General features: G+C 66.9%; 217 protein-coding genes and 1 tRNA gene (2 of these 218 only partly in view). 94 read left to right on the forward strand and 124 right to left on the reverse strand.

Annotation, left to right across the window (positions count from 1 at the left end):
• The 4 genes from DELCS14_RS26960 to DELCS14_RS26975 form a co-directional block, all read left to right on the forward strand.
• A protein-coding gene (locus tag DELCS14_RS26960) for a type IV pilus twitching motility protein PilT (protein WP_012202999.1) crosses the window boundary here: on the forward strand, positions 1–654 show its 3' portion. Its footprint begins 390 nt before the window's first position; the window shows 654 of its 1,044 coding nt (coding positions 391–1,044); its start codon lies off the left edge, out of view; it ends in the stop codon at positions 652–654.
• Between the two features lie 31 nt (positions 655–685).
• Positions 686–1,318 carry a cyclic nucleotide-binding domain-containing protein gene (locus DELCS14_RS26965; RefSeq protein ID WP_012202998.1) on the forward strand — a complete coding sequence of 211 codons (633 nt, stop codon included), beginning with the start codon at positions 686–688 and terminating at the stop codon, positions 1,316–1,318.
• 121 nt (positions 1,319–1,439) lie between these two features.
• A complete protein-coding gene (locus tag DELCS14_RS26970) occupies positions 1,440–2,576 on the forward strand; it encodes a PilT/PilU family type 4a pilus ATPase (RefSeq protein ID WP_012202997.1) in 1,137 nt (378 codons plus the stop codon).
• Between the two features lie 125 nt (positions 2,577–2,701).
• Positions 2,702–3,613, forward strand: a complete 912-nt coding sequence (locus tag DELCS14_RS26975) for an NAD(P)-dependent oxidoreductase (RefSeq protein ID WP_013804430.1) — start codon at positions 2,702–2,704, stop codon at positions 3,611–3,613.
• Positions 3,614–3,812: 199 nt separating this feature from the next.
• Here DELCS14_RS26975 and DELCS14_RS26980 read toward each other — a convergent pair whose 3' ends face one another.
• The 3 genes from DELCS14_RS26980 to DELCS14_RS26990 form a co-directional block, all read right to left on the reverse strand.
• On the reverse strand, positions 3,813–4,544 hold the full coding sequence (locus DELCS14_RS26980) for a BON domain-containing protein (protein ID WP_013804431.1): 732 nt from the start codon (positions 4,542–4,544) through the stop codon (positions 3,813–3,815).
• A complete protein-coding gene (locus DELCS14_RS26985) occupies positions 4,541–5,149 on the reverse strand; it encodes an SIS domain-containing protein (protein ID WP_012202994.1) in 609 nt (202 codons plus the stop codon). Before DELCS14_RS26985 ends, DELCS14_RS26980 begins: the two co-directional genes overlap by 4 nt.
• Before the next feature lie 73 nt (positions 5,150–5,222).
• Complete coding sequence (locus tag DELCS14_RS26990) at positions 5,223–5,639, reverse strand: YraN family protein (protein ID WP_013804432.1); 417 nt, start codon at positions 5,637–5,639, stop codon at positions 5,223–5,225.
• Between DELCS14_RS26990 and rsmI the strand changes: the two genes are divergently transcribed.
• Positions 5,639–6,580 carry a 16S rRNA (cytidine(1402)-2'-O)-methyltransferase gene (rsmI, locus tag DELCS14_RS26995; protein ID WP_013804433.1) on the forward strand — a complete coding sequence of 314 codons (942 nt, stop codon included), beginning with the start codon at positions 5,639–5,641 and terminating at the stop codon, positions 6,578–6,580. The two genes, DELCS14_RS26990 and rsmI, sit on opposite strands and share 1 nt — an antisense overlap.
• Here rsmI and DELCS14_RS27000 read toward each other — a convergent pair whose 3' ends face one another.
• The 3 genes from DELCS14_RS27000 to DELCS14_RS27010 form a co-directional block, all read right to left on the reverse strand.
• Positions 6,581–7,837, reverse strand: coding sequence for an Hsp70 family protein (locus DELCS14_RS27000; protein ID WP_043796941.1), 1,257 nt, complete (start codon positions 7,835–7,837; stop codon positions 6,581–6,583).
• Positions 7,838–7,953: 116 nt separating this feature from the next.
• Positions 7,954–8,793, reverse strand: coding sequence for a VOC family protein (locus DELCS14_RS27005; protein ID WP_013804435.1), 840 nt, complete (start codon positions 8,791–8,793; stop codon positions 7,954–7,956).
• 25 nt (positions 8,794–8,818) lie between these two features.
• Entirely contained in the window at positions 8,819–9,370 is a 552-nt protein-coding gene (locus DELCS14_RS27010) for an OsmC family protein (RefSeq protein WP_013804436.1), read from the reverse strand.
• A 251-nt stretch (positions 9,371–9,621) separates the two neighbouring features.
• Here DELCS14_RS27010 and DELCS14_RS27015 point away from each other — a divergent pair, with 251 nt between their 5' ends.
• Genes DELCS14_RS27015 through DELCS14_RS27045 form a run of 7 tightly spaced genes read left to right on the forward strand, consistent with a single transcriptional unit; the run spans position 9,622 to position 17,299 of the window.
• Positions 9,622–11,295 carry a TIGR04028 family ABC transporter substrate-binding protein gene (locus tag DELCS14_RS27015; RefSeq protein WP_013804437.1) on the forward strand — a complete coding sequence of 558 codons (1,674 nt, stop codon included), beginning with the start codon at positions 9,622–9,624 and terminating at the stop codon, positions 11,293–11,295.
• 28 nt (positions 11,296–11,323) lie between these two features.
• On the forward strand, positions 11,324–12,271 hold the full coding sequence (locus tag DELCS14_RS27020) for an ABC transporter permease (protein ID WP_013804438.1): 948 nt from the start codon (positions 11,324–11,326) through the stop codon (positions 12,269–12,271).
• Positions 12,268–13,224 (forward strand): ABC transporter permease, encoded by a 957-nt coding sequence (locus DELCS14_RS27025; RefSeq protein ID WP_012202986.1) that lies wholly within the window; start codon positions 12,268–12,270, stop codon positions 13,222–13,224. Before DELCS14_RS27020 ends, DELCS14_RS27025 begins: the two co-directional genes overlap by 4 nt.
• Positions 13,221–14,912: an ABC transporter ATP-binding protein gene (locus DELCS14_RS27030; RefSeq protein ID WP_013804439.1), complete on the forward strand. Its 1,692-nt coding sequence runs from the start codon at positions 13,221–13,223 to the stop codon at positions 14,910–14,912. Before DELCS14_RS27025 ends, DELCS14_RS27030 begins: the two co-directional genes overlap by 4 nt.
• Positions 14,893–16,023: a putative FMN-dependent luciferase-like monooxygenase gene (locus DELCS14_RS27035; protein WP_013804440.1), complete on the forward strand. Its 1,131-nt coding sequence runs from the start codon at positions 14,893–14,895 to the stop codon at positions 16,021–16,023. The genes DELCS14_RS27030 and DELCS14_RS27035 overlap by 20 nt, the downstream gene beginning before the upstream one ends.
• Complete coding sequence (locus tag DELCS14_RS27040; RefSeq protein ID WP_013804441.1) at positions 16,020–16,715, forward strand: CMD domain protein; 696 nt, start codon at positions 16,020–16,022, stop codon at positions 16,713–16,715. Before DELCS14_RS27035 ends, DELCS14_RS27040 begins: the two co-directional genes overlap by 4 nt.
• Positions 16,712–17,299: an alkylhydroperoxidase domain protein gene (locus DELCS14_RS27045; RefSeq protein ID WP_013804442.1), complete on the forward strand. Its 588-nt coding sequence runs from the start codon at positions 16,712–16,714 to the stop codon at positions 17,297–17,299. The genes DELCS14_RS27040 and DELCS14_RS27045 overlap by 4 nt, the downstream gene beginning before the upstream one ends.
• 12 nt (positions 17,300–17,311) lie before the next feature.
• On the opposite strand, the gene DELCS14_RS27050 is transcribed toward DELCS14_RS27045, so the two are convergent.
• Positions 17,312–18,817, reverse strand: a complete 1,506-nt coding sequence (locus DELCS14_RS27050) for a DASS family sodium-coupled anion symporter (RefSeq protein ID WP_013804443.1) — start codon at positions 18,815–18,817, stop codon at positions 17,312–17,314.
• Between the two features lie 294 nt (positions 18,818–19,111).
• Between DELCS14_RS27050 and DELCS14_RS27055 the strand changes: the two genes are divergently transcribed.
• Positions 19,112–19,429, forward strand: coding sequence for a hypothetical protein (locus tag DELCS14_RS27055; protein WP_012202980.1), 318 nt, complete (start codon positions 19,112–19,114; stop codon positions 19,427–19,429).
• An 82-nt stretch (positions 19,430–19,511) separates the two neighbouring features.
• Here the strand turns inward: DELCS14_RS27055 and DELCS14_RS27060 are convergent.
• The 25 genes from DELCS14_RS27060 to DELCS14_RS27175 all read right to left on the reverse strand — a co-directional run bounded on the left by DELCS14_RS27060 (position 19,512) and on the right by DELCS14_RS27175 (position 37,539).
• Positions 19,512–19,588: transfer RNA gene (locus DELCS14_RS27060), tRNA-Met, on the reverse strand.
• A gap of 21 nt (positions 19,589–19,609) precedes the next feature.
• Positions 19,610–20,002: a 50S ribosomal protein L17 gene (gene rplQ, locus DELCS14_RS27065; RefSeq protein WP_012202979.1), complete on the reverse strand. Its 393-nt coding sequence runs from the start codon at positions 20,000–20,002 to the stop codon at positions 19,610–19,612.
• Positions 20,003–20,188: 186 nt separating this feature from the next.
• Positions 20,189–21,187, reverse strand: coding sequence for a DNA-directed RNA polymerase subunit alpha (gene rpoA / locus DELCS14_RS27070; RefSeq protein WP_012202978.1), 999 nt, complete (start codon positions 21,185–21,187; stop codon positions 20,189–20,191).
• A gap of 112 nt (positions 21,188–21,299) precedes the next feature.
• Positions 21,300–21,923: a 30S ribosomal protein S4 gene (gene rpsD / locus DELCS14_RS27075; RefSeq protein ID WP_012202977.1), complete on the reverse strand. Its 624-nt coding sequence runs from the start codon at positions 21,921–21,923 to the stop codon at positions 21,300–21,302.
• Positions 21,924–22,013: 90 nt separating this feature from the next.
• Positions 22,014–22,418, reverse strand: coding sequence for a 30S ribosomal protein S11 (rpsK, locus tag DELCS14_RS27080; RefSeq protein WP_012202976.1), 405 nt, complete (start codon positions 22,416–22,418; stop codon positions 22,014–22,016).
• Between the two features lie 18 nt (positions 22,419–22,436).
• A complete protein-coding gene (gene rpsM / locus DELCS14_RS27085) occupies positions 22,437–22,802 on the reverse strand; it encodes a 30S ribosomal protein S13 (RefSeq protein ID WP_012202975.1) in 366 nt (121 codons plus the stop codon).
• A 22-nt stretch (positions 22,803–22,824) separates the two neighbouring features.
• Positions 22,825–22,938 (reverse strand): 50S ribosomal protein L36, encoded by a 114-nt coding sequence (gene rpmJ, locus DELCS14_RS30255; RefSeq protein WP_003050535.1) that lies wholly within the window; start codon positions 22,936–22,938, stop codon positions 22,825–22,827.
• Positions 22,939–23,070: 132 nt separating this feature from the next.
• Positions 23,071–24,390, reverse strand: coding sequence for a preprotein translocase subunit SecY (gene secY / locus DELCS14_RS27090; protein ID WP_012202974.1), 1,320 nt, complete (start codon positions 24,388–24,390; stop codon positions 23,071–23,073).
• A gap of 24 nt (positions 24,391–24,414) precedes the next feature.
• The gene (gene rplO / locus DELCS14_RS27095) at positions 24,415–24,846 is read right to left on the reverse strand and encodes a 50S ribosomal protein L15 (protein ID WP_012202973.1); all 432 of its coding nucleotides are present in this window, start codon (positions 24,844–24,846) and stop codon (positions 24,415–24,417) included.
• 11 nt (positions 24,847–24,857) lie between these two features.
• The gene (gene rpmD, locus DELCS14_RS27100; RefSeq protein WP_012202972.1) at positions 24,858–25,040 is read right to left on the reverse strand and encodes a 50S ribosomal protein L30; all 183 of its coding nucleotides are present in this window, start codon (positions 25,038–25,040) and stop codon (positions 24,858–24,860) included.
• A 14-nt stretch (positions 25,041–25,054) separates the two neighbouring features.
• On the reverse strand, positions 25,055–25,576 hold the full coding sequence (gene rpsE / locus DELCS14_RS27105) for a 30S ribosomal protein S5 (protein WP_012202971.1): 522 nt from the start codon (positions 25,574–25,576) through the stop codon (positions 25,055–25,057).
• Positions 25,577–25,591: 15 nt separating this feature from the next.
• Positions 25,592–25,957 (reverse strand): 50S ribosomal protein L18, encoded by a 366-nt coding sequence (gene rplR / locus DELCS14_RS27110; protein ID WP_012202970.1) that lies wholly within the window; start codon positions 25,955–25,957, stop codon positions 25,592–25,594.
• An 11-nt stretch (positions 25,958–25,968) separates the two neighbouring features.
• The gene (gene rplF / locus DELCS14_RS27115; protein WP_013804444.1) at positions 25,969–26,502 is read right to left on the reverse strand and encodes a 50S ribosomal protein L6; all 534 of its coding nucleotides are present in this window, start codon (positions 26,500–26,502) and stop codon (positions 25,969–25,971) included.
• A 24-nt stretch (positions 26,503–26,526) separates the two neighbouring features.
• The gene (gene rpsH / locus DELCS14_RS27120) at positions 26,527–26,922 is read right to left on the reverse strand and encodes a 30S ribosomal protein S8 (RefSeq protein WP_012202968.1); all 396 of its coding nucleotides are present in this window, start codon (positions 26,920–26,922) and stop codon (positions 26,527–26,529) included.
• Positions 26,923–26,942: 20 nt separating this feature from the next.
• Positions 26,943–27,248 carry a 30S ribosomal protein S14 gene (gene rpsN / locus DELCS14_RS27125; protein ID WP_012202967.1) on the reverse strand — a complete coding sequence of 102 codons (306 nt, stop codon included), beginning with the start codon at positions 27,246–27,248 and terminating at the stop codon, positions 26,943–26,945.
• A gap of 8 nt (positions 27,249–27,256) precedes the next feature.
• On the reverse strand, positions 27,257–27,796 hold the full coding sequence (rplE, locus tag DELCS14_RS27130) for a 50S ribosomal protein L5 (protein WP_012202966.1): 540 nt from the start codon (positions 27,794–27,796) through the stop codon (positions 27,257–27,259).
• A gap of 10 nt (positions 27,797–27,806) precedes the next feature.
• A complete protein-coding gene (rplX, locus tag DELCS14_RS27135; RefSeq protein WP_012202965.1) occupies positions 27,807–28,127 on the reverse strand; it encodes a 50S ribosomal protein L24 in 321 nt (106 codons plus the stop codon).
• Positions 28,128–28,137: 10 nt separating this feature from the next.
• On the reverse strand, positions 28,138–28,506 hold the full coding sequence (rplN, locus tag DELCS14_RS27140) for a 50S ribosomal protein L14 (RefSeq protein WP_012202964.1): 369 nt from the start codon (positions 28,504–28,506) through the stop codon (positions 28,138–28,140).
• 687 nt (positions 28,507–29,193) lie between these two features.
• Positions 29,194–30,783 carry a glycerol-3-phosphate dehydrogenase/oxidase gene (locus DELCS14_RS27145; RefSeq protein WP_012202963.1) on the reverse strand — a complete coding sequence of 530 codons (1,590 nt, stop codon included), beginning with the start codon at positions 30,781–30,783 and terminating at the stop codon, positions 29,194–29,196.
• A 344-nt stretch (positions 30,784–31,127) separates the two neighbouring features.
• The gene (locus DELCS14_RS27150; protein WP_013804446.1) at positions 31,128–32,861 is read right to left on the reverse strand and encodes an ABC transporter substrate-binding protein; all 1,734 of its coding nucleotides are present in this window, start codon (positions 32,859–32,861) and stop codon (positions 31,128–31,130) included.
• A gap of 236 nt (positions 32,862–33,097) precedes the next feature.
• Entirely contained in the window at positions 33,098–33,406 is a 309-nt protein-coding gene (locus DELCS14_RS27155; protein ID WP_013804447.1) for a DUF2160 domain-containing protein, read from the reverse strand.
• A 182-nt stretch (positions 33,407–33,588) separates the two neighbouring features.
• A complete protein-coding gene (locus DELCS14_RS27160; protein ID WP_013804448.1) occupies positions 33,589–34,404 on the reverse strand; it encodes a carbohydrate ABC transporter permease in 816 nt (271 codons plus the stop codon).
• A gap of 75 nt (positions 34,405–34,479) precedes the next feature.
• Positions 34,480–35,373, reverse strand: coding sequence for a sugar ABC transporter permease (locus tag DELCS14_RS27165; RefSeq protein WP_013804449.1), 894 nt, complete (start codon positions 35,371–35,373; stop codon positions 34,480–34,482).
• Entirely contained in the window at positions 35,370–36,452 is a 1,083-nt protein-coding gene (locus tag DELCS14_RS27170) for an ABC transporter ATP-binding protein (RefSeq protein WP_013804450.1), read from the reverse strand. The genes DELCS14_RS27165 and DELCS14_RS27170 overlap by 4 nt, the downstream gene beginning before the upstream one ends.
• A gap of 1 nt (position 36,453) precedes the next feature.
• Positions 36,454–37,539, reverse strand: a complete 1,086-nt coding sequence (locus DELCS14_RS27175) for an ABC transporter ATP-binding protein (RefSeq protein WP_043796484.1) — start codon at positions 37,537–37,539, stop codon at positions 36,454–36,456.
• Positions 37,540–37,810: 271 nt separating this feature from the next.
• On the opposite strand from DELCS14_RS27175, the gene DELCS14_RS27180 reads away from it, so the two are divergent.
• The 3 genes from DELCS14_RS27180 to DELCS14_RS27190 all read left to right on the forward strand — a co-directional run bounded on the left by DELCS14_RS27180 (position 37,811) and on the right by DELCS14_RS27190 (position 41,319).
• A complete protein-coding gene (locus tag DELCS14_RS27180) occupies positions 37,811–38,575 on the forward strand; it encodes a DeoR/GlpR family DNA-binding transcription regulator (protein WP_013804452.1) in 765 nt (254 codons plus the stop codon).
• Between the two features lie 73 nt (positions 38,576–38,648).
• Entirely contained in the window at positions 38,649–40,145 is a 1,497-nt protein-coding gene (glpK, locus tag DELCS14_RS27185; protein WP_013804453.1) for a glycerol kinase GlpK, read from the forward strand.
• Positions 40,114–41,319, forward strand: a complete 1,206-nt coding sequence (locus tag DELCS14_RS27190) for an esterase-like activity of phytase family protein (RefSeq protein ID WP_013804454.1) — start codon at positions 40,114–40,116, stop codon at positions 41,317–41,319. The genes glpK and DELCS14_RS27190 overlap by 32 nt, the downstream gene beginning before the upstream one ends.
• A gap of 7 nt (positions 41,320–41,326) precedes the next feature.
• Here DELCS14_RS27190 and DELCS14_RS27195 read toward each other — a convergent pair whose 3' ends face one another.
• Positions 41,327–42,022 (reverse strand): GntR family transcriptional regulator, encoded by a 696-nt coding sequence (locus DELCS14_RS27195; RefSeq protein WP_043796492.1) that lies wholly within the window; start codon positions 42,020–42,022, stop codon positions 41,327–41,329.
• A gap of 96 nt (positions 42,023–42,118) precedes the next feature.
• Between DELCS14_RS27195 and DELCS14_RS27200 the strand changes: the two genes are divergently transcribed.
• The 4 genes from DELCS14_RS27200 (at position 42,119) to proC (ending at position 46,565) form a co-directional block, all read left to right on the forward strand.
• Positions 42,119–43,816, forward strand: a complete 1,698-nt coding sequence (locus DELCS14_RS27200) for a thiamine pyrophosphate-binding protein (protein ID WP_013804456.1) — start codon at positions 42,119–42,121, stop codon at positions 43,814–43,816.
• Positions 43,817–43,880: 64 nt separating this feature from the next.
• The gene (locus tag DELCS14_RS27205) at positions 43,881–44,861 is read left to right on the forward strand and encodes a tripartite tricarboxylate transporter substrate binding protein (protein WP_013804457.1); all 981 of its coding nucleotides are present in this window, start codon (positions 43,881–43,883) and stop codon (positions 44,859–44,861) included.
• 40 nt (positions 44,862–44,901) lie between these two features.
• The gene (locus DELCS14_RS27210) at positions 44,902–45,693 is read left to right on the forward strand and encodes a VOC family protein (RefSeq protein WP_013804458.1); all 792 of its coding nucleotides are present in this window, start codon (positions 44,902–44,904) and stop codon (positions 45,691–45,693) included.
• A 32-nt stretch (positions 45,694–45,725) separates the two neighbouring features.
• On the forward strand, positions 45,726–46,565 hold the full coding sequence (gene proC, locus DELCS14_RS27215) for a pyrroline-5-carboxylate reductase (protein WP_013804459.1): 840 nt from the start codon (positions 45,726–45,728) through the stop codon (positions 46,563–46,565).
• Between the two features lie 74 nt (positions 46,566–46,639).
• Here the strand turns inward: proC and ubiA are convergent, their stop codons facing one another.
• The 6 genes from ubiA to recG form a co-directional block, all read right to left on the reverse strand.
• Positions 46,640–47,509 carry a 4-hydroxybenzoate octaprenyltransferase gene (gene ubiA / locus DELCS14_RS27220; protein WP_043796495.1) on the reverse strand — a complete coding sequence of 290 codons (870 nt, stop codon included), beginning with the start codon at positions 47,507–47,509 and terminating at the stop codon, positions 46,640–46,642.
• A 126-nt stretch (positions 47,510–47,635) separates the two neighbouring features.
• Positions 47,636–48,433 (reverse strand): phosphatase PAP2 family protein, encoded by a 798-nt coding sequence (locus DELCS14_RS27225; protein WP_013804461.1) that lies wholly within the window; start codon positions 48,431–48,433, stop codon positions 47,636–47,638.
• Between the two features lie 59 nt (positions 48,434–48,492).
• Positions 48,493–49,107, reverse strand: a complete 615-nt coding sequence (locus DELCS14_RS27230; protein ID WP_013804462.1) for a Dps family protein — start codon at positions 49,105–49,107, stop codon at positions 48,493–48,495.
• A 120-nt stretch (positions 49,108–49,227) separates the two neighbouring features.
• Positions 49,228–50,193, reverse strand: a complete 966-nt coding sequence (locus tag DELCS14_RS27235; RefSeq protein WP_013804463.1) for a LysR substrate-binding domain-containing protein — start codon at positions 50,191–50,193, stop codon at positions 49,228–49,230.
• A 226-nt stretch (positions 50,194–50,419) separates the two neighbouring features.
• Positions 50,420–51,193 carry an MHYT domain-containing protein gene (locus DELCS14_RS27240; protein WP_013804464.1) on the reverse strand — a complete coding sequence of 258 codons (774 nt, stop codon included), beginning with the start codon at positions 51,191–51,193 and terminating at the stop codon, positions 50,420–50,422.
• 335 nt (positions 51,194–51,528) lie between these two features.
• Positions 51,529–53,763 (reverse strand): ATP-dependent DNA helicase RecG, encoded by a 2,235-nt coding sequence (gene recG / locus DELCS14_RS27245; RefSeq protein WP_013804465.1) that lies wholly within the window; start codon positions 53,761–53,763, stop codon positions 51,529–51,531.
• Positions 53,764–53,957: 194 nt separating this feature from the next.
• Between recG and DELCS14_RS27250 the strand changes: the two genes are divergently transcribed.
• Both DELCS14_RS27250 and queA read left to right on the forward strand, forming a co-directional pair.
• Positions 53,958–55,217, forward strand: a complete 1,260-nt coding sequence (locus tag DELCS14_RS27250) for an HD-GYP domain-containing protein (RefSeq protein WP_013804466.1) — start codon at positions 53,958–53,960, stop codon at positions 55,215–55,217.
• A 98-nt stretch (positions 55,218–55,315) separates the two neighbouring features.
• Positions 55,316–56,413: a tRNA preQ1(34) S-adenosylmethionine ribosyltransferase-isomerase QueA gene (queA, locus tag DELCS14_RS27255; protein ID WP_013804467.1), complete on the forward strand. Its 1,098-nt coding sequence runs from the start codon at positions 55,316–55,318 to the stop codon at positions 56,411–56,413.
• Between the two features lie 182 nt (positions 56,414–56,595).
• Here queA and DELCS14_RS27260 read toward each other — a convergent pair whose 3' ends face one another.
• The 9 genes from DELCS14_RS27260 to raiA form a co-directional block, all read right to left on the reverse strand.
• A complete protein-coding gene (locus DELCS14_RS27260; RefSeq protein WP_013804468.1) occupies positions 56,596–57,354 on the reverse strand; it encodes an ATP-binding cassette domain-containing protein in 759 nt (252 codons plus the stop codon).
• Complete coding sequence (locus tag DELCS14_RS27265; RefSeq protein ID WP_012202939.1) at positions 57,351–58,349, reverse strand: iron chelate uptake ABC transporter family permease subunit; 999 nt, start codon at positions 58,347–58,349, stop codon at positions 57,351–57,353. The genes DELCS14_RS27260 and DELCS14_RS27265 overlap by 4 nt, the downstream gene beginning before the upstream one ends.
• Complete coding sequence (locus tag DELCS14_RS27270; protein ID WP_013804469.1) at positions 58,346–59,329, reverse strand: iron chelate uptake ABC transporter family permease subunit; 984 nt, start codon at positions 59,327–59,329, stop codon at positions 58,346–58,348. The genes DELCS14_RS27265 and DELCS14_RS27270 overlap by 4 nt, the downstream gene beginning before the upstream one ends.
• 46 nt (positions 59,330–59,375) lie before the next feature.
• Entirely contained in the window at positions 59,376–60,338 is a 963-nt protein-coding gene (locus tag DELCS14_RS27275; RefSeq protein ID WP_228676826.1) for a siderophore ABC transporter substrate-binding protein, read from the reverse strand.
• 62 nt (positions 60,339–60,400) lie between these two features.
• Positions 60,401–62,176: an enterochelin esterase domain-containing protein gene (locus DELCS14_RS27280; RefSeq protein WP_013804471.1), complete on the reverse strand. Its 1,776-nt coding sequence runs from the start codon at positions 62,174–62,176 to the stop codon at positions 60,401–60,403.
• Between the two features lie 4 nt (positions 62,177–62,180).
• Positions 62,181–64,358 carry a TonB-dependent receptor gene (locus DELCS14_RS27285; RefSeq protein ID WP_013804472.1) on the reverse strand — a complete coding sequence of 726 codons (2,178 nt, stop codon included), beginning with the start codon at positions 64,356–64,358 and terminating at the stop codon, positions 62,181–62,183.
• A 240-nt stretch (positions 64,359–64,598) separates the two neighbouring features.
• The gene (gene hprK / locus DELCS14_RS27290; protein ID WP_013804473.1) at positions 64,599–65,555 is read right to left on the reverse strand and encodes an HPr(Ser) kinase/phosphatase; all 957 of its coding nucleotides are present in this window, start codon (positions 65,553–65,555) and stop codon (positions 64,599–64,601) included.
• A gap of 40 nt (positions 65,556–65,595) precedes the next feature.
• Complete coding sequence (locus tag DELCS14_RS27295; RefSeq protein ID WP_013804474.1) at positions 65,596–66,069, reverse strand: PTS sugar transporter subunit IIA; 474 nt, start codon at positions 66,067–66,069, stop codon at positions 65,596–65,598.
• A 155-nt stretch (positions 66,070–66,224) separates the two neighbouring features.
• Entirely contained in the window at positions 66,225–66,584 is a 360-nt protein-coding gene (gene raiA / locus DELCS14_RS27300) for a ribosome-associated translation inhibitor RaiA (RefSeq protein ID WP_012202932.1), read from the reverse strand.
• A gap of 364 nt (positions 66,585–66,948) precedes the next feature.
• Between raiA and DELCS14_RS27305 the strand changes: the two genes are divergently transcribed.
• Both DELCS14_RS27305 and DELCS14_RS27310 read left to right on the forward strand, forming a co-directional pair.
• Complete coding sequence (locus DELCS14_RS27305; RefSeq protein WP_012202931.1) at positions 66,949–67,872, forward strand: phosphoribosylaminoimidazolesuccinocarboxamide synthase; 924 nt, start codon at positions 66,949–66,951, stop codon at positions 67,870–67,872.
• 158 nt (positions 67,873–68,030) lie between these two features.
• A complete protein-coding gene (locus tag DELCS14_RS27310; protein WP_012202930.1) occupies positions 68,031–68,615 on the forward strand; it encodes a DJ-1/PfpI family protein in 585 nt (194 codons plus the stop codon).
• Between the two features lie 29 nt (positions 68,616–68,644).
• On the opposite strand, the gene DELCS14_RS27315 is transcribed toward DELCS14_RS27310, so the two are convergent.
• Entirely contained in the window at positions 68,645–69,505 is an 861-nt protein-coding gene (locus DELCS14_RS27315) for a DMT family transporter (protein WP_013804475.1), read from the reverse strand.
• Positions 69,506–69,599: 94 nt separating this feature from the next.
• Here DELCS14_RS27315 and DELCS14_RS27320 point away from each other — a divergent pair, with 94 nt between their 5' ends.
• From DELCS14_RS27320 to DELCS14_RS27330, 3 genes are all read left to right on the forward strand, one after another.
• Entirely contained in the window at positions 69,600–70,490 is an 891-nt protein-coding gene (locus tag DELCS14_RS27320; protein ID WP_013804476.1) for a LysR family transcriptional regulator, read from the forward strand.
• An 86-nt stretch (positions 70,491–70,576) separates the two neighbouring features.
• Entirely contained in the window at positions 70,577–72,277 is a 1,701-nt protein-coding gene (locus DELCS14_RS27325; protein WP_013804477.1) for a molecular chaperone HscC, read from the forward strand.
• The gene (locus tag DELCS14_RS27330) at positions 72,274–74,235 is read left to right on the forward strand and encodes a J domain-containing protein (protein ID WP_013804478.1); all 1,962 of its coding nucleotides are present in this window, start codon (positions 72,274–72,276) and stop codon (positions 74,233–74,235) included. Before DELCS14_RS27325 ends, DELCS14_RS27330 begins: the two co-directional genes overlap by 4 nt.
• Before the next feature lie 9 nt (positions 74,236–74,244).
• On the opposite strand, the gene DELCS14_RS27335 is transcribed toward DELCS14_RS27330, so the two are convergent.
• Positions 74,245–75,180, reverse strand: a complete 936-nt coding sequence (locus tag DELCS14_RS27335; protein ID WP_013804479.1) for a LysR substrate-binding domain-containing protein — start codon at positions 75,178–75,180, stop codon at positions 74,245–74,247.
• Between the two features lie 96 nt (positions 75,181–75,276).
• Here DELCS14_RS27335 and DELCS14_RS27340 point away from each other — a divergent pair, with 96 nt between their 5' ends.
• A complete protein-coding gene (locus DELCS14_RS27340; protein ID WP_013804480.1) occupies positions 75,277–76,083 on the forward strand; it encodes an aminotransferase class IV family protein in 807 nt (268 codons plus the stop codon).
• A gap of 63 nt (positions 76,084–76,146) precedes the next feature.
• On the opposite strand, the gene trxA is transcribed toward DELCS14_RS27340, so the two are convergent.
• Positions 76,147–77,103, reverse strand: a complete 957-nt coding sequence (trxA, locus tag DELCS14_RS27345) for a thioredoxin (RefSeq protein ID WP_012202925.1) — start codon at positions 77,101–77,103, stop codon at positions 76,147–76,149.
• Positions 77,104–77,378: 275 nt separating this feature from the next.
• Here trxA and DELCS14_RS27350 point away from each other — a divergent pair, with 275 nt between their 5' ends.
• From DELCS14_RS27350 to DELCS14_RS27375, 6 genes are all read left to right on the forward strand, one after another.
• Positions 77,379–78,365, forward strand: a complete 987-nt coding sequence (locus tag DELCS14_RS27350) for an ABC transporter ATP-binding protein (protein ID WP_013804481.1) — start codon at positions 77,379–77,381, stop codon at positions 78,363–78,365.
• Positions 78,362–79,750, forward strand: a complete 1,389-nt coding sequence (locus DELCS14_RS27355) for a hypothetical protein (protein WP_013804482.1) — start codon at positions 78,362–78,364, stop codon at positions 79,748–79,750. Before DELCS14_RS27350 ends, DELCS14_RS27355 begins: the two co-directional genes overlap by 4 nt.
• A gap of 83 nt (positions 79,751–79,833) precedes the next feature.
• Complete coding sequence (purE, locus tag DELCS14_RS27360) at positions 79,834–80,331, forward strand: 5-(carboxyamino)imidazole ribonucleotide mutase (RefSeq protein ID WP_013804483.1); 498 nt, start codon at positions 79,834–79,836, stop codon at positions 80,329–80,331.
• Complete coding sequence (locus tag DELCS14_RS27365; protein WP_013804484.1) at positions 80,328–81,491, forward strand: 5-(carboxyamino)imidazole ribonucleotide synthase; 1,164 nt, start codon at positions 80,328–80,330, stop codon at positions 81,489–81,491. Before purE ends, DELCS14_RS27365 begins: the two co-directional genes overlap by 4 nt.
• Positions 81,492–81,502: 11 nt before the next feature.
• Positions 81,503–82,501: an L-threonylcarbamoyladenylate synthase gene (locus tag DELCS14_RS27370; protein ID WP_013804485.1), complete on the forward strand. Its 999-nt coding sequence runs from the start codon at positions 81,503–81,505 to the stop codon at positions 82,499–82,501.
• A gap of 215 nt (positions 82,502–82,716) precedes the next feature.
• Positions 82,717–83,406, forward strand: a complete 690-nt coding sequence (locus tag DELCS14_RS27375; protein ID WP_225971041.1) for an NYN domain-containing protein — start codon at positions 82,717–82,719, stop codon at positions 83,404–83,406.
• A gap of 36 nt (positions 83,407–83,442) precedes the next feature.
• On the opposite strand, the gene DELCS14_RS27380 is transcribed toward DELCS14_RS27375, so the two are convergent.
• Complete coding sequence (locus DELCS14_RS27380) at positions 83,443–84,342, reverse strand: MurR/RpiR family transcriptional regulator (RefSeq protein WP_013804486.1); 900 nt, start codon at positions 84,340–84,342, stop codon at positions 83,443–83,445.
• A 100-nt stretch (positions 84,343–84,442) separates the two neighbouring features.
• Here DELCS14_RS27380 and iolC point away from each other — a divergent pair, with 100 nt between their 5' ends.
• The 4 genes from iolC to DELCS14_RS27400 are packed head-to-tail and all read left to right on the forward strand — an operon-like array spanning position 84,443 to position 89,302.
• On the forward strand, positions 84,443–86,416 hold the full coding sequence (gene iolC / locus DELCS14_RS27385; RefSeq protein WP_013804487.1) for a 5-dehydro-2-deoxygluconokinase: 1,974 nt from the start codon (positions 84,443–84,445) through the stop codon (positions 86,414–86,416).
• Positions 86,413–87,216, forward strand: a complete 804-nt coding sequence (gene iolB / locus DELCS14_RS27390; protein WP_013804488.1) for a 5-deoxy-glucuronate isomerase — start codon at positions 86,413–86,415, stop codon at positions 87,214–87,216. Before iolC ends, iolB begins: the two co-directional genes overlap by 4 nt.
• Before the next feature lie 43 nt (positions 87,217–87,259).
• Positions 87,260–88,279, forward strand: a complete 1,020-nt coding sequence (locus DELCS14_RS27395; protein ID WP_012202915.1) for a tripartite tricarboxylate transporter substrate binding protein — start codon at positions 87,260–87,262, stop codon at positions 88,277–88,279.
• A 42-nt stretch (positions 88,280–88,321) separates the two neighbouring features.
• Positions 88,322–89,302, forward strand: coding sequence for a tripartite tricarboxylate transporter substrate binding protein (locus DELCS14_RS27400; RefSeq protein WP_013804489.1), 981 nt, complete (start codon positions 88,322–88,324; stop codon positions 89,300–89,302).
• 10 nt (positions 89,303–89,312) lie between these two features.
• On the opposite strand, the gene DELCS14_RS27405 is transcribed toward DELCS14_RS27400, so the two are convergent.
• Positions 89,313–90,287 carry a LysR family transcriptional regulator gene (locus DELCS14_RS27405; RefSeq protein ID WP_013804490.1) on the reverse strand — a complete coding sequence of 325 codons (975 nt, stop codon included), beginning with the start codon at positions 90,285–90,287 and terminating at the stop codon, positions 89,313–89,315.
• A gap of 82 nt (positions 90,288–90,369) precedes the next feature.
• On the opposite strand from DELCS14_RS27405, the gene DELCS14_RS27410 reads away from it, so the two are divergent.
• Positions 90,370–91,908, forward strand: a complete 1,539-nt coding sequence (locus DELCS14_RS27410; protein ID WP_013804491.1) for a CoA-acylating methylmalonate-semialdehyde dehydrogenase — start codon at positions 90,370–90,372, stop codon at positions 91,906–91,908.
• A gap of 64 nt (positions 91,909–91,972) precedes the next feature.
• On the opposite strand, the gene DELCS14_RS27415 is transcribed toward DELCS14_RS27410, so the two are convergent.
• The 3 genes from DELCS14_RS27415 to dacB all read right to left on the reverse strand — a co-directional run bounded on the left by DELCS14_RS27415 (position 91,973) and on the right by dacB (position 95,597).
• Positions 91,973–92,644: an OmpW family outer membrane protein gene (locus tag DELCS14_RS27415; RefSeq protein WP_013804492.1), complete on the reverse strand. Its 672-nt coding sequence runs from the start codon at positions 92,642–92,644 to the stop codon at positions 91,973–91,975.
• Between the two features lie 31 nt (positions 92,645–92,675).
• Entirely contained in the window at positions 92,676–93,809 is a 1,134-nt protein-coding gene (locus DELCS14_RS27420; protein ID WP_013804493.1) for an SGNH/GDSL hydrolase family protein, read from the reverse strand.
• A gap of 252 nt (positions 93,810–94,061) precedes the next feature.
• Complete coding sequence (dacB, locus tag DELCS14_RS27425; protein WP_228676827.1) at positions 94,062–95,597, reverse strand: D-alanyl-D-alanine carboxypeptidase/D-alanyl-D-alanine-endopeptidase; 1,536 nt, start codon at positions 95,595–95,597, stop codon at positions 94,062–94,064.
• Positions 95,598–95,699: 102 nt separating this feature from the next.
• Here dacB and tsaB point away from each other — a divergent pair, with 102 nt between their 5' ends.
• From tsaB to corA, 4 genes are all read left to right on the forward strand, one after another.
• Positions 95,700–96,440, forward strand: coding sequence for a tRNA (adenosine(37)-N6)-threonylcarbamoyltransferase complex dimerization subunit type 1 TsaB (gene tsaB, locus DELCS14_RS27430; RefSeq protein ID WP_013804495.1), 741 nt, complete (start codon positions 95,700–95,702; stop codon positions 96,438–96,440).
• On the forward strand, positions 96,437–96,961 hold the full coding sequence (rimI, locus tag DELCS14_RS27435) for a ribosomal protein S18-alanine N-acetyltransferase (protein WP_013804496.1): 525 nt from the start codon (positions 96,437–96,439) through the stop codon (positions 96,959–96,961). The genes tsaB and rimI overlap by 4 nt, the downstream gene beginning before the upstream one ends.
• A complete protein-coding gene (locus DELCS14_RS27440) occupies positions 96,952–97,911 on the forward strand; it encodes a uracil-DNA glycosylase family protein (protein ID WP_013804497.1) in 960 nt (319 codons plus the stop codon). The genes rimI and DELCS14_RS27440 overlap by 10 nt, the downstream gene beginning before the upstream one ends.
• A gap of 173 nt (positions 97,912–98,084) precedes the next feature.
• A complete protein-coding gene (corA, locus tag DELCS14_RS27445) occupies positions 98,085–99,071 on the forward strand; it encodes a magnesium/cobalt transporter CorA (RefSeq protein ID WP_013804498.1) in 987 nt (328 codons plus the stop codon).
• Between the two features lie 35 nt (positions 99,072–99,106).
• On the opposite strand, the gene DELCS14_RS27450 is transcribed toward corA, so the two are convergent.
• The 3 genes from DELCS14_RS27450 to DELCS14_RS27460 are packed head-to-tail and all read right to left on the reverse strand — an operon-like array spanning position 99,107 to position 101,337.
• Positions 99,107–99,502 (reverse strand): RidA family protein, encoded by a 396-nt coding sequence (locus DELCS14_RS27450; protein ID WP_013804499.1) that lies wholly within the window; start codon positions 99,500–99,502, stop codon positions 99,107–99,109.
• A complete protein-coding gene (locus tag DELCS14_RS27455) occupies positions 99,492–100,634 on the reverse strand; it encodes a DSD1 family PLP-dependent enzyme (RefSeq protein ID WP_013804500.1) in 1,143 nt (380 codons plus the stop codon). Before DELCS14_RS27455 ends, DELCS14_RS27450 begins: the two co-directional genes overlap by 11 nt.
• Before the next feature lie 28 nt (positions 100,635–100,662).
• Complete coding sequence (locus tag DELCS14_RS27460) at positions 100,663–101,337, reverse strand: HAD-IA family hydrolase (RefSeq protein WP_013804501.1); 675 nt, start codon at positions 101,335–101,337, stop codon at positions 100,663–100,665.
• Positions 101,338–101,409: 72 nt separating this feature from the next.
• Between DELCS14_RS27460 and DELCS14_RS27465 the strand changes: the two genes are divergently transcribed.
• Positions 101,410–102,318: a LysR family transcriptional regulator gene (locus tag DELCS14_RS27465; protein WP_013804502.1), complete on the forward strand. Its 909-nt coding sequence runs from the start codon at positions 101,410–101,412 to the stop codon at positions 102,316–102,318.
• Positions 102,319–102,324: 6 nt separating this feature from the next.
• Here DELCS14_RS27465 and DELCS14_RS27470 read toward each other — a convergent pair whose 3' ends face one another.
• The 12 genes from DELCS14_RS27470 to DELCS14_RS27525 form a co-directional block, all read right to left on the reverse strand.
• Positions 102,325–103,620 (reverse strand): MFS transporter, encoded by a 1,296-nt coding sequence (locus DELCS14_RS27470; protein ID WP_013804503.1) that lies wholly within the window; start codon positions 103,618–103,620, stop codon positions 102,325–102,327.
• 29 nt (positions 103,621–103,649) lie between these two features.
• Complete coding sequence (locus tag DELCS14_RS27475) at positions 103,650–104,717, reverse strand: porin (protein WP_013804504.1); 1,068 nt, start codon at positions 104,715–104,717, stop codon at positions 103,650–103,652.
• A gap of 77 nt (positions 104,718–104,794) precedes the next feature.
• Positions 104,795–105,754 (reverse strand): PDR/VanB family oxidoreductase, encoded by a 960-nt coding sequence (locus DELCS14_RS27480; RefSeq protein WP_012202897.1) that lies wholly within the window; start codon positions 105,752–105,754, stop codon positions 104,795–104,797.
• A complete protein-coding gene (locus tag DELCS14_RS27485) occupies positions 105,751–106,776 on the reverse strand; it encodes an aromatic ring-hydroxylating dioxygenase subunit alpha (RefSeq protein ID WP_012202896.1) in 1,026 nt (341 codons plus the stop codon). Before DELCS14_RS27485 ends, DELCS14_RS27480 begins: the two co-directional genes overlap by 4 nt.
• A 24-nt stretch (positions 106,777–106,800) precedes the next feature.
• Positions 106,801–107,022, reverse strand: coding sequence for a recombinase-like helix-turn-helix domain-containing protein (locus DELCS14_RS27490; RefSeq protein ID WP_012202895.1), 222 nt, complete (start codon positions 107,020–107,022; stop codon positions 106,801–106,803).
• A 38-nt stretch (positions 107,023–107,060) separates the two neighbouring features.
• Entirely contained in the window at positions 107,061–108,038 is a 978-nt protein-coding gene (locus DELCS14_RS27495; RefSeq protein ID WP_013804505.1) for a tripartite tricarboxylate transporter substrate binding protein, read from the reverse strand.
• 50 nt (positions 108,039–108,088) lie between these two features.
• Positions 108,089–109,051: a VOC family protein gene (locus DELCS14_RS27500; RefSeq protein ID WP_013804506.1), complete on the reverse strand. Its 963-nt coding sequence runs from the start codon at positions 109,049–109,051 to the stop codon at positions 108,089–108,091.
• Between the two features lie 12 nt (positions 109,052–109,063).
• Positions 109,064–110,539, reverse strand: coding sequence for an aldehyde dehydrogenase (locus DELCS14_RS27505; protein WP_012202892.1), 1,476 nt, complete (start codon positions 110,537–110,539; stop codon positions 109,064–109,066).
• 35 nt (positions 110,540–110,574) lie between these two features.
• Positions 110,575–112,281, reverse strand: a complete 1,707-nt coding sequence (locus DELCS14_RS27510; protein ID WP_013804507.1) for a thiamine pyrophosphate-binding protein — start codon at positions 112,279–112,281, stop codon at positions 110,575–110,577.
• A gap of 34 nt (positions 112,282–112,315) precedes the next feature.
• On the reverse strand, positions 112,316–113,113 hold the full coding sequence (locus DELCS14_RS27515) for an SDR family oxidoreductase (protein ID WP_013804508.1): 798 nt from the start codon (positions 113,111–113,113) through the stop codon (positions 112,316–112,318).
• The gene (locus DELCS14_RS27520) at positions 113,106–113,999 is read right to left on the reverse strand and encodes an IclR family transcriptional regulator (RefSeq protein WP_013804509.1); all 894 of its coding nucleotides are present in this window, start codon (positions 113,997–113,999) and stop codon (positions 113,106–113,108) included. The genes DELCS14_RS27515 and DELCS14_RS27520 overlap by 8 nt, the downstream gene beginning before the upstream one ends.
• A 12-nt stretch (positions 114,000–114,011) precedes the next feature.
• The gene (locus tag DELCS14_RS27525) at positions 114,012–114,782 is read right to left on the reverse strand and encodes an SDR family oxidoreductase (protein ID WP_012202888.1); all 771 of its coding nucleotides are present in this window, start codon (positions 114,780–114,782) and stop codon (positions 114,012–114,014) included.
• 807 nt (positions 114,783–115,589) lie between these two features.
• Between DELCS14_RS27525 and DELCS14_RS30260 the strand changes: the two genes are divergently transcribed.
• From DELCS14_RS30260 to DELCS14_RS27535, 3 genes are all read left to right on the forward strand, one after another.
• Positions 115,590–115,865 (forward strand): hypothetical protein, encoded by a 276-nt coding sequence (locus tag DELCS14_RS30260; protein ID WP_013804510.1) that lies wholly within the window; start codon positions 115,590–115,592, stop codon positions 115,863–115,865.
• Between the two features lie 263 nt (positions 115,866–116,128).
• The gene (locus DELCS14_RS27530; protein ID WP_013804511.1) at positions 116,129–116,476 is read left to right on the forward strand and encodes a type II toxin-antitoxin system RelE/ParE family toxin; all 348 of its coding nucleotides are present in this window, start codon (positions 116,129–116,131) and stop codon (positions 116,474–116,476) included.
• Positions 116,473–116,781 carry an XRE family transcriptional regulator gene (locus DELCS14_RS27535; RefSeq protein WP_013804512.1) on the forward strand — a complete coding sequence of 103 codons (309 nt, stop codon included), beginning with the start codon at positions 116,473–116,475 and terminating at the stop codon, positions 116,779–116,781. Before DELCS14_RS27530 ends, DELCS14_RS27535 begins: the two co-directional genes overlap by 4 nt.
• A 12-nt stretch (positions 116,782–116,793) precedes the next feature.
• Here the strand turns inward: DELCS14_RS27535 and DELCS14_RS27540 are convergent, their stop codons facing one another.
• The 9 genes from DELCS14_RS27540 to DELCS14_RS27580 form a co-directional block, all read right to left on the reverse strand.
• A complete protein-coding gene (locus DELCS14_RS27540) occupies positions 116,794–117,555 on the reverse strand; it encodes a 5'-methylthioadenosine/adenosylhomocysteine nucleosidase (RefSeq protein WP_013804513.1) in 762 nt (253 codons plus the stop codon).
• A 111-nt stretch (positions 117,556–117,666) separates the two neighbouring features.
• Complete coding sequence (locus DELCS14_RS27545; protein ID WP_013804514.1) at positions 117,667–118,464, reverse strand: aspartate dehydrogenase; 798 nt, start codon at positions 118,462–118,464, stop codon at positions 117,667–117,669.
• Between the two features lie 54 nt (positions 118,465–118,518).
• Positions 118,519–119,325 (reverse strand): IclR family transcriptional regulator, encoded by an 807-nt coding sequence (locus DELCS14_RS27550; RefSeq protein WP_012202883.1) that lies wholly within the window; start codon positions 119,323–119,325, stop codon positions 118,519–118,521.
• A gap of 22 nt (positions 119,326–119,347) precedes the next feature.
• A complete protein-coding gene (locus DELCS14_RS27555; RefSeq protein WP_172642972.1) occupies positions 119,348–120,178 on the reverse strand; it encodes an alpha/beta fold hydrolase in 831 nt (276 codons plus the stop codon).
• A gap of 173 nt (positions 120,179–120,351) precedes the next feature.
• Positions 120,352–120,882: a cupin domain-containing protein gene (locus DELCS14_RS27560; protein ID WP_012202881.1), complete on the reverse strand. Its 531-nt coding sequence runs from the start codon at positions 120,880–120,882 to the stop codon at positions 120,352–120,354.
• 200 nt (positions 120,883–121,082) lie between these two features.
• Positions 121,083–122,279 (reverse strand): MFS transporter, encoded by a 1,197-nt coding sequence (locus tag DELCS14_RS27565; RefSeq protein WP_013804516.1) that lies wholly within the window; start codon positions 122,277–122,279, stop codon positions 121,083–121,085.
• 22 nt (positions 122,280–122,301) lie between these two features.
• Complete coding sequence (locus DELCS14_RS27570) at positions 122,302–123,186, reverse strand: NAD(P)-dependent oxidoreductase (protein WP_013804517.1); 885 nt, start codon at positions 123,184–123,186, stop codon at positions 122,302–122,304.
• Between the two features lie 136 nt (positions 123,187–123,322).
• A complete protein-coding gene (locus DELCS14_RS27575; protein ID WP_013804518.1) occupies positions 123,323–123,913 on the reverse strand; it encodes a TetR/AcrR family transcriptional regulator in 591 nt (196 codons plus the stop codon).
• Positions 123,914–123,994: 81 nt separating this feature from the next.
• Positions 123,995–124,486, reverse strand: a complete 492-nt coding sequence (locus tag DELCS14_RS27580; RefSeq protein ID WP_013804519.1) for an Lrp/AsnC family transcriptional regulator — start codon at positions 124,484–124,486, stop codon at positions 123,995–123,997.
• Between the two features lie 143 nt (positions 124,487–124,629).
• On the opposite strand from DELCS14_RS27580, the gene DELCS14_RS27585 reads away from it, so the two are divergent.
• Positions 124,630–126,075, forward strand: coding sequence for an L-lactate permease (locus DELCS14_RS27585; protein ID WP_013804520.1), 1,446 nt, complete (start codon positions 124,630–124,632; stop codon positions 126,073–126,075).
• A 68-nt stretch (positions 126,076–126,143) separates the two neighbouring features.
• Here the strand turns inward: DELCS14_RS27585 and DELCS14_RS27590 are convergent, their stop codons facing one another.
• Entirely contained in the window at positions 126,144–127,823 is a 1,680-nt protein-coding gene (locus DELCS14_RS27590; protein WP_012202878.1) for a long-chain-fatty-acid--CoA ligase, read from the reverse strand.
• Between the two features lie 158 nt (positions 127,824–127,981).
• Positions 127,982–128,803 (reverse strand): 2,5-didehydrogluconate reductase DkgB, encoded by an 822-nt coding sequence (gene dkgB, locus DELCS14_RS27595; protein ID WP_013804521.1) that lies wholly within the window; start codon positions 128,801–128,803, stop codon positions 127,982–127,984.
• Positions 128,804–128,944: 141 nt separating this feature from the next.
• Between dkgB and DELCS14_RS27600 the strand changes: the two genes are divergently transcribed.
• From DELCS14_RS27600 to DELCS14_RS27610, 3 genes are all read left to right on the forward strand, one after another.
• Positions 128,945–129,838, forward strand: a complete 894-nt coding sequence (locus DELCS14_RS27600) for a LysR family transcriptional regulator (RefSeq protein ID WP_013804522.1) — start codon at positions 128,945–128,947, stop codon at positions 129,836–129,838.
• A 133-nt stretch (positions 129,839–129,971) separates the two neighbouring features.
• Positions 129,972–131,225: a M20 aminoacylase family protein gene (locus tag DELCS14_RS27605; RefSeq protein WP_013804523.1), complete on the forward strand. Its 1,254-nt coding sequence runs from the start codon at positions 129,972–129,974 to the stop codon at positions 131,223–131,225.
• Complete coding sequence (locus DELCS14_RS27610) at positions 131,222–132,196, forward strand: tripartite tricarboxylate transporter substrate binding protein (protein ID WP_013804524.1); 975 nt, start codon at positions 131,222–131,224, stop codon at positions 132,194–132,196. The genes DELCS14_RS27605 and DELCS14_RS27610 overlap by 4 nt, the downstream gene beginning before the upstream one ends.
• Before the next feature lie 28 nt (positions 132,197–132,224).
• Here the strand turns inward: DELCS14_RS27610 and DELCS14_RS27615 are convergent, their stop codons facing one another.
• The 3 genes from DELCS14_RS27615 to tkt form a co-directional block, all read right to left on the reverse strand.
• Positions 132,225–132,584 carry a tRNA-binding protein gene (locus tag DELCS14_RS27615; RefSeq protein ID WP_013804525.1) on the reverse strand — a complete coding sequence of 120 codons (360 nt, stop codon included), beginning with the start codon at positions 132,582–132,584 and terminating at the stop codon, positions 132,225–132,227.
• 151 nt (positions 132,585–132,735) lie between these two features.
• Entirely contained in the window at positions 132,736–133,737 is a 1,002-nt protein-coding gene (gene gap, locus DELCS14_RS27620) for a type I glyceraldehyde-3-phosphate dehydrogenase (protein ID WP_012202871.1), read from the reverse strand.
• 109 nt (positions 133,738–133,846) lie between these two features.
• Positions 133,847–135,892, reverse strand: a complete 2,046-nt coding sequence (gene tkt / locus DELCS14_RS27625; protein WP_012202870.1) for a transketolase — start codon at positions 135,890–135,892, stop codon at positions 133,847–133,849.
• A gap of 117 nt (positions 135,893–136,009) precedes the next feature.
• Here tkt and DELCS14_RS27630 point away from each other — a divergent pair, with 117 nt between their 5' ends.
• Complete coding sequence (locus DELCS14_RS27630) at positions 136,010–136,795, forward strand: nucleotidyltransferase family protein (RefSeq protein WP_013804526.1); 786 nt, start codon at positions 136,010–136,012, stop codon at positions 136,793–136,795.
• Between the two features lie 132 nt (positions 136,796–136,927).
• Positions 136,928–137,764 carry a sulfite exporter TauE/SafE family protein gene (locus tag DELCS14_RS27635; protein ID WP_013804527.1) on the forward strand — a complete coding sequence of 279 codons (837 nt, stop codon included), beginning with the start codon at positions 136,928–136,930 and terminating at the stop codon, positions 137,762–137,764.
• A 57-nt stretch (positions 137,765–137,821) separates the two neighbouring features.
• On the opposite strand, the gene fba is transcribed toward DELCS14_RS27635, so the two are convergent.
• The 3 genes from fba to DELCS14_RS27650 form a co-directional block, all read right to left on the reverse strand.
• Positions 137,822–138,886 (reverse strand): class II fructose-bisphosphate aldolase, encoded by a 1,065-nt coding sequence (gene fba, locus DELCS14_RS27640; RefSeq protein WP_013804528.1) that lies wholly within the window; start codon positions 138,884–138,886, stop codon positions 137,822–137,824.
• Positions 138,887–139,015: 129 nt separating this feature from the next.
• On the reverse strand, positions 139,016–140,401 hold the full coding sequence (locus DELCS14_RS27645; protein ID WP_013804529.1) for a two-component sensor histidine kinase: 1,386 nt from the start codon (positions 140,399–140,401) through the stop codon (positions 139,016–139,018).
• A complete protein-coding gene (locus DELCS14_RS27650) occupies positions 140,398–141,096 on the reverse strand; it encodes a response regulator transcription factor (RefSeq protein ID WP_013804530.1) in 699 nt (232 codons plus the stop codon). The genes DELCS14_RS27645 and DELCS14_RS27650 overlap by 4 nt, the downstream gene beginning before the upstream one ends.
• 93 nt (positions 141,097–141,189) lie before the next feature.
• Between DELCS14_RS27650 and DELCS14_RS27655 the strand changes: the two genes are divergently transcribed.
• Together DELCS14_RS27655 and DELCS14_RS27660 are read left to right on the forward strand one after the other, a co-directional pair.
• The gene (locus DELCS14_RS27655) at positions 141,190–141,966 is read left to right on the forward strand and encodes a phosphatase PAP2 family protein (RefSeq protein WP_013804531.1); all 777 of its coding nucleotides are present in this window, start codon (positions 141,190–141,192) and stop codon (positions 141,964–141,966) included.
• Between the two features lie 12 nt (positions 141,967–141,978).
• On the forward strand, positions 141,979–142,563 hold the full coding sequence (locus DELCS14_RS27660) for a phosphatase PAP2 family protein (protein WP_013804532.1): 585 nt from the start codon (positions 141,979–141,981) through the stop codon (positions 142,561–142,563).
• Positions 142,564–142,702: 139 nt separating this feature from the next.
• Here DELCS14_RS27660 and pyk read toward each other — a convergent pair whose 3' ends face one another.
• Entirely contained in the window at positions 142,703–144,139 is a 1,437-nt protein-coding gene (gene pyk / locus DELCS14_RS27665; protein ID WP_012202862.1) for a pyruvate kinase, read from the reverse strand.
• A gap of 373 nt (positions 144,140–144,512) precedes the next feature.
• On the opposite strand from pyk, the gene DELCS14_RS27670 reads away from it, so the two are divergent.
• The 3 genes from DELCS14_RS27670 to DELCS14_RS27680 all read left to right on the forward strand — a co-directional run bounded on the left by DELCS14_RS27670 (position 144,513) and on the right by DELCS14_RS27680 (position 148,610).
• A complete protein-coding gene (locus DELCS14_RS27670; RefSeq protein ID WP_013804533.1) occupies positions 144,513–145,496 on the forward strand; it encodes a cyclase family protein in 984 nt (327 codons plus the stop codon).
• Complete coding sequence (locus tag DELCS14_RS27675) at positions 145,493–147,154, forward strand: AMP-binding protein (RefSeq protein ID WP_013804534.1); 1,662 nt, start codon at positions 145,493–145,495, stop codon at positions 147,152–147,154. Before DELCS14_RS27670 ends, DELCS14_RS27675 begins: the two co-directional genes overlap by 4 nt.
• Positions 147,155–147,344: 190 nt before the next feature.
• Positions 147,345–148,610, forward strand: coding sequence for a TIGR03118 family protein (locus tag DELCS14_RS27680; protein WP_012202859.1), 1,266 nt, complete (start codon positions 147,345–147,347; stop codon positions 148,608–148,610).
• 2 nt (positions 148,611–148,612) lie between these two features.
• Here DELCS14_RS27680 and DELCS14_RS27685 read toward each other — a convergent pair whose 3' ends face one another.
• The 4 genes from DELCS14_RS27685 to DELCS14_RS27700 form a co-directional block, all read right to left on the reverse strand.
• Positions 148,613–149,431: a hypothetical protein gene (locus DELCS14_RS27685; RefSeq protein ID WP_012202858.1), complete on the reverse strand. Its 819-nt coding sequence runs from the start codon at positions 149,429–149,431 to the stop codon at positions 148,613–148,615.
• The gene (locus DELCS14_RS27690; protein WP_043796504.1) at positions 149,424–150,806 is read right to left on the reverse strand and encodes an aminopeptidase P N-terminal domain-containing protein; all 1,383 of its coding nucleotides are present in this window, start codon (positions 150,804–150,806) and stop codon (positions 149,424–149,426) included. The genes DELCS14_RS27685 and DELCS14_RS27690 overlap by 8 nt, the downstream gene beginning before the upstream one ends.
• A 100-nt stretch (positions 150,807–150,906) precedes the next feature.
• Positions 150,907–151,434, reverse strand: a complete 528-nt coding sequence (locus tag DELCS14_RS27695; RefSeq protein WP_013804536.1) for a rhodanese family protein — start codon at positions 151,432–151,434, stop codon at positions 150,907–150,909.
• Between the two features lie 27 nt (positions 151,435–151,461).
• Positions 151,462–151,779: a metalloregulator ArsR/SmtB family transcription factor gene (locus DELCS14_RS27700; RefSeq protein WP_012202855.1), complete on the reverse strand. Its 318-nt coding sequence runs from the start codon at positions 151,777–151,779 to the stop codon at positions 151,462–151,464.
• 82 nt (positions 151,780–151,861) lie between these two features.
• On the opposite strand from DELCS14_RS27700, the gene DELCS14_RS27705 reads away from it, so the two are divergent.
• Both DELCS14_RS27705 and DELCS14_RS27710 read left to right on the forward strand, forming a co-directional pair.
• Complete coding sequence (locus tag DELCS14_RS27705) at positions 151,862–152,758, forward strand: MBL fold metallo-hydrolase (protein ID WP_013804537.1); 897 nt, start codon at positions 151,862–151,864, stop codon at positions 152,756–152,758.
• Between the two features lie 56 nt (positions 152,759–152,814).
• On the forward strand, positions 152,815–153,225 hold the full coding sequence (locus DELCS14_RS27710; protein ID WP_013804538.1) for an OsmC family protein: 411 nt from the start codon (positions 152,815–152,817) through the stop codon (positions 153,223–153,225).
• 82 nt (positions 153,226–153,307) lie between these two features.
• Here the strand turns inward: DELCS14_RS27710 and DELCS14_RS27715 are convergent, their stop codons facing one another.
• Positions 153,308–153,604, reverse strand: a complete 297-nt coding sequence (locus DELCS14_RS27715; RefSeq protein ID WP_012202852.1) for a hypothetical protein — start codon at positions 153,602–153,604, stop codon at positions 153,308–153,310.
• Positions 153,605–153,795: 191 nt separating this feature from the next.
• Between DELCS14_RS27715 and DELCS14_RS27720 the strand changes: the two genes are divergently transcribed.
• The gene (locus DELCS14_RS27720; RefSeq protein ID WP_013804539.1) at positions 153,796–154,749 is read left to right on the forward strand and encodes a pirin family protein; all 954 of its coding nucleotides are present in this window, start codon (positions 153,796–153,798) and stop codon (positions 154,747–154,749) included.
• Positions 154,750–154,850: 101 nt separating this feature from the next.
• Here DELCS14_RS27720 and DELCS14_RS27725 read toward each other — a convergent pair whose 3' ends face one another.
• Complete coding sequence (locus DELCS14_RS27725) at positions 154,851–155,231, reverse strand: HPF/RaiA family ribosome-associated protein (RefSeq protein ID WP_012202850.1); 381 nt, start codon at positions 155,229–155,231, stop codon at positions 154,851–154,853.
• 372 nt (positions 155,232–155,603) lie between these two features.
• Between DELCS14_RS27725 and DELCS14_RS27730 the strand changes: the two genes are divergently transcribed.
• Positions 155,604–156,485 carry a type 1 glutamine amidotransferase gene (locus tag DELCS14_RS27730; RefSeq protein WP_012202849.1) on the forward strand — a complete coding sequence of 294 codons (882 nt, stop codon included), beginning with the start codon at positions 155,604–155,606 and terminating at the stop codon, positions 156,483–156,485.
• Here DELCS14_RS27730 and DELCS14_RS27735 read toward each other — a convergent pair.
• On the reverse strand, positions 156,387–157,406 hold the full coding sequence (locus tag DELCS14_RS27735) for a LysR family transcriptional regulator (protein WP_013804540.1): 1,020 nt from the start codon (positions 157,404–157,406) through the stop codon (positions 156,387–156,389). The two genes, DELCS14_RS27730 and DELCS14_RS27735, sit on opposite strands and share 99 nt — an antisense overlap.
• Positions 157,407–157,482: 76 nt before the next feature.
• Here DELCS14_RS27735 and DELCS14_RS27740 point away from each other — a divergent pair, with 76 nt between their 5' ends.
• On the forward strand, positions 157,483–157,824 hold the full coding sequence (locus DELCS14_RS27740; RefSeq protein ID WP_012202847.1) for a protocatechuate 4,5-dioxygenase subunit alpha: 342 nt from the start codon (positions 157,483–157,485) through the stop codon (positions 157,822–157,824).
• A 47-nt stretch (positions 157,825–157,871) separates the two neighbouring features.
• Positions 157,872–158,717: a class III extradiol dioxygenase family protein gene (locus tag DELCS14_RS27745; RefSeq protein ID WP_013804541.1), complete on the forward strand. Its 846-nt coding sequence runs from the start codon at positions 157,872–157,874 to the stop codon at positions 158,715–158,717.
• An 86-nt stretch (positions 158,718–158,803) separates the two neighbouring features.
• Here the strand turns inward: DELCS14_RS27745 and DELCS14_RS27750 are convergent, their stop codons facing one another.
• Together DELCS14_RS27750 and DELCS14_RS27755 are read right to left on the reverse strand one after the other, a co-directional pair.
• Entirely contained in the window at positions 158,804–159,274 is a 471-nt protein-coding gene (locus DELCS14_RS27750; protein WP_034399899.1) for a peptidylprolyl isomerase, read from the reverse strand.
• 111 nt (positions 159,275–159,385) lie between these two features.
• Entirely contained in the window at positions 159,386–160,297 is a 912-nt protein-coding gene (locus DELCS14_RS27755) for a LysR family transcriptional regulator (RefSeq protein ID WP_101724257.1), read from the reverse strand.
• A gap of 91 nt (positions 160,298–160,388) precedes the next feature.
• On the opposite strand from DELCS14_RS27755, the gene DELCS14_RS27760 reads away from it, so the two are divergent.
• The 3 genes from DELCS14_RS27760 to DELCS14_RS27770 are packed head-to-tail and all read left to right on the forward strand — an operon-like array spanning position 160,389 to position 163,252.
• Positions 160,389–161,396 (forward strand): tripartite tricarboxylate transporter substrate binding protein, encoded by a 1,008-nt coding sequence (locus tag DELCS14_RS27760; protein ID WP_013804543.1) that lies wholly within the window; start codon positions 160,389–160,391, stop codon positions 161,394–161,396.
• Between the two features lie 16 nt (positions 161,397–161,412).
• Complete coding sequence (locus DELCS14_RS27765) at positions 161,413–162,783, forward strand: lyase family protein (RefSeq protein WP_013804544.1); 1,371 nt, start codon at positions 161,413–161,415, stop codon at positions 162,781–162,783.
• 16 nt (positions 162,784–162,799) lie between these two features.
• On the forward strand, positions 162,800–163,252 hold the full coding sequence (locus tag DELCS14_RS27770) for a carboxymuconolactone decarboxylase family protein (protein WP_013804545.1): 453 nt from the start codon (positions 162,800–162,802) through the stop codon (positions 163,250–163,252).
• 16 nt (positions 163,253–163,268) lie between these two features.
• Here DELCS14_RS27770 and DELCS14_RS27775 read toward each other — a convergent pair whose 3' ends face one another.
• Complete coding sequence (locus DELCS14_RS27775; protein ID WP_013804546.1) at positions 163,269–164,315, reverse strand: pirin family protein; 1,047 nt, start codon at positions 164,313–164,315, stop codon at positions 163,269–163,271.
• Positions 164,316–164,447: 132 nt separating this feature from the next.
• Entirely contained in the window at positions 164,448–165,170 is a 723-nt protein-coding gene (locus DELCS14_RS27780) for a glutathione S-transferase C-terminal domain-containing protein (RefSeq protein ID WP_013804547.1), read from the reverse strand.
• Positions 165,171–165,312: 142 nt separating this feature from the next.
• Between DELCS14_RS27780 and DELCS14_RS27785 the strand changes: the two genes are divergently transcribed.
• Positions 165,313–166,299, forward strand: coding sequence for a tripartite tricarboxylate transporter substrate binding protein (locus DELCS14_RS27785; RefSeq protein WP_013804548.1), 987 nt, complete (start codon positions 165,313–165,315; stop codon positions 166,297–166,299).
• Positions 166,300–166,338: 39 nt separating this feature from the next.
• Here DELCS14_RS27785 and DELCS14_RS27790 read toward each other — a convergent pair whose 3' ends face one another.
• Positions 166,339–166,908: a DUF1439 domain-containing protein gene (locus DELCS14_RS27790; protein WP_065346849.1), complete on the reverse strand. Its 570-nt coding sequence runs from the start codon at positions 166,906–166,908 to the stop codon at positions 166,339–166,341.
• 273 nt (positions 166,909–167,181) lie between these two features.
• Between DELCS14_RS27790 and DELCS14_RS27795 the strand changes: the two genes are divergently transcribed.
• The 3 genes from DELCS14_RS27795 to DELCS14_RS27805 all read left to right on the forward strand — a co-directional run bounded on the left by DELCS14_RS27795 (position 167,182) and on the right by DELCS14_RS27805 (position 170,772).
• Positions 167,182–168,255, forward strand: coding sequence for a porin (locus DELCS14_RS27795; protein ID WP_013804550.1), 1,074 nt, complete (start codon positions 167,182–167,184; stop codon positions 168,253–168,255).
• A gap of 280 nt (positions 168,256–168,535) precedes the next feature.
• Complete coding sequence (yjjJ, locus tag DELCS14_RS27800; RefSeq protein ID WP_013804551.1) at positions 168,536–169,924, forward strand: type II toxin-antitoxin system HipA family toxin YjjJ; 1,389 nt, start codon at positions 168,536–168,538, stop codon at positions 169,922–169,924.
• A gap of 200 nt (positions 169,925–170,124) precedes the next feature.
• Positions 170,125–170,772 carry a DUF924 family protein gene (locus tag DELCS14_RS27805; RefSeq protein ID WP_013804552.1) on the forward strand — a complete coding sequence of 216 codons (648 nt, stop codon included), beginning with the start codon at positions 170,125–170,127 and terminating at the stop codon, positions 170,770–170,772.
• Between the two features lie 81 nt (positions 170,773–170,853).
• On the opposite strand, the gene DELCS14_RS27810 is transcribed toward DELCS14_RS27805, so the two are convergent.
• The 3 genes from DELCS14_RS27810 to DELCS14_RS27820 all read right to left on the reverse strand — a co-directional run bounded on the left by DELCS14_RS27810 (position 170,854) and on the right by DELCS14_RS27820 (position 173,978).
• Positions 170,854–172,002, reverse strand: coding sequence for an acyltransferase (locus DELCS14_RS27810; RefSeq protein ID WP_013804553.1), 1,149 nt, complete (start codon positions 172,000–172,002; stop codon positions 170,854–170,856).
• Positions 172,003–172,512: 510 nt separating this feature from the next.
• Positions 172,513–173,358: a tRNA-uridine aminocarboxypropyltransferase gene (locus DELCS14_RS27815; protein ID WP_139093450.1), complete on the reverse strand. Its 846-nt coding sequence runs from the start codon at positions 173,356–173,358 to the stop codon at positions 172,513–172,515.
• An 8-nt stretch (positions 173,359–173,366) separates the two neighbouring features.
• On the reverse strand, positions 173,367–173,978 hold the full coding sequence (locus DELCS14_RS27820) for a class I SAM-dependent methyltransferase (RefSeq protein WP_013804555.1): 612 nt from the start codon (positions 173,976–173,978) through the stop codon (positions 173,367–173,369).
• Between the two features lie 367 nt (positions 173,979–174,345).
• Between DELCS14_RS27820 and DELCS14_RS30265 the strand changes: the two genes are divergently transcribed.
• Both DELCS14_RS30265 and DELCS14_RS30270 read left to right on the forward strand, forming a co-directional pair.
• Positions 174,346–174,987: a peptidoglycan recognition family protein gene (locus DELCS14_RS30265; protein WP_013804556.1), complete on the forward strand. Its 642-nt coding sequence runs from the start codon at positions 174,346–174,348 to the stop codon at positions 174,985–174,987.
• Between the two features lie 32 nt (positions 174,988–175,019).
• Positions 175,020–175,421, forward strand: a complete 402-nt coding sequence (locus DELCS14_RS30270) for a hypothetical protein (RefSeq protein ID WP_013804557.1) — start codon at positions 175,020–175,022, stop codon at positions 175,419–175,421.
• Between the two features lie 139 nt (positions 175,422–175,560).
• Here the strand turns inward: DELCS14_RS30270 and DELCS14_RS27825 are convergent, their stop codons facing one another.
• Positions 175,561–175,947 carry a VOC family protein gene (locus DELCS14_RS27825; RefSeq protein ID WP_013804558.1) on the reverse strand — a complete coding sequence of 129 codons (387 nt, stop codon included), beginning with the start codon at positions 175,945–175,947 and terminating at the stop codon, positions 175,561–175,563.
• Between the two features lie 139 nt (positions 175,948–176,086).
• On the opposite strand from DELCS14_RS27825, the gene sbcD reads away from it, so the two are divergent.
• The 4 genes from sbcD (at position 176,087) to DELCS14_RS27845 (ending at position 182,186) form a co-directional block, all read left to right on the forward strand.
• On the forward strand, positions 176,087–177,364 hold the full coding sequence (gene sbcD / locus DELCS14_RS27830; protein WP_013804559.1) for an exonuclease subunit SbcD: 1,278 nt from the start codon (positions 176,087–176,089) through the stop codon (positions 177,362–177,364).
• Complete coding sequence (locus DELCS14_RS27835) at positions 177,361–180,846, forward strand: AAA family ATPase (protein ID WP_013804560.1); 3,486 nt, start codon at positions 177,361–177,363, stop codon at positions 180,844–180,846. The genes sbcD and DELCS14_RS27835 overlap by 4 nt, the downstream gene beginning before the upstream one ends.
• A gap of 94 nt (positions 180,847–180,940) precedes the next feature.
• Entirely contained in the window at positions 180,941–181,549 is a 609-nt protein-coding gene (locus tag DELCS14_RS27840; protein ID WP_013804561.1) for a hypothetical protein, read from the forward strand.
• A gap of 109 nt (positions 181,550–181,658) precedes the next feature.
• Positions 181,659–182,186, forward strand: coding sequence for a lysozyme inhibitor LprI family protein (locus DELCS14_RS27845; protein ID WP_228676828.1), 528 nt, complete (start codon positions 181,659–181,661; stop codon positions 182,184–182,186).
• Positions 182,187–182,223: 37 nt separating this feature from the next.
• Here DELCS14_RS27845 and DELCS14_RS27850 read toward each other — a convergent pair whose 3' ends face one another.
• The 5 genes from DELCS14_RS27850 to DELCS14_RS27860 form a co-directional block, all read right to left on the reverse strand.
• Entirely contained in the window at positions 182,224–182,682 is a 459-nt protein-coding gene (locus DELCS14_RS27850) for an RDD family protein (protein ID WP_013804563.1), read from the reverse strand.
• Positions 182,683–182,767: 85 nt separating this feature from the next.
• Positions 182,768–183,193, reverse strand: a complete 426-nt coding sequence (locus tag DELCS14_RS30920) for a hypothetical protein (protein ID WP_157158322.1) — start codon at positions 183,191–183,193, stop codon at positions 182,768–182,770.
• Between the two features lie 2 nt (positions 183,194–183,195).
• Positions 183,196–183,864, reverse strand: a complete 669-nt coding sequence (locus tag DELCS14_RS30925; protein WP_013804564.1) for a hypothetical protein — start codon at positions 183,862–183,864, stop codon at positions 183,196–183,198.
• 308 nt (positions 183,865–184,172) lie between these two features.
• Positions 184,173–185,237 carry an asparaginase gene (locus tag DELCS14_RS27855; protein WP_013804565.1) on the reverse strand — a complete coding sequence of 355 codons (1,065 nt, stop codon included), beginning with the start codon at positions 185,235–185,237 and terminating at the stop codon, positions 184,173–184,175.
• A gap of 129 nt (positions 185,238–185,366) precedes the next feature.
• Positions 185,367–185,873: a glutathione peroxidase gene (locus tag DELCS14_RS27860; protein ID WP_013804566.1), complete on the reverse strand. Its 507-nt coding sequence runs from the start codon at positions 185,871–185,873 to the stop codon at positions 185,367–185,369.
• 231 nt (positions 185,874–186,104) lie between these two features.
• Between DELCS14_RS27860 and DELCS14_RS27865 the strand changes: the two genes are divergently transcribed.
• Together DELCS14_RS27865 and DELCS14_RS27870 are read left to right on the forward strand one after the other, a co-directional pair.
• Positions 186,105–186,674 carry a ferritin-like domain-containing protein gene (locus DELCS14_RS27865; RefSeq protein WP_013804567.1) on the forward strand — a complete coding sequence of 190 codons (570 nt, stop codon included), beginning with the start codon at positions 186,105–186,107 and terminating at the stop codon, positions 186,672–186,674.
• Between the two features lie 164 nt (positions 186,675–186,838).
• Positions 186,839–189,364 carry a transglycosylase domain-containing protein gene (locus tag DELCS14_RS27870; protein ID WP_013804568.1) on the forward strand — a complete coding sequence of 842 codons (2,526 nt, stop codon included), beginning with the start codon at positions 186,839–186,841 and terminating at the stop codon, positions 189,362–189,364.
• Positions 189,365–189,857: 493 nt separating this feature from the next.
• Here the strand turns inward: DELCS14_RS27870 and DELCS14_RS27880 are convergent, their stop codons facing one another.
• Positions 189,858–190,637: a tyrosine-protein phosphatase gene (locus DELCS14_RS27880; protein ID WP_013804569.1), complete on the reverse strand. Its 780-nt coding sequence runs from the start codon at positions 190,635–190,637 to the stop codon at positions 189,858–189,860.
• Between the two features lie 114 nt (positions 190,638–190,751).
• Positions 190,752–193,664 (reverse strand): DNA topoisomerase III, encoded by a 2,913-nt coding sequence (locus DELCS14_RS27885; protein WP_013804570.1) that lies wholly within the window; start codon positions 193,662–193,664, stop codon positions 190,752–190,754.
• 127 nt (positions 193,665–193,791) lie between these two features.
• On the opposite strand from DELCS14_RS27885, the gene DELCS14_RS27890 reads away from it, so the two are divergent.
• From DELCS14_RS27890 to DELCS14_RS27900, 3 genes are read left to right on the forward strand one after another with little or no spacing between them, the layout of a single operon-like run.
• On the forward strand, positions 193,792–194,454 hold the full coding sequence (locus tag DELCS14_RS27890; RefSeq protein ID WP_013804571.1) for an SET domain-containing protein-lysine N-methyltransferase: 663 nt from the start codon (positions 193,792–193,794) through the stop codon (positions 194,452–194,454).
• Positions 194,451–195,281 (forward strand): biotin--[acetyl-CoA-carboxylase] ligase, encoded by an 831-nt coding sequence (locus tag DELCS14_RS27895; RefSeq protein WP_012202814.1) that lies wholly within the window; start codon positions 194,451–194,453, stop codon positions 195,279–195,281. The genes DELCS14_RS27890 and DELCS14_RS27895 overlap by 4 nt, the downstream gene beginning before the upstream one ends.
• 35 nt (positions 195,282–195,316) lie before the next feature.
• Positions 195,317–196,063 (forward strand): hypothetical protein, encoded by a 747-nt coding sequence (locus DELCS14_RS27900; protein ID WP_013804572.1) that lies wholly within the window; start codon positions 195,317–195,319, stop codon positions 196,061–196,063.
• Positions 196,064–196,138: 75 nt separating this feature from the next.
• Here the strand turns inward: DELCS14_RS27900 and DELCS14_RS27905 are convergent, their stop codons facing one another.
• A complete protein-coding gene (locus tag DELCS14_RS27905) occupies positions 196,139–197,071 on the reverse strand; it encodes an N-formylglutamate amidohydrolase (RefSeq protein WP_013804573.1) in 933 nt (310 codons plus the stop codon).
• A 175-nt stretch (positions 197,072–197,246) separates the two neighbouring features.
• Positions 197,247–198,215, reverse strand: a complete 969-nt coding sequence (locus DELCS14_RS27910) for a tripartite tricarboxylate transporter substrate binding protein BugE (RefSeq protein WP_012202811.1) — start codon at positions 198,213–198,215, stop codon at positions 197,247–197,249.
• Between the two features lie 109 nt (positions 198,216–198,324).
• Here DELCS14_RS27910 and DELCS14_RS27915 point away from each other — a divergent pair, with 109 nt between their 5' ends.
• Positions 198,325–199,335: a LysR substrate-binding domain-containing protein gene (locus DELCS14_RS27915; protein ID WP_013804575.1), complete on the forward strand. Its 1,011-nt coding sequence runs from the start codon at positions 198,325–198,327 to the stop codon at positions 199,333–199,335.
• On the opposite strand, the gene DELCS14_RS27920 is transcribed toward DELCS14_RS27915, so the two are convergent.
• The 3 genes from DELCS14_RS27920 to DELCS14_RS27930 form a co-directional block, all read right to left on the reverse strand.
• The gene (locus DELCS14_RS27920) at positions 199,292–200,794 is read right to left on the reverse strand and encodes a sensor histidine kinase (protein WP_013804576.1); all 1,503 of its coding nucleotides are present in this window, start codon (positions 200,792–200,794) and stop codon (positions 199,292–199,294) included. The genes DELCS14_RS27915 and DELCS14_RS27920 overlap by 44 nt on opposite strands.
• Before the next feature lie 94 nt (positions 200,795–200,888).
• Complete coding sequence (locus DELCS14_RS27925) at positions 200,889–201,563, reverse strand: response regulator transcription factor (protein WP_012202808.1); 675 nt, start codon at positions 201,561–201,563, stop codon at positions 200,889–200,891.
• A 99-nt stretch (positions 201,564–201,662) separates the two neighbouring features.
• Complete coding sequence (locus DELCS14_RS27930; RefSeq protein ID WP_013804577.1) at positions 201,663–202,163, reverse strand: MarR family transcriptional regulator; 501 nt, start codon at positions 202,161–202,163, stop codon at positions 201,663–201,665.
• A gap of 147 nt (positions 202,164–202,310) precedes the next feature.
• On the opposite strand from DELCS14_RS27930, the gene recA reads away from it, so the two are divergent.
• Together recA and recX are read left to right on the forward strand one after the other, a co-directional pair.
• Positions 202,311–203,414, forward strand: coding sequence for a recombinase RecA (gene recA / locus DELCS14_RS27935; RefSeq protein ID WP_012202806.1), 1,104 nt, complete (start codon positions 202,311–202,313; stop codon positions 203,412–203,414).
• A 203-nt stretch (positions 203,415–203,617) separates the two neighbouring features.
• A complete protein-coding gene (gene recX, locus DELCS14_RS27940; RefSeq protein WP_013804578.1) occupies positions 203,618–204,094 on the forward strand; it encodes a recombination regulator RecX in 477 nt (158 codons plus the stop codon).
• Here the strand turns inward: recX and yddG are convergent.
• Genes yddG through argC form a run of 3 tightly spaced genes read right to left on the reverse strand, consistent with a single transcriptional unit; the run spans position 204,091 to position 207,843 of the window.
• Positions 204,091–205,011: an aromatic amino acid DMT transporter YddG gene (gene yddG, locus DELCS14_RS27945; RefSeq protein ID WP_043796951.1), complete on the reverse strand. Its 921-nt coding sequence runs from the start codon at positions 205,009–205,011 to the stop codon at positions 204,091–204,093. The genes recX and yddG overlap by 4 nt on opposite strands.
• A gap of 22 nt (positions 205,012–205,033) precedes the next feature.
• Positions 205,034–206,914, reverse strand: a complete 1,881-nt coding sequence (locus tag DELCS14_RS27950) for a hypothetical protein (RefSeq protein ID WP_013804580.1) — start codon at positions 206,912–206,914, stop codon at positions 205,034–205,036.
• Positions 206,911–207,843: an N-acetyl-gamma-glutamyl-phosphate reductase gene (argC, locus tag DELCS14_RS27955; RefSeq protein WP_013804581.1), complete on the reverse strand. Its 933-nt coding sequence runs from the start codon at positions 207,841–207,843 to the stop codon at positions 206,911–206,913. The genes DELCS14_RS27950 and argC overlap by 4 nt, the downstream gene beginning before the upstream one ends.
• A 436-nt stretch (positions 207,844–208,279) precedes the next feature.
• Between argC and sucC the strand changes: the two genes are divergently transcribed.
• The 7 genes from sucC to DELCS14_RS30930 all read left to right on the forward strand — a co-directional run bounded on the left by sucC (position 208,280) and on the right by DELCS14_RS30930 (position 215,889).
• Entirely contained in the window at positions 208,280–209,440 is a 1,161-nt protein-coding gene (sucC, locus tag DELCS14_RS27960; protein ID WP_012202801.1) for an ADP-forming succinate--CoA ligase subunit beta, read from the forward strand.
• Between the two features lie 20 nt (positions 209,441–209,460).
• Complete coding sequence (gene sucD, locus DELCS14_RS27965) at positions 209,461–210,354, forward strand: succinate--CoA ligase subunit alpha (RefSeq protein WP_012202800.1); 894 nt, start codon at positions 209,461–209,463, stop codon at positions 210,352–210,354.
• Positions 210,355–210,520: 166 nt separating this feature from the next.
• The gene (locus DELCS14_RS27970) at positions 210,521–211,213 is read left to right on the forward strand and encodes a TerC family protein (RefSeq protein WP_013804582.1); all 693 of its coding nucleotides are present in this window, start codon (positions 210,521–210,523) and stop codon (positions 211,211–211,213) included.
• A 292-nt stretch (positions 211,214–211,505) separates the two neighbouring features.
• Positions 211,506–212,288 (forward strand): protein phosphatase 2C domain-containing protein, encoded by a 783-nt coding sequence (locus DELCS14_RS27975; protein WP_013804583.1) that lies wholly within the window; start codon positions 211,506–211,508, stop codon positions 212,286–212,288.
• A 244-nt stretch (positions 212,289–212,532) separates the two neighbouring features.
• Entirely contained in the window at positions 212,533–213,243 is a 711-nt protein-coding gene (locus DELCS14_RS27980) for an FHA domain-containing protein (RefSeq protein WP_013804584.1), read from the forward strand.
• Positions 213,244–213,467: 224 nt separating this feature from the next.
• On the forward strand, positions 213,468–213,992 hold the full coding sequence (locus DELCS14_RS27985; RefSeq protein WP_013804585.1) for a pilin: 525 nt from the start codon (positions 213,468–213,470) through the stop codon (positions 213,990–213,992).
• A 349-nt stretch (positions 213,993–214,341) separates the two neighbouring features.
• The gene (locus DELCS14_RS30930) at positions 214,342–215,889 is read left to right on the forward strand and encodes a hypothetical protein (protein ID WP_157158323.1); all 1,548 of its coding nucleotides are present in this window, start codon (positions 214,342–214,344) and stop codon (positions 215,887–215,889) included.
• Between the two features lie 222 nt (positions 215,890–216,111).
• On the opposite strand, the gene DELCS14_RS30275 is transcribed toward DELCS14_RS30930, so the two are convergent.
• Genes DELCS14_RS30275 through DELCS14_RS28005 form a run of 3 tightly spaced genes read right to left on the reverse strand, consistent with a single transcriptional unit; the run spans position 216,112 to position 218,583 of the window.
• On the reverse strand, positions 216,112–216,864 hold the full coding sequence (locus DELCS14_RS30275; protein WP_013804587.1) for an SDR family NAD(P)-dependent oxidoreductase: 753 nt from the start codon (positions 216,862–216,864) through the stop codon (positions 216,112–216,114).
• A gap of 1 nt (position 216,865) precedes the next feature.
• Entirely contained in the window at positions 216,866–218,173 is a 1,308-nt protein-coding gene (locus DELCS14_RS30280) for an FAD-binding oxidoreductase (protein WP_013804588.1), read from the reverse strand.
• Complete coding sequence (locus tag DELCS14_RS28005) at positions 218,170–218,583, reverse strand: GtrA family protein (protein WP_013804589.1); 414 nt, start codon at positions 218,581–218,583, stop codon at positions 218,170–218,172. Before DELCS14_RS28005 ends, DELCS14_RS30280 begins: the two co-directional genes overlap by 4 nt.
• 23 nt (positions 218,584–218,606) lie before the next feature.
• Between DELCS14_RS28005 and DELCS14_RS28010 the strand changes: the two genes are divergently transcribed.
• On the forward strand, positions 218,607–219,500 hold the full coding sequence (locus tag DELCS14_RS28010) for a decaprenyl-phosphate phosphoribosyltransferase (protein ID WP_013804590.1): 894 nt from the start codon (positions 218,607–218,609) through the stop codon (positions 219,498–219,500).
• Positions 219,497–219,913 (forward strand): divergent PAP2 family protein, encoded by a 417-nt coding sequence (locus DELCS14_RS28015; protein ID WP_013804591.1) that lies wholly within the window; start codon positions 219,497–219,499, stop codon positions 219,911–219,913. Before DELCS14_RS28010 ends, DELCS14_RS28015 begins: the two co-directional genes overlap by 4 nt.
• Positions 219,914–219,927: 14 nt before the next feature.
• Here the strand turns inward: DELCS14_RS28015 and moaC are convergent, their stop codons facing one another.
• A protein-coding gene (gene moaC, locus DELCS14_RS28020; RefSeq protein WP_013804592.1) for a cyclic pyranopterin monophosphate synthase MoaC crosses the window boundary here: on the reverse strand, positions 219,928–220,202 show its 3' portion. The gene runs 214 nt beyond the window's last position; only the last 275 of its 489 coding nucleotides appear in the window; its start codon lies beyond the right edge, outside the window — the gene reads right to left on this strand; its stop codon occupies positions 219,928–219,930.

The following is a 220,202-nucleotide window of genomic DNA, read 5'->3' on the forward strand; positions in this document are numbered from 1 at the left end:
CCCACGGGCTCGGGCAAGTCCACCACGCTGGCCGGCATGGTCAACCACCTCAACGAGACCGAGTACGGGCACATCCTGACGGTGGAGGACCCCATCGAATTCGTGCACGACTCCAAGAAGTGCCTGATCAACCAGCGCGAAGTCGGGCCGATGACGCAGTCGTTCTCGGCCGCCCTGCGCTCGGCGCTGCGCGAGGACCCGGACGCCATCCTGGTGGGCGAAATGCGTGACCTGGAAACCATCCGCCTGGCCATGACCGCGGCCGAGACGGGCCACCTGGTCTTCGGCACCCTGCACACCTCCAGCGCCGCCAAGACCATCGACCGCATCATCGACGTCTTCCCCGCCGAGGAAAAGGAGATGGTGCGCGCCATGCTCTCCGAATCGCTGCAGGCCGTGATCTCGCAGACGCTGTGCAAGACCAAGGACGGCCAGGGCCGCATCGCGGCCCACGAAATCATGCTGGGCACCAGCGCCATCCGCAACCTGATCCGCGAGGCCAAGGTGGCCCAGATGTACTCCACCATCCAGACGAGTCAGAATGTGGGCATGCAGACGCTGGACCAGAACCTGACCGATCTGGTGCGGCGCAACCTGATCAGCCCTGCGGAAGCCCGCGCCAAGGCCAAGATACCGGACAACTTCCCGGGCTGACCGCCACCCGCCCAGCCTCTCGCCACGCGCCATGAAAAGCATTTTCCGCAAGCTGCGAAGCGGCCAGGAGCCTTCGGCCCCGGCCTCCGAGTCGGCCTTCTTCACGACCACGCTGGCGGCGCATGGCTTCATGGATCCGCACACTCCTCCCGTTCCCTGGGAGGCGCGCGCCATCGAGGTCGGGGCCACGCGGCTGCCGCGCGGCGGCGGGGGCCAGCTGGAGCAGCTGTGGTCGCGCGACCGCTACCTGGGCCAGCTGGATGCGGCCAGCCTGCAGCGGCTCAGTGAATACTTCATCTACGCGGCCGTGGCACCGCAACGCGACGTGATCCGCCAGGAAGAGAACGGCAGCTTCATGGCCGTGGTGCTGTCCGGCCAGATCGCCGTGGAGCGCCAGCAGCCCTGGGGCGAGCGCATGCGCCTGGCGCAGACGCGGCCCGGCGACATCCTGGGCGAGATGTCCCTGCTGGACGGCGGGCCGCGCTTTTCCAGCTGCACCACGCTGACCGACTGCGAGATCGGCGTGCTCAGCGCCGAGGCGCTGGACGAGATGATGGCCAAGGACGCCGCGCTGGCCGCCAAGCTGATGGCGCTGCTGGCGCGCAAGCTCTCGTTCCGGCTGCGCGCCATCAGCGTGCGCCTGGGCGAAGAGCAGCACACATAGACAGTGAGTGAGTGAGTTGAATATGAGGACGCCTGGCCCCTGCGGGCCGGACCGGCCTACCTGCAAATAACAAAACAACCTGCGCGCCACAACGGCGCGCAATGCCCGGGGGAATACGGCAATGGAAAGAGATCAGGCCACCAAGTTCATCAACGACCTGCTCAAGCTCATGGTCAGCCGCAACGGCAGCGACTTGTTCATCACGGCGGAATTCCCGCCGGCGATCAAGATCGACGGACGCATCACCAAGGTGTCGCCGCAGCCGCTGTCGCCCGTGCACACGCTGACGCTGGCGCGCTCGGTCATGAGCGACAAGCAGATCGCCGATTTCGAGCGCACCAAGGAGTGCAACTTCGCCATCTCGCCGCCGGGCATAGGGCGCTTTCGCGTCAACGCCTTCATCCAGCAGGGCCGCGTGGGCATGGTGATGCGGACGATTCCGCTGGCCCTGCCCACCATCGACAGCCTGGGCGTGCCCCAGGTGCTCAAGGAGGTGGCCATGACCAAGCGCGGCCTGTGCATCCTGGTCGGCGCCACGGGCTCGGGCAAGTCCACCACGCTGGCCGCCATGGTGGACTGGCGCAACGAAAGCTCCTACGGCCACATCGTGACCATCGAGGACCCCATCGAATTCGTGCACCCGCACAAGAACTGCGTGGTCACGCAGCGCGAAGTGGGCCTGGACACGGACAGCTGGGACGCGGCGCTCAAGAACTCCCTGCGCCAGGCGCCAGACGTGATCCTGATGGGCGAAATCCGTGACCGCGAGACCATGGAGCACGCCATCGCCTTCTCGGAAACCGGCCACCTGTGTCTGGCCACGCTGCACGCCAACAGCGCCAACCAGGCGCTGGACCGCATCGTCAACTTCTTCCCCGAGGACCGCCGCCCGCAGCTGCTGATGGACCTGTCGCTGAACCTGCGCGCCATGGTCTCCCAGCGCCTGCTGCCCAAGCAGGACAGCAAGGGCCGTGTGGCCGCCATCGAGGTGATGCTCAACTCGCCGCTGATCTCCGACCTGATCTTCAAGGGCGAGGTCACCGAGATCAAGGAGATCATGAAGAAAAGCCGCAACCTGGGCATGCAGACCTTCGACCAGGCGCTGTTCGACCTGTTCGAGTCCAACCTGGTCACCTACGAGGATGCACTGCGCAATGCCGACTCGGTCAACGACCTGCGGCTGCAGATCAAGCTGGGCAGCCAGCGCGCCAAGTCGCTGGACCTGGCGGCGGGCACCGAGCATTTCGCCATCGTCTGAGGGGCGTGCCATGCACGCCCTGACCGCGCCTTCAGTGCGCTGAGCCGGCATGCCGGCTCCTTCCAGGGCCGCGCCGGACGCGGCCCTGCGCCACCCGCCTCCCACCACCTCTCAGGATTGCTTCCATGTCCGACTCCTCCATCGCCGCCCGCAGCTATGCGGACACCGCCCCTCTTTCCGTGGCCTTCCTCGGGCTGGGCGTCATGGGCTACCCCATGGCCGGCCACCTGGCCACGGCGGGCCACCGCGTCACGGTCTACAACCGCACGCCGGCCAAGGCCCGCGCCTGGTGCGAGGAGTTCAACGGCGGCCATGCGGCCACGCCGCGCGAGGCCGTGGCCGGCGCCGACATCGTGTTCAGCTGCGTGGGCAATGACGATGACCTGCGCTCGGTCGTGCTGGGCCCGGACGGCGCCTTCGCGGGCATGCGCCGCGGCGCCATCTTCGCCGACCACACGACGGCATCGGCCGAAGTCGCGCGCGAGCTGCATGCGGCCGGGCTGGAGCTGGGCCTGCAGTTCATCGACGCACCCGTCTCGGGCGGCCAGGCCGGCGCCCAGAACGGCCAGCTCACCGTGATGTGCGGCGGCGACCAGGCCGCCTTCGCCACCATGCAGCCCGTGGCCATGGCCTTCTCGCGCGCCTGCACGCTGATGGGCGACAGCGGTGCCGGCCAGCTCACCAAGATGGTCAACCAGATCTGCATCGCGGGCCTGGTCCAGGGCCTGTCCGAGGCCATCGCCTTCGGCCAGCGCGCGGGACTGGACATTCCCAGCGTGCTCGATGTCATCGGCAAGGGCGCCGCCCAGAGCTGGCAGATGGACAACCGTGGCCGCACCATGGCCGAAGGCAAGTTCGACTTCGGCTTTGCCGTGGACTGGATGCGCAAGGACCTGGGCCTGGTGCTGGCCGAAGCCCAGCGCAATGGCGCCCGTTTGCCCGTCACGGCCCTGGTGGACCAGTTCTATGCCGATGTGCAGCAGATGGGCGGCAGGCGCTGGGATACCTCCAGCCTCATCAAGAGGCTCACCCCCTGAGCGGCTTACGCCGCTTCCCCCTCTCTACTTGCTTCGCAAGGGAGGGGGACGACACCATCGCTGCGGGGCGGCCCTTGCTTGGTGTCCCTGGCTTTAGGCCCTGCCAGATTCAAGTGCTATGCCCTGAGGAACGAGATCTTCCTATGTCCAAAACAAAAAGCCGGAACATGTTCCGGCTTTTGCTTTCAGGCGGCGGTGATCACTTCACCGGGGTGGCGGTGGCGCCTGCGGGGGTGGACAGGCTGCTTTCCGAGAGGCTTGTGGGAGCGCTGGCTGCGGCGGCCTTGCCGAAGTCGTCGGTGACCACGGGGGCGGACTGGGGCTGCATGCGGGCCAGTTCGTCCTCGGAGATGACTTCCACCACGCGCACGACCTTGGTCACGTCGTTGATGCCGCGTGCAATCTCGGCACCGCGCTTGGCTTCGCGCGGGGTGACGATGCCCATCAGGAAGACGACCTTGTTCTCGGTCACGACCTTGAAGGCCGAGGCCTGGATGTCCTTGGCGTCCAGCAGGCTGGCCTTGACCTGGGTGGTGATCAGCGTGTCCTTGGAGCGCTGGCTCAGCGTGGAGGTGAAGGGAGCCACCACCACTTCGTTGAAGACATTGCGCACCGTGGGCTGCTCGCGCACGAGCTTCTCGATGGTCTGGCGGTCGGCCTCATTGCCGGCCTCGCCGGTCAGCAGCACCTGGCGGTTGTAGCTGGTGACGTTGACATGGGCCTTGTCGCCCAGCACTTCGGCGATGCGGTTGTTGGCGCGCAGCTCGATGCCCTGGTCTTCCACCTGGGTGCCGGTGGTGCGGCGGTCCGCCACCGACATGCCGGCCATCACGGCGCTGCCGCCCACCAGGGCGACGCAGCCCGACAGGGCGGCGCCCAGGGACGCGACGGCGAGCACACCGCAGGCGGCGCGGGACCAACGGAACTTCATAGAGGCATCTCCTGTTCACCAAGTAACTGGGCATCCACGCCGTCGCACAGGCAGTGCAGCACCAGCGTATGGGTTTCGCGCACGCGCGCCGCACGGTCGTGCGGCACGCAGATCAGAACATCGGTCTCGCGCACGCGGCCGGCCAGGGAGCCGCCCGTGCGGCCGGTCAGCACCACGGCCATCATGTCGCGCTCATGGGCGGCATCCAGGGCCTCCAGCACGGCCACGTCGTTGCCCGTGGCGGACAGCACCAGCAGCAGGTCGCCGGGCTGGCCCAGGGCGCGTATCTGGCGCGCCAGGTACTGGGTGGCGTTGCCGCCCGAGCCCGTGGCGCCCACGGTGCCCAGCAGGCCGCCGTCGGAGACCAGGGCCACGGCAGCCAGCTCGGGCCGGTCGCGTTCGAAGCCGGCCACGCACAGGGCGGCGAAGAGTTGGGCATCGCTGGCAGAGGCGCCCGCGCCGCAGGCCAGAACCTTGCCGCCACTGGTCACGCAGGCCAGCATGGCCTGCACTGCCGCCGCAATGGGCTGGCTCAGCGCCTGGGCGGCCTGGTATTTCAGGTCGGCGCTGTCGATGAAATGCTGTTGGATACGTTGCTCAAGCATGGAGGCCCGATGATAACTGCCGCCCTTGAAGTCTTTCGTAGCCAGGCGTTATTTGTGCTGCAGCGGTAACGGATCAGGCGCCTTCGGCGTCAAAGGCGGCCTGCAGCCACTGCACGGCGGACCCGGCGCCGGGCTCGACCAGCACCACGTCGAAGCGGCATGGCGGCGGCGCGGACCAGCGCATCAGGTAGTGGCGCGCCGCAAATACGATGCGCCGCTGCTTGGTGGCACCGATGCTGGCGCCGGCACCGCCGAAGGCGCGCGTGCCGCGGCTGCGCACCTCGACGAAGACCACGGTGCCGTCGCGCGCCTGCACGATGAGGTCGATCTCGCCGCCGCCGCGGCCCGGCGTCCGATAATTGCGCTCGACCAGACGCAGGCCGGCCGCCTGCAGATGGGCCAGCGCCGCATCCTCGGCCTGCTGGCCCCGATGCCGGGTCGTGAGGGCAGACGGCCCCGCGCCTGCCGGCTTTTTCGCAAGGAAACCCATTGACTACCTCTTTCGCCACCGCGCTGGGCGCAGCCAAGGATGCTGCGGCATCCCAGCATTATCCGCAGGGCGCCCTCTACGTGGTGGCCACACCCATCGGCAACCTGGCCGACATCAGCCTGCGCGCCCTGCATGTACTGCAGCTGGTGGACTGCGTGGCCTGCGAGGACACGCGCCACACGCAGGGCCTGCTGCGCTCCTATGGACTGGACCGGCCCGGCAGCCAGCTGCTGGCCGTGCACCAGCACAACGAGGCCGAGGCGGCCCAGCAGATCGTGGCGCGGCTGCAGCAGGGCCAGCGCATCGCCTATGTCAGCGATGCGGGCACGCCCGGCGTCAGCGACCCCGGCGCACGCCTGTGCGCAGCCGTGCAGGCCGCGGGCCTGCGCTGCATTCCGCTGCCCGGCGCCAGCAGCATCACGGCCGCCATCAGCGTGGCCGGCGCGGTCACGCCTTCGCAGGGCGAGGGAGGTTTCGTCTTCGCAGGCTTTCTGCCCACCAAGTCGGCCGAGCGCCTGGCCGCCGTGCAGCAACTGGCCCTGCAGCCGCGCTGCACCGTGCTGCTGGAGGCGCCCCACCGCATTGCCGACCTGGCCGCCGCCCTGGCCACGCTGGGCGAGCGCCCGGTGACGCTGGCACGCGAGATCACCAAGCAGTTCGAGGACATTGCCACCATGCCCGCCAGCGCGCTGCCGGCCTGGCTGCAGGCCGTGCCCCAGCGCAGCAAGGGCGAATTCGCCGTGGTGCTGCACCCGGTGGCCCTGGGTGGCGATGAGGCCGACGGCGAAGCGCTGCGCGTGCTGCGCCTGCTGCTGGCCGAGCTGCCCACCAAGACCGCCGTGCGCCTGGCCGCCGAGATCACGGGCGCACCGCGCAACCGCCTCTATGACGCCGCGCTGGCTATCAAGCAGGCCGCCGAGGAGGACGGCGACGCGGATTGATCAGGCATACGCGAGGCCGGTGGCCACGCCACCGAACAGGTCGCCTTCGACCTGCGGCACGCCGGGGAAGGCCTCGCGCAGCGCATCGCGCAGCGTGCGCAGGGCCGATGAGCCGCCCGTGAGGTAGATGGCGTCCAGCGCCTGGGGCGCCACGCCGGCCAGGCGCAGGCAGTCCTGGGCGCAGGCCACGACCTGTTGCAGCGGGCCTTGCAGCTGCTCGTGCAGCACCTCGGGCGAGATGGCGGCGGACAGGCCCGATTCCAGCCAGCCCAGCTCGATGGCCGCTTCGGCATGGCGCGTGGAGGCCTCGATCTTGGCCTGCTCCACCACGGCGGCCAAGCGGTGGCCTTCGCGCAGTTCCAGCACTTCCATCAGGCGCTTGTGCAGGCGCTGGTCGCTGTAGTCGGTGCGCAGGTTGCGCGCCTCGGCCAGGGCCTTGGGCGAGTACAGCCACTGGATCAGGTGCCAGGTCGAGAGGTCGAAGAACACGCGGCTGGGCACTTCGCGGCCGCTGGGGCCGATGTGCCGGTAGCCCAGCAGCGGCATGAGCTGGGCCAGGTTGAGCCGGTGGTCGAAGTCCGTGCCGCCGATGTGCACGCCGCTGGTGGCCAGGATGTCGTCGCGGCGATCGCTGCGGCCGGCCTGCTCGGGGCCCAGGCGCACGACGGTGAAGTCGGAGGTACCGCCGCCGATGTCCACCACCAGCACCACGGATTCCTGCGTGAGGCGCTGCTCGTAATCCAGCGCGGCGGCAATGGGCTCCATCTGGAAATCCACTTCGCCCAGGCCTGCGGCGCGCGCGGCATCGGCCAGGGCCTGCTGCGCCTGGCGGTCGCGCTCGGGATGGTCGTCCACGAAATGCACGGGCCGGCCCAGCACCACGCGCTCGGGCAGGCGGCCGTCCAGCGAGGCACGCGCCCGGTCGGCCACGCGGCGCAGGAAGAGGCCGATGATGTCCTGGTAGCTCACGAACTGGTCGTGCACCGCCGTCTTTTCCTGCAGCAGCGCACTGCCCAGCAGGCTTTTGAGGGAGCGCATGAGCCGGCCCGGCTCGCCGTCCAGGTACTGGGCCATGGCATCGCGCCCGAAATGGGTGCTGTGCTCGTCCGTATGGAAGAACAGCGCCGTGGGCATGCCGCAGGCATCGCCCTCCAGCGGCAGCAGGCGTGCGGTCTGGCCGGGGGTGCGCCAGGCCATGGCGGAGTTGGAGGTACCGAAATCTATGCCCAGCGTGGCAGGAGTGGAAGCAGTCGTCATGGCAAGCAGCGCCGCGCCACGGCGCCCCTCAAGGAAGGCCGCGGCTGCAACGAAAACGCCCACCGGGGTGGGCATGGGTGTCAGCGGGGCGCCATTCTAGCGCCCACGCATTTCGCCTAGGCGGCGGCGGTTTCCCTGGCCGGGGAAACCTGGGCCAGCACGATGCGCGCGCCATGCGTGGCGGTCTCGTCCAGCGCCAGCGCAGACGCGGGCTGGCGTACCTGCAGCTCGATGGCATAAGGGCCTTCACCGCGCGTGGCCAGACGGTGGCCCAGGGTGCCCGTGGCAACGCCCTGGGCAGGCGCAGCCAGCACCAGCGCGGTGGCGCCCAGCGCAGTGGCGCCCAGCCTCAGCGATGCGCGGTAGGCGCTGCCGTCGTCCGACAGCCGGGCCTCGCCAATGTCGGCGCCCTCGCCCAGCAGCGCGCGCCAGCGTGCCAGGCTGGCGCGCAGGTCATGCACGGCCACGTACAGCCGGGCCACGCCGGTGGCGCCGTTGGGGTGCACGCGTGCATCGCCCTCGGGCACGCGCAGGGCGCGCGGCGTGAGGTCGCCGCAGAGAAAGGGCAGGTCCTGGCTGCGGGCGCGTGCATTGCGCCAGCGCAGCTGCGCGCCGTCGGGGCGCAGGCGGCCGCCTTCGTAGGGCGCCTCGTAGTCCAGGCCGCGCGCCTGGGCGGCGGCAACCACGGCGCCAGTCTCGGTGGGCAGCAGCGCGAAATCGACAATGCCCTCGCCATGGCGCTGCAGCTGCTGCCACCAGCGCTCCTCGGGCGCGGGTGCGCGCCAGGCGATGAGTTCGAAATAGGCGCCGTCGGCAAACACCACCAGGGCGTTGTGCGTGGAGCGGCCCGGGTGCTCGCCGCCGCGCAGCACGTTGAAGCCCAGCGCGGTGTAGTCGGCAATGGCGCGTTCCAGGTCCTGGACCGCGATGACGATGTGGTCGAGTGGCAGGGTCATGACAGGGGTGCTTTCCGCACGGTGTTCAGGCTGCCAGGCGCGCGGCGGCGCTGGAGTCGGTATGGCGCACTTCGGCGCGGATGTTCTGCGGATTGCGCAGCAGGTTGAGGATGGGGCAGGTGCGCTCCACGGCCTCGAACAGCGCATCGATCTCGGCGCGGCTGGCGGGCGAGTCGATGTGCACGGTGTAGCCGATCTCGTGCGGCCAGATGGGCGTGGCCTCGTGGCCGGGCTTGCCGCCGCGCGGATCGATGATGCCCGTGACCTCGACCTCCAGGCTCTCCACGGGCACCTGGCGCTCGGCCGCCTGGATCAGAAAGATGTGGGTGACGCAGGTGCCCAGCACGCCCAGCTGCAGCTCGGGCGAGCTGGGGCCGAGGTTGTAGCCCGCGAAGTCGGGCGGGCTGTCGCTGATGACCTGGTGCTCGCGGATGCGCAGGCGGCGCACGCCGCTGCGGCCCTCGGCGCGCACATGGGCCTTGAGGTGGGCGGGCTGGGCCGTGCCGGCCGCGACGGCGGCGCTGCGGGCGAGCACGGCGGCGCGCTTTTCGGCGAGGTATTCGTTGAGATGGCTCATGGACGGGCTTTCGGTGAAGGAAGTACCAGCCCATTGTTGGGACCGCCGCATGCGCGGCAAACAAACGAATCCGTCTGCGCTTATGCACTGGGCAGATATGCGGGGGCCCCATCCCTTAGTCGTTTTCCAAATATCGATGCAACTCGATATATGAGCGCAAATATTTGGCATCGATAGCATGAAAAACATGGAGCCGGTCCTGTGGCCGGCAGTCTTGTTTTTCAGCGCCCCAGCGGCGGCGAGGTACGAACGTGTTTTCCCAATCGAAGGCGGGTCAGGTGGCATGGAAGGCCGCGATAGCGGTATTGGCGGGCAGCAGCCTGCTGCTGGCGGCGTGCTCCAGGCAGGCCGATACGGCCCAGGCGGGCGCGGCTGCTGGCCCCGTGGAAGGCGGCACCCTGGTCTACCTGGAGCAGCAGGCCCATACCAACCTCTATCCGCCGGCCGGGGGCTTCTATCCCAACGGCGGCGTGCTCAACCAGATCACCGACAAGCTGACCTACCAGGACCCGAAGACGCTGGAGATCCAGCCCTGGATCGCCGAGTCCTGGACCGTGAATGCCGACGCCACCGAGTACAGTTTCAAGCTGCGGCCCGGCGTCACCTTCTCCGACGGCACGCCGCTGGACGCGGCGGCCGTGGCGCGCAACTTCGACACCTATGGCCTGGGCAACAAGGCGCTCAAGCAGCCGGTGTCCGAGGTGATCAACAACTACGAGCGCAGCGAGGTGATCGACCCGCTGACGGTGAAGTTCTTCTTCAGAAAGCCTTCGCCGGGCTTTCTGCAGGGCACTTCGGTGATCGGCTCGGGCCTGGTCTCGCCGGCCACGCTGGACCGCCCCTTCGAGGAGCTGGGCGACGCCACGCGCATCATCGGCTCCGGCCCCTTCGTGGTGGCCAGCGAGACGCTGGGCAAGGAGCTGGTGCTCAAGGTGCGCAAGGACTATGCCTGGGGCCCCGCCAAGCTGGCCCACCAGGGCCGCGCGCGGCTGGACGAGGTGAAGTTCATCGTCACGCCCGAGGACAGCGTGCGCATCGGCGCGCTGCTGGCCGGGCAGGCCGGGCTGATCCGCCAGATCCAGGCCTATGACGAAAAGCGCGTCGAGGACCAGAAGTTCAGCATCTACGCCCCGCCCACGCGCGGCGTGAACAACAGCGTGGCCATCCGCCCGGACAACGCCCTGGTGGCCGATCTCAAGGTGCGCCAGGCGCTGCTGCACGGCACCAATGCCAAGGAGATCGTGGAGACGCTGTTCTCGCCGCGCTATCCGCAGGCGCGCTCGGTGATTGCCTCCACGGCGGCCGGCTTCGTGGACCTGTCGGCCAAGCTGGCCTATGACGAGGCCAAGGCGAAACAGCTGCTGGACGAGGCCGGCTGGACGCTGGGCGCCAACGGCCTGCGCCAGAAGGACGGCCGCGATTTCGTGCTGTCCACCTACGAGTCCCTGCCCCAGCCGCAGAACAAGGAGACGCTGCAGCTCGTGGCCCAGCAGTGGGCGCGCATCGGGGTCAAGCTCAACGTGCTGTCGGGCGACGCGGGCAGCCGCGCGGTGGACACGCTGGACCCCGACAAGACCGGCGTGCTGCCCGGCATGGTGGGCCGCGCCGATCCCGACGTGATCAAGAGCAACTACTACCCGACCAACCGCAACGTGCTGCTGCAAAAGGGCGGCGTGAGCCAGAAGGTCAAGTCCTTTGAGGACACCAAGCTCAACGGCCTGTTCGACGCCATCGCGGCCGAGACCGATGCCGCCAAGCGCCTGGCGCTGGCCGGCGAGGTGCAGAACTACCTGATCGACCAGGCCTATGTGATCCCCATCTTCGAGGAACCCCAGGCCTTTGCGGGCGCAGGCTGGGTGCGCGACGTGGGCTTCGAGGCCGTGGGCCGGCCCAGCTTCTACAGCACCTGGCTGGCCAGGCGCTGACCGGATCGCTCCCTGAGGAACCGCTCCCATGCCGCGCCGCTATCTGCTCAGCCGCATCGCCCAGGCCGCCCTGGTGCTGTGGGCGGCCTTCACGGTCTCGTTCATCCTGCTGCAGCTGCTGCCGGGCGATGCCGTGCTGATCAAGTTCCTGAACCCCGAGCTGGGCCTGGGCCCGCAGGAGATCGCCGACATCCGCGCCGCCTATGGCTCGGACCAGCCCGTGTGGCAGCAGTACCTGCACACGCTGGGCCAGTTCCTCACGGGCCACTTCGGCTATTCGCTGCAGGCCGGCGTGCCGGTGAGCCAGGGCCTGGCCACCAGCCTGCCACCCACGCTCAAGCTCGCTGCCCTGGGCTTTGCCGCAGCCGCGCTGCTGGCCGTGGCGCTGGCGGCGGCTGCCAGCCTGGCGCCCTTTGCCTGGCTGCGCAACGCGCTGTATTCGCTGCCTTCGGTCTTTATCTCGGTGCCCGTGTTCTGGCTGGGGATCATGCTGATCCAGGTGGTGTCATTCCGCCTGGGCTGGATCGCCGTGATCAATCCCGGCCCCTGGGAAGGACTGGTGCTGCCCACGCTGACCCTGGCCGTGCCGATCTCGGCGCCGCTGGCCCAGGTGCTGCTGCGCAATATCGATGCCGTGCTGGCCCAGCCCTTCGTGGCCGTGGCACGGGCCAAGGGCGCCTCGCGCCGCTGGGTGCTGCTGCGCCATGTGGCACGCAATGCCCTGCTGCCCACGCTGACCATTGCCGGCGTGCTGTTCGGCGAGCTGCTGGCCGGGGCCGTGGTGACGGAGGCCGTGTTTGGCCTCAATGGCCTGGGCACGCTGACCCAGCAGGCCGTGGGCAACCAGGACACGGCCGTGCTCCAGGCCGTGGTGGTCGTCTCGGCCGCCGCCTTCGTACTCATCAACCTCGCCGTGGATCTGCTGTACCCGCTGCTTGATCCGCGCCTGCGCCATTCCGTGGAGAACCGGCCATGAACACTGCCGTCTCAAGCGCTCTTTCCCCGGCCCTGGATGCCCAGGCCGCGCCCGCCACTCCTACTCCCATTCCCACGGCGCTGCCAGCGTCGTCCCTGGCCCCTGCGCCAGCCGCCCCGCGCCGCAGCTTCGCCTTGCCGGCCCGCCTGCAATCCCTGAAACGCCTGCCGCCCACGCTGGCCCTGGCCTGGCTGGTGATTGCCGTGGCCGCGCTGTGGGCACTGGCGCCCGGCTGGTTCGCCCACCAGAACCCGATCGCGGGCCAGGCCGGCCAGCAGTTGCTGGCGCCCGGCGCCGCGCACTGGCTGGGCACGGACGCGCTGGGGCGCGACCTGTGGGCGCGCGTGGTGCATGGCGCCGTGCATTCGCTGTCGGGCGCCTTCGTGGCCGTGGGCGTGGGCCTGGCCGTGGGCACGCTGATCGGCCTGCTGGCCGGGGCCACGGGCGGGCGCACGGAAGATGCGCTGATGCGCCTGGTCGATGTGCTGCTGGCCGTGCCTTCGCTGCTGCTGTCGCTGACCATCATCATCGTGCTGGGCTTTGGCACCATCAACGCGGCCATTGCCGTAGGCGTGGTCTCGGTGGCCAGCTTCGCGCGCCTGGTGCGCTCGGAGGTGGTGCGCGTGCGCCGCTCCGACTATGTGGAGGCCGCCTTTGGCAGCGGCGGGCGCTTTGCCGCCGTGCTGTGGCGCCATGTGCTGCCCAACTCGCTGACCTCGGTCATCGCCATGGCGGCGCTGCAGTTCGGCTCGGCGATCCTTGCGATTTCCACCCTGGGTTTTCTGGGCTACGGCGCACCGCCGCCCACGCCCGAATGGGGGCTGCTGATCGCCGAGGGCCGCAACTACATCGCCACCGCCTGGTGGCTGACCACGGCGCCGGGCCTGATCGTGGTGGCCGTGGTGCTGGCGGCCAACCGCATCGCCACGGCCTTCGCACGGAGGCCTGCATGAGCGCCGCCATCGAGGAACGCATCCACGCCGCACCAGCGGTGGCAACCACCGCCCCCGTGCTCGAAGTGCAGGACCTGGCCGTGGCCTACCGCGATGCCGCAGGCCAGGCGCAGCGCGTGGTGCACGGCGTGTCGTTTTCCGTGGCGCCGGGCGAGGTGGTGGCCCTGGTCGGCGAATCGGGCTCGGGCAAGACCACCACGGCCCAGGCCGTGATCGGCCTTTTGGCCGACAACGGCCACCGCGAGCACGGCAGCATCCGCCTGCAGGGCACCGAGGTCTCGGGCTGGCCGGCCGCACGCTGGAACGCCATCCGCGGCCGCGTGGTCAGCCTGGTGCCGCAGGACCCCACCATGTCGCTGAACCCCGTGCGCACGGTGGGCGACCAGGTGGGCGAGATCCTGCGCATCCACGGACTGCGCGACCGCACGGCCGTGGAGGCGCGCGTGCTGGAGCTGCTGGCCCGCGTGGGCCTGTCCCAGCCCGCGCTGCGCGCACGCCAGTATCCGCACGAACTGTCGGGCGGCATGCGCCAGCGCGTGCTGATCGCCATCGCCATCGCGCTGCGGCCCGCCCTCATCATTGCCGACGAGCCCACCAGCGCGCTGGACGTGACCGTGCAGCGGCGCATCCTGGACCTGATCGACGCGCTGCGCCGCGAGACCGGCACGGCCGTGCTGCTGGTCACGCATGACCTGGGCGTGGCGGCCGACCGCTCGCACCGCCTGGTCGTCATGCAGGGCGGCCGCATCCAGGAGCAGGGTCCCACGCTGGAGCTGCTGCGCAATCCGCAAAGCGCCTATACGCGGCGACTGCTGGCCGATGCGCCTTCTCTGGCGCCCGCGCCGCGCCGCACGCCCAGGCCCGCCACGGCCGATGACTGGGCCATCGAGGTCGAGGACCTGGTGCACGAGTTCGCGGCGCCCGGCCATGCCTCGGCCCACGGGCGCGGCATCTTCCGCGCCGTGGACGGCGTGTCGCTGCGCGTGCGCCGGGGCAGCACGCATGCCATCGTGGGCGAGTCAGGCTCGGGCAAGACCACCACCATCCGCGCCATCGTGGGCCTGGGCCGGCCCACGGCGGGCCGCATCCGCATCGAAGGCACCGAGGTCACGGGCCTGCGCGGCGAGGCCCTGCGCCAGCTGCGCCGCCGCGTGCAGTTGGTCTACCAGAACCCGTTCAGTTCTCTGGACCCGCGCCAGAGCGTGTTCGACATCATCGAGGAGCCCCTGCTGAACTTCGACCCGCTGCCGGCCGATGAGCGCCGCCGGCGCGTGCACGACATGCTGGAGCGCGTGGGCCTGCCGGCCGCCGTGCTGCAGCGGCGCCCGCATGCGCTGTCGGGCGGCCAGCGCCAGCGCGTGGCGATTGCGCGCGCCCTGGTGCTGCAGCCGCAGGTGCTGGTGCTGGACGAGGCCGTATCGGCCCTGGACGTGACGGTGCAGGCCCAGATCCTCGCCCTGCTCGCCCAGCTGCAGCAGGACCTGGGGCTGACCTATCTCTTCATCTCGCACGACCTTGCCGTGGTGCGCCAGATTGCCGACACGGTGTCGGTGCTGCGCGCGGGCCGGGTGGTGGACGCGGGCAGCGTGGAGGAGGTGTTCCAGCGCCCCACCAGCGACTACACGCGTGAACTCATGGACGCCATTCCCGGCAAAAGGAGCATTGATTTTGTCCCTCATACCGCCTGACACACACGCTGGCGCCGTCCCCCGCAGCGGCCCGCGCCTGGGCTTCTTCAGCCGCCTGCTCGACGACGCGCCGGCCGGCGAGCGCTACCGCCTGGTGGCCGAGCAGATCGCCCATGCCGAGGCCCACGGCTTCGACTCGGCCTGGGTGGCCCAGCACCATTTCCATGAAAGCGAGGGCGGCCTGCCCTCGCCCTTCGTCTTCCTGGCCCATGTGGCGGCGCGCACGCGGCGCATCCGCATCGGCACGGGCGTGATCACGCTGCCGCTGGAAAACGCGCTGCGCGTGGCCGAGGACGCGGCCGTGCTGGACCTGCTGACCGGCGGCCGCCTGGAGGTGGGCCTGGGCACGGGCGGCACGGCCGAATCCTTCGAGGCCTTTGGCGTGCAGGGCGCAGAGCGCGGCGCCGTCTTCGCACGCAACTTCGGCGTGCTGCAGGACGCCTGGGCCGGGCGTGCGCTGGCCGGCGGCGTGCGCCTGTACCCGGCCGCGCCGCAGCTGCTGGAGCGCGTCTGGCAGGCCACGTTCTCGGCCGAGGGCGGCGCGCGGGCCGGGGCCAACGGCGACGGCCTGATGCTGTCGCGCACCCAGCCACGGCCCCAAGGCGCGCCGCAGGCCACGCTGTCCGAGATCCAGAACCCCATCATCGACGCCTACCTCGCCCGCCTGCCCGCAGGGCGGGCGCCGCGCATCCTGGGCTCGCGCACGCTGTTCGTGGCCGACCGCCGAGACGATGCGCTGCGCTGGGCCGAGGCCGGCCTGCGCCGCGTGGCCCTGCGCCATGCGACCCAGCCCTCGCAATGGGCGGCCCGCGTCGATCCGCAGGCGCCGCTGGCCGATCTCATCGCCGCCTACGACGTGCATGTGGGCACGCCCGACGAGGTCATTGCCTCGCTGCGCGCCGACACGGCGCTGGCGCGCGTGAGCGACATCGTCTTCCAGGTGCATTCCATCGACCCTCCGCACGACGCCATCCTGCGCTCCATCGAGCTGACGGCCGCCCATGTGGCACCGGCCCTGGGCTGGCGCCGTGCCGATGAGTCCACATCCACGTCCACCCCAGCGCCCTCTTCCCTCCCCGCAGTCCGGGCCGGACTGCTGCAAGCCGCATGACCATGAACACCACCGCAACGCCCCGCTTTCCCGGCGACGTGATCGACCACCTCGCCGACATCACCCCCGGCAGCGCACTGGACCGCGTGCGCCGCCACCGCACCGAGGCACGCACGCAGGCCCAGCAAAGCTTTGCCGCCCTGTTCACGCCCGCCGAGCCCGTGCCCGGCACGGTCTCGCTGCCCGAGCGGCTGGCCCTGGCCGCCTTCACGGCCGGGCTGCATGGCGAGCCGCGCAGCGCCGTCTTCTATACACGCGGACTGGCCACCGAGGATGCGGAACTGGCCGCCGTGGTGGCGTCCGAAGTGGTGCGTGGCCGCGCCCAGAGCCTGCAGGCCGGCAGCGGCCCGCACGGCCCCTACGGCAGCTACCCGGCAGGCCCGCTGAGCCGCGAGGACCAGCCCGGCCCCGCCTATGCCGTGGACCCGGCCCACGCCGCACTGCTGGGCCCGCGCCTGGCCGCGGCGCTGGCCCATGCCCACCTGCTGGCCTACCACCCGCGCGACGCCAGCGCCGGGGCCCTGCGGGCGCTGCAACAGGCGGGCTGGAGCGAGACGGACATCGTCATCCTGTCCCAGCTGGCGTCCTTCCTGTCCTTCCAGATCCGCGTGGTGGCGGGGTTGCGCGTGCTGGCTGCACGCCCCGCGCCCCAGGCAGCCCATCAACCCACCACCCTGCAAGCCCAGCCATGACCTCAACGAACTCCGCCGCTCCCCAGGTCTTCACCCAGGAACAACTCGACTGGCTGCCATGGATTGAGCCGCTGGAAGAAAGCGAGCTGACCGAACGCCACCATGCAGGCCTGGTCGATGCCTCACGCGCGCAGTCGCCCTACTTCCGCCTGCTGGCGCGCGACCCCGACACGCTGGGCGCACGCACGCGCACCGACAAGGACATCTTCTACAACCCCGACGCCGGCCTGCCGCGCGCCGAGCGCGAGCTGGCCGCTGCAGCCACCTCGCGCGCCAATGGCTGCATCTACTGCGCCTCGGTCCATGCGCGCTTTGCCACGCATTTCTCGCGCCGGGGCGGCGACGTGCAGCGCCTGCTCGACGAAGGCCCGGGCACGGACCTGGGGCCGCGCTGGAACGCCATCGTCACGGCGGCCGTGGCGCTGACCCAGACGCCGCCTGCGCTGGAGCCCGCCCACATCGATGCGCTGCGCACCGCAGGCCTGGACGATGCCGCCATCTCCGATGTGCTGCACGGCACGGCCTTCTTCAACTGGGCCAACCGGCTCATGCTGTCGCTGGGCGAGCCACGGACCACGGCTTGAGGGCGGCCGCCCTCACCACAGGCCCAGCAGCTTCCACCAGACACTGCCGACCACGGCAAAGATCAGCAGCTCGATCACGCACATGGCCGCACCCACGCGCCACCAGTTGCCCAGCGTGACATAGCCGCTGCCGAAGATGATGGGCGAAGTGCCGGTGGCGTAGTGGGTCAGCGTCATCATGATGGCCGAGCCGGCCGTCATCATCAGCATGAAGGGCACGACATAGTCGGCCGGAATCAGCTGCGCACCCACGGTCAGGAAGGCCAGCATCATCGCGCTGATGTGGGCCGTGGTGCTGGCGAACAGGTAGTGCGAGAACACGAACACGCCCACCAGGATGGCCGCCACCGGCAGCCAGTCCAGGCCGCTGGCGACGATGGCGTTCTTCATGCCCACGGCAAACCAGGACACCACGCCGAGCTTGTTGAGCTGCTCGGCCAGCATGACCAGGGCGCCGAACCATACCAGGGTATCCCAGGCGCTTTTCTCGGACAGCACGTCATCCCAGTCGATGGTGCCCGTGATGATCAGCACGAACAGGCCCAGGAAGGCGACCACGGTGGGGTCCAGCACGAAGGCCGAGCCGAACAGCATCTGCGGCACGTTGGCCCACAGCAGCAGCATCAGGCCGAAGGTGCCCAGCATCACGCGCTCCTTGCCCGACAGCGGCCCCATGCGCGCCATCTCGCTGCGCGCGTACTCCACGGCATTGGGCGTGGCCTTGAGCTCGGGCGGCGACAGCAGGTAGATCACCAGCGGCATCAGCAGCAGGCACAGCAGGCCCGGCAGCAGCATGTACAGCGCCCAGGTGGTCCAGCTCAGGTGCAGGGCCTGGCCCGTGGCCTTGGCCACGAAATCCACCACCAGCGGGTTGGGCGCGGTGGCGGTCAGGAACATGGCCGAGGTGATGGGATTGGCGTGGTAGTTGACCAGGGCCAGGTAGGTGCCCACCTTGCCCTGCGTGCCCTTGGCCGGGTCCGACTCGAAGGCATTGGCGATGGACTTCATGATCGGGTGCACGATGCCGCCGCCGCGCGCCGTGTTGCTGGGCGTGAACGGAGCCAGCACCAGCTCGCAGATCGCCAGGCCGTAGCCGATGCCGATGGTGCGCTTGCCCAGCAGGGCGATGAACATCAGGCCGATGCGGCTGCCCAGCCCCGTCTTCTTGAGGCCGCGCGAGATCAGGATGGCCACCACGATCAGCCAGATCAGCGGGCTGGAAAAGCTGCTCAGCGCATCGGTGATGGCACCCTTGGACGAGCCGGAGGTGACCTGGGACAGCGAGACGATGACGATGGCCATCAAGGCCATCACGCCGATGGGCATGACCTTGAGGATGATGGCCACGATGGTGGTCAGGAAAATGGCGACCAGCTGCCAGCCCTTGGGCGTCAGCCCCTCGGCCACGGGCATCAGCAGCAGGCCGAACAGCACGGCGGTGGCAATCAGTGCCGGCACCAGCCGGAACGGCACGGCCGCCTTGAAATAGCGGAACAGCGAGGCGATCTTCTCGAGCATGTGGATCCTTTGCGTTGCCGGAGCGGCGCCGAGAGAGCATGGCCTGCCGGGAGCAAAAGCCCACCAGCCTGCACGGGCACTGGCGGCCGCGCCGCATGACTGACATCATGATGCAGTGCAGCATGAGCCCGGCTTCCAGCGGGCGCCTGCGCCACCGAAGTTTGACAGGCGTCAAGGCCGGGCCAGTAAACCTGGCGACCCAGGCCACCGAGCCCCGCTCACATGACAGCATCCCCAGACCGGGTGCCTTTCGCCCCGGTGTACCCATGCAGTGAAAAAAGGAGAAAAGCCGACATGCCAGCCAACCGATTCTTGCCCGAGGAATGGGAATGCCGGCTCCAGGAAATCGACCTGGAGATCGCCCGCCACGCCGTCATATGCAAGATCCCGCTGCTGCAGGCCGGTGTGGTGGAGCGCGTGCTGGCCAATGACGCCAGCGTCTGCGGCGCCGAGCACGAGGCCGCATTCAAGACCCTGCGCGGCCTTCTGTACATGCACTACACCGAGCTGCTGCACATCAGCGAAGTGCTCAGCCCCGAGGTCGCCCAGGAAATCGCCCACCGCGTGCGCCTGCGGCTGGGCCAGCGCATCGGCAACCAGCTGGGCGGCTGATGCCGCGCTGTCCGCCTGGCCTTTGCCCTGACGCGAGGGCATGAAAAAAGGGCTACGACAGTTGTCGTAGCCCTTTTCAATTTGGTTGCGCGAGAAGGATTTGAACCTCCGACCTTTGGGTTATGAGCCCAACGAGCTACCAGACTGCTCCATCGCGCGGTATTCCAAAATTATAGCAGATTATTCAGCTGCCTTGGCTTCGGCGGCGCCTTCTTCAGCGCGCTCGACCAGTTCCACGAAGGCCATGGGGGCGTTGTCGCCCACGCGGAAGCCCATCTTCAGGATACGGGTGTAGCCACCAGGACGCTTTGCGAAGCGGGGGCCCAGCTCGTTGAAGAGCTTGGTCACGCTGTCGCGGTCGCGCAGGCGGTCGAATGCCAGACGGCGGTTGGCAACGGTGTCGACCTTGGCCAGGGTGATCATGGGCTCGATCACGCGGCGCAGTTCCTTGGCCTTGGGAACGGTGGTCTTGATGGCTTCGTGCTCGATGAGCGAATTCATCATGTTCTTCAGCATCGCCAGGCGGTGCGAAGAGGTGCGATTGAGTTTGCGGAGGCCGTGACCGTGACGCATGGTGCTTTATTCCTAAAATATGTAATTAGGGCTTGCGCAAACAAGGATGCAAGCCTGGACCCGTTACCGGATCTGCAGCTTGCCTCAACCGAATTTGCGCAAGTTGTTGATTAATTCGTGCAGCCGTATCAGGTACTGCCCGAGGCACTGAGGCTCTCCAAAAAGGAGAGCCTGCAATTATAGTGCTTAGCGCTTTTCCAGGCCAGCAGGCGGCCAGTTCTCGAGCTTCATGCCCAGCGTCAGACCGCGGGAAGCCAGGACTTCCTTGATCTCGTTGAGCGACTTGCGACCCAGGTTGGGGGTCTTGAGCAGCTCGTTTTCGGTACGCTGGATCAGGTCGCCGATGTAGTAGATGTTCTCTGCCTTGAGGCAGTTGGCCGAACGCACTGTGAGTTCCAGCTCGTCCACGGGACGCAGCAAGATGGGATCAAAGGCGGTTGCGGCACCACGGCCACCGGCCGGAGCATCGAAGACGCTGGCGATATCGCCGCCGTCCAGCTGAGCGAACACGGCGAGCTGTTCCACCAGGATCTTGGCGGAGGCGCGCACGGCGTCCTCGGCAGTGATCGCACCATTGGTTTCGATCTCCACCACCAGCTTGTCGAGGTCGGTGCGTTGTTCAACGCGGGCCGATTCGACGGCGTAGCTCACGCGCTTGACGGGCGAGAACGAAGCGTCCAGCACAATGCGGCCGATCGACTTCGTGGACTCGTCGCCATAGCGGCGCACGTTGCCGGGCACATAGCCGCGGCCCTTCTCCACCTTGATCTGCATGTCCAGCTTGCCGCCTTGCGACAGGTTGGCGATGACATGATCAGGATTGATGATTTCCACGTCGTGGGGCGTCTGGATGTCGCGCGCCGTCACGACGCCTTCGCCATCCTTGCGCAGCGAGAGCGTGACCTCATCGCGGTTGTGCAGCTTGAACACCACACCCTTGAGGTTCAGCAGGATGTTGACCACATCTTCCTGGACACCGTCGATGGACGAGTACTCGTGCAACACACCAGCAATCGTCACTTCCGTCGCTGCGTAACCCACCATGGACGAGAGCAGGACACGGCGCAGGGCGTTGCCCAGCGTATGGCCGTAGCCACGCTCAAACGGCTCCAGAACAACTTTGGCGCGATTGTGGCCAAGCTGCTCGACATTGATCGTCTTGGGCTTCAGCAAATTGGTTTGCATGCAGACTTCCTCTCAATACCCCCGGCTCGTTACACCGGTAAGGCTGGTGAAGCACCCCAGCGCGATGCCTCGCGGCTGGGGGACGGTTTTACAGAAATGTCGCTGCGCGGAATTAACGCGAGTACAACTCAACGATCAGGGATTCGTTGATGTCTGCACCGAACTCGTCGCGGTCAGGCGACTTCTTGAACGTGCCTTCAGCCTTGTCGGCAGACACTTCCACCCATGCGGGGAAACCGACTTGACCAGCCAGTTGCAGGGCTTCGACGATACGAGCCTGCTTCTTGGACTTTTCACGCACGGCGACCACGTCACCCACCTTCACCATGTAGGAAGGGATGTTGACGGATTGGCCGTTGACCGTGATGGCCTTGTGCGACACCAGCTGACGCGCTTCCGAGCGGGTCGAGCCGAAGCCCATGCGGTACACCACGTTGTCCAGACGCGACTCCAGCAGCGACAGCAGATTGGCACCGGTGTTGCCCTTCTTCTTGTCGGCGGCTTCGAAGTAGCGGCGGAATTGCTTTTCCAGCACGCCGTACATGCGCTTGACCTTCTGCTTTTCACGCAGCTGCAGGCCGAAGTCGGAAGTACGCTGACCGGAAGTGCGGCCGTGCTGGCCGGGCTTGGTGTCGAACTTGGACTTGTCGGCGATCGAGCGACGTGCGCTCTTCAGGAACAGGTCAGTGCCTTCACGGCGGGAGAGTTTGGCCTTGGGGCCGATATAGCGTGCCACTTGATTTCCTTTGTGTCATCTGCCGTGCACAAGCACGGGAGCCGCCCGCGATGTTACACATCTGGGCGGCGGTGGGCTTGGTGAAAAAGCTTAGATACGACGGCGCTTTTGAGGGCGGCAGCCGTTGTGGGGAACCGGCGTCACGTCCGCGATGGAGGTGATGCGGATGCCCAGGGCGCCCAGGGCGCGAACCGAGGATTCACGGCCAGGACCGGGACCCTTGATTTCGACGTCCAGGTTCTTGATGCCCTGTTCGATGGCAGCACGACCAGCCACTTCCGAAGCCACCTGGGCAGCGAAGGGAGTCGACTTGCGCGAACCCTTGAAGCCCTGGCCACCCGACGAGGCCCACGACAGAGCGTTGCCTTGGCGGTCGGTGATGGTGATGATCGTGTTGTTGAACGAAGCGTGCACGTGGGCAATGCCGTCCGAAATGTTCTTACGGACTTTCTTGCGAACGCGCTGTGCAGCGTTGTTTGCGGGAGACTTAGCCATAGTGATCTTTCAATCTCTTTATTTCTTCAAAGCCGCGGCACCCTTGCGCGGACCCTTGCGGGTACGTGCATTCGTGCGGGTACGTTGACCACGCATGGGCAGGCCACGACGATGACGGAAACCGCGATAGCAACCGATGTCCATCAAACGCTTGATGTTCATCGTTGTTTCGCGACGCAGATCACCTTCCAGAGTCAGGGAAGTCAGCTGATCACGGATCTTTTCCAGATCACCGTCAGTCAGTTCCTTGATTTTCTTGGAATATGCGATGCCAGCGGCTTCGCAGATCTTGCGTGCAGTGGTGCGACCGATCCCATAGATAGCGGTCAGGCCGATTTCAGCGTGCTGATGCGGCGGGATGTTAATGCCAGCGATACGTGCCATTATTCGTCCTCAAACTTTCCTATCAACCCTGGCGCTGCTTGTGGCGCTGGTCCGTGCAGATCACTCGCACCACACCTTTGCGGCGGATGATCTTGCAGTTACGGCAGATTTTTTTGACCGAAGCCGAAACTCTCATTTCATTCTCCTAAAACTCTACATCCGTTACGGCCTATCGACCGGGAAACATGCCCGCGATGGATAGATCGAGTGGGCGTCTACTAACTCTTACTGGACCCGCCGGCACCGCCGGCCAGGCCCATCACTTAGTTCAATTGCCAAGTGTCGCTTTGAAGTTCGCCTTTTTGAGGAGCGATTCGTACTGTTGCGACATCATGTAGTTCTGCACCTGGGCCATGAAGTCCATGGTCACCACCACAATAATCAGCAGTGATGTGCCACCGAAGTAGAACGGAACGTTGTACTTCAGGATCAGGAACTCGGGCAACAAGCACACGAATGTGATGTACACCGCGCCAGCCAGGGTCAGGCGAACCAGGATCTTGTCAATGTAGCGGGCCGTCTGGTCACCGGGACGGATCCCGGGGATGAAGGCACCACTCTTCTTCAGGTTGTCGGCGGTTTCCCGGCTGTTGAACACCAGGGCCGTGTAGAAGAAGCAGAAGAAGATGATGGCAGTGGCGTAGAGCATCACATAGATCGGCTGACCGGGGGTCAGCGTGCTAGCAATGTCCTTCAGCCAGCGCATGGATTCCCCTGCACTGAACCAGTTCACAACGGTCGCCGGCAGCAAGATGATCGAGGAAGCGAAGATGGGAGGAATGACCCCCGCCATGTTCAGCTTCAGCGGCAAGTGCGAAGACTGGCCACCATACACCTTGTTACCCACCTGACGACGCGCATAGTTCACCAGGATCTTGCGTTGTCCCCGCTCGACAAACACGACGAAGTACGTCACGGCTGCCACCACGAGAACGATGAAGATCGCGGCCAGGATGCTCATGGCACCGGTGCGCACCAGCTCCAGCAGACCACCGATGGAGCTCGGCAGACCTGCGGCGATACCTCCAAAGATGAGGATCGAGATGCCGTTGCCCAGACCACGTTCCGTGATCTGTTCACCGAGCCACATCAGGAACATGGTGCCGGCCGTCAGGCTGACCACCGCCGTGAGGCGGAAGCCGAAGCCAGGGCTCAGAACCAGACCTGCGGAGCTTTCCAGAGCCACGGCAATTCCCAGGGACTGAAAAATCGCCAGGCCCAATGTGCCGTAGCGGGTGTATTGGGTGATCTTGCGACGACCCGATTCACCTTCCTTTTTCAGCTGCTCGAATGTAGGGACCACGTAGGTCATGAGCTGCATGATGATCGATGCCGAGATGTACGGCATGATCCCCAGTGCGAACACCGTGAAGCGCGAGAGCGCCCCACCCGAGAACATGTTGAACAGATTGAGAATGCCGCCCTGCTGGCCATTGAACAGCTGCTGCAGCTGCGCTGGATCGATGCCCGGCACGGGGATATGAGCCCCGATCCGGTAAACGACCAGCGCGAGCAACAGAAAAACCAGACGGCGGCGAAGATCGCCGAATTTTCCGGTTTTTGCAATTTGAGCTGCGCTAGTAGCCACGGATGTCTTCTTTCAGATCATTAATCAGGCGATGCTGCCACCGGCAGCTTCGATGGCAGCCTTGGCGCCGGCGGTAGCGCCGATGCCGTTGAGCTTGACAGCCTTGCTGATTTCACCGCTCTTGATGATCTTGACCACCTTTGCGATTTCACCAACCAGACCGGCTTGCTTCAGAGCTGCCAGATCGACTTCGGCCAGGCCCAGCTGTTCCAGAGCGGACAGGGTCACTTCTGCATTGAACTTCAGCAGATGCGACTTGAAGCCACGCTTGGGCAGACGGCGCTGCAGAGGCATTTGACCGCCTTCGAAGCCCACCTTGTGGTAGCCACCCGAACGCGACTTCTGACCCTTGTGACCACGGCCGGCAGTCTTGCCCAGGCCGGAGCCGATGCCGCGACCGACACGGCGCTTGGCGTGCTTGGAGCCCTCTGCAGGCTTGATGCTATTGAGTTCCATCATCAATCCTTTCAGAGAACTTTGACCAGGTAGCTGATCTTGTTGATCATGCCGCGCACGGCAGGCGTGTCCTGCAGTTCGCTGATGCTGTTCAGCTTGCGCAGGCCCAGGCCACGGACGGTGGCGCGGTGCGATTCCTTGGTGCCAATGGGGCTGCGCACCAGTTGCACCTTCACGGTTTGTTGCGTTGTCATGTGATTGACTCCGATCAGGCGGTGAAGATGTCTTCAACCGACTTGCCGCGCTTGGCTGCCACTTCCGAAGGGGTCGTGGAGTGCTTCAGAGCGTCAAAAGTCGCGCGGACCATGTTGTAGGGATTCGACGAACCATGGCTCTTGGCCACGATGTCGGTGATGCCCAGCACTTCGAAAACGGCGCGCATCGGGCCGCCGGCGATGATGCCGGTACCCTTGGGAGCGGGGTTCAGCATCACGGATGCTGCGCCATGCTGACCCATCACGGTGTGATGGATCGTGCCGTGCTTCAAAGACACCTTGATCATGTTGCGACGGGATTCTTCCATCGCCTTTTGCACGGCTGCAGGCACTTCCTTCGACTTGCCCTTGCCCATGCCAACGCGGCCATCACCATCGCCAACCACGGTCAGTGCAGCGAAGCCGAGGATACGACCGCCCTTCACAACCTTGGTGACGCGGTTCACCGCGATCATTTTTTCGCGCAGACCGTCGTCACGACCTTCGTCTTGCACCTTGGGAGAAAACTTTGCCATTTCTATCCGCTCCGCTTAGAACTGCAGGCCGGCTTCACGAGCGGCTTCTGCCAAAGCCTTCACGCGGCCGTGGTATGCGAAACCAGCGCGATCGAAAGCCACTTTCTCCACGCCGGCAGCCTTCGCCTTCTCGGCAATGCGCTTGCCAATCAGCGTAGCGGCAGCCACGTTGCCACCCTTGCCGATGGCGCCCAGTTGGGTGCGCACTTCGGCTTCGGCGGTGGAGGCCGAAGCCAGCACCTTGGTGCCGTCTTCCGACACCACGCTTGCGTAGATGTGGAGGTTCGTACGGTTCACGCTCAGACGTGCCACGCCTTGCTGTGCAATGCGGATGCGGGTCTGGCGGGCACGACGGAGACGCTGCTCTTTCTTGGTCAACATAATGCAGCTCCTTACTTCTTCTTGGTCTCTTTGATCACGACCTTCTCATCCGAGTAACGGATGCCCTTGCCCTTGTAGGGCTCGGGAGGACGAACGGCACGGATCTCAGCAGCCATTTGGCCAACGGCCTGGCGGTCAGCACCCTTGACCAAGATTTCGGTCGGTGTGGGGGTGGTGACAGTGATGCCGGCCGGCATTTCGAAGTTCACCGGGTGCGAAAAGCCGATCGCCAGGTTCAGCTTGGAGCCCGAGGCCGAAGCCTTGAAACCCACGCCAACCAGCGACAGCTTCTTCTCGAAGCCCTTGCTCACGCCCACCACCATGTTGTTCACCAGCTGACGCATGGTGCCGCTCATGGCGTTGGCTTCGCGCGAGTCATTGACGGGCTCGAAAGACAGCTTGCCTTCGTTGTTGGAGATCTTCACCAGAACGTTCTGGGCTTGCGACAGCGTGCCGCCGGTGCCCTTCACATTGATCTGGTCGTCTTTGATGGACACATCCACGCCTGCGGGGATGGCCACGGGAGTCTTTGCTACGCGAGACATTTCAGTATTTCTCCTTAATGTCCGTTAGGCCACGTAGCACAGCACTTCGCCGCCCACGCCAGTGGCGCGTGCCTTGCGATCCGTCATCACGCCCTTGGGAGTGGTGACGATGGCAACGCCCATACCGTTCATGACCTGGGGGATTGCGTCACGGCCCTTGTACACGCGCAGGCCGGGACGGCTCACGCGCTCGATGCGCTCGATCACCGGACGGCCGGCGTAGTACTTCAGGGTAATTTCGAGTTCGGACTTGCCAGCGTCGGTCTTCACTTGGAAGCCGTCGATGTAGCCTTCATCCTTCAGCACCTGGGCGATGGCAACCTTGACCTTGGAGGAAGGAGCCGTCACGGTGGTCTTGGAGACCATTTGTGCATTGCGGATGCGGGTCAGCAAGTCAGCGATGGGATCACTCATGCTCATGTTTAATCTCTCCTGCTTGCTTACCAGCTGGCCTTGGTGACACCGGGGATGTCGCCAGCGAAGGCCAGTTCACGGATCTTGGCGCGGCCCAGACCGAATTGACGGAAGGTGCCACGGGGACGACCCGTGATCTCGCAGCGGTTGCGCTGGCGAGTGGGGTTCGCGTTACGGGGCAGCTTCTGCAGGCCCAGGCGAGCGGCGTCGCGCTCTTCGTCGCTGCGCTTTGCGTCAGCGGCGATTGCCTTCAGTTCTGCGTATTTGGCAGCGTACTTGGCTGCCAGCTTTTCGCGCTTGAGTTCGCGCTGGATCAATGCAACTTTAGCCATGCGCCACCTCAGTTCTTGAAGGGGAAACGGAAAGCGGCGAGCAGTGCCTTGCACTCATCGTCGGTCCGAGCTGTCGTCGTGATGCTGATGTTCAGACCACGCAGAGCGTCCACCTTGTCGTACTCGATTTCGGGGAAGATGATCTGTTCCTTGACGCCGACGTTGTAGTTGCCGCGACCGTCGAAAGAACGGCCGGAGATACCACGGAAGTCACGCACGCGGGGCAGAGCCACGGTGACGAAACGGTCCAGGAATTCATACATCTGAACGCCACGCAGGGTCACCATGCAGCCAATGGCCTGGCCTTCACGGATCTTGAAGCCGGCGATAGCCTTCTTGGCCTTGGTCACCACGGGCTTCTGACCAGCAATCTTGGTCAGGTCAGCCACGGCGTTGTCCATCACCTTCTTGTCGGCCACGGCTTCGCTCACACCCATGTTCAGGGTGATCTTGGTCAGACGGGGCACTTCCATGGAGGAGGTGTAGCCGAACTTTTCCTTGAGTTCAGCCGCGATCTTTTCGCGATACAGTTTTTGCAGTCGTGCCATGTGTTACCCCTTAGGCCGCCTTGATTTCGGCGCCGCTGGACTTGAACACGCGAACGCGTGTGCCGTCGGCCTGCACCTTGATGCCCACGCGATCAGCCTTGCCGGTCGCTGCATTGAAGATGGCCACGTTGGATTGGTGGATAGGCATGGCCTTTTCCACGATACCGCCGGTGGTGCCCTTCATGGGGTTCGGCTTGACGTGCTTCTTCACCATGTTGATGCCATCGATCAACAGGTGGGAGTCGTCCTTGCGAGCCGAGACCACGCCTTGCTTGCCCTTGTCACGGCCGGTCAGCACGATGATTTGGTCGCCCTTGCGAATCTTGTTCATGGTGCTTCCTTTAGAGAACTTCAGGTGCCAGGGACACGATCTTCATGAACTTTTCGTTGCGCAGTTCACGAGTCACGGGGCCAAAGATGCGGGTGCCGATAGGCTCCAGCTTGGCGTTCAGCAGAACGGCGGCGTTGCCGTCGAACTTGACGAGCGAGCCATCAGCACGGCGAATACCCTTCGCCGTACGCACCACGACCGCGCTGTAGACCTCGCCTTTTTTGACGCGTCCACGCGGTGCAGCTTCCTTGATGGTCACCTTGATGATGTCACCAACACTCGCATAGCGACGATGAGAACCGCCCAGCACTTTGATGCACTGAACAGACTTCGCGCCGGTGTTGTCGGCAACCTCTAACCGAGATTCTGTTTGGATCATTTCAATATTCCCAACTTGCTCCAGCAAACACTCGACAGCCCCAGAGTCTTCTCAAGGGCCGCGAGCAGCCAGTCAGTCTTGGGCCCGTCGTCCACGCCGAAAACCATTTCTCGGCGCTTCCACTGGGCAGATAACTTCACGATTTTCACGTGAAGCATGGGATTGTCCCAGAAATTCCGTTGCGCGTCAAACCCTTAGCCGCCTTTTCCACCCCTGGCCGGCAGCGTTGCGCAACCCCCACAAGAGCGCTATCAACCCAGGAGCAAGCTGGACCTGCTGATGGCCGCACCCCATCGGAAACACCCATAAAAAAGCCGAGCCTGGCGGGCTCGGCAAAGGGTGGCAGACTCAACGCAATCGTCTGCTGCGGGCTGGCCGCGCGTGCTACGGCGGCGCAGACATCGCAGCGGCTTGGGGCCACCGCGTTGGGCTCGGGCACGGCCCTGGCCCTGCGGAAAACGGACTTTCAAGCGCTTTCTTCATCATTCCCCCTCCCTCGTCAGCCTTGTGCTGGCTGCTGTTCGCTGGCACCGTTACGAGATGCCATGGGCAGCATTCTGATTCATAAAAACAATCAAAGATAGATATCCATCAATTTTGACAATCTTTCCTTGACTTGCATCTGCCTCCAAAAGCAAAACGCCCTGCAGTGCAGGGCGTTTTGCTTGAGAGGGGCTTCAGCCGCGATCAGGCCGGCAGGTACTGGGCCGCCAGCGGCATGAAGTCCGCCAGGCCGGCGTCCTGCCCCAGCTCCTCCTGGAGGATGGCTGCCACGCGCGGCGCCACCTCGGCGGCCTTGCGCGCATCGAGGAACAGCAGGCGGCTGCGGCGCGCCAGCACGTCTTCCACGGTGCGCGCGTATTCGAAGCGCGCGGCAAAGCGCACCATGGCTTCGTTCAGGCCGTCTGCCAGCCATTCGTCGTTGCCCGGCAACGCCTCCACCGCCGAGGCTTCCGTGCCATAGGAGTGCAGGCCCTGGACCTGGTTCATGCGGTGGTGCACGGCGGACTCGGCCGGAGCACCGGCCAGCGGCAGGCGGGCCGTGACGCCGCCGGGGCGGTGCGGCAGGCGGCCGATGGCAAAGCACTCGGAGAGCACGTCTTCGGCCATGGCGCGGTAGGTGGTCCATTTGCCGCCCGTGACGGTGACCAAGCCGGTGCGGCTGGACATGACCGTGTGCTCGCGGCTGATCTTCTTGGTGTTCTCGCCGTCGTCGTCCTGGGGCTTGACCAGCGGGCGCAGGCCGACCCACATGCTGCGCACGTCGGCCAGCGTGGGCTGGCGCGTGAGGTAGCGTCCGGCCTCGGTGAGGATGAAGTCCAGCTCCTCGGGGAACGGCAGGGGCTCGCGTGCCAGGTCATTGCGCGGGGTGTCGGTGGTGCCCAGGATGACCTTGCCCAGCCAGGGCACGGCAAAGAGCACGCGGCCATCGGCCGTCTTCGGCACGAGCAGGGCGTGATCGCTGGGCAGGAAGTCGCGGTCCACCACCACGTGCACGCCCTGGCTGGGCGCGACCATGGGCTTGACGGGACGGCCCTGGGCCTCGGCATCCTGCTGGCGGAACAGGTCCACCCAGGGGCCGGTGGCGTTGACCACGCACTTGGCGCGCAGCGTGAAGCGCCGGCCCGATTCCGTGTCTTCGCAGACCAGGCCGGCGACCTTGCCGCCTTCATGCAGCAGCTCAAGCGCGGGGCAGTAGTTGACCAGCAGCGCGCCCTTGGCAGCGGCCGTGCGTGCCAGCGCCAGCGCCAGGCGGGCATCGTCGAACTGGCCGTCCCAGTATTTGACGCCGCCCTTGAGGCCTTGCTGGCGCACGGTGGGCAAACACTTGACGGTGCTGGAGCGCGAGAGGAACTCCGTAGCGCCCAGGCCCGCCTTGCCGGCCAGCGCGTCATACATCTTGAGGCCGATGCCGTAGAACGGCGTGTCCAGCAGCTTGTAGGACGGCATGACAAAGGCCAGTGGCTGCGCCAGGTGGGGCGCGTTGTGCAGCAGCGTGGTGCGCTCGTGCAGCGCTTCGCGCACCAGGGCGATGTTGCCCTGGGCCAGGTAGCGCACGCCACCATGGACCAGTTTGGTGGCACGCGAGGACGTGCCCTTGGCGAAGTCATGCGACTCCACCAGCACGACCTTGAAGCCGCGCGCCGCCGCGTCCAGGGCCACGCCCAGGCCGGTGGCACCGCCGCCGATGATGGCCAGATCGTAGGTTTCAGGCTGGGCCAGGCGTTCCAGCAGGGCGGCGCGGCCAGTGGGCAGAGGGGAAGCAGCGAGGGACATGGATCTTCGACGAAGGAATGGGGGGCAAGTTAACAGGGCGCCATGTAGCCGCCATGTCAGCACCCGGGACGCCACGCCTGCGCCCAATGCGAAGGGGACGGAATCGGGTTTTCCGCTATTTTCGCTCGTTTTTGTATTTTTTTCTTCGCTATCTTTCGTTTCGTGTTTTGGCGACCCAGGACGCCCAACGATGGACTTTGGTGCCAGCGCAGGGTATTGCGCCCAAAGCCGACGCGGCCCAACTCAGGGACGCCGAGCAAGAGCCGCCTCGCGGCGAGGGCGTCGTCCCCCTCCCTTGCGAAGCAAGTAGAGAGGGGGAAGGCGCGCAAGCGCCTCAGGGGGTGCTAACGCACCTTGCCGTTTTTCCAGGCATTGAGCAGCGTGTCATACGCAATCGTCTCGCCCTTGGGCTTTTCATTGGCCAGCTTCTTCCACGGCGCCTGCTTGTCGCTGAGCCACTTGGCCGGGTCGCCCTTGGGGTTGAGCTTGGGCGCGCAGTGCGCCATGCCGGCACGCTGCAGGCGGGACATGACCTGGTCCATTTCCTCGGCCAGGTTGTCCATGGCGCCCTGGGGCGTCTTCTCGCCGGTGACGGCCTGGGCCACGTTCTTCCACCACAGCTGGGCCAGCTTGGGGTAGTCGGGCACGTTGTTGCCGGTGGGCGTCCAGGCCACGCGGGCGGGGCTGCGGTAGAACTCGACCAGGCCGCCGAGCTTGGGCGCCATGTCCGTCATGGCCTTGGAGCGGATGTCGCTTTCGCGGATGGGCGTCAGGCCGACGATGGTCTTCTTGAGGCTGGTGGTCTTGGCGGTGACGAACTGCGCGTAGAGCCAGGCGGCGGCCGTGCGGTTGGCGTCATGGTCCTTGAAGAAGGTCCAGCTGCCCACGTCCTGGTAGCCGTTTTGCATGCCGTCCTTCCAGTACGGGCCGTTGGGGCCGGGCGCCATGCGCCATTTGGGCGTGCCGTCGGCATTGACCACGGGCAGGCCGGGCTTGGTCATGTCGGCCGTGAAGGCGGTGTACCAGAAGATCTGCTGCGCGATATGGCCCTGGGCCGGCACGGGGCCGGACTCGCCGAAGGTCATGCCCATGGCTTCCTTGGGCGCGTATTTCTTCATCCAGTCCACGTACTTGGTGAGCGCGAACACGGCGGCCGGCGAGTTGGTGGCGCCCCCGCGCGAGACCGATGCGCCCACGGGCGTGCACTTGTCGTCGGCCACGCGGATGCCCCATTCATCGACGGGCATGCCGTTGGGAATGCCCTTGTCGGCCGCGCCGGCCATGGACAGCCAGGCATCGGTGAAGCGCCAGCCCAGCGACGGGTCCTTCTTGCCGTAGTCCATGTGGCCGTAGATGGGCTTGCCGTCGATCTGCTTGACGTCGTTGGTGAAGAACTCGGCGATGTCCTCGTAGGCGCTCCAGTTCAGCGGCACGCCCAGCTCGTAGCCGTACTTGGCCTTGAACTTGTCCTTGAGGTCCTTGCGCTCGAAGAGGTCGGCGCGGAACCAGTAGAGGTTGGCGAACTGCTGGTCGGGCAGCTGGTAGAGCTTGCCGTCGGGCGCGGTGGTGAAGCTGGTGCCGATGAAGTCCTTGATGTCCAGGCCCGGATTGGTGAAGTCCTTGCCGGCGCCGGCCATGTAGTCGGTCAGGCTCATGATGCGGCCGTAGCGGTAGTGCGTGCCGATCAGGTCGGAGTCGGAGATCCAGCCGTCATAGATGGACTTGCCCGACTGCATCGAGGTCTGCAGCTTCTCGACCACGTCGCCTTCCTGGATCAGGTCGTGCTTGACGGTGATGCCCGTGATCTCGGTGAAGGCCTTGGCCAGCGTCTTGCTCTCGTACTCGTGCGTGGTGATGGTCTCGGAGACCACGGCGATCTCCTTGACGCCGTTGGCCTGCAGCTTCTTGGCCGCCTCGATGAACCACTTCATCTCGGCCATCTGCTGGTCCTTGGACAGCGTGCTGGGCTGGAACTCCGCGTCGATCCACTTCTTGGCTTCCGCCTCTCCGGCCCAGGACGCCTGCCCCGCCGCCAGCAGGGCCGCCGCGAGGGCGATGGTATGAAGTCGTTGTTTCATCTGCCGTCTCCTAGATTCTTGCTGTCTCCCCGACATGCACATGCACCAGCGGGCCCCGGGGGAGCTTCGGACCCGGCTGTTGAGAAAAGCTTCAAATATTCATGGCACTGCGAATAGAGCAGGCATGTCCCAAGCGAGGGACAGCGAGCAAGGGCCGCCCCGCAGCGAGGCTGTCGTGCCCCTCCCGCGAAGCGAGAGAGGGGGAAGGCGCGCAGCGACTCAGGGGGTGCTTCATTTCAGCCTTTGCGCATCACGACGGCCAGCACGAGCATGGACAGCACCAGGCTGATCCACACCGAAGGCTCGGCCTCCAGCGAGAACCACTGCACCATCCTCTCGCCCAGGCCCACCCAGGCCAGATTGACATAGGCCGCCAGCAGCAACCCGATGAACAGCCGGTCCCCGCGCGTCGTCGCCATCGGCAGCCAGCCCTTGCGCATCAAGGTCGGGCTGCGCAACTCCCACAGCGTCATGCCCACCAGCATCAGCACGATGCAACTGAAGAACACCGCCACCGGCAGCGTCCAGGCCATCCAGGAAAACATTGACGAGTCCTTTCAGAAATCCAGCATCAATACCGCAGCTTCTCGAAACCGGCAGAGCCCAGCCCAGGGACACCGAGGAAGGGCCTACGCCGGCCGCGCCGCCCCGCCCCGAAGGTGTCGTCCCCCTCCCCCGCGGAAGCGGGTAGAGAGGGGGAAGCGGCGTAAGCCGCTCAGGGGGTGCCTCACACCCTCCCCATGGCGAACCCCTTGGCGATGTAATGCCGCACAAACCAGATCACGATGGCGCCCGGCACGATGGTCAGCACGCCGGCCGCCGCCAGCGTCGCCCAGTCCATGCCCGAGGCCGAGACGGTGCGCGTCATGGTCGCCACGATGGGCTTGGCGTTCACGCTGGTCAGCGTGCGCGCCAGCAGCAGCTCCACCCAGCTGAACATGAAACAGAAGAAGGCCGCCACGCCCACGCCGGCCTTGATCAGCGGCAGGAAGATGGTGAGGAAAAAGCGCGGGAAGGAGTAGCCGTCGATATAGGCCGTCTCGTCGATCTCGCGCGGGATGCCGCTCATGAAGCCCTCCAGGATCCAGACGGCCAGCGGCACGTTGAACAGCAGGTGGGCCAGGGCCACGGCGATGTGCGTGTCCATCAGGCCCACCGTGGTGTAGAGCTGGAAGAAGGGCAGCAGGAAGACGGCCGGCGGCGTCATGCGGTTGGTCAGCAGCCAGAAGAACACATGCTTGTCGCCCAGGAACTGGTAGCGCGAGAACGCATAGGCCGCCGGCAGCGCCACCGTGAGCGAAATCACGGTGTTGATGGCCACGTAGATCAGGCTGTTGATGTAGCCCGAGTACCAGGAGGCGTCGGTGAAGATGGTTTGGTAGTTGGCCCAGGTGAAATGCTGGGGCCACAGCGAGAAGCTCGACAGGATCTCCTCGTTGGTCTTGAAGCTCATGTTGACCATCCAGTAGATGGGCAGCACGGCGAACAGCAGGTAGGCGACGAGGAACAGCGTGCGCTTGTGGAAACGGCGGTCTTCAGTCATGTCCGGCCTCCCGCAGGGCCGCCCCAAGGGAGGCCGAGCCCCCTCGGGGGGCAGTGAACGAAGGGAGCGTGGTGATCATTCTTTTGCCCCTTCCTTGTCTGCCGTGCCCACGCGCTGCATCCAGTTGTAGAGGATGAAGCACAGCAGCAGGATGATGAGGAAATAGATCAGCGAGAAGGCCGCCGCCGGCCCCAGGTCGAACTGGCCCACGGCCTTTTGCGTCAGGTACTGCGACAGGAAGGTGGTCGCATTGCCGGGCCCGCCGCCCGTGAGCACGAAGGGCTCGGTGTAGATCATGAAGCTGTCCATGAAGCGCAGCAGCACGGCGATCATCAGCACGCCGCGCATCTTGGGCAGCTGGATGTAGCGGAACACCGCGAACTTGCTGGCGCCGTCGATGCGCGCGGCCTGGTAGTAGGCGTCGGGAATGGAGCGCAGGCCCGCGTAGCACAGCAGGGCCACCAGCGGCGTCCAGTGCCAGACATCCATGACCAGCACGGTGAGCCAGGCATGGGTGGCATTGCCCGTGTAGTTGTAGTCCACGCCCAGCGCGTTGAGCGCCGCGCCCAGCAGTCCGATATCGGCGCGGCCGTAGATCTGCCAGATGGTGCCGACCACGTTCCACGGAATCAGCAGCGACAGCGAGACCACGACCAGCACGGCCGAGGCCTTCCAGCCCTGGGCCGGCATGGACAGGGCCAGGGCGATGCCCAGCGGGATCTCCACCAGCAGCACGGCCAGCGAAAAGCCGATCTGGCGCAGCAGGGCCGAGTGCAGTTCCTCGTCGCGCATGACCTGGGCAAACCATTCCGTGCCCACGAACACGCGCCGGTCGGGACTGATGATGTCCTGCACCGAGTAGTTCACCACCGTCATCAGCGGGATGATGGCCGAGAAGGCCACGCAGATGATGACCGGCAGGATCAGCAGCCAGGCCTTCTGGTTGACGGGCTTGACGGTCTGGCTCATGCCTGCAGCTCCTCGTTGACGTAGTAGCAGGTGTGGGGGCCCTGCAATTGCACCCATACCGTTTCACCCACGGCGGGCAGGAAGGCATCGGCACCGCAGCGCAGCTTGAGCAGCCGCTCGCCCAGGCGCGCCACCAGCAGCTGGTGCGTGCCCACGTCCTGCACGCGCTCCACCGTGCAGGCCACGGCGCCAGGCGCGTCGGCCGAGGCCAGTGCCAGGTACTCGGGGCGTATGCCCAGGCTCAGGGACAGGCCGGGCGCCACGCTGGCCAGTGCGGCGGGCAGGGACAGGTACTGGCCCTCGGCCAGCAGCCGGCCGCCGTCCTGCTGCAGCGGCACGAAGTTCATGCCCGGCGAGCCGATGAAGTGGCCGACGAAGGCGTGGCTGGGCCGCTCGAAAAGCTGGGCGGGCGTGCCCACCTGCACGGCGCGCCCACGCGTCATGACCACGACCTGATCGGCAAAGGTCAGGGCCTCCACCTGGTCGTGCGTCACATAGATCAGCGTGAGCCGCAGTTCATGGTGGATCTGCTTGAGCTTGCGGCGCAGCTGCCACTTGAGCTGGGGGTCGATCACCGTGAGCGGCTCGTCGAACAGCACGGCCGACACATCGGGCCGCACCAGGCCCCGGCCCAGCGAGATCTTCTGCTTGGCATCGGCCGACAGGCCGGCCGCGCGCTGGTCGAGCTGGCCGCTCATCTCCAGCATCTCGGCGATCTGGCCGACCCGCGCGCGGATGCGCTCCTCGGGCATGCGGCGGTTCTTCAGCGGAAAGGCCAGGTTCTCCGCCACGGTCATGGTGTCGTAGATCACCGGGAACTGGAACACCTGGGCGATGTTGCGTTCCTGGGGCGTGGCGCGCGTCATGTCGCGGCCGTCGAACAGCACCTTGCCCTGCGAGGGGACCAGCAGGCCCGACATGATGTTGAGCATGGTGGTCTTGCCGCAGCCCGAGGGGCCGAGCAGCGCATAGGCGCCACCGTCCTCGAAGACCATGCTCAGCGGCAGCAGCGCGTAGTCGCTGTCCTGCTGCGGGTTCGGCTTGTAGGAGTGGGCCAGATCAAGTTCTATGCGGGCCATCTCATCGTCCTCCCGGCCGCGCCGGCGCCAGCACAAGCGCGCCGTCCGTGCCGAACACGTAGGCATGGGCCGGATCCAGGTGCAGCGTGACCGCGCTGCCCAGGTCCAGGTGGTGCACGCCCGTGACCTGGGCCACCAACTCGCCCCAGGGCGTGGTGGCATGCACGAAGGTGTCGGAGCCCGAAATCTCGGCCAGTTCCACCACGCCCTGCAGTGCCAGATCGCCGGGCCGTGACTGCAGGCGCAGGGCGCTGGCGCGCAGACCCAGGGTCAGGGTCAGTTGGCCGGACACGGCCAGGTCCGCAGGCAGCGCCACGGGCAGCCGCGCGCCGCCCGGCAGTTGCAGCCCGCCCTCCACGGCACTGGCCGCGATCAGGTTCATGGGCGGATCACTGAAGGCGCGCGCCACGCGCAGCGAATTGGGCTGATGGAAGACCTCGGCCGTGGGGCCGTACTGCAGCAGTTCGCCCTCATGCAGCACCGCCGTGTAGCCACCCAGCAGCAGGGCCTCGCCGGGCTCGGTGGTGGCATAGACCACGGTGGAGTCGCCTGTGGCGAACAGTTGGGTCAGTTCCTCGCGCAGTTCCTCGCGCAGCTTGTAGTCGAGGTTGACCAGGGGCTCGTCCAGCAGCATCAGCGGAGCGCCCTTGGCCAGGGCGCGCGCCAGCGCCACGCGCTGCTGCTGGCCGCCCGACAGCTCGGCCGGGTAGCGGTCCAGGAACATCTCGATGTGCAGCCGCTCGGCCAGGGCGCGCACGCGCTGCGCCACGTCGCGGTCGCCGCGCAGCTTGAGCGGCGAGGCGATGTTGTCCGCCACCGTGAGCGAGGGATAGTTGATGAATTGCTGGTAGACCATGGCCACGTTGCGCTCGCGCACGGGCATGCCGGTCACATCGACGCCATCGGCGCGCACACGGCCTTCGGTGGGCACGTCCAGGCCGGCCATGATGCGCATCAGGCTGGTCTTGCCGGCCTGCGTGGCACCCAGCAGCACGGTCACCGCGCCGCTTTCCAGTTCAAGGTGCATGGGGTGCAGCCAGGTCTGGCCGCCCACGCGTTTGCTGATTCTCTCCAACACCAGTTCCACGACCGCCCTCACTGACGAGGCCGCCTCGGGGGGCAGCGATTGAACAAGGAGAAACATCTCGCTCAAGGCGGCGATTGCGCGCCATCCGAAAGCAAGAACGTGATCATTTTTGTTCTTTCCAGATCGCAGCCCATCAACACATACCCTAGGTGCTGTTCTTTTTTCTTCGTTTTAAAGTTCCCCAACCCACGGCCGGCCAGGGGCAAATGCGCTATAAACCGGTCGCCCCGCCTTGTTTGCCTGAGAACGCACCAGATCTGGAATCGCCGCCGTGAACACCAATCCCCGACAACTACAGCTGCTCGACGAAGTGCGCAGCCGCCAGTCCACTTCGGTGGAGCAGCTGGCCGAGATCCTGGGCGTGACCCTGCAGACCGTGCGCCGCGACATACAGAAGCTGGCCGATGCCGGCCTGATGGTGCGCTTTCACGGCGGCGTGCGCGTGCCCAGCGCCACGGTGGAGAACCTGGGCCACACCCAGCGCCAGGTGCTGCATGCCGAAGGCAAGTCGCGCATTGCGCGCGCCGTGGCCGACGCCATTCCCAACGGCTGCTCGCTGATCCTGAACATCGGCACCACCACCGAGGCCGTGGCCCAGGCCCTGCTCAAGCACCGGGGCCTGCGCGTGATCACCAACAACCTCAACGTGGCGGCCATCCTCAGCTCCAACGCGGACTGCGAAGTCATCGTGGCCGGCGGCGTGGTGCGCACGCGCGACCGGGGCATCGTGGGCGAGGCGGCCGTGGACTTCATCCGCCAGTTCAAGGTGGATATCGCCCTGATCGGCATCTCGGCCATCGAGCCCGATGGCAGCCTGCGCGACTTCGACATGCGCGAGGTCAAGGTGGCCCAGACCATCATTGCCCAGTCGCGCGAGGTCTGGCTGGCCGCCGACCACAGCAAGTTCCACCGCCAGGCCATGGTGGAGCTGGCACGCCTGGACCAGATCGACCGCCTGTTCACCGATACCGCGCCCCCCGCCCCGTTCGATGCCCTTCTGCGCGAAGCAGAAGTGCAATGCGTGGTGGCGCAATAAGTTTTCCGCAGCCGCTGCGCCACCGCCCGCACAGGACACGCGCACCGGCCCTGCTTTTCCTGGATACCGCACCATGACCTATCTGCTTGCCCTGGACCAGGGCACCTCCAGCTCGCGCAGCATCGTCTTCGACACCCAGGGCCGCATCGTGGCCTCGGCCCAGCTGGAGCTGCCGCAGATCTATCCCCGGCCCGGCTGGGTCGAACACGATCCGCGCGAGATCTGGCGCACCCAGTTGGCCACGGCGCGCGAGGCCCTGACCAAGGCCGGGCTGGCGGCTGCCGACATCCGCGCCCTGGGCATCACCAACCAGCGCGAGACCACCGTGGTCTGGAACCGCGCCACGGGCCAGCCCATACACCACGCCATCGTCTGGCAGGACCGCCGCGCCGAGCCGCTGTGCGCCCAGCTGCGCGAGGCCGGACATGCCGACACCATCCAGCGCAAGACCGGCCTGCTGATCGACGCCTATTTCTCGGGCACCAAGCTGCGCTGGATTCTGGACAACGTCAACGGCGCGCGCGCCGCCGCCGAGCGCGGCGAACTGGCCTTCGGCACCGTGGACAGCTGGCTGATCTGGCAGCTCACGGGCGGACGCCGCCATGTGACCGATGTCTCCAACGCCAGCCGCACCATGCTGTTCAACGTCCACACCAACCAGTGGGACGACGATCTGCTGGCGCTGCTGGAGATTCCGCGCGCGCTGATGCCCGAGGTGCTGCCTTCCGCCGCCGATTTCGGCCGCACGGCAGCCGAGGTGCTGGGCGGCGAGATCGCCATTGGCGGTGTGGCCGGCGACCAGCAAAGCGCCCTCTTCGGCCAGGCCTGCTTTTCGGCCGGCATGGCCAAGAACACCTATGGCACGGGCTGCTTCATGCTCATGCACACGGGCGGCGTGTTCCAGACCTCCGCCAACGGCCTGCTGACCACCGCTGCGGCACAGCCCACCGCTGCGCCGGCCTATGCGCTGGAAGGCAGCGTCTTCGTGGGCGGCGCCGTGGTCCAGTGGCTGCGCGACGGGCTGCGCGCCATCGAGCACAGCGGCCAGGTGCAGCAACTGGCCGAGAGCGTGCCCGACTCGGGCGGCGTGATGATGGTGCCAGCCTTCACGGGCCTGGGCGCCCCCTACTGGAAGCCCGATGCGCGCGGCACCATCACGGGCCTGACGCGCGGCACCACCATTGCCCACATCGCGCGGGCCGCGCTTGAATCCATTGCCTTCCAGAGCGCCGCCCTGCTGCTGGCCATGAGCCGCGACGCGGTGGCCAGCGGCGGCGCGCCGGTGAGCGAACTGCGCGTGGACGGCGGCGCCTGCGTCAACAACCTGCTCATGCAGTTCCAGGCCGACCTGCTGGGCATTCCCGTCGTGCGCCCGGCCTGCGTGGAGACCACGGCCCTGGGCGCTGCCTACCTGGCAGGCCTGTCCTCGGGCGTGTACCAGAGCACCGAGGAACTGTCGGCGCTGTGGAAGGCCGAGCGCCGCTTCGTGCCCACGCTGGACAAGCACCGCGCCGACGAGCTGATGGCGCGCTGGGAGCATGCGGTGGCCCAGACCGCGCTGGCGGCCTGACAACGGGCTCACGGCCTTGTTCAAGGCGGCCAGCCTGGTGCTTGCGGGCCTGCTGCTGGCCGGCTGCGCCGCGCCGCCCCAGGCCCTGCCGGCCCCGCAGCCCACGGCATGCGCGCGCCTGCAATGGCTGGGCAGCACCACGATTGCGCGCGAGGAGCCCATCCATGGCGCCACCACCGGCGGCATCTCGGGACTGGACTACGACGCCCGGCACGGCGACTACGTGGCCATCAGCGATGACCGCTCGGCGCGCGGCCCCGCGCGCTGGATGCGCCTGCGCATAGAGCCGCTGGACGCCGGCCAGCGCGCCGGCCCCAACCCCTGGCAGGCGCAGGTCACCGAAGTGCATCCGCTGCTGGATGCCGAGGGCCGCTGGCTGCGCCCGCGCCATGCCGCGCCCGCCACCCAGCCCGTGCCCGACCCCGAAGCCATCCGCCTGCTGCCGGACGGCGGCCTGTTGTGGACCGATGAAGGCGACCCGGGCCGGGGCTTTGGCACCTCGCTGGTGAGGACCGACGCCACGGGCCGCCAGATCGCGCGGTGGTTCTACGCATTCAAGGACGAGGACGGCAGGCCGGGCCTGCGCTCGAACTTCGGCTTCGAGGGGCTGGCCGTGACGCCGGACGGCCAACAGGCCTGGCTGGCCCTGGAGGCGCCGCTGCGCCAGGACGGCCCGCGCGCCAGCGCCGCCACGGCAGGCGCGCCCGTGCGCATCAGCCTGGTCAGCCTGGACGACGGCCAGCTGCTGCGCCAGATCGCCTACCAGCCCGATGCCGTGCCGGCCGCCAGCTGGGCCCTGCCCCAGCGCGAGGTCAACGGCATCAGCGAAATCCTGCCGGACGGTCCCGACCATCTGCTGGTACTGGAGCGCTCCTACAGCCCGGGCCACGGCTTTGGCGCGCGGCTGTACCGCATCGGCCTGGAGGCACCTGACACGCTGGCCCTGGCCAGCTTCGCGCAAACGCCGCCACAGGTGGCGGTCAAGCAATTGGTGGCCGATCTGTCCACCGTGCAGCCCGGCCGGCTGGACAACATGGAAGCCATGTCCTGGGGCCCGCCGCTGCCCGATGGCACGCGCGTGCTGGTGTTCGCCAGCGACGACAACTTCAATCCGGCGCAGGCCAATCAGATCCTGATCACCGCCTACCGGCCCTCGCCGCCCTGCGCACCCTGAAGGCGCTTCAGGGCGTGGCCTGCACCTGCTCCTTCGGCAGGTAGATGCGCGTCAGCCCGCGCGCAATGGCCTCCACGATCTGCTCGCGCCGCAGGCCGATGTGCTCGGCCATCAGGCGTTCGCTGGCGTGGGCGTCGCGCGCGCGCAGGGCCCGCAGGATCTCGAGGTGCTCGCGCTGGGTGGAGTCCCGGCCCACGCTCTCCATGTCGATCCAGCGGATGAAGCGGATGCGCTCGTTCAGGCTCGCCAGCATGCGCCGCAGCTCGGCGTTGCCGGCCATGTCGGCAATGCGCAGGTGGAATCCCTCGTCCAGGTCCACCAGTTGCCGGATCGGCGTATCGGAGGCCACGCGCTGGCTCTGCTCCAGGTAGGCCAGGGCCTCGTCGAGCTGGGCATCGGTGGCGCGCTCCACGGCCAAGCGCACGCATTCGCGCTCCACGGCCACGCGGGCCTCGTACAGGTCCAGCGACTCCTTCACGTCCAGCTCGCGCCGCATGTAGCCGCGGCTGGCCGGCAGCAAAAAGCCATCGGCCACCAGCCGCGTCAGTGCCTCGCGCACGGGCGTGCGGCTCACGCCCAGGCGCAGCGCCAGTTCGCTCTCGCTCAGGCGCTCGCCCGGCTTGAATTCGTAGGAGATGGCCATGTCACGCAGCGTGCTGTAGACGCTGGAGCCCCGTTCATGGCGGATGTTGGAGATTTTCATGGCGCCATTGTGCCCTTTGGCGCTGTGCATTCTTTTAAGTATACTGAAATGAATTCTTAAAAATCCCGTCACCCAACCTGCCTGGAGACTCCCGACATGACCACCGCTTTCAATGGCGCCGACGCCATGGTCCGCATGCTGCAGCTCAATGGCGTCAAGCACATCTTCGGCCTGTGCGGCGACACCAGCCTGCCCTTCTACGACGCCATGGCGCGGCTGGACCACGGCATGGACCACATCCTCACGCGGGACGAGCGCAGCGCCGGCTACATGGCCGACGCCTATGCGCGCGTCACCGGCAAGGTGGGCGTGTGCGAAGGCCCCAGCGGCGGCGGCGCCACCTACCTGCTGCCCGGCCTGGCCGAGGCCAACGAGTCCTCAGTGCCCGTGCTGGGCATCACCTCGGACGTTTCCGTGGGTGCGCGTGGCAAGTTCCCGCTGACCGAACTGGACCAGCAGGCGCTGTACAGGCCCCTGACCAAGTGGAATACCACCATCGACCGCGTGGACCAGATTCCGCACGCCGTGCGCAGCGCCTTTCGCGCCATGACCACGGGCCGGCCCGGCGCCACCCATATCTGCCTGCCCTATGACGTGCAAAAGCACACGCTGGATCCGGCCGATGTCTGGGCCCAGCTAGGACATGACCACTATCCGGCCTACCGGTCCGCCCCCGATCCGGCGGCCGTGGCCGAGGCTGCCGACCGCCTGGTGGCGGCACGCTGCCCCGTGCTGATCTGCGGCGGCGGCGTGCTGATCGCGGGCGCCAGCGCCGCACTGGATGCGCTGGCCACCCTGCTCAATGCGCCCGTGTGCTCCAGCGTCAGCGGCCAGGGCAGCCTGGCGGGCAGCCATCCGCTCAATGCCGGCGTGGTGGGCACCAATGGCGGCGTCGAGGCCACGCGCGCCGTGGTGGCGCAGGCGGACCTGGTGATGTTCATCGGCGCCCGGGCCGGCTCCACCACCACCGAGCACTGGCAGATGCCCTCGCGTAAGGTGACCATCGTCCATCTGGACGTGGACGCCATGACCATAGGCACCAACTACCGCACCGACGTGGCCCTGGTGGGCGACGCCCTGCTGGGCCTGCAGGCGCTGCACGCGGCCGTGCAGCAGCGCATCGCCCGCCGCCCCGCTGATGCCGCGGACGGCGCCGCGCTGGCGGCCACCGCGCGCGCCGCCAAGCAGGCCTTCTTCGCGCCACTGGCGGCCTCGCTGGAGCGCCCCATCAAGCCCGAGCGCGTGGTGGACACGCTCAACCGCCTGCTGCCCGCGCGCGCCATCGTGGTGGCCGACCCCGGCACGCCCTGCCCCTACTTCACGGCCTATTTCGACGCACCCCAGGCCGGCCGGCACTTCATCACCAACCGCGCGCACGGGGCGCTGGGCTTTGCCATGTCCGCCGGCTTTGGCGCAGCCATCGGCCAGCCCGATTTCGTGGTGGTCGCGGTCATGGGCGACGGCAGCTTCGGCTTCACCTGCGGCGAGCTGGAAACCATCGTGCGCCGCAACGTGCCGCTGAAGATGATCGTGTTCTCCAACAGCGTGTTCGGCTGGATCAAGGCCAGCCAGAAGTCCGGCTACGATGAACGCTACTTTTCAGTCGACTTCAACCGCACCCACCATGCCCGCGTGGCCGAGGCCTTCGGCGTCAAGGCCTGGCAGGTGCATGACCCGGCAGATCTCGAAGCCGCGCTCAAGGCCGCGCTGATGCACGACGGCCCGGCGCTGGTGGATGTGATCTCGCAAGAGCTCCAGGACACGGCCGTGCCGGTGAGCCAGTGGATGGGTTGACGCCAGCCCCACGCACAGATTCCCGATTTCCTGCCCGCCAATGCGCTTGAAAAGGAGCCTTCCCATGCCCCATCCACCCTCACGCCGCCAGCTGCTGCTGGCCATGGCCGCCGCATCCCTGCTGGGGCCGTCCGGCACGGCATCCGCGCAGGGCGCCGCCCCGCTCAAGCTGGTCATCACCTTCCCGCCGGGGGGCAGCACCGACATCGCCGCCCGCATACTGCAGCCGCGCCTGGGTGAGGTGGCCGGGCGCCCGGTGATCGTGGAGAACCGCCCCGGCGCCGCCAGCCAGATCGCCACCCAGTACGTGGCCAAGTCGGCCCCGGACGGCAACACCCTGCTGTTCAGCTTCGACACCCATGCCATCAATCCCATCGCCAAGTCCCGGCTGCCCTACGACACCTTCAAGGACTTCACGGGCGTGTCGCTGGCGCTGCGCTTTCCGCTGGTGATCGGCGCCTCGGCCTCGGTGCCCGCCAGGGACCTGGCCGGCTTCCTGGAGCTGGCGCGCCGCAACCCGGGCAAATACAGCTACGCATCGACCGGCCTGGGGTCCATGAACCACCTGGTGATGGAAGACATCAAGCGCCGCTCGGGCACCTACGTGCTGCACGTGCCCTACGGCGGCGGCGGCCCGGCCGTGCAGGCCGTGCTGGGCAATGTGTCCGACCTCACCCTGCTCAGCTATGCGGCGCTGCGCGGCCAGATTTCGGCGGGCAAGATCAAGCCGCTGGCGGTGACCGGCCTCAAGCGCCTGCCCGAGCTGCCCGACGTGCCCACCGTGGCCGAGTCCGGCTTCCCGGGCTTCGAGGCCTACTCGTGGATCGGCGTGTTCGCGCCTTCCGCCACGCCGGCAGCCACGGTGCACAAGCTCACCGAAGACTTCCAGGCCACGCTGAACACGCCCGACATCCGCAGCAAGCTCATGCAGTCGGGCTTTGAAGTCATGGCCACGGACGGACCCGCCCTCGACCGCTGGGTGCGCCAGGAATATGAGCGCTGGGGCCGCTTCGTGCGCGACAACAAGGTCCAGCTCGAAGACTGAGAATCCGGACGGCACCCCCTTACACCACACAGGAGCTTTCATGGCACTTCCGCTGGACCACATCGTCATCGCCGTGCAGGACCTCGAGGCCGCCGTGGCGGACTACCGCGCGCTGGGCTTCCAGGTCGCCATCGGCGGCCGCCATCCGGGCCGCACCTCGCACAACGCACTGGTCGTGTTTGCCGACGGCGCCTACCTGGAGATCATTGCCTGGACCGCCCCGGCGCCCGAAGAGCGCTGGTACCGCACGCTGCGCGACCATGGCGAAGGGCTGGTGGACTTCGCCCTGCTGCCCCAAAGCACCTCCCAGGCGCTGGCCGAGGCACGCGGGCGGGGGCTGGATACCCTGGTCGGCCCCGTGGACGGAGGCCGCGTGCGCCCCGACGGCGCGCAACTGCTGTGGCAGACGGCGCGCCACGCCACGCCCGACTTGCCCTTCCTGTGCGGCGACGTCACGCCGCGCGCGCTGCGCGTGCCCGAAGGCAGCGTGCGCGAGCATCCCAACGGCGCGCTGGGCGTGGCCTCGCTGACCGTCGCCGTGCACGACCTGGACGCCAGCCTGGATCGCTACCGGGCGCTGCTGGGCCCGGACCTGCCGTTGGAGAGGCTGGATGACCAGGGCGCGCGGCTGGCATTGCAGGGGTTCGATCTGCTGCTGAAAGGCGCGCAGGCACTGGCGGCCTCCGACGCACTGCGCCAGCGCCTTGCCACGCGCGGAGAGGGTCCTTGCGCGCTCACCCTGCGCCAGCGGCCCGACGCCCCGGCACAGCCCCTGAACCTGGCCGCCAGCCATGGCGTGGACATGCGCTGGCACGGTGGGAACACGCTCTAAACTCTTCGTTTTCCTTCTCCACCGCCACCAGCATGAACACCGTTTCCACAGCCTCCCCTGTCATCGCCTTCATCGGTGGCGGCAACATGGCCAGCGCCATCATCGGCGGACTGATCGGCCAGGGCCAATCCGCAGACCGCATCGTCGTCGTCGAACCCTTCGAGGCCGCGCGCGACGCGCTGCGCACGAACTTCGGCATCACGGCCCATGCCGATGCCGCGGCCGCCGCCAGCGCGCTGGACGGTGCCAGCATCGTGGTCTGGGCCGTCAAGCCCCAGACCTTCAAGGAAGCCGCCCAGGCCGTGGCACCGCACACCGCCCAGGCCCTGCACCTGAGCGTTGCCGCCGGCATTCCCACGGACTCCATCGCCCAGTGGCTGGGCACGGGCCGCATCGTGCGCGCCATGCCCAATACGCCGGCCCTGGTGGGCAAGGGCATGACGGGCCTGTTCGCCCGCGCCCAGGTCGATGCCGCAGGCAAGAGCGCCATCGAGCAGGTCGTTGCCACCACGGGCCAGTTCGTCTGGGTCGACCAGGAAGCGCACCTGGACGCCGTGACCGCCCTGTCGGGCTCGGGCCCGGCCTATGTCTTCCTGTTCCTCGAAGCCATGACACAGGCCGGCGTGGACATGGGCCTCACGGCCGAGCAGTCCTACCGCCTGGGCGTGGCCACCTTCCAGGGCGCATCGGAACTGGCCGCCCGCTCCACCGAAAGCGCCGACGTGCTGCGCCAGCGTGTGACCAGCAAGGGCGGCACCACCCACGCCGCCATCACCCACATGCAGGCGCAACAGGTGCCCGAGCATTTCGTGGCCGCCATGCGGGCAGCGGAAACACGGGCCAAGGAGCTGGCCGCCGAGTTCGGCCGCTGAGCCCGGCGCAACGCGCCCCAGGCTCCATGCAAAAGGGAGGCACCGGCCTCCCTTGTTTTTTCAGCGCTGAGCCCTCAGCGCAGCGCAAACCCCAGCGCCACGCCCGCGAACAGGCTGGCACCGATCCAGTGGCTCTTGCTGAAGGCGACGAAGCAGCCCTCGCGCGTGCGGTGGCGGATCAGGGTGAAGTGCCAGATCACCTGGGCCGCGGCCACGGCCAGGCCCAGCCAGAAAGGCCAGGCCAGGCCATAGGGCGCCAGCGCCCAGACGGTGAGCAGGCCGCAGAGCACGAAAAAGCCCATGACGGCCACCACGTCGAAGCGGCCCAGGGTGATGGCCGAGGTCTTCATGCCGATCCTGAGGTCGTCGTCGCGGTCCACCATGGCGTATTCGGTGTCATAGGCCAGCACCAGGAACATGTTGGCGAGCCACAGAATCCAGGCCGTGGCCGGCACCTGGCCCTGCACGGCGGCGAAGGCGATGAGGATGCCGAAGTTGAAGGCAATGCCCAGGAAGGCCTGGGGCATGGCGAAGAAGCGCTTGGTGAACGGGTAGAGGATGGTGAACAGCACGGCGGGCACGGACCAGGCCACGGCCTCCCAGCGCGTGGTCAGCACCAGGCCCAGCGAGACCAGGGCCAGGGCTGCGCCCAGCAGGGCGGCCTCCTTGACCGAGACCTGCCCCGAGGTGATGGGCCGCTGCGTGGTGCGCTTGACGTGGCGGTCGAAATCGCGGTCGGCGATGTCGTTGATGCAGCAGCCGGCGCTGCGCATCAGCACCGTTCCCAGCACGAAGACCACCAGCAGATGCCAGCCCGGAAACCCGCCCGCTGCCACCCACAGTGCGGCCAGCGTGGGCCAGACCAGGACCAGCCAGCCGGCCGGCCGGTTGAAGCGGACCAGGTCCAGATAGAGCGACAGTTTGCTGCGCCGGGGCGCAGGCATGGGCGTAGAGGAGGTGGTGGGCATGGCGTCTGGGCGCCGATGGCGGCCGTGGGCCGACCATCGCACGCATCACATTCGAAAATGCCCGCATTGTCGCCGCTGGGCGGGTGGGCTCGGCGGCGCGCCTCAGCAGCGCCTGCCGGCAACGCGGGTTTGCGCCCACTCCACGGCACAGATCACCAGCGCCATCCAGGCCAGGCCCAGCAGCCAGCCGGCCAGCACATCGCTGGCATAGTGCACGCGCAGCACCACGCGGCTGGCGCCCACGCCCAGGGCGACAGCCAGGGCCGCCAGGCCCACGGGCCAGCGCCAGGCCGGGCGCAGGTACGGCAGCAGCAGCCAGGCCAGCATCAGATAAAGCACGAAGGTGCCCGCGCTGTGGCCGCTGGGGAAACTGAAGCCACCCTCAGGCACCCAGCCACCCACGGGGCGCGGACGGCCCACGCTGGTCTTGATGGCGCGTATCCACAGGCCCACGCCAGCCGTGGCCACCACCCAGGCGGCCGCATGCAGCCAGTCGCGCCGCCACAGCAGCAGCGCCAGCACGGCGGCCGACAGCGACACCATCCAGGCCACATTGCCCAGTTGGGTGAAGGCGACCACGGGGCGCACCCAGGCATCGGTGGCATGGCCGGCCAGCCACAGGTGCAGGGCCTCGTCGAGCGCCGGCCAGTCGGTGCAGGTGGCGCAGCCTGCGGGCTGGGCCAGGCCCAGCATGTCGCGCACCATCACGGCCAGTGCCAGCAAGGCCAGCACGCCAGCGGCAGCCAGGCCCAGCCATGCGGCCCGCGGCATGGGCAGGCCTGCGTAGCGCAGCCGGGCCGTGGCAGGCAGGCGCAGATAGAAAAAAAGGCCGCCCAGGGCGGCCAGTACCAGGCACAGGCCGCCCGTGCCGGCGTGTGCGTCAATCCAGGTCCAGAGCATGCGGTGGCATCACTCCCGGGCCAGGGTGGGTACGCGGGAAGACTGGGGTTTGCGCAGCATCAGTCTTCGAGCAGGGCGCGCAGCATCCAGGCGGTCTGCTCGTGCACGGTCAGGCGCTGGGTCAGCAGGTCGGCCGTGGGTTCGTCGCTGGCCTTGTCGGCCAGGGGGAACAGGCTACGCGCCGTGCGGGCCACGGCCTCGTGGCCGGCGACCAGGATGCGCACCATCTCCAGGGCCTTGGGCGGATCGTGAGGCACGTCGGCCAGGCTGGTGAGCTTGCCGAAGTCGGCATAGGAGCCCGGCGCGAAATGGCCCAGCGCACGGATGCGCTCGGCGATGGGGTCGACGGCGTTCCACAGCTCCGTGTACTGCCCCATGAACATGGTGTGCAGCGTGTTGAACATCGGGCCGGTGACGTTCCAGTGGAAATTGTGCGTGGTCAGATACAGCGTGTAGGTGTCGGCCAGCAGGGCCGACAGGCCCTTGGCGATGGCCGCGCGGTCCTTGTCGCTGATGCCGATATGGATGGCGGAGGAGCGCACGGACGCCGGTGCCACGTCGGCCAGTGCGGCCTTTGCAGGCTGCACTGCCTTGTCCGCCTTGTCCGCCTTGTCGGCCTGCACGGCCTCTGGCTTCTTTGCACCGGACTTGTCTTTGCTGGCATTTTTGGCCATGGGATCCCTTTCAGCTTCGTACAAACGGAAGATGCTCCCGGCAGGTCGCCCGGGAGCCAGTTGCAACGATAACGCAAGCGCAGCGGCCCCACAGGCCCGGAGCGCGCGCCGGTGCGGTCATCAGGACAGGCGTTTGACGCCGGGCAAGGCGCAGGCGTAGACCGCGTTGCGCAGGGCGGCGATGGCCTCGTAGCGCGTGAAGCTGCGGCGCCAGGCCAGGACTACGCGGCGTGTCGGCGGGGCCGAGCCGTCGTCCTCGAGGATAGGCAGGTAGCGGATGTGCGGCTCGTCGGTCTTGCGGCGGCGCGCCGTGGTCTCCAGCGCATCGGCGGGCACGGACAGGCGCGGCACCAGGGTCACGCCCATGCCGGCGGCCACCATGTGCTTGATGGTCTCCAGCGACGAGCCTTCGAAGGTGCGGCGAATGCCTTCGGCATTGCTGGCATAGCGTGCGAACTCGGGGCAGACCTGGAGCACATGGTCGCGGAAGCAGTGGCCCGAGCCCAGCAGCAGCATGGTCTCGTTCTTGAGATCGCTGGTGGAGACATGGTCCTTCTGGGCCAGCGCATGGGTGCTGGGAACGGCGGCCATGAAGGGCTCGTCGTACAGCGGAGCCAGCGCCAGGCCGGTGTCGGGGAAGGGCTCGGCGACGATGGCGCAGTCGATCTCGCCGGTGCGCAGCATCTCCAGCAGCTTGATGGTGTAGTTCTCCTGCAGCATCAGCGGCATCTGCGGCGTGCGCATGATGGAGTTGCGCACCAGGTCGGGCAGCAGGTAGGGGCCGATGGTGTAGATCACACCCAGGGTGAGCACGCCGGACAGCGGGTCCTTGCCGCGCTTGGCGATTTCCTTGATCTCGGCGGCCTGCTCCAGCACGCTTTGCGCCTGACGGATGATCTCCTCGCCCAGCGACGTGACCGACACTTCGCCGGCACTGCGCTCGAAGAGCTTGACATCGAGCTCCTCCTCCAGCTTCTTGATCGCCACGGACAACGTGGGCTGGGACACATAACAGGCTTCGGCGGCGCGGCCAAAATGCTTTTCACGTGCCACGGCCACGATGTATTTGAGTTCGGTAAGTGTCATTGGCGAGCTGTGTCTGGGAGGGAGCCTCGGAAAATACGATGGTCTTACACCAAGAACCTGTGCCGGAACCTTTGTGCAATCAGGCCTTGCGGCCGGCTTGCCGGGGTGCTCCCCTCAAAAGTTCCTGCACAGGTTCTAGGATTTGTCCTAATTCGATTGTGCCAGTCCTCGTCCGCGCATGACCACTGCGCGCTCCCCGACCCGCCGGCTTTTTGTATTTATCCACCTAGTGCAACGGCCGGCGCATCCGGTCGCGTTGCTGCATGAGCTGGTCCATGCCTATCAATGCAGCCAGGCCTATGGCCACGATCACGGTAAAGACCGGAAGGTCCAGGGCGCTGATCACGGCAAAGCCTTGCGGCCTAGCATAACGCTGTGTCTCTGAAATGCATACGAAGTCCGCTGCGGCCATGCCGGTGTAGTGCATGGAACAGACCGCCGCGCCCATGACGGCGGCGGCCAGCGCACGCATGCCCGGCGAGCTGGTGCGAAACGACAGCCACAGCGCGGCGCTGGCCGCGGCCACGGCGATGCCCACGGACAGCAGCACGGTGGGAACGGACCAGACGATGAAGCCCGGAAAGCGCATGCCATACATGCCCAGGTAATGCATGAAGGCCACGCCCAGGCCCAGCAGGGTGCCCGCGCCCAGCACGCGCGCCCCGCTTTCGGGCCGCCGCGCGACAAAGGCCAGCGCCACCGAGGTGGCGGCAACGGCGGCGCACAGGGACAGCAGGGTTTCGACCATGGAGTAGCCCGAACCCATTCCCAGGTTCAGCGCCAGCATGCCCGTGAAATGCATGGACCACACGCCGATGCCGCCCAGCGCCGTGCCTGCCGCCAGCAGGTTCAGCCAGCTGATGCCCTCGCGTCCCCGGATGCGCTGCGCCGCAGTCAGGGCCACGAAGGAGCCCAATACGGCAATGCCATAGGACAGGACCACCAGGCCCATGCGCCAGGAGGTCTCGACGATCTCATTCGCTTGAACGGCTTCATTCATGTTGGCAGCTCCTCATTCGCAGAAAAATGGGACAACACAAGAGTGATCGCGGCCGTCCTCCCCGTGGGGGAGGCTTGGCAGGCCATCCCCTCCCGGATGGAGCTACCCTGTTTTTTGTGACTCAATGTACCAAAAGGTCACAAATATTCAATGCCGTAACGGGACGGTGCTGTCACCGCCAGGACGGCATGAAGCGCTCCATTTCGATGGCTACAACGCGTGTGGAAACCATGTCTGGCGCGGGCTGCGGGCCTGGGGAAGATGACGTTGCCAGGCAGCGCCTGGACACGTAAAAATACGTAACACAGCCACCCAGCAAAAATGGAACGAACCGATCAGGCCTTGAGGAATTCGGCCTTGCCGCCCAGCCAGCGGCCCACATGGCGCTGGGCCAGTTGCGGGTGCTGCTCCAGCATGCGCGGCGCCAGCTCGCGGGCCCAGTCGAGCAGCATCAGGTCCTGCTCCAGGTCGGCGAAGCGCAGCATGGGCGCACCCGACTGGCGCGCGCCCAGGAATTCCCCGGGGCCGCGGATCTCCAGGTCGCGCCGCGCGATCTCGAAGCCGTCATTGGTCTCGGCCATGGCACGCAGCCGGTCCTTGGCCGTCTCGCCCAGGCGCCCACTGTCTCCCACCGAATACAGCAGCACGCAGGCCGAGGCCGCCGCACCCCGCCCCACGCGCCCGCGCAGCTGGTGCAGCTGCGACAGGCCGAAGCGCTCCGCATGCTCGATGACCATGAGCGAGGCGTTGGGCACGTCCACGCCCACTTCGATCACCGTGGTGGAGACCAGCACGCCCATGACCCCGGCGGAGAACAGCTCCATCACGGCCTTCTTCTCGGCCGTGGGCATGCGCGAGTGCAGCAGGCCGACCATGACGTCGGGCAGCATCTCGCTCAGATAGGCATGGGTGGCCGTGGCGTTGGACAGGTCCAGCGCCTCGCTTTCCTCGATCAGCGGGCAGACCCAGTAGACCTGTCGCCCTTCCGCGACCTGGGCACCTATGCGCTCGATGACCTCGTCCTTGCGGCTGTCGGCAATGAGTTTGGTGACGATGGGCGTGCGGCCCGGCGGCAGCTCGTCGATGGTGGACACATCCAGGTCGGCGTAGTAGCTCATGGCCAGGGTGCGCGGGATGGGCGTGGCGCTCATCATCAGCAGATGGGGCTCCATGCCCGAGGCCGCGAGCTTCTGGCGCAGCGCCAGCCGCTGGGCCACGCCGAAGCGGTGCTGCTCGTCGATGACGGCCAGCGCCAGGTTCTTGAACTGCACCTGGTCCTGGATGACGGCGTGCGTGCCCACGACCAGGGCCGCCTCGCCGCTGTGGACCAGCTCCAGCATGGCGGTGCGTTCCTTCTTCTTCTGTGCGCCGGCCAGCCAGGCCACGCGCTTGCCCAGCGGGGCCAGCAGCGGCTCCAGCCAGCCGACCAGCTTGCCGAAATGCTGCTCGGCCAGGATTTCGGTGGGCGCCATCAGCGCGCACTGCCAGCCGGCCTCGATGCAGGCCACGGCCGACAGCGCCGCCACCACGGTCTTGCCCGATCCCACATCGCCCTGCAGCAGCCGGTGCATGGGCATGCGGCGCTCCATGTCGGCAAGGATCTCGGCCACCACGCGCTGCTGGGCGCCGGTCAGGCCAAAGGGCAATTGGTCCAGGAACTGGCGCGCCAGGCCCTGGGCGCTGTCCATGGGCTGGGCGCGCAGCACGGGCGCCCTGAGCCGCGCGCGTTCGCGCTTGGCCTCGTATTGGGACAGTTGCTGGGCCAGCAGCTCCTCGGCCTTCAGGCGCTGCCAGGCCGGGTGCGAATGGTCTTCCAGCGTGGCCAGGGCCACATCGGGCGTGGGGTGGTGCAGGAACTGCAGCGCATCGCGCAGGCTGAACAGCGGCGGCAGCCCGCCGTTGCCATGGAACTGCGCCACGGGCGGATGCTCGCCCTGGGGCAGCGTATCGGAGAGATCGGCGCGCAGCATGGCCGTGACCGCCGCGCGGCGGATGTAGGCCTGGGGCAGGCCCGCCACCGTGGGATAGACGGGCGTGAGCGCCGTGGGCAGGTCGCCGCCCGCCGCGCGAAACGCCGGGTGCAGCATCTGCCGGCCCCAGAAGCCGCCCTTGACCTCGCCGCGGATGCGCAGCCGCGCGCCCACGGACAGGGTCTTCTGGTGCGAGGGGTAGAAGCTGAAGAAGGTCAGCACGCATTCGGCCGTGCCATCGTCCACCGTGACCTTGAGCATGCGGCGCGGGCGCAGTTGCACCTCGCTGTGGGTCACCGTGGCCTCGATTTGCACCGTGTCGCCCTCGCGGGCATTGCGCAGCGCGGTGATGCGCGTCTCGTCCTCATAGCGCAGCGGCAGGTGCAGTGCCAGATCGATGTCGCGCACCAGGCCCATCTTCTGCAGCGCCTTCTGCGCGGCGCTGGCTGCGGGCTTGGCGGGCGCTGCGGGCTTGTCTCCTGCTTTCTCCGCTGCCTTGCCGCCCTTGCCTGCGGCCTTTCCCTTGCCGGAACGCGCGGCCTTGCCGCCGGGGGCGTCGCGCCCCAGATCTGGGAAGGCAGAGGAGACGTTCAAGGGCATGGGCTATCCTGTTTCAGAGCATGCGCATGGACATGGGCGGGCATGCTGCATAGTGTATGAATATACAGGTGTAGGCAACACGCCACGTTCATGCCGGATGCCCTTGCCCAAAGCACCCTTGAGGCCCCGGGTCTCTGGGGAAGCCGCTACCATGCACGCTGACGTTACGTAGTGTTACCCCGCCACCGAATGCCATGTTGAAGCGTATCAATGTCCAGCATGTCACTCTGGGCATGTTCCTGCACGAGTTCTGCGGCTCCTGGATGGAGCATCCTTTTTGGCGAACCCGTTTCCTGCTCCGCTCCGAGGCCGACCTCCAGCGCCTGCGCTCCACCTCCATCCAGGAGGTCTGGATCGACGTGCGCAAGGGCCTGGACGTGGGTGTCCAGGTGCCTTGCCTGCGCTTTGATCCGCAGGACGAGCTTCGCCACCAGATCCCGGACAGCGCCCGCCCTGTCTCCGAGCAGAGCACGGCCCCCATTTCCACCGCCACCGAGCTGCGCCGCGCCGCGCAGACCTGCGTGCAGGCCAAGCAATTGCTCAGCCGCCTGTTCAGCGACGCGCGGCTGGGCCGGCCCGTGGACGCCACGGCCGCCGGGCAGTTGGTGGACGATGTGACGGCCTCCGTGGCGCGCAATCCCCACGCCCTGATCGGCCTGGCACGGCTGAAGACGGCCGACGACTACACCTACATGCACAGCCTGGCCGTGTGCGCGCTGATGGTGGCACTGGCCAAGCGCATGGGCCTGGACGACCACAGCCTGCGCAAGGCCGGCATGGCCGGTCTCATGCACGATTTAGGCAAGACCGCGATCCCGGTCGCCGTGCTCAACAAGCCGGGGCCGCTGGACGATGCGGAATGGGCGCTGATGCGCGCCCACCCACGCCATGGCGAGCAGCTGCTGCGCCCGCTGGGCCTGGACGACGAGGTCATCGATGCCTGCCTGCACCATCACGAAAAGGTGGACGGCAGCGGCTACCCCGACGGACTGCAGCAGGGCGACATCGGCCTGCTGGCGCGCATGACGGCGATCTGCGATGTCTACGACGCCATCACCTCGGACCGGCCCTACAAGAAGGGCTGGCCGCCCTCGGAGGCGCTGCGGCGCATGGCCGAGTGGAGCCCCCGCCATTTCGACAAGCGGCTGTTCGAGCAGTTCGTGCAGACCGTGGGCATCTATCCGCTGGGCTCGCTGGTGCGCCTGCATTCGCAGCGCCTGGCCGTCGTGGTCGATGCCTCGCCGGGCAGCCTGCTGGCGCCGCGCGTCAAGGTGTTCTATTCGCTGCGCCAGGCCTGCCGCATCACGCCCGAGATCGAGGACCTGTCCGAGAGCCAGGGCAACGACCGCATCATCGCGCGCGAGGACCCGGTGAACTGGGACTTCCCGGATCTGGAGACGCTGTGGCTGGAGTTCGAGCGCCAGCCCCAGACGCAGGCCCAGATGGCCAAGTGACCGCCGCGAAATTCCGGGGATGACCCCAGGGTTTGCGACAATGGCGGACTTCCGTTCAACGAACTTGGAACGGGCCATGTCCGGCCCTCAAGCACTGCATGTCCTCCCTGTCCCGTGTGTTTTCGCTCAGCGATTTCGACTTCGAGCTTCCTGAGAACCTGATCGCCCAGCATCCTGCCGCCCAGCGCAGCGCCTCGCGCCTGCTCGACGGCCGCGACGATGCCACCCCGCCCACCGACCGCATCTTCCACGAGCTGCCCGACCTGCTGCAGCCCGGCGACCTGCTGGTGTTCAACGACACGCGCGTGCTCAAGGCGCGCATCTTCGGCGAGAAGGCCAGCGGCGGCCGGCTGGAGCTGCTGGTCGAGCGCGTGCTCGAAGGCAACGATGTCGTGGCCCACATGCGCGTCAGCAAGAAGCCCCTGCCCGGCTCGCGCATCCACCTGTGCGGCGGCAAGAACCGCGGCGGCTTCGACGCCGTGCTGCGCGGCCGCTGGCCCGACGAGAACGGCCCGCTGTTCCACCTGAGCTTCGAAGGCCCGCGCGGCGAGACGCCGCACGAGCTGATGGAGCGCTTCGGCCACCTGCCGCTGCCGCCCTATATCGAGCGCCACCAGGACACCGGCAACGACCCCGACGCCGCCGAAGACAGCGAGCGCTACCAGACCGTCTTCGCGGCCCGCCCCGGCGCCGTGGCCGCGCCCACGGCCGCCCTGCACTTTGACGACGCCGTGCTGGCCCGCCTGGCCGAGCGCGGCATCGAGCGCGCCAGCGTCACGCTGCACGTGGGCGCCGGCACCTTCCAGCCCGTGAAGACCGAGAACCTGGCCGACCACCAGATGCACAGCGAGTGGTACGAGATCCCGCTGGCCACGCTGGCTGCGCTGGAACGCTGCCGCCAGCGCGGCGGCCGCGTCGTCGCCGTGGGCACGACCACGGTGCGCACGCTGGAGTCCTGGGCCCAGACAGGCCAGTTCTCCGGCGACACGCGCATCTTCATCACGCCCGGCTTCGAGTACCAGGTGGTCGATCTGCTGATCACCAACTTCCACCTGCCCAAGAGCACGCTGATGATGCTGGTCAGCGCCTTCGCGGGCTATGAGCAGGTGATGGCGCTGTACCGCCATGCGATTGCGCAGGAGTACCGCTTCTTCAGCTATGGCGACTCCATGCTGTTGAAAAGAAGTACCCCCTGAGCGGCTTACGCCGCTTCCCCCCGTTGCACGGCGCCTCTCTACCCGCTTCGCGAGGGAGGAGGGCATACGGGCAGCCGGCGACACCCTCGCGGCGGGGCGGCGCGGCCGGCTTAGGCCCTTGCTTGGTGTCCCTCGCCTCAGGCCGCGCCAGGTTCAAGCGCCAAGCCCGAAACACCGCATGCTCAACCAAAGTAATGGCAGAGCCTGCGGCCCTTGACCTCGTGCACGCTGACGGGGATGCCGTAGAGGCTGCTGAGGACCTCGTCCTGCACGACCTCGGCCGGCGTGCCCGCCACGGCCAGGCGGCCGTCCTTGAGCGCGATGATGTGGTCGGCGTAGCAGGAGGCGAAGTTGATGTCGTGCAGCACCATGACCACGGTCTTGCCGCGCTCGGTGACGGCGCGGCGCAGCAGGCCCATCATGCTGACGGCGTGGGCCATGTCCAGGTTGTTCAGCGGCTCGTCCAGCAGGATGAAGGGCGTGTCCTGGCACAGCACCATGGCGATGTAGGCGCGCTGACGCTGGCCGCCTGAGAGTTCGTCGAGAAAGCGCTCGGCCAGCGGCGTGAGCTGCAGGTATTCCAGCGCCTCGTCCACATGGCGCAGGTCTTCGGGGCCCAGCCGGCCCTTGCTGTGCGGAAAGCGGCCAAAGCCCACCAGGTCGCGCACCGTCAGGCGCAGCGTGCTCTGGTTGTCCTGGCGCAGGATGGCCATGATGCGCGCCAGCGCCTCGGTGGGCGTGGTGGCCACGTCGAGGCCGGCCACCCGCACCTTGCCCGCCGTGATGGGCATGAGGCGGCTGACCAGGGACAGCAGCGTGGACTTGCCCGCCCCGTTGGGCCCGATGATGGCCGTCAGCGCCCGCTCGGGCACATCGAAATTGAGCTCCTGCAGCACTGCCGTGCCGCCATGGCGCTTGAGCAGATCACGCACCTCGATCATTGGGTCCCCTTGCGCATGAGCAGCACGATGAAGACGATTCCACCCAGGAACTCCACCACGATGCTCAGCACGGTATTGAATTGAAAAAGCTGCTCCAGCAGCACCTGCCCACCCATGAGCAGCACGCAGCCCCAGAGCACGGCCGCAGGCAGCACCCAGGCATGGCGGCGCGTGCCCATGGCGTGATAGGCCATGTTGCTGACCAGCAGGCCGAAGAAGATCACCGGGCCGACCAGGGCCGTGGACACGGCCACCATGCAGGCCACCACGGCGAGCAGCCGCAGCACGCGGCCCTCGTAGTCCAGGCCCAGGCTGACGGCGGCATCGCGCCCCAGCGAGATCACGTCCAGCACGCGGCGCTGGCGCCAGATCCAGGCGCTGCCCAGAGCAATCAGCAGCAGCGACGGCAGCAGCAGCTGCAGGTTCACCGCGTTGAAATTGGCGAACATGCGGTCCTGCAGCGCCGTGAACTCATTGGGATCGAGCACGCGCATGGCCAGCCCGGCCAGGCTGCGAAAGAAGATGCCGCCCACCATGCCCACCAGCAGCATCAGGTGCAGGCTGCTGGCATGGCCCACGAACAGCCAGCGCATCAGCAGCACGCTGAAGCCCATCATCAGCACGATGTTGAGCGCATAGCGCCCGACCTCGCCCATGGCGGACACGCCCGCCGCGCCCAGCATCAGCACCATGGACGCCTGCACGAACAGGTACAGCGCATCCAGCCCCATGACGGAAGGCGTGAGGATGGTGTTGTGCGACACGGTCTGGAACACCACGGTGGACAGGCCGATGGCACAGGCCACCAGCGCCATGGTCAGCACCTTGGCGCCCCGGTGCTCCAGCACGAAGGCCCAGTCGGTCTTGACGCCCACGGTCATGAAGGCCAGCAGGCACAGCAGGGCCAGCGCGCCCAGCAGCGCCAGGCGCGCGCCATGGCCCCAGCTGCGCGCTGCAGGCCCATCGGAAGCCACGGATTGCGGCAGGCTGCTCATGCAAGGTCCTTGCGGCGGCGCAGGATCAGCGCCAGGAACAGGGCACTGCCCAGCACGCCCAGCACGGTGCCCACGGGAATTTCATAGGGAGCGATCAGCAGCCGCCCGACCAGGTCGCACAGCACGGTCAGGCCCGCGCCGATCAGCGCCACCCACAGCACGCTGCGGCGCACGTTGTCCCCCAGGACCAGGCGCACCACGTTGGGCACGATCAAGCCCACAAAGGGCAGGCTGCCGGCCGTGACCACCACGGCCGAGGTGGCCACGGCCACCACCACCAGCCCCTGCCAGACCAGGCGCCGGTAGTTCAGGCCCAGGTTGGTGGCAAAGCTCTCGCCCAGGCCCGCCACGGTGAAGCGGTCGGCCGCCAGGCAGGCCAGGGCCGTGACGCCCAGCGACAGCCACAGCAACTCGTAGCGGCCTTGGACCACCAGCGAGAAATCGCCGTTGGACCAGGACTTGAGCGCCTGCATCATGTCGAATTGCAGCGCCAGAAAGCTGGCGGCTGCCTCCAGCACGCCGGCCAGCACCAGGCCGACCAGGGGCACCATCCACGACGAACGCAGCCGGATGCGCGAGAGCACGGCCAGGAACAGCGCCGTGCCCAGCAGTGCCGCCACGGCCGAGATGCCCATCTTGGCCATCACCGGCCAATGCGGCACCCAGAGGAACGCGGCCAGCATGCCCAGGCTGGCCGACTCCACCGTGCCCACGGTGGAAGGCTCCACGAAATGGTTGCGCGCCAGCATCTGCATGAGCAGGCCGCAGACCGCCATCGATGCGCCGGCCAGCACCAGGGCCAGCGTGCGCGGCACGCGGCTGTAGACCAGCACCTGGCTGGCCAGGTCGTCCTCGCTGCGCGACCACAGCACGCTCCAGTGCATGTCGCCCGCGCCCACCATCAGGCTGGCCAGCGACAGCGCCAGCAGCAGGCCCAGCGCGAAAAGCCAGGCAAGGGCCTGGCGCGATGGGCGTGACATGGGCGCGGCGTGCGCGGTGGCGACAGGCGGGCTCAACGCTTTGAGGTCATGTGCGGGTGAAGGCATCCGACAGTTGCTGGATATTGGCCTTCAGCGCGCCCGGCCCGGCGTTGGACAGGGTGTACCAGTTGGCCGCATTCAGATAGACCACCTGCTTGCCGCGCCAGGCCTTGGTGGCGCGCACCAGCGGGTTGTCCAGCAGTTGCTGGGCGGTCTTGCCATCCTGGCCGATGGCCACGTCGCGGTCGATGACGAACAGCCAGTCGGGATTGGTCTTGAGCAGGAACTCGAAGGAGACCACCTGCCCATGGCGCGCCACCGTCAGGTTGTCGATGGCCGGCTTCACGCCGAACACATCGTGCAGCATGCCGAAGCGCGAGCCCGGACCGTAGGCGCTGAGCTTGCCGCCCGAGGTCAGCAGCACCAGCCCCTTGCCGGCGTCCTGCGCCTTGCCATGCAGTGCAGTGATGGCCTGCTCCACGGACCTGACCTCGGCCTCGGCCTTGTCCTGCAGGCCGTAGACGGCGCCCAGCGTGCGGATGTTGCGGTAGATGTCGGCCATCTGGTGCTGGTCGCTGACACTGAGGTCCAGCACGGGGGCGAAGCGCGACAGCTCCTTGTACTTGGCCTCGGAGCGGCCGCCCACGATGATGAGGTCGGGCGACAGCGCCTTGATGGATTCGTAGTCAGGCTCGAACAGGCTGCCGATGCGTGCGTATTTCGCATCGGCATAGCGGGCCAGCAGCGGCGGCATCTTGAACTCGGGCACTCCCCGCACCTCGCCGCCCAGCGCCTGCAGCGTGTCCAGCGCCGCCAGCTCGAACACCAGCACGCGCACGGGCTTGAAGGGCACCTGGATCTCGCCCTTGGCATGCGGCACGGTCACGGTCTTGCCAGCCGCTGCCGTCTGGGCATGGGACATCTGCGCCGCCAGCGGCAGCGTGACCAGCACGCCCAGGCCCTGGCCCATCTTCGCCAGGATCCGGCGACGGGAATGATTTGCATTCATGGTGTTCATCTTTGCAATGATTGCTGTATTGCCAGGAAGTTCAAACATTGGCCTTTGCGGCATCAGGGAAGTGCCGGCGTGCCGTCCGGCATGCGCTCGCAGGCCGGCAGGCCCTGGGCAAAGCGCCCGGGGTTGAGCAGGGCCACCAGGCCGCAGGCCAGCGAGCCCTGCCACTGCAGGTAGTCATGGCTGGTCTCGTGCTCGGCCTGGGTGACCTCGTAGCCCTTGGCGCGCAGCACATCGGCCAGGTGGCGGTTGGTTTCCAGGATGCCGTCCTGCCCGCCGCGTGCGCGCTCGTAGCGGCCCGCATCCAGATAAAAGCGCACGGGCTGGCGTGGCTCCTGGGCATAGCGGCGCTGCACCCAGCCCGGCACCTCGCCGGCCGGCGACCACCAGAACGATCCCGACATGCTCAGCACGTTGCCGAACCAGCGCGCATTGACCAGACCCGCATAGGCCGAGGCCAGGCCGCCAAAGCTGGAGCCACCGATCACCGTGCGCGCCGCCGGCTGGCCCAGGCCCTGTTCACCCACCCAGGGCATCAGTTCCTCATCCAGAAAGCGTGCGAAGGCGGTGTTGGGCGGCAACTCCTTGCCGCGCGCCTGCGGGCTGGCGTTGTCCACCAGCACCACGGCCGTGGGCGGGATCAGACCGTCGGCCATGAGGTTGTCGATGAGGGTGGGCGTGGACACCTGCTTCGCATAGGCGTTGCCGTCGAACAGCACCAGAAGCGCCTCGGGCGCCTGGCCGCCCGCCGGGCGGTAGGTCCAGACATCGCGGCTGTTGCCCAGAACGCGGCTGGACAGGCGGTGCTGCACCAGCGCCCCCTGGGCCACGCCCGCGCGCGGCGCCACCCAGGGCTGGGGCGGTGCCTTGGGCAGCTCCAGCACGGAGGCGCCCTGGAAGGCGTCGATGAAGCCGCCCTGAGGCGACTTTGGCGGCTGCGGAAACACCTTGGCATTGAGCGGATCGCGCTGCGCCGTGGCCAGCAGGGCGCGGCGCTGCTCCATGGCCGAGCCTGCGATCAGCGGCACATCGGGCGCCAGGCGGTAACTGAGCCGCGCGTTGTCGGCCATGCGGAAGCTGGCCCACCAGACATCGCTGCCGTCGAGGTGCTGCAAGGGATCGTGATTGCCGGCCGGGCTGCCGAACAGGCGAACCCCCTGCATGCCGGCGCGCGGCTGGCCACGCCACAGGAAGGTGACCAGGGACTGGCCGCCGGGCAGCGGCTCCACCATCGGCGCGCCCTCCTCCTGCACGCGCCGCCAGAAGGCGTCTGCCGCCACGCCCGAACCCGCGCCGCGCTGGATGGCCTGCGCCAGGGCCTGCAGGCGTGGGCTTTCCAGCGCAGGCCGCTCCAGGGCCTGCACAGCCTTGGCGCCCAACGGCGCAAGACTGGAGGTCAACCGCAGCGCAAAGCGGCCGGTTGCGGATTTCACCTCGCCGGCCATCAGCGCGTCCGTTGCGATGTGGCGCGCCACCAGCCTTTGCCTGCCGGCCCCCTCCGTGACCCACATCAGCGACTGCGCACCGCCGTCGGGCCGCGCCAGGCGGCGCAGGTGCCGGCCCTGGGCATCCTCCAGGTCCAGGGCCACGCCCTGCCCTTCGAATTCACCCTGGACCACGTGGCCGGCGGGCAGATCGACGCGCCAGGACTCGCGCCCACCGGCAGCCAGGACCCCTGTGGCCGCCTGGCCCGGCGCCAGCGTGCCCGGCCGTGCGGCCAGGGCCTGCCGCGATGCGGTTGCCGTCATGTCTTCACCGGCATGGACGGCTGCGCCCAGCAGGCACAGCAGCGAGGCGGCCAGGCACAGGCCTTGTCGTGCAGCTTGCGCCATGGCGTCAGAAGTCCACCGTGGCCGAGACACGCACCGTGCGCGGGCCGCCCGTGGTGGCGAAGTTGTCGTTGAAGCTGCCGGCCCAGTAGGACTTGTCGAACAGGTTCTCCACCGTGGCGCGGAAGGTGACGGGTTTGGCCGCGATGCGGGTGGCATAGCGCGCGCCCACGTCCACGCGGGTCCAGCTGGGCATCTTCAGCGTGTTGGCCGAATTCACCCATTGCGCGCCCGTGTAGATCAGGCGACCGGTGAGCGTGGCGCCCGGCAGCGCGGGCACATCCCATTCGCCGCCCAGGTTGGCCGTCCAGCGCGGCACGCCGTAGACGCCGAAGCCATCGCGCGCGCCGCCCTGGGTCTTGCTCTGGATGGCCTGGGTGTAGGCCAGGCCTCCCAGCACGCGCGTGCCGCGCAGCGGCTCGCCGAACACATTCCACTCCAGACCCCGGTTGCGCTGCTCGCCATCCATCAGCAGGCGGTTGGTCGCGGTCTCCACCACGGACGAGGGCCGCTCGATCTGGAACAGCGAGACCGTCTGCGTGAAATCACCCATGCGCCACTTGGCGCCGATCTCGAACTGCTTGGTCTTGTAGGGCGCGAACACTTCGCCGGCATTGGCATAGGTGGCGCCGACGATGGAGCCCGCGCTCAGGCCCTGCACATGGTTGGCATACAGCGAGACCGCATCGCCCCAGGGCTTGACCACCAGGCCCAGCGCGGGCGAGACGGCCTGCTCGTTGTAGCCCGCCATCTTCTGGTTCACGCGCTGCAGGCGTGCGCCCACGGTCAGTTGCACGGCATCGCCACCCCAGCTCAGCGTGTCGGCCAGGGCCAGGCTGCTGAGCACGTCGTCGCGCTCCTGCTTGATGGCGCCGTAGGGGCCGGCCAGCGTGATGGGCGCAGGGTTGTAGATGTTGGTGATGTAGCTGGCGCTGGTGGCCACGGCCGCGCGTCCGCCCTTCTGGTCCATCCAGTTCAGGGAGGCTACCAGCAGGTGGTTCACGCCGCCCGTGCGCAGGCGCCCGCGCACGCCGAACTCGGCCGCGGTGCTGTCGGTATAGCCGTACTGGTTGTAGGTCTGGCCCACGGCCGAGCCGTCGCCCTGGGCGCGCAGCACCACGCGCGTGCCGTTGAGCATGCCGTCGTAGGCATGCTGTGCCGTGCCTGCAGAGCCGAACAGCGTCCAGTCCGCGCCCAGGTCCACCGAGCCGCGCAGCATCAGCGCATCGCTTTGCTGCTGGGCACGTATGCCCGGGAAGAGATTGGTCTTGGCGTCGGGCGCTGCAATCACCTGCTTGAGGTTCTGCATGCTGACCATCATCGGGCTGCCGTCACGGATGTTGGAGCGGTAGCTGTAGGCATCCAGCCCCAGCGTGAATCCGTCGCCCTGGTAGTCCAGCGCCAGCGCGCCCAGGCCATGGCGGCGGTTCTGGCCGTCGATCTCGGTGTCGCCGCTCGAGGTGCTGCCGTTGACGCGTATGCCCAGGCGGCGCTCGGGGCCGAAGCGGCGCGAGACATCGGCCTGCAGGCCCAGCTGCGAGCCGCTGCTGAACATGGTGGTCACGCGCGTGAGATCCTGGGCCAGCGGGCGCTTGGTCACCAGGTTGATGGTGCCGCCCACAGCGCCGCCGGGCGTCATGCCGCTCATCAGCGCACCGGGGCCCTTGAGCACCTCCACGCGCTCGATCATCTCGACGGGCACGTGGCCGTCGGGCGCCAGTCCATACAGGCCGTTGAAGCCCAGCTCCGAGGCATTCACCCCCAGGCCGCGGATGGTGAAGTTCTCGTAGGCATGGCCGGTGTTGGTGGTGAAGCGCACCGAAGGATCGTTTTCCAGCACCGACATCAGCGTGGCCGCGTTCTGGTTGGCAATGCCTTCGGCCGTGTAGGAGGTGATGTTGAACGGCGTGTCCATCACATCGCGCTGGCCCAGCACGCCCAGGCCCGCACCCTTGGCCACCTGGCCGCCCGGGGCCACCGTGGGAAGGGTCTGGGGATCGGTGGTGCCGCGCACCGTGACCTCGCCCAGCTCGGCGTCAGCGGCCCAGGCGCCGGCGGGCAGCGCCGCGGCAGCCACCATGGCGCAGACACGGGCGATGGTGCCCAGGCGGTGGAGCGTGCAAACAGGGGTGAAGGGGCTGACGGCGCCTGCGCGCGGCAGGCCGATGCGGGTACGGGAAGACATCCGGGAGGGCTTTCGAGACGGAAAGAAATGCGCCGCATCCAGCCCGGAGCCACTCGGACACACTCGGGCACAGGCCGGATACGGCATCTGCCCGAATTATAGAAAATGAGAATTATTCTTATTAAGAAATCGGCAACAACGCACCGCGCGCAAACATGGGCGCACGGCCAGCAAACAATCGCGTTGAAAACAGTGGGGGCCAGGCAACAGGCGGCCCGGCCTCGGCGACGCCAGAGGTCGCTAGAAGGTGTCGCCGCGCTCCATGGCGCGGCGGTGGCGCTGCACGAATTCCTGGTAGGTGTCGATGCCGCGCAGCTGCAAGATGGCATTGCGCACGGCGGCCTCGACCAGCACGGCGATGTTGCGGCCCGCCACCACCTGGATCACCACCTTGCGCACGGGCACGCCGAGCACATCCTGCGTCAGCGGCTCGGCCGGCAGGCGCTCGTACTCGCGCTCCATGGTTTCCTTGCGCACCAGGTGCACGATGAGCTTGAGGCGCATCTTGCGGCGCACGGCCGTCTCGCCAAAGATGGCGCGGATGTCGAGCAGCCCGATGCCGCGCACCTCCAGCAGGTTCTGCAGCAGCTCGGGGCACTTGCCCTCGATCGTGGTCTGGTTGATGCGGTACAGGTCCACCGCGTCATCGGCCACCAGGCCGTTGCCGCGCGTCACCAGTTCCAGCCCCAGCTCGCTCTTGCCCAGGCCCGACTCGCCCGTGATCAGCACTCCCATGCCCAGGATGTCCATGAACACGCCGTGCATGGTGGTGCGGTCGGCGAAATGCTTGGCCAGGTAGGCGCGCAGCACATCGATCACGAAGGCCGACTGCTCGCGCGTGGAGAACATGGGAATGTGGGCGCGCTCGCACATGGACAGCAGCGCATCGGGCGCCGTCTGCCCGTCGGCCAGCACCAGCACGGGCGGCTCCAGCGTGACGATGCGTGCCACGCGGCGCTGGCAGTCCTGCGGCGTGGCATTGCTCAGATAGGCGATCTCGCGCTCGCCCAGCACCTGCAGCCGGTAGGGATGGATGTAGTTCAGGTAGCCGACGAGGTCCGCGCCGGAGCGCGCCGAGCGCACGGCCATCTCGTCGAAACGGCGCTCCGAGGCTCCCAGGCCCGCCACCCACTCCCAGCGCAGGCTGGAGCGGAACTCCTCGAACAGGACATCGGCGCTGATGGCACTGGGTCTCATGGCAAGGCCCGTGAAAAAGGGAAGGAAAAAGTCTGGAAGACTAGACCAGAGGCGCAGCGGAGGACTGCCAGCCGGCAATCATTCCATGCAGCCGGGCCGCATCGGCGCAGGACTTCAGGCGCTCGCGCAGCTGGCTGTCGCTGAGAAGCTCGGCGATTTCGGACAGGATTTCCAGATGCTTCTGGGTGGCCGCTTCGGGAACCAGCAGAAAGATCAGCAGGCCCACGGGCTGCTCATCGGGGGCATCGAAACCAATGGGATTGTCCAGTTGGAACACGGCCGCCATGGGAGCGGTCAGGCCCTTGATGCGCCCATGGGGAATGGCCACGCCGTGGCCAAGCCCCGTCGAGCCCAGGCGTTCGCGTGCAAACAGGCTGTCGGTGATGAGTGCGCGGGACAGGCCATGCAGGCTCTCGAAGAGCAGACCTGCTTCTTCGAAAGCGCGCTTTTTGCTGGTGACGTCGACGCTCACGAGCACTTGAGCGGCGGGCAGGATGGAGGCAAGACGGTTCATGGTTCGGGAAACAATTATGCACCGCAGTGCCGGAAACCGTGGGGAAACCCTGACCCCCATCAAAAACCGCCCCGAAGGGCGGTGGTCGTGCGTGGCTCATCAGCCACATAAGCGCAGGTATTGTAAGCGCCCGCACAGGGCAGACGCCTTACCTGTCACCCGACTGACGCCAAGGTCAGCCCAGCATCATCGAGTCGCTTGGCCGAACCATAACGGCTGCCCTGCTGGCGGGTCTTGTAGCGCACCACCACGCGGTCCAGCTTGTCAGCCAGCGCATCGACGGCGGCGTAGAGATCGAAGTGAGAGGTCTCGACAAAAAGATCCTGGCCCTTGACGCGCAGCGTGCAACCGGCACGTTGGCGCTTTTCCTTCTCCTTTTGGTTATGAACGGTCAGCAAGACCTTTACATCCACCACCTGGTCAAAGTGTCGAAGAATGCGTTCGAGCTTGGCCATGACGTAACTGCGCAGCGAGGGAGTGACCTCCAGGTGATGCCCACTAATCGTCAGATTCATATCTAAACACTCCTTGCTCTGGATGAAAACAGCCCGGTCCACCGGGAGACGATCCGCAGGGACAGGTGCTTGCAGGCCGGAATGCGCATTCGTTTGCTTGCGAATCCACTATGCGCCGGGGTCTGCCCAAAAGCAACGCCGCAAGCCGATAGCGCAGGACGGTGCAGGGCCTTGGAGGCGGGTTTTGCGCGCCATGCAATTGGGCGCACAATCGGCGGGTTTGCCAGGCTGCGCCCCTGGGGTGGGGCTTGCCAAGGGCCGCCCGTCACCGTGAGGCGCCGTTGGTTAGAATCGCGCTCCTGCGCGTGCCGCTTGCAGCCATCCGGCCGCTGCAGCCTCTTTGCCAGATTGCCCCTTGCCTCACATGACCACCCAGTCCCGCCCCTCCGCCCTGCACACTTCCAACATTGCCTCGCTGCCGCTGCTCGCGCGCGGCAAGGTGCGCGACAACTATGCCGTGGGCGATGACCGCATCCTGATGGTGGCCTCGGACCGCCTGTCGGCCTTCGACGTGATCATGGGCGAGCCCATCCCCGGCAAGGGCGAGCTGCTGACGCAAATGGCGCTGTTCTGGTTCGACAAGCTCGGCCACATCTGCCCCAACCACCTGACCGGCGAAGCGCCCGAGTCCGTGGTCACGCCCGCCGAAGTGCCCCAGGTCACGGGCCGCTCCATGCTGGTCAAGCGCCTCAAGCCCGTGCTGATCGAGGCCGTGGTGCGCGGCTACCTGGCCGGCAGCGGCTGGAAGGAATACCAGGAATCGCGTTCGGTCTGCGGCGTGCCCCTTCCCGAAGGCCTGACCAACGCCGCCAAGCTGCCCGAGCCCATCTACACGCCGGCCGCCAAGGCCGAGATGGGCGACCATGACGAGAACATCACCTACGAGCGCACGGTGGAGATGGTCGGCGAGAAGCTGGCCTCCCAGATCCGCGATACGGCCATCCGCATCTACAAGGAAGCTGCGGCCATCGCCCTCGAAAAGGGCATGATCATTGCCGACACCAAGTTCGAATTCGGCCTGGACGAGAACGGCGAACTCGTGCTGATGGACGAAGTCCTCACGCCCGACAGCTCGCGCTACTGGCCCGTGGAGGGCTATGCCCAGGCCCTGGCCAATGGCGAGAACCCGCCCAGCTACGACAAGCAGTTCGTGCGCGACTGGCTGGAGCAGGCCCAGGTCAACGGCAAGCCCTGGGACAAGAAGGCTCCGGCCCCGCGCCTGCCCCAGGAAGTGACCGAGAAGACGGCCGCCAAGTACCGCGAAGCCCTGCAGCGCCTGACGGCCTGACGGCCCGCCGTAGCCCGGCCCCGCGCGCCTTCCCCCGCAAAAGAGAGCTTCGGCTCTCTTTTTCGTTGCGGGCCTGCGTTTTTGCAGCCGGTCATGCCTGCGTCACCGACGCTGCCACAATGTTCGCTTCCTCTGACTTTTTCTGAAGGAGCAAGCACATGGCTGGCAAGAAGATTCTGATGATCTGTGGCGACTACTGCGAGGACTACGAAACCATGGTCCCCTTCCAGGCCCTGCAGGCCGTGGGACACACGGTGCATGCGGTCTGCCCCGACAAGAAGGCCGGGGAACACATCAAGACGGCCATCCATGATTTCGAGGGCGCGCAGACCTACAGCGAAAAGCCCGGCCACAACTTCACGCTCAACGCCAGCTTCGCCGACATCAAGCCCGAGCAGTACGACGCCCTGGTGATCCCCGGTGGACGCGGCCCCGAGTACCTGCGCAACTACGACGCCGTGCGCGCCGCCGTGCGCCACTTCTTCGACAACAACAAGCCTGTGGCCGCCGTCTGCCATGGCGCCCAACTGCTGGCCGGAGCCGGCGTGCTCAAGGGCCGCACCTGCTCGGCCTACCCGGCCTGCCGTGCCGAGGTCGAACTGGCCGGCGGCACCTATGCCGACATCGGCGTGGACCAGGCGCATACCGAAGGCAACCTGGTCAGCGCCCCCGCCTGGCCCGCACACCCGGCCTGGATCGCCCAGTTCCTGACGCTCCTGGGCACGCGCATCAGCCACGGCTGAGCACGCAGCGGACGTTGGCGCCGGGCGGCTCAACCGCCCCAGCGCACCAGCACGATGCCGCCGAACACCAGCGCCGAGGCCAGCATGCGCACGCGGCCCAGGCGCTCGCGCATCAGCCAGGCAGCGATCCAGCCCGCAAACAGCACGCTGCTTTCACGCAGCGCAGACACCAGCCCCATGGGCGCCTGCGACAGCGCCCAGGTCGCCATCCAGCTGGCACTCAGCTGCATGGCGGCGGCCAGGGCGCACAGGCGCCAGGTGCGTGCATCGGCACGCAGCACGGCGGGGCCGCGCCGCCAGGCGACGATCAGCACCGTGGCCAGGCCATCGCCCATCGTGAGCAGGGCCGCATAGAGCAGCGCGGAGCCGGATGCGCGCGCTCCCAGCCCGTCGATGACCGTATAGCAGGCAATCATGGCGCCCGTGGCCAGCGCATAGCCGCTGCCGCCATAACCGCTGGCCGCGCCGCTGCGCACCGACAGCGCCAGCACGCCCAGCGACAGGCACAGCACGCCGGCCAGCCCGGTCGCGCCCGGCCACTCACCGGCCAGCAGCGCCGCGCCCAGCGTCACGAACAGCGGCGCACTGCCGCGTGCCACCGGGTAGACCACGCCGAACTCGCCATGCTGGTAGGCGCGCGGCAGCACGAAGTGATAGACGGTGTGCACGGCCACCGAGGCCGCCAGCCACCACCACACCGATGCGTCCCACAGCCCCGCCGCGCGCCAGTCCAGCCAGGGCAGCACCAGCAGCGACCACAGGCTGGCCAGCCCCGTGGTCAGCGCCATGGCGACCATCTTGTCGCCGCCCAGCTTGATGGCGCTGTTCCATCCCGCATTCATCAGCGCGGCCCCCAGGGCCGCGGCCAGCACCGCATTGCTCAATTCCATTCCATGGCCTCGTTCTTGATACGGGACGGGATGATGGATTCGTACCCAGATTAGATAAAGTCGAATCTTTGGAACATCATCTTCAGGAAACCTGATGCGACGCCTGAACCTTGACCAGCTCCAGACCCTGGTGGCCGTGGCCGACCTCGGCACGCTGGCTGCCGCCGCCCAGGCCCTTCACCTGTCGCCGCCCGCCGTCAGCCTGCACATCCAGGAACTGGAAGCGCGCCTGGACACCCCCCTGCTGGTGCGCGGCAAGCGCCAGGCGCAGCTGACGCCCGCAGGCGCTCTGCTGGCCGAAGGCGGACGCCGCCTGCTGGCCGACAGCGAATCCCTGCTGCGCCAGGTGCGCAAGCGTGCCGAGGGCTTTGGCGCCAGCGTGCGCATAGGCGCCTCGGCCGGCGTCAGCCCCCTGCTTTTGCCCGAACTGCTGCAATGGCTGGCCGAGCACGCGCCCGGCGTGGAACTGCGCCTGGAAGTCGTGAGCTCCGCCCAGGCCATGCAGCGCCTGGCGACTGGCCACCTGGACCTGGCCCTGGTCGGGCTGCCCCAGCCCGTGCCTTCCGGCCTGGAAATGCGCGCCTGGCGCAACGACCCCATGGAGCTGTTTGCCCCGCCGCAGATGCCGCTGCCCGACCAGATCACTCCCGAATGGCTCAACGCCCAGCCCTGGATAGGCTTTGCCGCCGGCACCCAGATGCACCGCCTGCTGTCCCAATGGTTCGCCCAGGCGGGCCTGCTGCCCCAGCCGCGCATGGAAATGAGCTTTCCCGAAGGCATACGCGCCCTGGTCGCCGCAGGCCACGGCCCCACCGTCCTGCCGCGCGAGGAGCCCATGGACGCCGTCAGCCGCACGCTGCAGCAGCGCGGACTCAGCCCCGCCCTGACACGCCCGCTGGGCCTGGCCTGCCGCAGCGCCGCGCAACAAGACCCGGCCGTGCAGGCCGTGGTGCGCGGGTTGATGCGATTTGCCGACACTCTTTGATCGCGGCGGCCCAGCCCTCGAAATCCCATAGTCGGGGCCTATGACATCGGACAAAATGCCTCCCCACATCATTGAGAGGGAGCGCAATGCTAGTTGGAATCGATCTGGGCACCACCAATAGCCTGATCAGCATTTATCGCGATGGCAAGACCGAACTCATACCCAATTCGCTGGGCCATTTCCTGACTCCGTCGGCCATCAGCATTTCGGACGATGGTGCCATTCTGGTGGGCCTGGCGGCCCGGGAACGTGTTGCCACGCATCCCCAACAATCGGCCATGGCGTTCAAACGCTGGATGGGCACGGACCACACGGTTGTGCTGGGGCCCAAGCGTCTGCGCGCCGAGGAATTGAGCGCGCTGGTCATTGGCGCACTGGTGGCGGATGCGCAAGCCTATCTGGGCGAACCCGTGACCGAGGCAGTCATTACCGTGCCGGCCTATTTCAACGATGTGCAGCGCAAGGCCACGCAGGCGGCTGGCCAATTGGCAGGTATCAAGGTGGAACGGCTGCTCAACGAGCCCACGGCAGCCGGCCTCGCCTATGGCCTGCAGGAAAGGCCGGATCACTCGACCTTTCTGGTGTTCGATCTGGGCGGCGGCACCTTTGACGTTTCCGTGCTCGAGTACTTCGAAGGCGTGGTGGAAGTGCGCGCCAGCGCCGGGGACACACGCCTGGGCGGCGAGGACTTCGCGCAGGTATTGGTCGATTGGTTCATTGAGCAGACGCCTGCATTGCGCAGCGTTCCCCGCGAAAGCCTCTCTTCCGATGGGGGGCTCTGGCACGCTGCGGAACAGGCAAAGCGCGACCTCAGCGAGAGCGAGTCCACTGAAATGCGGTTTACCTACCAGGAGACGCCGCATGCATTGACGCTCAGCCGTGTCGACTATGAAAACCGCTGCGCAGACCTGCTGCAGCGACTGCGCAGGCCGCTGGAACGCGCCATGCTCGATGCGCAATTGGACATTGCCAATCTGGACGAAGTGGTACTGGTCGGGGGCGCCAGCCGCATGCCCATGGTCCGCCAGCTGGTCACGCGCCTGTTCGGCCGACTGCCGCTGCGCACCATCCATCCCGATGAAACGATTGCACACGGCGCAGCCATTCAAGCCGGCCTCAAATCACGCAATGCCGCACTCAGCGAAATCGTGTTGACCGATGTGATGCCTTACTCGCTGGGAGTCGTGAGTTCGGAAAATATCGATGGACGGCATTACAGCGACCGCTTTTCACCCATCATCGAACGCAATACGCCGGTGCCGGTATCGCGTGTCCAGACCTACAGCACCGTTCAGGATGGACAGACGCGCATCGTCATCGACGTGCGCCAGGGCGAGTCACCCATGGGCAGCGAGAACCTGAAACTCGGCGACCTGGAAGTCGAGATACCGGCGAAGGGACGCGGCGAGATCAGCATCAATATCCGCTTCACCTATGACGTCAATGGTCTGCTCGAAGTGGAAGGGCATATTCCGGCAACCGGCCAGACCACCAGCACGCTGATCAAGCGCAGCGATCATGTCCTGAGCGACGAGCAGATCCAGGAGGCCCTGCTCAAGCTGCGCGCACTCAAGATCCATCCGCGCGACAAACAGGAAAACGCTTATCTGGTCGCACGGGCCAAGCGGCTGTACGAAGACAGGCTGGGCCCTGCGCGACAGGACATAGGTCACGCGCTGGCGCGTTTCGAAGCCATTCTCGACAGCCAGGACGAGCAGCAGATCCGCCAGTGGCGCGGCGAGTTCAGGAAGTACCTGGACAGCATCGACAAGGGCTTCGTGCTATGAACTTCTGGCAAGTACTGGGCATTGAAGCCACGACCGACCTGCCGGCCATCAAGAAGGCCTACGCAGCCAGGCTCAAGCACACGCGGCCCGATGACGATGCGGCCGCCTATCAATCACTGCGCGAGGCCTATGACCTGGCCCTGCAGCACGCCAGGCGACCGGCCACGGGCGATCCGCAGATGCCGAGCACGGCTGCGGTCGAGCAGGTATCCAGTGCCAGGCCTGCGCAGCAGGAACAAGAGCCTGCACCGCTGTCGGAGCCGGTGCCTGGCCCCGGGACTCAACCTCTGCCCGGCAACACGGACGCAGCAGAACCCCAGGCACAGGAAGCCGCCTTCATCCCGCCCAGGGATCTGGCGCACGAAACGCTCAACTACCTCAAGCAGGCAGGGCCTGATGCACTGCTGAACGGCTGGCCCAATCTGCGGCGGGAACTGGACAAGCTGCCCCTGTCACAGCGTCCTGACGCCTGCAACTGGTTTGCGCAGTTGGTGATCGAGGTGCCCGAGCTTCCGCCGGCATTTGCGCGCGCCCTGTCCGAGTATTTCGCCTGGGAGACGGATTTCCGCGCCTGGCAATGGATGGGGCATGCCCGCGCCACCGCCTTGCGAGAGCAACTGGACCAACTGGAATCCCGTTTCTACCCCGATCCTGCCTTCAGGCAGTACTACGGCCAAATCGCGCTGTTCGGGCAACTGGTGCAGCAGCTTGCAAAGTGGCGCATCTACCTGCTGGCGATGCTCGCCCCCAGCCGGCTTGCCCGCCTGTGGAACGAACTCAGCCCGGGGCAGCGCTATGCGCTCGGCGTCCCGAAGCCGCCGCTGCATTCACTTGCCGACCACGCCATGGAAATGGGCTGCGCCTTCCGGACTGCCCTGGTGGTCTTTCTCTCGTCCGTGCTGATGTCCTGGAGCGAATATGCCCATGAGCCCTGGTGGGTCCGACTCATGGCGGTGCTCCTCATCGGGTATGGCACGTTCGTGATGGCCGGCTACGCCTATAGCGGGGTGCTGCACGTCAAGCACGCCCAGCACGCGGCACTGTGGAAGGGGGGACTCAGCCGCAACAGGATGCTGGCGATGGTCTGGACTGCCGTGGCGCTCATGGTGACGGCGACGGCCATTTTCGGCATCTGGGAGGCCCGCATGTGGCCCGTGCTCTTCACCTCGGTGGACAGCACGCCGCTGCTCTTCGTGGCCGTGATGCTGGTGCTGGTTGCCTACTGGCTGGCGCTGCTGCCTGCCAGCCCGGCTGGCAAGGCCTTGCCGCCTCTGCTGCTGTGGTGCGCCCTGGCCGTGCAGGCCCTGCCATGGTTCAAGGACATGCCCTGGACCGGAGCCCTGGCCGGCGCGACCTGGTTCCTGGTCTGTGCCATCGCGTACACGCTGCACGGTGACCGCATGGAGCAGGCATGGCATGGACTCAGGCAGTCGGTCGTTCTGCGCAAGCAGCAGCGGCGCAGTTCGAGCCTGCAGGAAATACTCGTACTCTCGCTGGCATTGCTGCGCCGCACAATCGCACTGCCCTACCGGCTGATGGTGCTGGGCTCGGAACAATCCCCCCATTTCTTGGCTGCTGTACTTTGCATGTCGATGGTGGCCATCGTCCCCGAATATCGTGCGTGGCAGATCCCTCTGACGGCCTGTGCCATGGCCGCTGTATCCCTGTTCAGCAGTCTCTGCTTCGACAACGCAGCGTCCGCCCTGATACCCGACCAGCCGAAGTCCGCCTGGCGCGGCTGGCTCGGCTTGGCGATGCTGGGCCTGTGGCTGATCTGGGCCGGGATGTACTGGCGCGATCCCGCTGCGATCCACGCACTCCTTGGCGGTGCGCCGCAGAAGGAGGCCGCGGGGTCACCATTCCTGGACGCCATCGTCTTTTATCTGGTGCCGCTGCTGCCCGTGTTTCTCAACCAGGGCTGGTTCCAGTTCCAGAGGATCAAGCCTGCGAACACCTGAATCGCAGGCTCAGGCGGGCAGCAGCCCGTCTCCTGCCAGCCCGGCCTCCTGCAGCACCCACGCACGCAGCGCCTCGATGGCCGGCTGGCCCTGGCTGCGCCGGGGGTAGAGCAGGTGGTAGGCGTAGGCCGGGCCCAGGCCCACGGCGATGTCGAACAGGCGCACCAGGCGGCCACGGGCCAGGTCTTCGGCCACCAGGTCCTGCTCGACCAGGCCCACGGCGCCGCCGTCCAGCACGGCCTGCACGACATGGCTGGAGTCGGTGAAGGCGATGCAACGGCCTGCGTCCAGGCCCTCCACGCCGGCCGCCGCCATCCACATCGGCCAGTTCGGCCAGACCTGGCCGTCCACCCTGCAATCGACATGGCACAGCGTGTGCGCCAGCAGGTCAACGGGCCGGGCCAGCGGCGGGCCGGACTGCAGCAGGGCCGGGCTGCAGACGGGGATCACCCTGGCATCGAACAGGCGCACCGCCAGGGTGTGCGGATCACGGCCGGTGCCGAAGCGGATGGCGGCGTCGATGTCATCGGCGTCGAAGTCGCGCACCTCGTCGCAGATGTCGAAGCTCAGTTCGATCTGCGGATGCGCGGCGCGAAAGCGCGGCAGCCGGGGCAGCAGCCACTGCGTGGCAAAGCGCGCGCCCAGCGACAGGCGCAGCCGCGTCTCGCCCCGGGCCAGCTGGCGCGCCCGGCCCGTGGCGCGCCGCAGCAGGCCCAGCGCCTCGGCCGTGGCCTCCAGCAGCACGCTGCCTGCGGGCGTGAGCTGCATGCTGCGGCTGTTGCGCGTGAAGAGGACGAGGCCCAGCTGTTCCTCCATCTCCTTGATCTGGTGGCTGACCGCCGCCGGGGTCAGCCCCAGTTCGTCGGCCGCGCGCGTGAAGTTCAGGTGGCGCCCTGCAGCCTCGAAGCTGCGCAGGGCGCGCGTGCCGGGTGGAAGCTGGCGCATGGATCTTCAAATTTTTCTTGATGAAGTGCCGAATACTACTTGCTTCCTCTTTTGGGACTGCCATCGAACAATCAAGAAAACTTGATGGATGAACCCATGGAAACCGCCTCCTTCTTCACCAGCCTTATCGATGGGCAGCCCGCTACGGCGGCCGAACTCGCCGCCCTGGCCTTTGCCGGCCATGCCCATTTCACGGCCATGCAGGTGCGCGGCGGCCGGCTGCGCGGGCTGGACCTGCATCTGCAGCGCCTGCGCCAGGCCTCGCTGGAGCTGTACGGCCAGGCCTTGTCCGATGACCATGTCCAGGCGCAGCTGCGGGCGGCGCTTGCCAACGGCCCGCAGGATGTGTCGCTGACCGCCACGGTGTACTCGCCTGCCGGGGAATTCACGGCCGCCGATGCGCGGCCGCGCATGCTGGTGCGCACCTCGGCACCCGCCTCGGGCCCCGCCGGGCCCTTGAGCCTGGCGCTGTTCGAGCATGAGCGCATGCTGCCCCACCTCAAGCATGTGGGCGAGGTGGCCAAGACCCATCTGCTGCGCCGCGCCGTGGCCCAGGGCTTTGACGACGCCGCCTTTGCCGACCGCCACGGCCGCATTGGCGAGGCCACCATCTGGAACCTGGCCTTCTGGGATGGAGATGCCGTGGTCTGGCCGCGCGCCCAGGTGCTGCCGGGCACGACCGAGTCCATGCTGCGGCGCCAGTTGCAGCGCCTGGGCGTGGCGCAGCGCCAGGCCGTGCTGACCCGGGCCGACCTGCCATCCCTGGCTGGCGCCGTGGTGATGAATTCGTGGTCCCCGGGCATTCCGGTCAGGCGCCTGGCCGATGTGCATCTGCCCGATGCGCCCGGCTTCGTGCAGTTGCTGCACCGCGCGCATGCGGCCGAGGAACCGGTTGCACCCTGAGTCCTCGCCATGAAAAAAGGGAGCCGCAAGGCTCCCCGTCTCTTCACCCGTGCAGCGCCGGTCTCAGTTCAGCGCCATGCTGAGCTTGCGGCGGTAGCTGTTGACCAGTTGCGTGGCTTCGTCCTGCTCGGCGCCAGCCTTGCCCAGCAGCTCGATGCCGCCGCTGCTCTTGCCGGGGATGGCGTCCTGCTTCTTGGGCTTCGGGGGCGTGAGCAGCTCCAGGATGCCCACGTAGAGCTTGCGCGCGGCCTGGCCGTTCCAATCCTTGTCGCGCATGATGATTTCCAGCAGTTCGTCCATGCTGGCTGCCCATTGGCCTTCGGCGGCCAGGGCCCGGGCCTTGCCGAAGCGGGTGTCGAAGTCGCGCTTGTTCTGCGCGATGACGGCATCGAACTGCGCAAACTCCCAGTTGCCACGCTCGTCGTTGTGCACGAACAGCATGCATTGCAGCCACTGGTTGAGCGCCTCGAAGCGCGTGGCCTGGGGAATGCGCTTGAGCGGCTCGGCCAGCAGGGCGCCGGCCTCTTCGTAGCCGCCCGTGGCGATCAGCAGGCGCACGTAGTCGAAGCGCGCATCGTCGTTGGCGGGGTCGGCGGCCAGCGCGTCGGCCAGCTTTTGCAGGGCGGCCTGGGTGTCGCCGGCTTCCAGCAACTGGTGGGCCTCGTCGGCTTCGGCCTCGGCGGCCAGCTCGCCTTCCGAGGGCAGGTGCTTGTCGAGGAACTCGCGCAGCTTGCCTTCGGGCTGCGCGCCCATGAAGCCGTCCACGGGGCGGCCGCCCATCATCAGAATGCAGGTCGGGATGGAGCGGATGCCGAACATGCCGGCCAGTTGCTGCTCCTGGTCGGAGTCGATCTTGACCAGCTTGAAGCGGCCCTCGTAGGCCACTTCGAGCTTTTCCAGGATGGGGCCCAGCGTCTTGCACGGGCCGCACCAGGGCGCCCAGAAGTCGACGAGCACCGGCACCTGCATGGAGGCGGCGACGACTTCGGCTTCGAAATTCTCAATGGTGACATCAATCATGTGATCAGACCCTGTGGCAAGGCGCGCGGCCAGGGCGCGCGGACTGTGGCGGTTCGGAGTTCGGCGGCCGAATGCCTCCGATGCGGACCGTGTGATTCTCCAGCAATTCCAAGGCCCAGGGCGTGAACGCCATGGGCGGCAGCCACCCCAGATGGGAGCAGGCTGCGCGCATTTCAAGCCGCCCGGCCGAGGGCGCGGCGCGGCAGCGCTGGGCTATATTGGCGCGCTGTGCCGCCATTGCGGCCTGCCATCAACGCAATGAGGGAGGGCTCGCCTTGATCAAGGTTTCGCAGCTGGTGTTCGAGTACCCCGGCCACCGCGCGCTCGATGGCGTCAGCGTCCATATCGCCGCAGGCACCGTCACGGCCCTGGTGGGGCCCAACGGCGCCGGCAAATCCACGCTGATGCGCTGCATCGCAGGGCTGGACCAGCCGCTGTCGGGCCAGGTCCAGGTGCATGGCATTGCCGTGCAGGAGCAGCCCCGCGAAGTGCACCGGCACCTGGGCTATCTGTCGGATTTCTTCGGCCTCTATGACCGCCTGAGCGTGCGGCGCTGTCTGCAGTACGCGGCCCTGTCCATGGGCGTGCCCCCGTCCGAGGCGCCGCAGCGCGTGGCGCACGTGGCCGGGCAGCTGGGCCTGGCCGATCTGCTGGAGCGCCTGCCCACCGAGCTGTCTCGCGGCCAGCGCCAGCGCGTGGCCATCGGCCAGGCCATCGTCCACCAGCCGCGCGTGCTGCTGCTGGACGAGCCGGCCAGCGGCCTGGACCCCGAGGCCCGCGCCAGCCTGTCCCAGCTGATGCGGGCGCTGCAGGCCCAGGGCATGACCCTGATCGTCTCCAGCCACATCCTCAGCGAACTCGACGAGTACTGCACCCACATCCTGAGCCTGCGCGGCGGCCGCGTGGAAAGCCACGAGGCCCTGCACGGCGGCATCAAGGCACCTGCCGCCGGCGGCGATGTGCCGCTGGCGCTGTACGCGCTGGAGCTGGCACCGCCCCCGGGTGCCTCGGCCGGGTCGCTGGCACGGCAACTGCATCTAGTCCTTCCCGACACCCCTGTGCCGCCGCCCGATGACCAGGGCCTGGTGCATCTGCAGCTGTGGCTGCCCGCCCTGCCGCGCGAACGCGCCGACCTGCTGGCACGCCTGGTTGGCGCCGGCCTGCCCGTGGCCAGCCTGGCGCCTGTGCGCGAGCGCCTGCAGGACCGCTACGCACGCGGCCTGCAGGCCGCAGCCCCCCTCACCCCTGCGGAGCAGCCATGACGCACAACCCGGAATTCCAGCGCCAGCTCTGGCTCAACTGGCGGCCCGCCCAACTGGGCTGGAGCCTGCTGCTCACCGCCTTGCTGCTGGCCACGCCAATGGTCCTGGTCCAGCCCGAAGACCGCCTGCATGCCCTGCTGGTCGCCGCCCTGATCGGCATGTGGATCGCCGCGGCCGGCCTGGGCAGCGTACTGGCCGGGCGCGGCCTCAACGAAGAGGCGCACCAGCACACCTGGGACTGGCAGCGCCTGTCGGCCCTCACGCCCTGGCAGATGGCCTGGGGCAAGCTGCTGGGCGCCCCGCTGGCGGCCTGGCTGTACATGCTGTGGTGCGCGCTGGCCGTGCTGGTCACCTCGGCGGGCCAGCCGGGCGGGCTGGCCTGGGGCGTGCACGCCGTGCTGCAGGCCGTGCTGTGGGGCCTGGCCCTGCAGGCCTGGAGCATGCACTCCGTGCTCATGGGCTGGGGACCGAAGGAGCAGCCCGCGCGCCGCATCCGCTTCGTGCTGGTGCCGCTGCTGTTCGTGATGGTGCTGCCCGGACCTATCCTGGGCCGGTTGACCGAGCAGCTGGGCCGCGAAGAAGGCCGCCCTGTGCTGTGGTGGTCCGTGCCGCTGCACGGGCGCGGCGCCATCTACCTGTTCGGCGCCATCGCGCTGGGGCTGGGCCTGCTGGCCCTGTGGCGGCTGCTGTGCACGCGGCTGGATGTGCGCACCCTGCCCTGGGCCTGGCCGCTGGGCCTGTGCGTGGCGGGCCTGGCCTTTGGAGGCATGCACCTCGATGCAATGCAGTTGCATGGCCCCGGCCCGGCCTCTTTCTTCGCTTGGACCACCGGGCTGGCGCTGGCGGGCACGGCCTATGTCTGCCTGCACGGCATGGACGAGGGCCTGCGCAGCTGGCGCCAGGTGCAGTGGTGCGTGCTGCAGGGGCGCTGGCGTGGCGCGCTCGAAGCGCTGCCGCTGTGGCCCGTGAGCTGGCTGCTGGCCGTGCTGGCCTGCGCGCTGTGGCTGCTGTGGCCCGCGGGCGGCCAGCCCATGGTGCCGGGCGCGGCCCAACTGGCGGCGCTGGCCACGGCGCAGTTGCTGCGCGATGCCGCGCTGGCCACGGGCTTTTCCCTGCTGGCCGGGCGCATCAAGTCGCCGCTGGCCGCGTTTGCCGTCACCTGGCTGCTGGTCAACATCGTGCTGCCGCTGCTGGCCTTTGGCCTGGCCGGGGCCGATGCCGCCGTGCTGGCCCAGCCGCTGGCAGCCGGCCTGACAAAGCCCGTCACCAGCGGAATGTGGCTGTCGCTGGCCGTGCAGGTGGGGCTGGCCCTGGCCTGGCTGGCCCATGTGTTTCGCCAGCGCGTGCTGGGTTTTGCGCGCGAGCAGCACACGGCTGTGCGGTGATTTGCAGGGGGATGCGGGCCGATCCGGACTAAAAAAGTAAAATCGCGGGTTCCACTAGGCCGGGCCGCAGGCGCCCTCACGACATGAACTCCATCCAGATCGGTGTGGTCATGGGCTCCAGCAGCGACTGGGAGACCATGCAGCACGCAGTTGCCATTCTTCAGCAATTTGGCATCGCCCATGAAGCCCAGGTCGTCTCGGCCCACCGCATGCCCGACGACATGTTCGCCTATGCCGAAGCCGCTGCCGGCCGTGGCCTGAAGGCCATCATCGCGGGTGCGGGGGGCGCTGCCCACCTGCCCGGCATGATTGCCGCCAAGACCGTGGTGCCCGTGCTCGGCGTGCCCGTGGCCAGCCGCCACCTGCAGGGCGTGGACTCGCTGCACTCCATCGTGCAGATGCCCAAGGGCGTGCCCGTGGCCACCTTCGCCATCGGTGCGGCCGGTGCGGCCAATGCGGCCCTGTTCGCCGTGGCCCTGCTGGCCAATGAGGACCCGGCCCTGCGCTCCAGGCTCGAAGCCTTCCGCGCCGAGCAGACCGCCGCAGCGCGCGCAATGACGCTTCCCCCGGTGGCCGTATGAGCGCAGATGTGATCCTGCCGGGCGCCACGCTGGGCGTGCTGGGTGGCGGCCAACTGGGCCGCATGTTCGTGCAATCGGCCCAGGCCATGGGCTATTTCACGGCCGTGCTCGACGCCGACCCGACCAGCCCTGCCGGCCTGGTCAGCCACCACCACATCCGTACCGGCTACGAAGACCCGCAGGGCCTGGCCGAACTGGCGCGCCTGTCGGCCGCCGTCACCACCGAATTCGAGAACGTGCCCGCCGCGGCGCTGAACCTGCTGGCCGCCCAGCGGCCGGTCTCGCCAGCCGGCTCGTCCGTAGCCATTGCCCAGGACCGCGCCCAGGAGAAGGCCCACTTCGTGCGCTGCGGCGTGCCCTGCGCGCCCTATGCGGTGATCGAGACGCCCGCCCAGCTGGCGGCCGTGCACGCCAGCCTGCTGCCCGGCATCCTCAAGACCGCCCGCATGGGCTACGACGGCAAGGGCCAGGTGCGCGTGAAGAACGCCGCCGAGCTGGCCACCGCCTGGGAGCAACTGGGCCGCGTGGCCTGCGTGCTGGAAAAAATGCTGCCGCTGGCCCATGAATGCTCGGTCATCGTGGCGCGCGGCCGTGACGGCTCCATGGTCAACCTGCCCGTGCAGCGCAACCTGCACCGCGAAGGCATTCTCTCCGTCACCGAGGTCTACGAAGGCAACCTGCCGCAGGCCCAGGTCGAGCAGGCGCTGGCCGCCGCACGTTCCGTGGCCGACGGCCTGGACTACGTGGGCGTGCTCTGCGTCGAATTCTTCGTGCTGCAGGACGGCATGCTCGTGGTCAACGAGATCGCGCCGCGCCCGCACAACAGCGGCCACTACAGCCAGAACGCCTGCGATGTCTCGCAGTTCGAGCTGCAGGTGCGCTGCATGACCGGCCTGCCGCTGACGCAGCCGCGCCAGCACAGCCCGTCCATCATGCTGAACCTGCTGGGCGACCTGTGGTTCAAGGACGGCGAACAGGCCAAGGCGCCGGCCTGGGACCAGGTCCTGGCCCTGCCCGGCTGCCACCTGCACCTGTACGGCAAGCACGACGCCAAGCGCGGCCGCAAGATGGGCCACCTGAACGTCACCGGCCCCTCGCCCGAGGCCGTGCGCTCCACCGCCCTGCAGGCCGCTGCCATCCTGGGTATAGAGCCGTTCTGAAGGCCCGCGCGATGATTCTTGATGGAACGCTGGCGGCCTCTGTCCAGGCCGCCGCGCAGGCGCTGCAGCGCGGCGAACTGCTGGGCCTGCCCACGGAAACCGTCTACGGCCTCGCGGCCGACGCCGACAACGACGCGGCCGTCGCGCAGATCTTCACCGCCAAGGGCAGGCCGCCCAACCATCCGCTCATCGTGCATGTGGCCGACAGCGGCGCCATCACGCGCTATGCGCGTGAAGTGCCGCTGTTCGCGCAGCAGCTGATCGACGCCTTCTGGCCCGGCCCGCTGACCCTGATCCTGCCGCGCATGCCCCAGGCCGCCCGGGCCTCGACCGGCGGCCAGGACAGCGTGGGCCTGCGCTGCCCCTCCCACCCCGTCGCCCATGCCGTGCTGGCCGCCTGCCAGCGACTGCAGCCGCCCGTCTGGGGCGTGTCGGCGCCCAGCGCCAACAAGTTTGGCCGCGTCAGCCCCACCACGGCGGCCCATGTGGCCGGCGAGTTCGGCGACGCGCTGCTGGTGCTGGACGGCGGCGCCTGCGAAGTGGGGATTGAATCGACCATCGTGGACTGCACGCGCGGCGTGCCCGTGCTGCTGCGCCCCGGCGCCATCACGCGCGACGATATCGAGCGCGCCTGCGGCCAGCGCCCCCTGTCCAAGGAAGAGCTGCAGGAAAACACGCCACGCGCCTCCGGCACCCTGCTGGCCCACTACGCGCCCAACGCCCAGGTGCGCCTCATGGACGCCAGGCAGCTGCAGGCCGGGCTGGACGTGCTGGGCGCCGACGCCAGGAACCTGGCCGTCTACCACCGCACACCGCTGCGCACCGCCTCGCGCGCCGTCACGCTGCGCGCCATGCCCGCCGACGCCGCCGCCACCGCGCGCGAGCTGTTCGGCGCCCTGCGCGATTTCGATGAAGTCGGCGCCCGGCTGATCTGGATCGAGACTCCACCCGACACGCCGGACTGGGAAGGCGTGCGCGACCGGCTGCTGCGCGCGGCAGCTGCGGGATAGAAGAGGCCCCCCCCGGGACTGCAGTGCCGCATCGGGCATCAACCCGCGCGCCTGTCCAACGGCGTGCGCCGCAGGAACAGGCGCCGTTCCAGGCCTTTGAATGGCAGGAGTTGGTAGAATCGCGCTACACAATCCCTTCGCGGTGTCATTCAGTTGGCTCAGGCTTAGGGCGAAAAGGCCACCGCAAGGTGGTCTTTTCATTGGTGGCTTGGACATTGACCAGAACAACCATCTACATCGACGGCTACAACCTCTACTACTCGCGGCTCAAGGGCACGCCGTACAAGTGGCTGGACATTGCTGCGCTGTTTCGTGATCGCATCCTGCTGCCGCAAGACCCTGGCGCAGAGGTTGTCGCCATCAAGTACTTCACGGCCCCTGTCAAAGCCTCGTACGCCCGGCATGGCGAGGCATCGGTCCAGGCACAGACCCAGTACCTTCGCGCCCTTCAGGCACGAGACCCTGGCCTGATCCAGATCGTCAACGGCTTCCACGTCTTCGAACCCACATCCCTGCCGAGCTACCAAGCGGGCGCCAACCCGAGCAAGAACAACGTGTCGCGCGTCTGGATGATCGAAGAAAAGCAGACCGACGTGAACCTTGCGCTGCACGCCTACCGTGATGCAGTACGTGGCGAATGCGACCAGCTGGTGATCTGCTCCAACGACAGTGACGTGGAACCCGCACTGCGCATGCTGCGCGAGGACGTGCCCGCCGCCAGGCTGGGGCTGGTCATGCCATTGCGCGACAGGACCGCAGCAGACGGCAAAGTGCCCAACAAGCGCTTGACGGCGTTGGCGCACTGGGTTCGCCATCACATCAGGGACGACGAGCTGGCGCAATCGCAGTTGCCGCTGAACGTGCAGACGCGGAAAAAACCAGCCAGCAAGCCTGCGCATTGGTGAACCCCCACAAAGCGGCCCTGGGCGGAACGCTGCCGCCTAGGACCTCTTCACCGAAGGCTCGTACGCCAGCTCCATCCGGTAGGCCAGCGCCAGGAACAGCGACTGCGCCAGGGTCAGCGTGCTGGTCAGGGAGCGAAAGCCGAAGGTGGCTGCGTCCTGTGCCAGCAGGGTGACGGTGGCGCGGGATGCCAGGGGGCTGAGCTGGCTGTCGGTCAGCGCCAGCAGGCGCGCGCCGCGTGCCAGGGCCGCGTCCACCATTTCCAGCGTTTCGGGCGCATAGGGCTCGAAGGAGACGGCCAGCATCACGTCGCCGGGCGCCAGCGCGCGCAGCTCGCCCTTTTGCATTGCGCCCAGGCCGTGCAGCCAGTGCACGGGCTTTTCGGTGTGCTGCAGCGCATAGGCCAGGTAGGCGCCCACGGGGAAGGCCCGGCGCGAGGCGGCCAGCCACAGCGAGGGGGCATCCAGCATGAGGTCCACCGCCGCCTCGAACTGCTCGGGCAGCAGGCCGCGCTGCAGGGCCTGCAGGCTTTCGATGCTGCCTTCGATGACCTCGTGCGCCAGGCGCGCACTGCTGCGTGGCTCGTTGCCCGAGGCGATCAGGCCCCGGATGCGGTCCTGGTAGTCATGCTGGGCCGAGAGCTGGCGCGCCGCATCGGCGCGGAACAGCGCCTGCAGTTCCGAGTACCCCGAGAACCCGAAATGCTTGGCAAAGCGCACCACGGCCGAAGGCTGCACGCCACATTGCTCGGCCGTGGCCTGGATGCCGTCGAAGGCCAGGCGATCGCCCTGCATTTCCACATGGCGGCCGATGGCCTTGAGCTGGCGGCTCAGGGCCTCGAAGCCTTCGCGCAGCACGGTGAGGAAGGCGGCGCGGTCGGCGTAGGGGCCGGCCAGCGAGGGGGCGCCTGCATCGCCAAGGGTTTTTCTATTTTTCATATATATGGAAAACTTTTTCTATTTCGATCTATGATCGCATGCACGCAACGATTATGGACAGGCCCGCACGCGGGTGTCCGCAACGCACAGGCCTATGACGATGAGCATGCTGAACTTTCCCTCCGACCGGCCGCTGGACGTGGCCTGCCTGGGCCGACTGGCCGTGGACCTTTACGCGCAGCAGATCGGCTGCAGCCTGGAGGAGGCCAGCAGCTTTGCCAAGTACCTGGGCGGCTCCTCAGGCAACATGGCTTTCGGCACGGCGCGCCTGGGGCTGCGCTCGGCCATGATTTCGCGCGTGGGCGATGAACAAAATGGCCGCTTCCTTGTCGAGACGCTGCGCCGCGAGGGCTGCGACACCAGCCAGGTGCAGGTCGATGCCCAGCGCCTGACCGGCATGGTGCTGCTGGGCATCAAGGACCAGGAGACCTTCCCCCTGCTCTTCGCCCGCGAGAACTGCGCCGACATGGCCCTGGACGCCGAGGCCATCAGCGAGGCGTTCCTGGCCCGCTGCCGCTGCCTGGCCATCACGGGCACCCACCTGAGCGCACCCGGCGTGCTGGCCGCCAGCCGCAAGGCACTGGAGATGGCAGGCCGCCATGGTCTGGTGCGCGTGCTGGACATCGACTACCGGCCCGTGCTGTGGGGCCTGGCCTCGCGCGGCGACGGCGAGACACGCTATGTGGCCAGCGCCGAGGTCAGCCGCAGGCTGCAGGCCGAGCTGGGCCAGTTCGAACTCATCATCGGCACCGAAGAGGAATGGCTGATCGCCGGCGGCGTGGAGGGCGACCTGATCGCCAGCCTGCGCCGCGTGCGCGAATGCAGCCGCGCCGTCTTTGTGGTCAAGCGCGGGCCGCTGGGCTGCTCGCTGATCGAGGGCGAGGTGCCCGATGCGATCGCCGATGCGCCCACGGTGCTGGGCGAGCGCGTGGAAGTGCTCAATGTGCTGGGCGCGGGCGATGCCTTTGCCTCGGGCCTGCTGTCGGGTCTGCTGCGCGGCAAGAGCCTGGAGGAAGCTGCGGCGATTGCCAACGCCTGCGGCGCCATCGTGGTCTCGCGCCATGGCTGCGCGCCGGCCATGCCCACGCAGGCCGAGCTGGCGCACTGGTTCTCGGGCCACCGCCATCCGCGTCCTGACCAGGACCCCGAGCTGTCCCACCTGCACCGCGTCAGCCGCGCGCGGCCGCAGTGGCCCGCGCTGTGCGTGCTGGCCTATGACCACCGCAGCCAGTTCGACGATCTGGCGCGCGAGGCCGGCGCAGCGCCCGCGCGGCTGCGCCCGCTCAAGCGGCTGATCAACGAGGTGGTCGCCCAGGTCGAGCGCGATCCGGGCAACGCGGGCCGCATGGGCGTGCTGATCGACGGCCGGCACGACCTGGGCGAGGCCGCCCTGCACGATGCCACGGGACGCGGCTGGTGGATAGGCCGGCCCATCGAGCTGCCGGGCTCGCGCCCGCTGCGCTTTGACGGCACGGACTCGCTGGCTTCCGAGCTGCTGCACTGGCCGCAAAGCCATACCGTCAAATGCCTGGTCTTCTACCACCCCGACGACACGCCCGCACTGCGCGCCGAGCAGGATGCCTGGCTGCAGCAGGTCTGGACCGCCACGCGCGCCAGCGGCCATGAGCTGCTGCTGGAAGTGATCCCGCCAAAGGACACGCTGGCGCCCGACGACCGGGGCGAGGCCGTGCTGCGCGCCATACGCCATTTCTACGACCTGGGCCTCAAGCCCGAATGGTGGAAGGTGGGCACCATGGCGCGCGAGAACTGGGAGGCGCTGGACGCCCTGGTGAACGAACGCGACCCCTGGTGCCGGGGCGCCGTGATCCTGGGGCTGTCCCAGCCCGTGGAACAACTGGTGCAGGGCTTTGCCCAGGCGCGGGCGCCCGTGGTCAAGGGTTTCATGATCGGCCGCAGCGTCTGGGCCGGCCCGGCCCTGCAGTGGCTGCGCAACGAGCTGGACGACGCCGCGCTGCGCGATGCCGTCGCCGCCAACTTCCGCGCGCTGATCGCGGGCTGGGATGCCAGCCGCGTGGGCGCGCGCCAGGACATCACCGAAGGAGCCACGGCATGAGCCTTCTCGTCAAGGCCGCGCCCGGCCGCATCGTCACCGACATCACGCCCGCCAGCGCGGGCTGGAAGCATATCCACTTCAAGGCCCTGCGGCTGCAGGCAGGCGAGGTGGAGGCGCTGTCCACCGGCCCGCTCGAATACTGCATCACCGTGCTCACCGGCCAGGTGGATATGCGGGTCGGCAGCCAGGCGTTCAGCGCCCTGGGCAGCCGCTCCAGCGTGTTCGAGGAGAGTGCGCCCACGGCCGTCTACGTGCCGCCCGGCCAAAGCCTGCGCATCACAGCGCGTGGACCCGCCGACATTGCCTTGAGCGCCGCACCCGCCACGGGCCGCCATGCCACGCGCGTGATCGCGCCCGAAAGCATGCGCCGCAGCGTGCGCGGCCAGGGCAGCAACACGCGCCATGTCTGCGACATCCTGCCCGAGACCGAGGCGGCCGAGTCCCTGCTGGTGGTCGAGGTCATCACGCCCGCGGGCAACTCGTCCAGCTATCCGCCGCACAAGCACGACAGCGCCGACCCCGCCGCGCCGGACGCCGAGACCGTGCTGGAGGAGACCTACTTCCACCTGCTCAACCCCAGCCAGGGCTTTGCCTTCCAGCGCGTCTACACCGATGACCGCAGCATCGACGAAGCCATGGCGGTGGAGCACCGCGACACCGTGATGGTGCCGCGCGGCTACCACCCCTGCGTGGCCCCGCACGGCTACGACCTCTACTACCTCAACACCATGGCCGGGCCCGAGCGGCGCTGGGCCTTCCGCAACGACCCCGCGCACGAATGGATGCTGCGGCCGCGCTGACGCACGGCGCAACAGACAACCATAAAAACCACCGGAGACAAAAATGCTGTTCAACCCAATGGCCCTGCACCGCCAGGCCTGGCTTTCCTGCGCCCTGCTGACGCTGGGCATGGGCACCGCCCAGGCGCAATCCGCCCCAGCCCCGTCCTCCCAGAGCGCGCCAGCCTGGCCCACCCAGCCCGTCAAATGGGTGGTGCCCTACGCACCGGGCGGCACCACCGACGTGATCGCGCGCCAGCTGGCCGTGCAGATGGGCAAGGACCTGGGCCAGCCCGTGGTGGTGGACAACCGCCCCGGCGCGGCCAGCATCATCGGTGCCACGCTGATCGCACGCGCCCCGGCCGATGGCTACACGCTGGGCACGGCCGACTCGGGCACGCTGGCCTTCAACCCCGCCATGTATGCGCGCCTGAGCTATGACGCGGGCAAGGACTTCAGCTACATCGGCGGCCTGGGCCGCATGCCGCTGGTGCTGGCCGTGCATCCGTCCTTCCCTGCGAAGAACGTGCAGGAATTCCTGGCGATGGCGCGCAAGGAGCCGGGCGGCATCTCCTCGGCCTCGTCGGGCCCGGGCTCGCCGCTGCACGTGGCGCTGGAGCTGTTCAAGCAGCGCACGGGCACCCAGATCCTGCACGTGGCCTACAAGGGCTCGGCCCCGGCGCTGCAGGACCTCATGGCCGGCCAGATCCAGTCCATGTTCGTGGACCTGCCGCCCAGCATCTCGGCCATCCGCGCGGGCAAGCTGCGCGTGCTGGCCGTGGCCACGCCCCAGCGCCTGCCCATCCTGCCCGACGTGCCCACCATGGCCGAGGCCGGCGTGCCCGGCTTCGAAGCCTATGCCTGGCAGGGCTTCGTCGGCCCCGCCCACCTGAGCCCTGCGCTCACCGAGCGCCTGAACAAAAGCCTGGCCACCGCCCTGCGCCACCCCGAAACGCGTGCCAAGCTCGAAGAGATCGGCATACAGCCCATGGAGATGACGCCGCAGCAGTTCGCAGGCTTCGTGCGCTCGGAACAGGCGCTGTGGAGCGGCGTGATCAAGGCCGCCAACATCAAAATGGATTGAAGCGCAGACATCGCCACATAAAAAAGATCCCGGAGACAAGCCATGACCCTCGCATCCCGCCGCCAATTCATCCACTCGCTGGCCGCCCTGGCCGCAACGCCGGTCCTGCCCGCCATGGCGCAGGCACCGGCCGGCGCCTGGCCCCAGCGCCCCATTGAACTCATCGTGCCCTTTGCCGCTGGCGGCGGCACCGACGTGCTGGCACGCGCGCTGGCCGAGGTGGCGCGCAAGCACCTGCCGCAGGACCTGATCGTGCTCAACCGCGCAGGCGCCAGCGGCGCCGTGGGCTGGACCGAACTGGCCAACGCCAGGCCGGACGGCTACAAGATCGGCATCATCACCGTCGAGCTGACCATGATCCCGCACATGGGGCTGACCAAGATCAGCTCCGACGCCCTGCTGCCCGTGGCCCGCCTGAACGCCGACCCCGCCACCATCGCCGTGCGTGCCGACTCGCCCTATCGCAGCATCGAGGAACTGATCGCCGCCGCGCGCAAGGACGAGGCCGCCGTGCGCATCGGCAATGCCGGCCCGGGCTCGCTGGGCCACCTGGCCGCCGCCGCGCTGCAGGACAAGGCAGGCGTGAAGTTCAACCACGCGCCCTACCGCGGCGCCAACCCTGCCGTGCTCGACCTGCTGGGCGGCCACATCGAGGCCGTGGCCGTCACGCCCGTGGAGGTGGCCACCTATGTGGCGGCCGGCAAGATCCGCCCGCTGGCCATCATGGCCGAGCAGCGCATACAGGCCGGCTGGGAAGCCGTGCCCACGCTCAAGGAGCGCGGCATCGACCTGCTCATCGGCGGCTGGCGCGGCCTGGCCGTGCCCCGCAACACGCCCGACGCCGTAGTCCAGACCCTGCGCAAGGCCATGGCCCTGACCCTCAAGGACCCCACTTTGCGCGAGACCATGGCCAAGCAGAACATGGGCGAGGGCTACCTGGACCAGCCCGAATTCAAGGCCGTGATCGACCGCGACAACGCAGTGTTCAAGCAATTGGTGGACAAGCTGGGGATCAAGGCCTGAGGGCTCGCCCTCAGCGGATGAACCCCGCCGCAAACGACGCCCGCAGGAACTCCACGAACACCGCCACCGCGCGCGGTACGTGGCTGGCGTAGGGGCGTATCGCGAACAGGTGTTCGCCGAAGGCATCAACGGGCCGCCAGCCGGGCAGCACCTCGCGCAGATGGCCGGAGGCCAGGCCCGACTGGGCGCTGAAGTCAGGCACCAGGGCGATGCCCAGGCCTGCCATGGCGGCGTCGCGCAGCATTTCGCTGTTGTTGGCGGCAAAGCCGCCGGCCACGGGCACGACGGTGCGTACTGCGTCTGCACTGGCGTCTGCACCGGCGTCCGCACCGGCATAGGCGGGCACGAAGCTCCAGGCCATGGCGCCCTGGGTGCGCGGGTAGTGCAGGCACTGGTGCGCGGCCAGGTCCTGCGGGGTGGCCGGGGTGCCGTGCGCGGCCAGGTAGTCCGTGCTGGCCACCAGCAGCGAGCGCGTGGGCGCCAGCGCCCAGGCCACATGGGTTTCGGGCGGGGTGGAGGCATGGCGCACGGCAATGTCGAAGCCCTCCATCGCCAGCGAGCGCAGGTGGTCAGACAGGTCCAGCTCCAGCCGGATCTGCGGATGGGCGCGCAGGAAGGCCGGCAGCCGGGGCATGAGCTGCTGGCGCGAGAAGGCCACGGGCGCGGTCACGCGCAGCAGGCCGCGCGGCTCAGCCGCCAGGTCGCGCACGCCCGCAAAGCTGTCGGCGATGTGCTCGAAGGCACCGCGCGTCTCGTCCACCAGGCGCTGGCCCGCTTCGGTCAGGCGCACGCTGCGCGTGGTGCGCGTGACCAGGGCCACGCCGGCCGCGCGCTCCAGCTCGGCCACGCGCTGGCTCATGGCCGCCTTGCTCACGCCCAGGCGCGCGGCGGCCGAGGTAAAGCTGCCTTGCTGCTCCAGCACGACCAGCCAGTGCAGGTGACTCCACAAGGCCTCGGCCTTGGCATCGGGTTTTTCATTTGCCATGCAGGGATTGTTCAGCAAAATGAACAATCAATTCAAGCGCAGCGCCTAGGCAGGCCGAAGGCGCACTCCTAGACTGGCCGGCATGAACACCGCAAACACCTCCTTCGCTTCCATCGTCCATTACGTCAACGGCCAGCGCACGGCAGGTGCCAGCGGCCGCGAGCAGGACGTGACCAACCCGGCCACCGGCCAGGTCACGGGCCGCGTGGCCCTGGCCTCGCGCGCCGATGTCGATGCCGCCGTGGCGGCCGCCCAGGCGGCCTTCCCCAAGTGGGCCGACACGCCGCCGCTGCGCCGGGCGCGCGTGATGTTCCGCTTCCTCGAACTGCTCAACCAGCACAAGGACGAACTGGCCCACGCCATCACGGCCGAGCACGGCAAGGTCTTCACCGATGCGCAGGGCGAGGTCAGCCGCGGCATCGACATCGTGGAGTTCGCCTGCGGCATCCCGCAGCTGCTCAAGGGCGATTTCACCGACCAGGTCTCCACCGGCATCGACAACTGGACGCTGCGCCAGCCGCTGGGCGTGGTGGCGGGCGTGACGCCGTTCAACTTCCCCGTGATGGTGCCGATGTGGATGTTCCCGGTGGCCATTGCGGCGGGCAACACCTTCGTGCTCAAGCCCAGCCCCATCGATCCCACGCCCTCGCTGCTGATCGCCGACCTGCTCAAGCAGGCCGGCCTGCCCGACGGCGTGTTCAACGTGGTCCAGGGCGACAAGGAAGCCGTGGATGCGCTGATCGAGCATCCCCAGGTGAAGGCCGTGAGCTTCGTGGGCTCCACGCCCATTGCCAACTACATCTACGAGACGGGCGCGCGCCACGGCAAGCGCGTGCAGGCCCTGGGCGGCGCCAAGAACCATATGGTGGTCATGCCTGACGCCGATATCGAACAGGCCGTGGACGCACTGATCGGCGCCGGCTACGGCTCGGCCGGCGAGCGCTGCATGGCCATCAGCGTGGCCGTGCTGGTGGGCGATGTGGCTGACCAGCTGCTGCCGCGCCTGATCGAGCGCACCAAGGCGCTGAAGGTGCTGGACGGCGAGGACCTGGCCGCGGAAATGGGTCCCATCGTGACCCGCGCCGCGCACGATCGCATCAGCGGCTACATCGACCTGGGCGTCAAGGAAGGCGCGCAGCTGCTGGTCGATGGCCGGGGCTTCGACGGCAAGGCGGCCGGCGCCGCCACGGGCACCGACACCTCGGGCGGCTTCTGGCTGGGCGGCACGCTGTTCGACCATGTCACGCCCGACATGCGCATCTACAAGGAAGAGATCTTCGGCCCCGTGCTGGCCGTGGTGCGCGCCAAGGACTTCGCCGAGGCCGTGCAGCTGGTCAACGACCATGAGTTCGGCAACGGCGTGGCCTGCTTCACACGCGACGGCAACGTGGCGCGCGAGTTCGGCCGCCGCATCGAGGTCGGCATGGTCGGCATCAACGTGCCGATTCCCGTTCCCATGGCCTGGCACGGCTTTGGCGGCTGGAAACGCAGCCTGTTCGGCGACATGCATGCCTACGGCGAGGAAGGCGTGCGCTTCTATACCCGCCAAAAGAGCATCATGCAGCGCTGGCCCGAGAGCACGCCCAAGGGCGCGGAATTCGTGATGCCCACGGCCAAGTAGGCGCAGGCCCGCTCCATGAAAAAACCAGCCCGCGGGCTGGTTTTTCTTTGGGGACTGCGACCTGTCAGAAGCGGTATCCGATGCCGATGGCGTAGACGTTGGGATTGAGCTTGAGCGACACGCTCTGGCCCGAGGACAGGTGTGCCGTAGTCTTCAGGAAGCTTTTGTAGTAGGCCACGTCCAGGAACCAGCGCTCGTTGAAGTTGTAGACGAAGCCGATCTGCGGCGTCAGGCCCCACTTGCTGTCCACCGAGGCCGTGGTGGGGTTGGCCAGCGTGCCGCCGGTCAGGCCGTTGAGGGAGGCCGTGGTGCGCTCGCCGAAGAACTTGGCATAGGTCACGCCCAGGCCCAGGTAGGGGCGGAAGGCGGAGTTGGCCTCGCCGAAGCGGTACTGCGCGAACACGGTGGCGGGCAGCACCTTGGTGCGGCCGAGCTTGCCCGTGCCGGAGATGGCGCCATCGCCCACGAAGTCGTGCTTGAACGGCAGGCCCATGGGCACGTCGATGGCCCAGTTGTTGGTGACCATGTAGGTCACGCCGCCCGTGAGCTGGCTGTTGGCCTTCACGTCCACGCGGGTGTCGGGGAAGCTGGGCGTGCTCAGCCAGCCGCTGCTGGTCTGGGGATCGATGCGCGTGGCGCCCAGGCGCACGCTCCAGGTGCCGGCGGACTGGGCGGTGGCGGCCATGCAGGCCGTGGCCATGGCCACGGCGGCGGTGATACGCAGGAATGTCTTCATGGATGTGTCTCCTCGTGCTGCGTGTCTGCTATCACAGCCAGCCGGCGCGGGCCAGGGTGCGGGAGGCCAGCTGGCTCATCTGCTGGTGGCCATAGGGCGTGGGGTGGAAGCTGTCGGCAAAGGCATAGCTCTTCCACCAGTTGGCGCTGGTCTCGCCCACGGGAATGGAGGCGGACAGCGCGGCCTCGGTGCAGGTCGGGAAGCTGTAGGTGGGCAGGCCGTCGGCGCCCACGCCGGTGGCAGGGCAGGCCGCCTTTTTCACGTTGGTGTAGGCGTACTGGGCGGGGTCGGCCATCTGCTGGCGGAACTCGCTGTAGAAGTCGATGATGGCCACGCGGCTCTCGCCCTCGAAGCCGGCCGCGACCTGCTGGTTGAAGGCCTTGACCCAGCCGTCGAACACGGTCTCCAGCTGCGCGGCGGCGGCCGAGCCCTGCTGCTGAGCCACGGACTGCAGCACCAGCTGGAAGCGCGGCGTCAGCGTGATGGCGGGCACGTTGAGGATGGCCACGCGCGTGGCGCCCTTGCCCAGCACATTGGTCTGGATGCTGGAGACAAAGCCCTTGGCCAGGTTCTGCATGTACAGGCCACCGGCCTGGGCCATGCCGGTCTGGCCCTGCTGCAGCAGCGCGCCCAGCGTGGCCGCGTCGATCTTGGTGGACAGCAGCGCCTTGAAGTTGGCGCCCTGGTCCCTGGAGGCGGCCAGGAAGGCGCCGATCACATCGGCCGCGTCATTGGCGCCACCGTCGATCACCGCCAGGTCATCGGCCGTGAAGCCCGCCGCACCCGCCAGCAGGATCTGCTGCGTGATGGAGATGGGTGCCGTGGGCGCGCTGGTGTAGTTGATGCGGCCACCGCCCACGGCGTAGTTGTTGCACGAGGTGTTGGGCGTGAAGGCCGTGCCGTTGAAGCGCGGGCACAGGGAGATGTTGTACAGGCCCGCCACGCGCTCGGCCCAGACCTGGTTGGAGCCGGCGCCCGTCAGCGTGGCGTTCTGGACGGTGAACTTGTAGCCGAAGGTGCCGCTGTCGGAGAGGCTGTCGCCCATCACCTTGACGGAGGTGATCTTGGCGCGGGGGGTGGTGTCAGCGCCGCTGCCGCCGCCGCAAGCGACCAGCAGGCCGGCCGTGGCCAGAGCGGCCGCGAGGATTCGATAACGATTTGCCAAGATGGAATCTCCGTGAAGTGTTATGAATAGCACGACCGTGCTTTTTTGCTAAAGCCATCGTAACGACACTTGCGCATTGGCGACACCGGGCAACTACGGATAGAAATCGCACGCCGACAAGGCAATTCGCACGCGGGCGAACAGACGATAAGGACCGCCGCATGGCCCGTGGGTAGGACAACGCCCTTGCTGGGAAAACAATGAAAAAGGGCCTGCGAAAGCAGGCCCTGCACAAGACGCGAAGGCGCCCGATCAGCGGTCGCGCGCCGTCCAGTCCACCAGCGCATCCCAGGCCGCACGCGCGGCCGGGGCGTTGGCGTGGTTGGCCATGGCCACCAGCACGTAGCGGCGGCCGCTGGCCCCGTCCACATAGCCGGCCAGGGCCGAGGCATCGCGCAGCGTGCCGGTCTTCAGATGTGCCATGCCCTGGGCCCGGCTGAGGCTGCGGCGCAGCGTGCCATCCACGCCGACGATGGGCATGGAGGCCACGAACTCCGGCATCACCGGCGAGGCCCAGGCCTGCTGCAGCATGCGGCCCAGGCCGGAGGCGGTGATGCGCGCCTCGCGGCTCAGGCCCGCGCCGTTGTCGGCCACGGGCTGCTCGGCCGCGCCCCAGCGCGCCTGCCACCACTGGCCCAGGGCCTGGCGCGAGGACTCGAAGCTGGCCACGCCCGTGCGCTGCATGCCCATGGTCAGGAACACCTGCTGAGCCATGACGTTGTTGCTGTACTTGTTGATGTCGCGCACCACCTCGGCCAGCGAAGGCGATTCGCTCTGGAACGCTGGCTGCAGCCCGGCCGGCACGCGGCCGTCGTGCACGGTGCCGGTGAGCTTGCCGCCCAGCTCGCGCCACATGCCCTCGATGGCGCGGGCCGCGAAGGCCTCGGGCTGGGCCGGCGCCAGCGACCAGCTCTTGTCGCCGCAACTGGCCGGGAACGGGCCGGCAAAGGCGATGCGCAGCGGGTCGGCCATGTCCAGCTGCAGACGGGCGCGCCAGTCGCCGCATTCGCTGCCGGCCGGCGCCAGCGGCACGGTTTCCTGCTGCTGGATGCCGGCCAGCGGCGGATCGTATTGCAGCCGCGCCACGCCCGCCGCCGCATCGGGCGTGAAGCCCACGGTCACGGCCTTGTAGTTGACCAGCAGCGCGTCGGGCGCCACGTTGTAGGGGCGCCAGGGCTCGTTGTCGAAGGTGGCCGCGTCATGGCCGCTCACGGAAAACGCGCTGCGGTCCAGCACGATGTCGCCCACGATGACCTTGATGCCCATACCCTGCAGGCGGCGCAGCATCAGCCACAGCCGCTCCATCACGAGCTTGGGATCGCCCTGGCCCTGGATGTACAGCGGCCCGCGCAGCACGCCGTCCTGCACCGGCCCGCCCAGGAAGACGGGCGTGCGCCAGACATGTGCGGGACCCAGCTGATCCAGCGCCGCATAGGTGGTGACCAGCTTCATGACCGAGGCGGGATTCATGGCCACATGGCTTTGCCAGTCAAGGCGCGGGGCGGCCCGGCCATCGACCTCGACCACCAGGGCCGAGACCGCGTCGCGCGGCAGCTTGGCGCGCGCAAGCGCCGCCTCCACGGCCGGGGGCAGCCGGCTTTCGCGTGCAGTCTTGGTGGACAGCGAGGCCGGCGAGGTGGGCGCATCTGCCTGGGCGCTTGCCACGCCGGGCAGGACAGACGCCGCCAGCAGCGCGGCCGCCAGGCCCCGGCGTGAACGCGGCGTTCCGAGTGAGAAGGCGGAGGAAATCGAGGAAATAAGGGAAGAAGACGGCGAAAGATGCAACATGGCCGGCAAGTCTACGCCGGTCATTGCAGCCCTGCCGGGCGCGGGACGGGCGGGGCACCGATAATCCTGCACTTGCTGCGGCACCGCCGCCTGCCCCAAGCCATGAATCTTCTTGCCCTAGACACCAGTACCGACACCCTCTCCATCGCCGTGCAGCGCGGCGATGCCGTCTGGGAGCACAGCGGCCCCGGCGGTCCGCAGACCTCGACCGAGCTGATCCCCGCCATCCTGGCGCTGATGGCCCAGGCCGGCCTGGAATTCGCCGAGCTGCAGGCCATCGTCTTCGGCCGGGGTCCGGGCTCGTTCACGGGCCTGCGCACGGCCTGCTCCGTGGCCCAGGGGCTGGCCTTTGCCGCCCGCGTGCCCGTGCTGCCCATGGACAGCCTGCTGGCCGTGGCCGAACAGGCGCGCGTGCAATACGGCTGCACCGACCTCATCGCCGTGATCGATGCGCGCATGAACGAGGTCTACCACGCCGCCTACCACTGGAGCGACGGCCGCTGGAACGACATTGGCGAGCAAAGCGGCGACTTCGGCCTGTGCGCGCCCGAGGCCCTGCAACTGCCGCCCGGCACCGTGGTGGCCGGCAATGCCCTGGCCGCCTACGGCGAGCGCCTGGCGCCCCAGGCCAGCCACCTGGCCGCCCTGCCCACCGCCGCCGCCATGCTGCGCCTGGCCCCGGCCCTGCTGGCGGCCGACCGCGCCTTGCCGGCCGACCAGGCCCTGCCGCGCTACATCCGCGATAAAGTCGCGCAGACCACGGCCGAGCGGGAGGCTGCCAAGGCGGCCGCCGCGCTGGCCCTGGCCACGCCCACTCCAGAGGCCAACCCACCCGCACCATGAGCACGCACACGCCACAGCCCTCGCGGCCGCAGCCGCCCCTGACCGACGCTCCGGCGCCGGAGCGGGACAGCGTGCGCTTCGAGCCGCTGAACGTGCTGTCGCTCGACATGCTGCTGCCTGTGGAACAGCAGGCCTACTCGCATCCCTGGTCCCGTGGCAACTTCATCGATGCCATGGCGGCCGGCAATGAAGCGCAGCTGCTGGTCGATGCGCGGGGCGAACTGGTGGGCTACTTCGTCGCCATGATCGTGCTCGACGAGGTCCACCTGCTCAACATCACCGTGGCCCCGTCGCGCCAGCGCCAGGGCTGGGCCCGCATCCTGCTGGACGCGCTGGCCCTGTGGGCGCGCCAGCGCAAGGCCCAATGGATCTGGCTGGAAGTGCGCGAGAGCAATGTCCGCGCACGCAGCATCTACGCCGCGCATGGCTACCAGGAGGTGGGCCTGCGCAAGAACTACTACCCCATGCACGACGGCCCGCGCGAGCATGCCGTGCTCATGAGCCTCAAGCTATGGCCCTGAATCTAGACACCCGCCAGCGGGCCATGCTGCACGCCATGGGCATCACCGTCTGGCTGCCCGAGCCCGAGACCGCACCCGCCGTGCTGTCCGAGGCCCTGGCTGCGCCCGCCGATGCGCCTGCAGCGGCGCCCCTGGCAGATCCGCCGGTGGCCCGCCCCGTGCCGCCGCCCGTGCAGGAAGCGCACTCCCCGACGCCTGCTGCACCGGCGCCTGTCGCCGCGCCAACGCCCGCACGCGTTCAGGTGCCTGTTCAGGCGCCTGTCCAGGCGCCACCGCCTCCCGCACCCGTGCACGCCTCTCCCGCACCCGTCATCCCCGAACGCGAACGCCCGCCGCGCCGCTACGTGCAGCAGCCCGTGGCCGGCGCCCCGGGGCTGGGCTGGCGCCTGGGCCCCGTGCGGCCCGTTTACGCGGCAACGCCGCCTGCCGGTGATGGCGGCGAAGGCGGCTGGCTGATCCTGCTGGAGCCGCCCGCCAACTCCCTGCCCCTGCCACCCGCCCAGCGCCCCGGCCCCGACTGCGCGCGCACCGCGCTGGAAGGCGACGCGGCCCGGCTGCTGGACAACATGCTGCGCGCGCTGAACCTGCAGGACCATCCGCGCCTGTACAGCGCCGCCCTGCACCGCGTGCAGCCTGCGGCCGAAGGCCAGGAGGCGCCCGAGGTCCCGGCGCTGCAGCCATCGCTGGAGGCGCTGCTGCGCGATCTGCGCCCGGCCTGCGTGCTGGTGCTGGGCCTGGCCACGGCGCGCGCCGTGCTGCAGCGCCAGGAGGCGCTGGGCCGCCTGCGTGCCGAGCCGCACCGCATTGCGGGCGTGCCGGCCGTGGTCAGCTACGACCCCAACTACCTGCTGCGCGCCCCCCAGGCCAAGGCCGGCGCCTGGGCCGACCTGTGCCATGCGCAGGCTTTTGTGACAGGCCGCCAGATGCCCCCTGGAGCCGCTTCCGAATAGCGCAGCCGGCCCGCATGCTGCAGCGCAACGCTGCATAATCCAACGCTTTGCATCTTGGAGAAAGCTCCGTGGAAACCTACCCCAGTTGGTAGCTTTCAACTCCCGGTTGGCCTGTGGGGTTGAAAGCACCTCCGATACCCCGCACGCCTGAGAAGAACACCTGGAGTGAGCCTATGCTCAACATCTTTACGCTGGCCAATGGCCGCCTGGTTCAAGAAGAGATCGAGTCGCTGGAGGAGCTGTCCCGCTTCAAGCCGATCTGGGTGGACCTGGAGTCGCCCACGGTCGAGGAAAAGCGCTGGATCAAGCAGCACTACGAGCTGTCCATCCCCGAGGATGCGATGGACGACGACATCGAGGAATCCGCCCGCTTCTACGAAGAAGACAACGGCGAGCTGCACATCCGCAGCGACTTCCTGATCGACGATGACGAGGACCCGCGTTCGGTGCGCGTGGCCTTCATCGTCAACGAGCACAACAAGAACCTGCGCAGCTGCGGCGTGCTTTTCTCCATCCACGACGAGGACGTGCCGGTCTTCCGGCTGCTGCGCATGCGCGCGCGTCGCGCGCCGGGCCTGATCGACGAGGCCAAGGACGTGCTGCTCAAGCTCTTCGACGCCGACGCCGAATACTCGGCCGACACGCTGGAGCGCATCTACGACGACCTCGAAAAAGCCAGCCAGATGGTGCTGTCCGGCGACGTGACCGACGACGTGGCCCGCGAGGTGCTGGGCGCCATCGCGCGCCAGGAAGACTTGAACGGCCGCATCCGCCGCAACGTCATGGACACGCGCCGCGCCGTCAGCTTCATGATGCGCTCCAAGATGCTCAATGCCGAGCAGTTCGAGGAAGCGCGCCAGATCCTGCGCGACATCGAATCGCTGGACAGCCACACGGCCTTCCTCTTCGACAAGATCAACTTCCTGATGGATGCCACGGTCGGCTTCATCAACATCAACCAGAACAAGATCATCAAGATCTTCTCGGTGGCCAGCGTGGCCCTGCTGCCGCCCACGCTGATCGCCAGCGTCTACGGCATGAACTTCAAGTTCATGCCCGAGCTGGAATGGGAGTTCGGCTACGTCTACGTCATCGGGCTCATGGTGCTCAGCGCCGTGGGGCCCATGCTCTACTTCCGCAAGCGCGGCTGGCTGAAGTAGCGGCAGCCGGCCCCCCCTCGGGCCGGAACACCTTCTCAGGCCAGCGCCACGGCCTCGATCTCCACCTTCAACCCGAAATGCAGCGCCCCCGTGGGCACCACGGCGCGCGCGGGCCGGTGCGTGCCGGCCCAGTCCGCGTAGATGCGGTCGAAGGCCGGCCAGTGCGCCATGTCGTCCAGGTACACGCGCACCTGCAGCAGCCGCGGCACGCCGCTGCCGGCCAGCTCCAGCGCCGCTGCCAGGTTGGCCAGCGCCTGCCGGGCCTGGTCCTCGAAACCGGCATCCACCAGGCGCGTGCCGTCGGGCCGTATGGGCAGCTGCCCTGACACGAAGACCTGCCCCTGGCCCGTGGCCGTGTGGCTGTAGTGGCCGCCCGGCGCAGGCAGGTTCGGCGATGCATGGCGCAGATCGATCCCGTTTTCACCAGCCATGGAGCCGCTCCCAGGTTTGCACCGAGCCATCTGCCGCCAGCGCCTGGTAGGCCGGGAACTGCGCGCCCGTGGCGCAGGCATGGTTGGGCAGGATGCGCAGCCGCGTGCCCAGGGGAAAGCGCGTGGCGATGCCGGCCTCGGCACTGCCGTCGGCGCGCGCCAGGATGCCATGCTCCTGGTTGGCGCCCGTGAGCACGAAGCCCGGCATCACCCGCCCCTGCAGGTCGCAGACCTGGCCGTAGCCGAAATCCTGTTTCTGCCGGGCCGTTCCGCGGTCGCGGCTCATGGCCATCCAGCCCGCATCCACGATGGCCCAGCCCTTGTCGGCCTGGTGGCCGATCACGGTGGCCAGTACCGACAGCGCCACGTCCTCGGCCGTGCACACGCCGATGTTGCGCATCACCAGGTCGAAGAACACGTAGACGCCTGCGCGCACCTCGGTCACACCGTCCAGCCGGCTGGCCGCCAGCGCCGTGGGCGTGGAGCCCACGCTGACCACGGGGCACGGCAGGCCGGCCGCGCGCAGGGCCTCGGCGGCCTGCACGCAGCCGGCGCGCTCGCGCTCGGCCAGGGCCTGCAGCGCCTCGGGCGTGTCCAGCTCGTAGCTGGAGCCCGCATGCGTGAGCACGCCGCCCAGGCGCATTCCGCCGTCGTGCAGCGTGCGGCCAATGGCCAGCAGCAGCGGCGTATCGTCTGCGCCCACGCCGGAGCGGTGGCCGTCGGTGTCGATCTCTATCCACACCTCGAAGGCCTCGCCCTGCTCCTGACCAAAGACGGCAATGGCCTGGGCCGCCGCCACGCTGTCCACGATGAGTTTGAGGTCGCAGCCGCGCCGGCGCAGTTGCAGGGCGTGCGGCAGGCGGTGCGGGGCCATGCTGACTGCATAGAGGATGTCGGTGGTGCCTGCCGCAAAGAACTGCTCGGCCTCCTTCAGGGTGGAGACCGTGATGCCCGAGGCCCCGGCCGCACGCTGCGCGGCGGCCACGGGCACGCTCTTGCTGGTCTTCACATGGGGGCGCAGGCGCACGCCCTGCGCGTCCATGAGCTGCTGCATGCGGGCGATGTTGCGCTGCATGCGGTCGAGGTCGATCACGGCAGCGGGCGTGTCCAACGTCAAAAGAGTGTCTTGCATGGGGGCTCCTGAAAGAGACTTGGCGCAGTCAGCAGCCTGCGGCAAAGCCGCGCAGCCAGGGCAAGGCGGGGGCCAGCGTGGAAGCTTCAGCTTCGGCGGCAGGCGCTCCATCGGGCCGCGACAGACCCACGCGGTTGTGCCAGAAGGTGCGCAGGCCCACGGCCGAGGTGCCGAACAGGTCATAGCCCGAACCGGCCACAAAGGCGGCCTGGTCCGCAGGCAGCCCCAGCCGGTCCAGCGCCAGCTGGTAGGGCCGGGGGTCGGGCTTGTAGAAGCCTGCTGCTTGCGAGGTCACCACCACGTCCCAATCCACGCCCAGCAGCGCAGCGGCACGTTGACCCAGGCGCTCGGAGCAATTGGTCACCACGGCCAGGCGGCAGTGCGGGCGCAGGGCGGCCAGCAGCTCGCGCGCGCCATCCCAGGGCTGCAGCTGGTCCCATTGCGCCTCCAGCCGGTCGGCGGCCGAGGCGGGCAGGCCCCGGTTGCGGGCCGCCTCGCGCACCAGGTCTTCATAGGGCTGGTAGGCGCCGCAGCCATAGGTCAGGCGCAGGTACTCGGCGCGCCAGTCGCGCCCTGCGGCCTCGCTGCCGGCAGCGCTGTTCCAAACCGTCCAGGAGTCGAGCAAGGCGGTCAGCAGGTCAAAAAGCACGGCACGGGGCCAGGCGGCGGCGGTCGTTTCCGTCAGTGGGGCTGGGGTGTTCATGGCCTGGAACTGTACGGATGGAACCTGTGCCCGTGGTTAAATCCGCCGTCATCAATCGTTAAGGCAAATTGAATGATTGCCATCGAAGACCTGCAGCTTGCCGCCGCCCTGCTGCGCGAAAGCTCGCTCAGCGCCGCAGCCCGTGCGCTCGATGTGACGCCGCCTGCCCTGTCCATGCGGCTGCGCCGGCTGGAGGCCGAACTGGGCCTGTCCCTGGCCAACCGCAGCGCGCGGCGCCTGGCGCTGACGCCCGAGGGCGAGCGCTTTGCCCGCGAGGCCGTGCGGCTGCTGGGCCAGATCGAGGAGCTGCGCGACTCGCTGCACGGCGATGCCCGCCAGCTGGGCGGCACGCTGCGCATTGCCGCGCCCTTTGGCTACGGGCGCAGCCGGCTGGCCCCGGCCCTGGTGCCCTTCACGCGCCAGCACCCGCAACTGAAGCTGCAGCTGGACCTGCGCGAAACGCCCTTCCCCGACCGCCACGATGCCGACGCCGTGGTCCACATCGGCGTGGTGCGCGACTCCTCCTGGGTGGCGCGCGAGCTGGCCGCCAATGACCGCTGGCTGTGCGCCAGCCCCGACTACCTGCGCCGCCACGGCACGCCCGCCACGCCGCGCGAGCTGCTGCAGCACGCCTGCATCTGCATCCGCGAGAACGAGGAGGACGTGACGCTTTGGCACCTGCGCCCGGCCGCCAGCCGGCGCGCCGTGGACGGCCAGACCCTGCGTGTGACGCCGTCCTATGTGACCAACGATGGCGGCGTGGCCCGCCACTGGGCCGAGCAGGGCCTGGGTCTGGTGCTGCGTTCGCAATGGGACATGGAGCAGGCCGTTGCCGAGGGCCGGCTGGTGCGCGTGCTGCCCGACTGGCATTTCGGCAGCGCGCCCGTCACCCTGCTGGTGCCCACGCGCAAGGGCCGCACGGCGCGCGTGCAGGCCCTGGTGACGTTTCTGGAGCAGTGCGCCGCAGCGGGCGCGCTGTAGTGCAGGTCAGGCCGTGCGCGCGGAGGTGTCCCGGGCATCGCTGGCACGGTCGGTGCCCTGGCCGCGCTCGCGCAGCCACAGCACCAGGCCGCAGACCATGACCACCAGTTGCGTGCCCACCAGCAGGCTGAAGCCTGCGACGAACCCGCCACCGGCCGAATGCGAGGTCCAGCCGATGACGGCGCCCATGAGCGCAGGCATGAAGCCCGCCACCAGGGTCGCCGTGCCGTTGACGACGCCGTAGGCGCTGGCCACATGCTCGGGCCGCGCGCAATACTGCACGGTGCTGGGAATGGCCGGGCTCATCAGGCCCCAGCAGAAATTGGCGGCGATCAGGCAGTAGGCCGCCGCGTAGCGGTCTTCCATGTGGATGGCCAGCCAGATGGCCAGCGCCAGGCCCAGGCTGCCGCCGACGAAGATCAGCGGCACCTGGCGGCGCGGCAGGCGGTCGATGACGATGCCGCCGACCAGCACGGCCAGCACCGTGGCGTACTGGGGCAGCGAGGCCAGCCAGCCCATCTCGCGCAGCGAAAAGCCGCGCGACTCCAGATAGGCCGGCAGCCAGTTGCTGCTGCCCCAGAGGTAGGAGAAGAAGGCCGCCGACAGCACGGCCACCAGCACCAGATAGCGCGTGTGCATGGCGCCGCGCACGATCTGGCCGACCTGGCCCACCGCCTCGCCCAGCGAGCGCGGGCGCGGCATGCCGGTGTCCACGCGGGGCATGCGGATGAAGGCCAGCACCAGCGGGATGCCGATGGCCACATTGATCAGGCCCAGCACGTGGAACGAGGTCTGCCAGTCATGGCCGGCCACCAGGTAGCCGATCAGCGGGTAGCCCACCGCCAGCCCCAGGCCCGTGCCCATGTTCACGAAGGAGTTGGGCAGGCCGTTCTCGTGGCTCTGGAAATGCGCCTTGATGTAGCTGCCCGCCAGCGAGTACAGCGGCCCTTCGGAGATGCCCAGCAGGATGCGCGAGGCCAGCAGCAGGCCATAGCTGTTCATGGCCGGGGACAGAAAGGACACGGCGCCCCACAGCAGCAGGCCGACCACCAGGCTTCGGCGCACGCCGAAGAGCGCCGCGCAAAACGGCGTCAACACGAAGGAAGAAACGCCGTAGCCCACCATGAAGGCCGTGGCCAGCAGGCCCTGGCGCGTGCGGTCGTCGTGCGTCAGCCCGATGTGGTCCAGAAATCCCTGGTCGAGGATGAGGATCGAAAGGTTGATCCGGTCCACATAGGAGATGGCGACGATGATGAAGAGGCTGATCACCCCCCACCAGCGGGCCGCACGCATATCTTTCATGGCAAGTCTCTATCGCCCGATGGGCTGTATCAGAAGAAGTGGCGCACGCCCACCTCGAAGCCGGAGGAGCGGCCGCCCAGCGTGGTGCCCGGGGCCGACAGGCCCTGCACGCCGATGGACTTGGCCGCGCCGTCCTTGTTCTTGAGGAAGGCCACCGTGCCGTAGACCTGGGTGCGCTTGGACAGGTTGTGCCCGTAGCCCACGCTGATCTTGTTCCAGTCGGCATTGCTGCCGTCGGTGTTGTAGTGGCCGTAGGAAGCCTTGAACTCGCCCATGCCCACGGGCGCGGTCACGCCCAGCTGCAGGGCGGTGACCTTGAGGGCGCCGCGCTTTTCGCTGGCCCACAGCAGCATGGGCTTGGCCACGCCGAAGTCCCAGCTCAGGCCCACGTTGCTGGCCGTGAGGTTGGTCGCATCGCTGTCGCCATAGAACTTGCCCGTGGCCAGCGCGCCGTTGAAGGGACCCTGGCGGTAGCCGAAGCGCAGGCCGCGGTAGTCGCCCTGGTTCTTGTTGGGTGCGCTGCGCGCCTGCTCGCCCATGGCCACCTGCACCTGGCCGTAGAAGCCGCCCAGGTTCTGCGGCAGGAAGTAGCTGACCGCGTTGCTGATCTGGATGGGCGCGCCGCCCGTGGCCGTGCCCGTGCCGGGAATGCCCAGCATGGTGAAGCCCATGGTGCCGCCCACGCCGTTGGTGAGGAAGGGGTCGAAGATCAGCGTGCTCAGGAAGGTGGCCGAGTCATCGCGGCCCAGGCGCACTTCGCCGAAGTCGCCCGACAGGCTCACGGTGGAGCGGCGGTTGAAGCTCAGGCCGCCACCGCTGGCCTTGCCCGAGCCGCTGTCCACGTCCATGCCCGCCTCCAGCCAGAAGCCCGCGCGCAGGCCGCCGCCCAGCTCTTCCGTGCCGCGAAAGCCGAGGCGGCTGATGTTGGCGCCGCCCGTGGACAGGCCGGTCTTGGAGGGGCCGGAGCCGTTCAGGTGCGTGACGCCGACATCGACGACGCCGAAGATCTCGACCTTGGACTGCGCCGAAGCGGCACCGGGCAAGGACGCCAGGCAGGCTAGCGCCACGCCCAGCATGGGCGTATGGATGGTTTTCATGGGGTTGTCTCCTCTGGGGTGGTGGCTTGGGGGGCTTGGGGGTGGTGGGTTGTTGCCGTGCAGGTCTGATTGCCTGCTCAGATATCGAGCACTAAACGTTCGCTCTTGCAGCCGGAAACGCAGACCATCATCACTTTGTTGCTGGCCTTTTCCTTGGGGCTGAGCACCGAGTCGCGGTGGTCCGGAATGCCTTCGAGCACGCGCGTCTCGCAGGAGCCGCAGACGCCTTCGCAGCAGCTGTGGTCCATCTGGATGCCGGCATCCAGCAGGGTGTCGAGCAGCGACTTCTCGGGCGTGATCTCGATGAAGCGGCCGCTGCGCTTGAGCTCCACCGTGTAGTTGCTGCGCGCGTCATCGGCGGCCTTGACCTCCACGGGCGTGAAGCGCTCGACGTGGGCGTTGGCGTGGCCCAGCTCGGCGCAGAACTTCTCGAAGGCGTCCAGCATGGGCGTGGGGCCGCAGGCGTAGTGGTGCGTGCCCGCGTCGGGCTGCCGTTGGGCCAGCAGCGCGCGCAGGTCGGGCGGGCCGCCGGCCTCGCTGTCGAAGTGCAGGTGCAGCGGCATGCCCAGCGCCTGCAGCTCTTCCAGGAAGGCCGCGCCCTTGCGCTCGCGGGCGAAGTACAGCATCTCGAACGAGCGGCCCTGGCCCTTGAGCCGGCGCGCCATGCACAGCAGCGGCGTGATGCCGATGCCGCCGGCCACCAGCACGGTGTGCGCGGCGCTTTCGTCCAGCGCGAAATGGTTGCGCGGCTCGGAGATGGTGATGGGCATGCCCACGCGCAGCGACTCGTGCACGCAGCGCGAGCCGCCGCGGCTGGCGCGGTCGCGCAGCACGCCGACCACGTAGCGGTGGCGCTCCTCGCTGGGGTTGCTCAGCGAGTAGCTGCGCACCAGGCCATTGGGCAGGTGCAGATCGATGTGCGAGCCCGGCGTGAAGGCGGGAAGCTCCCCGCCCGCCACGGGCCGCAGGTCCACGCTGATGGTGTCCTGGGCCTCGAAGCGCAGCGTGTGCACGAAGGCCTGGAGGTTGGTGCTCATGATGCGGCGCCTTCGTCGATCTGCTCCTGGGCCAGGCGGCGCAGGTGGCGGCGCAGGCGCACCAGGCCGATGTCGTGCTGGTAGAGGTTCTCGCGCTCGTTGGCGTCCAGCTCCATCTGCTCCATCATGATCCGGTCCTGCTCCAGCACGGCCCAGTGGCGCGCCTCCAGGCGGTTGCGGTACAGGAAGCGCCAGGTGTCGCGCATCCACCCCTGCACCTTGCGGCAGCGCCAGAAGAACACGGCGCACAGGTCGGCGCTGATGGGCGTGACGCAGGCCACGATGGCGAAGTTGCCGCCGGGGCCGCCGGTCTTGGGGTACGGAATCTCCAGGCGCATCCAGTGCACGCCCGTGCTGCCCCACTCGGTCCAGTCGAAGTTCACGCCGCGCTGGCCCACCTTCTCGAAGACGAAGCCATCATCGGTCTCGCGCACCTGGAACGTGGCCTTGCTGTCGCCCTCGGCCATGGAGTGCGACTGCTTGTGCAGGAAGGTGCCGTGCATGGGGTCCATGACGTTGTCCAGCGCATAGCGGTAGTCGCTGCGCCACTCGGCATAGCACAGGAAGTTGGAGTACTCGGGCGAGGTCAGCTCCTCGGGCAGCGTGAACTCGGGCGCCTCGTCAACGGCCTTGTCGCTGTTGTAGAGAAAGATGGCGCCATGGGCCTCGCGCGCATGGAAGGCCAGCGCCGCGCGCGAGCCTTCGAGCTTGCAGCCGGGGCTGCCGGGCACCTTGGTCACCGTGCCGTCGCCGCGCACTTCCACGCCGTGGTAGGGGCAGGCCAGGCGGTCGCCCAGGATCACGCCCTGCGACAGCGGCGCGCCCCGGTGCGGGCAATGGTCTTCCAGCGCATGGACCTGGCCGGCGGCATCGCGCCACAGCGCGATCTTGCGGCCGAAGCGGCGCACCGACACGGGCTGGGTCTTCACGAAGTCCGAGGGGCAGACCGCGTACCAGAGGTTCTTCAGGCCTTTGTTGAGCAGGCCGTCCACCGGATCGATGGTGATGGTTTGTACGTTCATGGGGCTCTCCAGTCCTGCTCGGTATCAATAGCCCAGCCGCGCCATCAGCGCCTGGAAGCTGTCTTCGGTCCAGGCCTGGCCGTTTTCGCCGGCGGGGCCGCTGCGGTTGAGATAGGCCACCAGTTCGGGCAGGGTCTGCACGCCTTCGCCGAAGGCGCGTTCGATGGAATCGCCCAGCAGGTCTTCCATCAGGGTGGGGGCACGTTCGCGCGCCTGGTGCGGCTCGAGATAGCGATCAGCGGCCATGGTTCTCTCCTTCGAAAACTGTCTTGTGTGGGGGGTGCTCAATCAGCCCTGATATCCAGGTCTTTGATGAGCTTGCCGAAGCGGTTGAAGTCCGCTGCATTGGTCTTCTCAAGCCTCGCGGGCTCGCCGCCTGCGGGCAGCGCGCCGAAGGTGGCCATCTTGGAGACCACGTCGGGCATCTTCAGGATCTCGTTGAGGTGCGTGTTCAGCAGCTTCACGGTCTCGGGCGACATGCCCTTGGGGCCGAACAGGCCCTGCCATGCGGACACTTCCACGTCCTTGACGCCCAGCTCGGCCAGGGTGGGCACATTGGGGGCCAGCGCGCTGCGCTGGCTGTCTGCCACGGCCAGGGCGGTGACCTTGCCGCCGATGTAGGGCGCAATCGGGCCCCAGGTCATGAAGGTCGTGGGCACATGGCCGCCGATCAGGTCGTTGACGGCAGGCGCCACGCCCTTGTAGGGAATGTGGGCGATGCGCGTGCCAGCGGCGCGGTTGAACATCTCGCCCAGGATGTGCATGGGCGAGCCGCTGCCGGGGCTGGCGTAGGTCAGGCCGTCGCGCTTGCCCTGGGCGATCAGGGTCTTCATGTCCTTGATGCCCGAGGCCTGGTTGGTGGCCACGAACATGGGCTGCACGCTGGTCTGCACGATGGGCGTGAAGCCGTGCAGCACGTCGTAGCTGGAGCCCGAGGCCGTCTTGAGCACGAACTGCGCGATGGCGAAGGTATTGGGCGCCAGCAGCAGGGTGTAGCCGTCCGGCGCGGCCTTGGCCACATGCACGCTGCCGATGGTGCCGCTGGCACCGGGGCGGTTGTCCACCAGCACGGGCTGGCCCAGGCGCGTGGACAGCTTCTCGGCATACAGGCGCGCCATGGCATCGGTGTCGCCACCGGCCGGATAGGCCACGATGATGGTGATGGGCTTGGCCGGATAGGCCTGGGCCATCGCGGTGCCGGACAGCGTGGCTGCAGCCAGGAATGCAGCGGCAAGAGAAACCTGGCGACGTGTCTTGTTCATGGGGAGGCCGTGGGGTGGTTGGGTTGTGGGGTGAGCCGTCAGGCGCGGTCTCAATGCCGCTTGTCGGTGATGAATTTCCCGTCGCTGGTACCCACGCCCTTTTGGCGCCGGGTGTTGCCGTCGATGCCGCCATCGATGGCCCATTCGGCAAACACCGTGGGGCCGGGCTCGAACTCGCGCGGCTGCCAGTCGGCGGTGAGCTGGTCCTCGTCGGCGTAGTACTCGACCAGGGCGCCGGCCGGATTGCGGAAGTACCAGAAATAGGCCGAGGACACGGGATGGCGGCCCGGGCCCAGCTGGGTGTCCCAGCCGCAGCGCGAGATGTGCATGCCGCCGCCGAAGACCTCGTGGATGTCGCGCACCGTGAAGGCCACGTGGTTCAGGCCCGCGTCCTTGGCCGGGCGCTGCAGCAGGAAGATGTCGTGGTGGCCGCCGTCGGGTGCGCAGCGCAGGAAGGCGCCGCGCTCGGGGTAGCGGTCCGAGGCTGCGAAGCCGAAGTTGTCCACGTAGAAGCGCTCGCAGGCCTGCACGTCCTTGACGAAGAACACCACATGGCCGACCTCGATGGGCTGGGCGCGTTCGTAGGCCGGGCTGGCCTGGTTGACGCGGTCCTTGCGGTTCCAGGTGTTGTAGGCGGCGCCTTGCACATCCACATCACGCTTTTGCGTGACCTGCAGGCGCACGGACAGGCCGTTGGGGTCGGTGCAGCCTATGCGCCCCTGGCCCTGTGTGAAGCCCGGCAGCGCGGCGATGCGACCGGCGTACAGCGCCAGATCGGCCTCGCTTTCCACACCCCAGACCACTTCGCGCAGCGTGGGGCCGGCCTCGATGGCGGGCGGCAGATCGGGATGGTCCACGGCGGCCACGATCACGCGGCAGCCGTTGAGGGTCTCGAACACCAGCCGGTCGTCCGCTTCCTGCACCAGCGCCAGGCCCCAGTCCAGGAAGAAGCGGCGGCAGGTGGCCAGGTCGTCCGCGCCGTAGGTGATTTCGTCTATGCCCAGTACGCTCATGTCGATTCCCTTTCAGTTCGCCCAGGCCAAAGGCTGGTCGTTCAAGCCCCAGTACATGCTCTTTTGCTCCATGTACTGCTGTATGCCCAGCCGTCCCTTCTCGCGGCCCAGGCCGCTGTCGCGCCAGCCGCCGAAGGGTGTGGAGATGGAGAACTGCTTGTAGGTGTTGATCCAGACGGTGCCGGCCTGCACGGCGCGGCCTATGCGCCAGGCGCTCTTGTAGTCGCGCGTCCAGATGCCGGCGGCCAGCGCGTAGACGCTGTCGTTGGCCTGGGCGAGCAGGTCGTCCTCGTTGTCGAAGGGCATGGCCACGAGCACGGGGCCGAAGATTTCCTGCTGGCAGATCTGCCAGTCGTTCTTCACGCCGTCGATGATGGTCGGGCGGTAGTAGTAGCCGCGCTCGAACTGCGCGCCCTCAGGCCGCTGGCCGCCCGTGAGCAGCCGGCCGCCTTCGGACAGGCCCAGGGCCACATAGCTCTCTATGGACTCGCGGTGCTTGGCGGTGATCAGCGGGCCCATCTGCGTGCGCTCGTCGGCCGGGTCGCCCACCTGCAGCGCGGCGGCCTTGGCCGTGAGGCGCTGCATGAATTCGGCATGCAGGCTGCGCGCCACGAACAGGCGAGAGCCCGCGATGCACGACTCGCCCGAGGAGCTGAAGATGCCGTAGAGCACGCCGTTGACGGCATGGTCGATGTCGGCATCGGCCAGCACCATGGTGGCCGACTTGCCGCCCAGCTCCAGCGAGACCGGCATCATCTTGTCGGCCGCGATGTGGGCGATGTGCTTGCCCGTGGACGTGCCGCCGGTGAACGACACGCGCTTGACCAGCGGATGCTTGGTGATGGCATCGCCAATCACCGAGCCCCGGCCCGGCAGCACGCTGACCAGGCCCTTGGGCACGCCGGCCTCTTCGCAGATCCTGGCCAGCTCCAGCGCCAGCAGCGGCGTGGCCTCGGCGGGCTTGACGACCACGGCGTTGCCGGCGGCCAGCGCAGGCGCCAGCTTTTGCGCCTCGCTGGCGATCGGCGAGTTCCACGGCGTGATGGCCGCCACCACACCCATGGGCTCGTACACGCTCATGGTCATGAAGTCGCCGCGCGAGGGCGTGATGGTTTCCTCCATGGTCTCGCAGGCCGCTGCAAAGAACTGGAAGGTGGCGGCGGCGCTGGCCACCAGCATGCGTGTTTCCTTGATGGGCTTGCCGTTGTCCAGGCGCTGCAGCTGGGCCAGGGGCTCGGCGCGCTCGCGGATCAGCTGGGCCACGCGGTGCAGCACGGCCGCGCGCTCATGGGGCTTTTTCTGGGCCCAGCCACTGGTGCGGAAGGCGTGGTCGGCCTTCTGGATGGCCTCCTCCACATCCTCCAGGCTGGGCGCGCGCAGGCGGCCCACCACTTCGCCGGTGGCGGGATAGAGCGTGGTGGATTCGCCACCGCCGCCCAGGCGCCATTCGCCGGCGATATTGATGGGGAGCAGTTCCAGGTTCGACATGGTGAGCCTCTCTCGTTCGTTCGAATCCAGCCGCCTCAGACGGCCTTGGACGCCGTGGTGGTGGCCGGGATCTGGTCCAGCTTGTTCACGGGCGGGCCCGAGAACGTGGCCTTGAAATTGCCGATGGCGCGCATGTCGATCTCCAGCAGGAAGGGGCCCTTCTTCGGCCAGGCCGAGGCCAGCACGGCGGGCAGCTCGTCAAGGTTCTGCACGCGGGCATGGGGCAGCTGGATGGAGGCGCACAGCTGCGCGTAGTCGGGCGTGTGCAGTTCCACATAGCAGCGGCGGCCGCCGTAGGAGGCGTCCTGGATGTTCTGGATCACGCCGTAGCGCTGGTCGTTCATCAGCACGATCAGGGTGTCGCACTCTTCCTGCACCAGCGTGGCCAGCTCGCCCAGATTCAGGATGAAGCCGCCATCACCCGCCAGGCCCAGCGTCTTGCGGCCCGAGCCGCTGACCGCCGCGCCCACGGCCGCGCCGATAGCCATGGGCATGCCCATGCCGATGCCGCCGCCCGTGGCGTGCACGCCCGCATTGGGCTCGAAAAAGCGCAGCTCGCGGTTGCCCCAGGTGCTGTTGGAGACGGTCACGTCACGCACCCAGTTGAAGTTGCGGCCCACGGCCTTTTGCAGCTCCTGCACCAGCACGCTGTACGGGCCCAGGCCGTCGCGCATGGTGGCCACGGCCTCGTCGTGCACCTGGCGCAGGTCGGCCAGCAGCTCGGGGTCGGCCTTGTAGCCGCGCGCCTCCAGCCGGTCGGCCAGGCCTGTCAGCGCCAGGGCCGAGTCGCCGCAGACAAAGCCGTCATCGGCGTAGCAGCGGCCCTGCTGGGCGGCGTCCACATCGATGCGCAGCAGCGGGCGCGGCAGCTTCAGTTCGTACTTCAGCGTCTCGTTGCTGCGCAGGCGCGTGCCCACGGCCAGCATGGCGTCGCAGCGCTGGTAGAAGGCCTCCACGGGCTTTTGGATGTTGTAGGCGCCCAGCGAGGCCGGATCGTCCTCGGCCACGATGCCGCGGCCCTGGCCCGTGCTGACGATGCCGAAGCCCAGCGCCTTCAGGCGCTGCACGGCAGCGACTGCGTGGCGTGCGCCGCCACCCAGCCACAGCAGCGGGCGGCGCGCCTTGGCCAGCGTGTCGGCCAGCGCATCCAGCGATGCCTCGCTGGGGGCCAGCACGGCCACCGGCAGCGGCGACAGGTCGGCCGGCATGTCGATCACGGTCTGCTGGATGTCGATGGGAATCTCCACGCTCACCGGGCCGGTCGGCGCGGTCATGGCGGCCTGCACGGCGGCCTTCAAGGTGGACAGGCAGGTCTCGGCGCTGCGCACGCGGAACGCCGCCTTGGACACGGCGCCCAGCATGGTCAGCTGGTCGGGCGCCTCGTGGATGTACGACAGCTTCTGGTCCAGGTACTGCGTCTCGATCTGGCCCGTGATGTGCAGCAGCGGCGTGCCGGCCGTATAGGCCTCCACCAGGCTGCCGGCGATGTTGCCGGCGGCCGGGCCGGTGCTGGTGATGCACACGCCCAGGCTGGAGGTGGAACGCGCGCAGGCATCGGCCATGTTGCCGGCGCCGGCCTCGCCGCGCGCCATCACGAAGCGGACATGGCCGCGCGCATTCATCGCGTCCAGGATGGGCATGTTGTGGATGGAGATCACCCCGAACGCGGCCTGCACGCCGCAGTGTTCGAGGAACTGGGCCACAACGGCGCCGACGGTGATTTTGGATGCGGAAGAAGTCATGTTCTGCTTTGAATCGGGTGAAGGGGCTGGAGCACTACGCTTGCCGTGCAAGGCCACCGGAGACGTCGATGTGGCTGCCGGTCGTGTAGGAGGACAGGGGCGTGGCGAGATAGAAGATGGCGCGCGCGGCCTCGTCGGGCGAGCCCAGGCGGCCCAGCGGAATGGACTTCTTGCGGGCGAGGTCGGCGCTCCAGGCGTTCCAGTCCTGGCTGCGGTCCTCACGCGCCTCGAAGCGGCGGCGCCACTGGCCGGACTCGATCAGGCCGACCAGGATGCCGTTGACGCGCACGCCCTTGGGCGCGAACTCGGTGGCCATGGAGCGCACCAGGTTCTTGAGGCCGGCGCGCGCGGCCGAGGTGGCCACCATGTGCGGCTCGGGCTGCGAGGCCAGCAGCGAATTGACGCAGACGATGGCCGGCTCAGCCGTGCGCTCGAGCTGCGGCAAAAAGGCGCGCGTGGGATGCAGCACCGAGAAGAACTTCAGGTGCAGCTCCTCGGTCCAGGCCGCATCGTCGGTGCTGGCAAACGTCGAGACCCGGCCCTGGCCCGCGTTGTTCACGAGGATGGAGGCCGGACCCAGCGCAGCCTCGCTGTCGCGCGCGAACTGCTGCACCTGGGCGGCGTCGAGCACGTCGCAGGCCTGGGCGAACAGGCGGGCCTCGGGATGGCGTTCGCGCAGTTGCTGCACGGCCTGCTCCAGGCGTTCGGCGCTGCGCCCGCACAGGGCGACACGCGCGCCCTGCGACAGCAGCAGATCGACCGTGGCCAGGCCAATGCCCGAAGAGCCGCCGGTGACGACGGCCGTGGTGTCCTTGAGTTGGGAATCAAACATGGCCGCCTCCTGCGCGCCGGGAATTGAGGGAAAGCAGCTGTGCCGTCTGCGTTTGCGTTTGCGTTTGCGGGCGGTAGTTCAGCAGCTCGGACAGCTCGGCCGCCGCGTCGCAGACGCCGGCGATAAGGGTCTCGGCACGGCCCTCCTCCACATGGGGCGCGGGAACCGTCGTGCCCAGCGCCGCCACCACGCGGCCGCTGTGGTCGCGCACGGGCGCGGCGATGGTGCAGATGGAGCTTTCGTAGAAGCCTTCGCTGAACACATGGCCGCGCTCGCGGTCGGCCTCGACCAGGTTGAACAGGTCCAGCACCGTGCGCGGCGTCTTGGGCGTGTGCGCTTCTAGGTGCTCTTCGGGATAGAGCGCGCGCAGCTCGGGCAGGGACAGATCGGCCAGCAACACGCGGCCCAGGGCCGTGGCATGGGCAGGCAGGCGCGTGCCCACACGCACCGAACTGGTCAGCGGCGTGGGCGGCGTCACCTTGGCCACATAGACGATGGAGCGGCCATCACGCACCACGATGTTGCAGGGATAGCGGATTTCGCCGCACAGCCGCGCGATCACGGGCTGGCCCAGCTCGGTCAGGTCCATGGACGACAGGAACTCGAAGCCCAGGCGCAGCACGGACAGGCCCAGCCGGTAGTCATTGCTGCCCTCGGCACGCTGCAGAAAGCCCATGGCCTCCAGCGTGTTGAGCATGCGGAAAATCGTGGCGCGCGGCAGCTGCAGGCGGCGGGCCAGCTCGGGCGCGCCCAGCGTGGCATTGCCGCGCCCGAACTCCTGCAGCAGGCGCAGGCCGCGCTCCAGCGCGGGCACCATGTACTTGTCGGCGCCGTTGTCCGCGCTTTCAGCGCTCTCGGCATTCCCGGAAGGGGTGGTGTCGTTCATGGCGAAACCCCTTCAATTCATGACGAAGCCGCCGTTGACGGGCAGCACCTGCCCCGTCACGAAGCGTGCGCCATCGGACAGCGCATAGGCCACGGCGCCCGACACATCCTCGGGCCGCTGCTCGCGCTGCAGCGCGCGCTGGTCGATGTACAGGCGGTGGCGGTGCTCGGGCACGTACTCCGTGGCCTCCACCAGCACCAGGCCCGGCGCCACGGCGTTGATGGTGATGCCGTCGGCCCCCAGCTCGCGCGCCATGGAACGCGTCATGGCCATCACCGCGCCCTTGCTGGCCACATAGGCCATCAGGTTGGGGGCGCCCCACATCGCGGTGTCGGACGCAAGGTTGACGATGGCGCCCCGGCCGCTGTCGCGCAGCGCGGCGCGGCAGGCGCGCGTCATCAGCCACACGCCGCGCACGTTCACGTTCATCACCTGGTCCCACTTGTCCAGATCGATGTCGTCCATGCCCTTGCCGCCCGAATCGGTCACGGCCGCGTTGTTCACCAGGCCGTCCAGCCCGCCCAGCGCCTGCACGGCCTGCTGCGCGCAGCGCTCTATCGACTCCGGATTGCCGGCATCCAGCCCGAAGCCATGGGCCTCGAAGCCCTGCGCACGCAGCCGGGCCACGGACTCGGCCAGCAGCTCCTCGCGCAGATCGGCCATGGCGACACGCGCGCCCTGCTCGCAAAAAGCCTTGGCGAACGCAAAGCCCAGGCCGCGCGCCGAGCCTGTGACGAGGATGCGGCGGCCGGCAAGCTGGCCTGTGGAGGGCGTGGTGTTCATGGCGTACCTCAATCGAAGGGGGTTTGTGTCTGTTTCAAATTTGAAATGACACTTTTTTCTTGAAACAAGCGTGAGTTTAGGACTGATGGTTCGGGGTGGGATTGGGGAAAACACGGAGGCGTGTGGGAAATGGATGACAGAGGTGTGTCTGGGTGTGTTTGGATGGGGGCTTTTTATGGCTTGTGAGGACATGCCCGCCCTGCGGGCGGGAGCCGGGTTTCGGCCCGGCGGCCGACCGACTTTCTTGCCGCGCGGCAAGAAAGTCGGCAAAGAAACGCGCCCAAATGCCCGCGACCCCTGCGCTTCGCTCCGGGGCAACCTGCGTCGTGGCGGTTGCGGGGTTCGCTGCGGAACTCGCTGCGTTCACTGCGTGAACTCCGCTCAGACAACCGCAGCGAGTCAGATGACGAAGCAGTCCTGTCCTTCGGCAGGACTGCAACCCCGCAACCACCACGCCGCAGGCGCGTTCATACGGGGAGTGGATGCAGGCCGTCGCTTCGCTCGGCCTGGGGTTTGAGGCAGGGTTGTGGAATGCCTCTATGATTTCGGTGGCCCCCTGTTCCGGGGCTGGTGCTTGAAAACACCATCTACACACAGCGGCAGAGCCTCCCCGAAAGTGAGGCCTCGTCACGTCTGAACACTTGGACAGTGGGCATCGCACCCGCACGTCCACACGGTTTTGGATGGGATGGGGCTACCCGCAAGGCTGCCCGCACGTCTGTGTGCGTGTTTTCAACATCCCATCCACCCTTCCTGCGCTTGAAAACGCAGGTCGGGTGTTTCCGTCTCGCACAGGAGTACGAAAACATGAACGATCAGCGCACCGCTCTTCCCACGCGCGCCAGCTTCGAGCAACTGGCTCGCACCATCACCGACACCAATGGATGGGTACAGGAAGGCTGCAACGAAATATGGGCCCTGGCCCAACTTGTGTTGGCCAGCCTCAATGCACCAGAAGACTTGCGACGTCCAGAAGCCATGGCTCACGCACTGCGCGCCATCCGCGACGGCGCTGAGTCACTGGCCGACTATGTGCAAGGCGAAGCCAGAAGCGTAGGTTGCGACCACACTCAAAGCCCATAGCCACAAGTGCGGCCACATCCGGCCGAGCGCAGCGAAGGGGTCGCGGGCATTCGGGTTGCCGTCTTTGACCTGACCTTTCTTGGCGAATCAAGAAGGGCCATCGGCTGCCGGGCCAGGAACCAGGCATCAAAACCAAGCAATCGCAGTGGCAGGAATTCCCCTCGCGTCCAGCGCCAAGGCTTTGGCCTCCGATGACACACGGGCTACACGGTCATCAGTAACGACACGCAGCAAAATAGTACTTTTTTAGATACACTTTTCCGATGGAAGAGCCCATTCTTTCCGTTGTCTTCTACCGATCCGATGCCGGCAAGGAGCCCGTGCGTGACTGGCTTCGTGAACTTACGGTGGAAGACCGCAAAGCCATCGGCGCCGATATCAAGACAGTCCAATACAACTGGCCTCTGGGCATGCCGGTAGTACGCAAGATGGAGCCAGGACTGTGGGAGGTGCGGTGCAGCATTGCCGATGGCATCGCACGTGTCCTATTCACGGCCCAGAATGGAAAAATGGTTCTGCTGCATGGCTTCATCAAAAAGTCGGCCAAGACCCCCGCGCCGGATCTGACAACTGCCAGAAACCGGCTCAAGAAGCTGAGGAATACCCCATGAACAAACATCTAGGCAGCAATTTCGATGACTTCCTCGAAGAAGAAGGCCTGCTTGAGGAGGCCACAGCTATCGCAGTGAAGCGGGTGATTTCCTGGCAATTCGCACAGGCGATGAAAGCCCAGAAAGTCAGCAAGACCGAGATGGCGACACGCATGCGCACCAGCCGCATGGTGGTGAACCGCTTGCTGGACGAAAACGACACCGGCGTCACCCTGGCCACGTTGGCCCGCGCCAGCGTGGCGCTTGGCACGGCTTTGCACTTTGAACTGGACGATGCGACGGTTCTCCAGGCATCAGCGGCATAAAAGCACGACCGCTCAGCGCTGCGCTGACAGCCGCCGCAAAAACCCATCCACAACCCGCAACGCATACCGACTCGCCACCACCCTCACAAACTCCGCAAAGTCCACATGCGCACTGTCATCCGCCCGATCGGAAACCGTCCGCATGGCCGCAAACGGCACGCCATAGTCCAGGCAGGCCTGCGCCACGGCGGCGCCTTCCATCTCCACCGCCAGCACCTCATGCCCTGCAGCACGCAGGCCCTGCGCCAGCGCGGAAGAGGCGCCCGCCGTGCCCACGAACTGGTCACCGCTGGCAATCAGCCCCTGGTGCGCGCGCGGCGCCGTGGTGGCGTGGGCGGCGCGCAGGTCTTCGCCCGCCTCGGCAACGCAGGCCTGGGCGGCGGCCAGCAGCGCGGCCGTCATTTCGGGATCGCAGGGCAGGCGCGTGCGTCCGTAGCCGGGCATTTCCCAGCGCGGGAAGATGGGCGAGGCGTCCAGGTCGTGCTGCAGGTATTCGTCGGCCACGACGACATCGCCCACGCGCACGCCTTCGCCCAGGCCACCGGCGACGCCGGTGAAGGCAATGCGGCGCACGCCGAAGCGCTCGATCAGCGCCGTGGCCGTGGTGGCGGCCGCCACCTTGCCTATGCCCGACAGCGCGCAGACCACGTCGTGCCCATGCAGGCGCCCGCGCCAGAACATGCGGCCGGCGTGGGCCGTGCCCTGGGCGTCGGACAGGGCATGGACCAGGCCTTCCTGTTCCTGCGGCAGGGCACTGAGGATGGCGATGGTCATGGTGGCTTCTCTTTCAACGTTTCAACGGCACAGGCAAAAAGCAAAGGCGGCCCGGAGGCCGCCTGCGGGGCGAAAGCGCCCATTGTGCCGCGAGCCTGTGCCCGGTGCGGCTCAGATGGCGATGGCCGTGGCCTGGTTGAGCACGGCGCGCACCACGCTGTAGACGGTGAGGGCCGAGGTCTTGGGGTTGGCCTCCAGCGGCTTGCCGCGCATGGTCAATTCCATGGAACCGAAGGCGCCGCGCGCGGCCACATGGTGCACGTTTTCGTCCACGGCCGGGTCGGCGTACAGGCGCACCGTGGTGCGGTCCAGGCCCATGCCGGCCAGCGACAGGGTGGCGGCCACGTTGGCGTTCTTGGGGTAGAGCTGGGCGGCCTCGCGTGCGCTGCCTTCGAAGATGCAGAAGGCTTCCTTGAGGCTGGCGAGGTCGCAGCGCTGTTCTGCGGGCGTGCCGGTCCAGGCCAGGGGCGGCTTGCGGCCGGTGTAGACCACTTCGTCCAGGCCGCCGATGCGGGCTGCGGCCAGCGCATCCACGCCGCCGATGGCGCCCGACAGCAATTGCACCTGGGTGCCTCCGGCCTCGGCCGCGGCCTGAACGGCCTCGGCCATGCCGGGGGCGCTGAGTGCGCCGATGGAGGCCACGACGGCAGGAATGCCGCGCCGCAGGGCGGGCAGCACATGCTCTTCGATGGCGGTATGGCCTGCGCATTCGACGATAAGGTCGGGCCGGTCTTCAGTCGTCAGCGCAGGCAGTGCGCGCGCCTGGGGCGCATGCCGGGCCAGGGTGGCGCGCACGGCGTCCGTCACTTCGGGCACAAGCACCCAGCCCACCTGCACCGCGGCATGGCCCTTGAGCAGTTCGAGCACGCTGGCGCCAATCGCACCGCAGCCAATCACAGCAATATTCATCGTCATTTCTTTCTGAGCAAGAACGCGCTGAAGGCCGGTGGGGGCACCGTCTCCTCAGCGCAGAAAACCAGGATGCTGGGTGCGCAGGTGGCCCGTCAGCTCGACGGCGGCCTCGCGCACCTGTTCCACCCAGTGCGCCATGCGCCCGGGTGCGATTTCGGTAAATGCCACGGCCATGCCCAGGCCCGCGATGATGCGGCCCTGCGCATCGCGCACGGGCGCGGCAATGCTGGAGACGCCGGGCTCGTAGAAGCCCTCGCCCATGGCGTAGCCGCGCTCGCGGTCCTGCAGCAGCAGTTGCTGCAGTTGCTGCACGTCACGCGGCGTGCTTTCCGAGAATTGCGGCAGTTCGCTGCCGCCGAAGAGTTCTCGCAGCTGGTCTGCGTCCATGTCCTGCAACAGGGCGCGGCCCAGCACGGTGGCATGGGCGGGCAGGCGCGAGCCCACGCGCACGGCGCCCTGGAAGGCGCCGGCCGGCGCGATGCGCGCCACGTAGACCACGGAGGTGCCGTCCAGCAGCGCCAGGTTGGTGGTGAAGCCCAGGCGCTCGCACAGCGCCTGCAGCACGGGCTCGGCCAGTTGGGCCAGCGGCTGGGTGGACAGGTAGTCGTAGCCCAGGCGCAGCACGGACAGGCCCAGCCGGTACTCGGTGCCCGAGCGTTGCAGATACCCCATGTTCTCCAGCGTCGTCAGCATCCGGAACACCGTGGAACGCGGCAGCGCCAGGGTGCGCGCCAGGTCGGGCGCGCTCCACACGGGCTGCGAAGGCGTGAAGCAGGCCAGCAGGCGCAGGCCGCGCTCCAGCGCGGGGACGGTGTAGCGGTCGTTGTCGTTCGAGAGGGTTTCGGAGGTGTCGCTCATCGCAATTCGGGCCGGTAGGCCATCAGGTCAGCAGGGTGGCCAGCCTCTGTGCGACATCCGCAGGTTGTTCGACGACAGAGGCATGGCCGGCTGCCGCAAGCGTAACGTACCGGGCGCCCAGCCTTGCGGCCCAGGCCGCGCAGGCAGCGGGCGGCGTGACCACGTCGTGCTCGCCCACCCAGACCTCGACCGGCATGGCCAGTTGCCCGGCCGCCTGCCCCAGGTCGCTGCCGCACAGCAGCTCCACGGCCTGGGCGTAGCCGGCAGCATGCAGGCGCGCCGTGTTCCAGCGCACCCATTGGCGCACGGGCTCGGGTGCGGCGGGCGAGACCAGGCGCTGGTCGATGGCGGCGGCCAGGCCTTCGATGCCTTTTTCCTGAAGGGCCGCAAGACGGCCCTGGCGTACCTTGGCCTGCTGCTCGCCCATGCCGGGTGCGCCATAGCCGCCAGCGGGGCTGATCAGCACCAGTTGCTGCACGCGCCCGGCACCGGCCTGCACCGCCCAGGGCGTGCCCATGAGCGCACCCAGCGAGTGGCCCACCAGCAGGCAGCGGCGCACGCCCAGCGCCTGCAGCGACTGCTCCAGCACGCGGGCGTAGTCGGCGCCCGTGGGCGCGTCGGGTGCCAGCGGCGTGGAGCGGCCATAGCCGGGCGCGTCCCAGGCCAGCACACGCGTGCGCGGCGCCAGCGCCAGGGCCACGTCCAGCCAGGAGGCGGCGCCCGAGCTGATGCCGTGCAGCATCACCACGGCAAAGTCCGAGGCCGTGTCGCCGGCCTCGCGCCAGGCGGCCTGAGCGCCACCGGGCAGGGCGATGAGATGTTCGGGGAACTGCGCCTGAAGGCGCTGCTCCATGCATGCTGTTACCGAGGGGGTCATTTCAGTTATCCATGGCGATGGCATGGCCCTTCAGCCATGAGACTGGCACGATCCAAGCCAGGGACAGCAAGCAAGGGCCGCCCCGCCGCGAGGCTGTCGTCCCCCTTTCAAGGGGGAAGGCGCGAAGCGCCTCAGGGGGTGCTCCATTTCTAACGTTTGATTTTTGCCAGGGGGTGTTCTGGGGGATAGGTGGGCGTGATGGGCTTCTTGGCGCCCAGCATCACGCACATCAGCGCGTCTTCGTCGCCGATGTTGATTTCCTCGCGGTACACGCCGGGCGGCACGGAGACCACGTCGCGGTCAGTGAGGATGGTCTCGAAGCGCTGGCCGTCCTTCTCCAGCACGAGCTTGAGCTTGCCGCGGATCAGGAAGAAGACTTCCTCCACATCGGTGTGCAGGTGCGAGGGGCCTTCATTGCCGGCCGGGATGACCATGGTGGAGAAGGTGAAGTTCTCGGACGGGATGGTGTTGCTGTCCGCAGCCACGCCCGTGCCGCCCGTGCCGATGTAGCGCATCTGGCCACGGCGGTACTTGGGGTCGAAGTCGGCCTGGAACTTCAGCGCGTCGAAGTCGTACTTGCGCGTGGAAAACCGCGCCACGCGCGACTCCATCCATTGTTCGAAGCTGGAGCCTTCGGGCTGGTCCCAGGTGCGGGGCGTGTTCTGAGCGGATTCGGACATGTGTCTCTCCATCAACGTCGGTGGATCATGGCGGGGAAGGCGCCATTTGTTTTATCCATGAATCACAGTTCATGGGGTAAAACAATTATAGGAAGATTGATCGCACGCAACAAGGGCCACATGCGCAGCGGCATGTGGCCCCTTTGCTGCCCAGTCTGTTGAGGGAACAGCGATGCGGGTGCAACAGCGATGCGGGTGCCTCAGGCAGCCATGCTGCGCCGCCCAGGCCGAAAGCCCGCATGGCTGGCCGGCCAGACCACGGACAGGCAGGCCAGTGCCAACACCGCCAGCGCCCAGGGCAAGGCGGAGGCACCCAGCCAGCCCAGCAGCAGTCCGCCGGCCACGCCGCCGCTCGCCACGGCCAGGTTGAAGACCGTCACCAGCATGGACTGGGCCACGTCGGCGCCCTCGCCTGCCGCGTCGGCCAGCGCGGTCTGCAGCAGCGTGGGCGCGCCGCCAAAGCTCAGGCCCCAGGCCGCAACGCCGATCAGAACGGCCACGGCCGACTGCCCGGCCAGGCCCAGCACCAGCGCAGACACGGCGAACAAGGCCAGGCTCAGCACGGTGAGCGCGCGCAGCCAGCGGTCCACCAGCAGGCCCGTGAGCCAGATACCGGCAATGGCCGCAAGGCCGAACAGCAGCAGCACCACATCCACCCTTTGCCCCAGCCCTGCAGAGACCAGGAAAGGCGCGATGAAGGTGTAGAGCATGTTGTGGGCCAGCATCCAGCCGAACAGCGCCAGCAGCACGGGACGCACGCCGGGCACGAGCAGGATGCGCGCCACGGGCTGGCGTTGGTGCGCCGTCTGCCCGGCGTAATCCGGCACACCCAGCCGCACCCAGGCCAGCAGCAGCAGGCACAGCGCCGACAGCGCCCAGAACACGCCGCGCCAGTCGAACAGGCTGCCCAGCCAGGCGCCCAGCGGCACGCCGGCCGCCAGGGCCAACGGCTGGCCCACGCCCGCCACGGCCAGTGCACGCCCCTGCAGATGCGGCGGCACCATGCGCCGCGCATAGCCGGCCACCAGCCCCCAGATCACGCCGGCAGCCATGCCTGCGGCAAAGCGGGCGACCAGGGTCAGGCCGTAGTGGCCGGACAGCGCGGTGAGGCTGTTGAAAAGCAGCAGCCCGCCCACCGCCGCCATGAACAGCGGCCGGCGCCTGAGGCCGCGCGTGGCGGCCACGACGGGAATGGCGGCCAGTACCGAACCCAGCGCGTACAGCGTGACCATCTGGCCGGCCATGGCTTCGGACACTGCCAGTCCCGTGCCGATCTGTGGCAGCAGGCCGGCCGGCAGGGTCTCGGTCATGATGGCCAGAAAGCCTGCCATCGCCAGGGCCAGCAGCCTGCCCAGCGGCAGGCCCGTGTCGCCGGAGGTGTCCATGGGCTGGTTCATTGCCTTGTCCTCGCTGCGCATCTCAGGCATGGGAGGCTGGATGGGATGCCAGGTGGGATGCCGCCATGTCCTTGTCGCCATGCCCGGCGGCCAGCGCGCGCTCGAAGCGGCGCAGCCCGGCCTGGGCGCCATCCAGCAGCAGGCCTGCGCCGGCGGCGGCATCGGCCACCAGTTGGGCGTCCTTGACGGCATTGGCCACGGTGAAGCTGGCGTCGTAGCGGCCTGACAGCATGGCAGCGGCCTTGGCCTGGAAGAAGCCGCTGTCCATGGGCCCGCCCGTGACGGCATCGACCACCAGTGCCGGTTCTATGTCCAGCCCCTTGGCCAGCGCCAGGCTTTCGGCCAGGCCATGCGTGAGTGCGAAGGCCCAGTGGTTGAGCGCCAGCTTGAGCCGGCTGGCGGCGCCTGCCTGCTGCGCAATCCACAGGCTGCGTTTGCCAATGGCATCGAACACCGGCTGCACCTGGCCGCGCTGCGCCAGCGGGCCTGCGGCCAGGATGACCAGCTGGCCCTGCTCGGCCGGCTGGCGCGTGCCCTGCACGGGGCAGTCGTAGAACACCAGGCCATGCCGATCGGCGAATTGCGCCAGCGGCGCGATGGCGTCCACACCCACCGTGCTCAGTTGCAGCCACAGTGTGCCCGGCTGCAATGCGGGCGCTGCAGCCTGCATGGCCTGCAGCACGGCCGGCCCGTCCTTGAGCACGGTGACGACGATGCGGGCGCCACGCACGGCGTCGACCGCATCGCCGCAGGCCTGAACGCCGTCGGCCGCAAGGGCCTGGGCCTTGGCGGCCGTCCGGTTCCAGGCGCGGACGGTGAAGCCCTTGCGTTGCAGGTTGCGCGCGACGGGCGCACCGATCAGGCCCGTGCCGAGCACGGCAATGGTGGTTTGAAGGTTTGAATGCATGGGAACTCCAGGGTGATGAGAGAGTGAAACAGACAAGGAAAACCGAAATCCGGATTACTGGAACGATCATTCCAATTCAAGGAAAATAAAAACCCGCAACGGCACGACATGCGCGCGGCGGGTGGCGGGTGGCCGGCTACTGCGCCTGCAGCGCCATGTCGACCACGTCGACCACGTCCATCAGGCACTGGCGGCGCTGCGGCGCGCTGCTTCCCTTGCCCAGCACGCGCAGGCCCTGCACGGTGTTCAGGACGAAGCGCGCCAGGGCACGCGGCTTTTTGCTGTCGGTGATGTCGCCTTCCTGCTGGCCGCGCAGGATGAGCTTTTCCAGCGCCTTTTGCAGGCGCTGGAAGTTGCCGGCCACCCTCTCGGCCACGGCCTCGTCATGGCCGGCCAGCTCCAGCGCGGCATTGGCGACCAGGCAGCCACGGCGCCCGGCATCGCTCAATTCGTCCTGCACGATGCGCAGCAGCAGCTGCCGCACCAGGTCCCGGGCGCGCCCCGGGCCGGACAGCAGTTCCACGTTGGAGGTGGTCACGGCCTCATAGCGGCGCAGCGCATGCTGGAACAGCCCCTGCTTGTTCTCGAAGGTGCCGTACAGGCTGCTGCGCGACAGGCCCGTGCCGTCCACCAGGTCCTGCACCGAGGTGGCCGCGTAGCCGCGCTGCCAGAACACCTGCATGGCGGCGTCTGCGATGTCATCGGGGTCGAAGTCCTTGGTGCGCATGGCGGCTCATTGAATTGGAACGATCATTCCACTCAATGTAGGCGGCCGTTCCGCGGCTGTCAAGATTGCGCCAAAGGGCCTTCACTCGCAGGGAATTTCCAGCCCCACCTTCACGCGGTCCAGCGCCACGATGGTCTTGAACCATTTGACGTTGGGGTTCTCGGCGAACAGGCGCCGCGCCAGGGCCTCGTACTCCTGCATGGTGGCCACGGTGAGCACGAGCACGAAGTCCACCTCGCCCGTGACGTAGTAGCACTGCTGGACCTCGGGCACGGCGAAGTGCGACTTCATGGCGTTGAGCGCGTCGATGCTGGTGCGCTCGGTCATGACCTCCACGATGATGGTGATGGGCCGGCCCACGCGCGTGGGGTCCACGGTGGCGGCCTGGCCGGTGATCACGCCTTCGGCCTGCATGCGCTTGAGGCGGCGCTGCACGGCGGCCGTGGACAGGTTGACCTGCTCGGCCAGCAGGCGCAGCGGCACCGTGCTGTCGCGCTGGACGATGGCCAGGATGGCGCGGTCGAAGCCGTCCAGGTCGGCCAGGTGAGCAGGGTGGGCGGTGGGCTTGGTCATGGGAAGCGAGGACTTTTGGAGGGTGAGAAATTTTCTCGCAAACACCCCCAATTCAGAGACCAAAAAACAGGTGCCGCGAAATAGTATTTCGTCGTTTTCCGCATCCAACGCATGCGGACCTGCCTGCCGAGAAAGCCCATCCCATGGCCACCCTGCTCCACCTGTCTCCCGTGTTTCTTGTGATGTCCATGCTCATGGTTTTGCGCCGCCCGCCTGTGCAGGCGGCCATGGCCGGGGCGGTGCTGGTCGCCCTGCTGTGGCTGGTCGATGCCTGGATGGCGACGGGCACCGCCGCTTCCGGCGCCGCCCTGGCCGCAGCGCGCGACACGGGTGTGCTGTTCCTGAGCACGGCCTTCGTGATCGTGCCGGGCCTGGGCTTTGTGATCCTCATCGAACGCATGGGCGTGAACCAGGCGCTGAGCCAGTGGGTGCGCTCGCTGGGCCTGGGGCCGGCCGATCAGGTGGTGTTCATCGTGCTGGGCCTGGCGCCGCTGCTGGAGGCGATGACAGGCTTTGGCGTGTCGCTGATCGCCACCGTGCCGCTGCTGCTGAGCCTGTTCGAGCGGCGCGCCGCACTGCGCATGGCGCTGGCGGGCATGGCCATCATGCCCTGGGGCACGCTGGGCCTGGCCACCGTGATCGGTGCCTCGCTGGCCCATGTGGACGCGGCCGCGCTGGCAGCTGTGTCCTCGCTGACCAGCGCGCCGGTATTCCTGGTGCTGGGCGCCCTGTCCCTGCACCTGGCCGGAGAGCGCGGTGCGCGGGCCTGGCTGCTGCTGGGCGGCTTTGGCCTGCTGTTCGTGGGCGTGCTGCATGGCATCAGCCGCTGGCTGGGTCCCGAGGTGGCGGGCGTGGGCGCGGGCTTTGCAGTGGCGCTGGGTATGCTGGTGCGCGCACTGCGCATGCGCGGCCGTGACCAGGCGGCACCCGGCTGGCCGCGACAGGCCTGGCCGTATCTGGCGCTGGCCCTTGCCATCGTGCTGCTCAAGCTGCTGGCCCTGGCCACGCAGTGGGACCAGCGCTGGATCTTGCAGGGCGCCCAGGTGGCCTGGAAGCCGCTGGCCTCCCCGGGCTTGGCGCTGACCCTGGTGCTGGGCCTTCTGCTGGTGCGCGGCGCCGGCAGCGGCATCCCCCTGGCCGGTGCGCTCACCGCCCGCGCCAAGCGCCCGCTGCTGACCATCTTCTTCTTTCTGGCCATGTCGCAGATGATGGTCAAGGCCGGTTTCCTGTCCGGCCTGGTGCAGCTGCTGGCCGAGCTGGCGCCCGCTGCCCTGGCGCCCATCGTGGCGGCCTTCGGCGCGCTGGCCGGCTACATGACGGGCTCCAACGTGGGCGGCAACGCGATCTTCATGCCCGCCATCGCCCTGCTGCCCGAGTCCTCGCGCCTGCTGCTGGCCGCCGTGCACAACAGCGCCGCCGGGCATGCGGCACTGGGCTCCCTGTCCATCGTGATGCTGGTGCTGGGCCTGGCACGGACCAATGCCCAGGAAGAGGGAGAACTCGTGCGCTTCGGCTTTGCGCTGGCCTGCCTCAATGCGGCGGCCGTGGCGCTGGCGGCGCTGGCCCTGGCGGGTCTGGGCGTGTTCTGAAGACGTGTTCCTTTCCAATGAAAAGAGGCGCCGCAGCGCCTCTTTTCAAACACGGCAAGCCGCCTGCGTTACTTGCTGTCGCGCAGCTCCCGGCGCAGGATCTTGCCCACCGGGGTCTTGGGCAGCTCGGTGCGGAACTCGATCACGCGAGGCCGCTTGTAGCCCGTGAGATTGTCGTGGCAGAAGTCGCGCACGGCCTGTTCGGTGAGGCTGTCGTCCTTGCGCACGATGACCAGCTTGACGGCCTCGCCGGTCTTCTCGTCGGGCACGCCGACCACGGCGCATTCGAGCACGCCGGGGCAGTTGGAGACCACGTCTTCCACTTCATTGGGATAGACGTTGAAGCCGCTGACCAGGACCATGTCCTTCTTGCGGTCCACGATCTTGAAGTAGCCGCGCTCGTCCATGGTGCCGATGTCGCCGGTGCGGAAATATCCGTCGGCGGTGAAGACCTTGGCGGTTTCGTCGGGGCGCTGCCAGTAGGCGGCCATGACCTGCGGGCCCTTGATGGCCAGTTCACCGCGCGCGCCCAGTTCGGTCACGTCGTTGCCGTCGTCATCGACCAGCTTGAGATAGGTGCTGGGCAAGGGCACGCCGATGGTGCCCGAGAACTCGGTGGAGGTGACCGGGTTGCAGCTGACCGTGGGGCTGGTCTCCGACAGGCCATAGCCCTCGCAGATCGGGCAGCCGGTCTTTTGCAGCCACAGCTGGGCCACGGCGCTTTGCACGGCCATGCCGCCGCCGACCGAGACCTTCAGGTGCGACCAGTCCACGGTGTTGAAGTCCGGGTGGTTGGCCAGGCCGTTGAACAGCGTGCTCACGGCGGGGAAGCTGTGAAAGCGCTGCGTGGACAGCTGCTTGAGCGTGGCCTTGAGGTCGCGCGGATTGGGAATCAGGATGGTCTTTCCGCCCGTGCGCATGGACAGCATCATGTTCACCGTGAAGGCGAAGATGTGGTACAGCGGCAGCGCGCAGATGCTGGTGGGCTGCTCGCCGGCCGGCACCTTGCCCATGGCAGGCAGGTTCCAGGCCTCGGACTGCAGCACGTTGGCAATGATGTTGCTGTGCAGCAGCACGGCGCCCTTGCTCACGCCCGTGGTGCCGCCCGTGTACTGCAGCAGGGCCATGTCGGAGGCCTGCAGTTGCGGCGCCTGGAAGGGCGAGCGCATGCCCTTGGACAGCGCGTCGTTGAAGCGCACGGCCCCCGGCAGCGAGAACGGCGGCACCAGCTTCTTGACCTTGCGCACCACGTAATTGACGATGGCGCCCTTGAGCATGCCCAGCTGGTCGCCCATGGTGCACAGCACCATGTGCTGCACGGGCGTGGCGGCCTTGCAGGCCTGCAGCGTGTGGGCGAAGTTCTCGATGATGACGATGGCCTTGGCGCCCGAGTCCTTGAGCTGGTGCTCCAGCTCGCGGGCCGTGTACAGCGGGTTGACGTTGACCACGACGAAGCCCGCGCGCAGCACGGCGGCCACGGCCACGGGGTACTGGGGAATGTTGGGCATCATCAGCGCCACGCGGTCGCCGCGGGCCAGGCCCAGGCTCTGCAGATAGGCGGCGAAGGCGCGGCTTTGCGCATCGACCTGTGAGTAGGTCAGCTCCTTGCCCATGAAGGAATAGGCCACACGGTCCGCGTAGCGGCTGAAGGCCTCCTCCATCAGGGCCACCAGCGAGGGGTATTGGGAGGGATCGATGTCGGCGGGCACACCTGCCGGATAGGCACCCAGCCATGGGCGGTCACTCATGCTGCTCGTCTCCTGGTTTCTCGATTGAACGTGCATTCTCATAAAAAGCACGGTCGTTCGATACTGTGATAACCCTAGTACTACCCCTAGGGTCACCATTGCGTTGCTCCAGGTCAAAGCCCGCCGGGCCGCGCAGGCCCCCGATCACAGCCCCCCGTTCAATCCCAGGCGGGAGCCAGGCCGTCAGGGCTGACCTGGCGGTCGCCGCGTTCCAGCGCGGCGATGCGCTGCATGTCTTCGGCGCCCAGCACCAGCCGGCAGCTGTCCAGGTTGGCCTGCAGGTGGGCGCGCTGGGTGGACGAGGGAATGACGGCATAGCCCATGGCCATGGCCCAGGCCAGCGCCACCTGGGCGGGCGTGGCGCCGTGGGCGGCGGCGATGTCGGCCAGCACGGGATCGGCCAGCAGCTTGCCGTAGCCCAGCGTCATGTACGAGGTGGTGTGAATGCCCTGCTGGCGTGCGAAGTCGGTGACGGCGCGGTTTTGCAGATAGGGGCTCAGTTCGATCTGGTTGGTGGCGATGTTCGTGGCGCCCACGGCGGCAATGGATTGCTGCAGCAGCGCGATGTTGAAGTTGGACACGCCGATGTGGCGCGTCAGCCCCTGCTCCCTGGCGCGCATGAGCGCGCCCAGGCTGTCCTCCAGCGGCACGCTGCGCGAGGGCCAGTGGATCAGCGTCAGCTCCACATGGTCGGTGCGCAGGGCTTCAAGGCTGCGCTCCAGGCTGGGGATCAGCGCGTCGGCGGACAGGTTCTCGGTCCAGATCTTGGTGGTGAGGAAGAGCTGATCGCGCGGCACGGCGCTAGCGGCGATGGCGGCACCCACATCGGCCTCGTTGCCGTAGATCTGGGCGGTGTCGATGGCGCGGTAGCCCACCTCCAGGGCCTGGCCCACGGAGTGGCGCACCACCTCATCCTTGAGGCGGAAGGTGCCCAGGCCGAACGCGGGCACCACGGAAGCGAGAGAGGCAGTCGATGTCATGCAGGTCTTTCAAAAAAGCAAACAAGGCGCGGAACCACGCCCCGAAGACTGCAGTCTGGCGGGTTAACGCTTGCAGATAAAGCCTGGTATCAGCAGAAAATATTTGACGCTGCAGCAACAATTGCGCCAAGCTGGCGCCCCATGAAAACCACCCTGGACGAGTTGCAGGCCTTTCGCGCCGTGATCGACTGCGGCAGCATCACGGCGGCGGCCGAGCAGTTGGGACAGACCACCTCGGGCATCAGCCGCAGCCTGTCGCGCCTGGAGAAAAAGCTGGCCACCACACTGGTGCGGCGCACCACGCGCAGCCTGGAACTGACCGAGGAAGGCGAGCGCTTCCTGGCCCGCGCGCGCGAGGTGCTGCAGGCCCTGGACGCGGCCGAGGAGGAACTGGCCGCGCGGCGCCAGGCGCCGGCCGGGCTGCTGCGCGTCAACGCGGCCTCGCCCTTCATGCTGCATGCCATCGTGCCGCTGGTCGGCGAGTTCCGCGCGCTCTATCCGCTGATCACGCTGGAGCTGAACACCGATGACCTGCACATCGACCTGCTGGCCCAGCGCACCGACATCGCCATCCGCATCGGCGAGCTGCGCGACTCCACGCTGCATGCGCGGCTGCTGTGCCACAGCGTGCTGCGCGTGCTGGCCAGCCCCGCCTACTTGCAGGCCCATGGCCCCGTGTCCAGCGTGGCCGCGCTGGCGCGCCACCAGCGCATTGGCAACAGCCAGGTGCCCGGCCTGAACCACTGGCCGCTGCGCACGCCCGAGGGCGGCGACCGCTGGGATGCCGCGCCCCAGCTCACGGCCTCCAGCGGCGAGACCATGCGCCAACTGGCCCTGGCAGGCCAGGGCGTGGTCTGCCTGGCCGACTTCATGACCGTGCGCGATCGCGCCCAGGGCGAGCTGGTGCAGGTGCTGGCGCGCGAGACCGTGCAGCAGCGCCAGCCCATCCACGCCGTCTACTACCGCAACACGGCGCTGGCCGCGCGCATCACGGCCTTCCTGGACTTTCTCGCGCAGCGCATGGCGCAGTCCTGAGGGCCCTGTGACGTCCGCCTGAACGGCTTGATCGGCCCGTTCGGCTTGTGCATGCAGGGCGCATGCATATGCGTTTTGCTTCGTTGCCGCAGGGCTCGCGGTTTTACAGAATCCGGGATTCGCCGCAGCAGGCATGGGCCGGCTGCGGCCGGAGACCGCCTTGCCCCACCTGATCGAAAGCTTTGCCGACATGGCGCCCTTCGTGGCCCTGCGGCGCGACCTGCATGCCCACCCCGAGCTGGGCTTCGAGGAACACCGCACCTCGGCCATCGTGGCCGAACGCCTGGCCGCCTGGGGCGTGGAGGTGCACACCGGCCTGGCCGGCACGGGCGTGGTGGGCGTGGTGCGCGGCAGGCATATGGACGCACGCCACGGCACGCGCACCATCGGCCTGCGCGCCGACCTGGATGCGCTGCCGCTGCAGGAAGAAAACCGGTTCGCCCACCGCTCGCAGCACGCAGGCCGCATGCATGCCTGCGGCCATGACGGCCACACCACCATGCTGCTGGCCGCGGCCTGGCATCTGGCGCGCACGCGCGACTTCGCGGGCACGGTGCACCTGATCTTTCAGCCGGCCGAAGAGATGGGCAAGGCCGGCGCACGCAGGATGATCGACGAAGGCCTGTTCGAGCGCTTCCCCTGCGATGCGGTCTTCGCCCTGCACAACTTCGCGCTGGACCGCGTGGGCAGCTTCGCGCTCAACCCGGGCGCGCTCATGGCCTCCAGCAACACCTTCCGCATCGTGCTGCATGGGCAGGGCACGCATGCCTCGCTGCCGCACACGGGCATCGACCCGGTGGCCGCCACCATTGACCTGGCCCAGCAGCTGCAGACCCTGGTCGCGCGCCATGTGGATTCGCGCGAACGCGCGCTGCTGGCGGTGACGCAGATCCAGGGCTCGGACGCGCCCAATGTGATTCCCGACAGCGCCTGGGTGGGCGGCACGGTGCGCACCTTCTCCGTGGCGGCGCTGGACATCCTCGAAGCCGCCCTGCGCCGCCAGGCCGAGCACACGGCCCTGGCCCATGGCTGCCGAGCCGAGATCCATTTCCGGCGCGCCTCGCCGCCGCTGGTCAACCACGCGGCCGAGGCCGCCTTCGCCACCGCCGTGATGCGCGAGATCGCGGGCGACGACGCCGTGGACACGCAGTTCCCCGGCGTGCTGGCGGCCGAGGACTTCGCCCACATGCTGCAGGCGCGGCCCGGCTGCTACGCCTTCATCGGCAACGGCCAGGGCGATCACCGACTGCCCGGCCATGGCGACGGCCCCTGCCTGATCCACAACCGCTCCTACGACTTCAACGACGACATCCTTGCCATCGGCGCCAGCTACTTCGTGCGGCTGGTGGAGCGGTGGCTTGTCGTCCCCCAGGAAACTTCCCCATGAAAACCCCTCACCCTTCTCCCGTCACCCGCCGCGTTCTGCTGGCAGCAGCCCTGGCCCTGGGACTGGCACCGGCCGTGCATGCCGAACGCGTGATCCGCATCGTCGTGCCCTTCGGCGCAGGCGCCACGCAGGACACGGTGGCACGCACCTTCAGCAATGAACTGGGCCAGGCCCTGGGCGCCACCGTGGTGGTGGAAAACCGGGCGGGCGCGGGTGGCAGCGTGGGCACGGCCCAGGTGGCCAAGTCCGCGCCGGACGGCAACACCCTGGTGCTGGCTGCGGCCAGCCACAACCTGGCCGGCCATCTGTACGCTAAGCTGCCCTATGACCCGCTCAAGGACTTCGTGGGCGTGTCCTTCCTGGGCCGCACGGGCTATGTGGTGGGCGTGCCGGCCGCCTCGGGCGTGCAGACCCTGGGCGAGCTGCTGCAGCGCGCCAGGGCCCAGCCCGGCCAGCTCAACTATGCGTCGGCCGGCAATGGCAGCGCCTCGCACCTGGCCTCGGCCTCACTGGCCGCGCAGGCGGGCATCAAGCTGCAGCACATCCCGATGAAATCCACGGGCGACGCCACGACCGAGCTGCTGGCCGGCCGCGTGCAGCTGGTCACGGGCGCCACCATCGGCATGCTGGCCTTCCAGAAGGACCCGCGCGTGAAGCTGCTGGCCTACTCGGGCCAGCAGCGCTCGCGCTTCCTGCCCGATCTGCCCACGGTGGCCGAGTCCGGCGTGCCCGGCTATGCCTTCGACTCCTGGCTGGGCCTGCTGGCACCGGCCGGCACGCCGCCCGCCGAAGTGGAGCGCATCAACGCCGCCGTGCGCAAGGTGCTGGCCGAGCCCGTGGTCCAGGAGCGCCTGGCCCGCGTGGGCGTGGAAGCCGCCACCCTGCCGGCCGCCGAATTCCAGCGCCTGCTCAAGGACGACTGGGAAGCGTCCGGGCGCATCGTCAAGGCGGCCGACGTGCGCATCGAATAGTCACCCAGGCCAATAGTCACCCAGGCCGTCACAGCAGCTTGGTGCCCAGCGGCACCTCGCGGTCGGGCACGCACAGCGCGACCTCGCCGTTCTCGTTGTGGAATCCCGTGACCAGGCATTCCGATCGCATGGGACCGATCTGCTTGCTGGGAAAGTTCAGCACGGCCACCACCTGGCGGCCTATCAGTTCCTCGGGCCGGTACAGCGCCGTGATCTGGGCGCTGGATTTGCGCAGGCCCAGCTCCGGGCCGAAATCGACCTGCAGCACATAGGCGGGGCGGCGCGCCTCCTTGAACACCTGGGCGTTCACGATGCGGCCCACGCGCAGCTCCACCTTGAGGAAGTCGTCAAAGCCAATGTTCTCGTGCAATGCGGATGAAGTAGTCATGCGGCCATGATGCCGCGCCGCCAGTGCCGGCTTTGTCGAGCAACGCTTGCAGTGCCAGGGCACACTGCCCGCCATGAAAAAGGCCGGCATCGCGTCCGATGCCGGCCTGGTGCAGGGCCCTCGACAGGCCCCGCAGCGGTTCGCGCCAGGATTACTTGGCGGCGACCACGCGCACCATTTCCAGGCACTTGTTGGAGTAGCCCCACTCGTTGTCGTACCAGGACACGACCTTCACGAAGGTCTTGTCCAGGGCGATGCCGGCTTCGGCATCGAACACCGAGGTGCAGGACTCGCCGCGGAAGTCCGTGGCCACGACCTTGTCTTCGGTGTAGCCCAGCACGCCCTTGAGCGCGCCTTGCGACTGGGCCTTCATTTCGGCGCAGATCTCTTCGTAGCTGGCTTCGCTGTTCAGCTCCACCGTCAGGTCCACCACCGACACGTCGGAGGTGGGCACGCGGAAGGACATGCCGGTCAGCTTCTTGTTGAGCTCAGGAATCACCACGCCCACGGCCTTGGCTGCGCCCGTGCTGGAGGGAATGATGTTTTCCAGGATGCCGCGGCCGCCGCGCCAGTCCTTGTTGCTGGGGCCGTCCACGGTCTTTTGCGTGGCGGTGGCAGCGTGCACGGTGGTCATCAGGCCGCGCTTGATGCCCCACTTGTCGTTGAGCACCTTGGCCACGGGAGCCAGGCAGTTGGTGGTGCAGGAGGCGTTGGAGATCACGTCCTGGCCGGCGTAGGTCTTGCAGTTCACGCCGAAGACGAACATCGGGGTGCTGTCCTTGGAAGGCGCGGACATGATGACCTTCTTGGCGCCGGCAGCCAGGTGCTTGCGTGCGGTCTCGTCGGTCAGGAACAGGCCGGTGGCCTCGATCACGATGTCGGCGCCGACTTCGTTCCACTTCAGGTTGGCGGGGTCGCGCTCCTGCGTCAGGCGGATGGTCTTGCCGTTGACGATCAGGTTGGAGCCCTCCACCGAGACCTCGCCCTTGAAGCGGCCGTGCACGCTGTCGTACTTGAGCATGTAGGCCAGGTAGTCGGGCTCGAGCAGGTCGTTGATGCCCACGACTTCGATGTCGCTGAAGTTCTGCACGGCAGCGCGGAACACCATGCGGCCGATGCGGCCGAAGCCGTTGATACCGATCTTGATCGTCATATTTGCCTCTTGGATTGACGGATTGCGAAAAACGGAAAAACTGAAACGGTGAGGGCCAGGCCGGGCCTGGCGGGCGGCAAAAAGGGGCCACAGGCCCCTTCTCGCAGCTTTACTTGCCGGCGCGCTGCAGCGCAGCCTGCACGGTGTCGGCCACGTTCTCGGCCGTGAAGCCGAAGTGCTTGAACAGCACGGGCGCTGGAGCCGATTCGCCGTAGGTGTCGATGCCGACGACGGCGGCGCAGCCGTACTTCCACCAGAAGTCGGTCACGCCCATTTCCACGGCGATGCGCGGCAGGTTGGCCGGCAGCACCTGGCTCTTGTACTTGGCGTCCTGCTTGTCGAAGGTGGTGGTGCTGGGCATGGAGACCACGCGCACGGCGACCTTGCGCTCGGCCAGCAGCTTCTGGGCGGCCAGGGCCAGCTGCACTTCGGAGCCGGTGGCGATGATGACGGCCTGGGCCTTCTTGTTCAGGCCGACGGCCTTGGGCTCGGACAGCACGTAGGCGCCGCAGGCGATGTCGTCCAGCGCGTCTTCGGTCTTGGCTGCGTAGGCCAGGTTCTGGCGCGACAGCAGCAGGGCCGTGGGCTTGTTCTTCTGGCTCAGGGCCACGGTCCAGGCGACGGCGGTTTCCGTGGTGTCTGCAGGGCGCCAGACATCCAGGCCAGGGATCAGGCGCAGCGAGGCGGCGTGCTCGATGGACTGGTGGGTGGGGCCGTCTTCGCCCAGGCCGATGGAGTCGTGCGTGAAGACGTGGACCACGCGCTGCTTCATCAGCGCGGCCATGCGGATGGCGTTGCGGCTGTAGTCGCTGAAGGTCAGGAAGGTGCCTGCGTAGGGGATGTAGCCGCCATGCAGGGCGATGCCGTTCATGATGGCGGCCATGCCGAACTCACGCACACCGTAGTTGATGTGGCGGCCGATCTTGCCGTCTTCGGTCAGGACCACGGCACCCTTGTCGTCCACGCGCAGCGAAGGCGTGCTCTTGGTGTTGGTCAGGTTGGAGCCGGTCAGGTCGGCCGAGCCGCCCAGCAGTTCGGGCAGGGCTGCGGTCAGGCCTTCCAGGGCCAGCTGGCTGGCCTTGCGGCTGGCCACGGTGGCGCCTGCGTCATGCGCGTCGGAGGCGATCTGCGCGGCGATCTCGCCGAAGTTGGCAGGCAGGTCGCCGGCCATGCGGCGCGTGAAGTCGGCTGCCAGTTCGGGGAAGGCCTTGGCGTAGGCGGCGAACTTCTTGTTCCAGGCCGCTTCGGCCTTGGCGCCGGCGGCCTTGGCATCCCAGTCGCCGTAGACGCTGGCGGGGATGTCGAAGGGGCCGTGCTCCCAGCCCAGGGCCGCGCGGGTCAGCGCGATTTCCTCGGCGCCCAGGGGCTCGCCGTGGGCCTTGGCCGTGTCCTGGCGGTTGGGCGAGCCCTTGCCGATGCTGGTCTTGCAGCAGATCAGCGTGGGCTTGGAGCTGTTCTTCTTGGCAGCGGCGATGGCGGCATCGAGGGCCTGGACGTTGTGGCCGTCCACGTCGCGGATCACGTTCCAGCCATAGGCTTCGAAGCGGGCGGGCGTGTTGTCGATGAACCAGGGAGCGACCTTGCCGTCGATGGAGATGCCGTTGTCGTCGTACAGCGCCACCAGCTTGCCCAGCTTCCAGGCGCCGGCCAGGGCCGCGGCCTCGTGGCTGATGCCTTCCATCAGGCAGCCGTCACCCAGGAACACGTAGGTGTGGTGGTCGACGATGGCGTGGCCGGGACGGTTGAATTCGGCAGCCAGCAGCTTTTCGGCCAGCGCGAAGCCCACGGCATTGGTGATGCCCTGGCCCAGCGGGCCGGTGGTGGTTTCCACGCCGGGGGTGATGCCCACTTCGGGGTGGCCGGCCGTCTTGCTGTGCAGCTGGCGGAAGTTCTTGAGCTCGTCGATCGGCAGCGCGTAGCCCGTGAGGTGCAGCAGCGCGTAGATCAGCATGGAGCCGTGGCCGTTGGACAGGATGAAGCGGTCACGGTCAGCCCATTGCGGGTTGACGGGGTTGTGCTTGAGGTGACGGCTCCACAGTGCCACGGCCATGTCGGCCATGCCCATGGGGGCGCCGGGGTGGCCGGAGTTGGCTTGTTGAACGGCATCCATTGCGAGTGCGCGGATCGCATTCGCCATTTGTTGAGTGTTGGCCATCAGGGCGCTCCGTGAAGGAGGGGGTAATCAGAATAAGCCGGCCATTTTAAAGGACTGGGGTTTTCGGCTCCCGCGCGCGGGGCAATGGCCGCTGGCAATGGTCTACAGTTGCCCTCCATGACCGCCCAGCCCATCCCGCCGTTCCCCGCCGCCAAGGCGCTTTCCCTCACCGAACAGCCGCCTGCCATGCTGCTGGCCGCAGGCCGTGGCGAGCGCATGCGGCCGCTGACCGACACCACACCCAAGCCCCTGCTGCAGGTGCAGGGCCAGCCGCTGCTGCAGCACCACATGCAGGCGCTGGCCCGGGCGGGCGTGCGCCGCGCGGTGGTCAACACGGGCTGGCTGGGCGCGCAGATTCCGGCGCGATTCGGCCCCCAATTCGTGCCGGACGCCGGTGGCGAGCCGCTGCAACTGGCCTATTCCCCCGAGCCCGAGCAGGCGCTGGAGACCGCCGGCGGCATTGCGCGCGCGCTGCCGCTGCTGGGCGATGTGTTCTGGCTGGCGGCCGGCGACGTCTACGCGCCCGACTTCGATTTTCCGTTCGAGGCGGCCCGCGAATTTGCCGCCAGCGGCCGCCTGGCCCATCTGTGGCTGGTGCCCAACCCCGAGCACCACCCGCGTGGCGACTTCGGTGTGGACGAACTGAGCCTGGCCTGCGACTGGCCCGAGGGCGATGCCCGCCCGCGCCAGACCTACGGCACCATTGCGCTGCTGCGCGCCGAGCTGTTTGCCGCGCCCTGGTGCGACATCCCGCCCGGCAACCCCGAGGGATGGCGCGTGCCGCTGGTACTGCTGCTGCGCCGCGCCATGGCGGCCGGCCAGGTGGGGGCCAGCCTGTACACGGGCCGCTGGACCGACGTGGGCACGCCCGAGCGGCTGGAACGCCTCAACGCGCCGGGCTGATACACCGCGCGTCGGTGAGTGCGGCCTGGCGATCGGCGGCTTGGCGCCCTGCCCGCTGCGCCTGCAGGCAGCGGCGCGCGCTTCGTGATAGCGTCGCCGGTTCGGCGCAGCGGCGCGCCAGAAAGCCTTTCGATGAGCGTGATCCAGTATGTGATGTTCCTGGCCCTGGTGGGCCTGGCGACGTTTTGCCAGAACCTGACGGGCTTTGCCTTCGGGCTGATCTTCGTGGGCGTGGCCGGTGCCACGCACCTGATGGGCATTGGCGATGCGGCCAACGTGGCCTGCCTGCTGTCCGTGGTCAACGGCGTGGCCTACCTGCGCGCCCACCGCCAGGTGCCGCAGTGGTCCCTGCTCAAGCCCATGCTGATCAGCAGCGTCATCGGCGTGATCGGCGGCGTGCTGCTGCTGCAGTGGCTCAGCGGCAATGCGCTGAGCGGGCTGCGCATGCTGCTGGGCCTGGCCATCGTGGCCTGCGCGCTGTTGCTGTTGCTGCAAAAGCAGGTCAACGCGCAGGTGTCGGGGCCGGTGTCGCTGTGGGTGGCCGGTGTGGCCTCGGGGGTGCTGGGCGGACTGTTTGCCACGCCGGGCCCGCCCATGGTCTACCACCTGTACCGCCAGCCGCTGGACCGCCTGGTGGTGCGCCAGTGCCTGTTTGCCATGTTCCTCACCTGCGCGCTGCTGCGCCTGGTGATGGTGGCCTGGGAGGGCGAGATCACCGCCAGCGTGCTGCTGGCGGCGGCCCTGGCCTTTCCCGTGGTGACGGTGGTGACCTGGCTGCACATGCGCCATCCGCCCGCCCTGCCCAAGCGGCTGGTGGAATGGATGGTCTGCCTGCTGCTGGTGCTGTCGGGCACCAGCCTGCTGGTGTCGGGCTGGAACGCCAGCCACCCCCAGCCCGTGGTGCCCGATGACGAGATGGCCATGGCCGTACCCCAGCGGTCCCCGGCTGCGGCCCCCGCGCCGCGCTGACAACAAAAAAGCCCGCCGGGCGGACCGGCGGGCTTTTTTTGAAGGGGAAGGAACCGATCAGTTCACGACCTGCTGCAGCGAACCGGCAGCGTACTTGGCGGCCATCTGCTCCAGCGTGTAGCCCTTGATCTTGGCGCCCTGGCCTTCGCAGCCGAACTCGATGTAGCGGGCCTTGCAGATCTGCTTGGCGGCTTCGCGGGCAGGCTTGAGCCATTCGCGGGCATCGAACTTCTCGGGGTTCTCAGCCAGGAACTTGCGCACAGCGCCGGTCATCGCCAGGCGGATGTCGGTGTCGATGTTGATCTTGCGCACGCCGTGCTTGATGGCTTCCTGGATTTCCTCGACGGGCACGCCGTAGGTTTCCTTCATGGCGCCGCCGTACTGGCGGATGATTTCCAGCAGTTCCTGGGGCACGGAGGAGGAGCCGTGCATGACCAGGTGGGTGTTGGGCAGGCGCGCGTGGATTTCCTTGACGCGCTGGATGGACAGGATGTCGCCCGTGGGCTTGCGCGTGAACTTGTAGGCGCCGTGGCTGGTGCCGATGGCAATGGCCAGCGCATCCAGCTGCGTGGCCTTGACGAACTGGGCCGCTTCCTCGGGGTCGGTCAGCAGGGCCGAGTGGTCGAGCACGCCTTCGGCGCCCACGCCGTCTTCCTCGCCAGCCATGCCGGTTTCCAGCGAGCCCAGGCAGCCGAGCTCACCTTCGACGGTGGCGCCCAGCTTGTGGGCCATTTCCACGACCTTGCGGGTCACGTCCACGTTGTATTCGAAGGAGGAAGGCGTCTTGCCGTCTTCCATCAGCGAGCCGTCCATCATCACCGAGCCGAAGCCCAGGTTCAGCGCGCCCTGGCAGATGGCGGGCGAGGTGCCGTGGTCCTGGTGCATGACCAGGGGGATGTGGGGATACTGCTCGGCAGCGGCCTGGATCAGGTGCTTGATGAAGGGCTCGCCGGCGTACTTGCGGGCGCCTGCGCTGGCCTGCAGGATGACGGGCGCGCCCACTTCGTCAGCGGCCGACATCACGGCTTGCACCTGCTCCAGGTTGTTGACGTTGAAGGCGGGAAGACCGTAGCCGTTTTCGGCAGCGTGGTCCAGCAGTTCGCGCATCGAAACGAGAGGCATGTGTAGGGTCCGTATCAAGTTGTTGAGAGGGGGATGCCCCTGCCGCATGGCAGCCGCCGCTGCGTCATGGGTGCGCTGCGGGGCCACGGCCGGGGGATCGCGGCAGTAACCGCTTGGTAACTGGCGATTTTAACCAGCTGCCGCCAACCCTGTCCCGGGCATTCCCATGCGGTAGCAGGTCGTGAAGCCTTCGGGCGGCGCGGCCTCGCCAAAGCTTCCCTGGTGGGCGCGCAGCACGCGCGCCACGATCTCGTGGCCCAGGTGCAGGCTGTCCACGGGCGCTGCCGCGCGCTCTGCGCCATCGCGGCGGCCGTCGCTACGGCGGCCGTCGTCGCAGACCTGCAGCCAGACCTCGCCGTCGGGCCCCTGCCCGGCCTGGACTTCGATCTGCGTGCCGTGCGGCGTGTGCTTGAGGGCGTTTTCCACTAGGTTGCGCAGCGCCAGCTCCAGCAGCACGGCATTGCCCATCACGCCCAGTGCCTCAGGCGCCTGCACGGACAGGCTGCAGTCGCGCTGCCAGGCCGCCTGCGCATGGGCGGCTACCACCTGCCGGGCCAGCGCGGCCAGGTCCACGGGCACGGGCGGCTCGGCCAGCATGGCGCGGCCGGCGCGCGCCAGTGCCAGCAGCTGGTTGAGCACATGGCCGGCATGCAGCGCGTCCCGGCCTATCTGCGCCAGCGCCTGGCGTTGGGCCGGGGCGTCCATGGCGCCGGCCGGCGCATCGCCCAGGGCCCGCGCCTGCAAGGCGATGGAGGCCAGCGGCGTGCGCAGTTCATGGGCCACTTCGTTGGCCAGGCTGCGCTCGCGCTCCAGCGCCTCCTGCTGGCGGTCCAGCAAGGTGTTGATGGAGTTCACCACGGGCATGAATTCCCGCAGCGCGTGGCGGTGCGAGACGCGCTCGGCCTGGGCCAGGTCCAGGCGCTCCACCTCGCGCGAGAGTTCGTTGAGCGGCCGCATGCCCCGGCGAATGGCCAGCCCCAGCGCCAGCGCCACCACGGGCAGCAGCCACAGGCCGGGCTCGACCATCTGGCCCGCAATGTCGTCGGCCAGTTCGTCGCGCTCCTGCAGCTCGATCATCACGCTGACCTTGCGTGCGTGGTCGCGGCTCCACTGGGTGAAACTGCGCCAGGCGCGGCGCTCCGGGCCCAGGCGCAGGGTGGCAAAGCCCTGCTCGGTGTCGAAGGAGGGCTCGGGCGCATCGCCGGTCCGAGAGATGAGCCGGCCCGAGCCATCCCACAGGGCCACGCTCAGCGACTGCTGGTAGTCGTGGGCCATGAGGCCGGGGGGCTCATGCACGGGCGTGGCTGCTCCCTGGCCTACGGCGCCTGCGACTTCCAGATTGAGCACCAGCGCAGCCACACCGGCCAGGTGGCCGTCGGTGAGCTCGTCGGCCTCGTGCACGCCGGTCTGGTAGCCCAGTGCCACGAAGCTGGCCCAGACCACGACCAGCGCGCCCAGCATCCAAGCCATCAGATGCCAGATCAGCGAGGGGCGGCGGTCCGGCGCGGTGCTCATGTGTTCTCCACGGGCAGGAAGTAGCCCACGCCACGCATGGTGACGATGCTGGCATTGCCCAGCTTCTTGCGCAGGTGGTGGATGTGGACTTCGACGGCATTGCTTTCCACGGCCGTGCCCCAGCTGTAGAGATGTTCCTCGATCTGCTGGCGCGAGAGCACGCGCCCGCGCGCCTGCAGCAGCACCCAGAGCACCGAGAACTCGCGCGGCGACATCTCCACCAGCTTTCCGTCGCGGCGCACGGTGCGCGCGGCCGGGTCGACCTCCAGCTCGCCATGGCGGATCACGGGTGCCGCCTGGCCTCCTGCGCGGCGCAGCATGGCGCGCAGCCGCGCCTCCAGCTCGTCGATGTCGAAGGGCTTGACCAGGTAGTCATCGGCACCCAGGTCCAGCCCGGCGATGCGCTCGCGCACCTGGTCGCGCGCGGTCAGGATGAGCACGGGCGTGTTGGGGTCCGGCAGGGCCTGGCTGTCGCCACCCGGGCGGCGCGGGCCCCGCAGGCGGCGCAGGATTTCGCTGCCGTCGCCATCGGGCAGGCCCAGGTCCAGCAGCACGGCATCGAAGCGCTCCATCTCCAGCGCATGCCAGGCCTCGGCCACGGTGGTGCACACATCGACCGCATAGCGGCGCTGTTGCAGATTGGCCTGCAGGCCTGCGGCAATGCCCGCGTTGTCTTCGACGACCAGTATTCGCATGCGCGCATTGTGCAATGGCCGCTGCCGGCTGCGGCGCCAGACGAGGGCCGCACGCCGGGGCATGCGTTAAGACGGGTTTAAGCCGCGCTTCTCATGCTGCCGGCCATGCCGACACCTGAACCCCGAGATTTCTCCGCAGCCCCCGCGCAGGGCCCCTCCTTCAAAAGCACCCTGCTGTGGACCCTGGCGGCCCTGGCCGTGGTCCTGGCCTGGGATGCCAGCGCCCTGGACCTGTCCATGGCCCGCTGGTTTGGCGACGCCGATGGCTTTGCGCTGCGTTCGGACTGGTTCTTCGTGAACATCGCCCACGAAGGCGCACGCCGCCTGGCCTGGCTGGTGGTGCTGGGCCTGACGCTGTGCGTCTGGCGGCCCGTGGGCCCGCTGCGCCTGCTGCCCCATGGGCGGCGCGTGCAGCTGGTGGCGGGCATCTTGCTGTCGCTGGCCCTGATCTCGCTGCTCAAGTACACCAGCGCGACCAGCTGCCCCTGGGACCTGGCCGAGTTCGGCGGTGTGGCGCGCCACGTCTCGCACTGGTCGCTGGGCCTGGCCGACGGTGGGCCGGGCCGCTGCTTTCCCGCAGGCCACGCCTCGGCAGGCTTCGCCTTTCTGGCCGGGTATTTCGCGCTGCGCCGCCATGCACCGCGCGCAGCCTGGATCTGGCTGGCCGTCTCGCTGGCCGCAGGCCTGCTGATGGGCCTGGCCCAGCAGATGCGCGGCGCCCATTTCATGAGCCACACGCTGTGGACCGGCTGGCTGTGCTGGACGGCGGGCTGGCTCTTCGACCTGGCGGTCACGCGTGCGCTGCGAACCCGGGGCAGCGCGCCTGACTCCCTGTGGCCCGCCGCCAGCCTTCCGCCTTCCACTCCCTGATCGAGCATTTCCATGCTGCCCCTGGACCCCGCCCTGTTCACGCTGCTGAACGCCAACGCGCAAACGCCCGCCATCTCGATCGAGGCGGCGCGCGCCATCTCCTCCTGGCTTCCCTCGCTGTGCGCCGTTCCCGTGATGGCCGGGCTGCTGCGCGGCTCGCCCGCCCTGCGCCGCACGCTGGTGCTGGCCCTGCTGTCCATGCTGGCCGCCTGGGCCGTGGCGCGGCTGATCCGCTGGGGCTTCCCGGCGCCGCGTCCTGCCCAGCTGGGCATGGGCGTGCAATGGGTGGAACACGCGCTGCGGTCCAGCTTTCCGAGCATGCACGCCACGGGCGCCTTTGCCCTGGCCCAGGCGCTGACCCTGGGCTGCACGCGCCACCGCCGCTGGGTCATGGTGTCAGCCTGGTCGCTGGCCCTGGGCATGGGCTGGAGCCGCGTGCACCTGGGCGTGCACTTCCCGTCCGATGTGGTCGGCGGCGCCATCGTGGGCATCTGCAGCGCCACCCTGGTCTGGCATGCCGCGCTGTGGCGCCGCCTTGCCGTCATGCCCAACCTGCTGCCCTACAACGCACGAACCCACTCAGGCAGGCCCCAATAGACCATGGCGAAGGCATAGCGCACGGCACATAAAACTGGCGCCCCCCAGAACGAGGGACACCGAGCAAGGGCCGCCCCGCCGCGAGGGTGTCGTCCCCCCCGCGTAGCGAGAGGGGGAAGGCGCGAAGCGCCTCAGGGGGTTAGTTCACACGACATATCTTGAGCATGTTGGTGCCACCGGGCTGGCCCATGGGCTCGCCGCAGGTGATGGCATAGACATCGCCGCTTTGCACGATGTTGCGCGCGCGCAGATGGCCTTCGGCCTGGTCCAGCGCGGTGTCGCGGTCGGCGCTGGTGTCCATGAGCAGGGGGCGCACGTTGCGGTACATGGCCATCTTGCGCTGCGTGGAGATCTTGGGCGTGAGCGCGTAGATGGGGATGTGGATGCGGTGGCGGCTCATCCACAGCGCGGTGGAGCCGCTGTCCGTCATGGCGACGATGGCCTTGGCACCCAGGTGGTGGGCCGTGAACAGCGCGCCGATGGCGATCGACTGGTCGATGCGCGAGAACTGGCGGCCGGTGAACTCGGCATCGCTGTCCGGGTCTTCGGCGGCTTCTGCGGCGGCGCAGATCTTGGCCATTTCCTGCACGGTCTCCAGCGGGTACTTGCCGGCGGCGGTCTCGGCGCTGAGCATGACGGCGTCCGTGCCGTCCAGCACGGCGTTGGCCACGTCGCTGACCTCGGCGCGCGTGGGCACGGGGTTGGTGATCATGCTCTCCATCATCTGCGTGGCGGTGATCACGAACTTGTCCATGTCGCGCGCCATGCGGATCATCTTCTTTTGCAGCGCGGGCACGGCCGCGTTGCCCACTTCCACGGCCAGATCGCCACGGGCGACCATGATGCCGTCGGAGACATGCAGGATCTCTTCCAGGCGCGGAATGGCCTCGGCGCGCTCGATCTTGGCGATCAGGCCGGGCTTGTGGCCGTACTGGGCCGCAGCCACGTTGCACAGCTGGCGCGCCATCTCCATGTCGGTGGCGTTCTTGGGAAAGCTCACGGCCACGTAGTCGGCCTGGAAGCTCATGGCGGTCTTGATGTCCTCCATGTCCTTGGCCGTCAGCGCCGGGGCCGTCAGGCCGCCGCCCTGCTTGTTGATGCCCTTGTTGTTGGATAGCTCGCCGCCCAGCTTGACGGTGGTGTGCACCTCGTCGCCGCGCACATGGTCCACGGTGAGCACGATCAGGCCGTCGTTGAGCAGCAGCACATCGCCGGGCTTCACGTCGCGCGGCAGCTCCTTGTAGTCCAGGCCCACGCCGCCCAGGTCGCCGGGCGCTGTGCGCGATGCGTCGAGCACGAAGCGCGCGCCGGGCTCCAGCATGACCTTGCCTTCGGCGAACTTGCCGACGCGGATCTTGGGGCCCTGCAGGTCGGCCATGATGGCCACCTCGCGGCCTGCGCGCTGGGCCGCCTCGCGCACCATGGTGGCGCGGTCGATGTGGTCCTGCGCCTTGCCGTGGCTGAAATTCAGGCGCACCACGTTGACGCCTTCACGCACCATCTGTTCCAGCAGTTGCGGGTCGCTGGAAGCGGGGCCCAGGGTGGCGACGATCTTGGTGGCACGGCGGACTTGCATGGAATGTCTCTCGCTCAGGGTTTGTAATCGGGTTTCAATTCTCACACGAATGCGGTTACATGAAGGCAACATTCCGGCATGTGGCCAGGGGCTGAAAGCCAGGCCCCAGGCACCCCGCAGATCGCGCAGGCGCGGCACGCAGCGCATCGCAAAGCACCGTGGCGTCTGGCCTTTGCCGCTATGGGTTTTGATGCTGCAGCGCAGCATCGCCGGCGCAGGCACGCCGCCATGCCTGCCGCCTGTGAAAGCAGTTTTGCCCGGGACGTTCGCAATGCCTGCCGCCCGCGTGTCGAACCCGCGACAGCCTCGCGCCCCTCCTGGCGTTTGAATGCCCTGCGCGCCTTGTTCGACAAACCAACGACAGGAGACAGACATGGGACATGCCCACGACCATGGACACACGCACGACGACGCCCCGCTGATGGAGGATCTGCTCAGGAACGCCCCCAGCAACTGGGGCCGCTGGGGACCCGACGACGAGGTCGGGGCGCTGAACTTCCTCACGCCCGCCGAGGTGCTGCGCGGCGTGTCCCACATCCGCTCGGGCGAGACGTTCACGCTGCAGCGCCTGATCGGCGACCCGCGCGGCGATCCGGTCTGGCCCGGCCGCACACCGGCCGAGCGCACCATGGTGTTTGACGAGTCCAGCTGGGACGGCCCCGATGCACCCCGGTTCCCCGGCGGCCTGCACTATGCCGATGACAAGCTGGACGCCTTCCTGCAGGGATCGACCCAGTACGACGCGCTGGGCCATGTCTGGTACGGCGGGCGCATCTGGAATGGCTATGACGCACGCACCACCGTCGGCGGGCTCGACAAGGCCAGCGTGGAGGCGCTGGGCGCGCGCGGCATCGTGGGGCGCGGCGTGCTGCTGGACATGGCACGCCACCGCGGCAAGGCAGCGCTGGAGCGTGCCGAGACCTTCACGCACGAAGACCTGATGGCCTGCGCCAAGGCCCAGGGGCACACCATAGAAAAGCACGACATCCTGATCGTGCGCACCAATTTCCTGTCGGGCTTCTACGAAGACCAGGCGAGCTTCTACAACGACTTCTGCGAGCCCGGCCTGACCTACTCGCCCGAACTCGTGGACTGGTTCCATGCGATGGAGATCCCCAACCTGGTCACCGACACCATCGCCAACGAAGTCACCATGGACCCCGTGCATGGCGTGGCCCTGCCGCTGCACTGCGCGCTGATGCGCAACCTGGGCGTGACGCTGACCGAGATCTGCGACCTGGAGGCCCTGGCCGACAGCTGCGCGCGCGACGGCCGCTACACCTTTCTGTACGTGGCCGCGCCGCTGAAGATCCACCGCGCCACGGGCTCGCCCGTCAATCCCGTGGTGATCAAATGAGCGCGGCCCCATCGCACGACAGGCCCTGGCTGGGCCTTTACGCTCCGGGCCAGCCGGCCGAGATGCGGCCGCAGTTCAGCAGCATGCTCGACCTGTTCGAAGCCTCGCTGGCTGCGGCACCCGGCTGCGCCATCGTGCGCTACTTCGACGGCGGGCTGAACCTGCGCGAACTCGACCAGGCCGCCAGCGCGCTGGCCCATGCGCTGCAGGCGCGGGGCTTTGCGGCCGGCGACCGGCTGGCCCTCTATACGCAGAACAATCCGGCCTTCGTCATCGGCCTGGTGGCGGCCTGGAAGCTGGGCGGTATCGCCGTGCCGGTCAATCCCATGAACCGGCAGCGCGAGCTGCACTACATCCTGCACAACGCGGGCGCCCAGGCCCTGCTGTGCCTGGACCAGCTGTACCTGGACGTGGCCCGCGAGGTGCATGCGGCCGGCGGCCTGCCGCTGGCCACCGTGGTCACCACATCGGCGCTGGACTGGCAGACGCGCGGCGATGCGCGCGTGCTCGGCGACGGTCCGCGCCTGCCCGTGGCCGATGGCACGCTGGACCTGCTTGCGCTGGTGCAGGCCGGCGGCCAGCCCGCGCCGCTGGCGCGCCGGCCCGCGGCGGGCGATACGGCCGTGATCACCTACACATCGGGCACCACGGGCCAGCCCAAGGGCGCCATGAACACGCATGGCAACCTGGCCTTCAACGCCCAGACCTACCGCGACTGGATAGGCATCACGGCGGACGACAGCGTGCTGGGCCTGGCGCCGCTGTTCCACATCACCGGCCTGGTCGGCCATGTGGCCCTGGCCCTGCTGGTGCCCTGCCCGCTGGTGCTCAGCCACCGCTTCCATCCCGAGACCATGCTCGAATCCATGCGCGAGCACCGGCCCAGCTTCACCATCGGCGCCATCACCGCCTTCGTGGCGCTGATGAACCACCCGGGCGTCTCGCGCGAGGATTTCCGCAGCTTCAAGGCCTTGTACTCGGGCGGCGCGCCCATTGCGCCGGCCGTGATCCAGGCCTTCGAGCAGCTGTCGGGCCTGGCCATCCACAACGCCTTCGGCATGACCGAGACCTGCTCGCCCACGCACTTCGTGCCGCTGGGCGCGCGGGCGCCGGTGGACCAGGCATCGGGTGCGCTGTCCATCGGCGTGCCGGTCTATGGCACGGTGGTGCGCATCATCGACGACCAGCACCGCGAGGCCGCGCCGGGCGAGATCGGCGAGATCGTCTCGGCCGGCCCGCAGATCATGTCCGGCTACTGGAACCTGCCCGAAGCCACGGCCGACGCCATGTTCGAGGGCGGGCTGCGCACGGGCGACGTGGGCTTCATGGACGAGCGCGGCTGGTTCTACCTGGTGGACCGCAAGAAGGACATGATCAACGCCGCCGGCTACAAGGTCTGGCCGCGCGAGGTCGAGGACGTGCTCTACACCCATCCCGCCGTGCGCGAGGCCGCCGTCATCGGCGTGCCAGACGACTACCGGGGCGAGACCGTCAAGGCCGTGGTCTCGCTGAAAGCGGGCCGGCAGGCCGCGCCCGAGGAACTCATCGCCCATTGCAAGGCGCACATGGCCGCCTACAAGGTGCCGCGCATCGTCGAGCTGCGCGAGGAACTGCCCAAGACCGTGACCGGAAAGATTCTGCGCAGGCAGCTGCGCTGAGTCCTCCTGCATCGCTCTGCAGAATCAGACGGGGCCGCATTGACCCGGCAGGCGGCCCCTCCCTAGCATCGCCTGTTCATATCTGCGGCCCCCCGGGTTCGCAGGCAGCAGCCAGAACATCCGGTGCCCCTTGGTTTCGCATGCTCAGCCAACCCATCCACCGCTTTGCCATGCCACCAGAAAATCCAACATGCTCGACCGGAGACATTTTGTTCTGAGCGCCCTCGCTTCCTCGGCGCTGACCGCCTGCGGCGGCGGCGCACCCGCCAACCGCTACCTCCAGACACCCCTGCTCGCCAGCCATGCCGGCTACGGCGCGCGCTTCACGGAACCCGACTTCGTCAACGGCTGGGGCATTGCCATCCGCCCGGCCGGCGCAGGCGGCCATTTCTGGATTGGCGGCGGTGGCACTTCCTGGCAATTCCTGGGTGACGTCTCGCGCTCGTCCGAGCCAAGCCTGCGCACACTGCGCCAGGACGGCCTTCGCAAGGTGGCCGTGCCCCAGTCCGACTCCCGGATCGACGACGGCAGCGCAGGCAAGGTCACTGGCGTGGTCTACCACGGCGCGCCCCTGGAATCCCACCTGTTCCGCGTGCGCAGCCAGCCCGCAGGCGGGCGCCTGCTCGACGGCGCGGCGCGCTTTGTCTTCGTGACCGACAGCGGCAGCGTCAGCGCCTGGACCGAGCGCGACGCCGAGACGGGCGCCATCGTGCGCGTGGACGGCCCAGCCGTCGAGGTCTTCGATGGCACAGGCCGGGGCATGGCCTTCTTCGGCGCGGCCCTGCATACGGGCCGCTGGGACCGTCTGTGGCTGGCCGATTTCGGCGACCAGCCTCAGATCCGCACACTGGACGCGCAGTGGCAGCTCACCCCCACCCAGGGCTTCGTCAACCCCTTCGCCAGCGGCCCTGCCGGCGTTGCCAGACCTGGCGATCCCGTGCCGTTCAACATCCAGGTTGTCAACGACGGCTCAAGAGACCGCGTCTTCGTGCTCTACGCCATGAGCCAGCCCGACCCCGAGGACGCCAGCGCCTTCTTCGCGGGTGAGGAAGATGCCATGGATGCAGAGCGCGAGGCCGCAACCGGCAACCGCCCCGCGCGCGGCAAGCTGGCCGAGTTCGATCTGGACGGGCGCCTGCAGCGGATCTATTCAGACGATGGCAGGCTCAACGCGCCCTGGGGCGTGGCCATCGCACCGCCCGACTTCGGGCCGCTATCGGGCCGGTTGCTGGTGGGCAACTTCGGCGGCGCGGGCCGCATCTGCGCCTTCGACCTGGACAGCGGCAGCTATGTGGACGAGCTGCGCGATGGCCAGGACCGCCCGGTCGCCATACCGGGCCTGTGGGCGCTGCAGTTCGGCAACGGTGTGGCCCTGGGCGACAGCAATGCCCTGTACTTCGCGGCCGGCCCCAAGGATGAGACCGAAGGCTTGTTCGGCTCGCTGAGGTTTGGCTAGAGTCACACCAGCCCGTGCGAGAGCAGATAGGTGATCGCATGGGCCACCATGGCCGCCTCCAGGCCATAGCGCCAGAACAGGAAGCCGCCCACGGCGCCGTGGACGATTTCGAACAGCAGCAGCTGCAGCACCAGCCCGTCCGACAGGCCGCCCCAGGTACCCCAGGCCAGCGCCAGCTGCAGCAAGCCCCAGAGCAGGGCCGACAGCATCACCGACCACCAGCCCAGCATCCAGCCCGGGCGGCGGTCGGTGCGCCCGCTCAGCCGCCACAGCAGCCACATCACCAGCGTCATGCCGCCCAGGCGCATCACCAGCTCGGCCGTGATGCCCGCGTACAGGATCTTGGCACCCAGCGGCATGGCGTAGACGGGGTCGATCAGGGTCAGGTCGTCGGGCCAGGCCAGGGCCAGGGTCACCAGCCAGGCCGCGCCGACCACGCCGCCGGCCAGCCCCGGCAACGTAAGGTAGCGCACGGCACGCTGGGGCGAACGCCCGGCCACCCAGGTGGTCAGCAGCGGTGCGGACAGGCCCAGCCTTGGCCCCAGCCACACCCCGACGCCCACGGGCAGGGCCAGCAGCGCGGCCATCACGCCAATGCCGGCCAGCGGCGTGGCCAGCGGCTCCACGGGCAGACCCAGCAGGCGCATCCAGTCGGGCAGCACGAACCAGGCCATGGCCGCCACGCCGGGCAGGCCCAGCAGCCAGAGCACCGTGAAGATGCGCCAGCTCAGCCGCGGCAGCGCGGGCGGGACATAGGCCGATGGGGCGGGCATGAGGGTGGACACGGGGCCGGTGGTGGGCAGGCTGGCGTTGTCAGTCACGCATCAAGGCTTCTATCTCGTCGGGCTCCACGGGCACGCCGCGCGTGATCAGCTCGCAGCCCGTCTCGGTGACGATGGCATCGTCCTCGATGCGGATGCCGATGTTGTGGAACTGCTCGGGCACGCCGGCCGCAGGGCGCACGTAGATGCCCGGCTCGATGGTGGTGCACATTCCCGGGCGCAGGATGCGGCTGGGGCGGTTGGTGATGGTCTCGCCCGACAGCGGGTCCTTGCGCTCGTGCGACTGGCCCAGCTCCGAGGGCTCCACATAGCTGCCGCAGTCGTGCACGTCCATGCCCAGCCAGTGACCCGTGCGGTGCATGTAGAACTGGAAGAAGGCGCGCTGCTCGATCACGTCCTGGGCATTGCCATAGACCTTTTTGTCCAGCAGGCCCAGGTCCAGCATGCCCTGCGCCAGCACGGCCACGGTGGCGTCGTGCGGATCGTTGAAGCGCGCGCCGGCACGCGTGGCCGCCACGGCGGCCTTCTGGCTTTCCAGCACCAGCTCGTAGAGCGCGCGCTGCGGGCCGGTGAAGCGGCCATCGGCGGGGAAGGTGCGCGTGATGTCGCTGGCGTAGCCGTCGAGCTCGCAGCCCGCGTCGATCAGCACCAGCTCGCCCGCATGCACGGGCGCCTTGTCGGCCTGGTAGTGCAGCACGCAGGCGTTGGCGCCGGCTGCCACGATGGAGCCGTAGGCCACGTACTGCGAGCCCTGCTGGCGGAATTCATGCAGCAGTTCGGCGTCGAGGTGGTATTCGCGCACCTCCTGGCCTGCGCGCAGCATGCGTGCCGAGCGCTGCATGGCGCGGATATGGGCCTGGGCGCTGATGGCGGCGGCGCGGCGCATGATGTCCTGTTCATGCGCGTCCTTGACCAGGCGCATCTCGTCCAGCAGCGTGCACAGGTCGCCCTGCTCGGCCGGGCACAGCGCGCCGAAGCGCACGCGCGCGCGCACCTGGCCCAGCCAGCCTTCCACGCGCACGGCCAGGCCTTCATGCGTGGCGAACGGATACCAGAGGCGGCCCCGGTTCTCCAGCAGGCGCGGCAGGCGCGTATCGATCTCGGCGCTGGAGAACGCCTGGCTCACGCCCAGCGTGGCCACGGCGGCCTCGGGGCCCAGGCGGATGCCGTCCCAGATTTCGCGCTCCAGGTCCTTGGGCTGGCAGAACAGCACGCTGGTGCCGTCCGCGGCCAGCACCAGGCAGGCATTGGGCTCGGCAAAGCCGGTCAGGTAGTAGAAGTAGCTGTCGTGGCGGTACAGGTAGCCGGTGTCCCGGTTGCGCTGGCGCTCGGGAGCGGTGGGAATGATGGCGATGCCGCCAGCGCCCAACTGGGCGGCCAAGCGTGCGCGGCGTTGAGCGTAAACAGATGTCATACAGCTATCGTACTGCCGTCCGGGGTTCTCCACAGTCCCCTGAACAGGGGAACTTGGGGGTCGGACAGCAGGCGTCAGGCTGGATTCAGTGCAGGCGCCGTCACTGCCCCAGGGCGCGCCGGTTCCAGGGCGCCTTCATCAGAACGCGCGCCAATCCGCAAAAGCCCGTGGCACCGGCCACGATCAGGCCGCAGCCCACGAAGGCCGACAGCAGGTGCCACCACGGGGACACCGTGGCGCCGAGCACGGCGCCCAGCAGCGCCAGCCCGCCCGCGCCCAGTTGCACCTGGCGCTGCAGCTCCATCGGCTGGCTGTCGCGCAGCACGGGCAGGCCTTGTGCCTTCCAGGCGTCCAGGCCGCCGTCGAGCACATGGCCGGCACAGCCGGGCGGCAAGGCTGCCGCCAGGGCCTGGGCGTTGAGACGCGTGCGGTGGCCGGAGCGGCAGTGAAAGACCACGGCGGCGGGCGCGCCGGCAAGGGCTCCCGCCGCCAGGCGGTCCATGGGCATGCTGCGTGCGCCGCCTATGCGTTCGCGCGCATGTTCGTCCGGCGCGCGGATGTCGATGAGCCAGGCGCCCTGCTCCTGCATCTGGCGGGCGGCTTGGGAGGAGACGGAGGAAAGGGACATGGATCAGCTCCTTGGGAACAGAGGATTTCAGGCGCAGAAGATGCTCTTGAGCGTGGCCACCAGCTTTTGCACATCGGGATTGGCGATGCGGTAGTACAGCGTCTGCGACTCGCGGCGGTAGGCGACCAGACCCTCTTCGCGCATGCGGGCCAGATGCTGGGACAGGGCCGACTGGCTCAGCGGGATCTGCTGCAGCAATTCGCCCACGGACAGCTCGCCATGCTCGATCAGCAGGCACAGCACCAGCAGGCGCCTCTCGTTGCCCACGGCGCGCAGCAGCGCGGCGGCACGTGCAGCGCCCTGCTGCAAAAAGGCCTGTTCGGGAGAGAGCGTCGGTTCGGTCATGGTTGATCAAGAACAATCTAATTTAGCAAATTCTAATATAATTACCGACAGGCTGCACAGCCATCGAACCAGGAGTGCCTTCATGACATCACCGCTGCGCATTGCACCGTTCTTCGACGCCAACACCCACACCGTGACCTACCTGGCCTGGGACGCGGACACGGCCGAGGCCGCCGTCATCGACCCCGTGCTCGACTACGACCACGCCAGCGGCCAGGCCCACACCGGCTCGGCCGATGCCGTGCTGGACGCCGCGCAGGCCCAGGGCCTGCGAGTGCGCTGGATTCTGGAAACCCATGCCCATGCCGATCACCTCAGCGCAGCCCCGTACCTGCGCGAGCGCACGGGCGCCCCGATTGCCGTGGGCGAGCACATCCGCGAGGTGCAGCGCATCTTCCGCCCCGTCTTCAACCTGCCCGCGTCCGGCGGCGACCAGCCCTTCGACCGGCTGCTGGCCGACGGCGACAGCCTGCCGCTGGGCGGGCTGCGCATCGAGGTGATGCACACGCCCGGCCATACGCCGGCCTGCGTGTCCTACCGCATCGCGGACGCGGTCTTCGTGGGCGATACGCTGTTCATGCCCGACTACGGCACGGCGCGCGCCGACTTCCCCGGCGGCGATGCGGGCACGCTGTTCCGCTCCATCCAGCGCCTGCTGGCCCTGCCGCCCGCCACGCGGTTGTTCATGTGCCATGACTACAAGGCGCCGGGCCGCGACCACCATGCCTGGGAAACCACGGTGGACGCGCAACGCGCCGGCAATGTGCATGTGCACACGGGCGTGGACGAGGCCAGCTTCGTTGCCATGCGCAACCAGCGAGACGCCACGCTGTCCGCGCCCGCCCTGCTGCTGCCGGCCATCCAGGTCAACATGCACGCAGGCCATTGGCCTGCGGCCGAGGCCAATGGCGTGCACTACCTCAAAATCCCGCTGCGCATGAAGCACCGTCCCCAGGCAGCGGACGCAAAGCAGGCGTAGAGTCGTCCGTTGCCTCTCCCACCCCTCTTGCGACACCCCAGGACAAAGGACCTTCCATGATCCACAGCGCCCACGCCACCAGCACGGACACCCCCTATCGCGTCACGCTCGGCGACCCCCAAGGCCACAGCTGGCATGTGGACGAGCCCGCGGACAAGGGCGGCGGCGACACGGCGCCCAACCCGCTGCAACTGCTTCTGTCGGCCCTGGGCGCCTGCACCACGGTCACGCTGCAGATGTACGCGGCGCGCAAGCAGTGGAAGCTGGAGCAGGTGGACGTGCAACTGCGCCTGAACCCCGAAGGCACGCCCGCCAGCGGCAACCTGATCGAACGCCAGATCACGCTGCAAGGCGAGCTGGACGACGAGCAGCGCCAGCGCCTGCTGCAGGTGGCCGAGGCCTGCCCCGTGCACAAGCTGCTGGCCGGCGAGGTGCACATCCAGACCGCGCTGCAGCTGCCGGCCTGAGCGCGGGCCGGGCCACCATGCAAAAAGCCCTGCAGCTGTCAGGCCGCAGGGCTTTTGGGAGTGGATGGGGACATGGCCGGCGTCAGGCTTGGCTGACCTCGATCTCCCCGGTATCGACATAGAGCTCGAACTCGCGCTTGGCCAGCGACACGGTGATCGGCTGCTCGTCCTGGGTCCAGGACAGCACATAGCTTCCGATGGCCGTGGCCACCTGCACACGGGTGCCACGCGGAATGTCTTCCAGGGGGCCGTCGCCTACCCGGTGCTGCACATTGCCGGTGACCGTGGCTTCGAACTTCTCGGGGAATCGCTGGACTTCCACGGCGCTCTGGACCGCCTCTTCAGCGGCTTCGGCTTGCGTCTGTACGGATGTATTCATGGCGTTTTCTCCTGTAAGAGTGAGGCCGGCGCCCGCCAAAATGGCGGGCGCCGGTCCGTTCTTCGAATGTAAACAATGTTCCTGAGAACGCGCTGTCAGCGAACAGGCCCAATCCATGCGAGCCGCGTTTGCCTGCTGCGCCGCGCTGCACGACACTGGTGGCTTCCCCCACGAAACAGGCCGATCCGACCATGTCCGACACGTCCCAGCCCCACTCCCAACCCCAGCACCTGCCCACCCGCACCGCCGATGTGGGCGGCATTCCCATCCAGCGCGCCATTCCCCAGCGCGCCCTGCGCAAGGTCGGCGCCTGGTGCTTCCTCGACCACGCCGGTCCTGCCGACCCCGCGCCACCGGGCATGCAGGTCGGCCCGCATCCGCACATCGGCCTGCAGACCTTCACCTGGATGATCCGCGGCGAAGTGCTGCACCGCGACAGCCTGGGCCACACCCAGATCATCCGCCCCGGCCAGGTCAACCTGATGACGGCCGGCCACGGCATCGCCCATTCCGAGGAAAGCCAGACGCCCTCGCACATCCACGCCGCGCAGCTGTGGATTGCGCTGCCCGAGTCGCACCGCAACGGTCCGCCGCGCTTCCAGCACTACCCCGAGCTGCCCACAACCACGGTGGGCGACTTCACGGCCACGGTGCTGGCCGGCGAAGCGCTGGGCCTGACGTCGCCGGCCGAGGTGCACACGCCCCTGATGAGCGTGGACCTGCATGCGGACAGCGCGGGCAATGGCAATGCCGTCGCCACGCTGCCGCTGCGCGCCGATTTCGAGCATGCCGTGCTCAGCCTGGAAGGAAGCGTGAGCGTGAACGGCCAGCCCCTGCCGGTGGAGGAACTGCTCTACCTGCCCCTGGGCACGGCCTCGGTCGCCATCGAGACCACGCCCGGCAGCCGCCTGCTGGTCATTGGCGGCGAGCCCATGGATGAAGCCATCTTGCTGTGGTGGAACTTCGTGGCCCGCACCAGCGAGGAGATCGACGAGGCCCGCGCGCAATGGGAAGCGGAGGCCGGTCAGGATGCGCAGGCCCTGCCCGCAGGTGCGGCGCGCCGCTTCGGGCCGCCGCTGGCATCGCCCCTGAAGCCGCTACATGCGCCTTCGCTGGACGGCGTGGTGCTGCGCGCCTCGCGCTGAACGCGCTTGCTGCGGCGATCGACCTGCAGCCATGGCCCTGCCCAACCAAAAGGCGCCCCAAATGGGGCGCCTTGCCGTTTGTGTTGCGGGGATTTCGAGGGTCAGGCCGGGCTGGCCGCATCCACCTCGGTGCCGTCTTCCACGCCGCGAACGCTCTCGCGGCCGTTCTTGTCCTTGAGCTTGCCCAGGTCGGTCTCCACGGCCCGCTTCAGCTTCTCAATGGCCGCGTTGAAGGCATCCTTGACCTTTTCAGCCTCGGCGTTCACGGCGATCGGCGGGCGGCCATTGGCCCGGGTCTCCAGAACGCAGCGCTTGCCGGGAGCGCCGGAGGTCTTGAGCGCATCGACGCCGGTGAGGAAAACCTCCACGCGTACCACGTAGTCCTTGAATCTCGCCAGCTTGGCGTTGATCTCTTCCTGCGCCCATTGCGCCAAGGACTCGCCACCCTGGATCGAATCGTCGGCATGAACCTGAACTTGCATGCATATCCTCCTAGTCGCCAAAAGCCGCACCACCGGCGCGGCGGGGTTGTCGGGGCCATTGATGAACTGGCGAATCCATCGTAACGCCATGCGGGCTGCCTGCACAGCAAGTCGCACCCTGCGTCGTCAGGTTTTTCGCGCTGCAGCATCCGCAGCCCCAACCCCTGCCTACAGGCTACACCCGCGGGCGGGGCGCCTGCACGAATGGACGGAAAAAGCTTGAGATGCCTCAAGACAACTCTTGCATTCACCTACACCTATTTGCAGTGATGGCCCTGCGCCGGTCGCGGGCGTTCAACCCCTTCCTACAGGTCGCAGGCACGATTGGGCTTACAACGTGACTATCAGGACTTTCCCCTTGCCCACCACCCCATGAGCCCACTTGCCTCACGCCGCCTCAAGATCGGCCTTTCGGCCTGTTTCTCCCATGCGGACCCGCAGCGTCCGCTTTTCACGGGCAAGACGCTGCAGTACGTGGAGCAATCGATAGCGCACTGGATCATGTCGGCCGGCGCCATGGTGGTGATGGTGCCCTGCCCCACAGGCGAGACCGCGCGCGGCGACGTGACGCTGGAGCACTATGCCGAGTGGCTGGACGGCGTGGTCATGCACGGCGGCGCCGATGTCTGGCCCGGCAGCTATGGCGAGGAGCCCATGCGCCCCGAATGGCTGGGCGACCGCGTGCGCGACCTCTACGACCTGGCCGTGGTCGAGGCGTTTTCCCAGGCCGGCAAGCCCATCTTCGGCGTCTGCCGCGGTCTGCAGCTGATCAACGTGGCCTTCGGCGGAACGCTCTACCAGGACATCGAGACCCAGGTGCCCGGCTCGCAGCTGCACCGCAATCCCACCGAGTACGACCGCCACTACCACGACATCGCCATCGTGCCCGGCAGCCGGCTGGAGGCGCTGTACCCCACGCTGGACCGCGCACGCGTGAACAGCATCCACCACCAGGGCATCAAGGACGTGGCGCCCGAGTTCGATGTGGAGGCCTGGAGCCTGCCCGACCGCATTCCCGAGGCCATCTTCCGCAAGCCCGGCACGCTCAAGAGCTATATCGCCGCCACGCAGTGGCACCCCGAATTCCAGTTCCGCAACCCGGACACCAGCACGCTGGATGACAGCGTGCTGCTGCGCGACTTCCTGGCTGCCTGCTCACGCGCCCGCGTGAGCCCCGCCGTGAGCCACAGCCCCTTCCAGATCCGCAACCGCGCCGCGCGCCTGCTGCGCCGCGCCTTGCTTCGCAGGCATTGACGGCCCGGCGCCTCCAAGCGCCTGCGCCACCACCTGCTGCAACTGCCCGCGCAGCCACGCATGGGCGGGATCGGCCTGGTGGCGCGTGTGCCAGATCATGAACATGGGCAGCGGCGGACAGTCCACGGGCACGGCAAAGCTGGCCAGCGATGACAGGGCCGTGCGGCCCAGCAGCGACGGCGCCGTCGCCAGCAGCGGCGTGCCGCGCACAAAGGCGGCCAGCGCCGCAAAGCCCGGCACGCGCACGGCAAAGCGGCGCTCCAGCCCGCGCGCCTGCAGTTGCAGGTCCAGGTCCAGCGCCTGGCGGTCGGCATAGGCCACGGTGGCGTGGTCGGCCTGCAGATAGTCGGCCAGGCTGGCCGGCGGCTGTCGCACGGCGCTGTCATAGAAGACTGCGTACTCATCGCTGAACAGGCGCTTTTGCACGATGTCCGTGGCATCGGGCGGGCGCGGGCTGATGGCCAGCAGGCAGGCGTCCGAGCGCAGCAGTTCGGCATCCGGCGCGCCGCTGTCGATCACGCGCAGCATGGCTGCGGGCGCTTGCGTGCGCAGGCGCCGGGCCAGCGCGGGCAGCAGCAGTTCGCGCTGCAGGTCGTTGGCGGCAATGGTGATCTCGGCACGCCAGTGCGCGGGGTCAAAGCTGGGCCCCTGGCCGAACTGCTGCATCTGCCGCAGCAGCTCGCGCGCCGGGTCCTGCAGCGCCAGCGCATGGGCCGTGGGTGCAATGCCCCGCCCCTGCCGGACGAACAATCGGTCGCCCGTGATGGCGCGCAGCTTGTCCAGCAGATGGCTGACGGCCGACTGCGTCACGCCCAGGCGCTGCGCCGCCGCCGTGACGCTGCCGGTCTCCAGCACGGCCAGCAGCAGTTGCAGCAGCCTGCCATCGAGCTGCGATCCATCGATTTGTCTCATGCATTCCATGATTGGCCGCCGCTTTATCTTTGGCAACGCGCGCCGGACACTGCCGCTGATCCAACGCAAATACCGGAGACAAAACATGGCCGACCAGCCGCAGATTCCCGGCACCACCCTGTTCGACGGCAGGCAGGCCCGCAAGGGCTATGCGCTCAACAGCATGTGCTTTTCCTTCAACGAGCTGGCCAACCGCCAGGCCTTCCTGGCCGACGAGGAGGCCTATATGCGCAGCTACGGGCTGAACCAGGAGCAGGCCGATGCCGTGCGCGCGCGCAACGTGCTGCAGATGATCGCGGCCGGCGGCAACGCCTACTACCTGGCCAAGCTGGCCGGCATCTTCCACCTGGACATGCAGGACATAGGCGCCCAGCAGACCGGCATGACCAAGGCCGAATTCCAGGCCCTGCTGCGCTCGCACGCCTGAGCCCCGCCGCAGACCACACGCAAGACACAGCACAGGAGACACCCACCATGGCACATCTCATCGGCGGCCTCGGCACCTCGCACATTCCCGCCATCGGCAACGCCATCCACAAGGGCCTGCAGAACGAGCCCTACTGGAAGCCCTTCTTCGACGGCTTCCCGCCCATCCGCGAATGGCTGGCCGCCCGGCGCCCCGACGTGGTGGTGATGTTCTACAACGACCACGGCCTGAACTTCTTCCTCGACAAGATGCCCACCTTCGCCGTGGGCGCGGCCGAGCGCTACTGCAACGCCGACGAAGGCTGGGGCATTCCCACGCTGGCACCGCTGCGCGGCCATACGGAGCTGTCATGGCACCTGATCGAGTCCCTGGTGGGCGAGGATTTCGACGTGGTCAGCTGCCAGGAGATGCTGGTGGACCACGCCTGCACGCTGCCGCTCAAGCTGTTCTGGCCCGAGGGCGACTGCCCGGTGGCCGTCGTGCCGGTGTGCATCAACACCGTGCAGTTCCCGCTGCCCTCGGCGCGCCGCTGCTATGCGCTGGGCCAGGCCGTGGGCCGGGCCATCGCGCGCTGGAACAGCGACCAGCGCGTGGCCGTCATCGCCTCAGGAGGCCTGTCGCACCAGCTCGATGGCGAGCGCGCGGGCTTCATCAACAAGGCCTTCGACCTGCAGTTCCTTGAAAGCATGGCCACCAATCCCGAATGGGCCACGCAGTTCAGCGTGCATGAACTGGTGGAAAAGACCGGCACCCAGGGCGTGGAACTGCTGATGTGGCTGGCCATGCGCGGCGCCCTGTCAAGCGCCGCGCCCGGCGTGCGGCGCGTGCACGGCAACTACCACATACCGATCTCCAACACCGCCACGGCGCTGCTGGCGCTGGAGGCGGTCTAGTCGGAAAACACAAAGGCCGCCGGGCATGCCGGGCGGCCTTTGGCTTTGCGGGGCCGTGCGGACCGGGTGTATCCCGGCCCTGCCTCTCAATGGTGGTGGCCGTGGCCGCCGTGCACGTGGCGGTGCTCGATTTCCTCGGGCTTGGCCGCGCGCACTTCGGTGACCTTGCAGGCAAAGTGCAGCGCCATGCCGGCCAGCGGGTGGTTGCCGTCCAGCAGCACCACGGGGCCCTTGATCTTGACCACGTGGTAGATCTGGGGCTGGCCCTGGTCATCCGTGCCGCGCAGCTGGCCGCCGACCTTCACGCCGGGCGGGAACTCGCCCTTGGGGATGGTGCGGGTCAGGCTCTCGTCGCGCGCGCCGAAGGCGTCTTCCACGGCCAGGTCCACGGTCAGCGTGTCGCCCACGGCCTTGCCGTCCAGGGCGGCTTCCACCTTGGCGAAGATGTTGTCGTAGCCGCCGTGCAGATAGGCCACGTCGCCCTTGTCGAGCAGCTTGCCCAGCTTGTCGGTGATCTTGTAGTTGATGGTGACGGCGGTGTCTTTGGTGATGTTCATGGCAAAGGCCTTGGAAAACCGCAGCGCAGAAGGCGCGCCGCGCAAAGCTGCCATTGTCGGCGACCTGGGGCATTCCAGCGTCGCGGCCGTGGGTTCACCGGCCGCCCGACCTCAAGCCAGGCACTCGCGCGCGCATTCGAGCAGGCTGCGCGCCCAGCGCGCGCGGGCCGAGGTGTTGAGCCACAGCAGGCCGACCTTGCGCGCATCGGCGGGGCGGGAGCCGGCGCCGTCCGCAGCAGCGCCCTGCTCGGGCAGCGCCAGCACGCGCACGTCGCGGCCCTGGGAGAGCACGGGGCCGATGTCGGGCACCAGGCCCACGCCCAGGCCCTGGTCCACCATCATGGCCACGGCCAGCACCGAGTTCAGTTCCATGCGCTCCAGCGGCGCAATGCCCTGGGCGCGCAGGTAGCGGTCGGCCAGCCGGCCACCGGCCAGGGATCGGTCGTAGCGCACCAGGGGCCGGGTGCGCAGCAGGGCCAGCGGGTCCTGCTGCGCATCGCGGGCGCGGCACAGCACGACCAAAGGCTCCTGGCGCAGCTCGGCCCAGCACACGGTCTTGGGCAGGTCGAACGAGGGTTGCAGGCAGATCAGCACGTCCAGCTCGGACTGGACCAAGGCCGTGTACAGCTCGGGCGTGAGGCCGGCGCGCACGCTGATGCGCACCTCGGCGTGGCGCGCCACGAAGGCCCGCATCACGGCGGGCACAAAGCCGTGCAGCGCCGTGTTCACGGTGCCCAGCCGCAGCTCGCCGCCGTCTGTATCCGAGGCCACCCATTCGCGCAGGCCCTCGAAGTCCTGCAGCAATTGGCGGCCGCGCTCGAACAGCCGCTCGCCCGCCTCGGTGGCGCGCACGCTGCGGCCATGGCGCACCAGCAGCGGCGCACCCAGCTCGCCTTCCAGCACGCGCATTTGCTGGGCAATGGCCGAGGGGCTCAGGTCCAGCTGGCGAGCGGCCTCGGACATGGAGCCGGTGTCCACCACTCTCAAGAAATTGTGTATGTATCTCACGTCCATTTCACACATTTTCTTGAATCACAACGCAGATGCAACTGCTGTTTTCCCAGGCTGCGCTGCACCACACTGCGTGACAACGACTATTTCAGGAGACAGACGCATGGATTCCCGGCCCACCTCTCAAGCCTCTCAGACCTCTTTGCCGCGCCGGATGTGGCTGTCCACCGCCGCCGCCGCGCTGGCCGCCTGTGCGCTGCCGGCCTGGGCCCAGAAGCGCGGCAGCCGACTGGTGGTGCCGTTTGCGCCAGGCGGCGGCAACGATGTGTTTGCGCGGCAGATGGCGCACGGCCTCAACGAGTCCTTCGGCTACGGGATGATCGTGGAGAACAAGGCCGGCGCGGGCGGCAACCTGGGCACGGAAGCCGTGGTGCGCTCGGCCGGCGACGGCGGCACCTGGCTGCTGGGCCATACGGGCACGGTGTCCATCAATCCCTCGCTGTATCCGGGCCTCAAGTTCAATGCGGCCACCGATCTGCAGCCGGTGGCCATGTTCGCCTCGTCGGCCCTGCTGCTGGTGGTGCCGGCTTCCTCGCCCGCGCGCAGCGTGGCCGATCTGGCCGAGCAGATGCGCAAGCGCAGCGGCGAGATGAACTACGCCTCCAGCGGCTCGGGCACGGGCGGCCACCTGACGGGCGAGATGTTCGCCCACGCGCTGGGCGCCAAGGCCATCCACGTGCCGTACAAGGGCACGGCCCCATCGCTGACCGACCTGGTGGGCGGCAATGTGGACTTCAGCTTTGGCGTGATTCCCGCGGCCATGGCCCTGGTGAAGGCCGGCAAGCTGCGCGCCCTGGCCGTGACCGGCGCCAAACGCCAGCCCCAGCTGCCCGACGTGCCCACGGTGGCCGAGTCCGGCGTGCGTGCACTGGCCGACTTCGAGAGCTCGCTGACCTACGGCATCCTCGCGCCCAGGGGCACGCCTGCCGAGACGGTGCGCGCGCTGGGGCGCGACATCCTCAAGGTGGCGTCTGCCGAGTCCTTCCAGTCGCGCCTGGGCATCGAGGGCGCCGTGCCGCTGCTGGGCGATGGCGCGCAGTACGCGGCCCGCATCCAGGTGGAGAGCGCCAAGTGGGCGGCCGTGATCAAGGCCTCGGGCGCCACGGCCTGAGACCGGCAAGGACAGCATGTCATTGGTGAAGGACTATCTGGGCCCCGCCGACAGCGGCCACTGGTTTGCAGACGCGCGCTGGCTGCAGGCGCTGCTGCGCTTCGAGAGCGCGCTGGCCCAGGCCCAGGCCGACTGCGGCCTGGTGCCGCGCCCGGCCGCCGAGGCCATTGCGCGCGCCTGCGCGCAGGCGCCGCTCACGTGCGAAGGCGTGGTGGAGCAGGCGCGCGCCAGCGGCGCGCTGGGCCTGGCCGTGGTGCGGCCGCTGCAGCAGTGGCTGCAGGCCCACGCCCCGGAAGGCCTGCCCTGGCTGCACTGGGGCGCGACCACGCAGGACGCCGTGGACACGGCGCAGGCCCTGCTCACGCAGCAGGCCCTGCAGGCGCTGCTGGCCGAGCTGGACGCGCTGCAGTCCGCACTGCAGGCCCTGGCCCGCACGCACGCGGCCACGCCCATGCTGGCGCGCAGCCTGCTGCAGCCCGCGCAGATCACCAGCTTCGGCTTCAAGTGCGCGCAGTCGGCTGCCGCCGTGGGCCGCAGCATCGAACAGTTTGAAAGGCTGGCCACCGCTGCGCTGTGCGTGCAATTGGGCGGCGCCGTGGGCAATGGCGCCGTGCTGGGAAGCCACCGTGCCGAGGTGGAGCAGGCACTGGCCCGGCGCCTGGGCCTGTCGGCCTGCGGCCGCAGCTGGCATACCCAGCGCGACGACTGGATGCGCCTGGCCATGGAGGCCGCCGTATGCGGCGGCAGCCTGGCCAAGCTGGCCAAGGACTGGTCGCTGATGGCGCAGTACGAGGTGGGCGAGGTCAGCGAGGCGCCGCGCGGCAGCACCTCCAGCGCCATGCCGCACAAGCGCAATCCCGTGCACCTGATGCAGGCGGTGGCACAGGCCCAGGCCGTGCCCCAGCTTGCGGCCCTGCTGCTGGGCTGCATGGCCCAGGCCCATGAGCGCGCGCTGGGCGAGTGGCAGGCCGAGGTCGCGCACTGGCCCGACCTGTGGCGCCATGTGCATGGCGCCGCCGCCGCATTGCGCCAGGCCGCCCAGTCGCTGCAGGTGCATCCGCAGCGCATGCTGGGCCATGTGCGGGGCCTGCACGGACTGGTGTTTTCAGAGGCCTGCGTGCACGCCATGGCGCCCTGGACGGGCAAGCCCGAGGCCCTGGCCGCCGTGGAGCTGCTGGCCCCGCAGGCGCTGGAGCAGGGGCGCGAGCTGCGCCTGCTGCTGGCCGAATGGGCCGCGCCCCGGCTGGAAACGCCTGCCCTGCAGGCGCTGGAAGATGCGCTGGCCCGGGCCTGCGACCCGGCACGCGCCGTGCAGGCATCGCATGATGCATGCCTGGCGCTGCTGGCAGCGCCGCAGATCCACGCCAATGCCCATTCCCATGCTTGACACAGGAACCCCCGCCATGACCGAACCTTCCGCCGACGCCCTGCAGCGCGGCCTTGCCAACCGCCGCCGCGTGCTGGGCGATGAATGGGTGGACCAATCCGTGGCGCGCGCCAACGAACTGAATGTGGAGTTCCAACGCATGATCACGGCCTACGCCTGGGACGGCATCTGGAGCCGCCCCGGCCTGGAGCGCCGCACGCGCCGCATCATGGTGTTGGCCATCACGGCATCCATGGGCCGCTGGGAAGAGTTCGAGCTGCACATCCGCACGGGGCTGCTGGCCGACCCGGCCGACGCCGAGGCCGCGCCGCTGGACCTGGACACCATCCGCGAAGTGCTGCTGCAGACCGCCGTCTATGCCGGCGTGCCCGCAGGCAACACCGGCATGGCCATCACGCTGAAGATCCTCAAGGAGCTGGGGCGCACGCCCGCGCCGGCCAGCTTTCATCCGCCCGCAGACACGGCCTGACGCGGCCTGACCGGACTCAGGCAGCCGGCGGCTGCTCCTCGGCCGCAGCGCCCGGGTAGCGCGCAAAGCGCCGGTTCTCTGCGCCATGCACCGGGTCCTGCTCGGCCCAGGGCCACCCGCCGAACTGGGTGCGCCGGTAGTCCTGCATGGCCTGCATGATTTCCTGCTGCGTGTTCATCACGAAGGGGCCGTACTGCGCCACGCTCTCGCCAATGGGGCGGCCCTGCAGCACCAGGCATTCCACGGCGTCGGCGCCGCTGTTGTGCAGCTCCCAGTCCTGCGTGGCATCCACATGCAGGGCCGCATGCTGTGCCAGCGCCGTGGGCCCGACCTGCAGTGCCTGGCCTGCAAAGAAATACAGCATGCGCTGCGTGTCCGCACCGGCCGCGCGCGGCAGCGTCCAGCGCGCGCCGGGCTCCAGGCGCAGCGTCCAGATGGCCACGTCGCCCTCGGGTTGCGAGGCCCAGGATTCGGGCGGCGGCGGCAGGGCGGCCGCCGTGCCGGGCAGGCTGCCTGCCACCACGGTGACCACGGTCCTGCGGCCGGCGTCGTCTGCGTGCTCCAGGCGCGGGATGCGCTCGTTCCAGAACATGGTGAAGTGCGGCTCCACCATCTTGGAGCGCGCAGGCAGGTTCAGCCAGATCTGGAACAGTTCCAGCGGATTGGGCGCGTCGCTGTCGAGCAGCGGGAACATCTCCGAATGCTGGATTCCCTTGCCGGCCGTCAGCCACTGCACGTCGCCGCCGCCAAAGCGCGCGGCCGCGCCCAGCGAATCGGAATGGTCGATCAGGCCCTTGCGCACCAGGGTCACGGTCTCGAAGCCGCGGTGCGGGTGGCCGGGAAAGCCCGGCACGCCATCGCCGTGGTACATGGAAAAGCCGTCCTTGCGGCTGAAGTCGCTGCCCATCTGGCGGCCCTCCAGGTCCACGGCCTGCACGCCCAGGCGGCCATCGCTGGGCGGATAGGCATCGTCATGGTGGGCACAGAACAGGAAGGGGTCCATGGTGGGCCACAGCGGGCCCAGCGACTGGCTCTGGAGGACGGGGGTGGTGGCTGCGGTCATCGTGGCTCCTGTGAGGCTGCGCCCGCAAGAAAAAAGGGGGCGCTGCATTCTCGGACAGATGCGGCCCCCGCGCCCGTTTTGAAAGCCACCATGGCTGGGACAGTGCGGCCCAGGAATGCAACGCCCGCCGGGTCAGTTGCGCGGCGGCGTCACCAGGCCCTTTTGCACGGCCGGGCGCGCCACGAAGGCGGCCAGCACGCGCTGCAGCTCGGGAAAGCGCTCCCAGCCCAGCAGTTCGGCCGCGTTGTAGCCCTGCTCCACCACCATGTTGCGCACCCAGGGCCACAGGGCGATGTCGGCAATGGTGAACTGCTCGCCCATCACCCAGGCGCGCCCTGCGAGGCGGCGCTCCAGCACACCCAGCAGGCGCACGGACTCGTTCACGTAGCGGTCGCGCGGGCGCTTGTCCTCGAAGTCCTTGCCCGCGAATTTGTGGAAGAAACCCAGCTGGCCGAACATGGGGCCGACGCCACCCATCTGGAACATCAGCCACTGCAGCGTTTCATAGCGCGCGGCCGGGTCGGCGGGCAGCAGCGGGCTGCCGGACTTCTCGGCCAGGTAGACCAGGATGGCGCCCGACTCGAACAGCGCCAGCGGCTTCCCGCCCGGGCCTTGCGGGTCCAGGATGGCCGGGATCTTGTTGTTGGGGAAGGTGTCCACGAACTCGGGCGAGAGCTGGTCATTGCTCTCGAAGCCCACGCGGTGCGCCTCATACGGCAGGCCCATCTCCTCCAGAGCGATCGACACCTTGACGCCGTTGGGCGTGGGCAGGGAATACAGCTGGATGCGGTCCGGCTGCGTGGCCGGCCACTTGCGCGTGACGGAAAAGGCGGAAAGCGGATTCTGTGGAGTCATGGGGCACCTTGAAGGCTGGACGGGTTCGCCAAGAAATCGATGGCCGCTGCATCGTAACGTTCGGCGCCCAGCCATGCTTGGCACGCTAAATAATGGCGGACCCGGCCCTGCCGCCGGGTCATAACAATCAACGGAGACATGCATGACAAGACATTCCACCCGCCGCCACGCGCTGGCCCTGCTCGGCACCACCGCCGCCGCCTGGGCGGCCCTGCCCCTGGTCGCCACAGCGGCCGGCTACCCCGAGCGCCCCGTGACCGTGGTCGTGCCCTACTCGCCCGGCGGCGGCGTGGACATCATCACGCGCCTGGTCACGCCGCCCATGGCCGAGCTGCTGGGCCAGTCCCTGGTGGTGGACAACAAGCCAGGCGGCGGCACCAACATCGGCATGGGCGCGGTGGCACGCGGCGCGGCCGACGGCTACCTGCTGCTGACGGCCTCCAACACGCTGACCACCAACAAGGCGCTGTACGCCAAGCTCAATTTCGATCCGCTCAAGGACCTCATCCCGGTGGGCCGCATCGGCGAGGCGCCGCTGGTCGTGGTGGTCAACGCCAAGTCGCCCCACAAGAACCTGGCCGAGCTGATCGCCGCCGGCAAGGCCAAGGCCGGCGCCCTGTCCTATGGCACGGCTGGCGTGGGCAGCTCGGGCCACATGGCCAGCGCCCTGCTGGAGCGCGCAGGCGGCTTCCAGGCCGTGCACATCCCCTACAAGGGCGGCTCGGCCGCCGTGACCGACCTGCTGGGCGGGCGGCTGGACTTCATGGCCATCAACCCGCTGGAGGTGGCAGGCCATGTGGGCAGCGGTGCGCTGCGCGCCCTGGCGGTGCTCAACCACAATGGTTCGCGCCTGTTGCCGGGCGTGCCCACGGCACGTTCGCTGGGCGTGAATGTGCAGGCCACCGTGTGGTGGGGCCTGGTGGCGCCGGCCGGCACGCCGCCGGCCGTGGTGCAGGCGCTGAACCAGGCTTTGAACAAGAGCCTGGCCCAGCCCGCCGTGCTGCAGAAGCTGGCCGACATCGGCGCATCGCCCATGGGCGGCACGCCGGCCGAGTTCGGCGCCTTCATTCAGGCCGAGAGTGCTGAGCTGGGCGAGGTGATTCGCGCCGCCAATATCCGCGCGGACTGAGGCGCGGGCGAAGGGAAGGACGAAGGCGCGCCGCTGCGCTCAGCGCGGCGCGACGGGCTTCTGGACCAGGGCCACGCTCAGGCCGTCCGGCGTCACCGTGATGGCGCCGGGCTCCATGTTCAGCGAGTCCATCAGGGCCAGTTCCTTGTCCTGCAGCTGGTAGAGCACGAGCTGGCCCAGCGCCTGCTCGGCCAGCGCGCTGGCGTAGGTGGTGAGCATGTCGCTCATGGCGGGCGCCAGGTCATTGATGACCAGGCTGTTGACCTTGATCTGGTGGGCGCGCAGCGTGCGGTCCGTGGGCTCGTAGCGCAGCGCGAAGTCCAGGTTCAGATGGCCGCCATAGCCCTGCTTGAGCACGGGCCCCGACAGATCGGCCTGCAGCACCGCATTGAGCGCGTTGCGCTCGGGCAGCAATCCCAGCACCGGCGAATGCAGCTTGAGCTGCAGCATGCCGGCCACGGGGAACTGCCGGGGAAAGCGCTGGGCCACCACCTCCTGCAGCCTTTGCCGCGAAACCGAGACATTCCCAGGTCCGGACTTTCCCGAACATCCGGTCGCGGCCAGGCTCCAGCCCGCTGCCACGACCATCAACAAAAAGCGGCGATTCATCACGACAGCACAAGCCTCAGAAAGCCCGACACGAAACCCTGAAGCGCCATGCATGCCATACGCATGGCGCTATGTTTTTTGAGAGCGACATTGTCCCGCCAGGGGCTATTCCCTGTCCCTGCAGTGGGTGTTGCCCGGCACCTTCGCGAAGCCACTTCGAGAACGAAACGACATAGCAGCTAGTGCCCGCCGGACATAGGCAGTACCGGCTCCCATACGGAAACTCGGCCGCTCGCAAAGTTCCCGCCTTCCAGAAGAAATCAAGGAGACACCATGAAGAAGAACATCGCCCTCGCCCTGCTGGCCACAGGCTGCGCGGCCGGCCCCGCCCTGGCGCAGTCCACCAGCAGCGTGAGCCTGTACGGCATCATCGACGTGTCGGTGCGCGCGCAAAGCGGCCTGTCGGGCGCCAATGCGCCGGCTGCGGGCAGCATGGGCTCGGTCAACAGCGGCGTGGGTCCCACCAGCCGCTGGGGCATACGCGGCAGCGAGGACCTGGGCGGCGGCCTGCGCGCCATCTTCAACCTCGAATCCACGCTGGGCGCCGACGTGGGCGGCATCGGCGGCGTGGCCGGCACCTTCGACCGGGCGGCCATCGTGGGCCTGGCCGGCCACTGGGGCGCGGTCACGGCTGGCCGGCAGAACACGCTGATCTCCGACTCCGTGGGCCTGGTCGATCCCATCGCCCTGCGCTTTGCGGGCCTGAACCCCAACATCCAGGTCACCAGCCTCACGGGCCACGGCCTCAACAACGAATGGGGCGCCACCAACACCAAGGTGGGCTCCAACCGCGTCAACAACTCCATCAAGTACTCGGGCAGCTTTGGCGGCCTCACGGCGCGCGCCATGTACAGCTTCGGGGAGACCGGCGTGTCGGCCTCGCGCCTGGACACGCGCGGCCTGGGCCTGGACTGGCGCCAGGACGACCTGGTGCTGACCAGTGCCTACACCCAGTTCCACGACGCCAGCGGCCGCACGCTGGACGCCGCCAATATCGGTGGCGCCTGGAGCCGTGGCGACCTGCGCCTGATGCTCAATTACGGCCGCAACAAGGCCGAGACCAGCGACACCGCGAAAACCACGAACAAGATCCTGGCCCTGGGCGCGCGCTACGCCGTCACGCCCGTCATCGGTCTGAACGGCGGCTACTACAAGGTGGACCGTGAGCGCACGGGCCAGGGCGACGACGGCTTCCAGCGCCTGATCGGCTTCGTGGACTACCAGCTGTCCAAGCGCACCAGCCTGTTCCTGGAGCTGGACACGACCAAGTGGAAGAACGGTTACCAGGGCGCAGGCAACAAGACACGCGCCAGCGGCATCAGCCTGGGTATCACGCACAATTTCTGACCCCCTGAGCGGCTGGCGCCGCTTCCCCCAGGGGACGACGCCCTCGGCTAGGCGCCCCCGCCGCGAGGCGGCTCTTGCTCGGCGTCTCTGAGTTGGAGCACGCCAGTTTCACAGGCTGTGATCGTGATTCGCAGACCTGCAAGCCGCCGCGAAATCCAGCTTTGCCGCGCCCTTGGGCGCGGTTTTTTTATCTATTCATATATCAATTCATGGATTTGCATAAATCCTTGATTTTCAATAAATTAACCCCTTGTTTCATCCATTCATGAATTGATTCCCCATGGCCACTGAAGACCTCTCCCTGCAGGTGCTGGCAGCACTGCGCCGCCAGGGCGGCGCGCTGGCGGCGCGCGAGTTGCAGCAGATGCTGGGCGTGAGCCAGCCCACGGTGTCGCGCGCGCTGGCACCGCTGATCCAGTCGGGCCAGGTGCGCAAGGTGGGGGCGGCGCGCACGCAGCGCTATGTGCTGCCGCGCCAGGTGGCGGGCGTGGGCGCCGAGGTGGCCATCATGCGCGTGGACACCGAAGGCCATGCATCACCCTTCGGCCGCATGATCGCCCTGCACGGCGGCGGCTTCTGGGTGGATGAGGCCGACGGCCTCAGCGAGCAGCACGACGGCCTGCCCTGGTTCCTGGACGACATGCGGCCCCAGGGCTTCATCGGCCGCAGCTTTGCGCACAGCCACCCCGAACTGCAGCTGGGCGGCGACCCGCGCCAGTGGGGCGAGGACGATGTGCTGCGCGCCCTGGCCCCCTTTGGCGAAGACCTGCCGGGCAACCTCATCGTGGGCGAAGCCGCCTTCGAGCGCTTCCACTCCCTGCCCGCGCGCACGCTGCGCGCCGCCTCTGCGGCCGACTATCCGCGCCTGGCCATGCAGGCCATGCAGGGCACGCATCCGGGCTCGTCGGCGGGCGGCGAGCAGCCCAAGTTCTGCTGCATCACGGCCGGGCGCAGCGTCATCGTCAAGTTCTCCCCGGCAGGCAACGCGCCGGCCGAGCAGCGCATCCGCGACCTGCTGGTCTGCGAGCACCTGGCACTGCAGACCCTGGCCGAAGACGGCCTGCCCGCAGCGCGCACGCGGCTGTTCCTCGATGGCGGCCGCGCCTTCCTCGAATCGGAGCGCTTCGACCGCAGCCAGCCGGCGCCGGGCGATGTGCCAAGCGTTGTGCCGGGCGATATGCCCGTCTCACAGGCCCACCCGGGCAGCAACCCTGGACGCATCGGCATGGTGTCCCTGCAGGTGCTCAATGCCCAGTACGTGGGCGAGGTGGACAACTGGGCAGCCACGGCCAACCGCTTGGCCGCACGCGGCCTCATCACCAAGGCCGACGCGCGCAGCCTGCGCCTGCTCGAAGCCTACGGCCAGCTCATCGCCAACACCGACCGGCACTACGGCAACATCTCCTTCGTGCTGCCGCAGCCCCATGGCGACTGGGCGCTGTCGCCCACCTACGACATGCTGCCCATGCTCTACATGCCCATCAACGGCGAGATCGTGGAGCGCGACTTCGGCTCCCAGCCCCAGCGGCCCACGGCCGCCACGCTGGCCGAATGGCCGCATGCCCAGGCGCTGGCACGCCGCTTCTGGCAGGCCGTCGCGCAGGATGCGCGCATCTCCGGGGACTTTCGCAGCATCGCTGCGCGAAATCTTGAATTCATGAATGCCTGATTGACAGGCAACAGCAATGAAATTCAGATGCCAATCTGTGGATAACTCCGGTAATTTCTCTTGAAAAACCTGTGCACATGCTATTGAGAAATATTTGCACAAGCTGTGCTTTGACTGCGCAAAACCTGCCATCCACAAGGGCAGTACGCCACCGCCTGCACAATCGAAGGCTTCCTCATCCGACAAGAGCCTGGCCACCGATGACAAGCATTGCTCCTTCTCACGCCGCAGACCCGCGCATCGCCGACGTGCTCAGCTACTGGCTGGGCTCCGCGCATCCCGACAACGCGGGCGCCCTGGCCTGCAAGAACCTGTGGTTCATCAAGTCCGATGCCACTGACGACCAGATCCGCGAGCGCTTCGGCGCCCTGGTCGAAGATGCACTGGCCGGCCAACTGGACGGCTGGGCCGGCACGGCGCTGGGGCGGCTGGCGCTGATCGTGTTGCTGGACCAGTTCACGCGCAACCTGTTCCGGGGCACGGCACGCAGCTTTGCAGGCGACCCGCAGGCGCTGCAACTGGCGCTGGACGGCATCGCCCTGGGCCATGACCGCCATGCCGACCTGCCTGCCGTGGCGCGCATCTTCTGCTACCTGCCGCTGGAGCATGCCGAAGACCTGGCCCTGCAGGACCGCAGCGTGGCCGCCTTCCAGGCCCTGGCCGACCAGGCCGGTGACGCTGGCGGCGAGGGCGTGCGCGAGTTCCTCGCCGGCACGCTTGACTACGCCCACCGGCACCGCGACGTCATCGTGCGCTACGGCCGCTTTCCGCACCGCAATGCCATCCTGGGCCGCACCAGCACGGCCGAGGAACTGCAGTACCTGTCCCAGCCCGGCTCAGGGTTCTGAGAGCGCAGCGGATCTCCTTCACCCACAAAAAAAGGGAACGTGCCAACGTTCCCTTTTTTGCTTTCGGCGCGCTGCCGGCATTCAGGCCGGCTGCGCCTGCGGCTGGCGCTCGCCGCCCTTGCGCTCGCCATCGCGCATGCGCAGCGCCCAGCGCTCGATCGTGTAGAACGACAACGCCGACAGCGCCACCGAGATCGCCAGTCCCAGCGCCACCACCACGGGCCACGAGAAGTCGGCGCGCAGATAGCGCACCACCGGGTAGTGCCAGAGGTAGACGCCATAGGACAGGCGGCCCAGTTTCACCAGCGTGGGCGACGACAGCATGTCGAAGACCAGGCCCGAGCCCTGGCTTGCCGCCACCAGCAGCACCACGGCGGCGCATTCCACCACGGTGATGCCCCAGACCATGGCGTCCTGGTTGTCCCATTGCAGCGCCATCAACAGCGGCACGGCCAGCGGCACCCACATGGCGTGGTGCATGCGCGCCTTCAATGCAGCGATGAAGTCGGGCCGCTCGATCATCACCGCCGCCAGCAGCGCACCGGCGAACAGGCCCGAGGCACGGGTGTCGAAGCGAAAGAAGATCTCATAGAAGTGCTGGCCCTGGTCCACCCAGTACACACGCCACAGCCAGCTCAGCGCCCACAGCAGGGCAATCGGGCGCCACAGACGGCCCGGCTTGGAAAAGCGCAGCAGCAGCACCAGCAGCGGCGGCCAGATCAGGTAGAAATGCTCCTCCACCGACAGCGACCACATGTGCAGCAGCGTGTCCGGGCTGTCGAAGAAGGCGATGCCGTAGTCGGCCAGATAGAGGATGGAGACCAGCGCATCGGTGTAGATGTCATTCAGGTCCGGCCACAGCAAGGGCGCGAAGATGCAGTACGCGCCCAGGAACAGGGCCAGCGCCGGCATCAGGCGATAGAAGCGGCGGCGGTAAAAGCGCCAGAAGCCGATGCGGCCTTCGGATTCGTTCTCCATCAGCAGCAGCGAGGTGATCAGATAGCCGCTGAGCACGAAGAACAGGTCCACCCCGAAGAATGCGCCATCGAACAAAGGCGCATGGGAGTGCGACAAGATCACCAACAGGATCGCCACGCCCCGCAGCCCGTCAAGGGCGGGGTTGTAGTGCAGTTTGAAATCCTTGACCACCAAAACCGGACACCTTTCCAACGCCGGGGCATACGCCCCGGGCCATGAACAAACCCCATGAAAAATGGAGCACGCGGACATGGCGCAGCCGTCCCCGGGAGGGTCGCAACGCATGGTCCAGCGCGATAAGAGAGACGGCACGCCCCAAGGTTCCCGGCGGATGCTGTGACCAGCAATCCGCGAGCCGCGGCTGCGGCGCACCTGGAGGATGCGGGCCGCCTCTACGGGCGGCCCTGCGTGCACGAACATGCCCTGCAGTACAGGGCAATGGCTGATGAATTTCAGCGAAATCCGATTTTAGCCATCACCGCCTGCGGGCCAGGTTCGATGGACATTCGGCCTGGAATCCTGGGTCACCCCGCCCCGCCGCCTGTCCACCTCTCATCGCACGCCGCGAGTATGGGCAGCGCACCGCGGCCGGAACGTAACAGGAAGTTGTCGCCGACGCTGCTGCGCCCTGCCTCACGCCGCCCTGCGCCGCCCTGTTGAGCCACTGGCGAACACAGGGCAAGGGGAGTTGGATGCGCCGTCAACAATTTGGAACAAAACGCCACCAATCCCAATGAACACCAGCATCTTCCGCTATCGTTTTTAACAAGCAGGCGGACAAACGGAAGAGATCGCGTCCTGCAGACCACGGCGCGCGTCACTGTCTGTCTGCACCGGCTGCTGGTTCTTGGCCCGCAGATAGTGCTCGGTGAAGAGCGCCAGGTAGCTCTCCAGCGCGCGGCCTGCGCGCCGGTCGCCTCCGTCGCCCGTCAGCTCCAGGCACAGGGCCGCCACCTCGCTGGTGCAGAAATGGTCTTCGCGCTGGGAGCGACGCAGACGGTACTGCGACACCTGGTCCGGGTGCAGGCTCAGCACCGGAAAGCGGTCCAGGTAAGGGCTCTTGCGGAACATCTTGCGCGCCTCGGGCCAGGTCGCGTCCAGCAGGATGAACAGCGGGCGCCGGCCTTGGTTCGGTTCGACCCCGGCTCGGGGCGCCGGCAGCGCATGCACCACGCGCTGCGGCGGCTCCACGAACTCGCCGGGAAACACCACATAGGGCTGCCACTGCGGATCATCGAGCAAGGCCAGCAGGCCCGCATCGGCCTCGGTGCGCGCCCAGCCGAAGGCATGCGTCTGCTCCACCACATCGGCGATCAGCCAACCCGTATTGCTGGGCTTGAGCGGCTCGGCATCGTGCATCAACAGGCAAAAGCCCGCCCGCGTCGGCAGCATGGGACGCAGCGCGCAAAGGCAGTGCGAAGGCCGCAGCCGGCATCCCTCGCAGCGCTCACCGCGCGGCCCGCCGCGCGACAGAAACGGCCGCGTGCTGCGCGCCAGCCGCTGCGTGCGCAGCCGCGAGACCGCATGCGGCGCCACGCCGGAGTCCACGCCGCGCAGATAGGACAGAGGCACGCAGGCATCCTGCGCCGAAGCAGGCACAGCTGACATGTCCAGGCTCATCCCACGCTTTCCAGCTCGAACAGCGGCAGCTCGGCGCGGCGGCTCAGCCACACGCCGCCGCCCAGTTCCTTGAAATGCTCGGCCAGCCCGCGCCGGTACAGATCGGCCCGGTGGCGGAACAGGCGCGGATCGGTCAGATCCTCATCGATCACGCCGCGTTCGTAATCCTCGCGCGCCACCGCCTCCACATACAGACCGCCTCGGCTCAACCGCCCCAGATTGGCCAGCGCGCGCTTGAGATCCGGCGGGCTCAGATAGGGCAGCACGCCCTGGCAGATCACCAGATCGAAGGGCTCTGCAGGATCATGCGCCGCATAGTCCACCACCGAGCCGCGCTCCCAACCGAAGCGCCCGCACAGGTACTCGCTGAACTCCACGCCGTGGTAGCTGGCACCGGGGAAGTGGCGCTGCACCGCCTCGCGCCACAGACCGATGCCGCAGCCCACATCCAGCACGCGGCGCACGGGCACGCGCACATAACTCAGGTAGGAACAGACGAAAGCGCCCAGACGGTTCACATGCTCGGTATCGACCACGCTGGTCTTCTTGTCGAAGTAGTAGCGCTGGTAGTACGCCTCGTCGAACCACTGGTCACTTGCTGATTGCACGCATTCTCCTTGGGGGTGAGCGCCCGGCGGGCGCGTTCGGGCGGGAGTATGGCGCAGAGGGCAGTGGGTATGGGCACGCGTGTTTTTTGCCCCTGCCAGGTGATGCTTTTTCCGAGGCCGGGCCTGTCCAGTTGTCGACCAATTTCTTGATCGCCCGCATAAGCCAAGACAGTTGCTACTCCGCCAGGCGGACTGATTTGCATATCAGATCACAACAACAGCCGCCCAAACATCTAAAAAACTGCGAGATATGACAAAAAGATCAGGATTGCATAATTTTACAAATTCAACCCAACCACTCAATACCCATCATGGCTAACATATCAGCGGCAATTACGATATGGCGCAAATCACTGATTAACAACTTATGGGCAATCATCAGGCCCACATCTTTGGTACTCAAATGCTAATAATCGATAGAAATGGAATAGCAATCCACTCACTCATAAAGCCAGCCATCGCACCCACCATTGAACGTGGTGAAATGAAAGAAATTCATGGCATCATTGTTCATCAAACTGGAGGGTCGACAGCACAGTCTTCAATTGACAGTTACAAAAACCCATCAGCAAATGGAGCACATTTCCTGATAGAGAAAGATGGAACAATATATCAAACCGCTTCCCTCTACAAACAAACATGGCACATTGGCAAAATAAAAGCGCGTTGTCTACTGGAAAAGCGATGTACGCCAGTTGAATTAAAATCGTTACAACGTTTCAATCCGACCCAAGAGAATAAGCGCGAGATGCTGAAAAAGGTTCCAGCACGATTTCCAGCCAACCAAGACAGCATTGGCATTGAATTGGTAGGTGAAGCACTTCCTCGTGGCGGGAACATACCAGACGAAAAGAAAACTTATCAAGCCGTTACAAGCGAGCAGAATAATGCACTACAGTGGCTTATCGCGGAATTAACGCTGACACTAAGAATATCTATGAGCGAAGTTTTCAGGCATCCAGAAGTCTCTAGAAAAAATCCTACGGAAGCGATTTCAGCAAAATGGTGAGATCACTATTAACCTTACCCCTGCTAGTTGTTATGGCTAGCACCGCCTCCGCCGCCAATCAATGCACAAAAGGCTCAGAGTTCGAGCCGCCACTTTGCCCACTGATACTTCCCAAGATCAGCCAGATCACCATCCAGGAAAACGCGGCCAAATCGCCCATCGAAAAAGACCCAGCGGTGAGTTGCGCTAACTTTGTCCTGACCATCTCCCAGGTACGCCGTTATTTTCAACAGGCAAAAACCACCAACGAAAACGACGCGCACTACACGCTAGACTGGTCGCCCTGCTATGCAAGCGGCGAAATCGCATTCAGCGATGGCAGCCGTGGAAGTTGGAGCATCAACCAGTTCCGGGGCGGTGCGCTGTTCCTGGAGGGCAGGGACAAGACGGTATTGCACTGCCCAAAATGCAAGTTCAAGCCATTTCAATGGTGATTATTCTGGCGTGGACCACGTTGGCCAACCGCAATAAAAAACGGCCGAGTGCAGCGATGGCACATCGGCTGTTTGCATTTTGGCGTTTCGACGTCAGGGCTCCAGCCCCGAAAAAACACCGTCCGGCACGGTCAGAAACTTAGGCCTTCGGCGGCCGATGCAACAGGCACAGCTTGTTGCCATCCAGATCCCGCACATAGGCCAGGTACAGCCGGCCGCCGGGCGAAGCCTCGCGCCAGCCGGGCGGATCCTCGCAGGTCACGCCCCCGGCTGCCACGGCGGCGGCATGGGCCGCGTCGGCCTGCTCGGGCGACTGCGTCGCAAAGCCGATGGTCGCGCCATTGCCGTGGCAGGCAGACTCGCCGTTGATCGGTGTGGAAATGGCAAACGTGCCGCCCGCGCTGCGGTAGAAATAGCGGTTCTTGTTGGCCATGCCCGGCGCAACGCCGAGCGCGCCCAGGAATGCGTCGTAGAACTGCTTGGATTTTTCGAGGTCGTTGACCCCGACCATGACGTGGCTGAACATGCCTGTGTCTCCTTGGTTGATGCGAACCGGGATGTTAGCTGCGGCACGCCGTCCTGCTGTCACCCATGCGCGCCAGCGACCATACTGTCGCCCCCGCCACAGCCGGCGGACATTGCACCGATACCGCGATACCGAAACCATGCGCCTTCTTCACACTTCCGACTGGCACCTGGGCCAGCACTTCATGGGCAAGAGCCGCCAGGCCGAGCACGCTGCGCTCATCGACTGGCTGCTGGAGCAGGTCGATGCCCAGGCGGTGGATGCCGTGCTCATCGCGGGCGATATCTTCGACACCGGCGCGCCGCCCAGCTATGCGCGCGAGCTGTACAGCCAGCTGGTGGTGCGCCTGCATGCGGCGGGCGTGGCCCTGTTGCTGCTGGGCGGCAACCACGACTCCGTGGCCACGCTGGCAGAGAACCGCGAGCTGCTGGCCTGCCTGGACACCACCGTGGTTGCCGCCGTGGGCGAGACGGCCAGCCACGTGGTCGAGCTGCCGCTGCGGCGCCGGCCGGGGCAGCCGGCCGCGCCCGGCTGCATCGTCTGTGCCCTGCCCTTCATGCGCCCGCGCGACCTGGTGCTGAGCCAGCCGGGCCAAAGCGCCGAGCAAAAGCAGCAGGCGCTGCAGGCCGCCATCGAGTCCTGCTACCGCAGCGTGCACGACGCCGCCATGGCACGCCGTGACACGCTGGCCGCCGTATCCGGCCAGCGCCTGCCCATCATCGCCACGGGCCATCTCACCACCGTGGGCGCCAGCAGCAGCGAGTCCGTGCGCGAGATCTACGTGGGATCGCTGGACGCCTTCCCCACCTCCGCCTTTCCGCCCGCCGACTACGTGGCCCTGGGCCACATCCACCAGCCGCAGAAAGTGGGCGGCCTGGAGCACATCCGCTACAGCGGCTCGCCCATTGCGCTGAGCTTTGACGAGGCCCGCCAGTCCAAGCAGATGCTGCTGGTGGACCTGGGCCCCGAAGGGCTGCAGGCCGTCACGCCGCTGCCCGTTCCCTGCTTTCAGCCCATGGCCTCGGTGGCAGGCAGCCTGACCGCCTTGCCGGATCTGATGCGCGCCGCCGCCCAGGCCGGCAGCCCTGCATGGCCCGTGTGGCTGGAGGTGGTGGTGGAGCAGGACGACTACCTGCCCCAGCTCACCGACCGCGTGCAGGCCCTGGCCGACGAGCTGCCCGTGGAACTGCTGCGCGTGCGGCGTCAGCGCGGCCGGGCGGTGGCCGGCATGGCCGCCGCCGCCGGCGAGTCGCTGCACGAGATCAGCCCCGCCGACGTCTTCGAGCGCCGCCTGGCGCTGGAAACACTGGAGCCCGGCCTGGCCCAGGCCCTTACCCGGCGCTACCAGGAAGTGGTGGCCGGGCTCGATGCGCCCCAGCCAGGCGCCGGCGAACACGGCGAGGAGGCCCGCGCATGAAGATCCTTACGCTGCGGCTCAAGAACCTCAACTCGCTCAAGGGCGAATGGCGCATCGACTTCACGCAGGCACCGTTCGCGGGCAACGGCCTGTTCGCCATCACCGGGGCCACGGGCGCGGGCAAGTCCACCCTGCTCGATGCCATCTGCCTGGCGCTGTACCACCAGACACCCAGGCTGAACAACATCTCGGCATCAGCCAACGACCTCATGACGCGCCACACGGCAGACTGCCTGGCCGAGGTCGAATTCGAGGTCAAGGGGCAGGTCTACCGCGCCTTCTGGAGCCAGCGCCGCGCACGCGACAGGCTCGATGGCGCGCTGCAGGCGCCCAAGGTGGAACTGGCCCGTGGCGACGGCAGCATCCTCAGCAGCCAGACGCGCGACAAGCTGGAGCAGACCGCTGCCATCACGGGGCTGGACTTCGAGCGCTTCACCAAGTCCATGCTGCTGGCCCAGGGCGGCTTTGCGGCGTTCCTTGAAGCCAATGCCAACGTCCGCGCCGGCCTGCTGGAAGAGCTGACAGGCACCGAGATCTACGGCCTCATCTCGCAAAAAGTCTTCGAACGCGCCCGCGATGCGCGCCAGCGCCTGGACCAGCTCAAGGCCCAGGCCGATGGCGTGGAGTTGCTGACGCCCGAGGCGCGCGATGCCCTGCAGGCCCAGGCCGACAGCCTGGTGACGGAGCAGGCCACGCTGCAGGCCGACTACCTGCGCACCCAGGCCCAGCACCAATGGCAGCAGCAACTGGCCCAGGCCACCCAGACACTGCAGGCCGCCCGCACCGGCTGCGCAGACGCCGCCCAGGCACTGGAGCAGGCCGCGCCCGAACTGGAAAGACTGGCCCATGACGAGCCCGCGCAGGCGCTGCAACCGCTGCACCAGGCCTGGCAGCGCAGCACCGCCGCCTGCGATGACAGCCGCCAGCAACTGCAGCAACTGCGCGAGCACGAACAGCAGACCCAGGCCCGGCTGCTGCTGCAGCACCGCCATGCCCAGGCCCTGTCCGCCCGCCTGGCCCAGGCCGCGCAAGACACCCTGGCCCGCCAGCAGGCCGAGCACCAAACGCTGGAACAGTTCTGCACCCAACATGCCGCACATGCCCTGCTGGGCGAGCGCCTGGGCAGCTGGCGCCAGCAGTTCAAGCTGCGCGCCAGCCAGCAACAGCAAGCGGCCAACCAGCAGCAGGCCCTGCGCAAGCTGGATGCCGAACAGGCCCGCATGGCGCAAAGCGCCGAAGCCGGCGCGGCCCAGGTCCAGGCCGCCACCGACGCCCAGGCCTGCGCCAGCGCCGCACTCCAGCACGCGCAGGACGAACAGGCGCAGCGCCTTCAAGGCAGCGGCGGCATGGCCGAGCTGCGCGCGCGCGAGCAGGCAGAGCAGGACCGCCTGCACCTGTGGCGCCAGGCAGAAACCCAGGCCGCGCAGCGCCGCGAACTTGCGCGCCAGCAACAGACACTGGCCCGGGAATTGCGCGAAGGCACAGCACTGGCGCAGCAGCAGACGGACACCTGGCAAGCCCTGCGCACGCGCTACATAGACGTGCGAGAACAGGTCCGCGACAAGCAAAAGCTGCTGGCCCAGGAGCAGCGCATTCAAAGCCTGTCCGAGCACCGCCACGCCCTGCAGCCCGGCCAGCCCTGCCCGCTGTGCGGCGCGCAAGAGCACCCGGCCGTGGCCGCCTACGAAGCGCTGGACGCCTCGGCCACAGAAGCCGCGCTGCGCCGCAAGCAGGATGAACTCGACGCCCTGCAAACCCAGGGCGAAACCGCCCGCGCCACGCTGGCCGCCACCACGGCCGCACAGGCTGCGCGCCAGCGCCAGGCCGACGAACTGGAACAGGACATCGCACGCTGGCACGGCACATGGAACGACACATGGCAGGGCCTCACGCAACCCCTGCAACTCGCGCCAGGCAGTTGGCAACAGGCCGACACCCTCGCCGCATCGGCCCAGGCCTGCGCCCGCCAGCTGGACACGCTCAAGCGCGCCGTGCAGGCCGCCGAGCAAGGCGAGCAGGCCGTGCAACAGGCCAAGGACGCCGCCCAGCACAGCCGCCAGTCACTGCAGACCGCGCAAGGCCAGCTTGCGCTGCAGCAGCAGGCCCTGGCCGACCACAGCGCACGCCGCGAAGAACTGCAGCAATCCATCGCCGGCCTGCTGGCCGAAGCCCAGGCGCTGAACACGCAGTTGCAGGCTTCACTCGGCGAGGCCAGCCACACGGTGCCCGATGAGGCCCAGCCCTGGCTTGAAGCGCGCGAAGCCGAATGGCAGCACTGGCAACAGGCCCGGCACGACCTGCAGCAACTGGCCCAATCCATGGCCTTGCAGCGCAAGGAATGCGAGGCGGCCGAGGCCGATGCGCAGCGCTGGAACAAACAGTGGGAAACACAGTGGGAGGGGCAGGGAACGGCGCAGCCCCATCCCGCCGATACGGCTGTGGCAAAGCCGCCTTCCCTGCCCTTGCCGCCCGTGGAACAGCTGCCGCAGGCCCTGGCCGGATGCGCCAGCGACATCGCCGCTCTCACGCGCCAGCAGGATGCCCTGCAAGGCCAGCAGCAACAGGCCCAGGCCACGCTGGCCCGCCAGCGCGAGGAAGCGGCACAGGCCGAATCCGCATGGCAGGCCGCCCTGAGCACCAGCCCCTTTGCTGACGAGCCCGCCTACCTGCAGGCCCTGCTGCCCGCACCCGAACGCCAGCGCCTGGCCGCGCTGCGCCAGCAACTGCAGGCGGCACAACAGCGCGCGGCCACCCTGCTGGAAGCCGCGCAACGCGAGCACGCGGATCTGCAGGCCCAGGCCCTGACCGACCTGGCACCCGAAGCCATCCAGGCGCTGCTGCAAACACTGCAGGAGCGCCATACGGCACTCAGCGAACAACTGGGCGGCGCCCGCGCCCAGCTGGCCGATGACCAGCGCCGCCGCCAGGGCCAGCAGGCCCTGTTCGAGCACATCTCCGCCCAGGCCAGCGACAGCGACCTGTGGCAGCACCTGGATGGCCTCATCGGCTCGGCCAAGGGCGACAAATACCGGCGCTTCGCCCAGGGCCTCACCCTGGACCACCTGCTGCACCTGGCCAACCTCCACCTGGCACGCCTGCACGGCCGCTACCTGCTGCGCCGCAAGCCCGAAGGCGAGCTGGAACTGGACATCGTCGACAGCTGGCAGGGCGACACCCCGCGCGACACGCGCACGCTATCGGGGGGCGAAGCCTTCCTCGTCAGCCTGGCCCTGGCACTGGCCCTGTCCGACCTGGTCAGCCACAAGACCTCCATCGACTCCCTGTTCCTCGACGAAGGCTTCGGCACGCTCGATGCCGACACGCTGGAGATCGCGCTCGACGCACTCGACCGGCTCAACGACAGCGGCAAGATGATCGGCATCATCAGCCACGTGGAGGCGCTCAAGGAGCGCATCGCCGTGCAGGTGCGGGTGGAGAAAGGCGGTGGCGTGGGGCATTCGAGGCTGGTGGTTTCTTCGTGATACGGAACTGTCACCAAACTGCCTCCCAACGCCTGCACCATCCTGCGGGCACGGCCTGCCTGGCCGCCGTTCACTCCTTTTCAAGGACCGTTCCATGCAAGTGCGCTTTCCCAATCCCTTCGGCCTGGCCCTGCCCGACGCCCAGGCGGTGCGCGAGTACCAGGCCGCGCAAGGCTTCTCCGACGCCTACGCGCAGTTCCTGATCACGCAGAACGGCCTGGACTTCGACCGGCTCGAAGCGGCGCCCGACCGCGAGGACTACCTGCAGGCCGACGACGAGACCGGCGACAACCACGCCTGGCTGCGCACCCTGCACCACTTCCGCGCAGGCTCGGAGCACTGCGACGTGGAGGACCATCAGCGCGAGAACCTGTTTGCCGCGCACTTCATGGTCATTGGCCATGACCCCGGCGGCAACCCCTTCGTGGAAGTGCTGCACGGCGCCTTCAAGGGCCGCATCGGCAGCCTGGACCATGAGCTGTTTGCAGGCTGCGAGGACCTGGAGCAGTTCCTCGAAGAAATGGAACTGAGCGGCTTTGCCGCCGCCAGCGTGGACGACCAGACCGACATGCTTTGCGACGAAGACCAGGGCCTGATCTGGTTCCACGCCAGCAGCATGGACAGCTTCTTGCAGCAATGCGTGTTCTGCCACGAGGACGGCTCGGGCTTCGTGGTGGACGAGCCGGGGCTGGAAGAGGATTGAGCCACGGGGCGGGGAGGCCAGTGCTCGTGCGCAAGGGAAACCACTGCGCATTGGCATGACCGGTGGCTTGGCGTTCGCTTGCGGTTGCTCGCAACCTAGCCAATCAAGCATGCCAGAATGCCCGGCGCCTTTGCGGCCATCGTCATTGCATCGGGATCAGGCAGCCCGGCCTCTTCGGATTCAGGACCTCCACATGCGAGCAATAAAGCTGACAACCCTGGCACTGGCAGCCTGCATTCCTCTGTGGAGCCTCGCCACGGAAATCATTACTCAACCCGATGAACGCGCCTTGCGCGAGGAATGCAGTGCCCACTCCCAGGCCGGAATGCGAGACTGCCTGGCGCGCAGGCTCGCAGACAGCCACAAGGCATTGAAGCAGGCCGAGGAACAGGCAGCCAGCGCACTGGGGCAATGGGATGAGGATGCCAAATATGCCTCCCAGGCCAAGGCCAGGCTGTCCGCCTCCGGCAAGGAGTTCACGCAGTACCGCGATGCCCAATGCAGCTGGCTTGCTTCTCTGGCTGGCGGCGCAGCCGGCAACGCGACGGAGATCAGGCGCCTGTCCTGTGCTGCAGCACTGAACTTGGGGCGGGCCGCGCAGCTGCGCGACGCCACATCCGAGCTGCCGTTGAAATAGCACGGAGCGCCCGCTGCGGGCGCGCCTGAGGTGCGTGTCAGCGGAACTTCACCGGCTGCACCCCCCGGTGCTTGGGCCTGACCACCACGGTGCCCGCAATCTTGTCGTGCCAGCCTTGCTTGCGCGGGTCAAAGGCCACCCAGATCAGCCCCAGGCACAGCGGGATGATGGACACGAAGTAGGCCAGGTAGCGAATGATGGCCTGCCGTGTGCTCATGTCCGCGCCGGTCTGCGCGTCCACGATCCTGGCGGCGATGAGCATCTTGCCCGGCGTGGCCTGTTTCTTGATCCAGAAGATGACGACGGCAATGGCAGGCAGCACCCAGGTGATGACGAAATCGGCCGGGCCGTGCAGCAGTTTTTCGGATTCCAGGTACTCCCAGCCATAGATGGAGATCAGGGCCGGAAGCATGAGCACGAGCAGGATCACGGTGTCGATCAGCGCGGCGCCGGTGCGGGCCCAGAAGCCCACGTATTCGAGATCGTCATCCTGCATGGCAAGTCCTATTGGTGCGACATCAAAAACAGCGGCTCTCTGTATTCATGAAGCATGAAAAAGATCCAAGTTTGAATTCAGATTTCTAGCTTGTTGAATCATGGAAATCCAACAAAGACTGCACTCCATCCATCAAATCATCCAGAAAAGTCTGATCCAAGCCACAGACCCCTGAAATCTTTGGACCATCTGGGGGTCTTGGCTGAAAACTCCAATCCATGATGATCAAGCCCCTTTCCAGCATTCTCAATGAAATGCCAAGTCCCGGCTCCGTTCCGGACAGTATTGCACTCGTTCCAAAATTATTCCCAGCCTTCATCGACTGGAGTTCCATCAAGAACTTCTTCAACTCTCCAGGCATCGCAGACCAATTACCTTCTGCATCTATCCCAGGGACAGCCACCTTGACGAACAAGTCAATCCATTCAAGATATGGTCCGCCCGGGGCCTCAAAACGACTGGCCACCGGCTCTATCTGAAGACTTAGATCTTCTGTATTGATGTTCAGCATTTTCAGAAATACATAAAATGCAGGATAGTCCAGTCCGACTCCCGAACAACAACCTCAAGTGTTTTCTGTTCCTTGACGTACCCAGCGCCTCGCTTGATGAATCTGGACATCGGAATTTCGTATCTGAAAACACCTGCAACTTTTTGAGGATCTGGCATCCTCTTTCCATGCTTTATGGCCAGATGAATGATGTGTACAGGAACAAATCTCCCAGGATTCTCCATGTGCCTGAGTGTTGTCTCGGTAAATTTCAAATTTCTTACCGAAACCCCTTTCAGCTTGCTTCGAAGAAGCGGCAACAGGGAACGAGTCAGCTGTGATGCAGTGCCAAGTGCCGCCCGCCCAGCAACCAAGCGACTTACAGAACCGATTCCTGCACGAACCAGTTTCAACGCAACTGGACCAAGCAAAACAAGATCCAATGGATCAATAAGGGGATCTTCTAAAGGACTCTCTCTGATCCCAACATGCTGTCCCGAGATATCGTAAATGTGCCAAACATTCTTGGCACCTTCATGGATATACCCAACACAGTCTCCAGATGTCTCATCAATTATCGGACTTGCCCCGGACGGCAATGAGGGAATGTTGACTGCAAAACCAGAACCAACTGCGTGGACCGGCTCACCCAGAAGAGGAATTCCATTTTCTTCACCAGAATATTCATTCATAGAGAGGCAGCTCGTCTTTCAACAAGTTCAACGGAATCAACGAGATCACTCATTGCAGCCCGAGCCTGGATTGGCTAAACGCAGACAGACCGGAGACCCGGAAACCGAAGCTTCGAAAGATATGGGTTATACCCTGATTTCAAGAAAAATCCTCTGATCCAACAACAATGGCCATGAAATCAGAGGACTCCTCGTGAAAGGAGACAACGCTCCAGTCGCAGCCCTCCCAATTGTGAAAAACTTGAGAGGCCGTCATGCCTCTCGCATCAGAAGATGCGGGCATCATCGGGAAAAGGTAGATCTCACTCTTACCGATCAAATACCGCCTGCAGGTCCTTCTGCCCCGTCACGCCGGACTGCAGCGCCAGCATCAGCAGGATCCGCGCCTTGGGCGCGCGCAGGTCGTCGGCCATGACGGCGCCGGCCTCGAACGAGGTCTTGCCGCCGCCCTCGAAGCCGTAGCTGGGCATGACGCGGCCGTTGTGCACGCGCGTGCTGACGACCACGGGCACGTTCTTGCCGATGGCGTACTTGGCGGCATCGAGCATGGCGACGTTCATGTTGCCCATGCCCAGGGCGTCGATGACGATGCCCTTGACGCCACGGTCCACCGCCTGGCGCACGGCCTGGCCGTTGGCGCCGCCGTACATGGGGAAGATCTCCACCTCGGGCATGGTCTGCGCCTGGATGGGCAGGTGCTGGCGGCGCGCGGGGGCGGAGGCGAAGTTCACGCGGTCCGGGTAGACCTCGCCCAGAAAGCCGAACTCACCCGAGCGGAAGGTCTCCACGTTGGCCGTGTGTGTCTTGGTGACGTAGCGCGCGGCATTGATCTGGTTGTTCATGGCCAGCATGGCGCCCTTGTCGCGCGCCTTGGGGTCCACGGCGATGCGCACGGCGTTGAGCAGGTTGCGCGGGCCGTCGAAGTCGGACACCGAGGCATTGCGCTGCGCGCCTATGAGCACGACGGGCTTGGACGACTGCACGGTCAGGTCCAGCCAGAAGGCGGTTTCCTCCAGCGTGTCCGTGCCGTGCGAGACGATGGCGCCAGCCACCTCAGGCCGGGCCAGCGCGGCCTGTACGGCCTGGGTGAGCTGCACCCAGCGGGCCGGGTCCATGTAGTCGGAGGGCACGTTGGACAGGTTGTTGACCTGGATGCGCGCGTACTTGCCCACGTCGGGCACGGTGGCCAGCAGGTCGTCGCCCGAGATCGCGGGCACGGGCGCGTTCTTGACCGGGTCGATCTTCATGGCGATGGTGCCGCCCGTGGCGATGAACTGGACCACGGGCTTTTCCTGGGCGGCGGCGCTGGTAGCAATCATGGGCAATGTGCAGGCAGTGAGCAGGGCGAGGGCGGTGCGGCGGAAGGCTTTCACGGGTGTTGTCTCCTTGTTGTGATGTCAAGGAGCATGCTAACCATGGCGTGCGGCCGGCCCGCGCTGCCGGCCCTGCGTGAAACCCTGATGGACAGGCGCGATCAGCGCACATCAACGCGCATCAACGCATCAAAGCGCCAGCGCGGCCTCGATGTCCGTGGACAGCTTGGCCGGCGCATCCTGCGGCGCATAGCGGCGGATGACCTGGCCGTCGCGGCCAACGAGGAATTTGGTGAAGTTCCACTTGATGGCCTTGGTGCCGAGCACGCCCGGCGCCTCGGCCGTGAGCCAGCGGTACAGCGGGTGGGCGTTGGCGCCGTTGACGTCGATCTTGCCCATGAGCGGAAAGCGCACGCCAAAGTTCAGGTCGCAGAAGCTGGCAATTTCCGATTCGCTGCCCTTTTCCTGGGAACCGAACTGGTTGCACGGAAAGCCCAGCACCACCAAGCCGCGCTCGCCGTACTGCTCATGCAGCGCCTGCAGGCCGGCGTACTGCGGCGTGAAGCCGCAGGCGCTGGCGGTGTTGACGATGAGCAGCACCTTGCCGCGGTAGTCCGACAGGGGGACGGCCTGGCCCGTGATGGAGGTGGCCTCGAAGTCGTAGGCCGAGCGGGGCGCGGCGGCGGTGTCATTCATGCGGGTGCTCCTGGAGTGGAGCGCCCATGGTAGCGCCGGGACACCCAGGGGCGCGCTGGCCGGGCATGGGGATGCGGACTTGTCTCACAGACAGCAGGCGGCCAAAAACTTACCTTGGAAGGCAACAGGCGGGCACATCGGCCCGCCTGGTCCCGTTTCGCTGGCAGGTGTTTACAAGCCGCATAGGCGCATGCCTGCCGTAGTTTCCGTCCCACGATGAAGAGACCACGTATGAACCCCAACAGCACCCCCACGAAGCAAGCCAAATCCAACGCCGGCAACGGCCATCTGGCGCTGGACCCCAAGGCCCTGGAGGCCGCCAAGCACAGCCTGGACGATGGCGCCGTGACCCCGCACTTCGGGCCCTGGCGCGAGGACATCATCAAGCTGCTCAATGACTCGCTGGCCACCGAGCTGGTGTGCGTGATGCGCTACAAGCGCCACCACTTCACCGCCGTGGGCCTGGCTTCGCCCGCCATTGCCGACGAGTTTCTGGTCCATGCCAACGAGGAAATGGCCCACGCCGACAAGCTGGCCCAGCGCATCGTGCAGTTGGGCGGCGAGCCCGACTTCAACCCCCAGACGCTGACCCAGCGCAGCCATGCCGACTACAACGGCGAGATGGACCTGAAGGCCATGATCCGCACCAACCTGATCGCCGAGCGCGTGGCCATCGAGGCCTACAGCCAGATGATCGACCTGATCGGCGACAAGGACCCGACCACGCGCCGGCTGATCGAATCCATCCTGGAGCAGGAGCAGGAGCATGCGGACGAGCTGTCCGACTGGCTGGAGAAATAAGCACTTCCCGCCAGTACCCGCCAGCCCGACAATACCGGGGCTTGGCCCATAGGCAAGGCACCCCGCGCGAGCGGGGTGCCGTTTTTTTGGGCATTCTCTCGGCTTCGCGGAAATGGTCCCGCCCTATCGGCCCTGATGTCCTGTCATCAGGGCCGTCTTGCAATATGCGCTTTTCTTTCAATGACTTGAAGCTGCCCGACGCTGTGCTCGCAGCCTGGCAAAGGCTGCTGGCCAGCCGCATCGGCCAGCGCGTGGCGGCCCTGCCCTGGTGGCACCGCTGGCCCACGCGGCGTGAATGGCTGCTGTTCGCCGCCGCGCTGCCGCTGCTGTTCGCGCTCTATGTGCTGGCCCTGATCCCGTTCACGCCCGGCATCCGCGACATACGCAAGGCCAAGCTGGAGCAGCCCGCCCAGATCATGAGCGCGGATGGCAAGCAGCTCGCGCAGTTCAAGCGCAGCAACCGGCAGTGGGTGAAGCTCGACGAGATGTCGCCCTCGGTGATCAAGGCGCTGATCGCCACGGAGGACCACCGCTTCTACGAGCACCACGGCATGGACTGGCGCCGCACGCTGGGCTCGGTGGTGCACACGCTGCGCGGCGATCCGCAGGGCGGCTCCACCCTCACCCAGCAGCTCGCACGCAATCTGTACCCGACCGAGATCGGCCGCGCGCCCACGCTCAACCGCAAGCTCAAGGAGGCGATCACGGCCTTCAAGATCGAGGCGCTCTACACCAAGGACGAGATCCTCGAGACCTATCTGAACACCGTTCCCTTCCTCTACAACGCCTTCGGCATAGAGATGGCGGCGCGCACCTATTTCGACAAACCGGCCGCGCGGCTGACGGTGCTGGAAAGCGCCACGCTGGTGGGCATGCTCAAGGGCACGAGCTACTACAACCCCGTGCTCAACCCCGACCGCGCGCTGTACCGCCGCAACACGGTGCTGTCGCAAATGGTCAAGCGCGGCGTGCTGCAGGAGGCCGAGTTCGCCCAGCTCAAGAAGCGCCCCATGCGCATCAACTTCGAGCGCCAGGAAGAGCCCCTGGGCATGGCCCCCCACTTCGCGCAGCAGCTGCGCAAATGGCTGATCGACTGGGCCGACCGCAACGACTACAACATCTACACCGACGGCCTGGTGGTGCACACCACCATCGACTCGCGCCTGCAGAACTGGGCCAACCAGGCCGTGGCGCGCCAGACGCGCACGCTGCAAGGCGTGGCCAACGGCGCCTGGAGCCAGCGCGACGGCTGGAATGCCGCCAACCCGCTGGTGCAACAGCTGGTGCGGGAGACCCCCGCCTGGCGCGCGGCGCGCAAACGCGCGGACGGCCAAGGCAAGGACAAGGCAACGGACAAGGACAGCGAGGAAGACACCCTCAAGGCCCTGCTGGCCGACAAGGCCTTCATGAAGCAGCTGCGCGAGGACAAGACCCGCGTGCAGGCAGGCTTTGTGGCGCTGAACCCGGCCACCTCCGAAGTGCTGGCCTGGGTGGGCAGCCGCGACTTCACGCAGGATGCCTACGACCATGTGCAGCAGGCACGGCGACAGCCCGGATCCACCTTCAAGCCCTTTGTCTATGGCGCCGCGCTGCAGCAGGGCGCCACCCCCGATGACAAGCGCGTGGACGGCCCCGTGGAAATCAAGCTGCCCGGCGGCGAAGTCTGGCGCCCCACCGACGCCACGCCACCCACGGGCCGCGAGATGACGCTGCGCGATGCCCTGGCCTACTCCAAGAACACCATCACCGCCGAAGTCATGCAATCCGTGGGCCCCGCCCGCGTGGCGCGCCTGGCGCGCGCCCTGGGCGTGCGCCAAAGCCCGCTGGACGAAGTGCCCGCCCTGGCCCTGGGCAGCAGCCCCGTGTCACTGCTGGAAATGGTCAACGCCTATGCCAGCCTGGCCCACGGTGGCCGCTGGCTGCCGCCCATGATGGTCACGCGCATCGAGGACGCCGACGGCAAGGTCATCGCCGAATTCAGTCCGCCCAAGCCTGAGCGCGCGCTGGACGAAGACCACGCCTACGCCCTGGTGGACATGCTGCGCGCCGTGGTGGACAAAGGCACGGCCGTGGCCGTGCGCCAGCGCTACGGCATCCACGCCGACGTGGCCGGCAAGACCGGCACCACCCAGGGCAATGCCGACGGTTGGTTCATCCTCATGCACCCGGAAATCGTCACCGGCGCCTGGGCCGGCTTCAACGACCCGCGCATCACCCTGCGCAGCGACCGCTGGGGCCAGGGCTCGCGCAGCGCCCTGCCCATGGTGGGAGACTTCATGTCCCGCGCCCTGCGCAGCCCCGTCATCGACGCCAAGGCCCGCTTCGAGCCGCCCGAACAAAGCCACTGGTGGTCCGACATGGTCGGCCGCCTGCGCGAACGCATGCAGGACTGGTGGCCTGACCAGCCGCCGCCCGCACAGCCCGGCCAACCCGCCACCCCGGAGCCGACTCCGGCCCCGGAACCCGCGCCCGAGCCCACGGAGCCACCCGGCCCGGGCCTGTCGCCCGGCGAGGAAATCATAGAAAGCACCCCCGCCCTGCCCGCACCCAGCATCCCCCTCACCCAGGGCACGCTGGGCCCCACGGACCAGCGCGCAGTGCAGGAAGCCACCCCCGCCACGCCCACCCTGCCCGGCGGCGAAGACGCCCCCGCAGGCACCGGCGTGGTGATCACGCCGATCCAGCCCTGACCCGGCTGGCTGTTGGCTGTTGGCTGTTGGCTGTCCCCAGCCTCCCCCCTTCCGCCCAACGCAGGTCGCCCGTAGCGAAGCGAAGGGTCGTGGGCAGTGGAGCGCGCTTCTTTGCCTACTTTCTTATCGCGCGATAAGAAAGTAGGTCGGCCGCCGGGCCGAAACCCGGCCTCGAAAAACAACCACTCGGCAGGGACAAATCCAGCGAAAGAATCAAAGCACAAACCGAGTCACCGCGAAGTCCGCGTATGACTCACATTGGCATCCACAGTCCCAAACACCGTCACCCCACTGCCACTGGACGCCTGGCTCCCCGAAACATCCCCAGGCACCCCGCCCGCACAGCCAGCCAGCCCCACACTCAAGGCCACCAGCACCATCGCGGCCAGCCCACGCATGCCGTATTTCATCGCAATCTCCTTCATCTCCGGCGCAACCGACCGGCACAGCCCATGTTAGCCGCGCCAACCCGCCGCCCCGTGAGCGAAGGTAATCAACCTTCCAGGTAAAGCGCAGCCAGCCGTTCGCGTGCAGCGCTGTCGATGCCCAGCGCATCCCGCAGATACCCCTGCATTCCACCGAAGTCGGCCCGCACCATGTCGGTGGCCGCCGCCAGGTAGGACGCCTGCACGCGCCACAGCACATCCATCACCTCGGCCGGCATGGGGGCGAAGGTGGTGGCGGGGCGCTGGTAGAGCTGGTTGGTCAGCAGGTAGTCCTGCATCACGGTGTCCTCGTCCACGCCCAGCGCGGTGAGCAGCAGGGCGGCGGCCCAGCCCGTGCGGTCCTTGCCGGCCGTGCAGTGGAAGACCAGCGGGTCCTGGCTGTCCAGCAGCAGTTGGAACAGCTGTGCAAAGCGTGGCGCGTAGTCGTGCACGAAGCTGCGGTAGGTGTCCTGCATCAGCTCCTCGGCATGGGCGGCCGTGAGGTCGTTGCCTGCAGCGATCAGGGCACTGGCGCGCTGCACCACGGTGGGCTCGACGATGAGCGCATGGCGGGCAATGCCCGGCCATTCGTAGGCCAGGTGGGCGCTTTCCATCTTGCCCCGGAAGTCCGCGCTGCGCGCGAGCTTCAGGCCCTGCAGCACGTCCAGGTCCGCTGCGCTGAGGCCGGCCAAGTGGTCGGCACGGAACAGCGTGCGCCAGCGCACGCGCCGGCCATCCAGGCCCGTGTAGCCACCGAGGTCTCGGAAGTTGGAGGCGCCGTCCAGGCGGATGGAGCGCGAGGGCGCCAGGGAGGAAGCAGCGGCGGCAGCCGCTGCCGGGGTGAGCATTTCGGTATCCATGCCCGCTAGATTAGCCCAAGCATGTGTTGTCCCCGTGTCAGGCCGGCGACCCGCTCCGGCAAGGTGCAAAAGCGGGTCGCAGGATCAGGTCAGGCAGGCGCCTTACGCCAGATGCTTGCCGACGATGCCGGCCAGCTCGAACATGTTCACGCTGTCCTTGCCGAAGACGGGGCGCAGCTTGTCGTCGGCGCGGATGACGCGCTTGTCCTTGGGGTCCTGCAGGTTCTGGGCCTTGACGTATTCCCACAGCTTCTTGACCACCTCGGTACGCGCCACCGTGCCTTCGCCGATGACGGCGGCCAGGGCCGCGCTGGGCTGCAGCGTGCCGGCAGCCGGCTTGCGCACGGTCTTGGTGGCCGTCTTTGCCGTGGTCTTGGCTGCGGCTTTCTTGGCAGGCGCCTTCTTGGCCGGCGCGCTCTTGGCGGCCGCCGTCTTGCGCGGCGGGTATTTGCTGTCGCGCTGCTCGAACTCGAAGTTCACCTTGCCGGCCGCGCCATCCCAGACCAGGAAGGCCTTGAAGCTGCGGCGCGTGCGGTTGGAGACGAACTTGTCCAGCAGGTCGGTCTTGCCGGTCTGCAGCAGCTTTTGCATCTGCTCGCGCTCTATGGGCTGCTGCAGGATGATCTGGCCGCTCTTGAAGTCGCAGCTGGGCGTGGCCTGGGCCAGCGTGGGCACGGCCTTGGCGCAGACGTAGTTGCTGCCGTGTTCGAAGACCGGCGCACCGCACTTGGGGCAGGGGCCCAGCGATTGCTGGCTGGCAAAGTCCACCAGCTCGCCCGTGTCTTCGGAGGCGGCGTCGTCGCCAAAGTCGAACTCGAGCTTGTAGTTGCCGCCTTCCTCATCGTGCACGATGGTGACCTCGGCCACGAAGGGCCAGCCTGCCTTGGAGCGAAAGCCGTCCAGCGGGCCCAGGCGGCGGTCGCGCAGCAGTTGCTCGGCCTCGGCCGTCTCGAAGGTGCGGCCTGCCGGCGACTTGGTGAACGAGAAGCCGCAGCCCGCGCCCTGTCCGTCGCTGCCCGTGCAGCCGTAGCGGCGGTAGTTCTCCTTGACCACGCCGCCGCAGTTGGGGCAGGGGGTGGACAGGGTGGCGTAGTCGCCGGGCACGGTGTCGCGGTCGTATTCCTTGGCCTTCTTGACCAGCTTTTCCGTCATGGACTGGATCTGCTGCATGAAGGCATCGCGCGAGAGCTGGCCCTTTTCCATCTGCGCCAGCTTGTACTCCCATTCGCCGGTGAGGTCGGCGCGCGAGAGTTCTTCCACGCCCAGGCCGCGCAGCAGCGTCATGAGCTGGAAGGCCTTGGCGGTGGGAATCAGCTCGCGGCCTTCGCGCAGCATGTACTTTTCGGTCAGCAGGCCTTCGATGATGGCCGCGCGCGTGGCAGGCGTGCCCAGGCCCTTTTCCTGCATGGCCTCGCGCAGCTCGTCGTCCTCGACCTGCTTGCCGGCGCTTTCCATGGCGCCCAGCAGCGTGGCTTCGGAGTAGCGCGCGGGCGGCTTGGTCTTGAGGCCCTTGGGATCGACCTGGCCGGCGCGCGGCTGCTCGCCGGGCTGCACCGCGACCAGGGGCTGGCCCTTGTCGCCGTCCTTGCCACCTTCGACCTCGTTGGCGGCCTCCTTGCCGTAGATGGCCAGCCAACCGGGCTTGACCAGGATCTTGCCTTCGGTCTTGAAGCTGTGCTGCTCGACCTTGCTGATGCGCGTGGTCACCTGGTGCTCGGCGCTGGGGAAGAACACGGCCATGAAGCGGCGCACGACGAGGTCATACAGCTTTTGCTCGGCCTCGGACAGGCCGCTGGGCGCCTGCGTGGTCGGGATGATGGCAAAGTGATCCGACACCTTGCTGTTGTCGAAGATGCGCTTGGTGGGGCGCACGTAGTTCTCGTCCAGCGCCTGCTGGGCAAAGGGCGCCAGGTGGCGCATGCCGCTGCCGGCCAGCATGGCGAAGGTCTGGTGCGCCACGGGCACGTAGTCCTCGGGCAGGGCGCGCGAGTCGGTACGCGGGTAGGTCAGGGCCTTGTGGCGCTCGTACAGGCTTTGCGCCAGCGACAGCGTGGTCTTGGCCGAGAAGCCGAACTTGCCGTTGGCCTCGCGCTGCAAACTGGTCAGGTCGAACAGCAGCGGGCTGGCCTGGGACGTGGGCTTGGACTCCTCGGTGACCTGGGCCGGCTTGCCGCGCACGGCGTCGGCAATGGCCTGGGCGTCGCGCTGGTTCCAGATGCGGTCGGCGCGGGCTTCCGCATCCTCGCTCTTCTTCCATTGGGGATCGAACCACTTGCCCAGGTACTGGCCGGCCTGCGCATCGAAGGCGGCATGCACTTCCCAGTAGTCGCGGCTCACGAACTTGCGGATCTTTTCCTCGCGCTCCACCACCAGGGACAGCGTGGGCGTCTGCACGCGGCCCACGGTGGTCAGGAAGAAGCCGCCATCGCGAGAATTGAAGGCCGTCATGGCGCGCGTGCCGTTGATGCCCACCAGCCAGTCGGCCTCGGAGCGGCTGCGCGCGGCGCTGGCCAGGCCCAGCATCTGCGCGTCGCTGCGCAGGTTCTGGAAGCCGTCGCGGATGGCCTGCGGCGTCATGGACTGCAGCCACAGGCGCTTGACCGGCTTGCCCAGGCCCTTGCCGTCGGGCTTGGCGCCTGCGGCGTACTGCTCGATCAGGCGGAAGATCAGCTCACCCTCGCGGCCCGCGTCGCAGGCGTTGATGAGTTCGGTGACATCCTTGCGCTTGGCCAGCTTGACCACGGCATTGAGCCGGCTCTTGGTCTTGTCCACGGGCTTGAGGTCGAAATACGGCGGAATCACCGGCAGGTTGGCAAAACTCCATTTGCCGCGCTTGACGTCGAATTCCTCGGGCGCCTGGATTTCCACCAGGTGGCCCACGGCGCTGGTCACGACGTAGTGCTCGCTCTCGAAGTATTCATCGTGCTTGTCGAATTTGCCCGCCACCGGAGTCAACGCGCGGACGATGTCCTGCGCGACCGAAGGCTTCTCAGCAATCACCAGGGTCTTTGTCATTGTGTGTACTCGTCATTCTCCGCAGGACCTGCATGTCGCAGCCTGCGCTTCTACAATCCATGGCTCACGCGTGTACGTACGTGTACGCGCACGCGCATGTGTGCCTATTCAAGTTATCAGAGAAAACATGCCCCGCACAGCTTTGGCCCCTTCCGGCGGCCGCCGTATCCAGACCCGCCGCTCGGGTGTCCATGGCAAGGGCGTCTTCGCCGCGCAGGATCTTGCCGAAGGCGAGGTCCTCGTCGAGTACGTAGGGGAAATCGTCAGCTGGCAGGAAGCCCAGGACCGGCATCCGCACGACCCCAGCCAGCCCAACCATACCTTCTACTTCCACGTGGACGAAGACCGCGTGATCGACGCCAACTATGGCGGCAACTCCTCGCGCTGGATCAACCACAGCTGCGCTCCCAATTGCTACACCGATGAGCGCGATGGCCGGATTTTCATCGTCGCGCTGCGCAACATCGCCGCCGGCGAGGAGCTGAGCTACGACTACGGCCTGATCATCGACGAACCCTACACCAGGAAGCTGAAGGCCGAGTATCCATGCTGGTGCGGCGCGGCCACCTGCCGCGGCACGCTGCTGGCGCCCAAGCGCGGCTGGCGCCCGCCCATGCCCGGCGATGCATTGCCGGCCAGCGCAAAGCCGGCATCGGAACAATCTGAAAAGACAAAGCGGGCCAAAAAGCAGCAGGTCAAAGCGGAAAAGCCTTTGGAAAAGCCCTTGGAAAAGGCCCCCCAAAAGCCAAGGAAAAAATCCCGCAAATCCTCCACAAAGGCCGGCGCATGATGGCATCGTCCCCTATTCACTGGCCTGCGGAATCGCTGTGGCAGGCCATCGAGCCGCAACTGCCGGGCTTTTCCGTGGAAATCGTGCCCAGCATCGGCTCGACCAATACCGAGCTGATGGCGCGCGCCCGCGATGGCCGCAACGAACCCGTGCTGCTGGTGACCGAAGTGCAGACCGCCGGCCGGGGCCGGCTGGGCCGCCAGTGGACCAGCGGCGTGGGCGATTCGCTGACCTTCTCGCTGGGCATGCCGCTGGCGCCTGCCGACTGGTCCGGCCTGTCGCTGGCCGTGGGCCTGAGCGTGGCGCAAAGCCTGCAGCCGCAATTGCCCGCCCCGGGCTCGCAGCGCCCGCGCATCGGCCTCAAATGGCCCAACGACCTGTGGATCGACGGCGACCGCAAGCTCGGCGGCATCCTGATCGAGACGGCCAGCTTTGTCGGCAGCGCCGCGCATGAGCCCGGCACGCCGCGCTACGTGGTCGTGGGCATCGGCCTGAATGTGCGCCCCCGCCCCGGCGACGGCATGCGCACGCCCCCGGCCAGCCTGCTGGAGCTGGACGAACGCCTGGACGCACCCACCGCCCTGGCCTGTGTGCTGCCGGGCCTGGTCTCCGACATACAGACCTTTGCCGCCCAGGGCTTTGCGCCGCTGGTGGAGCGCTTTGCCCAGCGCGACCTGCTGCGTGGCCGCGCCGTCAATCTCAGCGATGGCGAAAGCGGCACGGCCGAGGGCGTGGGCCCCGATGGCGCGCTGCTGGTACGCACGGCGCGCGGCCTTCAGGCCATCACCAGCTCGGAAATCAGCGTGCGCCCGGCTGCTGTAGGCTAGGGCGGGTGACTCATCACTAGGGCCCAAGAAACGACATGCTGCGAATCGCCTTCCTGCTGCTGGTGCTGGCCAATGCCGGCTACTACCTCTGGAACCACGGCCAGCTCCAGGCCCTGGGCCTGGCACCGCCATCCCAGACCGAGCCCGAGCGCCTGGGCCAGCAGGTGCGCCCGGAGGCGCTGAGCCTGCTGAGTGTGGACAACGCGCCGGCCCCCTCCTCGGCCACCCCGGCCACGGCTCCTGCATCCCCTGCGGCACCCGCAGCACCTGCTGCCCCTGCCAGTGGCGAGGAACCCGCCGCACCGGCTCGCCCCGAGAAAGCCGCGGGCCAGCCCACCAGCTGCCTGGTGGCCACGGGCATCGAAGACCGCCATGCCGAGGCGCTGCGCCGCGGCCTCATCGCCCAGGTCGCCAGCGACCAGTGGGACCTGAGCAGCACGCACCAGCCGGGCCGCTGGATGGTCTACATGGGCAAATTCCCCGATGCCGAGTTCCTGGAGCGCAAGCGCGCGGAACTGCGTGCACGCAAGATCGACTTCGACCGCGCAGGCGGCGCGCTGGAGCCGGGCCTGTCGCTGGGCCGCTTCTCCTCCGAGGAAGCGGCCACGCGCGAGCTGACCAACGTTGCGCGCCAGGGCGTGCGCACGGCCCGCGTGGTGCAGGAGCGCCCCGACATCACCCTCTACACGCTGCGCCTGCCCCAGGCCACGCCCGCGCTGCGCAGCCAGGTCGAGTCCATGGGCGGCAAGGCCTTCGAGGGCAGGCCGTTCAGGCCCTGCTGAGCCCCGCCAGGGCACGATGAAAAAAGGCCCGCGATCCTGTGATCGCGGGCCTTTTGCATTTCACTCGCAGGGGCTTCAGAGCGTACGCGGATCGGTGGCCATCAGCTGCTCCACCAGCACCTTCAGGTCGGTGGTCAGGCGCAGGTAGCCGGCCTGGTCGAGATCCAGGGTCTGCTCGTTCATGTAGAGCTTGCGGTTGATCTCGATCTGGATGCTGTGGCGGTGCTCGGCGGGCTTGCCGTAGCGGCGCACCAGCTCCACGCCCTTGTAGGGATGGTTGTAGTCCACGCTGTAGCCGCGCTCGCGCAGGAAGGCGCAGATGCGCTCGGACAGCGCCGGGCTGGCCGTGCTGCCGTCGCGGTCGCCGATGACGAAGTCGGCATGGACCAGGCCAGGGTGCAGCGTGGCATGGCTGGCTGCGACGGAAGGCATGGAGTGGCAGTTGATATGAATGCTGTAGCCATGGCGCGCATGGGCGCCGTCGATGGCGCGCTCCACGGCGGCGTGGTAGGGCTTCCAGCAGCGCTCGATGCGCTGCAGCAGTTCAGCGGCGGGCAGCTGGCGGTCATAGATGGGCACGCCCTCATCGGTGAACTTCCAGATCAGGCCCTTGCCCAGGCGCACCTTCTGCAGCACGACCTGGTCGGTGGTGACGGGCAGCGGCCACTCGCCCTCGATCATGGTGGTGTCGATCTCGGTGGTGTCGCGGTTGGCATCCAGGTAGATGCGCGGGAAATGCGCCTCCACCCAGCTCACGCCCAGGCCCGGCGCAAAGGCGTAGATCTTCTCCACATGCGTGTCCTCGGCCTGGCGCAGCGTGGCCAGCGGCAGGCAGGAGCCGAAGTCCGCCGGGTAGACCGTGCCGCTGTGCGGCGAGTCCAGCACCACGGCACTGGCGCCGGCAACGCTAGTGACCATGGGCGGCGCGGCATCGGCCGCGCCGGAGCCTGCCGCGCCGGGCAGGGATTGCAGGAAGTTCTGACTGATCAGTCGCAGGACGGGATGCATGAGGAAGTGGTCTATCTCGGTTACGCATTGCACCGCTGCGCTGCGGCCAGCCCGCCATGAAACTGGCGCGTCCCAGGCCAGGGACGCCGAGCAAGGGCCGCCCCGCAGCGAGGGCGTCGTCCCCCTCCCGCGAAGCGAGAGAGGGGGAAGGCGCGAAGCGCCTCAGGGGGAGCCTTTAATCCAGCTGGATCTGGGCCGTGGCGGCAATCTTCTTCATCTTGGCGACTTCGCTGGCGATCTGCTTGGTGAAAGCGTCGCTGCTGGTGCCGGAGATGTACAGGCCCTGGGCCGCCATGCGCTTTTGCACGGCCGGGTCCTTGAGCGCGGCCGCGATGGCCTTTTGCACGCGGGCGATCTGCTCGGGCGGCGTGCTCTTGGGGGCCACGAGACCGAACCAAGAAGGATCGTTCAGGTCGGCATGGCCGGCTTCGGCGTAGGTCTGCACGTCGGGCAGCACGTCCAGGCGCTCATGCCAGGACACGGCCAGGGCCTTGACCTTGCCGCCCTTGATGTGGGGCAGCGAGGAAGCCACCTGGTCGAAGTACACGGGCACCTGGCCACCGAGCACGTCGTTGATGGCCGGGCCTGCACCGCGGTAGGGAATGTGCTGCATCTCGGTGCCCGTGCTCTTCATGAACTGGGCGCCCCACATGTGGCCGATGGTGCCGTTGCCGGGTGTTGCGAAGCTGACCTTGCCGGGGTTGGCCTTCAGGTACTTCACGAACTCGGCGAAGTTGTTGGCGGGCACCAGCTTGGGGTTGATCACGATCACGCCAGGCGCCTTGACGATCTCGGTCACGCCGACGAAGTCGTTGATGGCGTCGTAGGGCAGCTTCTTGAACACGGCGGGGTTCACGCCGTGCGTGGACAGCGTGGCGATGCCGAAGGTCACGCCGTCGGTGGCACGCGCCACTTCGGCCATGCCGATGGAGCCGCCAGCGCCGGCCTTGTTCTCAATCACCACGGCCTGGCCGCCCAGCAACTTGGGCAGCACGTCCTGCATGTTGCGCGGGACCATGTCGGTGGAGCCACCAGCAGGGAACGGAACGACGATGCGCAGGGGACGGGAGGTGTCCTGGGCGAAGGACATTCCAGGAACGACAGAAGAAGCGGCGATGGAAGCAAGGAAATGACGTCGTTGCATAGGATCTTTCTTACAAACAAGTTCAGATTAAAAGAAATCTGCTCACAAAAAAAGCAAATACTGTGCCTGTTAATATTCCAAACAGGAATACTTTCATCATATCCCTGTCATGAGTTTGCGCCGCCTCAACCCGCCCACGCATCTGCTGCGCGCTTTCTCCACCGTGGTGCGCTTCGGGGGCGTCTCGCGCGCGGCCGAAGCCTTGCACCTGACGCAAAGCGCAGTCAGCAAGCAGATCCAGGAGCTGGAGAAATGGGTGGGCGTGCCGCTGTTCGAACGCGAGCGCAAGCGCTTGAGGCTGACGCCCGCGGGCGAGCGCTATGAGCGCGCAGTGCGCGCCCTGCTGGGCCAGCTGGAGGCAGCCACCCTCGAACTCATCACCAGCGATGACAGCCGAGGCGCGCTGCACCTGTCATCGCTGCCGACTTTCGCGGCCAAGTGGCTGATCCCCAGGCTGCCCCAGTTTCAGCAGCGCTATCCACAGATCACGCTGCACTTTGTACCCTACGTACACAGCTACCAATTTGACAGTCCGGGGCTGGACTGCGCAATTTTGTTTGGCGACGGGCATTGGAATGGCGCGCATGCCCACTATCTGGTGGGCCGCCAGGTGGCGTTGATCGCACCGCCGCGCGGTGCGGGCCCCGAGGCACGCATCACCACCCCCCAGGACGTGGCGCGCTGCACCCGGCTGCGCCATGTGACCATTCCCGATGCCTGGGCGCGCTGGAGCGAGGCCCATGGCGTCAACGGCATCAGCCCCCTTGCGGGCCCGCAGTTCGACCAGTTCCAGACCATCATCCGCGCCGTCATGGCCGGCATGGGCATCGCCCTGGTGCCGCGCTGCCTGGTGCAGGACGAGATCGCGGCCGGCCTGGTGAACGAGCCCCTGCCCCAGCACGGCTACCAGAGCGCCCTGGGCTACTGGCTGTGCTATCCGGCCGACCGCGCCAACCACGGCACCCTGGGCATCTTCCGCAACTGGCTGGTGGACCATGCCGCGCAGACGCCGGGACGGATCGCGGTGGCGCCTGTGGCTCCCGGGGAATCTGCGGCAGCCGGGGAAGCCCCGCCACCTATGCCGCAGGCTTGGGCGACGGCGGCGAGCGCAGCGCCGTGAAGCGCACGCTGAAACGCGCACCCGGCGGCTGCTGGCCCGGATGCGCATCTTCCAGCACCACCTGGGCGCCATGCTGGCGCGCGATCTCCAGCACGATGGGCAGGCCCAGGCCCGAGCCATCGGCCTCCGAGCCCAGCACGCGGTAGAACGGCTGGAACACCAGGTCACGCTCGGCCTCGGGCACGCCGGGTCCAGAATCCTCCACCTGCAGCAACAGGACCTGACCGAAGGGATCGGCCAGCACGCGTACCGTGACCATGCCGGGCCGGCTGCTGCTGGAAGGCGTGTAGTTGATGGCGTTGTCCACGAGGTTGCGAACCAGCTCCGTCAGCAGCGTGGCGTTGCCCTGCAGCCAGACGCCCGTGGCCGATGACTCGGCGCCGTCGTATCCCAGGTCCACATGCTTGTCCATGGCGCGCGGCAGGCAGTCGCGCACCACGTCGGTGACGATGCGCACCAGGTTGCAGGGCTGCATGGCCAGGCCGCGGCCCACGCCGGCGCTCTCGGCGCGCGCCAGCGCCAGCAACTGGTTCACCGTGTGCGTGGCACGGATGCTGGAGCGCGCAATCTGTGCCAGGGACTGCCGCAACTCCTCCGTGCTCACGCCCTCGCGCTGGGCCAGTTCGGCCTGCATGCGCAGCCCGGCCAGCGGTGTCTTGAGCTGGTGGGCCGCGTCGGCCAGAAAGCGCTTTTGCGTGGCCAGCGAATCACCGAGCCGACCCAGCAGGTCGTTGACCGAGTCCACCAGCGGCACGACTTCCAGCGGCACGTCCTTGTGGTTGATGGGCGAGAGGTCCTCGGGCCGGCGCGCGCGGATGCGCTCCTCCAGCCGGTGCAGCGGCTTGATGCCGCGCGCCAGCGCCAGCCACACCAGCAAGGCGGCCAGGGGCAGGATGACGAACTGGGGCAGCATCACGCCCTTGATGATTTCCGTGGCCAGCACGCTGCGCTTTTCGCGCGTCTCGGCCACCTGGACCAGGGCCTGGGGCTCGTCGGGCAGGGGCATGCGCACCCAGACATGAGCCACGCGCAGGTCAATGCCGCGAAACTCCGCATCGCGCAGCTGCACGGCCCCGCCGGTCGGTGCACCGCCGGGCGATAGATCGCCGGATGGCGGATCGTCGGACTCGGGCGGCAGCGGCAGATCGCGCTCGCCGGCCAGGTATTCGCCCTTTACGCCCAGCACCTGGAAATACACGGTGTCCGACTCGTCGGCGCGCAGGATCTCGCTGGCCGATTGCGGCAGGTTGAACAGCACCTTGCCCTGCTGCACCATCACCAGTTGCGCCAGCGCCTGGGCGTTGTACTCCAGCGCACGATCGAACGGCTTGTTGGCAAGGCCCTGGGCCACCAGCCAGGTCAGCGCCAGGCTCACGGGCCACAGCAGCAGCAGCGGCGTGAGCATCCAGTCAAGGATCTCGCCGAACAGTGAGCGCTGTTCACGCTGGAAGATTTTCATCGGCGGGCAGCCCTCACGACGGGTTCACGGCCCCGTGGCATCCGCCACTATGCGCAGGCAAGCCAACCCGGGCCTGACAGCCGGGGCAGCTGCCTCAGGAAGCGATCTTCTCAAGGCAGTAGCCCAGGCCGCGCACGGTGGCGATGCGGATGGGGCCGCGCTCTATCTTCTTGCGCAGGCGGTGGATATAGACCTCGATGGCGTTGTTGCTGACCTCGTCGCCCCATTCGCACAGGCGCTCGACCAACTGGTCCTTGCTGACCAGCCGCCCGGCCCGCTGCAGCAGCACTTCCAGCAGGCCCAGCTCGCGCGCCGACAGCTCGACCATCTTGCCGTCGATGGTGGCCACGCGGCCGGCCTGGTCGTAGACCAGGGGGCCGTGCTTGATGGTGCTGCTGGCGCCACCCATGCCGCGCCGCGTGAGAGCGCGCACACGCGCCTCCAGCTCGGACAGCGCAAACGGCTTGGCCATGTAGTCGTCGGCGCCGTAGTCCAGCCCCTGCACGCGCTCTTCCACGCTGTCGGCTGCCGTGAGGATGAGCACCGGCAGCGCATCGCCCCGGCCGCGCAGCTTCTTGAGCACTTCGAGCCCGTGCATCTTGGGCAGGCCCAGGTCCAGGATGAGCAGGTCGAACTCGCTGCTGGTCATCAGCGCGGTATCGGCCTCGCTGCCGTTGGCCACATGGCTGACCACGGCGCCCGAGCCGCGCAGGCTGCGCAGCAGACCATCGGCCAGGACCTGGTCGTCTTCGGCAATCAGAATGCGCATGGGGTTGTCTCCTGAAATACAGACGCGCTCTGGATGTTGGAAATGCGCGTCTTTGATTCCTAGGATTCTAGGATGCGCCCCGCCCCACGGGCAGGGACCTTACCCGAGTGAGCCGCCGCCCGCATAGGCCTCCAGCCCCAGCGCCACCACGGTGGCGATGTCGTCGCCGACTTCCTCGCGGAACTCGGCCTCGGCCTGGGACACGGCGTCATGGAAGGCTTGCAGCCATGCCAGGCCCGCAGGCGTGAAGCGGATGCGGCGTGCGCGCGCATCGCGCTCGTCGCTTTCGCGCGTGACCAGGCCCCAGGCCTCGCACTGGGCCACCAGGTCGCCCATGGACTGCTTGGTCATGCCAGCGCGCTCGGCCAGGTCGGTGAGCCTGTCGCCAGCCAGCGGCAGATGCCGCGTGATGTGGATGTGGGCCGCACCCACCTTGTCGCGCGCCGCAAGATTGGACAGCGCCAGCGGCACCTCCACATCGCGCGCCATGAGCTGCAGCACACGCGCGTCGAACCGCCGCATGGCATGGCCGAGCAGGCGGCCCAGGTGGGTCTGGCGCCAGGCGTCGGCGGGCGGCGTGACGGGGGAAAACTCACTCATGGATGCATTGTGGAGGCAAATCCAACAAGTCAGGAAAACTGACTAAAAACACCAACAAAACAAACCAACAAGCCCATAAACTACTGTTCAAGCATCCAGCCTGAATGCAAATACAGAGCTGAAACCCCAGCCAACCCAGGAGTCCGCATGAACACCGCCGTCACCACCGCCAACAGTGAAAAAGCCAAGGCCCTGCAGGCCGCACTCGCCCAGATCGAAAAGCAGTTCGGCAAGGGCACGATCATGCGCCTGGGTGAAGGCGAAGCCATCCAGGACATCCAGGTCGTCTCCACCGGCTCGCTGGGCCTGGACATCGCCCTGGGCGTGGGCGGCCTGCCCCGTGGCCGCGTGATCGAGATCTACGGCCCTGAATCCTCGGGCAAGACCACGCTGACGCTGCAGGTCATCGCCGAAATGCAAAAGCAGGGCGGCACCTGCGCCTTCATCGACGCCGAGCACGCACTGGACACCAGCTACGCCCAGAAGCTGGGCGTGAACCTCAACGAAGTGCTGATCAGCCAGCCCGATACCGGCGAGCAGGCCCTGGAAATCGTGGACAGCCTGGTGCGCTCGGGTGCCGTGGACATGATCGTCGTGGACTCGGTGGCCGCCCTCACACCCCGGGCCGAAATCGAAGGCGAGATGGGCGACCAGTTGCCCGGCCTGCAGGCCCGCCTGATGAGCCAGGCGCTGCGCAAGCTGACAGCCACCATCAAGAAGACCAACTGCATGGTCATCTTCATCAACCAGATCCGCATGAAGATCGGCGTGATGTTCGGCAGCCCCGAAACCACCACGGGCGGCAATGCGTTGAAGTTCTACGCCTCGGTCCGCCTGGACATCCGCCGCACCGGCACCATCAAGAAGGGCGACGAGGCCATCGGCAACGAGACCAAGGTCAAGGTCGTCAAGAACAAGGTCTCGCCTCCATTCAAGACCGCCGAGTTCGACATCCTCTTCGGCGAAGGCATCTCGCGCGAAGGTGAAATCCTGGACATGGGCGTCAACGCCAAGATCCTCGACAAGTCGGGCGCCTGGTATGCCTACAACGGCGAGAAGATCGGCCAGGGCCGTGACAACGCTCGCGAATTCCTGCGCGAGAACAGCGGCCTGGCCGTGGAGATCGAGAACAAGGTGCGCGACAGCCTGGGCATCGCCCTGCTGCCCACGGCCGGTGGCGATGCCCCCGAAGCCAAGGCCGCCAAGGCGGGCAAGGCCAAGGCCGACAAGGACGGCGTGATCGAAGCCTGAGCGGCCTGACCCCTCACTGCAGGCGCTGCCGCGCCTGCACACACTGTGTTTGCCATCTTGGCGCAGGCTCACGTCTGCGCCTTTTTTATCGCCGGGACGCCCCAAGGCAAAAAAGCGGCCCCCCTTGGGGGGCAGCGGACCTTGCGCAGCAAGGGGAGCGTGGGGGCCTTTTTTATTCGGGACGATTCAGGAGACATTGCCGCATGGGATTCGCCAAGCTGTCGCTCAAGGGCCGGGCGCTCAAGCTGCTGGGCCAGCGCGAACATTCACGGCTGGAGCTGGAACGCAAGCTCGCCCCTCATGTGGAGGAAGGCGAAGACCTGGGCGCCATGCTCGACGCGCTGGAGCAGCGCGGCTTCATCAGTGCCCAGCGCGTGGCCGAGTCCGTGCTGCACCGCAAGGCCGCGCGCTTTGGCACGGCACGCGTGGTGCAGGAGTTGCGCAACAAGGGACTGGACGACGGCCTGGTGCGCGCCGCCGCAGAGCAACTGCGTGCCACCGAACTGCAGCGCGCCCTTGCCGTATGGCGCCAGCGCTTCGGCGCACCACCGACCACACCGCAGGAACGACTCAAGCAGATGCGTTTCCTGGCCGCGCGCGGTTTTGGTGGAGAAATTGCGAGCAAGGTGCTGCGGGGGCGCAGCGAAGACTGGGACGCAGGAGCAGAGGACGAAGGCTAGCCTGCGCGCCGGGTCGCACCCCAGCACACCAGCGACCCCACGGTCACCAGCACCACGCCCTGCCAGAAGCCCCAGCCCGGCTGCACCTGCAGCCAGGCACTGGCCAGCAAGGCAGAGAACACGGGCGTGAAGTACGAGGCGGCAGCCATCACGGCCAGATGCCCGTGCTGTATGCCGTGCTCCCAGCAGCTGTAGCCCAGGGCGGTGAGCCCGCCCACGGCCAGCAATTGCAGCACCACGGTGCCCGACCATTGCATGCCGCCTTCACCGCCCAGCCACAGCCATTTGATCCACAACGCCAGCGCGGTCCATATCAGGAAAAGGCCCACGGCATTGTGGCCACCGCCCCAGCGCCGCGCAGCCAGCGAATAGCAGGGCCACAGCAGGGCGGCGCCAAAAGCCAGTCCATACGCCAGCGGGTTGGACAGCATGTGGTCCGCCATGCCCCGCAGTTGCGGGGAATCACCGCCCAGCACGCGCGTCAGGCCCCACAGGCACAGCAGCACGCCGGGCCACAGCCACCAGCGCGCATGCTGCTGGCGCAGCAGCACGGCCAAAACGATGGTCAGGCTGGGCCACAGGTAATTGATCAGCCCCAGCTCCAGTGCCTGGGCGCGGTCCTGCGCCAGGCCAATCGCCAGCGACAGGCAGATCTCGTAGACCGCAAACAGCAGGCCGCAGCCCCAGAAGTAGGCCGGATGCATGGCCCGCCACTGCGAGGGCCTGGGCAAGCCGCGCACGGCGGCCACGCACAGTGCGCTGACCGTGTAGAGCATGGCGGCGCCGCCCACGGCGCCCAGCGGCTCGGCCACCGAGCGCATCAGGCCCACGGTGCAGCTCCAGCACACCACGGCCAGCAGTCCGATGGCGGTGGCCCGGCCGGCGGCCACGGGGGAGCTGTTCTGCAGGGAAGACACGTCGATGGCTGCGCGCGGCAGATCAGTGCGGCTGCAGCAGCTGGCGCAGCGAGTGGTACAGCGCATCCGAGCCATGCGCGGTGTTGTCCGCATCGAACGAGAACTCGTTGCTGGACTGCGTGCCCGTCGCATCCTCGGGCCGGGCTTCCATGAAGAAGGACAGGAAGCGCGCGCCCTGGCGGCGGTGCATGGTCAGCACTTTCTCCAGCCGCTGTGGCGACAGGGCCACCAGCGGATGGAACTCCGTCACGCCATAGGCCGTGTGGCCATAGCGGCGCAGCATCTGGCCGACCAGCGGGCCGTAGGTATCTTCGCCGTACAGGCTGACACCCAGGGACAGCCCCGGCATGCGCTGCAGGCTGCGCTCCACGGCATAGCGGTTGGCGTCCCAGCTCGGATTCGCATGGGGGTTGAGCTGGTGGGCAAAGCGAGGAACCCGGCCCAGGCAGCCGTGACCGATGTGCTCGGAAAAGCCCTGGATGTAGTCGGCCACCTGCTGCTCGCGGAAATCGTTCCAGTCCGTGACCAGCGGGTTGTAGAACAGCGCCAGCCGGTCCTGCGGGCTGTCCACCCAGAATTCCACGCCGTCCGGCAGCTTGCCGAAGTCGGGCAAGGCCTCGGCGGCATGGGGCCTGGGCTCACCCTGGTTGCGGTCCATCACGGCGATCTGGCGCGTGGCCAGCAGGCCCAGGCTGCGTCCACCGGCCTGCAGCACCACGTCGATGCGGTGCAGGCCCTCACCCAGCGCCGGATAGCGGATGTCGGCACGCCAGCCCACATCGGGCGTGAGGAACCCGGGCTTGGCCTGAGCCACGTCCTGGCGATGCATGTGCACGGGGGCGTGCGAGTAAGGATGCCCGTCCACGAAGACGGCCACGGCCAGCTGCTTTTGCAGCTTCGCATCGGGCGAGTGGACCCAGCCGGACACGGGCACGGTGCCGGCTGCATAGCTGTCGATGTGCTGGAAGAAGTTCTGCAGCGGCTCGCTGCGGATGTTGCGCGATGGCGGCTCGACCGCGTCGAAGCTGGCAAAGCCAGACTTCAGGTGGGCATTGAGCCGCGCGATGTCGCCATAGCGCTGGCGCAGGAATGCATGGAAACCCGCCACGGAGGCCGGGCTGTAGTCGGTGACCGCATAGTCTTCGGCCGCGAATCCCATGCCGGCCTCGAATCCCGGGAACAGCTGGTGCGTCTCGCCCAGCACGGTGAGGGCGCGCAGCTGGTGCATGGCGGCATCGCCTGCGGCGCACATGCGCTCGGCCAGGGCATCGACGACCAGTTTGCGTACGCGCGTGACTTCGTTGTCCTGCCGCGCGACCGACCATGGGAAGATGCGCGCGCCCAGATAGCTGTCCAGCGGCAGCGGCCCCTTGGGTGTCCACGCAAGATTGGCGGGATCGGCGGCCAGACGCTCCTCGGCCTTGGAGTGCACCTCGAAATGCGTGGCGAACAGATACAGCACCACGGGCCGGTGCGCCTGCGCCACCGTGCGCACCACGCGGTCCAGCGCCTCGCCCCGGACTTCCCAGGCCTGGCCATTCCACTGCACATAGCGCAGCAGCGGCACGCTGAGCGTATAGCCCAGGTCCAGTTCGCCCTGGGGCCGGCCCAGGCGCTGCAGCGTGGCTTTCACCATTTCTGCGGCCGAGCCCTGCGGACCCAGGCAACTGGCGGGTATCTGCTGAAATTCCTTGGGAAAGTCCTCGCGCAGCCCGTCCTGCACCAGACAGGCCTCCATATTGCCCAGCAGCGGACTCAGCAGCAGGCGCGATGAAGACGGCAATGCAGGCCGCAGCTTCCAGGCAAACACAACGACCAGCAGGCACAGCACGGCCAGGGCCAGGACATGGCCCCAGACCGGACTGCGCCGGCCCGGCAAGGACGGGGGCGCGGGGGGCCTCACAGGCCCAGCATGATCTGCAGGTTCTGCACGGCGGCGCCGCTGGCGCCCTTGCCCAGGTTGTCCAGGCGGGCGATCAGCACGGCCTGGCGGTACTGCTCATTGGCGAACACGCGCAGCTCCAGCTTGTTGGTGTCCGTCAGCGTGTCGGCGGCCAGCTTCATGTCCTCGGTCGGCGGCAGCACCGACACCCATTGCTCCGGCGTGTTGGTGGCCGCGTAGTGGGAGGCCAGCGCATCGTGCAGGTCGGCCGCCTTGGGCGCGCCCGGCAGCAGGTCCAGATGCAGCGGCAGCTGCACCAGCATGCCCTGGCGGAAATTGCCCACGGCGGGAATGAACACCGGGCGACGCGTCAGGCCGGTGTATTGCAGGATCTCGGGAATGTGCTTGTGCGTCAGGCCCAGCGCATAGGCCTCGTAAGGCGCGGCCGTGCCGGCCTCATAGGCTTCGATCATGCTGCGGCCGCCGCCCGAATAGCCGGACACCGAGGGCAGGCTCAGGCCGTGGTCGGCGGGGATGAGGCCCGCGGCAACCAGCGGGTGCAGCAGCGCGATGGCTCCCGTCGCATAGCAGCCGGGGTTGGACACACGCTTGGCAGTCTTGACCGCCTCAAGCTGGCCGGAACGCAGCTCCGGAAAGCCATACACCCAGTCGGGCGCCACGCGGTGGGCCGTGGATGCATCGATGATCTTGATGGTGCGGCCGGTCTCGGCCTCGATGGAATCGACCATGGCCACGGTCTCGCGCGCGGCATCGTCATGCAGGCACAGGATGACCAAGTCCACGCCGGCGATCAGCGCACGCTTGGCGGCAGGATCCTTTCGCAGCTCGGGGGCAATGCTGACCAGCTCCACGCCGGACAGATCGACCAGACGCTCACGGATCTGCAGCCCTGTCGTGCCTGCTTCGCCATCGATAAAGACTTTTGCCATCGCTGTATTTCTCCTGCTGCGCGGCCCTCCTGGAGCCGCTGCGGCACCATTGCCGCGTTCCAGCTGCGGATTCTCACCGAAACCGGGTCCCCCTGCGCCCGTTGTCGCAAAACGGTTGGCAGTGGCGATCAAGGGCGCGCTGACATGCGCCTGTTACAAACGGCGGGCAGCGCCGTCTGCAGATCCTCTATAAGACAAAAGAGCTGTGGCGTCTGAAAGAAATGTCGGGAAACCGTCTTTTCCCTGACATATCAATGCATTGCACAGTTCCTGACATGCTGCTTGGCCCGCAGGAAATTGTGGATTCTGCGCATGGGGGCGTGTCGGATGGCGCAGTGCAGCATGGTACATTCGGCGATTGCCAGGTCACTCCGCCTTGAGGCAGCACCCCAGGGCTACCGGGTCAATCCCCCCCTATTTGTTTGAGAGAGACATCATGAAGATTCATGAATACCAAGGCAAGGACATCTTGCGTCAGTTTGGTGTGCCTGTACCTCGCGGTATCCCTGCGTTCACAGTGCAAGAGGCCGTCGAGGCCGCCCAGAAGCTCGGCGGCCCCGTGTGGGTCGTGAAGGCCCAGATCCACGCTGGTGGTCGCGGCAAGGGCGGCGGCGTGAAGGTTGCCAAGAGCATTGACGACGTCAAGGCACTGGCTGGCCAGATCCTGGGCATGCAGCTGGTCACGCACCAGACCGGCCCCGAAGGCCAGAAGGTCCGCCGCCTGTACATCGAAGACGGCGCCGACATCCAGAAGGAATACTACCTGTCGTGCGTGACCGATCGCGGCACGCAGAAGGTGGCCTTCATCGCTTCCAGCGAAGGCGGCATGGACATCGAGGAAGTGGCCCACTCCACTCCCGAGAAGATCATCACCATCTTCGTTGACCCCCTGGTCGGCCTGACCCAGGCCCAGGGCGAAGAACTGGCCAAGGGCATCGGCATGCCTGCCGACTCCACCGCCCAGTTCATCGACATCTGCCAGAAGCTCTACAAGTGCTACATGGACACGGATGCCTCGCTGGTCGAGATCAACCCGCTGAACCGTGACAGCAAGGGCAACGTGGTTGCCCTGGACGCGAAGTTCAACTTCGACGCCAACGCCCTGTTCCGCCTGCCCGAAATCGTGGCCCTGCGCGACCTGGACGAAGAAGATCCCGCTGAAGTCGAAGCCTCCAAGTTCGATCTGGCCTACATCTCGCTGGACGGCAACATCGGCTGCCTGGTCAACGGTGCAGGTCTGGCCATGGCCACCATGGACACCATCAAGCTGTTCGGCGGCGAGCCGGCCAACTTCCTGGACGTGGGCGGCGGCGCCACCCCCGAGAAGGTCACCGAAGCCTTCAAGATCATGCTCAAGAACCCCAAGGTCGAAGGCATTCTGGTCAACATCTTCGGCGGCATCATGAAGTGCGACACCATCGCCACTGGCGTGATCACTGCCTGCAAGGCCGTGAACCTGCAAGTGCCCCTGGTCGTGCGCATGAAGGGCACGAACGAAGAACTGGGCAAGAAGATGCTGGCCGAGTCCGGCCTGCCCATCATCAGCGCCGACACGATGGCCGAAGCGGCCACCAAGATCGTCGAAGCCGTCAAGTAAGCAGGCCCGGAGAAAACACCATGTCGATCTACATCAACAAAGACACCAAGGTCATCACCCAAGGCATCACGGGCAAGACGGGCCAGTTCCACACTGAAAAGTGCATTGAATACGCGAACGGCAAGAACTGCTTCGTGGCCGGTGTGAACCCCAAGAAGGCCGGCGAAAAGATCTTCGACGTGCCAATCTACGCCTCCGTCAAGGAAGCCGCGCAAGGCACGGGCGCCACGGTCTCCGTGATCTACGTTCCCCCCGCAGGCGCTGCCGCCGCGATCTGGGAAGCCGTGGAAGCCGACCTGGACCTGGCCATCTGCATCACCGAAGGCATCCCCGTCCGTGACATGCTGGAAGTGCGCAACAAGATGCGCGCCAAGGAAGCCGCAGGCGGCAAGCGCACCCTGCTGCTGGGCCCCAACTGCCCCGGCCTGATCACGCCCGACGAGATCAAGATCGGCATCATGCCCGGCCACATCCACAAGAAGGGCCGCATCGGCGTGGTCAGCCGCTCCGGCACGCTGACCTATGAAGCCGTGGCACAGCTGACCGAACTGGGCATTGGCCAGTCGTCGGCCGTGGGCATCGGCGGTGACCCGATCAACGGTCTCAAGCACATCGACGTGATGAAGGCCTTCAACGACGATCCCGACACCGACGCCGTCATCATGATCGGCGAAATCGGCGGTCCCGACGAAGCCGAAGCTGCCCGCTGGTGCAAGGACAACATGAAGAAGCCGATCGTCGGCTTCATCGCTGGTGTCACCGCCCCTCCCGGCAAGCGCATGGGCCACGCCGGCGCGCTGATCTCCGGCGGTGCCGACACGGCCGACGCCAAGCTGGCCATCATGGAAGAGTGCGGTTTCGTCATCACCCGCAATCCTTCCGAAATGGGTCGCCTGCTCAAGGGCCTGATCTAAGCGGCACCGGTTCTGCGTGACATCCTGGGGTTCGCCCCAGGAGAAAATTACGCAGAATTACGAATCGGTAAGGCGGCAAGTCCGCCCTACACTGACGACTCCAAAAAAGAAAAAGCGCCAGAGGCCACCGCCCTGGCGCTTTTCAACTCATAACAGTGGAGAAACCATGGAATACCTGCAAAGCGCCGATTTCTGGATCGGCCTGTTGAAGATCGTCTGGATCAACATCATTCTGTCTGGCGACAACGCAGTCGTCATCGCCCTCGCAGCACGCTCGCTGCCCCCCGCACAGCAAAAGAAAGCCGTCATGTTCGGCTCCGGCGCCGCCGTGGTGCTGCGGATCATCCTGACCGTGGTCGCGGCCAAGCTGCTGGAGCTGTCGTTCCTGCAGATCGTGGGCGGCTGCCTGCTGCTGTGGATCGGCCTGCAACTGCTGACCGGCGAAGAAGATGATGAAGGCGAATCCAAAGGACACGGCAGCATGATGGTCGCCATCCGCACCATCCTGATCGCCGACCTGGTGATGAGCCTGGACAACGTGATCGCCGTGGCCGCCACGGCGCAAGGCAACATGGTCCTGCTGATCCTGGGCCTGGCCATCAGCATCCCGCTGGTGATCTTCGGCTCCACGCTGATGATCAAGCTCATGGAGCGCTTCCCCGTCATCATCACGCTGGGCGCTGCCCTGATCGGCTGGGTCGGCGGAGAAACCATCGTCAACGACCGCCTGCTGCACGACTACGCCATCAGCCATCCCTGGCTGCACTACGTGGCGGCTGCCGCCGGTGCCGTACTGGTCGTCGGCATTGGCAAGCTCCTGCAGTCGCGCTCCGGCGCCAAGCACGCGGCACAGGCCTGATACCGCCGCAGGCGGCCCCTCGCCACCTCCACAACGCACTGCCTCGGCAGTGCGTTTTTGCTTTGTGAGGGTCCGTTCTTGATGTGGCGTCAAGCTGACGAGCCGCTGCGCCGGCCCATTCTTGGCACTTGGGGGCACGGTTTTCAATTACGCTGTGCACCGGCTTCACCATTGCATCTGCACACAGGGACTGATGGCAACACCGCCGCGCCCGCCCTTCGCCACCATGCCCAGCGCACCCAAGACCCCGGACCAGCCCTGCCGACAGGCAGTCCCTGCGCAACACTGCGCCATGGTTGCGCGCACCGATGTGGGCCGGCGCCGTGACAACAACGAGGATGCGGTCACCATCCACCCCAGCGCCCAGCCCTGGCCCATTGCGGTGCTGGCCGATGGCATGGGTGGCTACAACGCCGGCGAAGTCGCCAGCGCCATGGCCATCAGCCTGGTCTCAGTAGCACTGCAAAGCGTAGCCACCGAGGCGCCGGCAGCCAACACTCCACAAACCCGCCAGGAATTGCAGCAGTCACTGGCCAATGCCTTGAACCTGGCCAACGCCGCCATTCTCACCGCCGCCCGGGAAACACCGGGCTGCCGCGGCATGGGCACCACCATCATTGCCGCAGCCCTGCTGCCAAGCCTGCTGATGCTCGCCCACCTTGGCGACTCGCGGGCCTACGGCTGGCGCGAGGGTCAACTGCTGCGCCTGACCCGAGACCACACCTGGCTACAGGAAGAAATCGACGCAGGCCGCATCCAGGAGCACGAAGCCCGGCAATCCGGCCTGGGCCACCTGCTCACCCAGGCCCTGGGCGTCACGCCGGACGTCACGCCCGATTTCAATGAGTGGCCGCTGCAACCCGGCGACCGCATCCTGCTGTGCTCCGACGGCCTCACCGACATGCTCGATGACCAAGCCATCGCCGCTCTGTTCACCCAATCCCGTCCGCTACCCGTCTTGCTGACCTCGCTGCTCACCGCCGCCAATGAAGCCGGCGGAAACGACAACATCAGCGCGGCGCTGATCGAGATACAGGCCAGCCCGCCCCCTGCAGCCAGCACCTCCCTCGATTGAGCCCCACACAGCGATCGACGGCAGATCCCAACCGATGGACGCGCTTGCCTGCACCGCCCTCGCAGGTTCCAATTGTTAAAAATGATTGCAAATCCAACAATCAGGAAAAGACAATCCATAGTCTGTATCAAATACGATGGCAGACCTCGGCGCGCGCAGGCCGCAGACATAATATTTAGATACACCCCAGCTCCGGATCGCCCAGTGGATGGTGCAAGCCGGGCATAACAAAGGAACTTTGAGCATGCCGACCCTGGTCATCTCCATCGACGGCGCCGTCATCAAGGAAGTGCAGCTGGCCAAGGAGCGCACCACGCTGGGACGCCGCCCCTACAACGACATCGTGATCGACAACCTCGCCGTCAGCGGCGAGCACGCCGTCCTCAGCATCGTCGACGGCACCGTCATCATCGAAGACCTGCGCAGCACCAACGGCACCTATGTCAACGGCCAGCCCATACTGCGCCAGACCCTGAACCACGGCGACCTGCTGGACATCGGCAAGTACAAGATCCGCTTCGTGCAGCAGCAGGTCAGCGCGTCCTCACGCTCGGCCCTCGCGGCCATTGCCGCAGCAGTGGAGGCAACCCGCCCAGCCCCCTTGGCGGAAGACCTGCCATCGCAGTTCAGCACCCAGACGCCCTCAGGCTTCGACCACACACTGCCGCCTTCGATGGCTGGCTTGGCCACGCGCCAGGCTGCCATCCGCATGCTCAACGGCAACGCCGCTGGCCGCGAAGTCCCCTTGGTCAAAGTCGTCACCACCCTGGGCAAGCCCGGCGTGGCGGTCGCCTCCATCACCCAGAAGCACCACGGCTTTGTGCTGGCCCAGCTGGAAGGCGACTCCCCCAGCCTCAAGCTCAACGGCCAGGAAATCGGCCGCCGCGCCATGCCGCTGCAGCACGGCGACACGGTGGAGCTGGCAGGTACGCAGATGCAGTTCCTGGTGGCGTGAGGGACCCTCTTGATCCACTGACAAGGTTCGCTGTTGCTTAGTTGGCAAGCGCACCATCCTTGACAAAAATGTCACGCAAAATTGGATCGATTTGTCAGAGAATGTCGACCACCCGTGTAAGTTGCAACCAAACAATACACATGCGCGAACCTTGGCCTCAAGGCGCAACTGGCACGGCTCTTGCTCGATAGAGCATGCAATCAACCCCCTATGAGGAGAAGTTCATGAAGCGTTCCATCCAGCAAGGTTTTACCTTGATCGAATTGATGATCGTTGTGGCGATCATCGGCATCTTGGCAGCAGTTGCGCTGCCGGCTTATCAGGATTACACGGTGCGAGCCAAAGTCAGCGAAGCCGTAATTCAAGCCACATCTCCAAAGTCTCTGATCAGCGAAGCTTTCCAGACTGACGGCCTTTCGGGCATGGTGGCAGCGGCCGCAACATTCAACAGCAAACCCAGCAACGAGAAGGCGACCAAGTATGTTGCAGATATGACCATCGATTCTGCAAATGGTCAAATCACTGTTACATTGCAAAGTGGTACTAGCGCCGGCTTCCCCTCCGATGTGCGTGGAAAGACCCTGGTCTTTACGCCCAATGTGCAAAAGGTTGCGCTGGCCGATGGCAAGCAAGGTGCCATCGACTGGGCTTGTGGCTCGACCACTGCAGCTACTGCAGGCACCCGCCTGCTGGGTGCTGCAGCACTCGGTACTTTGCCAGCGAAGTACGCACCTGCTGAGTGCCGTTAAGCATTACTTAATCAATAAAAAAGCCCGCAATCGCGGGCTTTTTTTTAGCATGAAAAAAATAATTTATATTCTTTTCCCAGCTATTTTGCTGTTAGCCCTAATAACATACTTCCCCAATATTATTCATTTGGAGTATGTATGGGACGACAACAATCTATTCTTGAGTTCTGATGGATTGCGAAAGCAAGAAAAGTGGTTGGAGGCAATAGTACAACCCATAATCCCGGGTACTACATATTTCAGGCCGTTCGCCTTGCTGACGTTCGCGATAGAGTTCTGGATTTTCGGTGTAAACCCTAGCACATCTCACCTCATAAACATAGGCCTGCATATGGGGAACGCCATATTTATGGCTTTCTTCATTGCAAAGGTTATAGAAAAACTAAACCTTCGCCAGAATGCAACCGCAATTACCCTGGCGGCATTGATCTATCTTGTGCATCCTGCATTGATTGAGTCATCAGTATGGGTCGCTGGCAGATTTGATTTACTGGTAACTTTTTTCTCCATCGCCTGTCTGTATTTTTACCTTAGCATCTCTGGACCACTAAGGGTGCTGCTGGTTATTTCTTCCTTTATTCTTGGAGCTTTTTCCAAGGAGATGATATTCACCATGCCAGTCTTGATACTGGTGCTAGACTATTTTCTGAGCAACAAGAGCAGCAGATTCAAACCTAGCTTCGATGCAATATTGATCTCTGCACTAATGGCTGCCTTATTGTTGGCGTATATTGCACTGAAATCAATATATATGCCAAGCATCGTGCATGTGGACGAAGTGGTGATTGATAGCTATGATGGAAATATAATAAAATACATAGCATATATTGGATATACATGCATTTTTTACATAAAGATGTCTATATTCCCATTCTTCTCCATCAATCCTTATCACAAATTTCTCCCCAAGGACATGGGGATTCAGCATATTTTCTTCGGAATAGCCGCCCTTACGCTGGCAACAATATTCACCTTGTTGGCAATCATCAAAAAAAACAAACAATCATTTTTATTCATACTATTCCTCATATCCCTGACCCCGGTATTACACATAATCCCGCTTACCATTGCAGGCTCTATTGGTCAAGAGCGATTCCTGGCATTCCCGCTCACTCTATTCATCACAGGATGCGTCACTCTACTCGCCTACTCAGAGTGTAGAAATGATCGTCAGAAAACAAGCATCAATAGAATCATGGCAATGCTTGCGATTCTGTATCTGACCGGGGCCATGCTCATTACGAGATCGACCATCCCATTCTGGCAAGACAACCTCTCGCTATGGACGTGGGTGGACATTAAAAATGATGGAGATCCTGCCGCAAAGACGTCACTTGCGTTTGCCATGTTGAAGAAGGGTATGCCCGAAAGCGCCATCGCCAAGGCTGATGAAGTTCGCGTTCTTACAAAGATGGGAAAACTGGAGGAAGGGCTGGATCTGCGAATATCGGTTATCAAAGCACAAGCATACGTTGATCTCGGTCAATATCAGCACGCAATCGAAATTCTCAACAACTTCTTAAAAGAAAATAAAAAGACAGATTTTACCGAACTCAGATCACCAAAAGATAGTTACAAGTCCGCATACCATGCTTTATTTTCAGCCATGGGGGAGGCAACTCTTCATCTCGGTTATTTCAAAGAATCCGAATACTATCTTGACCTTGCATTGACTCTCGATAAAAATGGTTTTTATGCAATTTACCTAAAATCTTTGGCATCCTATTCGCTAGGAAGGAAAGAAGAGTCCGTATCATTGTTCAACGAAGCAAAGTCTCGATATCCGCAAAATCACAGAGAAACTTTAGAGAATATGCGAATGGCATACATCAAGGAACTGTGTTCTAGTAATTTTTCAACAACCCAGAATCGATCAAGATGGGATTGTGAAAAATAGTGAGTCTGCAAGTCCCTTTATCTTCTCGACATAGAGTATTCTGCACTTTTCATCATTAACCCCTGGGGCTAATCACAAAAATCTGCAACATCCATGCGCGAACAGAATTGACAAAATTTTCTGTTCGCGCATGCAAAACCACACGCAATCCCATCCTTATTGAATCATTTAAGAATAATGCTGCTGGCATACCAAAAATAATTACTCAGCAAAGAATTGTTATCATATATTCATCTTATTAAAAATAAAATCAGGCATCCTTTCAATCACCCACATGATCAACCTCCACTTGCGAGGCGTATAGATCACAGCGCGCCCATGGTGTATGCCATTTACAATATCCTTGGCCACATCCCCGACAGGTGCCAGCCGAGGGCCCTTACCTTTCATGCTTTCCGTCATGGGGGTATCTGTAGGGCCCGGCTTGATGAGTACGATTTTCAGCGCCTTCCCGACAAATCGGTGGCGTAGCCCTTGGGCATATCGATCAACCAGACCCTTTGCTGCGCCATAAACATAGTTTGATCTGCGCCCTCTATCACCTGCAACAGAGCCGATCAGGGCAATAGCTCCATGAGCTTGCCTCTCCATGTACTTTGCAAAGGCCTCCGCAAAGAGCACAGGAGATATCGCATTGATTTCCAGGGTCCTCTCGCAAAGCACCAGATCCTCTTGGCAATCGCGCTGCAACGGCAATGCACCATGCGCAATCAACAAGATATCGACATCACCCTGATCCATTACTTTTCTTGCAACCTCAACAATGCTCGCAACATCGGTGAAATTCGCCTGCTCAATCACAATGTGGGCGCCGGAGTTCCTTACTTTGAAATCGGCCGCAATAATCTCAAGACGCTGCTGCTCCCGACCAATCAGTACGAGATCAACTTCAGAACCCTGAAGCCATAATCTGGCACAGTGCTGTGCAATGGCTGAGGTAGCACCGACAATTACGATTCTCTTTCTATTAGACAATTCAACCTCCCATCAGTCTGCGCGAGAGAACGGAACTTATGCCTGGATCTCGATATTTCAAAAATTCCTGGAGACGCGGGTATCCAGCCTCGAAAAGTTCACGGGGCATACGTGAATCCTTTGCCATATAGATACGGCCACCAGCCTCTCTGACAATGTGATCAAGCCGTGTGAAAAGATCGGCAGTACGCTTTCCTTGATCTGGAAAGTCCAATGCCAGAGTTGCTCCCTCACGCGGAAAACTCATCATACCTACAGCCTCTCTCTTGGTGAATGTTTTCAGCACCGCCAGAAACGATCCTCCACCAAAGGCCGTGACCTCCCTGAGCATAGCCTTGACCGAATCAAGCGCGACACTTCTGGGCACTACGCTTTGGTACTGAAAAAATCCACTCCGTCCATATATTCTGTTCCATTCCAGCAGGTTATCCAGCGGATAGAGGAATGGCTCATAGTGAACTACGTTACGACCAGCACGGATTTTCTTCAGATGGTAGTAAAGGTTGTTGAACAACCTTAAAGAGCATTGATTGACCAGGGAAATTGGCGGCGTAACAGGTATTTTTATGCTGCGGGCCGCGTACTGTGTCTGATGAGATAACGGGGAATTCTGGAAGTTACCTCTCATGAACAAGCCTCTTCCTTGCACGCCAGACAAACAATCAATCCATGAAACCGTATGCTCCCAATGATCCTCAGAATCATCTGCGATACAGAAAAATTCATCCAGATGAGAATATGGAATTGTTTCAGAATCCACCCAGGGGCTAGGTATGCGATGCAGCTGTATTTCTACCTGAGTGATCAGCCCTGTAAGACCCATGCCACCAACCGTTGCAGCAAACCACTCCTTTTTTTCGAATGGTCCACAGTGGATGATTTCGCCATCGGTACGAAGCAGCGTCATGGATAGTACATGATCACCAAAACTCCCATGTACATGATGATTCTTGCCATGGACATCATTGGCGACCGCACCGCCTACGGTTACCATCTGCGTTCCCGGTGTGACTGCCAGCATCCATCCGCGTGGAACCATCAGCCTTTGAATATCACGCAAAAGAACACCGGCCTCACAGATCAGACGGCCGCGCTCCTCATTAAAAGCGATGAAATGATCCATTTTTTCCGTATTCCAAAGCGTTCCTCCAGAATTCAGACAAACATCGCCATAACTGCGACCCATACCATAAGCCAGACCGGGAAACGGGCTATTCAGCACTGCGCCCCTCGCATGTTCCGCATTGTATAGCTCCACCACATGGTGTGGAGATGCACTCAAACGCCCCCAGGAAGATACGGATTTCATAAAGCGTCCGAACGAAAAACAAATCTCTTGTCCAAATGGTATTTGACGAGATAGCCGATTGCCAATCCAACACACCCACCTAGATAGCGCATTTCCTTTGTCTCGAAAACTGCGTGAAATCCCAGCTCGAATGCCCAAAACAGGATGGTGGTAATCAATCCCATCCCGATGTAGAGCAGAAATACCTGTGCATCATGGACCACATCCTTCGGTCGAAATCGGAAAATGTAGTGCTTGTCAAGAAAATATTTGACCAAAAGCCCAACGCCTGTTCCGCCGATGATGGAAACCCACACATGGAATACACCATCATAGATTTGAATAATAATATCCTGGGCGCCAATGTTCGCCACAGTGGCTACTAGTGCGAAAATGCCGTAGCTAAGCGCCAGCTTGGTTGAGGAACGCATTGAACATATTACCGGCATTTGAAATGATCCATGATACCGTAGCATCCCGCTCGCCTCAGGCCCAACTGCTCGGACTGTTGAGACTGATGAGGCCCAAGCAGTGGATCAAGAACAGTTTTGTACTGGCCCCGCTGGTCTTCGTTGGAAAATTTCTGGAACCATACGCCCTCCTCAGTACGCTGCTTGCGGCAGCACTGTTCTGTCTGGCATCTTCCGCCACCTACATCATCAACGACATCCATGACATCGAGCGTGATCGCCTTCACCCCTCGAAGTCGAAAACGCGCCCCTTGGCAGCTGGCATCGTGTCCGTACGCATGGCCCTGATGTTGCTTGCCGCCCTTTATGCAGCGCTGCTCTATGGCCTGATCGTTGTACCGAAAGTTGGCTTGGTCATCGCTTCGTACTTGATTCTCAATCTGGCCTACACCTTCGCTCTCAAGCATCAGCCGGTAGTAGACATCTTCACCATTGCCATCGGTTTCGTGCTAAGGGTGTATGCAGGAGCCATGGCACTCGACGTACCTGTATCTTCCTGGATGTTCATCACGACCCTGTGCTTGGCCCTCTACCTGGCTGCCGTCAAACGGCGGCAGGAATTGAGCCACAGCGGCAGCAAGGGCCGGCAGGTTCTGGAGAAGTACTCTGTTGCCCTGGTCGACCGCTACGCAGAGATGTCAGCCACTGGGGCACTACTGTTCTACAGCATGTTTGTCATGTCAGAGAGACCTGAGCTCGTGATCACCATCCCGCTCGTGCTGTTTGGACTGTTCCGTTACTGGTTTGTGGTGGAGGCGCTGAACGGGGGCGAGTCTCCCACCGATGCACTGCTGGTTGACTGGCAACTGCTGCTGACTGTCTTGGTGTGGGTCTTTGCGTGTGGATGGGCCCTTTGGCCTACGGCCGGCCTGTCATGAACTACGCCTACGTGCTAACCCCATTTCTCGCCTGGCTGGTGGCCGGTTCCATGAAGTTCATGATCAACAGCATCAAGGCTCGGCGACTCGCGTTCAGTCTCATCGGTTACGGTGGGCTTCCTAGCAACCATAGCGCCATCGTGAGCAGCATGGCGGCCCTGATCGCCCTGAAGGAAGGCCTTGATCACCCAGCTTTCGGCGTAGCCTTCACGCTTGCTTGCATTGTCGTTCTGGATGCCAACAGTTTGCGCCGCCAGGTTGGCAATCATGCGCAGACTATCAACAGACTTGCTGCAAAAGATGCCTCCCACAGGCCCCTGCGGGAGCGTATGGGTCACACGCGGCTAGAGATTTCAGCGGGCATCCTGGTCGGGATAGTCATTGCAATTGCTGTAAAGAAATTGCTGGGTTGAGGTTTCAAAGCTGTTCACTGACCAGGGGCGTATGCAATAAAGCTCGCCGTCTTGCCTCCGTGCTTCTCCAGCACCCTGGTTCCCTCCATCACCATGCCCTTGTCCACCGCCTTGCACATGTCATAGACCGTGAGCAAGGCCACCTGCACGGCTGTGAGCGCCTCCATCTCCACCCCGGTCGGGCCAACGGTCTCGACGGTGGCAAGACAGCGGACGGACGACGTTTCGGGCAACAGTTCGAAATCCACTGCCACCCGCGTCAACGCCAGCGGATGGCACAGAGGAATGA

It is taken from the genome of Delftia sp. Cs1-4, assembly GCF_000214395.1.
GTDB classification, from domain to species: domain Bacteria; phylum Pseudomonadota; class Gammaproteobacteria; order Burkholderiales; family Burkholderiaceae_C; genus Comamonas; species Comamonas acidovorans.

Excerpts from the sequence above, each read along its gene's own strand:
- DELCS14_RS27405 (WP_013804490.1), bottom strand. The coding sequence starts at position 90,287 with ATGGCAAATGAAAAACCCGATGCCAAGGCCGAGGCCTTGTGGAGTCAC.
- DELCS14_RS27520 (WP_013804509.1), bottom strand. The coding sequence starts at position 113,999 with ATGAACGACACCACCCCTTCCGGGAATGCCGAGAGCGCTGAAAGCGCG.
- DELCS14_RS27695 (WP_013804536.1), bottom strand. The coding sequence starts at position 151,434 with ATGTCCCTTTCCTCCGTCTCCTCCCAAGCCGCCCGCCAGATGCAGGAG.
- rplR (WP_012202970.1), bottom strand. The coding sequence starts at position 25,957 with ATGTTGACCAAGAAAGAGCAGCGTCTCCGTCGTGCCCGCCAGACCCGC.
- DELCS14_RS27305 (WP_012202931.1), top strand. The coding sequence starts at position 66,949 with ATGACCACCCAGTCCCGCCCCTCCGCCCTGCACACTTCCAACATTGCC.
- DELCS14_RS27565 (WP_013804516.1), bottom strand. The coding sequence starts at position 122,279 with ATGAACCAGCCCATGGACACCTCCGGCGACACGGGCCTGCCGCTGGGC.
- DELCS14_RS27980 (WP_013804584.1), top strand. The coding sequence starts at position 212,533 with ATGCCGACCCTGGTCATCTCCATCGACGGCGCCGTCATCAAGGAAGTG.
- DELCS14_RS27490 (WP_012202895.1), bottom strand. The coding sequence starts at position 107,022 with ATGGCCGCTGATCGCTATCTCGAGCCGCACCAGGCGCGCGAACGTGCC.
- iolB (WP_013804488.1), top strand. The coding sequence starts at position 86,413 with ATGAGCCTTCTCGTCAAGGCCGCGCCCGGCCGCATCGTCACCGACATC.
- DELCS14_RS27645 (WP_013804529.1), bottom strand. The coding sequence starts at position 140,401 with ATGAGCACCGCGCCGGACCGCCGCCCCTCGCTGATCTGGCATCTGATG.
- DELCS14_RS27710 (WP_013804538.1), top strand. The coding sequence starts at position 152,815 with ATGATCCACAGCGCCCACGCCACCAGCACGGACACCCCCTATCGCGTC.
- DELCS14_RS27500 (WP_013804506.1), bottom strand. The coding sequence starts at position 109,051 with ATGAGCGTACTGGGCATAGACGAAATCACCTACGGCGCGGACGACCTG.
- queA (WP_013804467.1), top strand. The coding sequence starts at position 55,316 with ATGTCCTCCCTGTCCCGTGTGTTTTCGCTCAGCGATTTCGACTTCGAG.
- DELCS14_RS27545 (WP_013804514.1), bottom strand. The coding sequence starts at position 118,464 with ATGAATATTGCTGTGATTGGCTGCGGTGCGATTGGCGCCAGCGTGCTC.
- tkt (WP_012202870.1), bottom strand. The coding sequence starts at position 135,892 with ATGGCCAACACTCAACAAATGGCGAATGCGATCCGCGCACTCGCAATG.
- rplQ (WP_012202979.1), bottom strand. The coding sequence starts at position 20,002 with ATGCGTCACGGTCACGGCCTCCGCAAACTCAATCGCACCTCTTCGCAC.
- DELCS14_RS27000 (WP_043796941.1), bottom strand. The coding sequence starts at position 7,837 with ATGACGACTGCTTCCACTCCTGCCACGCTGGGCATAGATTTCGGTACC.
- sbcD (WP_013804559.1), top strand. The coding sequence starts at position 176,087 with ATGCGCCTTCTTCACACTTCCGACTGGCACCTGGGCCAGCACTTCATG.
- DELCS14_RS27920 (WP_013804576.1), bottom strand. The coding sequence starts at position 200,794 with ATGAAAATCTTCCAGCGTGAACAGCGCTCACTGTTCGGCGAGATCCTT.
- DELCS14_RS27725 (WP_012202850.1), bottom strand. The coding sequence starts at position 155,231 with ATGCAAGTTCAGGTTCATGCCGACGATTCGATCCAGGGTGGCGAGTCC.
- DELCS14_RS27530 (WP_013804511.1), top strand. The coding sequence starts at position 116,129 with ATGGAAGAGCCCATTCTTTCCGTTGTCTTCTACCGATCCGATGCCGGC.
- DELCS14_RS27890 (WP_013804571.1), top strand. The coding sequence starts at position 193,792 with ATGCCCCGCACAGCTTTGGCCCCTTCCGGCGGCCGCCGTATCCAGACC.
- DELCS14_RS27570 (WP_013804517.1), bottom strand. The coding sequence starts at position 123,186 with ATGCATTCAAACCTTCAAACCACCATTGCCGTGCTCGGCACGGGCCTG.
- DELCS14_RS27740 (WP_012202847.1), top strand. The coding sequence starts at position 157,483 with ATGGCCGACCAGCCGCAGATTCCCGGCACCACCCTGTTCGACGGCAGG.
- glpK (WP_013804453.1), top strand. The coding sequence starts at position 38,649 with ATGACCTATCTGCTTGCCCTGGACCAGGGCACCTCCAGCTCGCGCAGC.
- DELCS14_RS27975 (WP_013804583.1), top strand. The coding sequence starts at position 211,506 with ATGGTTGCGCGCACCGATGTGGGCCGGCGCCGTGACAACAACGAGGAT.
- DELCS14_RS27460 (WP_013804501.1), bottom strand. The coding sequence starts at position 101,337 with ATGAACACCCCAGCCCCACTGACGGAAACGACCGCCGCCGCCTGGCCC.
- DELCS14_RS27275 (WP_228676826.1), bottom strand. The coding sequence starts at position 60,338 with ATGAATGCAAATCATTCCCGTCGCCGGATCCTGGCGAAGATGGGCCAG.
- purE (WP_013804483.1), top strand. The coding sequence starts at position 79,834 with ATGAACTCCATCCAGATCGGTGTGGTCATGGGCTCCAGCAGCGACTGG.
- DELCS14_RS27330 (WP_013804478.1), top strand. The coding sequence starts at position 72,274 with ATGAACTTCTGGCAAGTACTGGGCATTGAAGCCACGACCGACCTGCCG.
- rpsE (WP_012202971.1), bottom strand. The coding sequence starts at position 25,576 with ATGGCAAAGTTTTCTCCCAAGGTGCAAGACGAAGGTCGTGACGACGGT.
- DELCS14_RS27770 (WP_013804545.1), top strand. The coding sequence starts at position 162,800 with ATGACCGAACCTTCCGCCGACGCCCTGCAGCGCGGCCTTGCCAACCGC.
- yjjJ (WP_013804551.1), top strand. The coding sequence starts at position 168,536 with ATGGCCACTGAAGACCTCTCCCTGCAGGTGCTGGCAGCACTGCGCCGC.
- DELCS14_RS27755 (WP_101724257.1), bottom strand. The coding sequence starts at position 160,297 with ATGTGTGAAATGGACGTGAGATACATACACAATTTCTTGAGAGTGGTG.
- DELCS14_RS27580 (WP_013804519.1), bottom strand. The coding sequence starts at position 124,486 with ATGACCAAGCCCACCGCCCACCCTGCTCACCTGGCCGACCTGGACGGC.
- DELCS14_RS27850 (WP_013804563.1), bottom strand. The coding sequence starts at position 182,682 with ATGCAGGATGACGATCTCGAATACGTGGGCTTCTGGGCCCGCACCGGC.
- DELCS14_RS27250 (WP_013804466.1), top strand. The coding sequence starts at position 53,958 with ATGTTGAAGCGTATCAATGTCCAGCATGTCACTCTGGGCATGTTCCTG.
- DELCS14_RS27335 (WP_013804479.1), bottom strand. The coding sequence starts at position 75,180 with ATGCGCCAGCTTCCACCCGGCACGCGCGCCCTGCGCAGCTTCGAGGCT.
- DELCS14_RS27670 (WP_013804533.1), top strand. The coding sequence starts at position 144,513 with ATGGGACATGCCCACGACCATGGACACACGCACGACGACGCCCCGCTG.
- DELCS14_RS27970 (WP_013804582.1), top strand. The coding sequence starts at position 210,521 with ATGGAATACCTGCAAAGCGCCGATTTCTGGATCGGCCTGTTGAAGATC.
- DELCS14_RS27370 (WP_013804485.1), top strand. The coding sequence starts at position 81,503 with ATGATTCTTGATGGAACGCTGGCGGCCTCTGTCCAGGCCGCCGCGCAG.
- DELCS14_RS27205 (WP_013804457.1), top strand. The coding sequence starts at position 43,881 with ATGCCCCATCCACCCTCACGCCGCCAGCTGCTGCTGGCCATGGCCGCC.
- pyk (WP_012202862.1), bottom strand. The coding sequence starts at position 144,139 with ATGCAAGTCCGCCGTGCCACCAAGATCGTCGCCACCCTGGGCCCCGCT.
- DELCS14_RS27455 (WP_013804500.1), bottom strand. The coding sequence starts at position 100,634 with ATGCAAGACACTCTTTTGACGTTGGACACGCCCGCTGCCGTGATCGAC.
- DELCS14_RS27040 (WP_013804441.1), top strand. The coding sequence starts at position 16,020 with ATGACCATGAACACCACCGCAACGCCCCGCTTTCCCGGCGACGTGATC.
- DELCS14_RS27885 (WP_013804570.1), bottom strand. The coding sequence starts at position 193,664 with ATGACAAAGACCCTGGTGATTGCTGAGAAGCCTTCGGTCGCGCAGGAC.
- DELCS14_RS26990 (WP_013804432.1), bottom strand. The coding sequence starts at position 5,639 with ATGGGTTTCCTTGCGAAAAAGCCGGCAGGCGCGGGGCCGTCTGCCCTC.
- DELCS14_RS27815 (WP_139093450.1), bottom strand. The coding sequence starts at position 173,358 with ATGTCAGCTGTGCCTGCTTCGGCGCAGGATGCCTGCGTGCCTCTGTCC.
- DELCS14_RS26985 (WP_012202994.1), bottom strand. The coding sequence starts at position 5,149 with ATGCTTGAGCAACGTATCCAACAGCATTTCATCGACAGCGCCGACCTG.
- DELCS14_RS27795 (WP_013804550.1), top strand. The coding sequence starts at position 167,182 with ATGAAGAAGAACATCGCCCTCGCCCTGCTGGCCACAGGCTGCGCGGCC.
- rimI (WP_013804496.1), top strand. The coding sequence starts at position 96,437 with ATGAGCACGCACACGCCACAGCCCTCGCGGCCGCAGCCGCCCCTGACC.
- DELCS14_RS27870 (WP_013804568.1), top strand. The coding sequence starts at position 186,839 with ATGCGCTTTTCTTTCAATGACTTGAAGCTGCCCGACGCTGTGCTCGCA.
- DELCS14_RS27655 (WP_013804531.1), top strand. The coding sequence starts at position 141,190 with ATGCTGCCGGCCATGCCGACACCTGAACCCCGAGATTTCTCCGCAGCC.
- DELCS14_RS27210 (WP_013804458.1), top strand. The coding sequence starts at position 44,902 with ATGGCACTTCCGCTGGACCACATCGTCATCGCCGTGCAGGACCTCGAG.
- DELCS14_RS27780 (WP_013804547.1), bottom strand. The coding sequence starts at position 165,170 with ATGACTCCACAGAATCCGCTTTCCGCCTTTTCCGTCACGCGCAAGTGG.
- tsaB (WP_013804495.1), top strand. The coding sequence starts at position 95,700 with ATGAATCTTCTTGCCCTAGACACCAGTACCGACACCCTCTCCATCGCC.
- rpmJ (WP_003050535.1), bottom strand. The coding sequence starts at position 22,938 with ATGAGAGTTTCGGCTTCGGTCAAAAAAATCTGCCGTAACTGCAAGATC.
- DELCS14_RS27905 (WP_013804573.1), bottom strand. The coding sequence starts at position 197,071 with ATGCATCCCGTCCTGCGACTGATCAGTCAGAACTTCCTGCAATCCCTG.
- DELCS14_RS27010 (WP_013804436.1), bottom strand. The coding sequence starts at position 9,370 with ATGAGCCATCTCAACGAATACCTCGCCGAAAAGCGCGCCGCCGTGCTC.
- DELCS14_RS30930 (WP_157158323.1), top strand. The coding sequence starts at position 214,342 with ATGGCTTTCTTCATTGCAAAGGTTATAGAAAAACTAAACCTTCGCCAG.
- DELCS14_RS27615 (WP_013804525.1), bottom strand. The coding sequence starts at position 132,584 with ATGACTACTTCATCCGCATTGCACGAGAACATTGGCTTTGACGACTTC.
- DELCS14_RS27860 (WP_013804566.1), bottom strand. The coding sequence starts at position 185,873 with ATGAATGACACCGCCGCCGCGCCCCGCTCGGCCTACGACTTCGAGGCC.
- rplE (WP_012202966.1), bottom strand. The coding sequence starts at position 27,796 with ATGGCACGACTGCAAAAACTGTATCGCGAAAAGATCGCGGCTGAACTC.
- DELCS14_RS27745 (WP_013804541.1), top strand. The coding sequence starts at position 157,872 with ATGGCACATCTCATCGGCGGCCTCGGCACCTCGCACATTCCCGCCATC.
- corA (WP_013804498.1), top strand. The coding sequence starts at position 98,085 with ATGCTCAACATCTTTACGCTGGCCAATGGCCGCCTGGTTCAAGAAGAG.
- sucC (WP_012202801.1), top strand. The coding sequence starts at position 208,280 with ATGAAGATTCATGAATACCAAGGCAAGGACATCTTGCGTCAGTTTGGT.
- DELCS14_RS28005 (WP_013804589.1), bottom strand. The coding sequence starts at position 218,583 with ATGCGTTCCTCAACCAAGCTGGCGCTTAGCTACGGCATTTTCGCACTA.
- DELCS14_RS27195 (WP_043796492.1), bottom strand. The coding sequence starts at position 42,022 with ATGAAAATCTCCAACATCCGCCATGAACGGGGCTCCAGCGTCTACAGC.
- DELCS14_RS27550 (WP_012202883.1), bottom strand. The coding sequence starts at position 119,325 with ATGAGCGACACCTCCGAAACCCTCTCGAACGACAACGACCGCTACACC.
- DELCS14_RS27840 (WP_013804561.1), top strand. The coding sequence starts at position 180,941 with ATGCAAGTGCGCTTTCCCAATCCCTTCGGCCTGGCCCTGCCCGACGCC.
- DELCS14_RS27585 (WP_013804520.1), top strand. The coding sequence starts at position 124,630 with ATGGCCACCCTGCTCCACCTGTCTCCCGTGTTTCTTGTGATGTCCATG.
- DELCS14_RS27790 (WP_065346849.1), bottom strand. The coding sequence starts at position 166,908 with ATGAATCGCCGCTTTTTGTTGATGGTCGTGGCAGCGGGCTGGAGCCTG.
- ubiA (WP_043796495.1), bottom strand. The coding sequence starts at position 47,509 with ATGCCTGCGCCCCGGCGCAGCAAACTGTCGCTCTATCTGGACCTGGTC.
- DELCS14_RS28015 (WP_013804591.1), top strand. The coding sequence starts at position 219,497 with ATGAACTACGCCTACGTGCTAACCCCATTTCTCGCCTGGCTGGTGGCC.
- DELCS14_RS27365 (WP_013804484.1), top strand. The coding sequence starts at position 80,328 with ATGAGCGCAGATGTGATCCTGCCGGGCGCCACGCTGGGCGTGCTGGGT.
- DELCS14_RS27400 (WP_013804489.1), top strand. The coding sequence starts at position 88,322 with ATGACCCTCGCATCCCGCCGCCAATTCATCCACTCGCTGGCCGCCCTG.
- DELCS14_RS27325 (WP_013804477.1), top strand. The coding sequence starts at position 70,577 with ATGCTAGTTGGAATCGATCTGGGCACCACCAATAGCCTGATCAGCATT.
- DELCS14_RS27450 (WP_013804499.1), bottom strand. The coding sequence starts at position 99,502 with ATGGCTGGTGAAAACGGGATCGATCTGCGCCATGCATCGCCGAACCTG.
- DELCS14_RS27915 (WP_013804575.1), top strand. The coding sequence starts at position 198,325 with ATGAGTTTGCGCCGCCTCAACCCGCCCACGCATCTGCTGCGCGCTTTC.
- DELCS14_RS30920 (WP_157158322.1), bottom strand. The coding sequence starts at position 183,193 with ATGCTGAACATCAATACAGAAGATCTAAGTCTTCAGATAGAGCCGGTG.
- DELCS14_RS27280 (WP_013804471.1), bottom strand. The coding sequence starts at position 62,176 with ATGGCGCAAGCTGCACGACAAGGCCTGTGCCTGGCCGCCTCGCTGCTG.
- DELCS14_RS27760 (WP_013804543.1), top strand. The coding sequence starts at position 160,389 with ATGGATTCCCGGCCCACCTCTCAAGCCTCTCAGACCTCTTTGCCGCGC.
- DELCS14_RS30925 (WP_013804564.1), bottom strand. The coding sequence starts at position 183,864 with ATGAATGAATATTCTGGTGAAGAAAATGGAATTCCTCTTCTGGGTGAG.
- proC (WP_013804459.1), top strand. The coding sequence starts at position 45,726 with ATGAACACCGTTTCCACAGCCTCCCCTGTCATCGCCTTCATCGGTGGC.
- argC (WP_013804581.1), bottom strand. The coding sequence starts at position 207,843 with ATGGCAAAAGTCTTTATCGATGGCGAAGCAGGCACGACAGGGCTGCAG.
- DELCS14_RS27560 (WP_012202881.1), bottom strand. The coding sequence starts at position 120,882 with ATGTCCGAATCCGCTCAGAACACGCCCCGCACCTGGGACCAGCCCGAA.
- DELCS14_RS27155 (WP_013804447.1), bottom strand. The coding sequence starts at position 33,406 with ATGTTTTCCTGGATGGCCTGGACGCTGCCGGTGGCGGTGTTCTTCAGT.
- dkgB (WP_013804521.1), bottom strand. The coding sequence starts at position 128,803 with ATGACATCGACTGCCTCTCTCGCTTCCGTGGTGCCCGCGTTCGGCCTG.
- rpsM (WP_012202975.1), bottom strand. The coding sequence starts at position 22,802 with ATGGCACGTATCGCTGGCATTAACATCCCGCCGCATCAGCACGCTGAA.
- DELCS14_RS27730 (WP_012202849.1), top strand. The coding sequence starts at position 155,604 with ATGAGCCCACTTGCCTCACGCCGCCTCAAGATCGGCCTTTCGGCCTGT.
- DELCS14_RS27225 (WP_013804461.1), bottom strand. The coding sequence starts at position 48,433 with ATGCTCTGGACCTGGATTGACGCACACGCCGGCACGGGCGGCCTGTGC.
- DELCS14_RS30260 (WP_013804510.1), top strand. The coding sequence starts at position 115,590 with ATGAACGATCAGCGCACCGCTCTTCCCACGCGCGCCAGCTTCGAGCAA.
- DELCS14_RS27150 (WP_013804446.1), bottom strand. The coding sequence starts at position 32,861 with ATGAAACAACGACTTCATACCATCGCCCTCGCGGCGGCCCTGCTGGCG.
- DELCS14_RS27540 (WP_013804513.1), bottom strand. The coding sequence starts at position 117,555 with ATGACCATCGCCATCCTCAGTGCCCTGCCGCAGGAACAGGAAGGCCTG.
- DELCS14_RS27765 (WP_013804544.1), top strand. The coding sequence starts at position 161,413 with ATGTCATTGGTGAAGGACTATCTGGGCCCCGCCGACAGCGGCCACTGG.
- DELCS14_RS27720 (WP_013804539.1), top strand. The coding sequence starts at position 153,796 with ATGTCCGACACGTCCCAGCCCCACTCCCAACCCCAGCACCTGCCCACC.
- DELCS14_RS27750 (WP_034399899.1), bottom strand. The coding sequence starts at position 159,274 with ATGAACATCACCAAAGACACCGCCGTCACCATCAACTACAAGATCACC.
- DELCS14_RS27700 (WP_012202855.1), bottom strand. The coding sequence starts at position 151,779 with ATGACCGAACCGACGCTCTCTCCCGAACAGGCCTTTTTGCAGCAGGGC.
- DELCS14_RS27515 (WP_013804508.1), bottom strand. The coding sequence starts at position 113,113 with ATGTTTGATTCCCAACTCAAGGACACCACGGCCGTCGTCACCGGCGGC.
- DELCS14_RS27200 (WP_013804456.1), top strand. The coding sequence starts at position 42,119 with ATGACCACCGCTTTCAATGGCGCCGACGCCATGGTCCGCATGCTGCAG.
- DELCS14_RS27925 (WP_012202808.1), bottom strand. The coding sequence starts at position 201,563 with ATGCGCATTCTGATTGCCGAAGACGACCAGGTCCTGGCCGATGGTCTG.
- DELCS14_RS27055 (WP_012202980.1), top strand. The coding sequence starts at position 19,112 with ATGCCAGCCAACCGATTCTTGCCCGAGGAATGGGAATGCCGGCTCCAG.
- DELCS14_RS27395 (WP_012202915.1), top strand. The coding sequence starts at position 87,260 with ATGCTGTTCAACCCAATGGCCCTGCACCGCCAGGCCTGGCTTTCCTGC.
- DELCS14_RS27165 (WP_013804449.1), bottom strand. The coding sequence starts at position 35,373 with ATGAGCCAGACCGTCAAGCCCGTCAACCAGAAGGCCTGGCTGCTGATC.
- DELCS14_RS27510 (WP_013804507.1), bottom strand. The coding sequence starts at position 112,281 with ATGACTTCTTCCGCATCCAAAATCACCGTCGGCGCCGTTGTGGCCCAG.
- hprK (WP_013804473.1), bottom strand. The coding sequence starts at position 65,555 with ATGAGACCCAGTGCCATCAGCGCCGATGTCCTGTTCGAGGAGTTCCGC.
- DELCS14_RS27315 (WP_013804475.1), bottom strand. The coding sequence starts at position 69,505 with ATGGAATTGAGCAATGCGGTGCTGGCCGCGGCCCTGGGGGCCGCGCTG.
- rpsK (WP_012202976.1), bottom strand. The coding sequence starts at position 22,418 with ATGGCTAAGTCTCCCGCAAACAACGCTGCACAGCGCGTTCGCAAGAAA.
- DELCS14_RS30280 (WP_013804588.1), bottom strand. The coding sequence starts at position 218,173 with ATGAAATCCGTATCTTCCTGGGGGCGTTTGAGTGCATCTCCACACCAT.
- DELCS14_RS27630 (WP_013804526.1), top strand. The coding sequence starts at position 136,010 with ATGACCGCCCAGCCCATCCCGCCGTTCCCCGCCGCCAAGGCGCTTTCC.
- DELCS14_RS27825 (WP_013804558.1), bottom strand. The coding sequence starts at position 175,947 with ATGTTCAGCCACGTCATGGTCGGGGTCAACGACCTCGAAAAATCCAAG.
- DELCS14_RS27415 (WP_013804492.1), bottom strand. The coding sequence starts at position 92,644 with ATGAAGACATTCCTGCGTATCACCGCCGCCGTGGCCATGGCCACGGCC.
- DELCS14_RS27235 (WP_013804463.1), bottom strand. The coding sequence starts at position 50,193 with ATGACACTTACCGAACTCAAATACATCGTGGCCGTGGCACGTGAAAAG.
- DELCS14_RS27240 (WP_013804464.1), bottom strand. The coding sequence starts at position 51,193 with ATGAATGAAGCCGTTCAAGCGAATGAGATCGTCGAGACCTCCTGGCGC.
- DELCS14_RS27020 (WP_013804438.1), top strand. The coding sequence starts at position 11,324 with ATGCCGCGCCGCTATCTGCTCAGCCGCATCGCCCAGGCCGCCCTGGTG.
- DELCS14_RS27810 (WP_013804553.1), bottom strand. The coding sequence starts at position 172,002 with ATGTCCGCGTGCTCCATTTTTCATGGGGTTTGTTCATGGCCCGGGGCG.
- DELCS14_RS27845 (WP_228676828.1), top strand. The coding sequence starts at position 181,659 with ATGCCAGAATGCCCGGCGCCTTTGCGGCCATCGTCATTGCATCGGGAT.
- DELCS14_RS27285 (WP_013804472.1), bottom strand. The coding sequence starts at position 64,358 with ATGTCTTCCCGTACCCGCATCGGCCTGCCGCGCGCAGGCGCCGTCAGC.
- DELCS14_RS28010 (WP_013804590.1), top strand. The coding sequence starts at position 218,607 with ATGATCCATGATACCGTAGCATCCCGCTCGCCTCAGGCCCAACTGCTC.
- DELCS14_RS27320 (WP_013804476.1), top strand. The coding sequence starts at position 69,600 with ATGCGACGCCTGAACCTTGACCAGCTCCAGACCCTGGTGGCCGTGGCC.
- DELCS14_RS27230 (WP_013804462.1), bottom strand. The coding sequence starts at position 49,107 with ATGGCCAAAAATGCCAGCAAAGACAAGTCCGGTGCAAAGAAGCCAGAG.
- trxA (WP_012202925.1), bottom strand. The coding sequence starts at position 77,103 with ATGATTGATGTCACCATTGAGAATTTCGAAGCCGAAGTCGTCGCCGCC.
- gap (WP_012202871.1), bottom strand. The coding sequence starts at position 133,737 with ATGACGATCAAGATCGGTATCAACGGCTTCGGCCGCATCGGCCGCATG.
- DELCS14_RS27295 (WP_013804474.1), bottom strand. The coding sequence starts at position 66,069 with ATGAACCGTCTTGCCTCCATCCTGCCCGCCGCTCAAGTGCTCGTGAGC.
- DELCS14_RS27045 (WP_013804442.1), top strand. The coding sequence starts at position 16,712 with ATGACCTCAACGAACTCCGCCGCTCCCCAGGTCTTCACCCAGGAACAA.
- DELCS14_RS27865 (WP_013804567.1), top strand. The coding sequence starts at position 186,105 with ATGAACCCCAACAGCACCCCCACGAAGCAAGCCAAATCCAACGCCGGC.
- DELCS14_RS27440 (WP_013804497.1), top strand. The coding sequence starts at position 96,952 with ATGGCCCTGAATCTAGACACCCGCCAGCGGGCCATGCTGCACGCCATG.
- DELCS14_RS27145 (WP_012202963.1), bottom strand. The coding sequence starts at position 30,783 with ATGTCCCTCGCTGCTTCCCCTCTGCCCACTGGCCGCGCCGCCCTGCTG.
- DELCS14_RS27575 (WP_013804518.1), bottom strand. The coding sequence starts at position 123,913 with ATGCGCACCAAGGACTTCGACCCCGATGACATCGCAGACGCCGCCATG.
- DELCS14_RS27660 (WP_013804532.1), top strand. The coding sequence starts at position 141,979 with ATGCTGCCCCTGGACCCCGCCCTGTTCACGCTGCTGAACGCCAACGCG.
- rplO (WP_012202973.1), bottom strand. The coding sequence starts at position 24,846 with ATGGAACTCAATAGCATCAAGCCTGCAGAGGGCTCCAAGCACGCCAAG.
- DELCS14_RS27005 (WP_013804435.1), bottom strand. The coding sequence starts at position 8,793 with ATGACCCTGCCACTCGACCACATCGTCATCGCGGTCCAGGACCTGGAA.
- DELCS14_RS27805 (WP_013804552.1), top strand. The coding sequence starts at position 170,125 with ATGACAAGCATTGCTCCTTCTCACGCCGCAGACCCGCGCATCGCCGAC.
- iolC (WP_013804487.1), top strand. The coding sequence starts at position 84,443 with ATGAGCATGCTGAACTTTCCCTCCGACCGGCCGCTGGACGTGGCCTGC.
- DELCS14_RS27735 (WP_013804540.1), bottom strand. The coding sequence starts at position 157,406 with ATGGAATGCATGAGACAAATCGATGGATCGCAGCTCGATGGCAGGCTG.
- rplN (WP_012202964.1), bottom strand. The coding sequence starts at position 28,506 with ATGATCCAAACAGAATCTCGGTTAGAGGTTGCCGACAACACCGGCGCG.
- DELCS14_RS27465 (WP_013804502.1), top strand. The coding sequence starts at position 101,410 with ATGATTGCCATCGAAGACCTGCAGCTTGCCGCCGCCCTGCTGCGCGAA.
- recG (WP_013804465.1), bottom strand. The coding sequence starts at position 53,763 with ATGCCCTTGAACGTCTCCTCTGCCTTCCCAGATCTGGGGCGCGACGCC.
- DELCS14_RS27410 (WP_013804491.1), top strand. The coding sequence starts at position 90,370 with ATGAACACCGCAAACACCTCCTTCGCTTCCATCGTCCATTACGTCAAC.
- DELCS14_RS27600 (WP_013804522.1), top strand. The coding sequence starts at position 128,945 with ATGAAAACCACCCTGGACGAGTTGCAGGCCTTTCGCGCCGTGATCGAC.
- rpsN (WP_012202967.1), bottom strand. The coding sequence starts at position 27,248 with ATGGCTAAAGTTGCATTGATCCAGCGCGAACTCAAGCGCGAAAAGCTG.
- rpmD (WP_012202972.1), bottom strand. The coding sequence starts at position 25,040 with ATGACAACGCAACAAACCGTGAAGGTGCAACTGGTGCGCAGCCCCATT.
- DELCS14_RS27895 (WP_012202814.1), top strand. The coding sequence starts at position 194,451 with ATGATGGCATCGTCCCCTATTCACTGGCCTGCGGAATCGCTGTGGCAG.
- DELCS14_RS27785 (WP_013804548.1), top strand. The coding sequence starts at position 165,313 with ATGACAAGACATTCCACCCGCCGCCACGCGCTGGCCCTGCTCGGCACC.
- DELCS14_RS27485 (WP_012202896.1), bottom strand. The coding sequence starts at position 106,776 with ATGAACGTACAAACCATCACCATCGATCCGGTGGACGGCCTGCTCAAC.
- DELCS14_RS27605 (WP_013804523.1), top strand. The coding sequence starts at position 129,972 with ATGGGCCGGCTGCGGCCGGAGACCGCCTTGCCCCACCTGATCGAAAGC.
- DELCS14_RS27610 (WP_013804524.1), top strand. The coding sequence starts at position 131,222 with ATGAAAACCCCTCACCCTTCTCCCGTCACCCGCCGCGTTCTGCTGGCA.
- DELCS14_RS27590 (WP_012202878.1), bottom strand. The coding sequence starts at position 127,823 with ATGAGTGACCGCCCATGGCTGGGTGCCTATCCGGCAGGTGTGCCCGCC.
- DELCS14_RS27650 (WP_013804530.1), bottom strand. The coding sequence starts at position 141,096 with ATGCGAATACTGGTCGTCGAAGACAACGCGGGCATTGCCGCAGGCCTG.
- DELCS14_RS27025 (WP_012202986.1), top strand. The coding sequence starts at position 12,268 with ATGAACACTGCCGTCTCAAGCGCTCTTTCCCCGGCCCTGGATGCCCAG.
- DELCS14_RS27265 (WP_012202939.1), bottom strand. The coding sequence starts at position 58,349 with ATGAGCAGCCTGCCGCAATCCGTGGCTTCCGATGGGCCTGCAGCGCGC.
- DELCS14_RS30270 (WP_013804557.1), top strand. The coding sequence starts at position 175,020 with ATGGCTAGCACCGCCTCCGCCGCCAATCAATGCACAAAAGGCTCAGAG.
- DELCS14_RS27675 (WP_013804534.1), top strand. The coding sequence starts at position 145,493 with ATGAGCGCGGCCCCATCGCACGACAGGCCCTGGCTGGGCCTTTACGCT.
- DELCS14_RS27480 (WP_012202897.1), bottom strand. The coding sequence starts at position 105,754 with ATGAGCACCAACCTCCAGGCCTTCGTGCACACGCTGCGCTTCGAGGCC.
- rplX (WP_012202965.1), bottom strand. The coding sequence starts at position 28,127 with ATGAACAAGATTCGCAAGGGCGACCAAATCATCGTGCTGACCGGCCGT.
- DELCS14_RS27535 (WP_013804512.1), top strand. The coding sequence starts at position 116,473 with ATGAACAAACATCTAGGCAGCAATTTCGATGACTTCCTCGAAGAAGAA.
- DELCS14_RS27680 (WP_012202859.1), top strand. The coding sequence starts at position 147,345 with ATGCTCGACCGGAGACATTTTGTTCTGAGCGCCCTCGCTTCCTCGGCG.
- DELCS14_RS27715 (WP_012202852.1), bottom strand. The coding sequence starts at position 153,604 with ATGAATACATCCGTACAGACGCAAGCCGAAGCCGCTGAAGAGGCGGTC.
- DELCS14_RS27170 (WP_013804450.1), bottom strand. The coding sequence starts at position 36,452 with ATGGCCCGCATAGAACTTGATCTGGCCCACTCCTACAAGCCGAACCCG.
- DELCS14_RS27160 (WP_013804448.1), bottom strand. The coding sequence starts at position 34,404 with ATGACTGAAGACCGCCGTTTCCACAAGCGCACGCTGTTCCTCGTCGCC.
- DELCS14_RS27475 (WP_013804504.1), bottom strand. The coding sequence starts at position 104,717 with ATGAAAACCATCCATACGCCCATGCTGGGCGTGGCGCTAGCCTGCCTG.
- DELCS14_RS27260 (WP_013804468.1), bottom strand. The coding sequence starts at position 57,354 with ATGATCGAGGTGCGTGATCTGCTCAAGCGCCATGGCGGCACGGCAGTG.
- DELCS14_RS27900 (WP_013804572.1), top strand. The coding sequence starts at position 195,317 with ATGCTGCGAATCGCCTTCCTGCTGCTGGTGCTGGCCAATGCCGGCTAC.
- DELCS14_RS27635 (WP_013804527.1), top strand. The coding sequence starts at position 136,928 with ATGAGCGTGATCCAGTATGTGATGTTCCTGGCCCTGGTGGGCCTGGCG.
- DELCS14_RS30265 (WP_013804556.1), top strand. The coding sequence starts at position 174,346 with ATGGGCAATCATCAGGCCCACATCTTTGGTACTCAAATGCTAATAATC.
- DELCS14_RS27705 (WP_013804537.1), top strand. The coding sequence starts at position 151,862 with ATGACATCACCGCTGCGCATTGCACCGTTCTTCGACGCCAACACCCAC.
- DELCS14_RS26970 (WP_012202997.1), top strand. The coding sequence starts at position 1,440 with ATGGAAAGAGATCAGGCCACCAAGTTCATCAACGACCTGCTCAAGCTC.
- DELCS14_RS27880 (WP_013804569.1), bottom strand. The coding sequence starts at position 190,637 with ATGCTCACCCCGGCAGCGGCTGCCGCCGCTGCTTCCTCCCTGGCGCCC.
- DELCS14_RS27525 (WP_012202888.1), bottom strand. The coding sequence starts at position 114,782 with ATGAACACCACGCCCTCCACAGGCCAGCTTGCCGGCCGCCGCATCCTC.
- dacB (WP_228676827.1), bottom strand. The coding sequence starts at position 95,597 with ATGTTGCATCTTTCGCCGTCTTCTTCCCTTATTTCCTCGATTTCCTCC.
- DELCS14_RS27930 (WP_013804577.1), bottom strand. The coding sequence starts at position 202,163 with ATGAGTGAGTTTTCCCCCGTCACGCCGCCCGCCGACGCCTGGCGCCAG.
- rpsH (WP_012202968.1), bottom strand. The coding sequence starts at position 26,922 with ATGAGCATGAGTGATCCCATCGCTGACTTGCTGACCCGCATCCGCAAT.
- fba (WP_013804528.1), bottom strand. The coding sequence starts at position 138,886 with ATGCCTCTCGTTTCGATGCGCGAACTGCTGGACCACGCTGCCGAAAAC.
- rplF (WP_013804444.1), bottom strand. The coding sequence starts at position 26,502 with ATGTCTCGCGTAGCAAAGACTCCCGTGGCCATCCCCGCAGGCGTGGAT.
- DELCS14_RS26965 (WP_012202998.1), top strand. The coding sequence starts at position 686 with ATGAAAAGCATTTTCCGCAAGCTGCGAAGCGGCCAGGAGCCTTCGGCC.
- DELCS14_RS27270 (WP_013804469.1), bottom strand. The coding sequence starts at position 59,329 with ATGTCACGCCCATCGCGCCAGGCCCTTGCCTGGCTTTTCGCGCTGGGC.
- DELCS14_RS27355 (WP_013804482.1), top strand. The coding sequence starts at position 78,362 with ATGACGCACAACCCGGAATTCCAGCGCCAGCTCTGGCTCAACTGGCGG.
- DELCS14_RS27505 (WP_012202892.1), bottom strand. The coding sequence starts at position 110,539 with ATGTCGAACCTGGAACTGCTCCCCATCAATATCGCCGGCGAATGGCGC.
- DELCS14_RS27835 (WP_013804560.1), top strand. The coding sequence starts at position 177,361 with ATGAAGATCCTTACGCTGCGGCTCAAGAACCTCAACTCGCTCAAGGGC.
- rpoA (WP_012202978.1), bottom strand. The coding sequence starts at position 21,187 with ATGCAAACCAATTTGCTGAAGCCCAAGACGATCAATGTCGAGCAGCTT.
- DELCS14_RS26975 (WP_013804430.1), top strand. The coding sequence starts at position 2,702 with ATGTCCGACTCCTCCATCGCCGCCCGCAGCTATGCGGACACCGCCCCT.
- recA (WP_012202806.1), top strand. The coding sequence starts at position 202,311 with ATGAACACCGCCGTCACCACCGCCAACAGTGAAAAAGCCAAGGCCCTG.
- DELCS14_RS27190 (WP_013804454.1), top strand. The coding sequence starts at position 40,114 with ATGCGGTGGCCCAGACCGCGCTGGCGGCCTGACAACGGGCTCACGGCC.
- DELCS14_RS27380 (WP_013804486.1), bottom strand. The coding sequence starts at position 84,342 with ATGAAAAATAGAAAAACCCTTGGCGATGCAGGCGCCCCCTCGCTGGCC.
- sucD (WP_012202800.1), top strand. The coding sequence starts at position 209,461 with ATGTCGATCTACATCAACAAAGACACCAAGGTCATCACCCAAGGCATC.
- DELCS14_RS27030 (WP_013804439.1), top strand. The coding sequence starts at position 13,221 with ATGAGCGCCGCCATCGAGGAACGCATCCACGCCGCACCAGCGGTGGCA.
- DELCS14_RS27910 (WP_012202811.1), bottom strand. The coding sequence starts at position 198,215 with ATGCAACGACGTCATTTCCTTGCTTCCATCGCCGCTTCTTCTGTCGTT.
- DELCS14_RS26980 (WP_013804431.1), bottom strand. The coding sequence starts at position 4,544 with ATGAAGTTCCGTTGGTCCCGCGCCGCCTGCGGTGTGCTCGCCGTCGCG.
- DELCS14_RS27310 (WP_012202930.1), top strand. The coding sequence starts at position 68,031 with ATGGCTGGCAAGAAGATTCTGATGATCTGTGGCGACTACTGCGAGGAC.
- DELCS14_RS27470 (WP_013804503.1), bottom strand. The coding sequence starts at position 103,620 with ATGAAAGATATGCGTGCGGCCCGCTGGTGGGGGGTGATCAGCCTCTTC.
- DELCS14_RS27050 (WP_013804443.1), bottom strand. The coding sequence starts at position 18,817 with ATGCTCGAGAAGATCGCCTCGCTGTTCCGCTATTTCAAGGCGGCCGTG.
- DELCS14_RS27690 (WP_043796504.1), bottom strand. The coding sequence starts at position 150,806 with ATGACATCTGTTTACGCTCAACGCCGCGCACGCTTGGCCGCCCAGTTG.
- DELCS14_RS27495 (WP_013804505.1), bottom strand. The coding sequence starts at position 108,038 with ATGAACAAGACACGTCGCCAGGTTTCTCTTGCCGCTGCATTCCTGGCT.
- DELCS14_RS27985 (WP_013804585.1), top strand. The coding sequence starts at position 213,468 with ATGAAGCGTTCCATCCAGCAAGGTTTTACCTTGATCGAATTGATGATC.
- DELCS14_RS27340 (WP_013804480.1), top strand. The coding sequence starts at position 75,277 with ATGGAAACCGCCTCCTTCTTCACCAGCCTTATCGATGGGCAGCCCGCT.
- DELCS14_RS27555 (WP_172642972.1), bottom strand. The coding sequence starts at position 120,178 with ATGGAGCAGCGCCTTCAGGCGCAGTTCCCCGAACATCTCATCGCCCTG.
- DELCS14_RS27775 (WP_013804546.1), bottom strand. The coding sequence starts at position 164,315 with ATGACCGCAGCCACCACCCCCGTCCTCCAGAGCCAGTCGCTGGGCCCG.
- recX (WP_013804578.1), top strand. The coding sequence starts at position 203,618 with ATGGGATTCGCCAAGCTGTCGCTCAAGGGCCGGGCGCTCAAGCTGCTG.
- raiA (WP_012202932.1), bottom strand. The coding sequence starts at position 66,584 with ATGAATCTGACGATTAGTGGGCATCACCTGGAGGTCACTCCCTCGCTG.